Raw genomic sequence first — 161,791 nt, 5'->3', positions numbered from 1 at the left:
CGGGTGAATGGCAACATAATCAAAAAAAGCGATAAAAATAAAGAAGCATGGACGACTCTCAATGAGTTTATTTCGCTATGGTTTAGACTATGTTCAAATGGCGATTCAGCATTTAATTGGTTTTGGGAAAAAAGAAGAGTTTAAGGAAATTTTGGCAATTTTAAGAAAGCAGAATCCTGATAGGATAAGGGTTCTGTGAAATTTGTCGTGTACAGAGATATTTGTTTATTGTGATTGTGCGCCCTGCGGGACTCGAACTATTATGTTATATAATTGAATTTTAAGTTTATAATTTATGAATTAAATTGATTTTACCGCAAACTATACCGTAAAAAATAAAAGTACTCTATTTATAATTGAGTATTGATCTGATAGCGAGTATTGCGCCCACCACCTTCCAATTTGATTATACACTCTTTTCCGAGCAAGTCAGATAAGTGACGAGTAGCCGTTGCTTTACTGACTTTAGCAACCTTTTGATATTGTGAGGCACTGATACCATGTTCAAAACCATTTTCCCCTCCATCCAATAAACGATTCAATACTTTGCGTTGTCCTTCATGAAGATCTAAGTTTGAATATTTATGCCAAAACTGGCTCTTAAACAATGTTCGATCAATTTGCTTTAGCGTCGTTTCAAGGCTGTCATTTAAAGTATCTAAAAACCAGACAAGCCAATTGGTGATATTGGAATCATTTTTTTGGGTTTGTTCTAATATTTCATAATAACTTTTGCGTTTATTTAATATAACGGGGGACATCGCATACAAACGTATACTCTGTTCATCCATTTGTGCTAATGCAAGGTCTGTGAGGGTACGTGTAATACGACCGTTACCATCATCAAAAGGGTGAAGTGTGATAAACCATAAGTGAGTAATGCCTGCACGAAGTAGTGGGTCAAGCAACGCATCGGTTAGACTATGATTAAACCAATTTATAAAAGCTTCTAAACGTTCTTCTAGTCCTTCTCTAGGAGGTGCTTCAAAGTGAACGGTCGGATAGTCCAATCGACCAGAGACAACCTGCATTGGTTCTGAACCTCTGAGTTGACCAATACGTAAACGCTGCATTGTCCAATCAGGGTCATTAAAAAGCCATTGGTGCCATTGCATAAGACGTTTAACAGTAAGTGGTTGCTTTACGTTATTAAGCGCATCCAGCATGATGTTGGTTAAGTCTTCAGATCGGTCTGAACTTGGGTAAGGTTGTTCAAGGGTAACACCCAAACGACGAGCAAGTGAGGAGCGTAATGAATACACATTTAAGGTCTCATTTTCAATCGCTGATGACGCTACAAGATTGGCAAGTAGAGTATCTAAAGTGAATTGTTCTTTGGCTAAATCATGTTGACTTTGCCCAAGTAGGATTCCAATTTTTTGATGAATTTGTCTGGTTTTGGGTAAGATGATTTCATCTTCCCATGTGAAGTTTACCCAGTTGTCACTTTGCCAAATCCAATCTTGCATCTTAATCTCCACTTAGAGTCTTTCCAAGGTGAGCTAAATATAACACATATTCGGCTCAATAAATGAGTTGAATGTAATGTTTAATGAGCTCATTTATACTCATGTACCTCTATTGAATGAGGGGTACATTATTGCTGAATCACTTTTTTTAATTAGAAATAGTAAATAATAACTGTTCAGGCCAATTCACATCTATTGCAAAGCCTATCTTTTATCAAATTTCTTGATTGCTCTCTACCATACTTTAAAAGCATAACTCACTTACTTTTTGAAAGTTTGGTTCAGGTCTTAGGCCTCCATTACTCTTTACTCCAAGCAATAACGGATATAGCCAGTTTTTATACGTAGAATTGTTGTTTTTGGTGTTAATTAATATTCATTTTTTATAGTGAATAATGATCTATTAAAATAATGATTTTAATGTAAAATAAATACTGATTAATAAAAGTAAGACTTTATTATAGTCGTCTAAATATAAAGGATTAGTATGGAAAAGTACAATTATCTTAAACGAATAATAAAGAATGATTTGTATAAGGTGCTTCGCTATAAATATCCTTTGTCGTTTCAACGAGTGTCAAAAAGAAATCAGCAACATGAAGTTGTTATTTTTCGAGAGACAATTGATCTATTGGAAAACTATGATCAGTTGTTGCTGGTGCTCAAGAATGATCTGGAACCAACACTTGATGAACTTCCATATTTGACTGTTGGGCAGCGTGTAGGGCTGAATAAATGGATTAATGGTCTGAGATATCCTCGTGATGTTTTAACTGAACGGGATCATTTTGATTTTTTTATCTTTAGAAAAATTTCACAATATCTAGGTTTTAATCATGAGCTTGATCAATGCAATCATGGTCTAATACGAAATTTGAATATGCGCTTAGGGCAAAGTGCAATGAGATTGTGTGTTGATTCTCATCCGCTTGTAGCAAGCGAATTTAAAGATTATGAGCTGGATATTTTTTTTGATTTCTTAGAAAGATTGAAGCCGAAAGTATTAGCAGACTCTTCTGTTGATGAACAATTGGGCCTAGATGTTTGTGAGGAGCAGTACGAGCAAACATTCAAAAAAATTTAGATGAACATGAGCAGATTTATGTCTTTTGCTTCGATGTGACAATTCATCGAGATCAACCAAAGGGGGAGGATGATTACCTAAAATTGTATTCAGACTTTGAGGATAAAATAAAAGCGATCTTGCAGAAAGTTGATGGATTAAACACACTTATTCATTACTTGTTTAAACTGGAACCAAGTCAGGAATTTGGCATCAATCTACATTTTGTTTTGATTCTTAAGGAAACACAGCACTTTCCTGAGAATACATTTATCCTAAAATTCAAGAAAGAGTTGGCAGGTATTTTTTCTACTTTGTCGGATAAGTACACTGTTAGAAATTGGAATGATGTTGTTCGCAAACACTTTAATAAAAAGGCAGTTGGCTTCATCAAAAAAAGTGATGTAGCAGCCGTAAACGAAAGTTGGTACTGGATATTTAGCTACTTCTTTGCTGTAGAACAGGTTTTTAAATTTAATTTAGGTTTTAACCCACATCGGATAAAAGATGGATGTTTGGCTCTGCAATCATCATCTTTACCTACTTCTAAGAATTTAGAGTCGCTATCCAAAGGCTATTGTATCCTCAATGACCTAAGTGAACAGGATACAAGGATATTTGCTCATCGAAAACATTTAGCAAAACCTGCACAGCAATATTTGAGCTACGCTGACCTTACTTATTCAGAATATTCATATTTGCCAGTCAATGAAGGTGGGCATTTAACGATAGGTTATCTGTTGGGGCGAATAGAAGTGTTTTGCGAAACCCTAAAAGCGGTGAAACCTGAATTATTTATTATTCCGAACAAAGTGTTGTTTGGTTTTTTCTCACCTGAAGAATATTCAAAAATGCACACTCGATTGGGTCGGATGTGGTTGAGTATTTTTAAAACTTTACTTAATGAGCCAGATCTCTTTCAGTACGTGTTAAAAGCACAATTCCGTTCTCAAAATGTATTGTCCTTTTTAAGTTTTTTGCAGGCAAATTGGAGTAAGTTGAAAGAGCTTCAATCTCCGCCATTGAATGACGTAATCATAGTTCAACTTAATGAAAAAATGAGCATTTTAAAGAATGAGCTATCACATCACGATTTTATAAAATCTAAAACAAGTTTAGATGGCAATTTAAAAAAACTCACCAAGTACACTCGTTATTTGCTAGCCAAAGATGTTTATGCCTTGCGTATCCGTATCGAGTTCACTATCCCAAACAAAAGTTTGAATCAGACAGAGCAATCATCGATTCTGACTGAATTCTTACGAGTGGGTCAGTCAGCACAACCACTAAGTTGGCTTAGAGGCTATTTGTTGCGTTGGGATCAATATGACTGTGTACAGCGGCAGAGCAGACAAACTTATGCGGATTTAACCTTGTTTTTTGAATATCAACCCAAGCTGCAAGATGCCAATTTGCCAGAGAAGCTAAGGCGGTATTTGGGTAAATTTATCGCACGCTATAACGAAAAGAACAAACTGAGTAACTCAGCGAATGAAATACATTACAGCATGCGTAGTTGCAATATTTTTGCTCCAAAGGCCGAGTTAAGACATGAGGTTTTAAAAATTGAAACCATTGATAAAGACCTTCGGAAAAGCTTCCTGAAATACTATTTACCTTATTTTTACTTTTTGGACTTGTTTATACTATGGGTGGATATGGAAAATGGTAAGAAAATCAAACGTTATACGAAAGGACAGGAACCAAAATCTAAGAAAATTTCAACCACAGAGGGCAGCCAATCATCATGATTGATAACGTATGCTCAATGTGATTCCTCCTTGAGATTTGACCATAAGCGTTGAATAACTTTAGCTTTGCTCAAAATGATCAATTTCCTAACATTCCCTAAGGTAAATAGATTGAAATGTTTCTATATTCCAATGAATCCTAGGGCATTTTTTTGTCTGAAAAGCTGTAGTAGATATTATATATATGAATTATATAACTAAAGATTAAGAATTAAAAAATACTCAAACACCTGATCTGATGAGCATATTACGGAATTAGTCATCATGAACATTCACCAACACACTCTCCATGAACCAAGATTGCTGATTGAAATTGAATCTTTTACAAAAAGGATTATTAACAAAGGTTTGAAGAGAAAAGACCTACCTGAACTGGTTAGATTGCTAGATGCCTTTGAACAAGTTTATTCCTGTAATCATGTATATGCAGACTACGTTGGTTTATTTGAGTTTTTAGCTAGCTATGAGTTTTATAGCTTTAAGCACATTCAAGATGGTCAATACACATATGCATCTCTTTTAGAAATAAGTGATTGGTTATTAGATGCTTATAGTTGGTCATTCCAAGTTAATAAGAAAAAAGTCCTGAGTGATCTTCGTCAGTATAAGTTTGGTGTTAAGAGGAGATTAGGAAAACTTCGAACAGCTGTAGAGAGATTATTCCATCGTTATAGCCGTAATCTTATTGTCAGGGTGGATTTGAAGTATCACGTGGATAAACAGCATATGGTTGATATTGAAATGTTTAATCGACACGTTCAAAGGCTTCGTAACCGTATGGCAAATAAGGATAAGTGTTTTAAAAACCTGAAACTGAATGCTTGGTGTTTAGAGCAGGCACCAGAAGGCAGTTATCACGTTCATTTATTTTTGATCTATGATGGTTCTACATCTACGTATGACTGCAAGCTTGCTAGATGGGTGGGTAGGGTATGGATGGATAAAATCACGGAAGGGCTTGGTTATTATTGGAATTGTCATACCTGTAAACATGCGGATGAAGATTTAGAAGAGAATGACACACAGCGAGTAAATACAGGACGTAGACAAGAAGCTCAACGTTACAAGTATTTGAATGGGCTGGGTATGATTAGTCGTGACGATCCAATAGGATTAGAAAGGCTTAAAGCTGTGTATAGCTATTTAGCTCGTATAACCGCTAAAAAGATTGACCAACGGCTTAGAGTTCGTGTGAAAGGTATGAGGGCTTTCGGCTGTTCTTCATGTTGATTGAGGACAAGGCTATACATCTCAATACAGTAGGATAGAGTTATATACTATTAGCTAAAAATGCAAATTGGAGTTTCTAAGGAAATGAGCCGTATCTGGCTCGTTTCCTATGGGCGAAATTTAGATGCTCTATGTAGGTTTGAATTTATGTTTTGCTGGTAGATTTTATGTTAAATTGTTTTTAGTAATTTATGTTTTAATTGTATTTTGCATAGTTATCAATCTGGTTTTGATTAGAGATCAATAGTCATATGAATGTTAAGGAAATCAATGGTCCTTGGAAAAAAGGAATTGTTTTAGATAAGCATGTTCTAAAGAGTGAATATCTTGGTGAAAATGAATATGGTCGTCCTATGTTTGACACTAAAAGATCTGACATAGGTCAATCATTATTTTTATTAAAATATAGAAATGATTGGAATCAGATACCTACTTTAGTTGACTCTCTATCTTCAGTAATAAATGAACATTTTAGTGAAAAGATAGGATTCATTGTTCCTATGCCTGCATCTAATAATCGTGATCGCCAGCCTGTATATGGGTTAGCAGAAGGGCTTGGGCAAGCTCTAAATATACCAGTATTTACTAATATTTTACATAAAACAAAAAATGGAACTTCTCTTAAGGATTTACAAACAAGGGAGGAAAAAGAGTCAGTCTTAGCTAATAGTTTTTCACTCTATGATGGCATTCGAAATGCTGGATGTTGGAATGTGTTACTTATAGATGATCTATTTGATACAGGGGCTACTATGGAGGCTGCTTGTAATGTGTTAAGCTCATATCCTAAAGTTAAAGATATATATGTAGCAGCATTAACTTGGAAATAGCAGTGAAAAAAATTTTTATTGCTGGTTCTATCAGTATTAAAAAACTAGATGAATCAGTAACTAAACGTATTGATAAGATGATCAACCAAGGATATGAAATTATCCTTGGTGATGCTGATGGAATTGATAAAGCTGTACAAAATTATCTTAATATTCAAACGTATAGTAAAGTCACTATTTACCATAGTGGTACTATAGTAAGAAATAATCTAGGCAATTGGTCTACAAAATCAATAGCTACAAATTATAAATTTGGTACAAGAGATTTTTTTACTGCTAAGGATGTAGCTTTAGCAAATGATGCAGACATTGGGGTTATGCTTTGGGATAAAAAAAGTACAGGGACATTAAAGAATATTATTGAGCTTATTAAGCAAAATAAAAAAGTTACAGTTTTTCTTCAACAAGAAAAGAAATTCCAACGTGTTTATAATGTTGATGAGTTCTTATTAATTACTCAAAAAATGTCAGAGTTATCCCTGAAAAATGCAGATAAAAAAATTAATATTTCTAAAAATATTGAATTACTTAGAAAGAGCAATATGCAACCAAGTTTTTTATAGGGCTCAATAGTTAGCCCTATAAAAATTAACTTACAAATGCTGGGTTGAACATATAAATAATAACAAATGCAGCGATAGATCCCGTTGCTATAATTTTATATCTATTATCAAGTATTTTCCCCGTTAAATTAATATGTAAAAAACCTGGAACAGTTGAAATAAGTATTCCTATAGTTAAAGAGAGTATAGCTCTTAGTACTACCTGTTGCCAGTTAGTAGGGCTTGGAATGAATAAAGAAATGATAAGTATGAGTGCTAGCCCAACACCGCCAATAATAAGTGATAAACGATCAGACATGCTTAGATTAAACTCACTTTTTGTTGCTTTGGTATCAAAGCCATTTGTGCTTAGTTCTAAATCTTTAAAGCGTTGCTTTAATTCAGGAACCCCTTTTTTTGAATATTGTACTGTTATTCTCTGAGTGTTAGTTAGTGCTTTCTCCGAAATTGCTTTGCTAAGATCAATATGAGAGATATGAGAGTTAAATAATTGTTTTAACAATGTAATATGCAGTAAATAAGTTTCTAAGATTGCAAAGCAATCATCTGCAAAACTACTAACAGCAAAACCTTTTAGCGCAGCTTTGTCATTAAGAATCTTATGTGAATAACTCTCTGCAATTGAGAAGTATTTTGTCGCTTTTTCTAGGTACTCTAGAACATCTTCAGTCTTAATAGTTTTATTATTTGTTTTGGAAATTACATCCTTTAAAAGAGATATATATGTCTCTTTATTTTGTGCATGCTCTTTTTCGAAAGAGCTGTAAGAGTTATTACTCATTTGTTTAAATTAATAGCCATAAGTAAAAGAGCATTAATATCCGTGTTATCAACGCTATCAAATGCCATAACTGTAAATTTATGACGTGGAAAAAAACTATGTAAAAGCTTGGATGCTTCAACTTTATTTCTAGGTTTTAATTGAGCAAGTTTTTTTGAGAACTCTAGCCATTCCTGATCAGTTATGTCTGGAGATACTTTAAAGATGTGAAAAGTAGAAAAAACTTCTTTCTTAAAATCATTAATATTCATATTGCTACTTACTGGTTTGGATTGCTAATAAAAGTAAAAAATTCAAATCTGTATTATCAACTCCAAATCGAGAATGTGTCCCAATAGTTCTGCAGTGAAATCCAATGATCCTTATCCAATCGGCTTGGGTTGGTGTTCTACCACTTCTAACAATTTGGTTGATGTCCGATTTGATAGCTAATATTTGATATGAGTTCGGTTCATTATAAGATAATCCGAATTTTATCTGTAGATGATAAGCTAAGTCTTGGTCAGACATTCTACCCCCCCCATAAAAACAGTAGTTTAAATATTTATGTTAACAATTATATTTTTAAATTTTACTTATTTGAATCGCCATCATTAATAGAGCATTTAAATCCGTGTTATCGACACTCTCACATGCAATGAAAATAATTTCTTTACTTTCAAACATTTCTAGGAATATGTTTTTTGCTTCTGCTATTGTTTTTGAATTTGAAGCAACAAGTTGCTTAGCAAAAGCTATCCATTCTTCATTTGTGATTGCAGGCGTTGCTTCATAAATATTTAGATCTCGAATTGCTTGTGCTTTAAAACGCTCTAGACTCATTTTCTTTACCTTCTTTAAATACTGCAGATAAATGAAGTATGAGTATTAACAACTTTATGATAAAGATCAAACATTTTATTAAATAGTATTATAAAAGTTTAAGTTCAAGCCGTATTCCTAACCACCTGAATTGACTTAGCTTGCCCTCACCATTATTCTTAGCGTGCTGACCTACATTGTCAGTTGGTTTTGACAGACCAAGCGTATAGCGTATCAGGTACTTATATTCTTCCTGAGTATAAGTCTTGTGCGAAACCTTCTCGTCCCCCTTTGCGGTAGAACGGGAGGGGGACGCGTTCGCGCGTGCTGGTTCTATATGCCCAGTCTGTCAACCCCTTTTCGTTCTGCCACCATAATCAATTGACAGTGATTCGGTAGAACTTCTTATGCATATAGGAGTCCGTCATGGTCATTCAAAACATCCCCTTACTGTACTGAATTCTATTTCAAGCAACTGATTTTTCACCAAGCAGTTGATGGGATTTATTCGTCTCATTTTATTCATTTCCGAACATCTTCCTGACTCGGGAGTATGCGTCGTTGTGTCTTAAATTTTGATTTCAATACAGAACAATACCAGAGGGGAGCTTTATGAAAATTCAAACATTCAGCATGCTTGCTGTATTCCTTTTACCTGTTTTAGCTGCCTGTTCATCTACGGATGCCAAAGACCGTAAAGCCTATATCGAACAATGCATGTATCCAAATACAGCCATTAAAACCGCAGTGGAAAATGAAGAAGCCTGTAGCTGTCGCTATGACAGCATTCGTGAACAATACGGCAAGCCGTTCTTTACTGTACCGATCACCAATGATGAAGACCGACGTCGTTTGGACTTTGCCAGAGGTTATACCGTAGGCAAATGCAGGGGGTAAGAACATGTTCAACAATAAATTACTTCTGATAGTCGCAATTGCTTTGCTTACAGGCTGTAGCTCCAAACAAGAGAAAGCCTGTCAAGAAGAAGCTAATGTGGCTGAAAGCGTGATGCAGGCACGCTTGACCTATGGAGGCTTTGCCGAAGCGACTTACATGCTTGCAGGCGATAACGATGAGCTGAGAGAACAACTCAGACCGATGATTCATGACGCCTTTGAATATGGTCGAGGTGGGACGGCAACTTTCGAAAAAACCAAACAAGTCTTTAAAGATAAATATTACCAACAATGCATGGATAGACCAGCACCTTGATGTGAATGCCTAAGCATAAGGGGAATAGGGGGAGGAGATAAAATGAAAAAGATCATGATGTTGGCAACCATTGCCATGTTCACAGTCGGTTGTGAAAAGCAACCAGAAGCAACACAAGCACAGAATACCGCAGTTAAAACTGAACAAGCCAAACCAGCGGTCAAAGTTGAAAAACTGACTGAGAAAGAATTACAGGACTTAGAGTCTTTAGAAAAATCACCCAGTGAAGAAACGGCAGCTACAGCAGGTTATTACCTGAGTAATTTGGAAGTCACTCCCGTTGCGGAAATACGAGAGTTTATTGCCAAAGGCTGGGATGAATGGGAAACCCTGAATAGACAGGAAGCCGAGAAGGACGCACAACAAACGCCATCCGACCAAGGCGATGCATCCATGCAATACCGCATTGAAATCAAGAATCAGGTCTTTGGTGGAAAGCATGAGGTTGAAACTGCTTATCTACATTTAATTTCATTATCCGATAGCATTACACTGGATCGAGTGGTGGTGAATCGTGGTAACTGTAGAGCCGATTACCGTGATGGTGCCAATCCAATTCTGTACGGGAAATCCATGCGTTTCTTCTTAAATTGTGATCCACGGAATGTCAGAGAGGTGGTTGCAGTACTGAAGGATGGGCGTGAAATTGTGATGTCACCGCAGTAGGCTGAAGGCGATATTTATTCTACATACGAACCACGCACTATACAGTTGAGTCGTTGAAGCATATGAGCATATTGAAAGAAATTTCACTTATATAACATAAAGATGAATCAATACATTGAATGCGTTTATTGAGCCTATTACATAAGGCTTAATAAGCATATTCACAAGACCAATCTAAATCAGGCTGCTGGACTTCATTCCAATCAAGGGATGAAGTCCAGCAACCTTTTTGTTTATAAGGACAAAATCTATGGCACATCAACTTGAACAAATGGCCTATGTTGGCGAAACCCCTTGGCATGGCTTAGGCAACCAGCTCACGCAAAACCAACCAATTGAAGTCTGGGCACAGCAGGCAGGCATGGACTGGCGCATTGAATCCTCCAATGTTAGCTATATGGCACAGAATGAACGTGGGCAAAGCATCATCATGCCTTATGAAGAACAACGAGTGCTATACCGTTCCGATACTCATGCACCACTCTCTGTAGTCAGTCAACGCTATCAAGAGGTGCAACCCATGGAAATCCTAAATTTCTATAAAGACCTGACCGAACAATCAGGCTTTGAATTAGAAACCGCAGGGGTACTTAAAGGTGGCAAGAAATTCTGGGCATTAGCACGAACAGGACAGACTTCAGCACTGAAAGGTAAAGATGTCAGTAATGGCTATATTCTTCTTGCCACCGCTTGTGATGGAACTTTAGCCACTACAGCACAATTCACCAGTATTCGTGTGGTGTGTAATAACACCTTAGCCATTGCTTTAAAAGGACAGAATAGCAGTGCAGGCGTGGTCAAAGTGCCACACAGCACCAAGTTTGATGCCGAGAAAATTAAGCAACAATTGGGTATATCCGTTCGTGTATGGGAAGAGCACATGTATGAAATGAAGCAACTCAGTCAGCGTAAAGTCACTCAACAAGAAGCAGCAGCCTACTTCGATGCTGTATTTAACAATACCAGCTTGAGTATTGCTGAACAGGATGACAGCATTATTCAGTTCTATCGCAATGTTGCCAATCAGGCTGAGACCACAAAAACCGAACCGAATGGACGAGCCATGTCTAAAGTCATGACCATGTTTAATGGGCATGGCCGTGGGGCAGAACTCAGTTCAGCCAAAGATACAGCCTATGGCTTATTGTGCTCGATCACAGAATTTGCTGACCATGAACGTCGAGCCATGAGTCAGGATCATCGACTTGATTCAGCTTGGTTTGGTGCAGGAGCAGGCTTAAAACAACGTGGATTGGAACAGGCTTTAAGGATAATTGCCTAACTTCAATTCATTAACCAACCAATACACCCCAAATACAACAGCAAGCCACATCTTCGGATGTGGCTTTTTTATGCCCGAAATTTACAAAATAGGAAATGATCATGAATACAGCACTAAACATGCCTCTAAATGTAACACCGAATCCAATCGTCAATACCCATGCTAATCGTCCCAAACTGTTTACAGCCAAACGCTTTGTGGATACCAAGAAACTCAGCCAAGCTGAATGGTTAGCAGTACGTCGACAAGGCATCGGCAGTAGTGATTGTGCCGCAGCCTGTGGGCTCAATCCTTATATGTCGATGCTCGAACTATGGATGATCAAAACAGGACGAATTCAACAAAGCATCGAAGATGAAAGTGAAGGGCATGCACCTCTGTACTGGGGCAAACGCCTTGAACCCTTGGTGGCTGAATACTACAGCATGCACACGAACTACAAAGTCCGTCGGGTCAATGCAGTGTTACAACATCCTGAACCTGATAAACATTTCATGCTCGCCAATTTGGATTACTCCGTAACAGGTGATGCCGATGTACAAATCTTGGAATGTAAAACAGCAGGGGAATATGGTGCCAAACTGTGGCGTGATGGTGTGCCTTTATACGTGCTGTGTCAGGTGCAACACCAATTGGCAGTGACAGGCAAGCAAGCTGCACATATCTGCGTCTTAATCTGTGGACATGAAACCCGAATTTTTAAAGTCACTCGCTCTGAATCAGTGATTCAACACATTATCAATGCTGAACGTTACTTTTGGGAATGCGTGGAAAAGGATACGCCACCTGAAGCAGATGCCAGTGAATCGGCAGCCAAAGCTTTACAACTGCTTTATCCCGAACATGTGCCACTCAGCTCCACGGATTTATCCGAAGACGAAAGTGCTAATCAACAGTTTGAGCAACTGCTTCAAGCACGCAATCAAATTGAAAAGCATCAAGAACAATTTGATCTGCTTAAACATCAATTGCAAGCCAAGATGCAACAGGCAGAGCGTGCAACATTCACCAACGGCTCAGTGACGTGGAAGAAGTCTAAAGACTCAATCAGCTTAGATAGCAAGGCTTTACTTAAACAGCATCCTGAATATCTGAATCAATTTCCACAAAGCAAACTAGGTTCACGGCGTTTCAACATCTACAGCAATGATGATTGAAACCGATTTAGCCTAAGCAAAACTTTAACCACTCAACATTAAAACAGACCGCCTAAACATCCCATGCCTCAGCGCATGGGATGTTTTATGTCTATTTCATTTTTAACCAAACAACACAAAACAGTTCCAAACCATACAGCAGCATAGAGGACATTAACATGATCAAAGGTTTAGCGATTACACCACCCATACTTGGACGTATCAGTATCGGTAAGGTGGTCGAAAAGAACGGTAAACGATTGCCCGAAAAGGATGACCAGTTCACGATTACCAGCCAAATCCAAGGCAAAGAAGGATGGGTGAAGCATCCGCTTGATGAACAACTCCGAGTTAAAGCACAAAACCAAAAACTCAGAACCATACCAGTCCGTATGATCTTTAATGATCCTGAATTGAATCTACGTGCAGAGTACAGCTTATTTGACCGCCAAACAGGACGTCCAGTGTGTGTTGGTAATGGTGAAACTTGCCAACGGCTGACCAATCAAGGGATTGAACAACATCCATGTCCATCACCTGACTTATGTCCTTTGGCACAAGGTGGCAACTGTAAACCTTATGGAAGGCTACATGTCAATTTAGATGAATCGGATGAACTGGGTACATTTATCTTTAGAACCACAGGTTTTAACAGCATTCGCACTTTGGCAGCACGACTCAGTTATTACCATGCAGCCTCCAATGGCTTATTGTCCTGCTTACCGTTGCAATTGACCTTAAGAGGTAAATCCACCACACAAAGTTATCGTACACCTGTGTATTACGTGGATTTAACACTACGTGATGGCGTGAATCTGCAACAAGCCATTCAAATGGCAAAGGATATAGATCAGCAAAGCAAAGCTTCTGGATTTAATCAAAGTGCATTGGATGCAATAGCACGGCAGGGTTATGGCAATGCACGGTTTGAGGTGAATTCGGAAGAGGGATTGGATTTGGTGGAGGAGTTTTATGCGGATGAGATTGTTGAGTCTGAGCAGGCACAGCCTGACTCAAAAGCTAAGGCGAAACCTATATTCAATCAAAAGGATGGTTTTGTACAGGATATTCAGAAAGGATTACAGGGGAGTGTGAGGGCGGTGAATTAGATGGGGGTGGACGAGATTGGACTCAGTAAAATTTTATTGGACGGCCCTATTATCTGAGCGAATCACCGCTCGCATCAATGATTAGGAGTCAACATCATGAATGCGTTCACAGGTCAAACCTTTCAGATGAATCAGATTATTAACTTGAAAGAGGTTATGCGAATTACGGGGCTAAGTCGTGCAACGATTTATAACATTATGGATGAGCGTCATAAACAATATGATCCAACATTTCCCAAACAGACGAATTTAACAGTTGGTCGTGTTGGGTGGTCAGCTTGGGAAATCAATCAATGGATTGAATCTAAGTTGGCGAGTCGATAAAAGGTGGGAGCTTCGGCTCCCTTATTTTTTGTAGAAAATGAAATAAAATTTTAAGCTATTCTTCGTATTCATAGAACTCTATGAATTACACTAATTGTAACAATCAATTCTTTTAACTGGATATATCTTTAATCTCCCATATATCTCGATCTATTGTCTTTAGATGTTGTTCAAATCTAGCTTTGTGTATTGCTATACAAAGTAGCTGAGTTGCTCTCGAAAATCCTACATACGCCATTTTTGTTGATTGGATAATTTTATCATGGCTAGTTTTCTGTGTTCCAAGAGTTTGAGGAATTGTTTGTATACCTAAAAACTGATTTCTAAGACGTTCTGACTCATAGTTTCCATACCCTTGATTAAAAAATGATTCTAAATATAGTGTGGCATCATGCGTTTGACCTTTTACTGAATGGACACTGGCTATTTCGATTTTGAGATTATTTTCTTCAATCATATTTGAAACAGAGGAATGATTTTGACTAGATTGATCAAGACCAGTTTTATCATTATTGATAAAATCACTACATTTTGGAGAAAGCCTATGATTTTCTTTAAAATAAGAAATGAATACAGGAATATAAGTTTGTAAGTCAGACAAAGCTTGATTTTTTTCATTTCTAACTACTTTTAAACAACATTGATATACTTTTAAGTTTAGATCTGAATAATTTAGCTCTGAGTTTACCTTTAAGTGGTTAATTAAATTTGAAATGGTATAAAGACGATTTTCATTTGTCGAAATATTTTCAATTCTTAAAACCTTAAGTAGAGCATGAAAAATATTTTTTCTAATCATAGATAAAGTAGTATGTTTTTTATCATAAAAATGAATATAACTTTTTAAGCATTTGTAGTCTTCTTTAGGTTTCTGCTCATTTTTTTTAAAAGCTTGGTGATAATCTTCTAATCTAAGCTTAGTGAGATTAGAGCGGCTATCTTCATCATCTTTCCAATTGGTATTCCAACTTATGACTTTTATTTCTAGAGGCTTGTCTTGAAGACAGTTTAGTTCACCAGAACCTTTATATTGTTGCACAAGTTGAGAAAAATAAGGGATTACGTTCTTAATAGATGAATCTGAAAATAATAATATATGTGGTTTAAGCTGGCATTCATTCATGCCTTGAATATCCGTACAATGTTCTGGATACAGTGCAAAATTTTTAACAATATTTGCGATTGGTCTACTTAAACGTTGGCTATTTGAAAGGTGAAGAACATTGCCTCTATCTTGCCAAATTGATTCAGCTTTTATTGAATTATAAATAGATTGATTTTTGTCTCCAATTCTTTGAATTATAGTATTTGTATCATTATTTTCTGTAAATATCTTTTCAATAAGCTCATATTGGTGAGTATCCATATCTTGCATTTCATCAATAAATACATATTGAAATCTTTTATTAATAATTTTGTGGATAATTGGATAATTACTTAGATATTTTTGTGCTAAAGCATAGCAATCACCAAAGCTAAGAATGCCAGTTTTTAGTAAATTAATTTTTATGGTTGCTAATTCTTTATATGTATTTGTATGGCTACCAATTTTGGGAATAGTTACTTCGTCATTACTCCAAAAATGTTGCAAAATTTGTTTATTACTTATAAATGAATTACTTAATATATCAATATAATTTATGCTGCGTTTTGAAAGAGCTATTTTTGTATTGTATGAAAGAGCAAATTCTATTTGTTCTGCATATATTTCATTATCAATACGTAGAGGTTTTTTCTTAAGTTTAAAAAGATAATAAGGGATAGCTAAAAATTCATTTACGAAACTTTGTATTGTTCCAATAAAGTGAGGATAACGAAAAAGTTTTGGGCAGTATTGATGAATTCTTTCTTTAATTTCATCCACTGCTGCATTGGTATGAGATAAAACTAAAATTCCTGAACCATCAGATAAAGGGAGCTTAGTTTCTAAAATTAATAGTTTTGCCAAAAGAGCTGTTGTTTTTCCACTGCCAGGAACTGCTTGTAAATCTATCGTAGATAAATTACAGATAAATTTACGTCGTTCATCATCAAAAGTTTTGCCTTGAGGTAATAAAATATTTTCAGCGTATCGTATATCTTCATCTGTGATTTCAACTGTTTGTGACATATCGAATCGCCTCGATTAAATAATAAATACTGTCTGTCGAATCTGTTTCGTGTAAATTTATAGTTCTAACAGGTTTTTCTTTTTTCATTTCCACATCTAAATCATGTGCTAAACGATAAGCTATTTCTGTTTTTTTTAGTCCTTGGTTAATTAATTTTTTAGCAAGCTCTAATTCAAAATTACTATCCCACGAAGTTTTAGTATGAATTGCTTTAGCATGTATTTGAAATGAGGATGTAAGTTTTTTGGATTTAAAAATAGAATATTCTAAAGTCCATTGCTCAGCAGCATAATATTTAACATTTTGATTCGATTTTTCATTAATTTCTTTAAGTTTATTTGCAATTTCACTTCCTAGTACTTTAGAAGATTTGGGATTGTAGTCTTCGCCAACTTTTTCATAAGTTCTTACATCGGAATCTGTAATCACTGCAACAGGAATAGTCATATGAGGTTCTTGCTTTCGAAGAAAAATATCGACAAAGTGTTGAAAACCAACACCACCAATATTTACGACAGATATTCCTTTGGCTGTTAAATCTATTTCTATAGCTTTAGCGAAACTTGGAATTAGAATTTCTTCAGCCCATCCCTCTACTAGAATCACTCCTTTAGCAAAGAACAGGTTTGACTTAGTGGTGTCGAGAAATTTTTCTAGATATTTATAACTATCAGGCTTTAGCATTGTGTATTCTTTCCCTAAAGGAAAAGCATTGCCTTTATTACAGAGAATTAAATTTTCTAATTTGACTTTCGAGGCTAAATTTGGACTATGGGTTGAAAGAATGAGTTGAATTTGTTTTTGTTGTTGTAATGCTTCAATCACTTGCATCTGAGCCTGAGGATGCAGATGTGCTTCTAACTCTTCAATCAATCCTAAACGTAAACCATGCCAATCCTCTTTATTTAAGTGAAGTAATTCTGCTGCCATAAAAAGTCGATTTAAAGTACCTAGACCTACATTTCTCTGAGACTCTAAAAAAAGAGAAAATTTTTCTAAAATGCTTTTTAATTCTGTGGATGAAACATTAAATTCTGTAAAAATCTCATCGTTATAAAATTTTTTGATGTAACCATCAATTTTCTCTTTAATTATTTTTCCATCTTCATATGTTTCAGTTGTTTTTTTACCATCTTTATCAATAAAACTTATTTCCTCTCCTTTAAAATATTTTTTTAAATTTGTATTCAGACCTTCAAACATATGAACGAGTTCATGATTTTGATCTTTGTTTTTAAAAGTAGGATCGCCTAATAAAATTTGAGAAAGTCGAGAATTTCGTTTTGAGATCAACTCATTTTCAGCATCTCTTAAAGGTCTTAAATATGTTGTTTTCAGATATTCTTTGGCTTCAGCTGTTAATAGATAGCCTTCTGAGTCTGCACCAGCCTTTACATCTGATGGATTAATTTTGTTTTTATTACGCGTAACATCATAATTTAACTTTAAAAATGTTTGGGTATCAGCTCCAGTACCTTTCCATCCTAACCATTCTGTAAAATTTTTAGCTTCATCATCAGTTAAGCCACAAAATTCAAGCTCAATTCTAAATCGTGTAGAGCCATCAAAAAAATCTTTATCTTCTACCTTGATGTAATCGTAGCTATGAGTTTTTAAAACCAATTTAATGGCATCTATTATTGCAGTTTTTCCAGAATCATTTTCACCAATTAGCACATTAAGACCTTTGGTAAAGTTAAGGTCTAAATTAGGTTTTGTTAGATCAAATGTAGTGGCAACTTCACCATATTTTCTAAAGTTCCAAAGTTTTATGTTTGATAAGTACATAAGTTATGCTATTTAAAGTCAGTAAATTCTTGTATAAATTATTTATATCATAAGTTTGTGATTTTAAAAATAAATCCATTATGAACTTAGTCCCCCTTAGCTTTTTTATTCTATTAGGATTGCATTAATAATTACGAGATTTGATTCATTTACTCCCCCTCAAAGCCCCCGTTAATTAGCCTTTTTATTTGAGTGAGCTAGTATTAGTTTATTTTTTATGACGAAGCCTTCAATTCATCACAATAATCCGCCCATCTCTGCATCATCTCTTTTCTCTTCTCTAAATGCTTAGTACGGTTATAAGCACGACCATGCATATCTTTTACCTGATGGGCAAGCTGTTGCTCAATCAATTCAATCGGAAATTCTAAAACTTCTTCTAAAATTGTACGCGCAGAAGCACGAAAACCATGTCCACATGCTTGTTCACTGGTATAACCTAAGCGGCGTAAAGCTTGATTAATGGTATTTTCTGACATGGGCTTTAAGTTGGAAGTGATTGCAGGAAATACATACTCACTTCTAGCTTTTGTTATTTGAGCAAGTTCTGAAAGCAAATGAATGACTTGCGTTGATAGAGGGACAATGTGCTGGACACCTGTCTTTGATTTTGTTTTTGGAGGGGTATAACTCCACAAGCCTTTTTGAAGGTCGATATCTTGCCACTTAGCATGTCTTAATTCGCCTGGGCGAACAAAAACTAGAGGAGCAATACGTAGAGCATATCGAGTGATTACTGAACCTTCGTAATGATCAATGTCTCGTAAGAGTAAGGCAAAATCTTTAGGTTCTACCAAAGCGGCCATATGTGTCACTTTGGGAGGGGAGATGGCTCCCTTTAAATCTTGAGTAACATCACGCTCACAAAATCCAATAGAAACCGCGTAGCGCAGAACTTGACCACATTTCACTTTGACCTTTTAAGCTGTTTCTAATTTGCCTTCTTTTTCATAAATTCGACAAACCTTCAGGATATCCATGGCTTTAATCTCATGTATTGGGATTTTACCAATATGCTGATTGATTACTTCTAATAAGCGTTGTTGCCCTTTAATCGTTGATTCAGCAAAGTCTTGCTTTGCCATCCACTCATTTGAAATATTTTGGAAAGTATTATTATTCGTATTTAATATCTCATTCTCAATTCTAACTTTTTCAACATGTGGGTCGATATTTTGAGAGAGAAGGGTACGGGCTTCTTCACGTCTAATTCTTGCATCAGCTAGAGTGACTGTTGGATAGGAACCAAAGCTTAAGGAATTTCTTTTTTTGGTATAGGGGCGTGAGTAGTCAAATCTCCAGCTCTTATCCCCAGTCTTAGAGATAATCAAAAATAAACCATTACCATCGGCAAGCTTCTGAACTTTTGTAGAGTCTGCTTTGATAGTTTTAATCTTGGTATCTGTAAGTGGTATAACTATTTTTGGCCTTTTTACGGTAAGAGTTTTTGCGGTAGTACATCTTACCGTAAAAATTACCGCAAAAAAATATGTATTAAGTTGGAAATTTATAGACTAAATTAGATTTGATTTTAATTAAATATTTGAATTTAATGTATGTTTTATTTTTGGGTGGAATGTTTTATATCAAAATAAACCATAAAATGGTGCGCCCTGCGGGACTCGAACCCACGTCGGTCGCTTAGGAGGCAACTGCTCTATCCAGTTAAGCTAAGGGCGCATAGTGCGGTGATTGTAAATGAAAAAGCATAAACAAAAAAGTGATTGCTAGAACAATCACTTTTTCAATACCGATCAAGTGTTTAATTCTTGGCTTTTAAATTCAGCACTTTATACAGTAAAAACATCAGCACAATCCAGATTGGAATCATCAGCACGGATTCCTTAAAGCCCTGCTGCCACATGATGTACAACACCCCAGCAATAAATGCCAAGACCAAATAGTTACTCAATGGCGACCATAACGCAGGGAAGCTGGTTTTCAGGCCTTTTGTCTTGGTCATCGCCTTGAATTTCAGGTGGGTCAGGCTGATCATCGCCCAGTTTAAAACCAGTGCGCCGACCACTACATACATCAAATGGCCAAGGGCATCTTCTGGAACAAAGTAGTTCAACAACACACAGCCAAAGATCAATAAGGCAGACAGTAAAACCGCTGGTACAGGCACACCCTGTTTATTGGTCTTGGCAAACACTTTAGGCGCATTGCCTTGTTCAGCCAGACCGTACAACATACGGCTATTGGCATACATACCACTGTTATAGACTGATAAAGCAGCAGTCAGGATAATAAAGTTAAGTAAATGTGCAGCCCAGCCAATTCCCATCTGGCTAAAGATCATCACAAATGGGCTTTTATCCAGACCGCCTAAATCTAACTGATTCCAGGGCACAAGTGATAATAAAATTGTGAGTGAACCGATGTAGAAAATCAGAATACGGAACACAACCTGATTGATCGCTTTAGGAATGGTTTTCTTTGGATCATTGGCTTCGGCTGCTGCCATACCAATCAGTTCAATCCCACCAAAGGCAAACATCAGGAACGCCAGCATATAGAACAGGCCATCGAAGCCATTTGGGAAAAATCCACCATGCGCCCAGAGGTTGCTAAATGAGGCGGTTGAATTGGCATCTGCGGTAAAGAGCAGGAACAGGCCAAACAGGATCATGGCAACCACGGCCGTGACCTTGATAATGGCAAGCCAGAATTCTGACTCACCATAAAACTTTACATTGGTCAGGTTAATGGCAGTAATGACGACAAAGAAGAACAGCACCGACTGCCAGGCGGCAATATGAGGCCACCAGTAATTGATATATTTGGCGACCGCCGTCAGCTCACTCATGGCAACAAGGATATACAATACCCAATAGTTCCAGCCTGACAGGAAACCTGGAAACTTACCCCAATACTGATAGGCGAAATGGCTAAATGAACCTGCAACAGGCTCTTCAACAATCATTTCACCAAGTTGACGCATGATTAAAAAGGCAATCAAGCCGCCAATCGCATAACCCAAAATAATGGATGGTCCAGCAGACTGGATCACCTGTGCAGAACCTAAAAATAAGCCCGTACCAATTGCTCCACCCATCGCAATGAGCTGGATATGGCGGTTTTTTAGTCCACGCTGAAGTTGAGAAGAATCGTTGTTCAAAGGACTGAGCTCGACGATGAATAAGTGGATTATTCTAATAGATTGCAGGATTTTCGCCTAGTAAAAGTACAGGCAGGCTATGACTGTAAAGTGGTTTTTAAAAGTTATTTAAAATCCTATATTTGAATGAGTGGTAAAATAAATATTGATTTATATTTGTACGCTTGAAAGGCAACTTTGTTTTCTAACCATGTTTGTTGGCTTTCGTGCTATTGTTAAATCATGCTGATATACCCAATATAAACAACATATTTTGCTAACGATAATTTGCCTAAAAAACCATTGGTCGTATGGCATTTTTGACTGCTGTGCAGTAACGTTGAACACAAAACCTAGCTGCACCAAAACATGATAAAAGGATGAAATTGACATGAGCTCAGTACCGCAAATCAAAGTCCCAGCAACCTATATGCGTGGTGGTACAAGTAAGGGGGTGTTTTTCAAGCTGGATGATTTGCCTGAAGCGGCACAGGTGGCAGGAAAGGCACGTGATCAACTTCTTCTTCGTGTGATTGGCAGTCCAGACCCTTATGGCAAGCAAATTGATGGCATGGGTGGTGCAACTTCAAGTACCAGCAAAACCGTGATTTTGGCAAAAAGTGCACAACCAGAACATGATGTCGATTATTTATTTGGACAGGTTTCGATTGACCAGCCATTTGTGGACTGGAGTGGTAACTGTGGCAACCTCACCGCAGCAGTCGGTTCATTTGCCATTTCCAATGGTTTGGTTGATGCAGAACGTATTCCTGAAAATGGTATTTGTACGGTACGCATCTGGCAGAAAAATATACAAAAAACCATTATTGCGCATGTGCCAGTAACCAATGGTCAGGTACAGGAAACAGGTGACTTTGAACTGGATGGCGTGACCTTTCCAGCAGCGGAAGTGCAGATTGAATTTTTAGACCCTGCCGATGATGGTGAAGAGGGTGGTGATATGTTCCCTACAGGCAATGTGGTGGATCAGCTTGAAGTACCTGAGATTGGTACATTTCAGGCCACCTTTATCAATGCGGGTATTCCAACCATTTTCCTGAATGCGGAAGATATTGGCTATCAGGGTACAGAATTGCAGGATCATATCAATGGTGATAACGCTGCTTTGGCACGTTTTGAAAAAATCCGTGCCTATGGCGCGCTACAAATGCGCTTAATAAAAGATATTTCTGAAGCGGCTGCCCGTCAGCATACGCCTAAAATTGCCTTTGTTTCTCAGCCGAAAGCCTATACCTCTTCAAGTGGTAAAACCGTTGAAGCGGCTGATGTTGATTTATTGGTGCGTGCCTTGTCGATGGGTAAGCTGCACCACGCTATGATGGGCACAGCCGCAGTTGCAATTGGTACGGCAGCAGCCATTCCAGGAACGTTGGTGAATCTGGCAGCAGGCGGTGGTGAGCGTGAAGCGGTTCGTTTTGGTCATCCATCAGGGACATTGCGTGTTGGCGCTCAAGCTGAGTTGATTGATGGCAAATGGGCCGTGAAAAAAGCCATTATGAGCCGTAGCGCACGTGTGTTAATGGAAGGTTGGGTGCGTGTACCAGGTGATACGTTCTAAATTATCCCAGTAAATCTCTTGATAGAGTCTCCTTTTGGAGGCTTTATTATTTTGAATAAGTTAAAAATACAAACACAATTTCCTGAGATAAATAATGGTATGATGTCGCCATTCTGACAGGTCCTGTCTTTATCCTTATCATTCAAGCTTCCAGAGGCAATTGTGTCATCTATTTCTCAAGTTAATGCGGATGTTTTACAACAAGCTCAACAACGTATTCAACAGGATTTATTGACAGCATTGGCTGCATTCTCCATTCCAGAACCGTTAAAGGCCGCTGTGCATCATGCCGTGATGCTAGGGGGAAAGCGTGTTCGTCCTGCATTGTGTTATGCGGCTGCCTCATTGCAACCCAACCCTTATTTTGCGGCCGCCCGCCGTGCGGCCGTTGCGGTTGAGTTGATCCACTGCTACTCATTGGCACATGATGACTTACCCTGTATGGATAATGATTTGCTGCGTCGTGGGCAGCCAACTTGCCATGTTGCATTTGGTGAGAACACTGCCTTGTTGGCAGGTGACATCTTGCAATCCATGGCATTTGAAATTCTGGGAAGCCGTTTGTTTGATGAACAGGGGCAGGGAACTGATGCTACAATTGTACTGAAGCAAATGCAGATTTTAGCCACCGCCAGTTCAAAAATGGTCTGTGGTCAGGTACTGGATTTACAGGCTGAAGGCAAACAGGTCGATCAGGCTGAACTGGAAAATATTCACCGTAATAAAACAGGTGCCTTGATTCAGGCCGCGATTATGATGGGTGCAGTGACAATTTTTGCAGGTACGGATCAGGCGATTCCAAAGTTGCGCCAGTTTGGGCAAAGCATTGGTTTGGCTTTTCAGGTTCAGGATGACATTCTGGATATTACCGCCAGCACTGAAACGTTGGGTAAAACTGCGGGTAAGGATGAGCAGGTACAAAAATCGACTTATCCAGCCTTAATGGGTTTGGAAAAAGCTCAGGCCTATGCGCAAACCCTACATGATCAGGCATTTGAAGCATTGGGCTATTTTGGTGATGGCGCCAGAGAGCTGGTGGCAATTGCACAGTTTTTACTGGCACGAAAAAGCTAATGACAGGAACAGCATCATAATGAATATTAAAACTTTACGTTTCGTGGGTACGCTTGAGGGAATCAGTTTCCTGTTATTGCTTGGTGTTGCGATGCCGATTAAATATATTTGGGATAATCCTGTTTTTGTCAAATACATTGGTATGGGACATGGAGTACTGTTCTTGTTGTTTTTAGCGGTCTTGCTGGTTGTTTGTCACCGTATGAAATGGTCACTGAGTATTTTTAACATGGGGTTGATTGCTGCGATCCTACCTTTTGGCCCTTTTATTTTTGATCGTAAAATTAAGAAATTAGCTGAGCAATAAATATCAACTACACAGCTTAGATGGTATTTGCTCAATAAAAAAACGCACCATCTTTAGGGATAGGGCGTTTTTTTTATAACTAAAAATTAATGCTTACCCATAATCCCACGAATTGCATTCAGTACATCAGCAGGCAATACCACTGTTTTTGAATTACTTGATTTGGATAAATCCTGCATGGCTTTCACATATTGTTCACCCAATAGGTAGGCAACAGGAATTTCTTTATCTCCCACAGCACTGGTGACCATTTCAATGGCACGTTGTGAGGCTTCAGCAAGTACCACTTGCGCTTCTGCATCACGACGGGAGGCTTCCAGACGACCTTCTGCACTTAAAATAGCTGCCTGTTTTTCACCATCTGCCTTGGTTACAGCAGCACGACGTTGACGCTCTGCTGCCGCTTGTTCTTCCATTGCAGCCTGCATGGTGTGAGATGGCTGGATATCCTGAATTTCAACGGTTTTGAGCGTGATTCCCCAGTCTGAAATATCATCAGAAATCGCGGCTTTTAATTTCGCCTTGATATGGTCACGGGAAGACAGCGCATCGTCCAGGTCCATTTCACCCACGATGGAACGTAGTGAAGTTTGAACAAGGTTTTGAATTGCCCATGTATAGTTTTCAATGCCATACACCGCTTTTTCAGGTGTGGTCAGGTTGATATAGGCAACTGCATTCATCACCAAGACCGCATTGTCGCGTGTAATCACTTCCTGTGAAGGAATATCCAGCACAATATCCTTGGTGGTGATTTTATAAGCCACTTCATCAACATATGGAATGACAAAATTCAGGCCAGGACTCAACGTAGTATGATATTTACCTAAACGTTGTACAATCCATTTATAACCCTGGGGAACAATACGAACCCCTTTAAAAATGGTTATACCAATAAAGACCAAAAGAGCTAAAACAATAATCGCTCCAGCAGACATATCAAAACCCTCTTTGTTATGAAATATTACTACTATGTGGTTGGACCACTAAATCATTACCTAGAATATCAACGACCCGAACACGGTCACCGACTTGAACAGCCGTTGTGGTTCGGCAATTCCATTCATCTGAGCCCAAAACAGGCATTGGAAAGCGTACAATGATCTGATCATGGTCAAGCCCAGTACGGATGACCATACCCACTTGTCCAATCGTGGCTTCCCGTGGTAATCCTGCCTTGGTTTTATCAGTCGAGAGTGGCTTGATAAACTTGAACCAGAGTATCGTACATAAAATAGATAAAATTCCCCAGGTCACCACTTGGGTGGTAAAGCCCATCATTGGGAAAAGCCACAGTAAAATACATACCATGACTGCTGCTATGCCAAACCATAATGCGGCAAAAGCAGGCAAAATCAACTCTGAAAGAATCAGTAAAATCCCTAATACGAACCAGTGCCAAGGTTCAACTACAAACTCCATAGATTTGCTCGCATCATTAAACTGAGTGGAGGTGAAAAAATATTCACTTTCCCCACTCTAGCAGATGATTATCTTTATGAATATAAAAAGATTGTTTTTTTAGGATGTGGGGAAAATGCGAGCTGGAAAGCTTACTTATAGAGCAAGCATTTTTGAAATGCACACCACCCCTTAATATTGTTTTTTTAGAATTTAGCCCGAGGCGCTGGCTGTAATGCAGCAGGGGATTTCTTAAAATCAGTAATGGCTTTTTGAATGGCAACGATTTTACCCTGAGCCGCTCTTTCACCCTCTAAAATCGCTTCATTACTTGATTTAAGATCAAGCACACCAAGATGACCAACTTTAGGCTGAATCACGACGTTTGCCTGATTCAGCTCCTCATTAATACTTTGCTGTCCCATAATATTAATGGTTTGGTCGAGCAATCCCCACATACTCAGTGGTTTGTCACCCGTTGGACGGGCTGAAATATCCACCGCAATCACAAGATCAGCACCCATATCCTTTGCTGTTTTTACTGGAATTGGGCTGACCAGACCGCCATCGACATATTTGGTATTGCCAATTACAGTGGGTACAAAAACGTTCGGAATACTACAGGATGCACGCACTGCCTGACCTGCATTGCCCTTAATAAATTCAGCCTTTTTGCCATTGTCTAAACGGGTTGCAACCGCAGCAAAACGGATTGGGAACTTTTCAATCGGTTTATTGCCCACCTGAGCATTGACATAGTTCTGTAGTTTCTGACCTAAAATAATGCCCTGACTGTTGAGGGTTAAATCACGCAGATCAGACTCTTGCAGCTTTAGGGCAAGGTTTTGCATTTGATAAGGTGTTTGACCGCTTGCATAGATACTGCCCACAAAGCTGCCTGCACTGGTGCCTGTCACAATCTTGGCCTTAATCCCATGTGATTCCAGCACCTTGATCACACCAATATGGGCAAAACCCTTGGCCCCGCCACCACCCAACGCCAGTGCGATCACAGGTTCACGGGCCTTGATTGCTGTTGTAGGCGGTGTTTTTTTTGCAGTCTGATCACAACCAAATAAAGCCAGGCTAACTAATGCCAGGCAAGACAGTCGAGCAATTTTCATATTAAATACAGATAAAGTGTACAAAAAGATGGGCACATCAGAGCAGATTTGCCCTTAATTTTCTAGTTTTTTTTCACAAGTTTTTGTAAGGTTTCAGCCAGCTAGTGTGGATTCTTTGGTGAGAAATGGCCCTCATAACATTTCATAATTTTTCAAGGTCTTGCTGGTAGTGTCCTGTCGTGGTGAATGCGCCCAGACTATAGATGGTCTTGTGCTCATAATCGAAAGAAAATATCACAATCGGTACACCAGCGGCATGGGCAATATGATAAAAGCCACTTTTCATCCCTGACCAATGAAAAGTTTTCTGCACAATGCACGACTATACGCTCTGCCACGTTGCGGAACTAAGGGCGGTAAACCTGGAAAATCTTGTGGCATAAGCGAAGATAGATCATGAACAACTCCTATCATCTTAAATCCTCATGACAGTGCCTGCATTGGCAAAAAATAAGATTTTATTGCCATGACACTGAAAGGATTGGATACTTTGGGCTTCGCCATAGCTTGCCAAGGGAAACTGAAAAAGTGCCTAGTCTCAGACAGATTTACATTTTATTGTTTTCCCTATATTGGGCACAGGGACTTCCCGTTGGCTTTATGACCCACGCCTTACCCGTGATTTTAAGGGCGCAGGGGGTATCTCTGGCACATATTGGTGGCTTTGGGTTGTTGATGCTGCCGTGGTCAATCAAGATTTTTTGGGCGGCCTATGTGGATCGTTATGCCTTGTCACGTTTGGGGCATTATCGTAGCTGGATTGTCCCCACTCAATTATGTAGTGTGTTTATTCTGGTCATTTTGTCTTTTTTTCCCATTCAGTCTCTGGACCAACCCAGCTATTTGATCATTTTTTTTGTGCTATTGCTGCTCATGAACCTTACGGGAGCAACTCAGGATATTGCCACAGATGGTCTTGCTGTGAACCTGCTTAAAAGTGATCAGCAACATTGGGGCAATACCTTTCAGGTGATCGGTTCCCGTCTGGGCTTTATTGTCGGTGGTGGAGCGGTACTCTGGGGGCTGGACTGGCTACATTGGCAGGCAACATTTCTTGTGTTGGCGGTACTGGTTTTCCTGAACACATTACCTGTTTTATTTTATCGGGAACCGCTTCATTCAAGGCCAAGCGTTGATGATCCACAGGTTGCTCCCTCATTCATACAGGCCATCAGGAATTACCTGAATTATTTTAGCTCATCCAAAGCGCTTAAAAGCTGGTTAATGGTCTTGATCAGCTTCAAGGTCGCGGATGGTTTGGCAGGGCCATTATTAAAGCCGCTTATGGTGGATATGGGATTGAGTTTCACCCAAATTGGCGTGTTTATCACCATGTTTGGTGCCATCGCTGCGCTGATCGGGGCAGCTTGTGCAGGTGTGCTGCTGAAGTATTTTTCTCGGGCACAGTGTCTGATCATATTTTCCCTGTTGAAAATCCTGAGTCTGGTCGCTTATGCCTTTGTTGCATATGCATATGACCAGCAGGTTCAGGTTGCACCGTTATGGCTATATGCCGTGAACGCATTTGAAGATGCCTGTTCCGCGATGCTGTTGGTGGTGATGTTGACCTTGGTGATGCAATATAGCCGTAAGCAATTTGCTGGAACAGACTTTACCTTTCAGGTGTCAGTCATGGCGACAGTGAGTGGTTTGCTGTATCTGATCAGTGGAATCGTAGGGGATGTACTCGGATATTACCGTTATTTAGCCATGATTTGTGGGGTTGCCATTTTCTGTTTATGGCCGATATTCCTTTGGAAAAATAATGCAAGATGAAAATATAGTTTTATTACAATTTTTTCTAAAATGGCCTACGATTGAAATAGGTTTTATGTGCTGAAGTCATGTTTTATATGGAAAACTGAAGTAATTTATAAAAAATAGTTGTTTTATGAATAAAGGTGTTTTTATTGAAATAGAAAATAAATTTATTTTCTTAAATGATTGATAGTTAAAATAATAATCTGGATGATGAGATAAGAAAAATCGAGTTAAAAGGTACTGAAAAAGTGTCTAAAAATTAAACTTTAGTCGAAAATGGAATAAATTAATAAGATTTTAATCGTTTTGTCATATAAAGTTAATGTGTAGGATTTGTTACAAATTTAGCTAGGACGTACACAATGAAAATCAAAATTGTAACAGCAGCAGTGTTTGGTTTACTTGCAACCACAACATTTGCAGCACCGACCATTTACGGTGAAATTGATGCCAGTGTTGACTATCTACCAGAAAAAAATGCAACCAAGGCCAACAAGGATGTTTGGGAAATTAGTTCAAACAGTTCATTTATTGGTGTTAAGGGTGATGAAAAACTTACAGACCGTTTAAGTGCCGTTTATGCTATTGAATGGGGCTTCAGCGCAGATGGTGACAGTACAGACTGGTCACAGCGTAACCGTTTTGTCGGTTTAAAAGATGTCCAGTTGGGTACAGTGAAAATTGGTGTACATGATACGCCATTGAAGCAACTTTCTAGTGTCGTTGATACTTTTAACAACTATGTTGCCAATAAGGCCGACATTGGTGGAATTTTTGGTGGTGAAACACGTGTTAGCAACGTCGTTGTTTATGAATCACCAGCAGTAAAAGTTCCTGTACTGGACGGAGCCATTAAAGTAAGTGGCCTATTGGCAACAGGCGAAGCAACAGGAATTGATACCAGTAAATCAGGTGTTGTTAAAACAGCAGGCCGTGGTTTAGGTGATGCATGGTCAGCGTCAGCAAGCTTTGAAAGTCCGTTATTGGTTGCTGGTATTGGCTATGATAAAGCCATTCCAAGCACATTCCTTGGACGTGGCTTTTTAAATGCCTCTGACAAGGCAATTTCACCAACGGCTGCCCCAGCGATATTTGCCGAGGCAAACACCATCCGTGCCATTGGCCGTGTCAACCCAGTGAATGGTTTGGCGCTGAAAGCACTATTCCAAAGCTCTGAGGTCGAGAATGTGGCTGGCAATACCGCAGGCGCAGACAAGATTGATGATGCCAAGGGCTGGTTGCTTGGTGCGGAATACACCATTCCACAGGCAAAAAACTGGACAGTAAAAGGTCAATATAGCCAGAACACCACCAGCTTTAAGGATACCACGGCTGACTTTGAAGCCAAACAGATCATTGGTGGCGTGGACTATGCATTTAACAAGCAGGTGAAGACTTATGGTTATGCAGGCTACCTGACGCTTGAGCAGGCCAGTAAAAAGGATAAACAGCCTGTTGCTGGTTTAGGTCTGGAATTTAAGTTCTAAGAATTAATATCATCATTTTAACAAAAAGACGATCACTTGATCGTCTTTTTCTATTTAAGTCATTTTTAAGTTTGTATTTTTATATTAAAAAGGAAGCAGGATATTGATGTTCAGACTGTAATGATGACATTTTTTCAACAATTAAAGATAAAACCCATTTCTTTAATTGTATTTAATCTATTGTTGGCAATTTGGTTGGGTGTGTTTTTAAATATTGCCTTTTTTGAAAAAATACGCATGCTGACACCATATAATGGTGTAAAGGCAGGATTATTTGTTGTCGCTTCAATCATTATTGTGGTTGCCGCCTATAACTTTATTTTCCAGCTTTTTAACTGGAAATGGACAGCAAAACCTCTGGCGATTGCATTGGTATTTATTGGCGGTTTTTCCGCTTATGCAGTGAATACCTTGGGTGTGCTGATTACATCTGACCAAATTCAGAACTTGATGCAGACTGATATTGCGGAAGCGCGTGATACTTGGTCATGGCATTTGCTGACATGGACTTTGGGAATGATAGTACTGCCAATTATTGTAATTCTCATGATGAAAATCAAACCTGAACCCATCATTCGCCAGCTATTGCACAAGGTCATTGCTTCTGTTGTCTCTCTGGTGATGGTGTTAGGGCTATTATTTGTTTTCTATGTTGATTTTGCTGCAATCTTTCGTGAAAACCGTGACCTGAAAGGCATGATTTCGCCGCAGAACATGATTGCTTCCTTTGCTTCGTATTATAAGAAGAAAGCGCCGAAAGAGAATTTACCGCTAGTCGTGTATGGTGAAGATGCGGTGATGAAAAAAGCACAAAATTCATCTTTACCCAAGCTGATGGTTCTGTTCGTAGGTGAGACAGCACGTGCTGAAAACTTCTCCTTAAATGGTTATGGCAAAAATACCAACCCGAAACTGTCACAACAGGATATTTTAAACTTCTCGCAGGTCAGTTCATGTGGTACGGCAACCGCAGTTTCGGTTCCCTGTATGTTTTCAGGTATGCCGCGTAAAGAGTATGAGGAACGTTTGGCTATCCACCGTGAGGGGCTACTCGATATTGCACAACGTGCAGGCTATCAGGTGACCTGGATTGATAATAATTCAGGCTGCAAAGGCACCTGTGACCGTGTCAATCAATTCAAGATTCCTGAACCACTCCAGCAGAAATGGTGTGAAGACAAGGAATGTTTTGACGATATTCTGATTGATAGCTTTAAGGCCTATTTAGCCACAATTCCGCAAGATGACAATCGTCCACGTTTGATTGTACTGCATCAAATGGGCAGTCACGGACCAGCCTACTATAAACGTATTCCCGCACAATTCAAAGTGTTCAAGCCGACCTGTGACACCAACGCCATTCAGGGTTGTAGCAGAGATGCATTGCTGAACAGTTATGACAATACCTTGCTCTATACCGATTATGTTTTGGACAGCCTGATTGAAACATTAAAAAATACAACGAAATACCAAACTGCTTTGTGGTATTTATCTGATCATGGAGAGTCCACAGGTGAAAGCGGTATCTATTTGCATGGTGCGCCTTATGCGATTGCACCAACGCAACAAACCCATATCCCGATGCTGATGTGGTTCTCCACTGTCTGGAAAAATCAGGCAAAACAACAGGTCAAGTGTTTGGCACAACAGGGCAGGCAGGAGTTGAGTCAGGATAACCTGTTCCCGACCATGCTGAGCCTGCTAGATGTCAAAAGCAAGGTGATCGACCCGAACAACGATATGCTGGCAGCATGTCCTAATCCATAAGGTGTGATGAAATCATGACCAAAATCTTGATGATCGAAGATGATTTTATGATTGCAGAGTCAACAATGACCCTGCTGCGCTATCATCAGTTTGAAGTGGAGGGAGTCAATAATGGGGTCGATGGCTTGGCATTGCTGACCAAACAGTCTTTTGATCTGGTTCTGCTGGATTTAGGCCTGCCGCTGATGGATGGTATGCAGATTCTCAGACAGATTCGCCAGCGTACCTCAATTCCTGTGCTGATTATTTCGGCACGCGACCAGTTGCAGAATCGGGTGGATGGACTGAATCAGGGTGCGGATGACTATTTGGTCAAGCCTTATGAGTTTGATGAATTGCTGGCCCGTATCAATGCACTATTGCGCCGTGGAAATTCAGAAACCGCCTTATTGAAAAACCAGTCACAGCTAATTAAAAGTGGTGAGTTGACGCTGGATGTGGAACAGCATTTGGCGACTTTTAAAGGGCAGCAAATTGAATTGTCCAACCGTGAATGGGCCATCCTGATCCCAATGGTTACGCATCCCAATAAAATCTTTTCCAAAGCCAACCTTGAAGACAAGCTATATGATTTCGATAGTGAGGTGACAAGCAACACCATTGAGGTGTATGTCCACCATTTGCGTGCCAAGCTTGGCAAGGACTTTATTCGAACCATTCGTGGGCTAGGCTACAGACTGGGACAACCCTGATTATTTATGAAAAAAATGAAGCAATATTCACTGAAAAAAAGACTGATTTGGGGAACATCTGTCTTTAGTCTCCTGCTTGGATGCTTGCTGATTTTTACCGCCTATAAAATTGCCCTGCATGAGGTCAATGAAATTCTGGATACCCAGATGCAGTATATGGCTGAACGCTCCGCCGTTGAACCGATCATAAAGATTGCCAGCAAAATAGAACTGCACCGCAGTTACCATGAAGAGGATTTACTGGTTGATATTTGGGCATATAAAGATCAAAGCCACCTTTGGCACCCAACCCATTTACTGGTTCCCCCTGTAAAACAGGCGGGTTTTTATACCCAAAATACTGTGCAGGGCACATGGCGGGTTTATGTATTTCCCTTAAAAGACTATCAAATCCAGATTAGCCAGCAGGAAAAGGTACGTCAAAGCTTTGCCTGGGAACTAGCGGGCAGCATGTTTATTCCCTATATCCTGATGTTGCCATTTGCGATCATTGTACTGGCCTTTATTATCAGTTTAAGCCTAAAACCACTGGAAGACTTTAAAACTGAGCTGACCCAACGAGGGTCTGAGGGATTGGCACCAATTGATAGTGACGAATATCCGCAGGAGTTGATTCCAACCATTGAGGAAATGAACCGTTTATTTGAACGGATCCAGCACGCACAGACCGAACAGAAACAGTTTATTGCCGATGCGGCACACGAACTCAGGACGCCTGTCACCGCCTTGAACCTGCAAACCAAGATTCTGATTAGCCAGTTTCCTGAACATGAGGCTTTGCAAAACCTCAGCAAGGGGCTGGCGCGTATTCAGCACTTGGTAACACAGTTGCTGGCCTTGGCGAAACAGGATGTTGGATTAAGCCTGATTGAACACAATACCAGGTTTTGCCTGAATGATGTGGCACTGAACTGCGTGGAGCAACTGGTCAATCTGGCAATGGAGAAAGAAATTGATCTGGGCTTTGAGCGTAATGACCTGATTGAAATGCAAAGCCTTGAGCCAACCGTTCACTCGATTATCTTTAACCTGATTGATAATGCGATCAAGTACACTCCGAATCAGGGCATCATCAATATTTCGGTTTATGATGATACCGATGGCTTTGCCTACGTGCAGATTGATGACAGCGGGCAGGGCATTGATCCAGACCAATACGACAAGGTTTTGAAGCGTTTTTACCGTGTGCATCATCATCTGGAAGTGGGCAGCGGTCTTGGACTTTCAATTGTGGATAAGGCCACGCAGCGTTTGGGTGGCACACTCACTTTATCAAGAAGTATGGATTTAGGCGGTTTATCGGTGCTGGTAAAACTTCCTAAAAAACTGGAGCATCATGCATAGAGAAAACTATGCTGATGCCTTTTCAGCGTGTTCTTTAAGGTCGCGCAGAAACAACACACATTTCTGAATACGTTTTCCATCATTACCGACCTTGCTTACATTGAAATTAAGTACCCAGCTCAGGCGTTTTCCAACCTTGGCAATGTCCTTATAGACTTGCGGCTCAGCAAGCAGCGCTTTGTACAGGATGAGGCTGGCATCATTTAATTGTTCAAATTCAAAATGATAGGCCGTTGAGAAAATAAACAGCAACCAGTCACGTACAAAGCAGTCATGCAGGCTGAGTACATCACGTGGATCAGTTTCAAAGTCAATAAAGCTAAACTGATTCTGCTCATCGACTAGAATATTGCGTGCAAAGGCTTCACTTAAATACCCACCTTTCTGATGTATGCTTTGAATGGACTGAATTGCCTGGGTAAATAGTAGAAATTGTGCATCAGGATTTTCCTTGCGGCGGGCAAGCGCCTGATCTAGTTGCTGAATCTGGCTTTGATGCTGTATTCCAATGTCCTGTAATAAAATGCCTTTTTCCGAAACTGCCAACACATTTGGCGTGGAAACCCCTAATGCTCTGAGTTGCTGAATCCGCTTGAATTCACACTGAATTGCGATTGATCCCCCTCGGTTGGGAACAGGCATGATTGCACCGAGGTTGAATATTTTTGCCAGCCATTTCAGTGGGGTGTAGAGCCATAAACCATGACGCTCGGAAGCCTTTTTAAGCCAGACCTTGCCGATGTTGAGTTGGTAGGCCTCAATCGAATTCTGTTGTGTGGTTAAAGACGATTCTAAAAAAGTTTGAAAGTCAGACATAGGCCAGCAAAAAACATCCTGATGTTTATAAACACTTACTTGTAGTAGGTGTTCACTTTACCACATCAAGCTGTGCTTGCGGTACGGAATTACGGTCGGGGAGCGATACGTGGTATTTTTCAGTGACCGCATAGAGAACAAAGTTAATGGTTAGGCAAATCCAGCCTGTCCAGAGATTATGGCTGAGGAAGTGTGCGCCACGCATCATCTGTGCCCAGCCCATCGCAAAACCCAGTGTTAAACCTGCAAATAAATAAAACCATGCACGTTTTCTGTCCTGTAAACGGTAGGTAAAGTAGCCTGTGAGCAAGGCAAAGCCTGTGCTGGCATGTCCACCTGGAAAGCAGTGTCCCGCAGTTGCGGAATAATCCCAAATAAAACCTGTGACAGTCTTATGGGTCATATCCCATGGGCAAGCATGAGAAGCTTGTGCTTTCATTAGACCAATAATGCATGTACATAACATACTGACCCAAAACATATAGCCATACTGCCAACGTCTTGCTTTCAGTTTCTCAACCTTAAATGATAAACACCAAAGTACAAAAAAGATGATGTAGACCACTGTCAGGATTTTCTTCACATAAGTATGACTTAGGATGGCTAAATACCAGTCGCCCTTTAATTGGAAATGTCCTGTGCTATCCACCCAGGGTTGAATAAGAGATAAATCAATCTGTCCAGCGACTGGAAATACAAAAATCAATACCAACCCGCTGAGAATAAGTAGGCAACTGTTCCATAAGAGAAAAGGGGATTTCATTAACATAATGAATAAATAATAATGGCGCAGATTGGACTGAGATTTAAAATGATGGAACTTAATATAAAATTAACCAAAACTTAAAGAAAAATTAAATTTATTTGAATGATAATTTTTATTATTATCTGATGTTACTCAGTAAGTGTATTTTTGGGTACTTTCACCACAATATATTGTGGTTGAATTTTTGAAAATTTACAACATATAGGCTAGGTGCGTAACATCAGTTATTATAATAAAAATGTTATTCATATTATAAGGTAATACAAATTTATAAAATAAATGTGGAGCGAGCTAATACATTTAAAATGTATGTTTGAAATAAATTTTTTATGTTTAAAATTATTCCCTTGTAGTGAGGTCTGCACATACAAGGGAAATTTTAGGAATACTTGTTTCTAATCATTAAACCACATCAGAATATGGATTCTTCAGAGTTTGCCGAAATTTTGTGAATGGAAAGGTCTGCACCGCGATATTCATCTTCCTGAGAAAGACGGATACCCAAAGTCGCCTTTAAGATGCCGTACACGACAAAACCACCAATCAGCGCAATGATAATACCTAAGCCTGTACCAATGATTTGGGAAATGATGGACACGCCACCCAAACCGCCTAAAGCCTGCTGACCCAAAATACCCGCAGCGATGCCACCAAATGCACCACAGACACCGTGTAAAGGCCATACCCCCAGTACATCATCTACCTTGAGCTTGTTTTGTGTATAAGTAAACAGGTAAACAAACAGGGCACCTGCAACGCCGCCAATGAATAATGCACCAATAGGATGCACAATATCCGAACCCGCACAGATTGCGACCAAACCTGCCAATGGACCATTGTGCAGGAAACCAGGGTCATTTTTACCCATAAAGTTTGCAGCCAATGTACCGCCAACCATTGCCATCAGTGAGTTGATTGCCACCAAACCAGAGATGGCCTCCACCCGTTGCGCACTCATCACGTTAAAGCCAAACCAGCCTATAATCAGAATCCATGAGCCTAAAGCAAGGAATGGAATTGATGATGGTGGATGGGCACTGACACGGCCATCATTCTTATAGCGACCATTTCGAGCACCCAGCAGGATTACCGCTGCCAATGCAATCCATCCACCCATGGCATGTACAACGACTGAGCCTGCAAAGTCATGGAACCCTGCACCAAAGGTTTTTTCCAGCCAACCCTGCAAGCCATAATTGCCATTCCAGATCATGCCCTCAAAGAACGGATAGATCAGTGCGACCAGAATCAGCGTGGCAATGGCCTGGGAGCGCATTTTGGCACGTTCAGCAATACCACCAGAGATAATCGCTGGAATGGCGGCGGCAAAGGTGAGCAGGAAGAAACAGCGCATCAGGTTGTAGCCATGATCGGCAGCCAAGGTAGTGCCCGCATGGAAAAAATTCTGTCCGTATGCAATCCAGTAGCCCACAAAGAAATAGGCAATAGCTGAAATGGCAAAATCAGTTAAGATTTTGCTGAGCGCATTGACCTGGTTTTTATGGCGTACTGTACCCAGTTCCAAAAATGCAAAGCCAGCATGCATTGCCAATACCAGTACTGCACCGAGCAGTAAGAAAAATAGATCTACGTTTTGCATAGTAGTGCTCAAAAAAAGTGCTAAATTCGGTTTTGATACAAATATTTGATTCGTTTTTTGCACCAAAATAGATTTAGTAAATCTAAAAACTCAAGTTGTCGTGAAACAACTCAATTTGATGAATTTTATAATGCAAAAAACGCACCAATTTAGAATTTAAATTGTAATTTTGGTGAAAAGTGGTGCGATTTGCTTAAAAAGAGCACAAAATTGTTGCTGAATATGGAAAAAATCGGGTTATCTAAACCAATTGACCAACCTTAAACCTGAAATATTTTGAAAGTCTTTGCTATTACGAGTGATTAAAGCTAAGCCTTGAGCCATTGCGATTGCTGCAATCTGTCCATCTGCAAAGGGAATATTAAGCCCATTTTGTTGTGCTTCTAAGCGAATTTCAGCATGAATTTTGGCAGCAGATTCATGATAAGAAAGAATGGGAATCAGACTGACAATGTCATGTAAAAAAGAACCAATCATTTCTTTACCTTGCCCTTGAGGCATTTTAAGCCAACCAAACCGAAGTTCATTCCAAACTAAGCTCGGAATTGCAATTTCATGTTGATACAGTTGAAATTGCGAAATGACATGCTGATTGGGTTGTGGCTTGATCAATTCAGAAATGATGTTGGTATCTAGGAGATAACTAATATGAGATAGGGTAGAATTTACCATGAAAAATTTCGCCCCTGTTCTTGTGAGCGTTCAGGCTGAAAATCATCAGTCTCATTTTGTAAATCTTGTATATGTTGTTGATGCCATGCTGATCATGCCTGCATAAGACTTTGTGGCTGATGACCTAATTTTTGATAGTCATTGAAAGATAAGAGCACCGCAGAGGTTTGCCCTCGTTGTGAAATAAAAATCGGTTGACCTTGTTTGCTTTGTTGTATCAGTTGCGCAAGATTGGCTCGGACTTGGCTAAATGGAATGTTGTTCATATTATTTGTCCTATTTAGATGTACATTTTAATTGTACATTTTGTAAGGCGAGTCTAGTAAGTATAAGATGCCGATTGTACTGATTTAAAGCCGCAGTTGAAGTGGGAAAAAAGAACGTTTAAAGTATATGAAAAAGCTGAGTGGCGGGGAGATGTTGTTGGGGCATGGGGTTTTATGAGATAAGAATTTTACTTTTAAAACAAATGGTCGTAGGCATGCTTTCTGTTAAAATATTGAGTCAAATCGCATTTGTATTGAAATAAAGTCATGAGCATTTTAGATTTAAGTTTGTATCAAGAAACTGAAAATTTATCTCCACAACAAAAAAAGTTTAATCGTCAGATTCAAAAAATTGAGAAATTACAACTCTCTTTGGTTGAGTGGCAACAAGCACAACAAAAAGTACAGCAGGATGCAAGTGTTGAACTCTTGCCATTATATGCTCAATGGCACCAAGTTTTATTTAGTCAACTAGAGGTACTTTGGCAATATAAACAATCGCATAAATTTGCTAAAACCCATTTAGAGCGTTTAGATCAAAAAATCTCAATTTTAGTGAGTCAACTTTTAAATAATCCCAATCTGTCTGAAGAACAACATAAATTGACCATCGTCATTGCTCAATTTTATAAAATTTTAGAAGACCATGATCATTTGCCTACATCACAAGTAGATGATACAGAGGATGATTTTCATTCAGAGCATGATGTTGATGAAATGATGGAAAAACAAGTGATGAAAGAAATTCTTGCAGATCAATTGGGTGTGTCTGAGGACTGGATTGACTTTGATTTTGATCTCGAAAATCTTGAAGAGTTTATGCAAAAAGTAAAAGAAAAATTTGATCGAGAGGAAGCTGATTTCATTCAAAATCAACTGAATGATCATGAACGTGAAGCATATCAAAAGTTTGCAGAAAAACAAAAAAAGAAAATTTTAAAGAAGCAAATGCAACTTGAAGATGCAAAAAAAATGGCAGGGCAGTCATTAAAAAGCATTTATTTAAAAATTGCCTCTGTGATCCATCCTGATCGTGAACGGGATGAGCAAAAACGTATAGACAAAACCGAGCTCTTGCAGCAAGCAAATACTGCACTTGAAGAAAAAGATTTACTTACGCTATTAAAGTTACGTGCTTATACAGAACAAGGTGATCAAAAACAAGCAGTTAAAATCGCAAATGAACATTTGAAATCTTATAATCTATTGCTAGAAGATCAAATTGAGCAATTGCAAATGGAGTTAGATCACATTATTTACTCATTTGATTGGAAAAGCTCAGGTTTTTATAAACACACTTTTAAACCTGCTGATTTGGCTAAGAAGTACCAATATGATTTGAGGGAAATTCGAAGAAAGCTATTACAAGATGAACAGTGTTTAAATAGTTATAAGGATTTTGATTGTTTAAAAAACTTACTTAAAAATAGAGCATTCGGCTGGTCATTTAATTTTTAAAGTGGTTTGAGCCTGTAAATAAGCTTTTAGTTGTTCAAACAAGTGGGACCACCTCTGTTTAGCGTATTGAATATATTTTATTCAATACGCTAGTCATAATTATAAACTTGCAATTTGCTCCATATTCGCTTTAATCTTCGCTAATTGGTCAGCGAACTCAGCCAATTTGACTTTTTCACCATCAACAACGGCTGCTGGTGCTTTCGCAACAAAGCCCTCATTGGCAAGCTTATTGGCAATTTGATCATGTTGCTTTTGAACCTTATCCAAGTCTTTCTGCAAACGACCCAATTCTGCTTTCGGGTCAATTAAACCCTTCATTGGAACGAATACAGACACATGACCCACAACAGAAGAAGAAGATAATGGCGGTTGTTCGCCGTCAGCCAAGAATGTAATGCTTTCAACTTTAGCCAATGCCTTAAATAATGCTTCAATACGGGTGATTTGCTCACGTTCAGTATCAGAAATGTTTTGCAGCAATACAGGCAATAAACGCGCATTACCCAAGCCCATTTCACCACGAATGTTACGTACCGCACCAATCAGGCCTTGTAACCACTGCATATCTGCTTCAGCTTGATCATTGATCTTCGCTTGATCAGGCACAGGATATTGTGCGGTCATGATGGTTGCGCCACCTTTGCCCAACATTGGTGCAAGGGTTTGCCAGATTTCTTCAGTCAAATACGGCATTAACGGATGTGCCAAACGTAAAGAAGCTTCCATTACTGCAAGTAACACACGGCGAACTTCTGCCTTACGTTCTTCTGACACATTGGCATCATTAAGCACAGGCTTGGTCAGTTCGACATACCAGTCGCAGTATTCATTCCAGATAAAGTCATAGATTGCTTGCGCCGCAAGGTCTAAACGGTAGGTGGCAAATGCTTGATGCACCGCAGCTTCCACTTTCTGTAAACGGCTGATGATCCATTGTTCAGGAAGTTCCCATAAATCAGGACGCGCTTCCTGACCAACGGTTTGCCCCTCAACATTCATCAATACGAAACGGGTCGCGTTCCAAATCTTGTTACAGAAATTACGGTAGCCTTCAACGCGTTTTAGATCGAACTTGATGTCACGACCCGTATTGGCAAGCGCACAGAACGTAAAACGAACTGCATCTGTACCGTAGGCATTGATGCCGTCTGGAAATTCTTTACGGGTTGATTTCTCAATCTTCGCAGCGTCTTTCGGATTCATTAAGCCAGTGGTACGTTTCGCAACCAGACTTTCAAGATCAATACCGTCAATCAAGTCTAACGGATCAAGTACGTTGCCCTTGGACTTCGACATCTTCTGACCTTCACCATCACGGACCAAGCCATGAACGTAAACCGTCTTGAATGGAACTTGTGATGAACCATCTTCATTTTTCATGAAGTGCATGGTCATCATGATCATACGGGCAACCCAGAAGAAGATGATGTCAAAACCTGTCACCAACACATCAGTCGGGTGGAACGTTTTAAGGAAGTCATTGGCTGCATCTTTCTGTGCATCGCCAGTCCAACCTAAAGTTGAGAACGTCCAAAGCGCAGATGAGAACCATGTGTCCAAAACGTCTTCGTCTTGTTTAAGTTCTACATCAGCAGCGATGTTGTTTTTGCTACGAACGTCTTCTTCATTGCGTCCCACGTATATGTTTCCTTCTGCATCATACCAGGCAGGAATACGGTGGCCCCACCACAGTTGACGCGAAATACACCAGTCCTGAATGTCACGCATCCATGACATATACATATTGGTATATTGCTCAGGCACAAACTTAATACGACCATCCTGAACTGCTTCGATTGCAGGTTCAGCAAGTGGCGCAATTTTGACATACCATTGATCGGTCAATAATGGTTCAACAATCACACCTGAACGGTCGCCACGTGGCGCTTTCAAGTCATAAGGTTGGATTTGATCTAACCAGCCTTCAGTTTCCGCTTGTTCAACCAACTTTTTACGGGCAGCAAAACGCTCTAAACCAATATAGTCCGCAGGGGCAGGCAACAGTTGAGAAATTTGCTCACCCGCTTTGGCGATATATTCAAACTCAGCCAGCACTTCGGCATTTTTGTTGAAGATGTTGATGATGGCTAAGTTACAGCGTTTACCGACTTCATAGTCATTAAAGTCATGCGCTGGGGTGATTTTCACGCAGCCAGTACCGAAATCTTTTTCGACATATTCATCAGCCACCACAGGTACTAAGCGACCTGTAATTGGGAGAATAATGTTTTTACCAATCAGGTGTGCATAACGTTCATCTTCAGGATGTACCGCAACTGCTGTATCGCCTAATAAAGTTTCTGGACGTGTGGTTGCCACCACAAGATAGTCATTACCATCTTTGGTTTTCAGTGATTTATCTTCAAAGAAATACTTAAAGTGCCACAATGAGCCTTTTTCTTCCTTGCTTTCAACTTCAAGGTCAGAAAGGGCAGTTTGCAGTTTAGGGTCCCAGTTCACCAAACGCTTGCCACGATAGATCAAGCCATCTTCGTGCAAACGCACAAACACTTCCTTTACGGCATTGGATAGACCATCATCCATGGTAAAGCGTTCACGAGACCAGTCCACAGATGAACCTAAACGGCGGATTTGCTTGGTAATCGTTCCGCCAGATTGTTCTTTCCATTCCCAAACTTTGTCGATGAACTTGTCACGACCCAAGTCATGACGGGTCACACCTTGCAAACCGAGTTGACGCTCGACCACCATCTGCGTTGCAATCCCCGCATGGTCTGTGCCTGGTTGCCATAAGGTGTTTTTACCCATCATACGGTTATAGCGAGTCAAGGCATCCATAATGGCATTGTTAAAGCCATGCCCCATGTGCAGGCTACCTGTCACGTTTGGCGGTGGAATCATGATACAGAATGATTCACCCTGACCTGATGGTTTGAAGTAACCCTGTTGTTCCCAGATTTGATACCATTTCTTTTCGATCTCGGTTGGATCGTAAGTGGTTGCAATATTTTGAGCAGATTGAGCGTCAGTCATAGTACAGAAGATTAAAATTGAATAAAAAATTGGATCTATTGTAGCAAAAAAACCGCCAAGATTTTCATCTAAAAAAGCCGATGAAATGCGTTGGTTTTTTAACGATAAAACCTTGAATTATGTGTTCTGTGTCACATAATTATCCTATGTAGATGCATAAAACAACAACATAACAATATTAAAATATGAATGAGAGGATGGTTCAGATGAGTTATTCAATTTTACTAAAAATTAATGAAGCAACACACGGTCAACCATTTTTTGGCATTTATGCATGTTGATGCGGAATAGAATATGGTAAATTCGGCGTGTAAAAAGCCAAAAATGATATAAAACAGTTTGATGGAAAAATAAGGGCTTGTTGAACAAGCCCTTATTTTATGCAATCTAAGAATTAGGGTAATTAGAATGAACACCGCCGTTTTTTTAAATATTCATGCGGATACATACGCGAGATTTGCGCATATTCGAGCGCAGTTATTACAGGGCAGTAAGGAAAGTCAGGCAAATGCTTTGGGGAATGTCCTGTCAGAAATGGCTTGTGAAGTGATTGAACAGGTTTTTATGGTGCTGCTACAGGAAAACCAGCATCATTCCCAAACAGGCGAATCCGAAAAGGTGATTCAGCAAATTCTGGAAGCCATTCGCAAATATATGCCGTGGTCAGTTTCATTTTTTGGCAATGACCGATTGGTTCCTGTGGTGGAATATCTTTCCAAAACCATTCAGCTTGAAGATGAAAAAGTTTACATGACCTATCCAATTGAACAGCAGCTTGCACAACAGGTGAAAAGCTCAAGCCATAAGCTTGCTGGTGGAGACCGTCATGAAACGGTAAATGCGTTGAAACTGCTGACCGATGTGATTGATGTCGGTGTGACCCATTTAATTCGTGAACCGAAAAAATGCCTGAAGTTTAATTTTGTGGTGGATAAAACCCTCAATGGCGTGATCAACATGACCACACATCTAGGCTATAAACGTTTGGAAAAACTAGGCACTCAACTGGATCAGCAGGTTGCGGTCATTTATGTGGATTACTTCTTAAAATTTATGCGTCATCAGGCATAGGGGATCATTGATATGGCAAAGCTAAAAAACCTTGAAAATAAAGTGGTATGGATTACAGGGGCTTCTTCTGGTTTGGGCAAGGCGCTGGCAAGGGAATGTGCCTTGCAGGGTGCGCAGGTGGTGCTGACTTCACGCCGTTATGATGAACTGGAAGCTGTGCGTGTCGGTTTGTTCAAGCCAGAACGTCATGTTTCAATTGCCGCTGATATTACTGATGAAGCCCAGGTACGTCATGCGCATGAACAGGTTTTGGCATGCAAAGGGCGAATTGACTGGCTTATCAACAATGCAGGTCTGAGCCAGCGTGCCCTGATTCAGGACACCACCATGCAAACTGAACGTGCCATCATGGAAGTAGATTATTTTTCACAGGTGTTCTTTACCAAGACTGTGTTACCAACATTCCTCAAACAAAAGTCTGGTCGGGTGGTATTTGTCTCCAGTGTGGCGGGCCTATTGGGTACACAATATCGCGCCAGTTATTCAGCTGCCAAAGCGGCGATTCATATGTGGGCAAACAGTCTTCGCGCCGAGGTTTCAAAAGATGGGGTTGAGGTTTCGGTGGTTTTCCCAGGCTTTGTTAAAACCAATGTCTCTTTTAATGCCTTAAATGGTGAGGGTAAGCCACAGGGCTATCAGGATGAAGCCATTGAAAATGGTTTGGATGCCGATGTATTTGCCCAGCGAGTTGTTGAGGCTTTGATGGCAGGTGAGGAATATGTAGTTGTCGGCGGCAAGAAAGAACAACTGGGCGTATTGGTGTCCCGTTTGTCACCAAGCCTGTTGTATAAAATGATTCGTAAAACCAAAGTGAAGTAAAAGGGGCTTTTGCTCCCTTTTACTCATTTAAAATAGCCGTGCCATAAGCAAACACTTCAACCATGCCACCTTGCATCCCCAGTTCAGTGGTGCTGAGACGAACCCCCATGATTTGGTTTGCTCCCATCCTGTGTGCTTCCTGCTTGAGCCGAACCATTGCCTCACGCCGTGCCCGTTCTACCAAACTTTCATAGCTGACAAGAGGACCACCAAAGAAGTTTTTAATGGTGGCAAGCACATATTTAAAATAATCATGTGAGATCACCACATTGCTGCTTACCAGTTGACCTTTTGCAGTCGTTTCAACAAAGCGGTTGGTATCAATGCGGATATGGGCAAGTTGTCTTTCTTTCTCATCCAGTTCGCGTAGGTGTTTTTGTTCAATATGACGACCAAAACCCCAACCGACTGAAAAAAGAATCAGAAAAATAACGATCTGAAAAATTAATCCATCCATTATATTGCCTATGCGCCAAATGGATCAGGAAGTTTAGGCGCCACAGGCTGAACCACGACAGCCGTACCATATACAAAAAGTTCGGACGCGCCTTGGGCAATATTCGATGTGGAAAAGCGAATCCCCACAATCGCATTGGCACCTAAACCGCGTGCCTTGTCGATCATGCGTTGTGTGGCTTCCTGACGGGATTCCTCAAGAAGTTCGGTATAACCTGTCAATTCGCCGCCCACAATATTTTTTAAACCCGCCATCAGGTCGCGACCCACGTGCTTACTGCGGACAGTGCTGCCATACACCACATCAAGCTGACGTAAAATTTCATGACCAGGTACAGATTCCAAGCTGCTGAGTAACATATTGATCTCGAATAAAAATACTGTATTAAAGATAAAACAACATGAGGGATGAGAAAAGCTTAAAAAGGTAATTCTCATAAATATAGCTTGGGAATATACCAAGCCATTTTGATTGAAAGTGAGATGGTTATTTAATGGTGTGATAGAAATAACCTGTAAACTGGGAATTTCATCGCGTGCCGAAGCGGCACAATATGCCAATCATTTGGGGTTAAACTATTATTCAGTCGGACTCAAAATAAACTAGCCATCTCGGGAGATGGCTATAGATAGTACATCTTATTAAGGTTTATTGTGCAGCATGTATTTTAGCACTAGAGGGTTGAGGCGTCACTGTATCACTGGTATTGGTCTTTAAACCGCCACCCAATGTTTTGTAAAGCTCAACTTGGTTGTTCAGGTTTGCCTGCTGTAACAGCAGTAAACCTTGCTCAGCCGAATACGCTGAACGCTGGGCATCCAACACGGTTAAATAACTATCAATACCTGCACGGAAACGGGCGTTAGACAGCTTATAGGTAGTGTTGGTTGCATCCACTAAACGGCGTTGCGCGGTTAAACGATCACCAATGTTGGCACGGGTTGCCAAGGCATCATTCACTTCACGGAAAGCAGATTGAACTGACTTTTCATAGTTTGCCAAGGCAATTTTCTGATCAGTCTCTGAAATCTTGATGTTGGCTTTACGTGTACCCCAATCGAAGATTGGCAAGCTAATATTTGGCCCAATTGACCAAGCTGCATTACCCGCCTTAAAAAGGTTGCTCAAATCTGTTGAAGCATAACCTGCCGAACCTGTCAGGCTAATCGTCGGGTAAAGTTGTGCTTTGGCTGCACCAATATTTGCACCTGCGGCACTGAGTTGATATTCAGCCGCCTTGATATCTGGGCGATTATTGAGCAAGTCACTTGGTAAACCAGCACTTAAAGCGCTTTGTTTGGTAATTTGAGAAATTTGCTGTTGTGGCAATAAGTTTTGAGGAACTGTTTGACCAACAAGTAAATTTAACAAGTTTTGTGCTTGTGCGATCTGTGTTTTGTAGTTGGCAACATCATTACGTGCGGTTTCAACCGAAATTTGCGCCTGACGCAATGGAATCTCACTATCAATGCCCACATCGAAACGTTTCTTGTTCAGGTTAAACGAGTCTTGCTGTACCTTGAGGGTTTGATTTGCAAGTTTCAACTGTGCACTTGCATACGAATAATTCAACCACGTCTGAGTGATCTGGCTGATTAAACTAATTTGTGTGGCATCACGCGCACTTTGTGTCGCAAGGTAGCTGTCTAGTGCCGCATCTTTCAAGCTACGTACACGACCCCAGAAATCCAACTCATATGAAGTTAGGCCTAAACCGACTTGATAGGTTGAATATGGGTTATTTGGATCACGAGTAGGGGTGACTTGACGAACCGCACTACCACTTGCGCCAATCGTTGGTAACTGATTGTTTTCCGAGATTTGGTATTGCTGTTGTGCTTTTTGGATATTCAAAGCCGCAGTACGTAAATCACGGTTATTGGCAAGCGCCAGATCAATCACTTGCAGCAAACGTTGGTCAGCAAAGAAATCTTTGTAACCTTGTTCTGCGATTGATGTTCCAGAAGCATTGCCGTAAGACGCGAAGCTTTCAGGAACATCTGAGCTTACCACAGGCTCTGGCCCGCGCATGCTTTGGCAGGCAGCCAAAGATAGCGCGAGGGCAGAGATTGCAATGCCACGACTGGAAATAGACCATACAGTTTGCATCACGATCAATGCTCCTGAGTATTTAAAGTTTTAGGTTTGTACTTAAAGATACTACGAATCCACACGAAGAATACAGGGATGAAGAAAATACCTAAAAGTGTTGAAGAAATTACACCACCAAGTACACCATAACCGACCGAGTGTTGGCTACCTGCGCCAGCACCGCTTGCTAGGGCGAGCGGTAAAACACCGAAACCGAATGCAAGTGTAGTCATGATAATTGGACGTAAACGCATTTTGGCAGCATGTAATGTTGCTTCAAAGAGTTCTTCGCCTTGTTCCTGTAATTCTTTCGCAAATTCGACGATCAAAATCGCATTCTTCGCGGATAGACCAATTACGGCAACAATTGCAACCTGGAAGTAAATGTTAAAGGATAAGTTTGGATCACCTTTAATCAGCATACCTAACCATGTCAAGGCAAATGCACCGACGATACCTAAAGGTACAACCAGCAATACCGAAACAGGTACAGACCAGCTTTCATAGAGTGCAGCAAGACACAGGAATACGATTAATAATGAAAGAACAAGAAGAGGTGCTGTTTGGCTACCAGAATCACGTTCTTCTAAAGATAAACCTGTCCATTCATAGTCGAAACCGGTTAAGCCCATAGAAGGTAACTTACCAATGATTTCTTCCATTGCCAACATTGCATCACCAGAGCTGACACCCGGTGCAGGCGTACCTTGAATGTTAACAGATGATACGCCGTTATAACGCTCTAGACGTGGTGAACCATAGGTCCATTCACCTTTGGCAAAGCCAGAGAAAGGAACCATTTCGCCTTTGTTGTTACGCACATACCACTTGTTCAAGTCTTCAGGCATCATGCGTGTATCCGCTTCACCTTGGACATAAACTTTCTTCACACGACCACGGTCAACGAAGTCATTGATATATGAACCACCCCAAGCCATGCTCATGGTGCTGTTAATATCGGCAATACTGACACCCATTGCACCTGCTTGCGCTTGATCAATGGTGATCTGGTACTGTGGTGTATCTTCTTGACCATTTGGACGTACACCCGCAAGACGTTTGTCTTGTGATGCCATACCTAAAATCGCATTACGAGCAGCAATGAGTTTTTCATGCCCTTGACCGCTGGCATCTTTTAACTGGATATCGAAACCAGAAGCGACACCCAATTCAGGCATTGCGGGTAACTGCAATGGCATGATGTAAGACGCATCTTTCACAATCATGTTCAATGCCATACCACGTTGAATGATGGCACCGATTTGTGATTCTGGTGTCGTACGCTCACTCCAGTCTTTTAATTTAATAAAGGCAAGACCCGCGTTTTGACCCACCCCTGTGAATGAGAAACCAGCAACTGTAAAGATTGACTCTACATTTTCTTTTTCCTTATTCAAGAAATAGCCTGTCATGGTATCGATGACTTTGTCGGTTCGTTCCAAGCTCGCGCTCGGTGGTAACTGAACCAGTGTCATCACCACACCTTGGTCTTCTTCTGGTAAGAATGAAGATGGCAAAACTTTATAAATGCCAACCAAAGCGGCAATCACAACAATATAAAGTACCCCAGAGAATAACTTGTGGTGGGTCATACGATTGACACCGCCTTGGTATTTCTCCGAAAGTCTTTCAAAGCTACGGTTAAACCAACGGAAGAAACGCGCGAAAATATTGTTGCTTTCCTGCTTGTTTGGATCGTGCTGTTTTAACAAGGTTGCACATAGGGCAGGGGTAAAGGTAAGTGCTACGATCAATGACAAGATCATCGCAGTAACCAGCGTGATCGAGAATTGACGATAAATTACCCCAGTGGTTCCACTAAAGAACGCCATCGGTACGAATACCGCTGTTAACACACTGGTAATACCGACTAAGGCGCCTGAAATCTGACTCATCGACTTTTCGGTCGCAGGGACAGGTTCCAGATGTTCTTCCTGCATTACCCGTTCAACGTTCTCGACCACGACAATGGCGTCATCCACCAATAGACCGATGGCCAGTACCATTGCAAACATGGTGAGGGTGTTGATTGAGAAGCCGAAGATATTAATCACGGCAAATGTACCCAACACAACCACAGGAACTGCCAATGTTGGAATAATCGTTGCGCGCCAGTTCTGTAAGAACAAGAACATTACGATAAATACCAAGACAACCGCTTCAATGAGCGTGTGCACAACACTTTCAATCGAAAGACGAATAAATGGTGTGGTGTCATAGGCTAGCTTGTCTTTTAAACCGCTCGGATAGTTATGACGTAACTCAGATAAACGTTTTTCAACCGCAGCAGCAGTATCCAATGCGTTGGCACCTGTTGCCAGTTTGATTGCGACACCACCTGCAGGTTTACCATTGAACTTTGAGTCAAATTGATAGTTATCTGAACCGAGTTCGACACGTGCAACATCACCCAAACGAACTTGTGCACCACCTGAGGTATTTTTCAGGAAGATGTTTTTAAACTGTTCAGGGGTTTGCAACATGGTTTGTGCATTTACCGTTGCGTTAAGAACTTGGCCTGCAGTTGATGGCGCACCACCGAGCTGACCCACCGCAACTTGCGAGTTTTGTGCACGAATAGCAGTTGCAACATCATTTGGCGTCAAGTTAAAGCTAGTCAGCTTTGCTGGATCTAACCAGATACGCATTGCATATGAACCACCAAATACTTGGAGTTCACCTACACCTGCCACACGACTCAGTGGCTCAGAAATATTTGAGTTCACATAATCTTTAATGTCAGAAGCAGAAAGGCTGTTATCTGGCGAATAAAATGCAATAACTTGCAAGAAGCTTGCACCAGACTTCGTCACTTTTACACCTTGACGTTGTACGTCAGCAGGTAACAGTGCTGTTGCTGATTGCAGTTTGTTTTGAACTTGTACTTGGGCGATATCTGGATCGACACCTTGTGCGAAGTTCAAGTTAATTGATGCTTGACCATTACCCGCACTATTCGATGAAATGTAACGTAAACCATCCAAACCATTCATTTGTTGTTCAATGATTTGGGTGACCGTATTTTCAACGGTTTGCGCAGAAGCCCCAGGATAAGTTGCAGAAATCGTTACCGTGGGGGGGGCAATTGTCGGATATTGTGCAACTGGCATTTTTGTGAGCGTGATAATACCCGCCAACATAATGACCAGTGCGATCACCCATGCAAAAATTGGGCGATGGATAAAAAATTGAGCCATGCAATCTACCCCTTAAGCTTGTGAAGTAGCTTTTTGTTCAGCTTTTGCTGAATCGGCTTGCTTTTGTTGTTCAGCGGCGGCTGGTGGTGTAGCATTTTGACCTTGTGGTGCTTTTGCCTGTGGCTGGTAAGGTTTTACAGAAACTTGCTGGCCTTCCTTAACCTTGGCAACACCATCAACCACAATCTTGTCACCCGCCTGTAAGCCATCGGTGACAATCCAGTCCTGAGCTTTCACACCAACCGTTGTGATTGGGCGCGCTTCAACCGTATTCTTCGCATTTACAATCAAGGCAATCGCCTGTCCTGTTGGTAGACGTGACACAGCCACCTGTGGAATCAGGTAGGCATTTGGAATGATGCCCTGTGAAATCTTGGCAGTTGCATACATACCTGGTAACAACAGGTGGTTTGGATTTGAGAACACTGCACGCAAGGTCACTGTACCTGTGTCTGGATTGACTCTGGCATCAGAGAAAGCCAACTGGCCTTCAACAGGATAGTCGGAACCATCTTCAAGCGTAATCTTGACACGGGTGTTGTTGCTGTTGTTCAGGCTGCCTTTACTGAGCTGTTGACGTAGGCGCAACATTTCGGCACTGGATTGGTTAATATCAACATAGATCGGGTTAAGCTGTTGAATCGTGACCAAGGGATCAGCCTGATTCGCTGTCACCAACGCACCAGCTGTTACCGAAGAACGGCTGGACTGGCCTGAGATTGGCGCACGTACAGTAGAATAGCCCAAAGTGATCTCAGCATTTTTCAATGCCGCCTGAGAGGCTGCTACATCGGCTTCAGCCAACAGGACCTGGGCATGAATATCATCATATTCCTGTTTGGAAACCGCATTGGTGCCAACCAACTGACGATAACGCCCTTCTTTAACGCGTAATGCATTTAGGTTTGCTTGCTGGCGCAATAAGGTCGCGCGGGCGCTGTCTGCGCTTGCACGGTTGGTCTTGGCGTCAATTTCATAAAGTGCCTGACCTGCCTGAACATAACTGCCTTCAGCAAATAAGCGCTTTAAAATGACACCACCTGTTTGTGGACGTACTTCTGAAACCTGATAGGCGGAGGTCCGCCCAGAAAGTTCCACACTTTGTTCTACACTTTGCGGTTGGGCAACAATGACACCGACTTCAGGAGGTGGCATTTTTTGAGCAGCAGCAGCTTGCTGTGCATCTTTAGGGTCTTTGCTACAACCAACAAGCGCAATGCTTGTTGCCAACGCGCAAGCAGTGAGGGCAGGAGCCCAAAGCTTAGCTGACATCATTATTCCACCTCAATTTAGATTTTTTATCTAAAAACAAATTGTTGCTGAAATTGCCTTGATACAGCCAAAACCAAAGCAACGAAGTCCAAATCAGCCCGATTCCCCAACCTGCCAATACATCGGTTGGATAGTGAACCCCAGCATAAACTCTAGATATCCCCATGAAAACAAACCATAAAGTAGATACTAAAATAATGCTGTTACGGTATTTATGCGCGCTGTACAGCAACATGAACATATTCGCAAGGGTCGCAGCATATAGGCTATGGGCACTTGGGAAAGATGCGCCATAACTTTGAATCAAGTGATAAAGTTCCAAGGGTCTTGGTCGATCAATGCCCCATTTCAGAAGCCAACCAATCACAATACTTCCACCCACACTTAAAGCGATAAAAATTGCATTCTTATAGTTTTTAATCCAAGTTTGATAAATACACAAAAAAGTGGTTAAAAATAATAAAAATGGCATTCCACCCAGTCGAGAAAGCAGAATGGTTACCTGGTTAAGCGCAAACGAACGGTGTTCAAATAAAGCTTGAACACTAAAAAGGTCTAAAGTCGATGTGTCGAGATAAACCAGCCCAAACACACCGAGTCCTAAAAAAAAGCAACCAATACAAAGCAGTAGGTGCGGCATGCGAACCTCATTATTTGCTTAACCATTGTTCATGGTTGTCGAATGTTTGAAAGTGTACTTGCGAGTACACTTCTGGTCAAGCCTTGAAATTTTATGATAATTTCATTTTCATGTTTTTTAAGGTTCAGTAAAAAAACATAACAAAATTTGATTAATGTCTCATTTTTTGCTCTGTCGTGTCTTGCTCTTCCACTTCAACAGGTTGTTTTGGGGGCCAGAAGAAATCACTTGGTCGGGTCAGGAAATGGGTGATGACTAATTTAGCCAAGGGTTTCCACTGTGAGAAGCGAACACGGCGCGCACGCAACGCGACAATAATCGTCAGGGTAAAGCTGACAAACAGGTTGGTGAGACCAATCAACATAACGCCCAAAAATGACACGATGATTAAACCAAGGTCAGGTGCGCCGCTTACTGTCATTAAGCCTTGAATGAAATTGGCGGATGCAAAGGCAATATGACGGATATCCAGCGGCAGGCCTAAAATAAAACCGATGGTTCCCATACTTCCCAGCATTATCCCGAACAGGAAGTTACCTGCCAAAGCCCCGAGATTGGTTTCAATATAGTTGGCAAACTTGTCCAGTCGTGCCTGTCCCATCCAGCGTTTTAGGCGGCGGTGCTGTTTTAGACGGGGGCCGACCTTTCGGTAGACTGCCAGATTATCGAAATAGCCCGCAATCAGGCCTGAAAGGAATAAACAGACACCTGCAATTGCCGCATGCGGGATAGCCAGCGAAGTAAATGGATTTAAATCATGTAGTGTCTTGGCTGCCTTAATAGGGGAAAGTAACGGTTCCCCAAGACTGTACTGCCATAAAAAGGTAATTAAGGCCGCTACAGGAATAGCGATTGAAATATTTCCCAGTATTGCGATGAATTGAGTTCGGATAATATTGATAATCAGGGCCGCCAGTTCAGCAATCTGAGCTGTTTTACTGCCTTTCTGCTGCTGTACCGTTGCTGCAAGTGCTGCGGCCGTCATCGCAGGTTGTTTGGTTGCAACCGTAAAATGCAGCACATGGATCAGCATGAAACCTAGACCATAATTCATGCTATATAAAAATGCATGCATAAATGGAGCAAGTACCAGACGGGTCGTTAAAATTTTCAAGGTGGCCATGACGGCAATAATTGCGCCTGCACCTGCCGCCGCCTTATACATGCCGAAAAAGCCTTTTTTATCGGTACTTACATAATGCTCACCTGTTTTACTGGCATTTTCGGTGACTTGCAGGGCAATCAGTTCACTGGTTGAATTTAGTAGGTGACGAACACTTTTTTCATCATAATGGGCCTGGGTCAGGTCAGTAATTAATTGTCCCAGTGCGATATAGTGGAAATCATTTTTACTGGCAAGCAAACCAAGCAATAATTCAATACGGTCAAGCGCCTGCTCCAGTAAGGACAATAAATAGGTCAGGCTGATACTGACCCCGATGCGCTTGGTTGCCCGACGGATCTTGAGCACAACCTCACGGCATTGGTCCAGCATCACAAAGGCCTGTGACGCATCGGGAGGAGCAAGCACCGCAACTGTATCCTGCTGGTGTATCTGCTGTTTATACTTTTCAATGAACTCTACAATTTCACGGTTCTGAACCAAAAAAGGTGACTCATATTCAATAATGTCGGGTTGTGCATTAATAAATTCTGGATACAGACCAATGCCACTAATCCGATAGGACAACACAGTAATGGCCTTGATCAGGTCGGTTTTACACACCTGTTTTTCATTCGTGTTGCTTTGGCTTTCAGCAATTAGGTTGAAGAGGGTAATCCAGTCCTGATTTTCGATCAGGTCCAGCCATTCTCCATCACTTTGCTTATGAAAGACTTTGCCAACGAGGGTTTTAAGCTGGTTAGCATCTTCCACTAAAGGCAGGAAATGTGCGCCAAGACGTTGCCCAAGCTGATTCCAGAAACCATCCAGCGAAAGAATGCCGCTGTCGGCATAGAGGCTGATCTGTTTATACTGGCTCATCAGCTTGAGCAGGAAATTCTGGAGTAAAGTTGCTGAAGTGGGAGTCAGCAAAAGAATTTTGATTAATGCATGAATTCGCTGTTTAACTTCTTCAGCATCATTCGGTTTTTTGGGTCGTATGCGATTGACCAGTTCAATGAGGATCTGCTCATTGGCAAGAAGACTTTCAGGAACAGCTTCAGGATGGTCAAGCTGTTCCTGCATTTTTAAAAATAAATCAGATAAATTTAAATGCATAGGCACTCAGAAAAATTATTGTAGTCGATGTAAGGCCATTAAGGTTAGATTCATCAGTGCTTGGCGATATTCATTATCTGGAAGTGCTTTAAGCGCTTCTAAAGCGGCATCCGTTTCTTGTTGGGCACGTTTTTGACAGTAATCCAGACCACCTGAGTGATGAACAATTTCAATCACTTTATCCAAATGTTCCACACCGCCTGTTGCAATGCTGCGGCGAATAATCGCATGGTCATCACCAGTGGAGTGGGCCAATGCTGAAATTAACGGTAAAGTCGGTTTGCCTTCCATTAAATCATCACCAATATTTTTACCCAGTGTTTCCGCATCGGAGGTGTAGTCTAAAATATCGTCAATGATCTGAAAGGCATTGCCAAAGTGACCCGCAAAGCGACGTAGTGGCTCACGGTATTCTTCAGTACCCGCCAAGATAGCCGCGCCTTCAGTTGCCAGTTCAAACAGGCGTGATGTTTTACCATGAATAATTTTTAGATAGGTTTCTTCAGTGGTCTCTGGCTGGTGTTGGGACTGAAGCTGTAAAACCTCACCTTCCGCAATTTCACAGGTTCCTGTTGAGAAATCCTTGAGTAAAGTGATGTTGTTTAAGTCCACCAGTAAATCGAAAGCGCGGGCAATCAGAAAGTCACCGACCAGAACGGCGGTCTGGTTGTTCCAGGTTGCATTGGCAGTGGGTCTGCCGCGGCGCAGATTGGACTCATCCACAACATCATCATGTACCAGCGTTGCGGTATGCAGCATCTCAATGATTGCAGCCAGATGCTGCGCATGCTGCATATTGGCTACACCACATGCACGGGCTGCGAGTAGGCACATGATTGGGCGCATACGCTTACCGCCAGCCTCAACCACATGCTTGCTGACCGACATGACCAGGCCAACCTTGGAGCTGATTCCTTCATTGATCAAATGATCCATCGCAGCAAAATCTGTCGCTACAGGAGAGAGAATGTCTTGCTTAAAATCGATAACCATATGAAGAAGAACCTCGTACAGGTGAAATATAGTGTTAGGTGTATCAATATGTCTGTTGCTGAACAGCTATACAGGCTGTGTAATCAGTCATTTAAATCGGTGCAGCGATTTTGCGGCTTTCGTTAGACAAAAAAGCGGTCTCTACATAGTCAAACCCAAGCTTTATACCATAGGTATGCGTGACTTTATATGAACACAGATTGTTATTGTCGCAATTGGTTTTTTAGAATGTATTGCAAAACCCGATCAGAATCAATAAAAACAACGTATTCTCAAACTGTTTGATTTTATTATGAAATCTACAGCTCATTTGTTGAGCGGCGTATTTGTGCAAAATCACTTGTTGTTTGATCAAATTTCACTTAAAATCTATCGCCTTGTATAACCCCAGTGGCGTTCGTCTTAAGATCGATATGTCCTTTTATCGGCACGACGACACGGGCAAGTTGGAGTACATTATGTACGCAGTAATCCAGAGCGGTGGTAAACAGCACCGTGTTGTTGAGGGTGAAACCCTTAAAGTAGAATTATTGAAAGCTGAAACTGGCGCGACTATTACGTTTGATGACGTATTAATGGTTGTAAACGGTGACAACATTCAAATCGGTGCTCCAGTTGTAGCTGGCGCAAAAGTAACTGCAGAAGTAGTTGGCCATGGTCGTCACGACAAAATCCGCATCATCAAAATGCGCCGTCGTAAACACTACCGTAAGCAACAAGGTCACCGTCAATGGTTTACCGAGTTGAAAATTACTGGTATCGCAGGCTAACACAGGAGTAAATAGACATGGCAACTAAAAAAGCCGGTGGATCGACGAAGAACGGTCGTGATTCGAATCCTAAGATGTTGGGTGTTAAAGTTTACGGTGGTCAAACTGTAACTGCTGGTAACATCATCGTTCGTCAACGTGGTACTGAGTTCCACGCTGGTGCAAATGTTGGTATGGGCCGTGACCATACTTTATTTGCTACTGCTGACGGCGTAGTGAAATTTGAAGTGAAAGGTCAGTTTGGCCGTCGCTATGTAACTGTTGAAGCTTAAGCTTTAATGGTTCAGAAAGACCCGCTTTTGGCGGGTTTTTTTATATTTACAATCTCTACATAAAGGCAGAAACTTCATACATAATGCAGGACTTTGCGACACGAAATACACAAAACCTGTGGATTTCTTCATTTTTTTCGTGATCAAAAACAGTAAGATGTCGTCATAACAGTAAAAATCTGATAGAAGGTTCATTTTATGAATTTCGTAAAAAAAATAGCTTATGCCGCAACCTTGAGTGCCATCTCGCTTGTCCCTGTGGTGGGAAGTCAGGTGTTTGCCGCACCTGTGGCTGCATCGGCTCAGCAGGCAACCAGCAGTCTGGTACAGCAGTTGGCTGGTCTGCAACGCCTGACCGCAGATTTTGAACAAAGCACCAAGACCACCAATAATAAAACAGTACAGAAAAAGGGCCTGACTGCCCAGCACATGAACCAGACCTTTAAGGGTGTGATGAAGGTTGAGCGTCCTGGAAAATTTTATTGGGAAACCACCAGTCCAGCGAAACAAACCATTGTGACTACAGGAAAGGTGGTGTGGATTTATGATCCAGATTTACAGCAGGCAGTGCGACAGAGTCTGGATGATCAGGTGGCCAATACGCCTGCACTATTATTGTCAGGTAATACCAACCAGATTATGGATGCTTACCGTGTGACTCAGCCTGACCGAACCAAGCTGTACTATACCTTGTACCCAAAACAGGATGATGGTGCATTCCAAAGCCTGACCATTAGCTTTGGCGCAAATAAGGCACCCACCTTGATGATTTTGCAGGATTCTTTAGGCCAAACCACGTATGTGCGTTTTAGCAACATCAAAGTGAATCCAGCGATTCCAGCATCGGTCTTTCACTTTGAACCGCCAAAAGGTACAGATATTATTGACCAATAATGGACTTATGCTCAACAAAGCCGCATCTGTTGCGGCTTTTTGCTGGGCGCGATATAGATACATTTCTTAATTTCATCTAGGCGCAAGGCTTTGTATAGTGAAGAAAAATCCTGGAGACTTGCAAGGCGATGAAAATAGTAAAAAGATTACAATTGATTCCACTCATTTCAATACTTACGGTCATTGCAATGGTTGGCTGTCAACCTAAAAAAGAACAATCGTCAGCTACTGCTGAAAAAGTCGATATTCCATTGATTCAGGCCAAAGTTGTGGCGGTCAAGATTCCTAAACAAAAGTTGTGCCTGGAAGATGGATGTACCAGTTATGACTTGCAAACGGTCGAGACCAAGCAAAAATGGATTGATGAATATTTTATCAATCGTATGAAAAAGGCCGAGCCGAATGCCTTTGCCAACATTGCAGACCAAAAAGTCAAGGTGCCAGCGGATGAACCCTCGCTTAGTGAAAGTAGCACTTATGTACGTTTTTTAGGGCAAAACTATAATTTAGCGACTTTTGCCATTCAGACCTATAGTTACCCTGCGGGTGCGGCACATGGTATGTCACATCAGGAATTTGTCAATTTTGACTTGTCCAATAAAAAACACATTACTGTAAGTGAATTGGTTAAACCTGACATGAACCAAAAACTACGCGATGAGTTATATGTCTCGAATCAGAACTGGCTGGAAGACCATAACATCAAGAAAGAGCAGTTGCAGGTGAGTGACAACTATTATTATGGTGTCAATGAGATAGTATTCGTCTATCCGCTGTATGAGTTGGCTTCTTATGCAGAGGGGATGAGCGAGCTGACCCTGCCATATTATGCCGCCAAACAGTTTATTAAGCCGCAATATCTGCCAAGTCTGCCGAAAGAGCCTGTTTAGCCAGTATTCAGCATCGATATATCGTGTGTGGATGCTGAGTCTTTGTTGTCTATTACTGTATTTTTTCGGGTTAAAGCCTTACACTATAGCCAGTTTTTTCTCTATTCATGATTGATTATGATCGACCCAAAATTACTCAGAAATAATATTGAAGCGGTCAATGCCGCTTTGGCAAAACGTGGTATTCAGCTTGATGTTCAGGAATGGGCGGATTTAGAAGCGCGCCGTAAAGAATTGCAGTCCAAAGCTGAAAATTTACAGGCTGAACGTAACGCTGGTGCAAAACAAGTTGGTCAAATCAAGAAGTCGGGCGGAGATGCATCTGAAATTATGGCACGTATGGCTGCCATTGGAGATGAAATCAAAACTGCTGAAGTTGCGCTTGCTGAATTGCAAACTGAACTAGAGCAAAAATCACTGGCGATTCCAAACTTGCCAGATGAGTCTGTGCCTGAAGGGAAAGATGAGAGTGATAATTTAGAAATCTTAAAGTGGGGCACACCACGCCAGTTTGATTTTGAGATCAAGGACCATACCGATCTGGGCGAATGGATGGGTGGTCTTGAGTTTGAGACCGCAACCAAGCTGACAGGTTCACGTTTTAGTGTATTGAAAGGTCCTTTGGCACGTCTACAACGTGCTTTAACCCAATTTATGTTAGATACGCATACGCTCAAAAATGGTTATACCGAAGCGTATGTACCTTATCTGGTCAATGCAGATAGCTTACGTGGTACAGGTCAGCTACCTAAATTTGAAGAAGACTTATTCAAGTTACAGGGTGAAAAAGAATATTACCTGATCCCGACCGCAGAAGTGCCTGTCACCAACTTTGTGCGTGACGAAATCATAGATGCGGATCGTTTGCCACTCAAATACGCAGCACATACACCATGTTTCCGTAGTGAAGCAGGTTCTTACGGGCGTGATACTCGTGGCCTGATTCGTCAGCATCAGTTTGACAAGGTTGAAATGGTGCAAATCGTAAAACCAGAGCACTCAATGCAGGCGCTTGAAGAACTGACTGCACATGCAGAAGGCATTTTGCAGGCATTGGGTTTACCTTACCGCAAGATTTTGCTCTGTGGTGGTGACATGGGCTTCGGTTCAACCAAGACCTATGACCTGGAAGTCTGGGTGCCAAGTCAAAATACCTATCGTGAAATCTCAAGTTGCTCAAACATGGGCGATTTTCAGGCACGCCGTATGAAAGCGCGCTACCGTGTAGACCAGAAGAAGATCGAACTGGTGCATACCTTGAATGGTTCAGGTCTGGCGGTGGGTCGTACCTTGCTTGCAGTGATGGAAAATTACCAGCGTGCTGACGGTTCAATCGAAATTCCTGAAGTTTTACGTCCATATATGGGCGGTATTAGGCATATCGACTAAAATGCATCGAATTTGTGCATAGTTTTTGCTTTAGCCCAATCAGATCTAAAAAATATAGAGGCGTATCGTGGAAATTTTCCCAATCTCTTTAAAGTTGCAGCAGCAACGTTGTCTGATTGTTGGCGGTGGGCATATTGCCTACCGTAAAGCAAGTTTATTGGTGAAGGCAGGTGCGATTGTCGATGTGATTGCGCCTGAGATTGAGCCTGAGTTACGCCAGCTTGTTTACAAATCGATGGGGCAATATATTCAGGCCGCTTTTTCTGAAAATATTCTTGCTACAGGTTATCGTTTGGTGATTGCTGCAACCGACAATACCGCTGTGAATAAAAGCGTTTTCGAGCAATGCGAAGCACGTAATATTTTAGTGAATAGTGTGGATGATATTCCGAATTGCCGTTTCATGGTTCCCGCGATTATTGACCGTTCACCTTTGGTGATTTCCGTTGCATCCAATGGAGCATCGCCTGTTTTATCCAGACAACTTCGTACCCAGATTGAAACGATTGTGCCGCATGGTATGGGGAAACTGGCTGAGTTTTCAGGTCTTTGGCGTAAACAGGTCAAGGAAAAGATTTCCAATCCCGATGAACGCCGTATCTTTTGGGAGAATCTGTATGCCAGTCCGTTAAAGGAGCAGGTGTTCAATGACAATCTGGATGTGGCAAATAATTTAATTGAACAAGCCTTAACAGAATGGACTGCACCAAAAGGTGAGGTGTATCTAGTGGGGGCTGGTCCAGGTGATCCTGAGCTTTTGACCTTAAAAGCCTTACGCTTGATGCAGCAAGCGGATGTGGTGATTTATGACCGTTTGGTGTCTGCGCCGATTCTGGAACTCTGCCGCCGTGATGCGGAAAAGATTTATGTCGGTAAGGCCCGTTCCAATCATTCAGTCCCACAAGATGGCATTAATGCCTTATTGGTTGAATATGCGCAAAAGGGTAAACGTGTTTGCCGCCTGAAAGGTGGTGATCCCTTTATCTTTGGACGTGGTGGTGAGGAAATTCAGGAATTGGTTGAAGCCAGTGTCACTTTTCAGGTTGTGCCTGGAATTACCGCCGCATCAGGTTGTTCCGCATATGCAGGGATTCCGCTGACCCATCGTGATTATGCACAAAGCGTACGTTTCCTGACTGGGCACTTAAAAGAGGGTTCACCAGAATTACCTTGGAAAGAGCTGGTGTATGAAAATCAGACCTTGGTGCTGTACATGGGCTTGGTGGGCTTGGAGCGTATTTGTGAGCAACTGATTGCACATGGTCAACGACCAACCATGCCTGTTGCCTTGATTTCCAAAGGTACTACGCCTGAGCAGAAAGTACTGGTGGGTACATTGGCGGATATTGCAGCCAAAGTGTCTGAACATCATATCGTAGCACCGACCTTAACCATTATTGGTGAAGTGGTGAGTCTGCGTGAACAGTTACAATGGTTGTAAGAACTTTATAATTAAGTGTTTCAATTTATACCCCCCTAAATCCCCCCTCACAGGGGGGACTTACATGCAATGTAGAGAATATTTGTGATTCATGTTGTGCTATACGAGCCTGAAATTCCTGCCAACACAGGCAATATCATTCGTTTATGTGCCAATACAGGTGCGCAACTCCATTTGATCAAGCCTTTGGGCTTTGAGCTTGATGATAAGAAACTGAAGCGTGCAGGCCTGGATTATCACGAATGGGCAAGAATGCAGATTTGGGACAGTATCGAACTTTGCCTCGCTGACTTAAAGGCAAAGGGTATTGGCATCAATGATATTTTTCCATTGACCACCAAAGGTTCTGCCACACCACATACAGTGGATTTAAATCGTCCTGTCGCCTTGCTGATGGGACCTGAAACCCGTGGCCTGCCTGAACAGGTACGCCTGATGTTCCCGCAGGAAAACTGGATTTGTTTGCCAATGGCAGAAAATTCAAGAAGTTTGAATTTGTCTAATGCAACCGCGGTGATCGTCTATGAAGCCTGGCGGCAGCAGGGATTTAAAGCACTGACTTGATTATTAAAAATTTTCTGTCATCGTAAAGGTTTATCGAAACAAAGGCTAAATGTTTAAAGATTTAAAGCAAACCTCATCATATAGTCAAACTACTTTATTATCCATACAGGATTCGAAAAAAACTCGAAATAATTCATCGACTGATTTGTATTGGTTTTATAATGATTTGACTATATATGACATTGAAATTGTTTCAAACTTTTTTAAAATTAATAGAAAAGGCGCATTGAGCGCCTTTTCTATTTTAACCAGTTTAACGATCATCAAACTCATTATGTTGAGGGGCATTGTATTTAAAGCCTTTGGTTTTATAACCAAGGTATAAAATACCGAACATTGCCCACCATAAGCCATATTTCAATGCCGTGTCTTCAATTTCAAGCCACATGGCAAAAACGCTGAGAAAGCCCAAGAGTGGAATAATCACAAAGCTCACAATGTCCTTGAAGTTCTTGGTTCGGCCATCACGTAAGGCATAACGTGAAATTACGGACAGGTTCACGAAAGTAAACGCAATCAGGGCACCAAAACTGATCATGGAAATCACTACATCCAGACTCATAAAACCTGCACTTAATGCCACCAATCCAACAATCAGAATGTTATAAGATGGGGTAAAGGTTTTCGGGCTGATATGGCCAAAGATTTTCTTGTTGATGACCCCATCACGACCCATCACATACATTAAGCGTGATACACCTGCATGGGCAGAAATCCCTGATGCCATGACCGTCACAATCGCAAAGGCAAGCACATAGGACTGGAATAATGAACCACCCACCAGTAACAGGATGTCAGGCTGGGTTGCGGCGACGTCCTCAAAATAAGTTTTAGGATCATTCGGGAAGTAGATTTGCATAAAGTAGGTACTGATAATAAACACAATACCTGCAAATAATGCAGTCAGGAAAATCGCTTTAGGCAGCGTCTTTTCAGTATCCTTGGTTTCTTCCGCCAGTGAGCTGAGCGAGTCAAAACCCGTAAACGAGAAGCACAGCAGGGTTGCACCTGTAATCAATGCGCCTACAGAAGTCAGGTCGTTCCAGAATGGCTCCAGGCTCCAGAGTTGGTAACGTGTTTCTGCAGTAATTGGACCTTCGGCGTTATATCCCATCTGTAGTTTGCTATAGACCAGATAGGTGAATACAGCAATCACGATAAGCTGGACGAGGACAATCAGGCTGTTAAAGTTCGCCACAAAACGTGCGCCACGTAAGTTGATGCCAGTCATAAAGGCGGTCAGAACAATCACCCAGACCCAGTGGTTTACATTCGGGAATAATGCGTCAAGATAGATGCCTGCCAGAATGATATTGACCATTGGTGACAGCAAATAATCCAGCCAAGATGACCAGCCCACCATAAAGCCCACGTTGGGATGGATGGATTTTTGTGCATAGGTATAAGCCGACCCTGATGATGGGTAACGACGAATCATGTGACCATAACTGATCGACGTGAATAAAATTGCAATTAGGGCAACAATATAGGAGGTCGGAACATGATGATGACTTTCTTTCGATACCAGTCCGAAAGTGTCAAACAAAGTCATGGGCTGAATGTAGGCTAAGCCAATAATGATAATGTGCCAGAGACCTAGCGTTTTTTGCAGCTTAGCTACCGATGGAGTCCCAGAGATATTTGTCAACGGCGTTATCCTCATAATCGTTGATCAAGGATCAGCTATGGTTTAAGGATCGTTTGAGACGAAAACGATCCCCCCTATAGAAAAAAGAAGTTCGCCAATCTATCGTAAATTGATAAACATTGTCAGTACTTTTACGCTTTTTTTAGCAATTTTTTTGCCAGTTGTGCAGAGAAACAGATGAATAAAAATTCATTGAAATGAAAAAAGCCCCGATCATTGGTTTAGATCAGGGCCTATTAATGATAATTATTTATCTAAATAAATGAATTACCAGGCTTTTTGTAGAATTGCACGTAGTTCCTGCAAATTGGCCTCTTTAGGATTGTAAATAATAGAACCATCATTTAACGCTTTCTCGGCCACTTCATCCAGCTGTGCTTCAGTTACCTTACCTGTTTCACGCAGGGTACGTGGTAGCTTGGTGAGGCTGAATAGGCGGTCACGCATGGTTAAAATAGTTGCAATCGCTTTATCTGCACGCTGGCTGGCAGGTGTTTGTGCATAAATGTCTGCACCTGCAAGTGGCAGTAATAATTCACCAATCTTGTCGCCATTGATCTCTTTATTATATTCAAGCACATATGGCAGGAATAGGTTCATGCATAAACCGTGGGGCAGGTGAGCCACCGCACCCAAGGCATGGCCAAGTGAGTGAACCAGACCAACCATTGAGTTGGAGAATGCAATACCTGCCATGGTCGAAGCCTGTGCCAACTCTAAACGGCCTTGGGCATCACTTGGGTTGTCCAGTACCTTGAACAGGTTTTCACTGATCTTCTTGATACCAGCACTTGCATATGCATCACTTAATGGATTCGCTGCTAAACAGGTGTATGCCTCAACACAGTGCGTGAGTGCATCCATTCCAGTCATTGCGGTTAAGTGTGGTGGCAAAGTCTGGGTCATGCGTGGATCAAGAATCGCTGCATGGGGCATAAGATAATATGATGCAAATGCGAGTTTTACATTACGTTGAGTATCAGATACCACGGCGACCATCGTTGCTTCTGAGCCTGTACCAGACGTGGTTGGAATTACGAAGAATGGCTTTAATGGTTTTGGAAGATTATGAGCACCAGAGTATTGAAGCAGGTCATTGCCACCTTCAGACACAAGGATGTTGGTTGCCTTGGAGGTGTCAATCACTGAACCGCCGCCAATCGCAATAATCGCATCACAGTTTTGCTTACGGTAAAGTTCCGCTGCCTGGCGTACCACTTCCAGGCTTGAATCTGGTGGAACGTCATCAAAGATTGCACCAATCACGGCATCAGTGGTGCTGAATGCCGCCTCGATTGGGCCAAGTAAACCGTTGGCGCGTACACCTTTATCGGTAATGATCATTGGGCGTTTTGCGCCCAGAGTTGCAAGCTCAAACGGAATATGCTCTAACGCAGCGTTACCAGCAATTACCTTTACAGGACAGAAAAATTCGTAATAAGGCTTAGCCATGTTATGCGCTCCGTTTAAAGTATGATTTTGCGACTTTGAGATAGATATTTTTTGCGCCAGTGAATTTTTCTTTTAATGTTAATTCAACTGGATAACGCTTGACTGCAAGGTTGGCGATCAGCTTAGGCAGGATCAACGCTTCCATCTTGTTCAGGCAACGCACAAGACGGATTGCACTGGATACATCACCATCGGCAATCATGCGGTCATTGGCAAATGCTTGGGCAGTACTCTCCTGAAACGAGAAAACCAGAAATGCATGGGTAAGATGCTTGAACGTGATGGTTAAGTCAGGCTTGCCTTTGTAGTTAGAGAGAAGCTCTAACTGTTTTTCTTCTGTTACTCGGGCAACAAATGCAGGTCCATTTGGAAAAACATTCATTGAAAGTATAAAGCCAACAGGAAACTTGGAAACTTCCTGTTGTACTTCATCGTCCACTTGGCTTGCCATTACTAAACCACGACCAACAACATCCATCATGAGTTTTACGTAGGCAAATTGCAAAGTGGGCTTCACTGCTTTGGTTGAAATCACTTGCGTATCCCTTATTAAAATTATGCAAAAGCAAATTTAGAGTAATTACTCTAATTTATTTCTCTAAAATTGAAAAGTAGTTTATTCAGATTTGACTTCAGGGTCATGAAAGAAATTGGTATTTTTTAAATAGCAAACAAAATCATGACAGAGCTGCTCGAAGCTTGGATAATCTTCGAGCAGGTCCTGCAAGCGTACCATTTCTAAACCTGCGTATCCACAAGGATTAATGGTTTGAAAACCAGTCAGGTCACAGTCAATGTTCAATGCCAAACCATGATAGCTACGACCACGGCGAATTTTAAAACCGAGAGAGCCAATCTTGCGCCCTTCAACGTATACTCCAGGTGCATCAGGTTTTGCATAGGCCCGAATATTGTATTGTTGAAGCAGGTCAATCATGGCCTTTTCAGCAAAGCTGACCAGAGTGCGTACATGCCATTTCAGGCGGTTTAAATCAAGCAGGAAGTAGGCGACCAGTTGTCCCTGTCCATGCCACGTCACTTGACCACCACGATCTGTATGCACAACAGGAAGTTGAGTATGCATGAGAATATGTTCTGGTTTACCTGCTTGTCCTTGAGTTAGAACATCTTGATGTTGGAGTAGCCAAAGCTCATCAGGTGTTGTTTCATCACGATGAGTTGTAAAATCTTTCATCGCTTCAAATCGTGTCGTGTAATCTTGTAGATCCTGAAAACATCGAATGATTAAGGATGGTTTATCAAGGTTCGTCACAATAAACTTCCTTTGATTGAATAAATACTTTTTTGCGGAAAATCTGCTCTAACTGATCGTTTGTCGTTTCATGTGGATTTGCGCAATTCGACCATTCACGAATGAGTTGAATCTGGGCATATTGAACTGCATTTTTGCTTTTTAATTTAATATCAAAATCTTGGCTGCGTTTCATGAGAAATTGTGGATCATTACCTAATTTTAACTCTAATTGATTTTCACGTTGCAGAGAAAGTTTGGCATTGTTAATCAGTGATAGCTTATCTTGTGCATTTAAAGCCTTGGCTTGGTTTAAGCATTGTGGTGCGAAAGTCGAAGTGAGTAACTTCGTAGGCTGTGTAAATGCGAGAGCTGTCAAATAATTATGTTGGTATTCCTGATCTAGATTTTGAATAAGATCATTTTTGAGTTGCTGAAATTCTTTAATAAGCAAGGGGTGTAGATTATTTAATGCTTTCTTCTGTACTTTGTATTCTTCTTGAATTGCAATTAAATTGATCTTAGCAATGTCATCTGGGTGGAAGGCATAAGATTTACTATTTAATTGTGTCGAATGACGTGATTGCATCATTTTAATCGTGTCATTTAATTGTTTAACTGTGAATTTATTGGTGTCATAAACTCCTTTATATTCACACAGCTCATTTTGCCAAGAAAAAGTTGCTGTTTTCGCATCACTGATAGATGAGATAAATACCGTAAATAATGATAGTAAAATTCGTTGCGTTTTCATCAGCTATTTCGCAATCATAAATCGAAAAAGAAAGAATAATATAGAAGTGTTATGAATGGTTTAACTGATCAGAAGTTTTATTTGCACACATAAAAAATCCAAAACACTTTCGCATTTTGGATTCCTTGATTATAGCGTTGTCTTAATTAATGGACAGGCAGCAAGATCAGCATATAGTGCATGAACTTGTTCTAATTCCTCAAAGCGCAGCTGCGCAGTTAAAGAATGGTATTTTCCTGTACGTGAAGGTTGTACTTTTACTGTAGCACCATCGAATTCAGGAAAGTGCTTTTGTAAAATATCTACAACAGCCACTCGAAGTTCATCCCCAGCATTACCAATCAATTTGATTGGATAGTCCATCGGGAAAACCCAAAGATGTTCTTGCAATTCGCGAGATGGAGTGCGGTCTACCATGAGTAACCTCTTAATTTGAAACGCCTGCATCAGTGCAGGCGCTTATGTTCTAACTAGGTAAATGGAGGCGAAGTGTTTAACTTCAAGCCCTGCACCAAAGCATTGTTGCGCTCTTGATACAGGATGTCCCTAAGCATCAGTCATTTTCAAGGAATGAACGTAGGTGCTCTGAACGAGATGGATGACGTAGTTTACGCAGAGCTTTCGCCTCAATCTGACGAATACGCTCACGCGTCACGTCAAACTGCTTGCCCACTTCCTCTAAGGTATGGTCGGTTGGCATATCAATACCAAAACGCATTTTCAACACTTTCGCTTCACGTTCAGTCAGGTTCTCAAGCACTTCACGGGTCGCTTCCTTTAAGCCTTCTGAGGTCGCGGCATCCACTGGAGAAGTGATGTTTGAGTCCTCAATAAAGTCACCAAGATGCGAATCTTCATCATCACCAATCGGTGTTTCCATTGAAATCGGTTCTTTAGCGATTTTCAGCACCTTACGGACTTTAACCTCATCCATTTCCAGACGTTCGCCCAACTCTTCAGGGGTCGGCTCACGGCCCATTTCCTGAAGCAACTGGCGGGAAACACGATTGATCTTGTTGATGGTTTCAATCATGTGTACTGGAATACGAATGGTACGCGCCTGATCCGCAATCGAACGGGTAATCGCTTGACGGATCCACCAAGTGGCATAGGTCGAGAACTTGTAACCACGACGGTATTCAAACTTGTCCACCGCTTTCATCAAACCGATGTTGCCTTCCTGAATCAGGTCAAGGAACTGCAAGCCGCGGTTGGTATATTTCTTCGCAATCGAGATCACCAAACGTAGGTTGGCCTCAACCATCTCTTTTTTGGCACGGCGGGCTTTCGCTTCACCAACCGCCATACGCTTGGAAATATCCTTGATATCCTTAACGTTTAAATCCAGTTCTTTTTCAATATCAGCAATCTTTTGCTGGAATGCCAACACATCTGGGCGTACTTTTTCCAGATGGCCCTTGATTTCAGCAGGTGCCTTGGCAATCTGCTCATCCAGCCAGGCTGGGTTTGATTCCTGTTCTGGGAACGTCATACGGAACTGGTTACGGTCCATGCGGCCACGACGCACCGCATAACGCATGATTTCACGTTCATTGGCACGGATTTGCTCATGAGTACCACGAATCATTTCTGAAATGATGTCAAACAGGCGAGGTGTAAATTTGAACATCATGAACACGGCAGCCAAAGACTCTAGTGCAGCTTTTGCCTCATCACTATTGCGACCATGTTTTTCAATGATGGATTTGGTTTGTTTCCAGGCAGTTTCTAATTCAGAGAAACGAATTTTTGCAACCTCAGGGTCTGGACCTGAATCACCTTCAGAATCATCATCGCCCTCAGACTCTTCCTCTTCGTCATCATCATCAAGCTTGACTTCCTTGGTGGCAGAAGTCGCGTTTTTATCTTCCTCAAGCTCCGTTTCTTCTTCAAGAACTTCAGGAATATCCTCATCGGTTTCAGGATCTAAATAGCCTGAGAGAATATCGGCAAGGCGGCGCTCGCCAATTAAAAAATCATTATATTCTTTTAAAACGACTTCCACGGCATTTGGCCAGTAAGCGATTGAGTGTAAAACGTCACGGATACCTTCCTCGATGCGTTTTGCAATACTGATCTCGCCCTCACGCGTAAGAAGTTCAACCGTGCCCATTTCACGCATGTACATGCGTACAGGGTCTGTGGTACGGCCTGGTTCACTTTCAACCGATGCCAGTACGGCAGCAGCTTCTTCCTCGGCAACCTCATCGGCGGCTTCGGTAGATTCACCAAACATAGTGTCATCGGTTTCAGGCGCACGTTCATGCACAGGAATACCAACGTCTTGAAGCATCTGGATGATGTCTTCAATCTGCTCACTTTCCGTAATTGAGTCTGGTAGATGATCGTTAACCTCAGCGTAAGTTAAGTAACCTTGTTCTTTGCCTCGGCTAATCAGAGCCGCTACTTGCGAAGTAGGGGAATGCATATCGCTCATCTTTGCTTACTCTTTTGTTGAATCTGTGGCGGTGAAAAACCGTGCATGATAGCACAGTTCACGGGGAATGTTCTGGATTTGATCCGTTTGCTTTAAATAAAAAATAGTATTGATTTCACGTGTGTTTCTTGAATATGGGGGTGTGTCATAATTTTTCAAGCAGTCCATCCTTTTTGCGGAACTTTTTTGATTGGTATTGTCCTGGGATTATAATTACACAAAAAAACCGCCGAAAAAAAGTACAAATCACCGATTTATAGCAAAAAAATAAAATAAAACTTGACAAGGTGGTTTGAGACAGATAAATAGCGGCTAGACCCATTTATATTTTTCGTATAAGAGGTACTTCGTGTCTTCTACAGATTTTGAATTAGATGATGATAACTACGGCGATGATGATGTTGGTTTTGATGAATCATCAGGAAAAGTCAGTGCCAAGGAATCATTGGAAAAACGCCGTTTGATTGATGATCTGTTGGCTCAGCGTCGTTTGGAACGAGAATTAAAAGATTTTGACTACGATTTCGACGATGATGACCTCGATGACGAAGACTAGGCAAAATTGCTGAGACTTTGTGTCTGAAAATGTTATGCTGTCGAAAATGTAACTTTAGAGCTGGATAAAAAATGAGTACCCTGGATTTAGACTTGTTAAGTAATTATCTTGACGGTGACCAAAACGAATATGGTTTAGATTTTGCGGCGACTCATGGCTTTTTGTGCGCTATTGCCGTTGGCCCAAAGTTTGATCGTTGGTTGGATGAGCTGTTCGAGAGCAATCAAAAGAAAGTTCCGAGTGAGATCATCGAACAGATTAAAGCCTGGCTGGAATCCATCCGTCAGGATTTGGCCAATGAAAATGGAATTGAGTTTCCATTTGAAATTGAAGAGGCTGATGTGGATTCAAGTTTAGGTGACTGGAGCGTCGGTTTCGTTGATGCCATGTTCCTGAACGAAGATGCCTGGTTTACGCCAGAATATGAAGAACAACTGGTTGATTTGACTTTGCCGATCATGGTGTTTAGTGGCATTGATGAGGAAGATCCCCAAATGGAGTCTTTCCGTCGCAATGGTCAGTTGATGGATGAACTGGCTGAGGAAATTCCAGATAATCTTAATGAGATTTATCTCATGTACCATACACCAGCTTGAGGATAGGTTTGAGGCCGCAATGATAGCGGCTCATATATACGCCAGGTTAAGTATTTAAACGTCCTTATGGACGTTTTTTATTTTGGGATAGGGTTATTTCTTTAGCAGCCAAATTTTTTCCTGGGCATTCACTTTTCCTTTGAGCAGTTCAGTTTGGCTATCGAGTGGCTGTATGTTGTATTCACTGGAATAGTAGTCTTGAAGCTGTTGGGTGGAAATGGAAAAAGGCGGACCAGCCATCATGGATTGATCATACTCAAAGCTAATCAGTAATTGCGATGCTTCACCACCAATCTGAATGAGATGCTGGACATATTGGCTTCGCATTTCTTCTGGCAGGGCGACCAAGGCTGCCCGATCATAAATCGCATCAATCTTTCCTGTCTGTTCAACCGTCAATTCAAAAAAATCACCGACAAATAGGTCAATTTGTGGATGGTGAAAATGACTAAGATTTCCAGTCCGAGTTTCGGTAAAGGAAAGTCTAAGTGTTGAGATTAAGTCCTGAATGGCAATTGGACTCAGGTCAATTGCCACTACATGATAGCCCTGACCTAAAAGCCAATGTATGTCTAAACTTTTACCGCAGAGTGGGATAAAAATACGGCTATTTGGAGAGAGATTTAAGGAACCCGTATATTTAACCAGTAGTGGGTGAGGCTGGTTGAGATGAAAGCCAATCTCATTTTTTTGCCATTTTTGATGCCAAAACTCATGCTGCATGGTTTTTCCTTAACTTAGATGAATAATAAAGGATAAGTCTTTGTCTTTTTTATGTTTTCTGCCCAAATTTTTTAGCCATTTTCCAAATGATGTAAAGTATGACAATTGCCAAAATAATGTAGCTAGCCCGTTGCATAATTAAAGACATTAGGGCCTGATCTTCACTGAGGTGATAGCCTAAAAATGCCAGGAATGTTGTCCAGATGATGGTTCCGAATGCGCTGTAAGCCATAAACTTGCCAAAAGGCATCTTGCTCATTCCAGCGGGGATACTAATCAGCGAGCGTACTGCTGGAAGCATACGGCCAAAGAAAACGATTTTATGCCCATGCTGGTTGAACCAGCCCAAGGCCTTTTCAAGGTCAGTAATCTTGATTCTAAGGAATTTGCCGTAATGCTCTATAAAACTGAATAAACGCTGTTCAGGAATTTTACGGCCAATCCAATAAAGGATTATCGCGGCGATCAGTGAACCTGCGCTTCCAGCAATGATAACGCCAATTAAGCTCAAATCCCCCTTGGAGGCGGTATAACCCGCAGAGGGCATAATAATTTCAGAAGGAATAGGAGGAAAAATGTTATCTAGGAACATCAAAAAAGCGATGCCTAAATATCCAAGCTTCTCCATGACTGACAAGACCCATTCTTCAAGTCCCATAATACCCTTATATAGTTCATTTGATTATTGTTTTTAGCATAGGATGGTTAATCATGAAGCTCAATGGTCTAATCGTTACATCATTTTTATTGTTATCATAAAAAAGCCATAGTAGAACTATGGCTTTCAGTTTTTTTAATTTTTATAGGCGTTTACGTTTTGCCGCAGCAATTTGCGATTGACGCATACGGAAACCCTCTTTCTGTTTCTCTGTGGTTTTATCAATACAGAAAACACAGGAAACACCATGCTCATAGCTTGGCAATTTCGCTTCTTCTTTGGTTAAAGGCCAGCCGCATGCATGACACTTGATGTTCTCGCCTTCCTCAACCCCGTGTGTCACGGCAGTACGGCCATCAAATACAAAACATTCACCTTCCCAAAGGCTTTCCTCGGCAGGTGTTGCTTCCAGATATTTAAGGATACCGCCCTTTAGGTGGTAAACCTCACTAAAGCCTTCCTGTAACAACAGGGACGTGGATTTTTCACAGCGGATACCCCCTGTACAGAACATGGCGATTTTCTTGTCTTTGTGCTGTTCAAGGTTTTGTTTTACATATTCAGGAAATTCACGGAATGTTTCTGTTTTAGGATCAATTGCGCCCTTGAATGTACCTGCCTTATATTCGTAGTCGTTGCGGGTATCCACCAGAATCACGTCATCGCGGCTAATCAGCTCGTTCCATTCCTTTGGATCAAGATAATGACCAACCAGGTCACGTGGCTTAACCTCCACACCCAGGGTAACGATTTCATTCTTCAGCTTAATCTTCATCTTGCGGAATGGTTTTTCAGAGCTGGTAGACTCCTTATATTCCATTGCGCTAAAGCCTTCATTCAATAGGAATTGGTGAACCGTGTCAATTGCTGCACGGTCGCCAGCAACAGTACCATTAATTCCTTCAGAAGCGACAATCAGAGTTCCACATAAATTGATGCCATTCACTAAGTCCAGAAGACGTTTTTGCAGATCGGCCGCATCCGCAACTTCTTTAAATTGATATAGTGCCGCAACAACCCAATTATTGGTCGCTTGCTGTTCTACAGGTGCAAGCTGTTCTACAGTAGCGTTCATGGATAACTCCAAATGTATTAAGATAGGAAAAACAAGGCGCATATTTTAGCGTGAAATTTGAAAATAAGCGAGAAAACCATAAAATTAATATGGTTTTAGAGGAATAAGTTTTGAGTAATGATTGTCGAATCCCATCACTGACCCCATGCGCAGGGCGTTGTTCAACGGTATTTGGTGATCTGGTGTGTCGTGGATGCCGCCGTTTTAATCATGAGGTGATCCAGTGGAACACCTATACGCCTGAACAGCGGTTGGTGGTCTGGAAGCGTTTGGATGCACAACTGGACCAGATTCTGGTGCCATTGTTGCCCAATGCCAGTCTCCAGCATGTCGAGGGCTTTATCCATGCTAAGCACATTCGTATTCTGGAAAGCGCAAGTGCTGGACGTAAGCTGTATCATGCTTTAAAAATCTGTGAGAAAAATAAGCATTTGGCACAGGAAAGTGGACTTGGAATTTCCCACACACAGGTAAAGCTGATCTGGGATGAGTTTGAACGACGTGTGTTGGCTTTAGCCAAGGCAAGCTATGAACTGGCCTGGCTGCGTGCCGATGGGATCAGTACAAACTTGTTGCGTGCTCTGGAAGAGGACGAGCTTTAGAAAGCAATAAAAAAAAGCTGCCATTTGGCAGCTTTTTCACATTAATTTATTAAAAATTAACGTTTTATGTCACGTTGTTTTTCACCTGTATAAAGCTGGCGAGGACGGCCAATTTTATATGGGGAAGCGTGCATTTCTAACCAGTGGCTGATCCAGCCTACAGTACGACCTAATGCAAAAATAACTGTAAACATATCAACAGGGATACCAATCGCTTTTAAGATGATGCCTGAGTAGAAGTCCACGTTTGGATAAAGTTTACGTTCAATGAAGTATGGGTCGCTAAGCGCAATGCGCTCAAGTTCCATTGCAAGCGCAAGTTGTGGATCATTGATACCCAATGCATCAAGCACTTCATCACAGGTTTCTTTCATCACTTTGGCACGTGGGTCAAAGTTTTTGTAAACACGGTGACCAAAGCCCATAAGCTTTGCTTCTTTGCGTTTTACTTTTTCCATAAATTCAGCAACGTTTTCAACGCTACCGATTTCAGCCAGCATTTTCAGTACAGCTTCGTTTGCACCACCATGTGATGGTCCCCAAAGTGCAGAAATACCTGAAGAGATACATGCATATGGGTTTGCACCAGTAGAACCAGCAAGACGAACAGTAGATGTAGACGCATTTTGTTCGTGGTCAGCATGAAGCGTGAAGATACGGTCCATTGCTTTAGACAAAATCGGATTAACTTTATAGTCACGATCCGCAGGCGTAGCAAACATCATATGCAGGAAGTTTTCTGCATAGTTTAGGTCGTTACGTGGGTAAATGAATGGCTGTCCGATCGTGTATTTGTAGCTCCACGCTGCAAGCGTAGGAATTTTCGCGATAAGACGAATTGCAGTGATTTCACGGTGGTTGATATCTTCGATATCCAAGCCATTGTGATAGAACGCAGACAACGCACCAACAACACCAACCATTATAGCCATTGGGTGAGCGTCACGACGGAAACCATTGAAGAAACGGCTTACCTGATCGTGAACCATGGTGTGGTTGCGTACTTTAGCGTCAAATTCTGCCTTTTGTTCAGCATTTGGAAGCTCGCCATTTAATAGTAAATAGCAAGTTTCGAGGTAGTCTGCTTGAGTCGCTAATTGATCAATTGGATAACCACGGTGCAATAACACACCTTTGTCACCATCAATGAATGTGATCTTAGATTCGCAAGCAGCTGTCGCCATAAAACCAGGATCGAAAGTAAAATGACCAGATGCCAATACATCTTTAACGTCAATTACATCTGGGCCCAATGTGCCGCTGTAAATTGGTAATTCAATTTCTTTGCCATCAAGCTGTAATACGGCTTTTTTGCCAGTTGCTGCAGACATTCAATAGATCTCCTGTCCTGGTGAATGATTATCTGACTCGAAATCCTAATCTTGTCATGTGCGAATCAGACGGTGTCAAAATTTGCTATAAGATTAGTGGCTACTAAAATTTTGTCAATTATACTTAGGGATAAAAAATGACATTTCTACAGTCAACTTAGTCATTCAGTATCAAAGAAAAAATTGAGTAAATTCACAGCATCGGTCGAGTATAATATGTCAAATCATGTTTCAGGTGCATAAAAAAAATGAAGCACCAGTACAATTGTAAGTAAATTTTTACTCTGGTGATATTTTGATGCCTGTAAAATTAAGGGCTTAGCTCAGCAAAAACCTATATATCTCATGGTCTCGCGTTAAATAATAGTTCAAAAAACAGTTTAAAGGCTGACATATAACGGGATAATTGGTTCATTGTGGTGCGATTGATTGATTAAAAATAAATCGATGTATTTATATGGATTAGGCCTGAATAATAGATTAGTGGTTAATTGTATTTAAGATATAAATGAGGGGTATTATTTATGACTATGCTTAAAACCGACTCATTTAATGGGGTTTTACTGAGAAAAACATATTTTTTTTGAAATAAATAATGGTGATTTTTTCCAGCTTGAAACTATTCATAAAAAAAAGTTTTATATTTTTGTTTTTATAAAACAAATGGATAGAATAATTTCGCCAGAAATTTAATTTATCTGGGAAATATTGTTTGTGTGAATGATTCTTATTTATTATTTTTTTCGACTAAAGCGAAAGCTGATTGTTTGTATTTTGATATTTCACGTTTTATAATTCGGTGTCGTTATAGGTTAGGCATGAGCTGTGCTTGCCTAACAATGCCAGCTTTCCTTTGAATTAATTCAAACAAACTCCAGTTGGAGTTTCTACTTACAGGATGCCCGCTGTGAAAAGCAACAGACCTGTCAATTTGTCCATGGGTCAAGTTTTAGCTGTAAACTTAAAATCACCCGTGGCTATTGCATCAATTCTGCACCGTTTATCAGGTGTGATCGTTTTCTTATTGGTCGCAGTTCTTTTATGGATTTTGGATAAATCTTTATCTTCACCAGAAGGATTTGACTACGTTAAAAATGTCGTTTTCGGAAATATCATTGTACGTTTCATCGTATGGGTATTTGTAGCTGGATTAATTTTCCACTTTATCGCAGGAATCAAGCACTTGCTTGCCGACCTTGGTTTTGCTGAAGAATTACAGAGCGGTCGCATCGCAGCTACAATTGCATTGATCTTGTCTGCGGTTGGTATTATCGCAGCCTTTGTATGGATTATGTTCTGATGAAAAGTGCTACAGGTTTAACAGGTTCAGGTTCTCGCGATTGGTATATCCAGCGTGTGAGTGCGGTTGTATTGGCTGCCTATACTGTTGTTCTGTTTGGCTGGATTCTCTGCAACAGCGGATTTGGCTATGAACAGTGGGCTGGCTTTATGTTGACTCTGCCAATGAAGATTTTTTCTTTGTTGGCGGTATTATCGCTGGTTGCACATGCTTGGATTGGTATGTGGCAAGTCTTTACTGATTATGTAACGACTCGTCAGATGGGACCATCAGCTTCAGGTTTGCGCCTTGTATTGACTTCTGCTGTCATTATTTCAGTGTTCGTGTACGCAATCTGGGGTATCCAGATTTTCTGGGCAAATTGATAGGAACAGATCATGGCAACCCCTAAAGAAAATTATTCAAATATCCAGACATTATCATTTGACGCTGTAATCGTTGGTGGTGGTGGTTCTGGTATGCGTGCAGCCTATCAGCTTGCTCAGGCAGGTTTACAGGTTGCAGTACTCACCAAAGTGTTCCCAACACGTTCGCATACAGTTGCTGCTCAGGGTGGTATTGGTGCGTCACTGGGCAACATGCAGGAAGACAACTGGCATTACCACTTTTACGATACGGTAAAAGGTTCTGACTGGTTGGGTGATCAGGACGCAATCGAGTTTATGACCCGTGAAGCGCCAAAAGTTGTTTATGAGCTTGAACATCTGGGTATGCCGTTTGACCGTAATGAAGATGGCACGATCTATCAGCGTCCATTCGGTGGTCACTCTGCTAACTACGGTGAAAAAGCCGTTCCACGTGCCTGTGCTGCCGCTGACCGTACAGGTCATGCATTGCTTCACACTTTGTATCAAAGCAACGTGAAAATGGGTACTCAGTTCTTCGTTGAATGGATTGCACTTGACTTAATCCGTAATGAACAGGGTGATGTTCTTGGTGTAACCGCATATGATCAGGAAACTGGTAATATTGCGGTATTCCAGGCAAAGGCAACCTTGTTTGCTACGGGTGGTGCGGGTCGTGTTTACCGTGCATCAACAAACGCCTATATCAACACAGGTGACGGACTTGGTATGGCTGCCCGTGCGGGTATTCCATTACAGGATATGGAATTCTGGCAATTCCACCCAACGGGTGTTGCGGGCGCAGGCGTATTGTTGACTGAGGGTTGTCGTGGTGAAGGCGGTATCCTTCGTAATAAAGACGGCGAACCGTTCATGGAGCGTTATGCACCGACTTTAAAAGACTTGGCACCACGTGACTTCGTATCACGCTCTATGGATCAGGAAATTAAGGAAGGTCGTGGCTGTGGTCCTAAAGCGGATTATATCCTGTTGGATATGACCCACTTGGGTGCGGAAACAATCATGAAGCGTCTACCATCTGTATTTGAGATTGGTAAGAAGTTCGCAAACGTTGACTGTACCAAAGAGCCAATTCCAGTTGTACCAACAATTCATTATCAAATGGGTGGTATTCCAACCAATATTCATGGTCAGGTCGTTGTGCCGCATGGTGTGGAAGAGGCTGAATTCTCTGCTCACTATGATAAGGACACTAAAGAATATACCTATAAAGGTACCCGTGACTATGTGAAGCCAGTAAAAGGTTTCTATGCAATCGGTGAGTGTTCTTGTGTATCTGTACATGGTGCAAACCGTTTAGGGACCAACTCCCTGCTTGACCTTGTGGTATTCGGTAAAGCTGCTGGTGAACACATCATTGACTACGTGACCAAGCATCACGGTGATGACTATGCACCGTTGCCAAATAATGTATTGGAAAACACTCTGGCTCGTATCCGTAAGCTGGATGACTCAACTTCTGGTGAGAACGCTCAGGAAGTGGCCGATGCAATCCGTGACATCGTACAGGATCACGCAGGTGTATTCCGTACTCAGGCATTGCTTGACAAGGGTGTAAAAGAGATTCTTGCGATTGAGCCACGTGTTCGCAACATTTATTTGAAAGACAAGTCTAAAGTCTTTAACACAGCACGTGTTGAGGCATTGGAAGTTGAAAATTTATATGAAGTTGCAAAAGCAACCTTGATCTCTGCTGCTGCACGTAAAGAATGTCGTGGTGCACATACAGTTGTTGACTATGAGTTGGCACCTGATCACCCAACATACTCATACGGCCGCCGTGATGATGAGTGGATGAAGCATACTTTATGGTATTCATCAGACAACCGTCTTGAATATAAGCCAGTTCGTTTCAGCCCATTAACGGTTGAAGCAATCGAACCTAAGCCACGTACATTCTAATCGGGAGAACAAAGATGAGTAGAGGCACTCGTACATTCGAAATCTACCGCTACGATCCTGATAAGGATAAAGCGCCGTACATGCAAACTTTTAAACTTGAGTTAACCGACAAGCACCGTATGTTGCTTGATGCGTTGCTTGCGTTGAAAGTACAGGATGAGACATTAACGTTCCGCCGTTCATGCCGTGAGGGCATCTGTGGTTCTGATGGTGTCAACATCAATGGTAAAAATGGCTTGGCTTGTTTGTGGAACCTGAACGACTTGCCAGAGAAGATTGTGATCCGTCCTTTACCAGGCTTGCCAGTGGTAAAAGACTTGGTTGTAGACATGAACCAGTTTTATGACCAGTATAACAAGATTCAACCATTCTTGATTAACAATCAGCCAGCGCCACCAAAAGAGCGTTTACAGTCTCAGGCAGAGCGTGAGCATCTTGATGGTCTATATGAATGTATCCTTTGCGCATGTTGTTCAACTTCATGCCCATCATTCTGGTGGAACCCTGATAAGTTTCTTGGGCCATCTGCTTTGTTAAATGCATACCGCTTTATCATTGACTCTCGTGATACCGCAACTCAGGAACGTTTGGCTCGTTTAGATGACCCGTTCTCTTTGTTCCGCTGTAAAGGGATCATGAACTGTGTATCGGTTTGCCCGAAAGGTTTAAACCCAACCAAGGCAATTGGTCACATTCGTAACATGCTGTTAGATCAAGCGGGCTAATCGCTTGCTCTGACCAAAAAACGGAAGTTCCAAAAGGACTTCCGTTTTTTATTTTGGATGCGGCTGTTTATAAGGATGGAAACATGGGGTTGGGTAATATGTGTACCAATCTTAAACAGCAGTCAGTTATGTGGTATTTTTATAAATTTTATCCATTGGAGCTTAAAACCTCGGGGTTTAGCCCGAGGATATAAGCGACTGGCGTAAGCCATTAATGCGGTGTTTGCTGTTGTTGAATATACTGCTTAATAATCCCAATAGGCGCACCTCCGCATGATGCAGCGAAATAACTAGGCGACCACAAGGCATTACCCCATAATTTGCTTTTAATTTCAGGGTGTTTGGTTCGTAAAATTCGACTAGATGCACCTTTCAAGCTATTTACCAAACTAGAAATAGCGACTTTAGGCGGATAATTGACGAGCAAATGTACATGGTCATGTTCACCGTCAAACTCTACCAACTCAGCTTCAAAGTCCAAGCATACACGCTCAAATACTTCACGCATCGTTTCAAGCATTGCTTTAGTAAAAACATCACGCCGATATTTAGCCACAAAGACTAAATGAACGTGCATATTAAAAACACAATGTCGACCTGTCCTAATCTCTTGACTATAGCTCATAGACCAAATATATTTTAGCAATGAAAACACTCAAATTACGCATAAAAGATAAACATTGCAAGGTGCTAAACGAAATGGCATCTGAGGTGAATTTTGTCTGGAATTACGTGAATGATTTGTGTTTTAAACATCTACAACGAAAACAACAATTCTTTTCAGCATACGACATTGCCAAATACACAAAAGGCACATCGAAAGAATGTAATTTGCATAGCCAAACGATTCAGGCGGTCACAGAAGAATTAGTGACAAGACGCAAGCAATTCAAAAAAGCAAAACTGAAATGGCGAGTCAGCAATAAAAAATCAGCTAGGCGTTCATTGGGCTGGATACCGTTCAAGAAAGTAGCAATCAAATATGCTGATGGCTATGTTCAATACGGCAAGCACCAATTCAAACTATGGGACAGCTACGGACTAAGCAAATACAATGTTAAAACAGGCTCATTTGTTGAGGATAGTCGTGGGCGTTGGTATGTCTGTTTAGTTGTAGAAGCACCAAAGATAGAGAAAACAACATCAACCACAGCCATTGGCATTGATCTAGGGCTAAAAGACCTTGCAGCATGCTCAGATGGAGTAAAGCTCAAAGCCCCTAAAATCTATCGCCAATATGAACAAAAACTTGGCATAGCCCAACGAGCTAGAAATAAGAAACGTGTCAAAGCAATTCACGCCAAGATTAAAAATATACGTCAAAACATGCTGCATCAATTCAGCCATAAACTGGTGAATGAACATGCAGCAATCTTCGTTGGCAATGTGAATGCCAAAGCACTCGCACAAACTAAATTAGCTAAATCAGTGCTAGATGCAAGTTGGACAACACTAAGAACCATGCTCAAGTATAAATGCGAGAACGCAGGGGTATGGTATGAAGAAGTCAATGAAGCCTATACCACCCAAATTTGTTCGTGCTGTGGCTCACGCTCCAGTAGTCCGAAAGGTAGAGCAGGTTTAGGAATAAGAGAATGGCAGTGCATGGAGTGCGGTACGCTCCATGATCGGGATGTAAATTCCGCACTAAATATTCTTGCGCTCGGACATGAGCGTCTAGCAGTAGGAATCTCCGTCCTTTAGGTCGGGGAGGATGTCAAGATTAAGTCAAATAATAAAAACAAATATAAATCGGGTAGTTGCTTTATTTTTAGGCATTCTGCGTGGTGTTTGTGCGAAATTTGTAGTGAATCTTTAACTTTGGTCGATATAAGGTGCAACTTTTAGAAAAAGGGCGGTATATTAGAATATAATTGAATGTGTGTATTTCGCTGGTTTATGAATGGTATGTGTCAAAAAAATCAATTCAGACTTGATTACATGATAGGATTTCACCCAGTAAATGAAAGCAAAAAATAAGCATATTCCTGATGTTATCTAAAAGTAACATTGCATGAATTTATGCAAATTACTTTTAAAAAGTCAATTTAGAAAAGTTAAAAAATTATTTAATTTTTCTAAAATGATTTGCAAAAAATTGCTCGATTTCATCGAGTATGAAAATGAGTTATGTGCTTTGAATTGAAAGTGCATGGCTCATTTGTTACATCAAAGGGAATACTCCTGATGTGTAGTAATAATGTCTCAGGGTTGGATGATCTTGGGTAGTAGTGTCTCGTTACCAATTTGACGCTATGAATCATGGGTATGCTTAAAAGGCAACCTGTATTATTTTTTGCAATAGGAAATGGGTCCAAAAATGCAAGAAGTTGCTGACGCACTGCGTCTTGACACTGAACTTTCCGCTGATAGTGCAGCGTATATTGAAGAGCTTTACGAACAGTACCTAACTTCTCCAACCTCAGTGTCAGAGGATTGGCGTGAATATTTCGATAAATACCCTAAAGGTGATCAACCACACGGCAGTGTGCGCGAGCAATTCCTCCTTTTGGGTCGTAATTCAAACCGAGTTCAACCTGTTGTACAAAGCACTGTAAGTACAGAACATGAGCGTCGTCAAATTGGTGTATTACAACTGATCGCTGCTTACCGCAACCGTGGTCATCAAAAAGCCAAACTTGATCCATTAGGTCTTGCGAAACGCGAAGAAGTTCCAGATCTTGATTTATCTGCACATGGTTTAACTAAATCTGATTTAGATACTGTATTTAATACAGGTAACCTCGCGATTGGCAAAGCAGAAGCGACATTGGCTGAAATGGTTGAGGCAATGGAGGCTATCTACTGTGGATCAATTGGTGCAGAGTATATGCACATTGTTGACACTAAGGAAAAACGCTGGATTCAGCAACGTTTAGAGGGTGCGCGCGGTAAATTCAATTTCAGCGCTGATCAGAAAAAAGGCTTTCTGGAGCGTTTGACGGCTGCTGAAGGTCTGGAAAAGTATCTGGGTAATAAATTTGTTGGCGCGAAGCGTTTTGGTGTTGAAGGCGGTGAGTCCTTTATTCCAATGGTCAACGAAATCATTCAGCGTGCAGGTAGTGTAGGCTGTAAAGAAGTTGTGATCGGGATGCCACACCGTGGTCGTCTTAATCTGCTTGTCAACATTATGGGTAAAAACCCTGCCGACCTTTTTGGTGAGTTTGAAGGCAAAAGCCTGCACAAAAAAGGTTCTGGCGATGTGAAGTATCATCAGGGCTTCTCTTCAAATGTAATGACACCAGGTGGTGAAGTGCATTTGGCACTGGCATTTAACCCATCGCACCTTGAGATTGTGGGACCTGTGGTTGAAGGTTCGGTGCGTGCGCGTCAGGTTCGCCGTAAGGATATCGGTGGTGATGATGTTTTACCATTGATTGTTCATGGTGATGCGGCGTTTGCAGGTCAGGGTGTGAACATGGAAACTTTCCAGATGTCACAGACTCGTGGCTATACGGTTGGTGGTACTGTTCATATTATTGTGAACAATCAGGTTGGTTTTACCACTTCTGATCCACGTGATGCCCGTTCTACCGAATACTGTACCGATGTTGCAAAAATGATTCAGGCACCGATCTTCCATGTCAATGGGGATGATCCTGAAGCTGTAATTTTTGCGACTCAAATCGCCCATGACTTCCGTCATGAGTTCCGTAAAGATGTTGTCATTGATCTGTTCTGTTATCGCCGCCGTGGTCATAATGAAGCGGATGAACCATCCGCAACACAGCCATTGATGTATCAGATCATTAATAAAAAAGCCACCACGCGTACACTTTATGCTGATCAGTTGGTTCAACAGCAAATTCTTGATCGTGCAAGTGCAGACAGAATGGTTGAGGATTACCGCGCTGACCTTGAAGCAGGCAATCATGTTGCGAACGCATTGGTGACTCAGCCGAACAAGAAGATGTTTGTGGACTGGTCTCCATATCTGGGTCATGAATATACTGATATTTGGGACACATCATTTAATATTGATCGTTTGAAAGAACTGGGGAAAACCTTAAATACTTTGCCTGAAGGTTTCGTATTGCAGCGTCAGGTTCAGAAAGTCATTGATGATCGGATGAAAATGCAAACGGGTGAAATGCCACTCAATTGGGGAGCTGCTGAGACACTGGCATACGCAACCTTGCTGGATGATGGCTTCCTTGTGCGTATCACAGGTGAAGATGTGGGGCGTGGTACTTTCTCTCACCGCCATGCGAAACTACATAACCAAGTTGATGGTTCTGTTTACATCCCGTTGTGTCACATTAAAGAAAATCAGCCACGTGTTGCGGTGTATGACTCTTTATTATCAGAAGAAGCTGTGCTTGCTTTTGAATATGGTTATGCAACCACTCTACCGAAAAGCTTGATCGTTTGGGAAGCACAATTTGGTGACTTCGCAAACTGTGCGCAAGTCGTGATTGACCAATTCATTGCTTCTGGTGAAACCAAGTGGGAGCGCGTATGTGGTTTAACTATGTTGTTACCACATGGTTATGAAGGTCAGGGACCAGAGCATTCATCTGCACGTCTGGAGCGTTTCTTACAGCTATGTGCTGAAGACAACATGCAGGTGATGACACCAACAACACCAGCACAGATTTTCCATGCGCTACGCCGTCAGGCGGTTCGTCCAATTCGTAAGCCCTTGATTGTCATGTCACCAAAATCATTGTTGCGTCATAAGCTTGCAACCTCGACTTTAGATGAGTTGGCAAATGGTTCATTCCAGACTGTGATTGATGAAATTGATAACATCAATAAAGCTGATGTGACGCGTTTAGTCCTTTGTGGCGGTAAGGTTTATTACGATTTACTGGAAAAACGTCGTGAGCTTGGTTTGGATCATATTGCGATTGTTCGTATCGAACAGTTGTATCCATATCCAGAACAGCGTTTAGCTGAAGTCATGGCTCAGTATCCAAACATCCAGGAACTTGTCTGGGCGCAGGAAGAACCGAAGAATCAGGGCGCCTGGTTATTTATCGTTCCTCGTCTATACGAAGATGTTCTTAAATCTGGTAAACAAATTCGCATTAGCTATGCAGGCCGTGAAGCATCTGCCGCACCTGCCTGTGGCTCACCATACTTGCATGCAAAACAACAAGCTCAGCTCGTCAATGACGCACTAGCAATTGAAGCTGAACAATCAGGAGATTCTCAATAATGGCAACCGAAATTAAAGCACCGGTATTTCCAGAGTCAGTTGCTGATGGTACGATCGCAACCTGGCACAAGAAAGTAGGTGAACCTGTATCACGTGATGAAGTGATCTGTGACATTGAAACCGATAAAGTTGTTTTAGAAGTGGTTGCTCCAGCTGACGGTAGTTTAGTTGCAATCATCAAAAATGAAGGCGACACTGTTTTATCTGATGAAGTGATTGCTCAGTTTGAAGCAGGCGCTGTTTCTGGTGCTGCCGATACACAGGCAGTTCAAGGTGCAGCCCCAGCTCAAGTGGAGCAGGCTGTTGCAAACACTGAAGCAGGTGCAGCGCCAGTAGTTGCCGTGCAGGATCAGGCTCCTGCTGTTCGTAAGGCATTGTCTGAAACAGGTATTAATGCGGCTGATGTACAGGGTACAGGTCGTGGTGGTCGCATCACGAAAGAAGATGTTGCCAGCCATCAGGCTAAACCTGCTGCATCAGTTCAACCATTAAGCGTGGCTGTAGGCGAACGTATCGAGAAACGTGTTCCTATGACTCGTTTACGTAAGCGTGTTGCTGAGCGTTTATTGGCAGCTACACAACAGACTGCAATGTTGACAACGTTCAACGAAGTGAACATGAAGCCAATCATGGAAATGCGTAAGCAATATAAAGATGCTTTTGAAAAGCGTCATGGTGCGCGTTTAGGCTTTATGTCTTTCTTTGTTAAGGCTGCCACTGAAGCGTTAAAACGTTATCCAGCGGTTAATGCATCGATTGATGGTGATGATATCGTTTATCACGGTTTCTATGACATTGGTGTAGCGGTTTCTTCTGACCGTGGTCTGGTTGTGCCAATTCTCCGTGATACTGACCGTATGAACTATGCCGAAGTTGAGAATGGGATTGCTGGTTATGCTGCGAAAGCACGTGAAGGCAAGTTGTCAATTGAAGAAATGACTGGTGGTACATTCACGATTACCAATGGTGGTACATTCGGTTCATTGCTTTCAACTCCTATTTTAAACCAGCCACAAACTGCGATTTTGGGTATGCATAAAATCCAGGAACGTCCTATGGCGGTGAATGGTCAAGTTGAAATCTTGCCAATGATGTATTTAGCGCTTTCTTATGACCACCGTTTAATCGATGGTAAAGAAGCTGTCGGTTTCTTGGTAACAATCAAAGAATTGTTAGAAGAACCAGCTAAACTCATTCTTGATCTTTAACATATTTAAATCCCCCTAAATCCCCCTTTGATAAAGGGGGACTACCAGTCACGGTATTTCCCCTCTTTGTAAAGAGAGGGTTAGGGGGCGATTTAAGGAATAGAAAAAATGTCTCAACAGTTTGATCTTGTTGTTATTGGCGGTGGACCTGGCGGTTATGAGGCAGCGATCCGTGCTGCACAACTTGGTTTCAAAGTCGCTTGTATCGAAAAACGTATCCACAACGGTAAGCCATCTTTAGGTGGTACCTGTCTAAATGTGGGCTGTATCCCATCTAAAGCACTGCTTGACTCTTCCCACCGCTATGAAGCAACCGTTCACGAACTTGCTGAACATGGTATCACCACAGGTGAAGTTAAATTTGATCTAGACACTTTGTTGGCACGTAAAGATAAAGTTGTAGATCAATTGACGGGTGGTGTTGCTCAATTACTGAAAGGTAATGGTATCGAGTGGTTACAAGGTACTGGTAAATTACTTGCAGGTAAAAAAGTAGAATTCACACCGTTTGAAGGTGATGTACAGGTTTTAGAACCGAAGTACGTGATCCTTGCAACGGGTTCTGTACCTGTCAATATTCCAGTAGCTCCTGTTGATGAAGACTTAATTGTTGATTCTACTGGTGCATTAAAATTCCCAGAAGTTCCTAAGCGTCTTGGTGTCATTGGTGCAGGTGTTATCGGTTTAGAGTTGGGTTCAGTATGGCGCCGTCTTGGTTCAGAAGTTGTTGTGTTTGAAGCATTAGATGCGTTCTTACCAATGGCGGACAAAGCATTGGCGAAAGAATATCAAAAAATCTTGAAAAAACAGGGTTTAGATATTCGTATCGGTGCCAAAGTTTCTGGCGCTGAAGCGAATGGCCGCGAAGTAACGGTTAAATATAACCAGGCTGGCGAAGACAAAGAACAGGTTTTTGACAAGTTAATTGTTTGTGTAGGTCGTAAAGCCTATGCGGAAGGTTTATTGGCAGAAGATTCAGGCATTAAACTGACTGATCGTGGTTTGGTTGATGTTAATGATCAGTGCCAGACATCTGTTGAAGGTGTTTATGCGATTGGTGACTTGGTACGCGGTCCAATGCTTGCACATAAGGCAATGGAAGAGGGCGTAATGGCAGTGGAGCGTATCCACGGTCATGCTGCTCAAGTGAACTATGACACCATCATCAGCGTAATCTATACCCATCCAGAAGCAGCTTGGGTGGGTTTAACTGAAGAGCAAGCCAAAGAAAAAGGCCATGAAGTGAAAGCAGGTCAATTCCCGTTTGCGGTGAATGGTCGTGCATTGGCAGCTGGTGATACGGCTGGTTTTGTGAAATTCGTTGCTGATGCGAAAACAGACCGTCTTTTAGGTATGCACGTTGTGGGTCCTAATGCATCTGATATCGTACACCAAGGCATGATTGCGCTTGAGTTTGTTTCTTCTGTGGAAGACTTGCAATTGATGACTTTCGGTCATCCAACATTCTCAGAAGTTGTACATGAAGCGGCGCTTGCTGTTGATGGTCGTGCAATCCACGCCATTCAACGTAAGCGTAAGTAAACAAAAAGTGTGGTTCGCCACACTTTTTTAAATGATGGTGATTGGTTTTATAAGGCAATCATTTACTCAATATGTAGCAGTCTGGTTTTAAGAATATTTAGGCTGTACCACAATAAACAACATAGTAGGTAACTAAATGAACTTACATGAGTATCAAGCTAAAGCGTTATTAAAAAAATATGGCATGCCAGTACAAGAAGGTATTTTGGCAACAAATGCAGATGAAGCCGTTGCTGCGTTTGAACAGCTTGGTGGTAAATTCGCTGTAATGAAAGCGCAGGTTCATGCAGGTGGCCGTGGTAAGGCTGGCGGCGTTAAAGTTGCGAAATCAAAAGAAGATGTAATCGAATTTGCAAACAACATCATTGGTACTCGTCTTGTAACGTATCAAACAGATGCAAGTGGCCAGCCAGTGAACAGCATTATTGTTGCTGAAGACGTTTATCCAGTTGAGCGTGAGCTTTACTTGGGTGCGGTAGTAGATCGTTCTAGCCGTCGTATCACTTTCATGGCTTCTACCGAAGGTGGTGTAGAAATCGAGAAAGTTGCAGAAGAAACGCCAGAAAAAATTATCAAGGTTGAAGTTGATCCACTCGTTGGCTTACAACCATTCCAAGCGCGCGAAGTTGCGTTTGCTTTAGGTTTGAAAGACAAGCAAATCGGTCAATTTGTAAAAATCATGTCTGCTGCTTATCAGGCATTTGTAGAAAATGATTTTGCATTATTTGAAATCAATCCACTTTCGGTTCGTGAAAATGGCGAGATTTTATGTGTAGATGCAAAAGTTGGTATCGACTCTAATGCGCTTTACCGTTTACCAGAAGTTGCTGCTTTACGTGACAAATCGCAAGAGAATGAGCGTGAATTAAAAGCATCTGAATTTGACCTTAACTATGTTGCTTTAGAGGGTAACATCGGTTGTATGGTGAATGGTGCTGGTCTTGCAATGGCAACGATGGATATCATCAAACTTTATGGTGGTCAGCCTGCAAACTTCCTTGACGTTGGTGGCGGTGCAACCAAAGAGCGCGTAATCGAAGCGTTCAAAATCATCCTTGCTGATACGTCTGTTCAAGGTGTTTTAATCAACATTTTCGGTGGTATCGTACGTTGTGACATGATTGCTGAAGCAATTATTGCAGCGGTTCAAGAAGTAAATGTCACTGTACCCGTTGTTGTTCGTTTAGAAGGGAACAACGCTGAGTTGGGTGCGAAATTACTTGATGAATCTGGTTTGAAATTAATTTCTGCGAACGGCCTATCTGATGCCGCAGAAAAAGTTGTAGCTGCAGTTAAGGCGTAAGGGGAGTATCAATCATGAGCGTATTAATTAATAAAGACACTAAAGTATTGGTACAGGGTTTTACTGGTAAAAACGGTACTTTCCACTCTGCACAAGCTTTAGACTACGGTACAAAAGTTGTGGGTGGTGTTACTCCAGGGAAAGGCGGTACGACTCACCTTGACCTACCAGTATTCAACACAATGAAAGAAGCTGTACGTGAAACAAATGCAGATGCATCTGTTATCTATGTACCAGCTCCATTCGTTTTAGATTCGATCGTTGAAGCGGTTGATTCAGGTGTTGGCTTAATTGTTGTGATCACTGAAGGTGTTCCAACCATCGACATGCTTAAAGCTAAACGTTACTTAGAAACTAACGGTAACGGTACGCGTTTAGTTGGTCCTAACTGTCCAGGCGTGATCACTCCAGGTGAATGTAAGATTGGTATTATGCCTGGCCATATCCACCAACCAGGTCGTATTGGTATCATCTCACGTTCAGGTACATTGACTTATGAAGCTGTTGCTCAAACAACCAAGCTTGGTTTAGGTCAATCTACTTGTATCGGTATCGGTGGTGACCCAATCCCAGGTATGAACCAGATTGAAGCGCTTCAATTGTTCCAGGACGATCCAGATACTGATGCAATCATCATGATCGGCGAGATTGGTGGTACAGCGGAAGAAGAAGCTGCTGAATTCATCAAATCTAACGTGACTAAACCAGTTGTAGGTTATATCGCTGGTGTAACTGCACCGAAAGGTAAGCGTATGGGTCACGCAGGTGCGATCATTTCTGGTGGTAAAGGTACAGCAGAAGAGAAATTCGCTGCATTTGAAAAAGCAGGTATGGCTTACACGCGTAGCCCTGCAGAGCTTGGTTCAACCATGCTACAAGTTTTGAAAGAGAAAGGTTTGGCGTAATTCGTTGATTTTAATCTTTAAAGAACCCTGATGAAAACATCAGGGTTTTTTATTGTCATTTAATAAGTCTCAGTTTGAGGATATAAAACACTTACTCCGCTTTTGGTTTCAATCCTTGAGTTAAACCATTAATATCACCACCTTGTAAGCCAAGTTCACTCATTAAGCTATCAATCAAAGGGGCTTGTGAACGATAGCGTAGGGCGCTATTCACAACCTGATCAGACAAAGAGGTTTGGGTGTTTTCAACTGTTTCACCTGATACAGAACCACCTGCAAAACCATTTAAACCATTGACCTGTAAAATCTTGATGTCATCAATATTTTCCATTGGTTTAACGCTTTCACGGATAATTTCAGGTAAGTGTTTGAGCAAGGCTAAACGAATTTGCATTTCCACCTGTTCAGCAGAAAGGGTATTGGCTGCTTCATTCACTGCCCGAGCACCCTCTGCATCGACTTGATATTGTTTCTCCAATGCCTGAGCAAGCAGGATTTTGGCATCCGCTTCACCTTTGGCTTTTAAACGTACTTTTTCAGCCTCGGCTTCTGCACCAATTCGTATTGCCTCGGCTTCATCAGCAGCCGCTTTTTTACCTGCATCGGCAGCAACGGTAATGGCAATTGCTTCTTTTTCAGCGGTTTGTTTAGCAGCAACCAGTTCAACCGCTTTTTGACGTTCCGCACGTTGTGTTTCACGCACAGTCACAACTTCTTCCTCGGCTTTTACTGCTTCGGCGCGGGCTTTATCTGCTTGGGCTTTGGCTTCTGATTCGGCACGGGACTTTTCTGCAATAGCAATGGCACGATCCTGCTCTGCAAGTTCAATGGTTTTCTTCTGCTCAACCTGCGCTTTTTGAATGAGCTGAGCTTTCTGGATATTTTCATTTTCCACATCACGAGCCGAAGCAATACGTTTGATTTCAACTTCACGTTCAGCAGCAATACGGGCTTCTTCTGCTTCACGCTTTTTAGCTGCTTCCTGCGCTGCAATTTCAGCACTTTGTTCCGCTTTACGAATTGAGATTTCACGTTCCTGTTGGAGCTTGGCATATTCCTCTTCACGAGAAATTTGTAGCCTTGCCTGTTCAGCTTGCAGATTTTTTGCACGAATCGCCAGGTCAGCATCCTGCTCAATGTCGTTACGCTTTTTACGGCGATCTTCAATGGTTTCGGTCAACTTGGTTAAACCTTCAGCATCAAAGGCATTTTGTGGGTTAAAGAACTTAAAGCTGGTTTGATCTAAACCAGTCAATGAAACGGTTTCAAGCTCTAAACCATTTTTAGACAAATCTTCTGATACCACCTGTTGAACTTTCTGTACGAAATCAACACGCTTTTCATGCAGTTCTTCCATCGCCATTTCAGCGGCAACGGCACGTAGGGAATCAACAAATTTGCCTTCAACCAAGTCTTTCAATTCCTGAGGCGACATGGTTTTACGACCTAGCGTTTGTGCCGCAGTTGCAATGGATTCACCTGTTGGTTTTACCCGAACATAAAACTCAGCCATGACATCCACCCGCATACGGTCACGGGTAATCAGTGCCTGATCAGCAGCACGTTTGACTTCCAGACGCAAGGTGTTCATGTTTACAGGAATAATTTCATGCAATACAGGCAGAACGATTGCCCCGCCATTTAAAATCACTTTCTCCCCACCAAAACCTGTACGCACAAAAGACACTTCCTTGCTGGAACGTGTGTACAGGCGAGCAATAATAATCCCTATAAAAATCAGTGCCGCAAAAATAACACCTGTAATAATTAAAATTTCAGTCAATGCTGAATTAAACATTTAAATGCCCTCGTATCATCAATATAAAAATTAAACCGAAATTGCCTGAAAACCAATCTTGGTTCTCTGCGTCAAAATAACCTCTTGTCCTTGCTGAAAAACAATGTCGAGTTCTGGTTCAACCAAAACATAATGGGTTTGACCAAACTGGTCTTTCACTTTGGCCTGTGCAGGGGAGTTGGGTTTGGCATCCCCTAAAATGATTTGGGCTGTCCTGCCGATCAAGTCTTCACTATAAATAACCGTGGTTTCATCTTTGGGAATAATCCTGGCGATGAGCGCAGCACTGATACGCACGATGGGCATACACAGAAACACACAGGCAGGTGCAATAATCCATGCAGACAGGTAATGTTCGGTTAGGTGGAAGAAGATATCCTGAATGATCAGGCCTGTTAATGCATATACAATTAAGAAAATAATGAGCCAGATCAGTAAGGGGACCTTGCCTAAATACAGCCATTCCAACAACTGGGTAAAGAGATTCTCTGGATGATCCACTCCGACATCGGCATGGTCTACATCGGTGAGGCTATCTGGTAAAAACTGTTCGAGAAAACTTGAGCTACCACCAAACAGCAGCAAGATGAATTCAAGTACGCCAATAAACAGGCAAAGCATTAAAGCAATACTAAAAACAATATTTGATGGATGGATTAATAAGTCCCATATCATTTGCATTACTCTTATATCTTTTTGAGATAATAAATAAAATTTTTATAAAAATAAAACAGTTATAAGAGTAAAGCGAATGGGGGTGAATTTCAACTTAAATCGTTCTGATTGCTATGCTCTGGCAGATGAATAAAAGATGATTTTATAATCTGTTTGATCATTTTGGATGATCAAATATTGTCGACATTGTCACTATAAAAAAATCCCCAAACGGGGATTTTTAAAAGATAAAATCTTTTTATTCAACAAGGAAACTAATTTTTAAATTCACGCGATATTCAGTAATTTTATTGTCTTTGATCACTACTTTCTGCTCGTTAATCCAAGCACCTTGAACATTTTTGACCGTTTCAGTGACTTTGGCAATCCCAGTTTGAATTGCATCTTCAAAGCTTTTGTTGCTGCTAGAATTGACTTCGACGACTTTAGCAATGGACATAATAATCTCTCTCAGTGTGTGGTAGTTATTGAAAAATTATCATAGATCAAAAAATCAGCTAGACCGCTATAATTAACTTTTTATTGCTAAAAACTTACATGTTTTCACAATCGAGAAATAGGCATAAAAAAAACGCAATGATTGGGGTGGTCATTGCGTTGAACAACGAATCTGTTAAAAACAGTTCCGATGAAAAGGAGAAATATCATAAGATTAGTTTTCTCTAATCTACGTAGCCATAATATAAAAAAACTTAACCAAGTTCATAGGTATTCATGTTACCTACTGTTAATAGATGTTAATAAGTGACGAAAAATGTTAGTTGTGAATTTTATTGGGTAGTTCTTAAATTAGATTTAAATCAGTGAGTTAATTAAAAAAGCCCAGAAATATTGGCTTTTTTATGGTAAAAGTAACGTAAATTAAAATTTAAATAAACCCAAGCCCGCTTTTACTTCATCCAAAGTTTGTTGGGTAATGTCACGGCATTTGTCAGTGCCTTGCTTGAGTATGTCCATGATGTAGTCAGGGTCTTTTTCCAGTTCTGCACGACGTTCACGAATAGGAGTAATCAATTCTTTTAACACACCCTCTAAACGTTTTTTAACTGTTCCATCACCCAGACCGCCACGACGGTAATGCGCCTTGAGTTCCTCAACCTGTTCCTTGTTTGGGTCAAAGGCATCCAGATAGGTAAATACAATATTACCCTCAACCTGACCTGGATCTTCAATACGCAAGTGATTTGGGTCGGTATACATGGCATTGACCGCTTTCTTGATGTCTTTATCTGAAGCATTTAAGACAATGGTGTTGCCCAATGACTTAGACATTTTGGCCTTGCCATCAAAACCTGGCAAACGTCCCATATTGGATAACAACGCCTTACATTCAGGTAATAAATCCTGTCCGATTTGACGGTTGATACGGCGCACGATTTCATTGGTTTGTTCAATCATTGGAATCTGGTCTTCACCCACAGGCACCACCGTTGCCTTGAATGCGGTGATGTCTGCCGCCTGAGCCACTGGATAGCATAGGAACCCTGCTGGAATGTCACGTTCAAAACCACGCATCTGGATTTCTGACTTGATGGTTGGATTGCGTTCCAGACGTGCCACAGTGACAAAGTTAAGGTAAAGCATGGTGAGTTCGTTCAGGGCAGGTAAACATGACTGCACACAAATGGTTGTTTTGGTTGGATCAATACCGACTGCCAGATAATCGAGTGCCACTTGTAGGATATTGTTGCGAACTTTATCTGGATTATCGGCATTGTCCGTCAGGGCCTGGGCATCGGCCAGTAAAAGGTGCTGATGATGGCTGTCCTGTAGGCCTACACGAGAGCGTAATGAACCAACAAAGTGTCCAAGATGAAGTTGTCCAGTAGGGCGGTCGCCTGTCAAGATGATTGGACGTTGATCAGCATTGCTCATGATATGTTCCAGGATACAGTCATTTGATAAATATTTAATGCGGCATATTGTACGGTATATTGCAGGAATAGGGGTAGGGTCTGTTGCCATTTCAGCCATGTCTTGCGTTATAGGCTAAAACAACATAAACAAGGCATGAAACGCAGGCAATGGCGACCCCCTTGTCAAGTTTCATAACGCAGTTTATGGAAGTTTTAGCCATAACCCTACGGGACAGGGGCATTTTTTGCCGCTACTGCGTTATGCCTTACTCATTTAGGATAGCTAAATTTCGTAAGCCATGCCTTGTACCATCTAAAAAATGTCCTCTGTCGCAAGCATCTGTGAAATGTCAACAGACCCTAGTCTCTGTAAAACATGCCTACAAAAAATACGCAAAGAATTTTCAATATATCAATATAAAAATGGCTTTAATCCACTTTACAATAGCCGCATAAATACAAACTAGGACATAAAAATGGCGAGTGGTTTATTATTACTGCTGGATGATATTGCGACAGTTTTAGATGATGTTGCCGTGATGAGCAAAATGGCAGCCAAAAAAACTGCTGGTGTATTGGGGGATGACCTTGCGCTGAATGCCCAGCAAGTGAGTGGTGTGCGTTCTGACCGTGAATTGCCAGTGGTCTGGAGTGTCGCCAAAGGCTCTTTTGTGAATAAGTTGATTCTGGTTCCACTGGCACTTTTAATCAGCGTGGTTGCGCCGTGGTTGATTAATCCCTTGCTGATGATTGGTGGCCTATTCCTCTGTTATGAGGGTGTAGAAAAAGTTGTGCATATGCTGCACCACAAAAAAGCCAAGACAGCCGAAGAGGCGAGTGAAAACCTGCAACAGGTTGAAGTTGATCTGGTCAAGTTTGAAAAAGAAAAAGTGAAAGGTGCGATTCGTACCGATTTTATTTTATCCGCTGAAATTGTGGTAATTTCGTTAGGTGCCGTTGCAACAGCAACATTTATGACTAAAGTGACTGTATTAAGCGTTATTGCCATTGGGATGACCATTGGCGTGTATGGCTTTGTTGCCATGATCGTCAAGATTGATGATCTCGGGTTATATTTAACCCAACAGGCATCTGAATTTAAAAATAAGATTGGGCGTGGTTTGCTGGCCTTTGCCCCTGTGTTGATGAAAACACTCTCCATTGTTGGAACGGTTGCAATGTTCTTGGTTGGTGGTGGCATTATTAGCCATACCATTCCATTACTGCATCATTTTACTGAAGAAACGGTAGACCATATGCAACTGATTCCAAGCATTGGTTCAGTTATTGGCGCATTGACACCAACCTTGATTAATTTGGGTATTGGTCTGGTTGCAGGTGCCATTGTACTGATCATTGTTGGGTTGATTCAAAAAGTGTGGTCAAAGGCTTCGGCTTAAATCTTGGACAATATAATCATGTGAGGTCACTATGCGCTGGAAAGGTCGTCGAATCAGTACCAATGTTGAAGACCGTCGTGGTGGTGGGGCAAAGGCAGGCGGAATTAGTATACTGGGGCTTATTGTTGCTTTTATTGCATGGAAGTTTTTTGGGGTTGACCCCCAACAGGCTTATCAGGCGACCCAGGCTGTGACTAGTGCGCAATCCTCACAGGGCAGTGCGCCACAAAGCCTGACTGGCGACCAGAAAGAAGCCAGTGATTTTGTCGGAACCATTCTGGCAGACACAGAAGATACCTGGACTCCTATCTTTCAACAGTTGGGCATGTCCTATAAACCACCAAGATTGGTGCTGTTTAATGGAGTGGTGCGTTCTGGTTGTGGCACGGCTCAAGCGGCAATGGGGCCGTTTTATTGTCCAACAGACCAAAAAGTCTATATTGATACCTCATTCTTTAAAGAGATGCGTCAGCAAATGGGTATCTCTGGGGAACAGAACCAAACAGAACTTTCCCGTCAGGATCAGGCGGGTGACTTTGCTCAGGCGTATGTGATTGCACATGAGGTCGGTCATCATATTCAAAATCTATTGGGCATTTCCTCTCAGGTGCAGCAGGCACGTTCACAAATGAGTCAGACACAGGGCAATCAGCTTTCAGTACGTTTGGAATTGCAGGCGGATTGTTTTGCAGGAATCTGGGCACATCAGAACCAGCAGCGTACACAATTTCTAGAGCAGGGTGATATCGAGGAAGCGATGGATGCTGCCCAAAAGATTGGTGATGATTATTTGCAGAAACGTGCCACAGGACAGGTTGTCCCTGATAGTTTCACACATGGTACCAGTGAGCAGCGTATGCATTGGTTTCAGTTGGGACTGAAATCGGGTGATATCAATCAGTGTGATACCTTTAAGTAACTTAAAGGTATTTCATCCTTATTTGAAAATATAAATTGTGAATGAATGGGTTTGGGTCATTGTTATAGACTTTAGGTAAGTGTGTTGATGTGTTTGTTTTATGGTAAATCACCATAAAATCTCTAAAGTTACTTTTTGATGGGCAACTTTGCCGTTAGAATAAATCTTTTGCACCTGTCAGACACTGTGAAATTTATTGCACCTCAACCCGTTCCAACCCATATTATTTCTGGCTTTTTAGGGGCGGGTAAAACCACGCTACTGCAACATTTACTGAACCAAAAGCCTGAATATGAGGTGTGGGCGGTATTGATGAATGAATTTGGTCAAATCGGTGTTGACCAGCAATTAATTAGTCAACAACAGGGCTATGCTGTCAAGGAGTTGCTGGGTGGTTGTTTATGCTGTAGTAGTCAGTTACCCATGCAAATTGCGCTTGCACGTCTTTTAAGTGAAAGCAAACCAGACCGACTATTTATAGAACCCACAGGTTTAGGGCATCCCGCACAATTGCTGGAACAACTGACAGAACCCCATTGGCAAAGCAGTCTGGCGATGCGGGCCTTGGTGGTGGTTGTGGATGGCAGCCGTTTGCATGACCAAGACTGGGTGCAGCAGAACTTATATACCGATCAGTTGAAAGCGGCACAAATCGTGGTCATCTCACACATTGATTTGATGAATGAGGCTGACCACCAAGCTTATCGGGCATTAAAACAGGAATACCAGACCTATGTGCAACATTGGTTTGAGACTGAGCAGGGGCAGGTCGAGCTTGAAAAAATTGATATTGCCCAACAGCCTGTCCAACGTAAAATTCAGCCCTTATTAAAGTTGCAAAAAACACAGGCCGCCGTTCAGGAACAGGAAATCAAGCAACTGCCTTATCATTATGTCGAGACTGTCCAGGGCTATACCGTGGCAGGTTGGAAATTACCAAAGCGCTGGCAGTTTAATTTTTATGATTTATTAGACCTGTTGTGTGCCCAGCAAGACTGGGTGCGTATCAAGGGAATTTTTAATACCGATCAGGGCTGGAAAAGCTTTAATTTTAATCCTCAACAGTTTAACTATAAGTCGGCGGAAGAAAGTATTGATAACCGAATAGAAATCATTACCCAATCCCAGCAGGATTGGTTGGCATTTGAAACGCAGTTCTTGGCGTGTCGTATCAATAGAGATGGATAAGCAGTGGGTCAAATTGGCTCATGTTGTCCTATAAAATAGAGTATGCTTAGCGCCAAATTTGAACACACTATATTTAAGAGCACCGTTTATGGCGTTAAAAGCAACAATATATAAGGCAGACCTGAATATTGCCAATATGGATGAGCATATCTATGCGGACTACCAGTTGACGCTGGCATTGCATCCATCAGAAACCATTGAACGTTTAATGGTGCGGATTCTAGCCTATGCGCGTTATGCAGATGAGCAACTGGAATTTACCAAAGACCTGTTTGAAACCGATGAACCCGCCTTATGGCAGAAAGACCTGACGGGATTGCTGGAAAAATGGATTGAAGTCGGATGTCCATCGGAAGATAAAGTAAAGAAAGCTAGTGCGCGTTGCAACAAAGTTGCCGTGATTGCCTATGGTTCGCAGGCAGATGACTGGTGGCAGAAAAATACCAAAATCAAGACACTCAGCAATGTCGAAGTTTGGCAACTGGCTCCGCAAACCACACAGGCACTTGAACAGTTGTGTGAACGTACCATGCAGTTGCAACTGAATATCATGGATGGTGAATGGACTTTGCTCAGTGACAAGGGACAGGTCGACATCCAGTGGCAACAATTGCAATAATGTTGAACTGAAAGAAATTTGGAGAGAGCGATGAGTGCGGAATTACAGATTATTGATTTAAAAGTGGGTGAGGGTAAAGAGGCTGTAAAAGGCGCCCTGATTACCACCCATTATACAGGGTGGTTGGAAGATGGAACCAAGTTTGACTCTTCAATAGACCGTGGTAATTATTTTGAAACCGTGATTGGCACTGGACGAGTGATCAAGGGCTGGGACCAGGGCATTATGGGAATGCGGGTTGGCGGCAAGCGCAAACTGATTGTTCCTGCACACTTGGCTTACGGGGAACGTAAGATGGGAAAAATTATTCCTGCCAACTCAAACCTGACCTTTGAAATTGAGCTTTTTGATGTCAAGACACGCGACGAATAGACCGTTCGTTGTAGAAACAATAAAGTGGTTTAGGCTTGAATTTATGCTAAATCACTTTAAAATCAGTTATATAAAACATTATTAATAATTGTATAATAACTTTTTGATTTTAAATGACTTTCTTTTTTATCTTATTTTTTTCATACTCTGGGAAAAATGGTTGATTCTCTATACAGTCCTGTATATCTTTGAGTTCAAAGAGCAATTTCCCTGCAAATGACAATGTGCTGAATAAAAAATCATATTTTAAAATTTGGCAAATTGCTTATAAGGTCACTATTAGGGTTGTGCTTGGTCACGTATGATAGTTGCTTAAATATAAAAATGCTGTAATTGCCTCAGGCAAGCGATAAAAATTTGAATGAGTAGAGGTATGATATGAATGATTATTTGGATATCACTGCATCAAAGTTGTTAAAAGAGCTGGACCATTTTTTCCTGATTGATACGCATGATGGGGCGCAAACAGGATTTTGGGTCAATGAACAGGCGCTTATGGATCGGCATTACTGGATTGATGGCGATTATAAAGTTGAAATCGTAAGGGCCTTGCAACCTGCTCACCAGCATGCACCTCATAATTATAAGATTACCCGCCTGGCCTCATTCGAAGATGACCGTAATGTGCTGCTGCTGGAATATGATGGTATCCATAAAAAAATATTGACGTTCCGCCGTGGTGAGTGGGTCAACCGTTTATGTAAATATTTCTACCAGAAAGAACGCTACTATTTACAGCAGTTATCAGAAAATCCAAATTTCCAGTCTATTGAATATTAGTCTGTATAGCGTTTTATACTCCTAACCGTCACAAGGGTTGGGGGTATGATTGTATTTCCATCATATCTATTATTTTACGATAAATTTCATCATATATCCTTTTAAGATTATTTTCAGTTTGCAAAATTATAAATACAATCCTTACTTCCAGCTGACACGCTAGAATGCTTATGATGTTGCCTAAATCCTAAGACCATTCATGCCTGCTTCGTCCCCAGCGACTTTCCTGTATCGAGACAATATCTCTATGACAACACGTTTAGTGTCTCCGACCTTAAAAACATTTTTGGGTCTTGTATTGGGTGTGGTTGCAACCACCATTTTTGCGGCAAATCCAAAACCAAAAACTGATGCGACAACGTTAACCGTCATTGGTTACCATGAAATCACAGAGCATAAAGATGCACTGATCCCAAGTTATGCGGTTACTGCACAGCAGTTTAGTCAACATATTGACTGGTTAAAGAATAATGGCTTCCATTTTATTAATGTGGATCAACTGATCAAGGCCCATCAAGGCCAGTATAAATTGCCTAGTAAACCTGTATTACTGACGGTGGATGATGGCTATCAATCTTTCTATCAAAATGCCTATCCCGTAATTCGTGCCAAAAAAATCCCTGTGGTTTTGGCTGTGGTCGGTTCATGGCTGGAACCGAAAGAAAACCAGAATGTGGATTTTGGTGGGGAAAGCATCGCAAGGAACAAAATCTTGAGCTGGGACGAGCTTAAGGAGATGCAGAATAGTGGCTTGGTGGAGATTGCCAGCCATAGTTATCATTTGCATCAGGGGATTAATGCCAATCCACAGGGTAATCTGGAGCCTGCCGCAATTACCCGCATTTATGATACTAAAAGCAAAAGTTATGAAAATGATGCCGATTATCAGGCACGTGTCTATCAGGACCTAAAAAAGAATAATGACCTGTTAAAGGCACATGGTCTACGTTCACCGCGGGTCATGGTCTGGCCTTATGGCCGCTACAATATGCAGTTGGTCAAAACCGCCAAGGAATTGGGCATGCCGATTACCATTACCTTGGATGATGGGGCAGACCAGGCCCGACAGTCCATTCAGAATATGAGCCGCATCTTGATTCAGGGCAATATGTCGACCAGTGCACTTGCACAGGAAATCAAGAACCGTGAACTGAACCTCGGTGACAATAATCGTCCGCAAAAAATCATGCATGTCGATTTAGACTATATCTATGATCCTGATCCGCAGCAACAGGAACGTAATCTGGGACATTTACTGGATCGAATTAATGGTATGGGCGTAAACACCGTTTATCTACAGGCCTTTTCTGACCCCGATGCCAATGGTTCGGCAGATAGGGTGTATTTCCCGAACCGTCATATCCTGATGCGTGCAGACCTGTTTAACCGTGCGGCATGGCAAATTCAAACCCGTACTCCAGTAAAGCGTCTATATGCGTGGATGCCTGTGATGGCTTGGGAATTGCCGAAACAAGACCCAGTTTCGAAACAGTTGGTGGAAACCCAACAAACCCAATCAGGTGAGCATTTAAATATGGGCTATATCCGTTTAAGCCCATTCTCACCAGAAGCGCGGCAGACCATTAAGATTGAAGGCCTTGGTTTTTTAATTAAGGCATTTTTTTATATTCCTAAATTTCAGGTATAAAAAAACCAGCATTAAGCTGGAATTTTTAGCACCATATTTCCATTTGCTGAAAAATGGTGCCCGAGGCCAGACTCGAACTGGCACGCTTTGTGGGCGGGGGATTTTAAATCCCCTGTGTCTACCGATTTCACCACTCGGGCATGAGCGCAATAATAGAGGACACTTGAAAACTTGGCAAGAGTAAAACCACGTATTTGCTTTCTTTTCAGTCAATTCATGTATTTATCGGATAAAACCAAACTTGGACAAACTGTTTTCATGATTCTTTCATCAAACTGAGATTAAAGCTTCATGTATATCAATTAGCTTTATTCATTTATTGCGATAAAAGCTAAGGTAGCCATCAAATGACAGCCAAAATTTCACGACGGGAACTCATTCAAAAAAGCTTATTCGGTTTCGGGGCATTGTCCCTCTCCACTGGTTTTACAGGATGTAATGACAATTCAGAACAAGAAACGGCAACACTTCAGGTGAATTTTGAACATGGTGTGGCAAGTGGTGATCCATTGCAGGATCGCGTGATTTTATGGACACGCCTGACACCGAATGATGCCAGTGCTCGTTTACAGGTAAGTTGGGAAATTGCACTAGATAATCAATTTAAGCAAATCATTAAAACCGATAAAGTCCTTACCTCGGCATCGCAAGATTTTACCGTCAAGGTGGATGTCACGGGTTTAAAACCAGACCAGCGTTATTTCTATCGCTTTATCTTTGGTGACAAGATTTCTCCAGTTGGTCAAACTAAAACCTTAGCAACCAGCACCTCAAAAGTCAGTTTTGCGGTATGTTCATGCTCAAATTATCCAGCAGGTTATTTCTATGTGTATCGGGAAATGGCGAAGCAAAATGTTGATGTGGTCATTCATCTAGGTGACTATATTTATGAATATGGCGCAGATGGTTATGCAACAGAAGATGCGGAAAAATTAGGACGAACACTGGCAGCTGATAACAATAAAGAAATTATCAAATTAGATGATTACCGTAAACGTTATGCTTTATACCGCAAAGACAAGGACTTGCAGGCATTACATCATCGCCATCCCTTTATTGTGATTTGGGATGACCATGAATTGGCAAATGACACATGGCGAGATGGTGCAGAGAATCATCAGGTTAATGAGGGTTCTTTTATGGAGCGTAAACTGGCAGCTTTACAGGCTTATTTTGAGTGGATGCCAATTCGTCCCATAGATGAACAACATCTCAAGATTTATCGCCAGTTTGATTTTGGCAAGCTGGTGCAACTGACTATGCTTGATACTCGGATTATCGCCCGTGATGAGCAGTTGGACTATGCCAACTATATCACAGCAAATGGTTTGGATATTGCAAAGTTTCAGGCAGATTTAACCAATCCAGCACGTACCTTAATGGGTTATACCCAGCGTGATTGGTTACTTGGAAAACTACAGCAATCGACATCCACATGGAATGTACTGGGGCAGCAGATTTTAATGACAAAAATGCTGGTTCCAGCTGAATTGTTGCTTTCATTGGCAGAAATAACTTCAGGCAATCCAACTGCCGACACCTTAAATAAAATGAATATGCAAATTACTGAGCTAGTCACCTTAAAGATGCGTTTAAAGCAAGGTGATCCGAGCTTAACCGATCAGGAAAAAGCCCGCGTTCTCAGCGTTGCACCTTATAATCTGGATGCCTGGGATGGTTATTTTGCAGAGCGTGAAATATTGTATGGCACTTTGGCACAATTAAAGAAAAAAGTTGTTGTACTTGCAGGGGATACCCATAATGCGTGGTCATCCAATCTATATAGCAAGGATGGTGTGTTTGTTGGTGTTGAGCTGGCAACCAGTTCAGTTTCTTCGCCAGGTTTGGAAAAATATTTAAATATCCCATTGGCTCAGTTGCAACAGTTTGAATTTGCGTTTACCACCTTGATTGATGAGCTGAACTATTGCAACTTAAATCAAAGAGGTTATTTAATTGTTCAATTTGATGAAGCACAGGTACAGTCACAGTGGGTTTATGTGGATTCAATCAAGAAGCCTGAATATAGTGTTGATACAGCCAGACAGCATCAGTTGAGTTTGGATGTGAATTTATTGCCAATGAAAACAGCGCAACAAGTAGCGTAATCCTATTTCAGTAGAGGCCAAACCATTCTGTTTGGCTTTTTTTATTTTTATTGCAAATATTTTCAGACATAAAAAAACCAGCATTAAGCTGGAATTTTTAGCACCATATTTCATTTGCTGAAAAATGGTGCCCGAGGCCAGACTCGAACTGGCACGCTTTGTGGGCGGGGGATTTTAAATCCCCTGTGTCTACCGATTTCACCACTCGGGCTTTACCAATGGAGGCGGAGGTCGGAATCGAACCGGCGTACACGGAGTTGCAGTCCGCTGCATGACCACTCTGCCACCCCGCCATCTCTTGGTGATGCACATATTAGCAATCTTTAGGAAAAAAACAATAGTGTTTCGGGTGAATATGCACATAAAAACAACATCTAAAAGCATATTGGACAAATTATCATGTATCATTTGCATACTTATCTGATTAGTAAGCACTTACTTATACTCACTTGGGAGATACGCTGTGGCATTGGTTTTAGACGGTCGTGCATTGGCAAAACAAATCGAGGCGGATTTGTTGGTACGTGTAGAGGCATTAAAAGCAAAAACGGGGCGTACCCCAATTTTGGCAACCATCCTTGTCGGGGATGATGGTGCATCTGCAACTTATGTACGCATGAAAGGCAATGCTTGCCGTCGTGTGGGAATGGACTCACTTAAAATCGAATTACCGAAAGAGACCACCACAGCGCAACTTCTGGCTGAAATTGAAAAACTGAATGCCAATCCTGATGTGCATGGCATCTTGTTGCAGCACCCAGTTCCTGAACAGATTGATGAACGCGCATGTTTTGATGCTATTTCACTAGAAAAAGATGTGGATGGGGTAACTTGCCTTGGTTTTGGTCGTATGGCAATGGGTGAGTCTGCTTATGGCTCAGCGACGCCAGCAGGCATCATGACCATTTTGCAGGAAAACAACATTGAAATCGCAGGTAAACATGCGGTTGTGGTGGGTCGCTCAGCGATTTTAGGTAAACCAATGGCGATGATGCTATTACAGGCCAATGCGACAGTGACAATTTGCCATTCACGTACCCAGAATCTTGCTGAGCTGGTTAAACAGGCAGATATTATTGTCGGTGCAGTCGGTAAGGCTGAACTGATTCAGAAAGACTGGATCAAGCAAGGTGCGGTTGTGGTTGATGCTGGTTTCCATCCTCGTGATGGCGGTGGTGTAGGTGATATTCAACTTGTTGGAATTGAAGAAGTTGCATCTGCCTATACACCAGTGCCAGGCGGTGTTGGCCCTATGACGATTACCACATTGATTCGTCAGACCGTTGAAGCCGCTGAAAAAGCTTTGGATTAAATTCCCCCCTAACCCTCTCTTTATGAATATAAGTGTCTACACAAGTTTTAATATGTTGATTTATCTGATTTTTAACCCCTCTAAATCTCCCCTTTAAAAGGGGAGACTTCCTGTGAATCTTATAAGGTCTTGATTCAAATGATGTTCCTCCACCTTTTTAAGGGGGGGTAGGAGGGGGTTACAGATATGTAGACACCTATGCTTTATGAAAGAGGGGGATTGTATAGAATTAAAGAAATATGAGCTGTACTTTTCAATTTGCCAAAGCACCTGCGCAATTGCTGAAAGCGTTGCATGAAGTTATTCCAAATACAGATTTATTGGCGCAACAGCTTCCTGAGACGCCAATTTCCCTATGGCTGATTCCACCTGTTTTCCCAACTGAGCGTCTGGATGATGAAGTCATTCGCCGTATCTGGAATGAAACGCCATACTGGATTTTCTGTTGGGCCTCAGGTCTAGCAATGGCGCAATGGTTATTGGCAGAACCGCATCATGTTAAAGACAAGGTGGTGCTGGATTTTGGGGCGGGTTCAGGCGTGGTGGCGATTGCCGCAAAAATGGCAGGGGCAAAGCGGGTCATCTGCTGTGATATTGATCAGGTTAGCTTGGAATCATGTCGTGAAAATGCCTTGCTAAATAATGTCGAGCTTGAGTATCTGGATGATTTGTACAAGTCAGAACAGGTAGATGTCTTGCTGGCTGCGGATGTGCTTTACGATCAGTGTAACCGATTCTTTCTGGATGAGTTTTTAAAATTCGCACCAGAAGTCTGGGTAGCGGATAGTCGGGTTAAAAACTTTAGTCACCCTCAATATATGAAAATTGATGAGCGCAGCGCAACCACCTGGCCTGATCTGGATGAAGCCAAAGAGTTTCGCAATGTCAGTTTTTATAAGACCTTATAATAAGTACGCAGATAAAGCTAAGGTGGTTTAAATCAACCACCTTATTTTTAACCATTATGAACAGGTATAGCGAACCACTTTCAGTGTGGTTGGGCGTGTTTCCAGTGCCTGACGTGTTGCATAGCCCTCAGTGTTGTTTAAATCAGGTGAGTTGGATAGACCAAAAGTTGCACGGCTGTTGCCAAGTTGCACCCCATATTGTTCCTGTTTGGTTGGGTTCATAATTTCATTGACACTGAGTATCGAAATTTTATAGGTTTTTTCCATTCCTAACACTTGTTTACAGGCATGCTGTAGTTTTTTCTCATCAACCTCACTGTTGCCACGTGCTGCCAAGGTATAGGCTAGTGTTGCCGAAGTTGCCGTTTTATTTTCAATTTCATAACCTGTCACACCATTGTACTGATGTGGAGTGCTTTGACATGCCGCAACCAGAAGTGTACCGCTCACAATAATCAATAAATTAGTTTTTTTCATATTAGTAGTCCTATTATTTCTAGTCTTAGTATCGCATAAATTAGATTTTGTATTGTGATGAATCTTTAAAACTCACGCTGTTCATCATGATTTGGGTTCAAAATGAGAGAAAGAATTTTCGTTTTCGAACAATTTTGCATATAATCGTGCAAGTTTTTTATTTTTATATACAAGTTGTTGCTGTATCGCAGTGTTGAGGCCCATTTTTTTAATAGGTATTTCATTTATTGCTTTGATACATAAGGCAATTCTGAATAGGTATGCCATGATCTCTACAGATAGTCAAAAAAAATATGTGGTTGCATTTGACCAGGGTACAACCAGTTCACGTGCAATCGTGTTGGATCACGATGCAAATGTTATTACGATTGCCCAGCGTGAGTTTACCCAAATCTACCCGCAACCAGGCTGGGTTGAGCATGACCCAATGGAAATCTGGGCAACGCAAAGTGCGGTGTGGGTTGAGGCTTTAGCACAGGCAAGTATTTCAAGCGACCAGATTGCCGCGATTGGCATCACTAACCAGCGTGAAACCACAATTATCTGGGATAAAAAAACAGGTAAACCGATTTATAACGCGATTGTATGGCAGAGCCGCCAAAGTAATGAAATCTGCAACCAGCTTCGTCAGTACGGCTGGGATGAGTATGTACGTAAGGTCACTGGACTGGTGATTGACCCATATTTTTCGGCAACCAAGATCAAGTGGATTCTTGACCAGGTAGAGGGCAGCCGAGAGCGGGCAGAACGTGGCGAGCTGTTGTTTGGTACAGTGGATACCTGGTTGATCTGGAAACTGACCAATGGTCAGGCGCATGTAACTGACTATACCAATGCCTCACGTACCATGCTATTTAATATTGAAACATTGCAATGGGATGATAAGCTGCTTGAAGCCTTGAATATTCCTAAAGCCATGTTGCCTGAGGTGCGTACTTCTTCTGAAATATATGGGCATACCCATACCATCAGTGGTCAGGAGATTGGGATTCCAATTGCGGGAATTGCAGGGGATCAACAGGCGGCTTTGTTCGGTCAAATGTGTGTTGAGGCGGGACAGGCAAAAAATACCTACGGTACAGGCTGTTTCCTGCTGATGAATACAGGTAAACGTATTGTTCAATCTGAACATGGTTTACTCACCACGATTGCATGTGGGCCACGAGGTGAAGTGAACTATGCCCTGGAAGGTGCGGTATTTAATGGTGGTTCATGTGTGCAATGGCTGCGTGATGAATTAAAGGCCATTAACGACTCGCATGACTCGGAATATTATGCAACCAAAGTGAAAGACAGTAATGGCGTTTATGTTGTTCCTGCATTTACGGGGTTGGGCGCGCCATATTGGGACCCAACCGCCCGTGGTGCGATTCTGGGAATTACCCGTGGCGTGAGTATTGAGCATATTATTCGTGCAACGCTGGAATCCATTGCTTATCAAACCCGTGATGTACTGGATGCCATGCAGCAGGATTCGGGTGAGAAGTTACGTACACTTCGTGTAGATGGTGGTGTTACCGCAAATAACTTCCTTATGCAGTTTCAGGCGGATATTTTATCGACTTTGGTTGAACGTCCAGCCATGAAAGAGACCACAGGTATGGGGGCGGCATTCTTGGCAGGTTTAGCCGTTGGTTTCTGGTCTGATTTGAATGAATTGAAGAGCAGAATGACCATTGAGCGAACATTTACACCCGCGTGTAGTCAGGATGAAACCGAAAAACTTTATCAAGGCTGGTTAAAAGCTGTGGGGCGTACACGTGACTGGGCTTAAAATTAAGGTAAAATAACGCCATTCGTAATTTAAAATAACTTAGGATGGATGAGCATGAGCTTGATCCTACGCCAACAAAAAACCCTTGAACTGGTGAGAGAGCGTGGCTATATCAGTATTGAAGAGCTTGCTCAATATTTTGATGTTACCCCTCAAACCATCCGTCGTGATATTAATCAGTTGGCGGATGAGGGCTTGTTGCGCCGCTATCATGGTGGAGCCGCACATGATTCCAGTGTTGAAAATACCGAATATACGATGCGTGTCGGCTATATGCTTGAAGAAAAGCTCAGGATTGCAGAGGCGGTGGCTGCTGCTGTACCTGACCATGCGTCATTATTCATTAATATTGGAACGACCACGGAATCGATTGCCCATGCCTTGCTCAACCATACTGGGCTGAAGATCATTACCAATAACCTGAATGTGGCCAAAATTCTCAGCACCAAGGAGGATTTTGAAGTACTGATTGCCAGTGGTCGAGTTCGCCCTGATGGTGGAGTGATTGGTCAGGCAACGGCTGATTTCTTTAAGCAGTTTAAGGCGGATTATGCGCTGATTGGGATTAGTGGTATTGATGAGGATGGCACTTTGCTGGATTTTGACTTTCAGGAAGTGTGTGTGTCACAGGAAATCCTCTCAAGTGCACGTCAGGTTTTCTTGGCGGCGGATAGTAGCAAGTTTGGCCGTAATGCCATGATCCGTCTGGGTTCATTGAAGCAAGTAGATAGTATCTTTACTGATCAGCAACCCAATGAGCAATATCTAAAAACCATTCATGATTTAGGTGTGAATTTGGTTGTTGCTCAATAATTTTTCATTAAATGCTTTGTTTTATATCTCTTTAGTGGTCAAACACAGTTTGTTTCTATGATTCGAAAATTGACCTAAAGCATTTATCATCCATTTCATAATCAATTTCTTTTTTATTCATTTGTTAAAAATGCCAATAATTTGGCATTTTTTTGCACAAAATTTATTGTTTATTTTCATTTTATATGTTTAAATTTTCATTATCGAAAAATAATGAAAATTTGCGGTGATGATATGCAAACTTCTCCTCAGTCAAATGACAAAATCTATGACCTTGCTGTTATTGGTGGCGGTATTAACGGTGTTGGTATCGCTGCTGATGCGTCAGGACGTGGTTTATCCGTATTCTTATGTGAAAAAGACGATTTGGCAAGCCATACCTCCTCTGCCAGCAGTAAGCTGATTCATGGTGGTCTACGTTATCTCGAACATAAAGAATTTCGTTTGGTACGTGAAGCATTGGCTGAACGTGAAGTCTTGTTGGCTAAAGCACCGCACATTATCCGCCCAATGCGTTTTATCATGCCGCATCGTCCGCATTTACGTCCCGCATGGTTGATTCGTACAGGTTTGTTCTTTTATGACCATTTGGGTAAACGTGAAAAGCTGTTGGGTTCAAACAATGTTTATTTTAAAGAAGATAGCCCGCTAAACTCTGCTATTACCCGTGGTTTTGAATATTCAGACTGTGCTGTGGATGACTCTCGTCTGGTGGTTTTAAACGCCATGCATGCCCGTGAGAAAGGGGCTGATGTAGTGACCCGAACCCGTTGTCTTTCTGCACAACGTGATGGGCAATATTGGCTGGTCGATCTGGAAAATGAGCATGGTCAATTCCAGATTAAGGCGAAAGCCTTGGTTAATGCGGCAGGACCTTGGGTTGCGCAATTTATCAAGCAGGATTTGCAGCTTAAATCTCCTTACGGGATCCGCCTGATTCAGGGCAGTCACATTATTGTGCCGAAGCTGTATGAATGTGACAAAGCCTTTATTATGCAAAATGATGACCGCCGTATTGTGTTTGCCATTCCATATCTGGACCAATACACCATGATTGGCACCACAGACCGTGAATATCAGGGTGATCCAGCACAGGTGAAAATTACTCAGGAAGAGATTGATTACCTGATTGAAGTGAGCAATGCCCATTTCAAAAAACAACTCACCCAACAGGACATCATTTGGACTTTTGCGGGTGTGCGTCCTCTGTGTGATGATGAATCGGATAATCCATCAGTCATTACCCGTGACTATACTTTGGCCTTGTCCAAAGGTGAGAAAGGGCAGGCACCATTACTTTCCGTATTTGGTGGAAAATTAACAACATATCGTAAATTGGCTGAATCTGCTATGCAACAGCTCAAGGCATTTTTCCCTGAGATGCAGGGAAGCTGGACTGCGACAGAGGCATTGCCTGGCGGTGAAAATATGCATTCTGTTGAACAGTTGATACAGGAAATCCGTGCACAAATCACGGATGCTCCAGAAGCATTGGCAAAACGCTGGGCATCGACTTATGGTTCACGGATCTGGAATATATTGGGTGAAATAACATCGGTTGACCAACTCGGAAAACATTTTGGTCAGGGCTTGTATGCCAAAGAAGTCGATTATTTATGTCGCTTTGAATGGGTAACAAGCACTCAGGATGTGCTGTGGAGACGTTCTAAGTTGGGCTTGAGCTTTATGCCGAGTGAAGAGCTGGCTTTAGATGCTTATTTGGCTGCTAAGCAGCAATCGCCACATGCGGCTTAAAAAATCGTATAGTATACTGTCTTTAAAATAACGGTTATCTACGTCACCTGAGTTCGACTAACTCAGGTGGCGTACTGATGGAGTGGAAAGGGTGCTTTTTTTGGGGACGAATGTTAGGTACTGATGGCATTCGTGAAAGTAATATTGTTACCGAATGGATCGGCGATGGACATATTCTTGCTGCCCCAAGGCATATCTTGGATGCCCGGCTTGGCAAACTTATAATTCTTTTGATTTAGTTCCTTGCAGTAAGATTCTAGCTCATCTGTTTCAATGTTGATGGCACAGCCCGGACTACATCCCCCATGGTGTTCTGTTAGCAGCAAAAGACATTGTCCTTTTGATACCTGCATGTAAAGAGGCGCGTCATCGGAGTCCCGATGTTCAAAGTCGATATTGAACCCCAAAAATTCAACATAAAATTCTTTGGCTTTGTTTTCATCAAATATTCTTATAAGAGGGGCTATTCTGGTAAATGCCATTTTTTGTTTCCTTTGGTTGCATAACACCTGAGTTAGGCAGCAGGCCCTAGCGCATGGCGGAGATTGGAAGGTAAGCGCTGTTGACCGTCTGATCCAAGTTCAGCATCATCAAACGCCATGTACACCCCCCACATAAACTCGGGGATTCGGTTGTTGCAGATTGCATAGCCAGCAAGATTGTTTATAGCCACGTCTGTTTCTTCGAACGACCCTTCACCAGATAAGAATTTTTCCGCGATAAACCTGGCAAGAGAGTCAACAAGTTCTGATTTTTCTGCAATTGAATAGACATCGATCACTTTCGAAAATCGGTTAATGAACTCGTCATCTGGTCTGGGGTGCAGGCAGATTTTGTAAAGAGTATCGAGGATGTTCGTCATGCTGCCTAACGCCTGAGTTAGGTTGCCACTCATGGAATGATCTTGAAAGAATTGCTGGTCATGCGCTCTACGGGAACTTGTGGTGAGCGGATGTCAGCGCTTTGATGGACTCCTCCGACCAGTGCTGTGTACCGCACGGTCGTATCTAATTCCGGAGAGCCATCACTAAGTTCCACGACAAAGCTAAGTGTCGCTTTGGCTGGAATGATGATGCTTTGGGATAAGCAACTATTCGACACGCCGCCCCAAGAAATGTGCGGCGCGCCGACCGCACGCAACGAAACTACGACATGTTCATTGCAGTTGACGATGTACAGACTCTCGTCCCTTGCAGTGACCGAGATCTTCACTTTTCTCCCTGGCAATGGCTCGGCCAGGACGTTTGTAGCCGATTGGAAAGCGGTCTCGCTTTTGGAAGGAGGCGAGCCGGGCGATGGCGAGTCATAACGTGAGCAGCCAGCGAGGATTGCTATAACGATGACGACAAGAAACTTCATGGCAACCTAACACCTAAGTTAAGCCGCGCTGCGTAGTGGCACGGCGTTGTGCTACACGCTAGCACAATGAGCCGCGCCGCGAAGCGGCGTCGGCTTGAATGAATTGTTAGGTGCCACTGACGGCGGCATCAGGGTTTTTGTCAGAGATAAGCTGAAGATCAATTCCGTGCTCAAGCAATGCCTTGCAGGCAGAGATTACGAGATTGAATCCTTCAGTGGAATCCAGTGCCTGCGCAACCTTTTCATCATCGGTTCCCGTGAAGCCTGAGGCGACGATAGAAACAAATGTTGTGTCATTGCCTTTAGGCGTAAAAGTCCATTCAACAGGCGTGGGCCATTCAATGGCAATTCTTTGGTTCTTCTCCAGCGCCGTGACCGTAACTTCCCCCGAGACGCCGTATTGATCCCAGTACCAGGTTACTGTCTTACCGGGAGCTAGTTGCCCACTGGAACGACTAAACCAAAATCTGGTGGTCACGGTGGGATCGACGAAGGCATTGAACACCTCCTCGACGGGTCTGCGGATGAGCATTGTTGCTCGCGCAACAGGCGACTTTATGAGTGTCATTTCAGCTCCCGGAAATCTGTGTGTGTGGCACCTAACTACTCTTATGCGGCAGAGGTGACACATAAGATGCTAAAACTTGCTGCATAAGACGCCTATTTATAAAGTATTAAACAAAATAATATTGATTTATTTGAACTAAAAACTATCATTAAATCATAAAAATAACAAGGATAATAACATGTCAGTTCAACAACCCAAACTTCTTGATTTAGTCAGGCAGCGTATACGTTATAAGCACATGAGTTATCGGACTGAACAAGCCTATTGTGGCTGGATAAAACGCTATGTCATTTATCTTGGTTTTGGGTATTTCCCGCATCTAATGAATCCACTGATCCAAGGACAGGAATTTTTAGACGGCATCATATTTATCATCAAGGTTTGCAACGCGCATTCAAAATTGCTGTGCAGCAAGCGCATATCACAAAATTTGCTACACTGCATACGTTGAGGCATAGTTTTGCCACACAAATTTTGCGAAACGGCTATGACATCCGCACTGTACAAGAGTTATTGGGGCATGCTGATGTCAAAACCACAATGATCTATACCCACATGCTTAATCGTGGTGGTTTGGGTGTGCAAAGTCCATTAGATTCATTTTGAGAAGATCATGAGTCTCCTTTCCTCAAGCCATTGTTTTAACGGTAAACAACGCATCTAAACTATAATTCTAGTGTTATTGGTCTCGCGCTATGACGTTTGGTATGTACCTGCTATCCAAAAGCCTTGGCGAGTGAAAATGCCAAACACTTTTTTACCTCGTTACTAAATCCTCCAAATAAAAAAGGCCGCCGAAGCGACCTTTTGTATTTTTAATTATTAAGCAGATTTAACCGCGTTTAATAACTCAGCCTGACGATCTTTAAGTGCCTGAGGCAAGCGATCACCCAGTTTGGTAAATAACTCAGTGTGGCTTTCAAGCTCTTTGATCCATTGATCTTTGTCCTGAGTGGTTACTGTGTCGAATTGCTCTTTAGAGAAATCGATACCTTCCCAGTTTAACTGCTCATAAGTAGGAACCAGACCGATTGGTGTTTCAGTCGCTTCTGCACGACCTTCGCAACGGTCAATGATCCACTCAAGCACACGCATGTTCTGACCGAAACCAGGCCATACAAAGTTGCCTTCAACATCACGGCGGAACCAGTTTACATTGAAGATTTTTGGTAATTTGTTACCAGCAGCTTCAGCTTTTGCACCCACTTCTTTACCTAATTGTAACCAGTGGCCAAAGTAGTCAGCCATGTTATAACCAGCAAATGGCAGCATTGCAAATGGGTCACGGCGTACAATACCTTGTTGACCAACAGCAGCAGCAGTGGTTTCAGAACCCATGGTTGCTGCTTTATAAACACCATCCACCCAGTCAAATGCTTCTGATACCAAAGGCACAGTGTCTGCACGGCGACCACCGAAGATGAACGCAGAAATTGGAACACCAGCTGGATTTTCCCAGTCAGCGTCAATAGATGGACATTGACCAGCAGCAACGGTGAAACGAGCGTTTGGATGCGCCGCCTTATCTGCACCTGTATGTGGTTGACCTTTCCAGTTGGTCAAGTTCGCTGGAACTTCTTTAGAAAGACCTTCCCACCAGATTTCACCGTTGTCAGTTACAGCAACGTTGGTATAAATTACGTCTTTATGCAGGGTAGCCATACAGTTCGGGTTAGTCTTGGTGTTTGTACCTGGGGCAACACCGAAGAAACCAGCTTCCGGGTTGATTGCATATAGGCGACCATCTTCACCTGGCTTGATCCATGCAATATCGTCACCTACAGTTTCAATCTTCCAGCCTTCATAACCTGCTGGTGGAATCAACATTGCAAAGTTGGTTTTACCACATGCAGATGGGAATGCCGCCGCGATGTAATGTTTTTCGCCCTGTGGATTGGTCACGCCTAAAATCAACATGTGTTCAGCCAGCCAGCCTTGTTCACGGCCCATGACTGATGCGATACGTAATGCAAGGCATTTTTTGCCCAATAATGCATTACCGCCGTAACCTGAACCATAAGACCAGATTTCACGAGTTTCTGGATAATGCACGATATATTTTTCAGGGTTGCAAGGCCAGGCAACGTCTTTCTGGCCATCTTTTAATGGTGCTGCAACAGTGTGTACACATGGGATAAACTCGCCATCTGTGCCCAACACATCATAAACTGCCTTACCCATACGCGCCATTTTGGTCATGCTAACCGCAACGTAAGGTGAGTCTGTTAATTCAATACCAATGTGGGCAATATGGCTGCCTAAAGGTCCCATTGAGAACGGAACCACATACATGGTACGACCTTCCATTGCACCGTCAAATAATCCATTTAATTTTGCACGCATTTCCGCAGGATCAACCCAGTTGTTGGTTGCCCCAGCATCTTCTTTGTTTTGAGAGCAGATATAAGTGCGATCTTCAACACGAGCAACGTCAGAAGGGTCAGAATTTGCAAGATAAGAACCAGGATGTTTTTCTTGGTTAAGTTTTTGCATGGTGCCGTTAGCGATCATCAAGTCGATCAGACGTTGATATTTTTCTTCGCTGCCGTCACACCATTCGATTTTTGCTGGCTTGGTTAGTTTTGCAATTTCTTCCACCCATGCAATTAGCTTAGGGTGACGAACGAATTCTGGTGCGTTCACTTGGGTCATGGTGATGCCTTTTTAAAGTGTGTACAACGTACAAGTTCCATTTACTGGATGACAGTAAGATAGATGAAGTAAAAAAAGTGGCTGTATTAAAGCATAAAATCATAAAAAAAATAAGACTAAAGAATGTCAGAATCGGTTAATGCAAGCATGTATATTTATAGATAGGTAGTTGTTTTTAATTGGTTTGATCATTTTTCTATTCATTATTTTGATTTTTTATATGTGTTATTTTTATTTAAAATTATATTGGAAAACAATATCTTAAAATATTGTGATTTTTTGAGAATTATTATTGGTTATATGAATGATGCTCACTCAAAATTTACATAAAGAAGCTTTTATTTGTTGATTTTGTAAACAAAAATAAGATTGTTAACTTTATTCAGGTTAAGTTGTATGAGTCAAAATTTACGGCCTTTATCCCTCATTTATAATCAAAAATCAGGTTTTCATGCAGCACAACAAGATGAGCAATATGAACGTCTCATGACGTTCTGGACACAATATGGGTTTGAAATCCAAGTTTTTGAGTTAAATCAGCGGGTTAATTTTGATGAAATGATGACATCGGTACTCTCCAGACATCAGCATGCCGATTCGCGTGGTGTTGTGGTGGTGGCAGGAGGGGATGGAACCTTGAATGCGGTTGCCAAAAAATTGATGCATACCGATATTCCAATGGGAATCATGCCATTAGGGACATTTAATTATGTTGCCCGCGCCCTGAATATCCCCATTGATCTGGGGCTGGCTGCGGAGGTGATTGCCACAGGCATTGAACATAAGGTTCATGTTGCCACCCTGAATGACCAGATTTACCTGAATAATGCCAGTCTGGGTTTATATCCCTTATTTATAAAAAAACGTGAATTATATAACCAGCGTTTTGGCCGTTTCCCCTTGAATGCCTATACATCGGGTTTGGATGTGCTGTTGCGTGAACACAAATCATTAAAACTGGCGGTCACTGTAGATGGCCGAAAATATCCTGTTGCAACACCGCTGGTTTTCTTTGGCAATAACCAGCTTCAGCTCAGTGACATGAAATTGAGGATTGCGGAATGTGCTGCCAATGGAAAGCTGGCAGGGGTGGTGGTGGCCAAAAGTGATCGGCTAAGTTTGCTGAAAATGTTATGGACACTGATTCAGGGGAAAATTGATCAGGCTTCTGATGTTTATTCATTCTGTGCTGAACAGATTCAGGTAGAGTGTAAAAAGAAAAAGCTCACTGTGGCCGTGGATGGAGAACTGATGGAAATGCAGACACCGCTAAAATTCGCAGTTGAAAAATCTTCTTTAAAGGTAATGGTGCCAAATGCTGTTGCATCTGTCTGATTTACACTTTGGCACTGAAAGAGAGGTATGTATTCAGGCCATACAGCAGTTTTGCCAACAGCATCGTCCAGAGGCGATTGTGGTGAGTGGGGACTTAACCCAGCGTGCCCGCTTTAAGCAGTTCTATGCCTGCCGAAAATTTCTGGATTCCCTGTCATTGCCTTATTTGGTGGTGCCAGGAAATCATGATATCCCCCTTTATCAGGTCTGGAACCGATTTTTCTCCCCTTTTGTATTGTATCAGGCATTTTTTGGTCGCCTGGAAACAACGCTGGAAACTGAGCATTTTTATATTGTGGGGGTAAACAGTATTCGGCGGCGTTACCACACGCGGGGACATATTTCCATGGAACAAATCCATGAAACCTATGAAAAGTTAAACAATGTGCCCTCAAATAAAATAAAGCTGGTGGTTTTTCATCAGCCTTTCTATATATCTCCTGATCAGCGTGATGATAAGGATTGTCCTGTTTTAGGGAAGATTGCTTTGGAACGCTGGGGCGAAACGGGACTGTTTGGCTTGTTGCATGGGCATTTACATCAAACAGCAGTATATGATCTCACAAAGATTTATCAGTTGAATGTCAATCATCCTATCTATGACATTCATGCAGGCACTGCAATTTCGAGCCGTTTACACCATGACTCAACCAATGGTTTTAATGTTATTTTAGGGAATGGCAAGATTGAGCATTATTGGTTTGATGAAAAGTTAAAAATATTTGTTCAATCCCCAGAAAGTGTTTAATACAGCATTTCATGATTTCTTGTGTTTAAAAAAACATCTAGAAATAGAATTTTTTTTCTTTTACCCCTTGAAGCCATTTTTTTTAACCCCACAAAAGTGGCATATCAAATTTTGTTATGGCGCTTTTGTCTTGTCATAACAATTTATCAAAAAAGACTAAGTCTGATGGAGTTAATTATGAGCAACATTCGTCCATTACATGATCGTGTTGTGATTCGTCGTGTAGAAGAAGAAACCAAAACTGCTGGCGGTATTTTACTTCCAGGTTCTGCTGCTGAAAAACCATCTCAGGGTGAGGTGATTGCAGTGGGCAATGGTCAGATCACTGACAATGGTGTACGTGCTTTGGATGTTAAAGTTGGAGACAAAGTATTGTTTGGTACTTATGCGGGAACAACTGTAAAAGTAAACGGTGAAGAACTCTTGATTATGAAAGAGTCAGATATCTTGGCTGTGCTTGAAAGCTAATCTACACATAACTCACATTTATTATCAGATTCAGTATTTAAAAAGATTCGGAGTTTAATATGTCAGCTAAAGACGTAAAATTTGGTGATTCAGCTCGCTCAAAAATGATTGCAGGCGTAAACGTTCTTGCAGATGCAGTAAAAGTAACTTTAGGTCCTAAAGGCCGTAACGTTGTCATTGACCGTTCTTTCGGCGCACCGCACATCACTAAAGATGGTGTTACTGTTGCGAAAGAAATTTCATTAAAAGACAAGTTTGAAAATATGGGTGCTCAACTTGTTCGTGAAGTTTCTTCTAAAACCAATGATATTGCAGGTGATGGTACAACAACTGCAACTGTACTTGCTCAAGCAATCTTAAACGAAGGGATCAAGTCAGTAACTGCTGGTATGAACCCAATGGACTTGAAACGTGGTATCGACATCGCAGTGAGAACTGTGGTTGAAAATATCCGTACCAATGCAAAACCTGCTGATGATTTCAAGGCGATTGAACAAGTAGGTTCAATCTCTGCAAACTCTGACACCACTGTGGGTAAGTTGATTGCGCAAGCAATGGAAAAAGTAGGTAAAGAAGGTGTTATCACTGTAGAAGAAGGTTCTGGCTTCGAAGACGCTTTAGACGTTGTAGAAGGTATGCAGTTCGACCGTGGTTATATCTCTCCATACTTTGCAAACAAGCAAGATACCCTAACTGCTGAACTTGAAAACCCATTCATTCTTCTTGTTGATAAAAAAATCAGCAATATTCGTGAATTGATCACTGTATTGGAAGCGGTTGCTAAAACAGGTAAACCACTTCTAATCATTGCAGAAGATGTTGAAGGCGAAGCGCTTGCTACACTTGTTGTAAACAACATGCGCGGTATTATCAAAGTATGTGCGGTTAAAGCCCCTGGTTTTGGTGACCGCCGTAAAGCAATGCTGCAAGACATCGCAATCTTGACTGGTGCAACTGTAATCTCTGAAGAAGTCGGTATGTCTTTAGAACAAGCTTCTCTTCAAGATTTAGGTACTGCTCATAAAATCACAGTGTCTAAAGAAAACACAGTAATTGTTGATGGTGCTGGTAATGCTGAACAAATCGCTGAACGTGTTCAACAGATCCGTGCGCAAATTGAAGAATCAACTTCTGAATACGACAAAGAAAAACTTCAGGAACGCGTTGCGAAACTCGCAGGCGGTGTTGCAGTCATTAAAATCGGTGCAGCAACTGAAGTTGAAATGAAAGAGAAGAAAGATCGTGTAGATGATGCACTTCATGCAACGCGCGCAGCGGTTGAAGAAGGTGTGGTTGCAGGCGGTGGTGTTGCACTCGTTCGTGCGGTGAATGCACTTGATGGCTTGAAAGGCATTAATGAAGACCAAACAGCAGGTATCAACATTTTACGCCGTGCGATTGAAGCGCCACTTCGTCAGATCGTTGCCAATGCAGGTGATGAGCCATCTGTTGTAATCAACGCTGTTAAAGCCGGTGAGGGTAACTTCGGTTATAACGCCGCAACTGGTGAATATGGCGATATGTTGGAAATGGGTATTCTTGACCCTGCTAAAGTAACCCGTTCAGCACTTGAGCATGCAGCTTCTGTTGCTGGCTTGATGTTGACGACTGAAGCAATGATTACTGATATCCCAGAAGATAAACCAGCTGCTCCAGATATGGGCGGAATGGGTGGTATGGGCGGAATGATGTAAACTGCTCACTGATATATTAAATTGTTGTAATTTAAAATAATTTATTATATCAGAATTTAGCTTACTCATAGTGTTACTCACATATGAGTTTGTTACAAAAAAGGTCACAAATTTTATTTGTGACCTTTTTAATTATAGATCTTTAATCTCTTAAAAAAGAAGAGATCTTATTAGATAAGAATTTAACTCTTGAATGAATGAATGAAAATATTGAAAAAAACGCCTGAGAAAAATCAGGCGTTTTTGACTTAGAGCAACATCTATTTCATTTTGACGTAAGAATGGAGTTTTCCTCATTTAGAATACAGGTAAGGACATAGCTATTAAGCCAGAAGTTTTTACGTCCATCCTTTATCGGTCTTTTCACGCGACCAGTTTTATAGTCAAACTACTTTATTATCCATACAGGATTCGAAAAAAACTCTAAATAATTCATCGACTGAGTTGTATTGGTTTTATAATGATTTGACTATAATTCGATCATATAGTTCTTTTTCAGATATATTCATTCTTAATGCAAATTCAGCAGTCGATACACGTCGCTCTGTATTTGTAAGGTCTATAGATTTAATCATTAGATTTTCTCCATTTGTATAGGTTGAAAAGATAAACTCTTAAAATGAAGATTATCAAATTAATAAAATAAAAGATGAGATATGTTTAAAAAATCAAAAAAAAGACTTATTTTTTTTATTATATCAGTTAATAATCTTTTGTTTGTTGTTGGTAATAACAACATCGACTGCTTAAGTATCAACTAAAAAGTAAACATGTATTCATTACCAAAACCCTTTGAAATCTGCCCAACCCAACGCTCTATTTGATCTGCCTTCATCACCTTAAAATCCCGCCAGTTATACTTCATCTGCTTCCAAACCATCTCAATTCTATTCAGCTCAGGACTATACGCAGGTAGAAAATACAAAGTCGTTGAATACTCTTGTACAAGAAGCTTGCGCCAATCTACCATCTGTTTGCTGCGATGAATCGAGGCATTGTCAACAATCAACACCAAAGGAACTTGATAGCTGCGTTTCACCTGTGCTGCTACACCCATCAAATAGGCATAAAACCAGCGACTGTTAACGGACTCCTGTAGGCAACTGGTGATCAGATGACCCGTTGACAGCAGACAACCCATCACATTAACTCGCTTTAGTCTTACAGCATCAACCGCATGAACATCGCCTATCTTTGTCCATGCATAACGGTTATCTGGCGTAGCCGAAAATCCTGTTTCGTCCACATAGCCCAATACAATTTCACCACGTGCCGCTTGCTCACGTAATGCTTCAATCTGCTGTTGCGCTTGTCCAAATGCGGTCGGGTCTCTTTTTTTTCAAGCTGTGGCGGGTGCGTTTGAAGACCATGCCTGAATCTCGCAAAAACTTGCGAAGAGTTTCAACAGACACGGATACACCGTGTTTTTCATGCAGTTTGACTCGGATTTGTTCTGCATTGAGTGGGCTTGTGTTGACCCACTCTAAGATTTGAGCCTGATAGTTTGAGGTCAGTGTATTGGGACGGCCTGAGCGATGGCCTTCTTGAATCGATTCAAACTGATGTAGCTCCCAATGTCGGCGTTGTAGCCTTATAGTTTCTGGGATACGCTCTTGTAACGCAGCAACTTCGGCAACAGTTTTACCTTCGGAAAGCCAGAGAATGGTTTGGGCACGTTGTCTTTCACGCCAATGTGCTGCATGCTTGGTCAAGAGAATTAGTTGTGCACGCTGTTCTAAGCTGAGTGGGACGGTAACAATCCGTGGCATGTGCAAACATCGTTTAACCAAAAATGTCTTTTCGCATGTTTAGTTGTTTTTGTAAACTTACCTAATAAGTCTTTCTGTCCGTCTGTATTGACACCTAATGCTAGATACACCGCTTTGTTAATAATCGTACTATCTTGACGCACTTTCACGACGATACAATCCATATAGACAATAGGATAAAGGGCATCCAATGGTCGATTTTGCCATTCTATTACTTGTTCTTTAACTGCATCCGTCACTTTGGAAATAAGCGTTGGAGAGACGTCCGCATCGTACATTTCCTTGAATGTGGCAACAATATCTCGTGTCGTCATGCCTTTGGCGTATAGGGATAGGATTTGGCTATCCATTTGTGTGATACGCCTTGCGAAGCGCTGCTTCTCATCTTCTTGATCAGCTGGGGCTCAAAAGTGCCATCACGATCTCTAGGCGTGTCTAGTTCAAATTCACCATCATCAGTAAATAGCCGTTTGGTTGTATAGCCATTACGTGTATTTTTGCCTATACGAGGGCTATTCTTCTCATAGCCTAAATGTTCTGTCAGTTCAGCATTGAGTGCAGTTTCAACGGTGAGTTTCTTTAGAGCTTTACTGAAATTATTCAGGTCAGCTTCTGTTTTTAAGTTCTTGGCAAATTCTTTTGCCAATGCCAGCATTGCTTCATCTTTCATGGTAAACACCTGTGTTGCCCCCAACAGCGTTGAGGGATAGTTTAAGAGTTTACACAGTTTTATTTACAGTCTCAAAAAACAAACTCGATACCTGCACCATATTTCCACCCTTTTTCGGAATTAGTAGCCTCTTGCATAAAAGTATCTTGCTGTCCTTTTTCATACTGATAAGCAATATCAATAAAAGGTTTAAATCGCTTAGTAATCTCATATCTAGTTTTGATACCAGTTTTTAGTTCTGATAAACCTGATTTTGCAGCATAGTTAGAATCATCGCTAAATATTACATCTGCTTCGATATAAGGTTGAGTAATAAGTTTCTGAGTTAAAAGCAAATCACGTTCTAATTCAAAACTTGCTCCCCAAAAATTATTCTCACCGCCATAAAGATATGCTTGTGTTTCAAAGAAATAAGGAGCTAGACCTAATATACCAATAACCCCATCCACTCGATCGCTGCTGCTGTTATTTTTATCTTCACTATATCTTACCCCAGCTTGTACATCCCAAAATGGGGCTACGTTACGGCTATAAAGTGCTGATACAGCATATTTTGGATCATTACTTTCTGACTTTTCCGAATTGGCTTCAATAAATAGACGATTTTCATCTGTCCCAATCAAAGTTTCAAACTTCGTTCCTAGTGTACCCTTACCATCTTCATCAACTATCCATGCATTTTCAAGTTTTGTTACTTGATAAATTTGTCCGCCATGTTCTTTAAGATGATCATCGTGAGATCCGTCTGATCTCTTTCTTGCAGTCAAAATAATATTATCTCCCCCATTTGCATTTTCCATTGAATAATATTCTGGATACAATTCTTGGGGGCTATATCTTAAGCCACCAGACTCCTGTAATAAGACTCTCATACCATTTGTAATATTACTTTCTTGTTCCGAAGTGCTGCTATTAGCAAAAGTTAAGTTTGATATACTTATTAATGCAATTGATAAGACTGTTTTTGAGAAGAAATTCTTAGTGATTTGCATGTGGATTTACTCCCTTCTCACTTATTGGGGGCTGAGCAACAATATTTTTTGAAACACTATCTTTGTCTACTTGGGCCACAATTAGTTTATTCATCATTCCTGCGCTCATATGGTAAAGCAAGTGGCAATGAATAGCCCACTCACCTAATTCATCGGCTGTAAGCAGAGTAGTTATAGTTTTCCCAGGTGGAACAATTACCGTATGTTTGTTTGGCATATTGCTTGGATCCTGACCATTCTCAAGCTGCATAAACATGCCATGTAAGTGCATTGGGTGAGCCATCATACTGTCATTGACAAATTTTAAGCGAATACGTTCACCATACTTCACCACTAGTGGGTCGGCTTCATTAAATTTTTTACCATTTATTGTCCAAATATAACGCTCCATGTTTCCACCAAGACGTATCTCTATTTCACGTTCAGCTGCACGAGTGTCTTTTTGAGGATCTAACGATTGCAAATCACTATATTGCAATGCTTTATTACCTTCAGGTGTTGAAGCATTTGCCCATCCAAATACGGTATTATCATTCTTGTCTGAAGCCGCCTTAACAGTAGCGCTATTCATCGGCATATCATGATTCATACCTTTCATAGAAGACATATTGTGATTCATGCCTTTCATAGAAGACATATCATGATTCATATCTTTCATTGAAGACATATCATGATCCATACCTTTCATAGAAGACATGTCATGATTCATATCTTTCATAGAAGACATGTCATGATTCATCTCTTTCATAGATGACATGTCATGGCTCATCCCCATATCTTCCATAGTTAATAAAGCACGAGGGCGAGATTTAGGCATCTCAATTTGTTTGACTACTGGGCTGCTTTCTTCATGTAATGTTCCCACTGAAAAACCGGTACGATCAATAGATTCAGCTTCAATTTGGTAATGTGCTTGTTTTGGTTCCACAATGACGTCATAAGTTTCAGCAGTACCAATACGGAACTCATCTACAGGAACGGGCTTTACAGGTTGACCATCAGCACTGACTACAGTCATTTTTAGGTTTGGAATGCGTACATCAAAGAATGACATAGCGGAAGCATTAATAAAACGAAGGCGAACTTTTTCACCAGCTTTGAAGTTACCCGTCCAATTTTGCTGAGGTGTCTTGCCATTCATTAAAAATGTATAACCAGTCACATCGGACATATCTGTTTTCAGCATTCGCATCTGATTCCACATAGAACGGTCTTGCCAAGTCGCTTTTAGCCCATCACGTTTAACTTGTTTTAATACATCGAATACTGTTTCGCGGCGGTTCTGATAGTAGTCTGCTTCTTTTTTAATATTTTTCATAATTTGATCACTTGTCGAATTATGAAAATCAGAAAGCAAAACAACGTAATCTTTATCGGTTTTTTCAGCAGCTGTTAGTGGAGTTTTATCTTTAGGATAAATAACAAAAGCACCATATAAACCGTCTTGTTCTTGTCCTTTACTATGTGAATGATACCAATAAGTACCATTTTGGCGGACTTTAAACTTATATTCATAAGTTTTATTAGGGGCAATGCCATTAAATTTGTTAAATCCAGGTACACCATCCATAATTCCAGGTAATAATAAGCCATGCCAATGGATTGAAGAGTCCTGATTTTTTAACTTATTGTGAACACGGATAACGGCCTCATCACCTTCTTCAAATTCAAGAAGTGGTGCAACGAATTTACCATTAACGGTAATTCTCTTTAGCGGTTTTCCTGTAATATTTACAGTCTGTTCCGCGATCGTTAAATCATATTCTTTAACTGCCGCCATTACCCAAGTTGATGAAAATAAACCAACTCCAATTAAGAGTACATGACTTAACTTATTTGACATTCTATCTCACCGTTAAAAAGACCAGATTAGAGTATTAAGGCAATCCTTATCGTTAGCTCCAATACTCCTTTCCTGCTTTTATAAAATTATTTATTTGATGTATTGGACATATTCATTTTTGAATGATCCATTTTCGAATGGTCCATATTCATCATGGAATGATCCATTTTCGACATATCAGAGGAATTTGCCGCTTGCTGTTGGCTAGGTTCTTGCTGAACCTTATTATCCTTGTTCATCTTACAAGGTTTAGAACACGGCTCTTGTGCTTTTTTTGCAGTTGTCACAGCATTAGATTTCGAATTTGATAGATCTTTTGCATCTTTTGCCCAAGATTGAGTACCAGCAATTAAAGTTCCAGCACACATTAAAATTGTTAGACTACGACGCACTACAGTTTTCATAAGTTTCTCTAAAAGTTAATTTCTTGCTACTACAATAAAGTGAAGCATTGAACATCTAAGTGACTTGAAAATGACATTTTTGTAATCTATCTCGATCAGATGTTTTATAACGTTATTATAGTTTTAATGAATGACTTAGGATTCGGAAATGAGAATACTATTAGTTGAAGATGAACAAAAAACTGGTGATTATCTCAAGCAAGGTTTATCCGAAGCTGGCTATATTACGGACTGGGTTACAGATGGGTTAACGGGTAAACATCAAGCTCTTTCTGAAGAATACGACTTAATTATCTTAGACGTCATGTTACCCGGACTGGATGGTTGGAATATTATTAATGATATTCGTAAAAGTGGCAAAACAATGCCCATTCTTTTTCTTACCGCCCGAGATCAAATCGAAGATCGAGTAAAAGGATTAGAGCTAGGCGCTGATGATTATTTAGTTAAGCCTTTTGCTTTTGCAGAGCTTCTAGCTCGAATAAAAACGCTCCTTAGACGAGGGCAACAAAGAGAAGATAATAATATTATTAAGATTGCTGATTTAGAACTCGATTTGAGAAAACGTCGGGTAACACGAGCAGGTCAACGCATTGATCTGACGGCAAAAGAATTCGCGCTTATGGAGCTTTTTATGCGTAGAAGAGGTGAAATTCTACCAAGAGCACTTATTGCATCTCAAATTTGGGATATGAACTTTGATAGTGATACAAATGTAGTTGAAGTCGCTATTAAACGATTAAGAAATAAAGTAGATAGTAATTTTACCCCTAAGTTAATTCAGAATATTCGAGGAATGGGGTATGTATTAGAGGTAGAAGATGAATAATAAATTATTCAAATCTATCAGTTTTCGTATTGGTATTATTTTCTCATTATCGACTATATGCATTCTCATTATGATGGGGTTTTTCATCCATAAATTAGTGATGCATCATTTTGAAACGCAAGATCGTACCCAATTAGAAGGTAAAATCCAGCTGATTCAGAATCTTCTCCAACAGCATCCTAAAAATTCTCCAGAACTTGATCTATATTTGAAAGATGCTTTAGTTGGACACCATGATCTTATGGTCCAAATAGAACGACCGGCAGGTCAGATTTTATTTAGTTCAACACCTTCAATCATTAATACTCAACAGTTAATCAAGTCAGCAAATAACCCTTGGATTAAATGGAAAATTAAGAATAAGACCTATCGTGGCATGATCTACAACACGGATATAAACAAAAATACTGAAATACAATCTGTACGCATTATTGTGGGGATCGATACATCTGAACATCTACATTTTTTAAATGATTTTAAGCGTCAACTTTTTTACATTGGTTTAGCCGGTACGATTTGTTTAATGTTTTTAGGCTGGTTTGCAACCTGGAGAGGTTTAAGACCCGTGCAAAAAATGGCTAAGGTCGCAGAAGGCATTTCTGCCCAACATCTTTCAGAACGTTTAGAAGTTGAGCACACACCAACAGAACTAAAATCATTAGCAATTGCCTTCAATGATATGCTCGACAGACTAGAATCAGCTTTAGAAAGGCTTTCCGATTTTTCATCTGATTTAGCGCATGAAATTAGAACACCGATTAATAACTTAATGACTCAAACTCAAGTATGTCTTGCCCGTAAACGAGATACCAGTACCTATCAAGAAGTACTATTTTCTAATTTAGAAGAATTAGAACGTTTGGCTCGAATGGTATCCGATATGCTTTTCTTGGCAAAAGCAGAACATGGCCTAAAATTACAGAACTTACAGAATATTGACCTGGTTAAAGAAGTTACAGCCTTATTTGATTTCTATGATGCGCTAGCTGCCGAAAAAAATATGACGCTTCAACAAACAGGATCTGGAAATGTCAAAGGTGATCCTGCTATGTTACGTCGAGCACTCAGCAATCTATTATCTAATGCAGTTAAATATGGAAATAAGAATTCTACAATACGCATAAAACTTCAACAGAATTTAGATAACACAATATTTTCAATTGAAAATGAAGGCCCTGAAATCTCTCCTGAACAACTATCCAGGTTATTTGATCGATTTTATCGAACAGATGCATCTAGACAAAGAACAGAAGAAGGAACCGGCTTAGGGCTCGCGATAACAAAATCTATTCTTGATATGCTTGGGGCGACCATCCAGGCTGAATCCCTCAATGGTCGAATCATTTTTACCATTGTTTTTCAAAGTGAATCCATGCAAGGGGAATCATTTTAACTCATTTTTTTGAACATCTTCCATTTACCCGAGTTGACCTTACATAAAGCTCAAACTGAGAGCCAGAGCTACGCCAGCACCTATCATGGCAATTGTGTAGCCAAATATGATAGCTCGGCCAAACTGTGCCCCCCCTGTCATCCATGCAATTGTCGCTTTGCTTAACATGTTGCTCAGTGTGGCCAGCCCTAGCGCGACAACAGCCACATTTGTTGTTAAGCCTTCAGTACTATGCAGGCGGGCAAGTGAGACTAAAATAGCATCTACGTCTGCTAGCCCAGAAATAGTCGATAATACGAAGATGCCGCTGGTGCCCAACCATTGTTTTGCTGCCGGGACCAAGACTGCCATGACAGCCAGGAAAGCAGCGAAGCTGAATGCTGTCCCAAGATCAAAAGGAGCCATTGCTTCTATTGTTCGATCGTTGTTTTCAGCGCTGGTAATTTGGCGTTGTCTCCACAATGCCATACCCAGCAGAAGGATTCCCGCAATCATCATTGCACCACCAAAAGTGCTTAGCAATGCTGGCTCAATGACGCCTATCAGCACAACCATACGAAAAAACATGATGCCACAGGCAGCCAATGTTCCAGAAATAGCAGCACTGACCATGACGGGGTGCTGGCGTGCATAGCGTGCCAGTGCGACAGTTGCAGCTGTAGACGATGCCAAACCACCCAATAGACCTGTCCAGAATATGCCTCTTTCTGAACCGGTAAGCCGCATGGCAAAATGACCTGCCAGAGAGAGTCCGGCAATCAGGATCACTGCCCACCATAACTGGTAAGGATTTAATGCAGCAAAAGGTCCCAGACCCGTATTGGGTAAGTAGGGTAATATAACGACAGAAAGTACCAGCAACTGCAGGGATGCGGTTAATTCACGATGCTCTATCAAGCGTAGCCAACCGTGTAAGGTTGGCTTGAGATCCAAAAATACAGCGACGATTACAGCCGCGGTTAATGCTAAAGTAACATTGCCATGGGATGCATATGCACCTAAAACTAATGTCAACAGCATCGCAATAATTGTGGTAGCACTTAAATTACCGGAAATTTTTGCGGTACGAGCATAGGACACTGTTAGTAATAAGGAAAGCCCTAATACGGCCGCAACTAGCGGCCAAGCTCCGAAGTTTGGTTGTAAATGACCGAGCACTCCTCCGAGCAATCCTGTCAATGTGAAGGTACGTAGACCTGCTACTCGGCTGCCTTCTGGCAGTTCTCGATCCTGCCATCCTCGTTCTAAACCAATGAGCAGGCCGATGGCGAGTGCTGCAACCAGCCCTGATACATCTGGTGGAAGAAAGGAACTCTCTATCATAACTTTTTATTTCGCAGGCGAAGGGCATTGGTGATGACTGAAGCTGAACTCAAACTCATAGCCAAGGCGGCAATCATCGGTGACAACAACCAACCGGTAAATGGATATAGTACGCCAGCCGCGATAGGGATACCCAAAGCATTGTAAAGGAAAGCAAACATGAGGTTCTGTTTCATGTTGCCGACAGTAGCTTCCGAAAGTGAACGGGCAACAGCAATCCCTCGTAAATCTCCCTTGACCAAGGTAACTTGGGCACTATTCATTGCAACATCAGTCCCGGTTCCCATAGCGATACCGACATCAGCTTTAGCCAAGGCTGGTGCATCATTGATGCCATCGCCGGCCATTGCCACGATGCGACCTTGCTTCTGCAATTTGCTGACAAGTTCGAGTTTATCTGCGGGTTTAACTTCACCATGTACCTCATCAATACCCAGACGTGATGCAACTGAACGGGCAGTGGTGAGACCATCTCCTGTTGCCATCACGATACGTAGTCCAGCTTCCTTCAGGGTGGCAAGTGCTTCAGGGGTACTTTTTTTGATGGGATCGGATACTGCAAGCAGGCCGGCCAATTCACCATTGATGGCTAGATGCATCACACTTGCACCTTCCGAACGCAGCTCTTCGGCTTGCGGAATCAGAGATTGTACCGAGATACCCAATTGCTCCATCAGTGCTGTGTTGCCTAAAGCTAACTGACGATCGCCCACTTGACCTCGAACACCAATCCCTGAGCCCGATTCAAAATTATCTGGTGTTTCAAGAGACAGGCCACGTTCGTGTGCTGCGTTTACAATCGCTTCGGCTAGCGGGTGTTCACTGCCTTGATCAAGACTGGCGGCTAAACGTAATACTTCAGATTCGTCAAAACCTGATGCGGCAACCACACGATCGAATACAGGGCGTCCTTCAGTTAACGTACCTGTTTTATCGATGATTAGTGTGTCAATCTTGCGTAGATTCTCAATGGCTGCTGCATCACGGAACAGCACACCATGAGTAGCACCTTGACCCGTCGCAACCATGATAGACATTGGAGTTGCCAAGCCTAGTGCACAAGGACAGGCAATAATGAGTACTGCCACAGCATTGATTAATGCATAAACCCAGCTCGACTCTTCTGGGCCGAATAGTCCCCATCCAAAGAAGGTAAGCAAGGCAATGGTCACTACAGCTATGACGAACCAACCTGCTACCTGATCAGCCATACGTTGCATTGGTGCTCTCGATCGTTGAGCTTGCGCCACCATCTGTACGATCTGGGATAACATGGTACTTGAACCAATTTTCTCTGAACGCATGATCAATGAACCATTGGTATTCAGGGTAGCTCCAATGACTTTATCGCCGATACGTTTAGTGATAGGTAAAGGTTCACCTGTCAGCATCGATTCATCCACTGAACTACTTCCTTCAGTGATTACACCATCCACAGGCACTTTTTCACCTGGGCGAATTCTGAGTAAATCTCCTACATGGACATGCGTTAGAGGAACATCTTCTTCAGTTCCATCAGGCAGGATTCGGCGAGCTGTTTTAGGAGCGAGCCCAAGGAGTGACTTAATTGCAGCAGAAGTTTGCGAACGTGCTTTTAACTCCAATATTTGTCCCAGTAGGGTCAATGAAATGATGACCGCTGAAGCTTCAAAGTAAACAGCGACACGACCCATGGAGATAAATGAGTCTGGAAAGATTTGTGGTGCAATGGTCGCAACCACACTGTAAATAAAAGCAGCCCCTGTACCTAGACCGATCAGGGTCCACATGTTTGGGCTGCGATTCACAACCGATTGCCAACCACGGGAAAAAAATGGCCAACCTGCCCACAGTACAATCGGGAGTGACAACACTAATTCAATCCAGCTCTGAACTGCCATGTCGAATAGGTTCAGTTGATGGCCAAACATTGCCAAAAAAGTCACGATGATGGTCAATGGCAGTGTCCACCAGAAGCGTCGGCGGAAATCACGTAACTCCGGATTCTCATCTTCCTCTAATTCAGGAATGAGTGGCTCCAGTGTCATTCCGCATTTAGGACAGTTTCCAGGATGATCTTGCCTGATTTCTGGATGCATTGGGCATGTATAGATGGTCGTACCTATTGTGCTTGCCGCATTAACGTGTTGAACAGTCTGATGATGCTGTGTATGTGCATCGGCAGTCGTCGTTGCGGGTTTAGCGATATATTGCACCGGGCTGCTATGAAACTTTGATTGACATTTATCACTGCAAAAAAAGTAAGTTTTCCCCTTAAATTCCTCATGGTATTTCGATTCTTCAGTGACGGTCATACCACAGACTGGGTCTTTCAGTACGTCTGTTGTAGCCTGTGCCATATGGTCCTGGTTATGATTTTTTTGATCTGACATAAATAATTCTCTTATGAAAAAGTGGTTTTATGGCCGAATTTTGGAATAAATCTCGGAGTCTGTTGAGCATAGCTGTCATAGACAGCGCCAAACTGTTTACTCATTTCAGCCTCTTCCTTAATTGCCAAGCGGCTGTACATTAAGAGTAGGATTGGAAACATAATCAGTGTCAGTAAAGTTGGCCATTGCAATAAAAAACCCAGCAAGATCATCACAAAAGCCACTTATTGTGGGTGACGTATACGTGCATAAGGGCCTGTGATCGCTAAAGAATGCTGACGTTGCGCGTTGTACAGCACGTGCCATGACGTTGATAACAGGTAAAATCCATAGCCCAAGAAAACGTAACTGGCGATATGCAAAATGTCAAAATGTGGATCACCTTTTTCACCTAATAGCGTTGACCACAAGTGACCTGCATTATGAGAAAGTAAGTCAAGTTGAGGGAAGCGAGTTTGAAGCCAACCAGATAACAGGTAAATGGTTAAAGGAAAACCATACATTTCGACAAATAGAGCAATGATAAAAGCCGAAAAGGCCCCAAATGTACGCCAATCGCGCGCAGTGGAAGGTCTAAAAAAACTGAAAGCGAACATGATAAAAACTGCTGAGTTAATTCTAACCAGCGTCCATAAACCATAAGCCGATTCCGCATGATTCATGAGGGGTCTCCTGGTTCGCGTGATTTTTTATTATCTGATGTGTCTGGATTTTTCTGTTGATGATGGTGATGTCCATGACCACCATGCATAAAAATATGCATGAGTGGGCATGCTAAAAGGAGTAAAAAGGGTAAAACACCAACGACATGGGCCAAATGCTCGGTTAAGAGAAAATAGGCTGCCACACCACCAATCACGAATAGGCCGATGGCATAACGTGTAGACCAAAAGTTAGGTACTGAATTATGTTCTTGAGGTTGATGGTTCATGGTGCTTCCCTCTCTAATTCATGGGTAATTATTTAGTTGTGGAGGGAGGCATACAGTCCATCATCATCTGCATCATGGATTGCATCATGTCCATACGTTTTTCCATCATTTGCTGACGGTCAGCCATATTTGCATTCATGCTTTGGCCGCTCATCTGTTTCATCATGCTCATACCTCCTTGCATGAGTTTCATGTGCTCAGCCATAAGTTTTTGACGTTCTTGAGGGTTTTTTGCAGCCATCATCTTTGCATGCATGGCTTGCATTGCTTTCATGTGCTGGTCCATTGCAGCCATTTTATCTGTAGCAGTGGTGCTGGTAACTGTTTGCTTAATTGTTACTGCAGATGGTGCTGTTTTTTCAGGGTGGTGATCTTTGTGTTCATCGGATTGCTGTGCAAATGTATTCAATGACGCGGCTGCGATACATAAGCCCAAAAAAATGTTTTTGAATTTCATCATAATTTTTTCCTTTAAATAATTTGGAAGTAAAAGCTATGTTTTAGTACTGAACAGAGACTAGGAATTTGACTACTAAACTGATGAAATTTTTGGTTATTCTCTGTCTCTCTTAAAAATTTTAGCACTATTAATTAATTATTTTTAAAAATGACAAAAATGTAATTTTGAAGTCATCACTCTGTTTCTGTCTCTCACTAATAATTGAAATATAAGAGGAGATGATGTGGTCTCATTAAATATAGATTTTATAAAGTCATCTCTAATGAACTAACGAATCAAGAGGAAACGTAAATGAAATTATTTCAAAATAAAATGACTGCTCTACGTAATGTTGTAGTAGCTGCAACGATGATTGTGGCTACTACAACTACGTTCGCTCATGTGAGTTTAGTGAGTGCGATTCCTGCGGAAAATGCATCTATCCTTAGTCAACCAAAGAACTTGACCCTTAACTTTGGTGCAGAGGTTATGTTGATGAATATTAAGTTACTGGATGCTCAGCGAAGAGATGTTCCTTTAAAATATAAAGTTACTCATGACTTAAAGAAATCCTTTGATGTCGCTCTTCCGAAACTGAAAAAAGGTAAATATACCGTTGTCTGGACAACAATGGGGAAAGATGGTCACAACATGAATGGTGAATATAGTTTCACTATCAAATCAACTAAATAAGAATTGATTACCTTTCAACATGTCAGTGAGGTGCTGGCATGTTGTTCTAGAATGGACAAAAATAATGATTTCTGAATATTGGATGTGGGCCACTTGGTTAACTAAGGTTATTTTATATTTAAGTTTAGCTTTTGTCGTTGGTGGAGCCTTTTGCTATTTTTTACTTAGACAATATCTTGAACTAAAAGAATCGATTCTTAAATATATTACAATTGGCGCTGGATTAGGCCTAATTTCCAGTACCTTGGGATTTTTTATTCTGATTGGTAGTTTTGCCAATACTGGTATTACAGGGATGGTGGACCCCACGTATATTAATATATTGGTTAATACTCCGACGGGGTATATATACGTTCTTCGTTCTATTAGTTTTGCTCTTTTACTTCTTCTCATGGTGGTTAAAGTTAACAGGAACAAAGGTCAGTTTTCTATAATTGAAAGTTCAATATTTTGTATTTTACTTATCCCGATTATTTTTAGTTTTTCCCAGCTCGGACATGTCGCTAATTTAACCTTACTTGCTCAAATTTTATTATCAATCCATATTCTAGTTATGTCGTTATGGATGGGGTCTTTATATCCGTTATGGAAAACCAGCCGGGAAATAAGTGGTTTACCTTTAAAAGATCGCATGCATGTATTTGGACGTATTGCTGCTTTCATTGTTGGGATATTAATCGCCTGTGGCGCTAGTGTAGCTCTTCTTTTAATTAAAGATTTTAATACCTTAATCAATACTGCATATGGCTATGGTTTCATGGTTAAAATGTTTTTTGTTATAAGTATTCTACTTTTAGCTGCCTTCAACAAATGGTATTTCACCCCGCGTCTTCAACATCCTAAATTCGCTAAACACCTTAGTCATGCCATTTTATTTGAGATGTTATTAGGTCTATCAATTCTATTAACAACAGGCTATATAACCACTGTCGTGGGTATTGAATAAGAGAATTTCAAAATAAGGGAATTGAGGAAATTTAACATTACTGCATTTATCTTTTGTAGCTGAGCAATAAAGTTTCTACTGGACTGTCAACTTACGACAATCAGAACAGTAAAATCGCATCATGAGGCATTATACATAAAGGTAGTCACCGGTTTTTAGCTTCAATCCATAAGAGTCTCATCTATTCAGTTCACTACTATTGATTGAAATAACTATCTTATAAATTTCAAAGTGATCGTAGATGACAAAAATGTCATTTTTAAGTCACGTTAATGTTGGTTAAGTACTTTTACTGTAGTCATTAGAACGCTATGCTTTAGAATACTCTGATGAAAACTATGGATGTAAACAGACCAAGTTACAGCAAGTAACTGATTCAGAGAAAGGCTGGTTGTATGGTGAAAGTTTAGAGTTACTGTTCTAATGGTTTAAACAAATATTTTGTTAAAAAGGAGCAACATATGAAATTTCACATCGCTAATATGACTTGTGGTGGTTGTGCACGAGGCATTACTACTGCAATTAAAGAGCTCGACTCGAATGCATCACTCGATATTGATTTACAAAACCGTATCGTTGAAATCAACACAACGGTGAGTCAGGATAAAGTCATTGCCACTCTCGGTGATCGTGGATTTACAGCTGAGCCTGCTTAATCTCTGTTAGAGTAAAGTGGTAATCCCTTATCACTTTACTTACTCTTGTTTTTCTCATCGTACAGATAAAACCTGTACTTGCTTGAAATAAAAGTAATCCCTGAATTCACCCTAATCTTGGTTCGAGCTGATCTTCGCATATAGAACTCAGCATATCTAAATGATAGAGATCGTATATGAGTACCGAAATGACTGATACGCCACACTACAGTGAAACATTAGAGATTGAGGGGATGACATGTGCTTCTTGTGTAGGCCGTGTGGAAAAAGCTTTAAAATCTGTTGAGGGGGTTGAATCAGCTCACGTAAACCTGGCAACCGAAAAAGCAGTCATTTATGGACATCAACCACTTGATCGCGCTACTTTAATTAAAGTCGTAGAAAAAGCAGGCTACGAAGTGGAAGTATTGCAACCGATAGAGCTTACGATAGAGGGTATGTCATGTGCTTCTTGTGTAGGTCGAGTAGAAAAGGCTTTAAAATCTGTTGAAGGAGTTGAGTCGGCTCATGTAAATCTAGCTACCGAAAAAGCGACTATTCAGGCAAGCTCATCTGTCACTCGTGACTCGTTAATTCAGGCTGTCACCAAAGCAGGGTTTGAAGCAAAGTCAGTTCATCAAACTACGGAAAGCTTTCAAGATAAAAAGAATATTGAATTAGAAAAACTTAAAAAAGATTTAATTTTGTCAGTCTTATTGACTCTACCCGTTTTTATTTTAGAAATGGGATCACATCTTATTCCCGCTTTTCATACCTTTATGATAAATAACATTGGCCAACAAAATAGCTGGTTAATGCAATTTTTCTTGACCACAGTAGCATTAATTTTTCCAGGCCGACGCTTCTTCAAAAAGGGCATCCCAAGTTTATTCCGCTTAGCACCAGACATGAATTCCTTGGTGGCTGTAGGAACATTGGCTGCTTATCTTTATTCAGTGGTTGCTACTTTCTTTCCAAGTGTCCTGCCACAAGGCACGGTCAATGTTTATTATGAAGCTGCAGCGGTTATTATCACTTTAATTCTATTAGGTAGATTTTTTGAAGCCAAGGCAAAAGGCCGAACGTCTTTAGCAATTCAACATCTAGTTGGAATGCAGCCTAAAGTTGCCAGAATACAGCTCAATAATCAGGTGATAGAAGTTCCGATTGCCGAAGTTCAAACAGGAACGATTGTAGAGATTAGACCAGGCGAGCGTATCCCTGTCGATGGTGAAGTTATTCACGGCCAAAGTTTTATTGATGAATCCATGATTACTGGCGAGCCTATGCCAGTTGAAAAAACGATAGGCTCTGCTGTGGTAGGAGGAACAATTAACCAAAGTGGCAGCTTAAATATTAAAGCTACCTCTGTTGGTAGTTCATCAGTGCTTTCTCAAATCATCCGAATGGTTGAACAGGCACAGGGTTCCAAGCTGCCTATTCAGGCATTGGTTGATAAAATTACCATGTGGTTTGTACCTGTAGTAATGGGTCTCTCTCTTTTAACTTTTCTTACGTGGTTTATCTTCGGCCCTGAACCAGCCCTAACTTTTAGTTTAGTGAACGCGGTTGCTGTACTCATTATTGCATGTCCTTGTGCGATGGGACTTGCAACGCCTACATCAATCATGGTGGGAACTGGGCGTGGTGCTGAAATGGGTGTTTTATTTCGTAAAGGGGAAGCTTTACAGCTGCTCAAAGAAACTAAAGTGGTTGCAGTTGATAAAACCGGGACTCTGACTGAAGGGAAACCAATTTTAACCGATCTGCATGTCTTAGAAGGTTTTGAATATAATGCCGTACTTTCACTTATGGCAGCCGTTGAAGCAAAGTCTGAGCACCCTATTGCTCGAGCAATTGTACAAGCCGCTATAGATAAGGAATTAATCCTGTCTCCTGTTGATGATTTCAAGTCAGTTACCGGCTATGGAATAGAAGCAACGGTGTCTGAACATTTGGTTCATATTGGTGCAGATCGATATATGGAAAAACTAGGTTTGAATCCTAATGTTTTTTCTCAATTTTCGGATCGTTTGGGAGAAGAAGGAAAAACCCCTCTCTATGTTGCGATTGACCAGAAACTTGCTGCCATTATTGCTGTAGCAGATCCAATTAAAGAATCAACATTTGCTGCAATTGAAGCGTTACATCAGTTAGGTCTAAAGGTTGCCATGATTACAGGTGATAACCGTCATACAGCTCAAGCGATTGCAAAAAAACTGGGTATTGATGAGGTTATTGCTGAAGTCTTGCCTGAAGGTAAAATAGAGGCCGTTAAAAAATTAAAAAATCAATATGGTAAACTCGCATATGTGGGAGATGGCATTAATGATGCTCCTGCACTTGCAGAAGCAGATATTGGCTTAGCGATAGGTACAGGTACAGATGTAGCGATTGAAGCTGCTGATGTGGTTTTGATGTCTGGCAACCTGAAAGGAGTGCCAAATGCTATCGCTTTAAGCAAAGCGACTATAACCAATATTCGTGAAAATTTATTTTGGGCATTTGTTTACAATGCAGCTCTGATTCCTATTGCAGCAGGTGCCCTTTACCCACAATTTGGACTGCTACTTTCTCCTGTATTTGCTGCTGGTGCTATGGCTCTCTCGTCAATATTTGTACTAGGAAATGCTTTACGATTAAAACGTTTTAAAGCCCCCCTTACAGTTGGTTAACCATTTTTTATATATATTTAAAGTTGGTTATTTACTTTATCGATTTGGAAATGAGATCCTTATTTTCAGTGACATATAAATCCAAAAATTGCAGTCGTGAAATATATTGAAGGCTTATACTAACAAAATTAGATTTTCATCACATGGAGTTACACAAGAAATCTTAACTAATACAGTTAAGCATTATTTAGTCTGATTAGGATAAGTATCTTAGATCATTAAATTTTATTTCTGGTTGGCAGGATTCATAATAGTTTCCTTTTTAATATATAAAAGAAGCATTGTAGTCATTACAGTATCAAGAATTTAGAATTGAAAGATATCCACGGTCCTGAAGGGGCTTTGTTGCATAAATATGTAAGCATCTGATTTAAATAAATTTAATTTTAGATCAAAAAATAATCAAAACTTTTAAAATCATATAGTTATGAAATCTTTGTGCAACAAAGCCTTTCAGGAGCATAACGTTGAACCCAACGGTAAATAGTCGTGTGATCAACATTCACACCCCGTTCGGCCAGCATTTCCTGCAGTTCACGATAGCTAATGCCATATTTACAATACCAGCGCACAGCCCAAAGAATGATTTCGCCTTGAAAATGCCGACCATGGAAAGGATTCATATGCTGCACCTTTAGCTAAAACAGTCTTCAGCTTACCATTCGTGGTTATTTGCAACAGTGCCGATTTTTTGAAAAAAGCGTAGGTCTAGATAATCAAGCTAGATTTTTTAGAACTCCACATTGGTCAATTGTACATAAGCCATCACAAGTACCTCTTAAATCAGATAATTGTTCAATAAGCTTTTGTTGCTTGATTATATTTTCTCTGATAGCACTGACATGTAAGTCAATTAATTCATTCACATCTGAACAATTTTTCTTGGGATTATCTTTATAGGTGAGTAATTGACGAATTTCATTCAAACTCATATTTAAAGTTCGGCAATTCAAAATAAACTTAATTTGCTCAACATAGCCTATATCGTAAAGGCGGTAATTTCCTTCCGTTCTTTCGGGTTCCGGAATTAAACCTTCCTTTTCATAAAACCTAATTGTTAATACTGAACATGAGGTTTTTTTAGAGAGTTCACCAATTTTTAAATGCATTGAGTTGGTATTTCCAAAAAATCTTGACTCTATAGTAACTATAGGGATTCTAATATTCAAAGTTTATAAATTTTTTTAATGGGTATAATTATGAGTGGTTGTGGATGTAGTAAAGAAACACCATGCGAAGATAAGAAATCTCAACAAGAAAATCATCCATCAATTGCAGAAGCAAACAATTCAAAGAATTGTGATAATACGCTTAGCTGTTGTGGTGAAGAGGAAGAAAAAAAATCTTCATCTCCTTGCTGTAACACTTCAAACAGTTGTGAAGATACCGCTCAATCCTGTTGTGGTTCTGATCCCAAAGAAAATTTAAGCACTGAAGACGTTTTAAAAAATTCGCACTACATGAGTGAATACTTAGTTCCCAAAATGGATTGTTCTGCGGAAGAACAGATGGTTCGTATGGCGCTATCTTCAATTGATGGTGTTGAAAAACTCATCTTTGATTTACCTAACCGGTCTTTAAAGGTTCTACATAATCAAAAAGATGAAAATATAACTACCAAACTTGAAGCTTTGGGTTTTGGTGCAAAGCTTGTGAAGACTGAAACTTATATAAGCAATCAACAGGCTAAGCAAACAAGTACCTATACCATTCCTAAAATGGATTGCTCTGCTGAAGAGCAAATGGTCCGTATGGCTCTTGCAGATATTGAAGCAGTTAAAGGTCTTACTTTTGATCTTCCCAATCGAAAACTGAAAGTCTTCCATAATGAAGGGATTCAGCAAATTACGGCCAAACTTGAAGGACTGGGTTTTGGGGCGAAACTTGATGAAACACAGCTTTCTTCAGGCGATATACCTAATGAACCTGATCCTGTGAGACAAGCTAAAGTACTTAAACTGTTATTAGGCATTAATGCTCTACTTTTCTTTATAGAATTCATCAGCGGAATTATTGCTGCGTCTACAGGATTGATTGCTGATTCTCTAGATATGTTTGCCGATGCAGCCGTTTATGGTATTGCGCTATATGCCGTCGGAAAAGCTGCGAAATATCAAGTGAAAGCAGCCCATTTCGCAGGTTGGATTCAGTTATTACTTGCTGTCATCGTGATTATTGATGTCATTAGACGATTCATGTTTGGAAGCGAGCCAGAATCAACGCTCATGATTGTTATTGGCCTGCTCGCACTTATAGCTAACGTGACATGCTTATATCTTATTTCTGGTCATCGAGAAGATGGCGCACATATGAAAGCCAGTTGGATTTTCTCGGCGAATGACGTTGTCGTAAATATGGGCGTTATATTTGCCGGTGTACTCGTGGCGTGGACGGGATCAGCTTATCCAGACTTAATCATTGGCATACTGGTTTCTTTATTCGTACTTAATGGTGCCCGAAAAATTTTGGCTTTGAAGTAAGAGTATCGAAAATGAATCTATTTGGCACTGTTGCAAATAACCACGAATGGTAAGCTGAAGAATGTTTTAGCTAAAGGTGCAGCATATGAATCCTTTCCATGGTCGGCATTTTCAGGGCGAAATCATTCTTTGGGCTGTGCGCTGGTATTGTAAATATGGCATTAGCTATCGTGAACTGCAGGAAATGCTGGCCGAACGGGGTGTGAATGTTGATCACACGAATATTTACCGTTGGGTTCAACGTTATGCTCCTGAAATAGAAAAACGTTTACGCTGGTATTGGCGTAATCCTACAGATCTGAGCTCGTGGCATATTGATGAAACCTATGTAAAAGTGAATGGACGATGGTCTTATCTGTATCGTGCAGTCGATCAACGTGGCGATACCATTGATTTTTATCTTTCTTCTAGACGTAATACCAAATCAGCATATTGTTTTCTTGGAAAAATTTTAAATAATGTGAAGAAGTGGCAAATTCCACAAGTGATCAACACGGATAAAGCACCCACATATGGACGTGCTTTATCACGGTTAAAACGGGAAGGTAAATGTCCACCAGACCTTGAGCACAGGCAGATTAAGTATAAAAATAACGTAATTGAATGTGATCATGGCAAGCTAAAGCGGATCATCAGGGCCACATTAGGATTCAAATCTATGAAGACGGCTTATGCCACAATTAAAGGTATTGAAGTCATGCGTGCACTACGTAAAGGACAAGCATCGTCATTTTGAACCGTACCGGGTTTGTCGGAGACCATTTTTCTTGAGAGAATGTCCCAATGACAAAACCAAAATATACTCCTGAAATCAGAGACAGAGCGGTTCAATTATTGATTGAATCCGAAAAAGATTATCCTTCTACTTGGGCTGCAATCACAGCAATTGCACCTAAAATTGGTTGTACCCCTGAAACACTACGTTCCTGGCATCAAAAATATTTGGATCAACAAAATCCAGTTTAAGTACAGCAGCTTTCAGATCAAGAACGTATTAAACAGCTCGAACGTGAAAATAAAGAGCTGCAACGTGCCAATGAAATTCTACGCAAAGCAGCCGCTTTTTTCGCCCAGGCGGAGCTCGCCCCCCTACACAAATAATGGTGGATTTTATCCATAACAATAAAGATCGATATGGTGTTGAAGCGATTTGTAGAATTTTACCGATTGCAGCTTCGACCTATTATCGGGCTTTAGATCTCGTTGATAACCCAGAACATCGAGCGAAACGTGCTCTGCATGATTTACATCATGCAGAGCAAATCAAACGTATTTGGAAAGAAAGTTTAGGTCGATATGGTGTGCGTAAGGTCTGGCAACAATTGAAACGTGAAGGTTATGTTATCGCACGTTGTACAGTTGCTCGATTGATGCAGAAGCTAGGTATACAAGGTGTTTGGCGTGGTAAGAATAAACAAACCACCCGTAGCCGAGATGATCAAAAACGAGCAGATGACTTAGTAAAACGCAATTTTAATGCAGATCATCCTGACCAGCTGTGGGTCGCTGACTTCACGTATATTCAAACTCATTCAGGCTGGGTCTATACCGCCTTTATTATTGATGTGTTCTCGCGAGCAATTGTTGGATGGAAAGTATCAACACGTATGAATACAGATATGGTGCTCGATGCACTGGAGCAAGCATTGCATGATCGAGGCATGCCAAAGAACGTGATTCATCATAGTGACAGAGGCGTGCAATATCTTTCCATTCGTTATACCCATCGTTTAGAAGCAGCAAATTTACGAGCATCAGTCGGTACGACCGGTGATTCATACGATAATGCTTTGGCTGAAACGGTGAATGGCTTATACAAAACAGAGGTGATTGAATATTTAAAAGCGGATTGGCAAGGTTTAGCGGATGTACAACTTGCGACACTAAACTGGGTAGATTGGTTCAATAAAGAGCGTGTACACAGTGCACTGGGTTATGTATCACCTTTTGAGTTTGAAGCAATGTACTATGATAAGATTAACCCGTTAGGTCAGGTGGCCTAACTTAAATAAAAAAGTCTCCGACAAACCCGGTACGGTTCCTTTTTTATATATATGAATTGTCAATGAACAGTACTCCAAGGATAATAAGCACAGATTAATTTATGGAAAGCACTGCATGAAAATTATCGCAGATGAAAATTTGGCATTTACCGATTATTTCTTTGCGGAATTTGCAGAAATACAGCATCAGGCAGGGCGTGCACTGACACATGCCAATGTACAGGATGCCGATGCACTTTTGGTTCGATCCGTGACAAAGGTCAACCATGATTTAATTGATCAAACTCAGATTAAATTTGTGGGTAGTGCCACCATTGGCACAGACCATCTCGATATTCCAGCTTTAGAACAACAGAATATTGCATGGAGCAATGCGGCAGGTTGTAATGCGCAGGCAGTTGCTGAATATGTCATTACAGCCTTACTGCATCTAAATATGGATTTATTGGAAAAAAATAAGGCGTTTACTTTAGCGATTGTTGGCTTGGGTAATGTTGGAAAACGGCTGGCAGTGATGGCGCAGTTATTGGGTTGGAATGTAATTGGCTATGACCCTTATGTGCAACTCGCTGGCATTGAAAATGTATCCTTTCAGGAGCTGTTAAAACAGGCTGATGCGATCTCGATTCATGTGCCTCTAACCACATCTGGTGATTATCCAACACTGCATTTATTTGATGAAGCTGCACTGGCTGAAATGAAACCTTCGGCTATTTTGATAAATAGCGCACGTGGTCCAGTGATTCAACAATCAGCACTGATGGCAGATATTGAAAAGACCAAACGTCAGGTTGTGCTGGATGTGTTTGAGTTTGAACCTGAAATTCCTCAAGAGCTTTTAGAAAGATTGGCTTTGGCAACGCCACATATCGCGGGCTATAGTCTGGAGGGTAAGGCAAGAGGCACACAGATGATCTATGAGGCCTTTTGTCATACATTTGGCTATCAACCATCAAAACATTTTGAGAGTCAGTTGCCAACTGTTGAACAATATTTCGGGCAGCAGGATTTAAAAGCCTCATTAAAGCAACATTTGATCCAGATTTATAATATTGCTGAAGATGATCAGCAGCTTCGTGCCTGTGTTCAGGCAGCTAAGGTAGAGCAGAAAGCTTTTGATTTACTCCGTAAAAACTATCCTTTGCGTCGTGAATGGGCTGCACATGGAGGGCCAAAGGCGTGAGTCAAGCGACGAAAACCTATCAACCGACCTGTTCCATTGAAGCCTTAAAAGCACGTGCGGAGATGTACCAGAAAATTCGCCAGTTCTTTGCTGAGCGCAATGTGCTGGAAGTGGAAACACCTATTTTATCCCAGGCAGGTGTAACCGATGTTCATTTGGCTTCCGTACAGGTGCAGCGTCATATACATGGAAAATTAAATACTCAATATTTGCAGACCTCGCCAGAATTTCCCATGAAGCGATTGCTGGCCAGTGGCAGTGGGCCGATCTACCAAATCTGTAAAGTTTTTCGTGATAATGAGCATGGACGTAAACACAATAGTGAATTTACCATGCTGGAATGGTATCGACCTAGACTGGACTTAAAGGCGTTGATGCATGAAACCGCAGACTTGCTGGAAATCTGTCTGATGCATCGCTTTGGTGAAATTCGTCCCATTATTCTGAGCTATAAACATGCTTTTCAGGATCGTCTGGATATTAATCCCTTGCAGGCAACACTGAAGCAACTCAAAGACACAGCTCATCGGGTTGGACTTAACCTTGACCTGGGGGATGACCGCTTGGCTTATATGGATCTGTTGTTTTCCCATTTTGTTGAGCCGAGTCTGGGCTTTGATGCGCCAGTTTTCTTAACTGATTTTCCACCTGAAATGGCATCGTTGGCAAAAATCAAACAGGATGAGGATGGGGAACTGGTCGCAGCGCGTTTCGAGGTTTATATTGAGGGGCTTGAACTAGCCAATGCCTATGATGAACTTCAGGATGCGGATGTGCTGGCTTCCCGTTTTGAAGCGGATAATAAAGAACGTGCCAAGCAGGGATTACCTGTAATTCCAACAGATCAGCATTTATTGGCAGCCTTGCCGAATATGCCTGAATGTTCAGGGATTGCACTAGGTATAGACCGTTTATTGATGGTGGTAATGAATCAGGTCAAGATTGATCAGGTCATTGCGTTTCCAGCTGAAATTGCTTAGTTGCGAATGATCAAACACCTTTATGAGAATTGCATAAGTAGTTGAATCAGCTCACCTTGTCGGTGAGTTCTGGTTTTCTTAAAAATGGATTGCAGATGTTTCTTAACAGTATCTGCCTGAATCTCATATGAAATTGCAATTTCCTTGATGGTTTTACCCTCAAGTAGCTGTTCGCAAATTTTATGCTCACATACTTTATGATCATAAATTACCTGAATTGCCGAGCAAAAGCGTAGATCTAATTAAAATGAATAAAGTATATTTTATATGAGTTTTGACTAATAAAATCAGGTTCTGAGGGAATTGTGATTTTTTGTGCAATTATCTGACGAAATGAGAGGTGATGGATAAAAGCCCCAAAGATGGGGCCAGTCCTGAATATTTATTAAAATGGTAATTTGGTGAGCTGATTGAGAAAATGCGGAATCACCCGTGGTTCCAGCAGAATGGTGACCACCACGCCATAAGCTGCTCCCCAGAGATGGGCGCTATGATTAATATTGCTGTTACCACGTTTACCCGACCAGATGCTGTAAGCAACATATAAAACTGCAAAGATAATGGCAGGCACAGGAATAAAAAAGACAAAAATCAGGTTCCAGGGCTGAAATAAAATATAGGCGAACAAGACCGCTGAAACCGCGCCAGAAGCCCCTAAACTTGCCCAGTGTACATCATGACGGTGCTTTAGGTAGCTGGGTAGAATAGCAAAGACCAGTCCACCCAGATAAAACAGTACAAAGCCCATATCATAAAAGAATTGGCGATAAAAGCTTTCAATAATATTGCCAAAGAAAAACAGCGTGATCATGTTGAACAGTAAATGTGCTCCATCGGCATGGATAAAACCATGGGTGATGAAACGGTCATATTGTCCACGCTGCATGGCGGGTGGCCAGAAAATCAGGCGGTTCATGACGGCCTGATTGGAAAATGCCAATAGGGAAATTGCAACGGTAATAATGATGAGTGTCACAGTGTGACTAAAGGGCAAATGTAGCATAAAGATTTTTGATTGATCAGTGTCTAGGCAATAATGCCATTAAAAAGTGAATAAACAATCATCTGGCATATAATTCCTACAAAAATGGTTGATTTTTTTTAAATCCCCTCCATCTTCGGTTAATATAACGACATCAGCTTGAGGATTATTGTTATGTCGACTGAGAACACCAACACTGCTGTCGCAGAAGAAATTCCAAACCTTTTGATTACTCCCTCTGCACAAGAGTATTTAAGTGATTTATTAACAAAGCAAAATACTCCAGGAATTGGCGTTCGAGTTTTTGTAGAACATCCAGGTACACCACGTGCCGAATGTTGTATGGCCTATAGTGCACCTGAAGAAGTGGTGCCAACTGACTATAAGCAGGATTATCCAGACTTTTCAGCTTATATCGATGCGCCATCTATTCCATATTTGCTTGATGCCGTGATTGACTACAACAAAGACCGTTTTGGTGGACAATTAACTTTTCGCGCGCCTAACTCGAAAGTACCTCGTGTAGGGCCAGATGCGTCAATTGAAGAACGGATCACTTATGTGCTGCAATCTGAGATTAATCCTGGATTGGAAGGGCATGGCGGTAACTGTAGTCTGGTTGAAGTACAGAACGATCCTGAGCATGGTTTAACTGCTGTGTTGAAATTTGGTGGTGGTTGTCAGGGCTGTTCAGCTATTGATGTGACGTTGAAGCAGGGTGTGGAAACCACTTTGAAGCAGCACGTTCCTGAGTTACAGCGTGTGGTTGACCAAACTGACCATACTCAGGCTGAGGGTGCATATTTCAAGTAATAAAGCTGGAAATACAATCTATTGAGAAAGCCCTTGCGAGGGCTTTTTTTAATGTTGAAAAAAAATCCAATATTTTTCTCAGATGGATAACAAACCGAGGTGCTCCCACATCACGCAATATGGAGGCGCTCACCGCGCATTATGCGCCTTGTTTTGTCAGAATTTCAGAAACCTGTTCTGAATAATAAAATTTTTCTAAATAGGTGCGGGCACGTTGTCTTAAATAACCTGTTTGAATCACTTGCTGTAACACAGGTGTCAGTAAATCACTCAATTCATTTTCAATCAGGGTTTCATCAATATTCAGATCGCGGAGTAATAAATCAAATGTGCGTTCCTGATTACGTGCATACCATGCATAGGTCCCATCATGAACCTGCTGTTTTAAATAATCTGTTTGACGGATATGATCCCAGATTTCATGCCCCATTCCCACAGTTTGGGGTAGGTCTTGTACCTCAACATAGTTGCGTAAGACCGATAAAGGCATCACTTTAATGCTATGCCAAATATTCGCCTGGAAATGGTACAGTTTGTCATCGTTAAAGTGCTGGTTTAACACCCGTTCGCTCATTTGGCTGATCTTTAATATATTCTTTTGTAAATAGTGTCCAATGGTGTCATTCAGGTTGGAATCAGTCACTGTTTCGAGAACCGATTTTCCCATTTTCATAAAATGTCCAACGCCAGGTACACGTTTAGACATGACTGAATTATCTAAATAATCCTGAATGGAATGTTGAATCAGTTGGGTAATCAGGGCAGAAAAAGCAGGATTATTCACGATGGTTTTAATCAGGCGCTGGCGATGGTCACTTTTACCTGCAACATATTGCGCAATTGAGTCAATGGTTAAAACAGGAATTACATCTTCGATATTGGTTTGATCATTGCGTGGATGAATCAGGGCAAAGCGGATATGTTCTGCAATTTGTTCAATCAGAAATGAACTGGCAGGTGTATTCAGGATTTGTTTCTCAATCAGCTTAAAGATTTGTTCAAATGACCAGATATGTTGGAGTTGCTGTAAGCGCAACCAATGATAGAACTGTTTAAACTCATGTTGAATGGTTTCGGCTTGTGTAAACTCTTGATCCAGAAAATCAAGTTGTGCGTCAATCAGTTGTTCTATCATTGGATGTTTAGGCATAGGATTTTATAACTTTAGGTTTACGGAGTTGGCGCAGTTACAGGTTTTTGTGACTGAATCTTGTTCAGAAATGGTAAATATTGCTGAACCACCAATTGGTCTGCTTCCAGAATAGGCATATGGCCCACATTATCCAGAATGACAGGTGTCTGCGCATTCTTTAGCAGTGATTTTAACTCAGGTGCAACCTCAACATTGATAATTTTATCCTGCTTGCCCCATAAAATCAGTGTTGGTGCATCAATGGATCTTGCCAGCAACGCAAATGAATCTGGCGTATATAACTTATTGAGTACAATTAACTGATCTACCATTTTCTGGGTTTGCTCGGCCTGACCAATCATCATTTTTTCCTGTGCCTGAGCAATTTCCTTTGGAATGAATGGAGGGGTAAACATGACCTGCTGCATTAAAAAGTTAAAATCGCCTTTTTTGCTGACAATCATGTTTTTAATGTGGTTTGGATCCTTTAAATAAGGTGTGGTGGCGGCCTTATATACGCCCGCAGCATCAATTAAAAACAGGCTTTTGGTCTCAAATGGATATTGCCCTGCATAGAGCATGGCAATTGAACCACCAAGTGAGTGACCTGCAATATGTGCTGGGCTGGTTAGGTTGGCTGCCTCAACAAAACGGCGTAACTTTTCAGTGACGTTTGGAATGGAATAGTCAAAATCTTTCGGAACTTGTGTTTCACCGCTGGCTGGCAAGTCTGGGATGATCACATGGTAGTTGGCGGTTAAGGCCCGTGCCACACGGTTCCAGTTGTCACGGCTGCCCGCCAGGCCATGAATTAAAATCACGATCGGTTTTCCAGCCTGACCACCCTCACTATATGACCAGGTGATATCACCGACTTTTAATGTTTTGCTCTGTAAACCTGCCCATGCACGTTCCTGTTGCAGCACATTCTGGAAGCTCATTTCTATTTCCGCTGCCTGTGTTGAGCTGATTGCGATGGTCGCCAAGCTGCATGAAATTAAAGCTGCGGTTAAGGTCTTGCGAAAGGAGGTGGAAAAAAGACGGTTCATCATGATTTGTTCTATCCTTGATCTATTTTTAAACCCATTGATTATTGGGGAAGATGTGAGGGGAGTCATTTGCATAATTTACAGATGTATGGAAATTCTTGCCAATGAAATCATTCGTTTTTCGCTATTTTCCTGATTAAAAGACAGGCTGGTATTTAGATGGATTCTATTTTTGTCAGTGACTTTCAAACAGGCGCACATTAAACTGTTGGCTCATGTCAATCATAGATGGATGCACGCATGCTCACCGCCAAAGAAGCTCTGGAACGTTTAAAAGCTGGTAATGCCCGTTTTGTAAAGGGAGAGGCAACTCAGCAGAAGTTACTCACCCATCAGGAACGTGCCGAAATGGCAAGCGAACAAAATCCTTTTGCCATTGTTTTAGGGTGTTCAGACTCTCGTGTGCCTGCGGAAATGGTGTTTGATCAAGGTCTGGGTGACTTGTTCGTGATTCGTGTTGCAGGCAATATCGTTGCGCCGTCACAGGTGGGAAGTGTTGAGTTTGCGGCAGAGCGATATGACTGTGCCGTGGTGGTGGTGCTGGGGCATAGCCATTGTGGTGCGATTCAGGCCACCATTGATACCCTGATGCATCCAGAGCAGCCACCATCCTCAAACCTGATGTCGATCGTGAATCGGGTTCGTCCATCGGTTGAAATTTTGATGCAAACCGAACTCAAAGGTGATTTGAAAAAGCTGTCTGCCCATGCGGTTCGCTCCAATGTATTTGCATCGGTCAATCAGTTGCGTCATGGTTCTGCTGTGCTAGAACAGTTGATTGAGAAAGGCAAGCTGATTGTGGTCGGTGCTGAATACTCATTGGAAACAGGCGAAGTAACATTTTTTGATTTTTGATCTGGGTAGGGGCGGAATTGAATTCGCCCTGAATTGATTGAAATTATTTACTATAAAGCCCCTTTAATATAAGGATAAGCCAAATTCAGCATGATTGGTTGTGCCTTGGCATTGGGGTGGATTTGATCATTCTGGATGAAAGTTTTATTGCCTGCCACACCATCCAAAAAGAACGGCAGAAGCTTCACTTTATACTGCTGACTTACAATTTTGTAATTATTCTCAAAAGCCTTGCTGTACGCAGTTCCATAATTCGGTGGTATTTTCATACCAAACAGTAAAACGGTGGCTTTCTGCTTTTGACTCAGTTGTACCAATTGGGCTAAGTTTTTCTGAATCATCTGGGGTGGTTGTCCACGCAAGCCATCATTGCCGCCAAGTTCAATCACCACCACTTCAGGATTATAGGTTTGTAACAATTTTGGCAGTCGTGCCAATGCGCCACTGGTGGTTTCGCCACTGACACTGGCATTGACCACCCTGTGCTGTTTCGGATACTGTTGGTCTAAACGTTGTTGTAACAGGTTCACCCAGCCTTGTTTGGCCTCTATGCCATAACCTGCACTCAGGCTATCACCCACAATTAAAATGGTCTTGGCTGAAACCAGTGTTGGCATCACACAGAGGGCCATGATTGCAACTGTTTTAGAAACTGAACTGATAACTTTAGAGTTTTGCATCGCATTTAAAATTTGTCCTAAAGGATACGTGACATCATGCCACAACCAATTATTTCTGCCCGAAAAGTTACACAAAATATTCAGATTCACCAGCAAAGCTTAACCATTTTAAAAGACATTGATTTGGACATTTACCAGGGTGAACAGATCGCAATTACGGGACGTTCTGGTTCAGGGAAATCGACTTTACTGGGTATTTTGGCGACGCTGGATCGGCCAAGTTCAGGCGAATTGGAAGTCTGTGGGCAAGCGGTTCATACCTTAACAGAAGAACAACGTGCGCAAGTACGACTGGAAAACATTGGCTTTGTATTTCAGGCATTTCAGCTTTTACCGCAACTGAGTGCACTGGAAAATGTGATGTTGCCGTTACGTCTGCAACCTGATTTTAACTTTAGGAAAGCTGAGCAAAAAGCACTGGCATGGTTGGAACGAGTTGGGCTGGTTCGTCAGGCACAGCAAACCCCAAAAGTCTTGTCAGGCGGTGAACAGCAACGTGTGGCGATTGCCCGTGCGCTGATTGCCGAACCGAAGATCATTTTTGCCGATGAACCAACAGGCAATCTGGATGGGCAAACTGCCGAGGAAATTGAGCAGCTATTATTTGATCTAAATAGAGAATTAGGTACAACTTTGGTGTTGGTCACGCATGACCAAAATCTGGCTGCACTATGTCAGCGCCATGTCAAACTTGTCGATGGTCAGATTCAGGAAATCGGCAAGGCTGGGGAGAGAACATGAATTCGATTCTCAAGCCATTGTTGCTGCAAAGTTTTCGTACAGGTGGACTGTATTTACTGATTATTGCACTGTCTTTGGCGATTAGTGCCACTACCGCATTAAAATTTAGTAATAGTCAGGTCCAGAATGCGGTGGCTTTACAGGCTGCGGAAATGCTGGGTGCTGATCTGGTGATGACGGATAATAATCCCATTCAAGCTCAATGGCGACAACAAGCGCAAAAGTTGAATTTAAAACAGGCACCTGTGACAGTATTTGGTTCAATGGCACATACCCAAGACCAGTTTGTCATGGTCAACGTCAAGGCGGTTGATGAGCATTTTCCTTTAAGGGGCAAGCTAGAAATTCAGCCTAAAGCGCAATCTATTCAGCAGGGACAGGTTTGGTTGAGTCCTCGTGTGATGGATTTATTACATACCAAACTAGGTGATCAGGTTGCGATTGCCGATGGACAGTTTACCGTGACAGGTGTGATTGAACATGACTCCAATCAGGAGCTGGGATTTTCAGGTTTTTCACCGACAGTCATCATTCATCAAGCCGATATTGCTAAAACCAATGCGGTTCAGGTCGGCAGTCGTATTGAATATCGTCTGCTCATGGCAGGTCAGCCTGAACAGATCAAAGCTTTTAAGAAAATCTTTAAGCAGCAAAAAAATCAGTTATATTCTGAGCAGCAGCAAGATCAGCAGTTTGAGAATAATGAACAAAGTTCGCTTAAACTGCGTGATGCCAATCAGTCCAATACACGCTTGATGAAACCGATTGAGAATCTGGATACATTCCTGCAACTTGCCAATTTATTGACCATTTTGCTGTGTGGGATTGCCATCGCATTGACCAGCCAACGTTATGTACAACAGAATCAGGATCATATTGCCTTGATGCGTTGTCTGGGGGCAAGCAAGTGGCAGATTCTACTTGCCTATATTGCCTTGCTTGGCATTGTTAGTGCTCTCTCCATTGCACTTGGCAGCTTGATTGGCATTGGTTTGGGCTATGCTTTATTGCAATTGATGTTGCAACTGATTCCACAATTGCAACTCAGCTTTGCCGTGACTGATTTATTGCTGGCGTTGCCTGTGGCAATTTTTACCAGTGTGATGGTGCTGATTGGTTTTATCCTGCCAAGTATCTGGGAATTGCTGAATACACCACCTATTCGGGTGATCCGCCAGCAGGAGCGTTCGCGTAAATCTTACTTTGCCATGTTTACAGTGGGCGTGATGAGTTTGATCATTTTTAGCTTGGTGTTAAGTGATAATCTACAACTCAGCCTATTGGTCTTGGCTGCAATTTTAATCCTGTGTGCCGTGCTTTATGCCGTAATTTGGTTGATGTTAAAGGCGATTAAACAACTGAAACATCCAATTTCGGCTTATGTACGGATTCCGCATCAGACTGCTTTACAGGTGACAGCACTGGCATTGGGCTTAAGTCTGATTACCGTACTCAGTGTGCTGAGAACCGATTTATTGCAGCGTTGGCAACAGCAACTCCCTGAGGGTACGCCCAATCAGTTTGTCTACGGTTTGCCGCCTTTTGATATGCCGCAGTTCAAGCAGCAACTTGAGCAGAATCACTGGCAATCTACACCGTTGTATCCTAATATTCGGGGACGTTTAATTGCAAAAAATGGGCAGGCCTTTGCGCCTGAGCTGGTCAGGCAAAATAATTCCTTGCGTCGAGAACTGAATCTGACGCAGGCAGCAGAATATCCTAAAGATAATGTGATTACCGAGGGTAATCCGAAATTTAGCCAAGTCGGGCAGGTGTCAGTAGAAGCTAAACTGGCAAATGAATTGGGCATTAAAATCGGTGATCGTCTTGATTTCAGTTTGCCAGAGGGCACGTTGCAGGCAACCGTGATCAATCTGCGTTCAGTGGAGTGGGAAAGTTTTAGCCCAAACTTTTTCTTTATCTTTTCACCGCAAAGCATGGATGAAAATGCAGGCAGTTATCTGGGCAGTTTTTATGTACCACCAGCAGATCAGCCAAAAATGGTGCAACTGATTCAGCAATTTTCTAATACCGTGTTTATTGATGTCGGACGGATTCTGGATGAAGTCAAGCGTCTGGTGGATGTATTGGTGCAGATTATTACCGTATTGGCGTTGTTGGTAGGGCTGTCTGGTGTGTTGGTGTTGATTGCCTGCCTGAATGTGCTGATGGATGAACGCCGTAAGGAAGTGGCGTTATTGCGCTCTTTTGGGAGCGGTAAAAACAGGCTGAAACAGATGTTGAGTCTGGAAATTGGTTTTATTGGCTTGCTGTCGGGCTTGGTGGCCTGTTTGTTTGCCGAGGTGATCAGTGCGATTGCCAGCTATAAAATGCAAATGGCGATTCAGTGGCATCCTGCGATTTGGCTGATTTTACCGTTAAGCATGATGCTGATTTGTATGTTGATTGGTCGTTATCGCCTCAGTTATTTATGTGATATTCCACCATTGCAGAGTTTAAGGGAAATGAATCAGTCTTGATGAAAGAAAGGCTTTAAAATGAGGGATTCCAAGAATCCCTTAATTTGTGATGCTAATAGTAATTGAGTGTCCTGTTTTAGAAACCATTGTGACTAACGCATCTAATGTAAATTTCGATATTTTTGCATTGATTGCATCAGATAAGCGAGGACGACTAACACCTAATATTTCAGCAGCTTCTTCTTGCTTGAAATGATTTTCTTGTACCCAATCAGCAACGACTCTGGTTAAAGCTAATTTTGCATTGGCTAAAGCATCTGCTTCTTTTTTTAAATTTCCAGCATCTTCTAAGCCTAAATCTGCAAAAATATTGTCTGTTGGTTGAGTGATATGACGAATTTGTGTATCAATCTTGCTCATATTGTTCCTCCAATAACGCAATTTCTTTATAACGTGCTTTGATAATCTCAACATCTGGTTTGGCTGTTTGTTGTGTTTTTTTCTGAAAAGAATGGAGTATGTAAATTGCATGTCTGAATTTTGCAACGTATACAACTCGATATGCGCCAGATGAATCTTTATATTTAAGTTCAATGACTCCTGTGCCCCAATTGGGAATAGGTTTCCATTGAGCAGGTTCAGTGCCATGCTGAATTGCGTGAAGTTCAAAACCAAAATGTTTTTTCACGTCGGCTGGAAATTCTTTTAAATCATCTAAAGATGATCCAATCCAGTAAATAGGCTTTTCAGGTTGTGGTTGAGTCATGTATAAAATTTTATACATCTATGAGTAAGTATGCAATAGTTATATCATCATGGAGATGTTGCAGGGGCAGATGGCAACCTGCCAGCTATATAAATAATCACAATTAATTCAACTGATTCTGCCTTAAAATCTCATACCATAACGGATCAAGCCCTGTACTTAATTCTGTGCAATAGAAATAAAAAGCAGCGAGTAATACAGTACCTATAATTAAAGCACCGATCTGAATCAAAGCAGGTTTTTGTATTTTTTCTCCCAGATACCATGCACCTGCCAATAAAGCACCCATAATCATGCCACCAATATGTGCCGCATTATTGATGCCTGCCACGGTGAAACCAAACACAATGTTAATTGCCATTACCATCAATAATGATTTCTTGTCCAGCCAAAAACGTTGCTGAGGCAAAGGTGGAAACAATGAAATAACAGTGAGTGCTGCGCCCAATCCCATCACTGCACCAGACGCACCTGCGCTGATATGGGGGATGAGGGACGATTGTAGTCCCGCAAGGTGATCAAAATGTTGTAATAATTCATAGCCATTACGAATAGTCAGATAGCTGGAAAGTAAACTGCCCATCAAACCGGCCAGCACGTACATTCCGATATAATACAACCGACCAAACAACTGTTCTGCCACACTGCCAAAAATATAGAGTGCCCACATATTCAGCATGAGGTGAATCAAGCCAAAATGAAAAAACATGCTGGTAAATAAACGTTCAGGCTGTCCCATAAAAGTGAGTGGGGTAAAATCTGCGCCCCAGGCAATTGCATCTACAGGCGCTGGGTCGGTAATATTCACACCTGAAACAATTTGCCAGCCAAATAATCCGACATTGACTGTGATCAGTAGCGCAGTAAACCACCATGTTTGTATCTTTAACTTTTGATTATTGATTTGTGGTGGTGTCATTTCAGTCATAGGTTTAAGCAAGTGATTGATGTAAAAATAGCTTAGCATGAATATGTTCTACAAAATATCAACGATTTTTACGTGGTTTGCTGATATTTTGCAGAACAGATGCCCCAAGGAGTGATGCACTTTAATGAAAGCCTTTTTAGCGCGCGCGCTCATGTTGATTATTGGTCTGGTATTGCTCATCCAGCTCTGGATTTTTAGCAGTCTGGTGTGGTGGCGTACTCATCCTGTTGAAACCACCATGTTTATGCGTTGGGATTATCTGACCGACTTTAAGCCAATCAAGCAGCAATGGCGTGATTATGATGACATTAGTGATAATTTTAAGCATGCGATTCTAGCGGCTGAGGATGCTAGGTTTATCCATCATCATGGCTTTGACCTTGAGGGTATTCAGGATGCTTTGGAACGAAACAATGAAAAGGGCAAAATTGTAGCGGGTGGTTCCACCATTTCGCAGCAACTGTCAAAAAATCTGTTCCTCTACAATAAGCGTTCGTTTATTCGAAAAGGACAGGAAGTTGTTGCGACCTGGATGATGGAGCGAATGTGGTCAAAACGTCGTATTCTTGAAGTGTATATGAACGCAGTGGAATTCGGCCAGAATCTCTATGGGGTTGAGGCGGCAGCACAGTTTTATTATGGTAAAAGTTCAAAAAGCCTGACCCGTGAACAGGCTGCTTTTCTTGCTGCATTATTACCTAACCCAAAATATTATCAGGATCATAGGGATGACCGAAAACTTCAGTACCGTAAAAGAAGCATCCTGAAATATATGAATGCAACCCAGATTCCAGAGTAAGCCCATCTTAAAGTGTGATGAAGTGAAAAAAGCCCAATATTTTTGGGTTTTTTTACCAAATTGAAATAATTTTGCAGCATACTTAAACCATGTCTTGATCAATGATAAATCAACAAGGTTTGGTATGAATACGGCAGTGGCTACAACGACCCCAATAGAATACAGCTATAATGACCGCTATATTAATCGTGAACTTTCGATTCTCGATTTCCATCTGCGCGTTTTGGAACAGGCAGTCGATCCACTTCATCCATTATTGGAGCGGATGAACTTCCTGCTGATTTTTTCACGCAACCTTGATGAGTTCTTTGAAATCCGTGTTGCGGGGATGATGGAACAACTGACGCTGGGCAATGAGAGCCGTAGCCCAGATGGTCTAACCCCTAAACAAGTGCTTGAACAGATTTCTAAAACGGCACATGCGGCTATTGAACGTCAATACCGTATCCTGAATGAAGAAATTCTACCGAAGCTGCGTGAGGAAGATATCTGTTTCTTGCGCCGTGGTGAACTGACACCTGCACAATCGGCATGGATTAAAAAATATTTTCAGGAACAGGTCGCACCTGTTTTAACACCAATCAGCCTTGATCCTGCGCACCCATTTCCTCGTTTAGTCAATAAAAGCCTGAACTTTATTGTGACGCTGGAAGGTAAAGATGCTTTTGGTCGTCAGATTGACTTGGCGGTTGTGCCTGCACCACGTTCTTTACCGCGTGTGGTGCGTTTACCCAATGAACTGACGGGAGGCAAGGAGCATCATGTGATGTTGTCCGCAATCATCCATGAGCATGTGTCTGATCTGTTCCCAGGTATGACCGCAACAGGCTGTTATCAGTTCCGTGTCACCCGTAATGCAGACTTGGCCTTGAATGAAGATGTAGAGGATTTGGCAAAGGCATTGAAAGGTGAATTAAGTTCACGCCGTTTTGGTCGTGCGGTACGTCTGGAAGTGACACATAACTGCCCGAAACATATTTATGAATATTTGCTGGATGAATTTGATCTGAACGAAGAACAGCTCTATCGAGTTGATGGTCCTGTCAATCTGGCACGTTTACTCTCCAATTTTAAACGTCCGCACTTGCGTTATGACTCACATACCCCTGTGATTCCCAAAGTCTTTAAGAAGACTGAAAGTATTTTCTCTGCCATGCAGAAACAGGACATCTTGCTACATCATCCGTTTGAATCCTTTGCACCTGTGATTCAACTGTTACGTGAAGCTGCGCGTGATCCACAAGTGTTGGCAATTAAACAAACGCTGTATCGTAGTGGTGCGGATTCGGAAATTGTACAGGTTTTGGCAGAAGCGGCACGCAACGGTAAAGAAGTCACGGCTGTGATTGAGTTACGTGCTCGTTTTGATGAAGAATCCAATATTGAAGTTGCAAATGTGCTGCAAGAGGCGGGTGCTGTCGTGGTTTACGGCATTGTTGGTTATAAAACCCATGCCAAAATGATCCTTGTTGTACGCCGTGAAAACAATAAACTGGTGCGTTATGTGCACTTGGGAACGGGTAACTACCATGCCACCAATGCCCGTATCTATACCGATTATGGCTTGATGACCACAGATAAAGACATTTGCGAAGATGTACACCGTATCTTTCAGGAACTCACGGGAATGGGCAAAATGGCGAAGCCGAAAAAGCTTCTGCATGCACCCTTTACCTTGCATGCACAATTGATCAATTATATTGATGAAGAAATTGCCAATGCTAAGGCAGGTAAGCCAGCGCAAATTATTGTCAAGGTCAATGCCCTAACCGAAGTACAACTGATCAATAAACTGTATGAAGCCTCTCAGGCTGGTGTGCAGATTGACCTGATTATTCGCTCAATCTGTTGTCTACGTCCAGGCTTGCCAAATTTGTCTGAAAATATCCGTGTCCGTTCGATTGTTGGCCGTTTTCTTGAACATACCCGTGTTTATTACTTTAGCAACAATGGCAATCCACGTATTTATTGCTCAAGTGCAGACTGGATGGATCGCAACCTGTTTAATCGTGTTGAGGCATGTTTCCCAATTGAAGACCCAGCATCGAAAAAACGTATTTATCAACTTGGTTTACTTAATTATCTCAAGGATAATCAACAGGCATGGTTGTTACAGAGCGATGGTGTATGGGAACGAGACAAACCTGCCGCTGGTGAAGAACCCCATAATGCCCAACAGACGTTGTTGGATGCAATTAAATAATGGATCGTGTTATTCCAGCATACCATTTTGGTGTGCTGGAACATTCTGCAATTAAACAGGCAAGCAGGCCTTTAAACAGGTTCTTCCAGCCTCGGATTGAACCGTAAGATGTCCACCCAGCCGTTCCAGACGTGTTTGCATACTTCTTAGTCCAACACTCATTCCTGCATTCTTAACCGCTTCTACATCAAAGCCAATACCATTATCTTCAATGTCTAGTACCAGTTGCCCCTTGGAGAAAAACAGGGCGCACTTTACCGATGTTGCCTGACTATGTTTCAGAATATTGGTCAGGGCTTCTTCTGCGACCCGAAGCAAAGTTAAACACACCAGCGGGGTTGGCTGTTTTTGCCATGATTCTGGAAAAGACCATTTTGTTGTGATATTCAGCTCATCAAACAGTTGGGTGAAACGATAGCGTAAAGGTGCTCCCCATAAAATGGGTGTGTCAGGCACTTTGGCACCTGTACTTGAACCACTGTCAATCACCTGCCGTAAGTCGTCCCTTAATATTTTGAGCATGGATAAAAACTGCTGATTGCTTAGATTGGTCTGGCTTTGGTCTACTGTAACCATTGAACGGACGAGGGAACCCCCCAAACCGTCATGTAAATCATGGGCAAGTTGTAAACGTTCCTGTAGTTTTGCGTTGTCCAGTTCAAGTTGATGCTGGGTATTGAGAGAAAGTGTTAGTTCATTTTTGGCTTCAAGAATGTTTTGTTTGAGGGTCCGGTTAAAGTTTTCAATTGCTCTTAAATTTTTGGCTAAACGTAACGCTAAAATAATTGCAATTAATAAGCTTGTTAAGGGTGCTGTATAAGACATCCATAAAAAGCTATTATTGGATTGCATGATCTGGAATGTATCATGAATACAGACAATGATAAAAAACAAAAATACTGCTGCCAGTAAATAGGCTTCCAATAATTTGGAACGATAGGCAATCCATTGATAACTGATAAAATTTATTAATAGAACCAATAGACCAAGGGAAAAAGTACCCGAGATAAAATTGTATAGCGCGGTATCAGGTAACAGTATGGCCATGCCAATCGCAATGAATAGCATCAACAATAAAATTTTTTCTAAACGTGGAAATTTGCGTTGTGCCAAGCGCCATGCGTAAAAACAGGAAAATAAGCTATAAGCAAAAAAACACACGATACTGATACGAGCGATTTGTAATGTGGTTAAACCAAAAGGTGCTTCAAGCATAATGGTATTAAACATCACCATGCTCCACATGAGCGCTGCCAAGGTAAACCAGCCAAAAATCTGATCTTTACGATGAAAAATCCATACTAGGAAAGCAATTACACCTAAAGTGAGTGACGTGATTAAATTTAAAAACACCAACACACGTTGTTGATTCCAAAACATCTGAAATTTTGGTCTGACCTGATCAGCATTGCCCACTAGGACCTGACCCAGACCCGAATTTTGACTCTTTACACCTACTACACGTACCCAGAGAATATTTTCGCCCTGTTTTAGGCTGGATACGGGTAAATTCCAGTAGCGTGGCATATTCCAGCTACGGGAAAGCGGTTCAACCAAAGACTGATCTTGCCATAACAAGTCATTATTAATAAAAACCTGACCAGTCATATTGATATAGCTGATCACAATGGTGATTGGGGTTTTTATTGTGGTTGGACACTGATAATCCCACACGATTTTATACCATGTACTGCCCGTATAGTAGAATTTACGCTTATCCCATTGATCGGGCAATTTCACATTTTGCCAGCCTGTTTCAGGACGTTGAGTACCGTCTTGTCCAATGGCTTTTGCCATTTGGATCGACTGAATGTTTGCGGTGCAATTGACTTGCTCAGATGCGGAAGATTTTGCAAAGGAAGTTTGCGCCAGAATAACGAGCCAGCATAAGCATAGATATTTTATAAAATACCCAGTGAACGTGCGGTATTGATGGCTTTTGATCTGCTGCTGACCGAAAGTTTTCGGTAAATATGTTTGATATGGCATTCGATTGTATATTTTGATAAATGAAGAAAATCAGCGATTTCTCGGTTCGACATTCCCTGAGCAACCAGTTGCAGGATTTCAAATTCCCGAGTTGAGAGTAAATTATTTTGTTCTGCCACCGCCACATCTTTTACTTTTTGTTCAAATGTAATTTTTGACAAAATTTGTTGGGCAATAAATGGGTCAATGGGTGCTCCACCACGTAATATACTACGAATTGATAACATGATTTCGAAATCATCCCGTTCTTTTAAAAGATAACCCGTTGCACCCGCCTGTATCGCTTTTAAAATGGTTTCCTGCGTACTCCATGCCGAGATGACCAAAACAGGTGAGACCTCATCGCTCTGTCTTAAATTTTCTATAAAATCAATACCATTGCCATCGGGTAAGCCGAGGTCAACCAGTGAAAAGGAAATCGGGTACTGTTGAAGCATGTCTTTTGCCTGAGATAGGGTCTGGGCAAAAATAAGTGCGTCTTCCGCATAGCCAATTTCGAGCAGTATTCTTTTTAAACGTTGTTGCATGATTGCATCGTCTTCCAGAATAAAGACAGGTACAGGCAAGATCAGCTCAGTTTGAGATACGTGAATCATAATAAGACTTAAAAAGCGATTCCCAGTTTCTAGCATAGGCACAATACAGGGTTTTGGCTATCACTGTAATTTGGTATTTTAAGTTTTATTTTGACAAAATTTGTCATTTTGAGCGTATTTATTTCCCATAAAATTTTAGTGATTACCTATATAATCTTTGTTTAAAAATAATCACCATTCGTCAGAATACCAGTTTTCAGTGATATACAACTTTGTATGTAATGTTTTGTAATTGTACCAAATGTTTAAAAAACAGGTACAGATATGAACCACATCTTTAAAAAAATCTGGAATAAATCTTTGGGGCGTATGGTTGTTGTTTCGGAGCATGCCAAAAGTGCAGGTAAGACCGACAACACTACAGGTACACAATCAAATAGCCTAAGCAATATTCATGATGATGAGCAAGGAAAAAATTTCGTTTTTTCCTTTAAGCCATTGGTGCTCAAGAGTTTGGTGTTGAGTATTGCAGCGATTACTGGAGTGAATGTTTGGGCAGATGATAACTACGCTCATATTTCAACCGACACGGCTTTAGGTTCAGCGAAAGGTTATGCACATGCAACTACGAAAGAAGCAGGAACAAATAAAATTACCAAAGTGGGTGGCATTACGGTAACCACCACAGGAACAGGTACCAGTCTTGATGATATTGATTCATTTACAGCCAATAGTATCAAAATAACCGACCCAGCCGAAGTTGCAGCGTTTATCAATGCAGCGAAAAAAGGCGGAAATATTGCGATTGGCGATTATAGCAGTGCGATGGGTACAGCAAATATTGCATTGGGTAGTGGCAGCAGTGCGATGGGTTTTGAGAATAGCGCATCAGGTTTTAGTAGCAGTGCAGTCGGTTTTAGAAATGAAGCATCGGGTCAAAATAGCAATGCGGTTGGTGTAAACAATATAGCCTCAGGTAATTCTAGTAGTGCATTGGGCACTTATAATATTGCATTGGGTGGTGCTAGCAGTGCAGTGGGTTATGGTAATGCTGCATCAGGTTTTTTTAGTAATGCTATCGGCGTACAAAATTCAGCCAGTAAAACATTTAGCAATGCCATAGGTTCGCATAACCAAGCCACAGGTACGCTTTCAAATGCTATCGGTTCAGGGATAAACAACGCTTTGATTGTCCCAGGTGTAGGCGGTGTCATTACCTCAATTGATGGCATTCCGATTACCACCACAGCAACATCGGTTGCAGCTTTAAATACGGGCAATATTACAGCCATTGATGGCAATACCAATCCAACTTCTGACGAAAAGCAGGCATTTATTGATGCGGTACAAAAAGGTCAAAATATAGCTTCAGGTGTGGCTGCCAGCGCAGTCGGTGTAAGTAATAATGCCAGTGGTGCAGGCAGTAATGCGGTCGGCTTGGCAAATACCGCATCGGGTAGTTCTAGTACTGCGCTAGGTAATAGCAATAGTGCATCAGGTTTCAACAATAGTGCGGTTGGCTTTAACAACACGGCATCGAATGGAGACCTCAATAATGCTTTTGGTGCCTATAATAAAAACAATGGCGCTGCGAAAAATACCGCGGTTGGTATTGGCAACATAATTAATTCTTCAGCCTGGGGCACTAATGCGTTAGGTTATAGCAATAACGTAAGTAATCTGTATGGTTCAGCCATCGGCACAAAAAATACCGTCACTGTGGTTGGAGGTAATGCCATAGGTCTAAATAATATAGTAACAGGCGGATATGCCAACGCCATAGGTACCGGTAATACCGTGATTGGGCAAAATGGTGCTGCGGTCGGCTCCGGTTTGGCCGACTATGCAGGTACTTTAGGTCCACAGGCTGTTTTAACGCCCGTCAGCTACACACCAACGTTTAGCAGTGTGGGTGGCGTCACCACTTTGGATGGTGTGGTGATAAAAACCAGCGCAGCAGATTGGGCGGCATTATCTGCCAATCCAAGCTTGTTGACCGAAGTCAATGGACAGAGCGTCACAGCAGCACAGGCAACCGATATTATCAATAACTTCAAACAGGGCGGTAACCTGGCGTTGTCTAACCGAAGCAGCGTATTCGGCATTAACAGTAAAGCCGTTGCTGCAGGCGCTACCGCTATTGGTTTAAATTCAGTGGCTGATGAAGCCAATACAATTTCGGTTGGTCGTGCAGGCGCAGAAAAACGGATTACCAATGTTGCAACCCCAACCAAAGCGACGGATGCAGCCAATAAAGGTTATGTAGATACTAAATTTGCGAGTGTAACAGGTGGCACAGTCGCCACTGACAACTACGCTAGTTCTACAACCGAAACGGCTTTAGGTTCAGCCAAAGGTTCAGCACATACAACTGCAACCACGGCAGGAAAAATTACCGCAGTCGGTGGCATTACTGTAACAACTACAGGTGCTGGCACAAGTATTGATGATATTGACTCCTTTACAGCCAATGGTGTTACGACAACCAAAACAGACAACCCAACCGCAGTTGCAGCGTTTATCAATGCAGCCAAAAAAGGCGGAAATATAGCGGTTGGTTCTTATAGTAGTGCAGTAGGTACAGCAAATATTGCATCGGGTAGTGCTAGCAGTGCGGTGGGTTTTAATAATAACGCATCGCGTAGTTATAGCAGTGCGGTGGGTTATGTGAATACCGCATCGGGTCAAAGTAGCAGTGCGGTGGGTTATGTGAATACCGCATCGGGTAGTGCTAGCAGTGCGGTGGGTTATAATAATAACGCATCGGGTGGTTTTAGCAGTGCGGTGGGTCATATGAATGAAGCACTGGGATCGGGTAGCAGTGCGGTGGGTACGTTAAACTTTGCTAAAGGTCAATATTCTACTGCAATGGGTATGGAGAACTATACTCAAAATCAATCCAGTGCTGCGGTTGGTACACGGAAAATACCAAATCAGGCACTTACTCCTTTTGTAACAGGTGGTGTGATTACTTCGGTAAATGGCATCAATGTCACTGCTACAGGAAATAGCCTCAATGATATTACTCATATCAATGGTACAGCCGTAAATGCAACGGAGCTAAATGCCTTTTTAGAACATTTGATTTGGGGTGGCAATCTTGCTTTAGCCGATGAAAGTAGCGTATTTGGTGTGGGTGGTATTACAACGGGTAACCGCTCAACCGCCATTGGTTTTGACTCTTTGGCTGATGAAGCCAATACTGTTTCAGTCGGTCGTGCAGGCGCAGAAAAACGGATTACCAATGTTGCAACCCCAACCAAAGCGACGGATGCAGCCAATAAAGGTTATGTAGATACTAAATTTGC

The 161,791-nt window shown here is 41.5% G+C and carries 141 protein-coding genes, 4 tRNA genes, 13 pseudogenes and 1 other annotated feature; of the genes and pseudogenes, 82 read left to right on the top strand and 76 right to left on the bottom strand.

Annotated elements, in window-relative coordinates; genetic code table 11:
• Window positions 1-199 (top strand): annotated as a pseudogene (locus tag F972_RS04030) (IS4 family transposase); the annotation flags it as partial.
• Between the two features lie 151 nt (window positions 200-350).
• Here the strand turns inward: F972_RS04030 and F972_RS04025 are convergent.
• Window positions 351-1,469 (bottom strand): Fic family protein, encoded by a 1,119-nt coding sequence (locus F972_RS04025; protein WP_004755996.1) that lies wholly within the window; start codon window positions 1,467-1,469, stop codon window positions 351-353.
• Between the two features lie 487 nt (window positions 1,470-1,956).
• Between F972_RS04025 and F972_RS04020 the strand changes: the two genes are divergently transcribed.
• The 5 genes from F972_RS04020 to F972_RS04000 all read left to right on the top strand — a co-directional run bounded on the left by F972_RS04020 (window position 1,957) and on the right by F972_RS04000 (window position 6,906).
• Window positions 1,957-2,553 carry a hypothetical protein gene (locus tag F972_RS04020; RefSeq protein ID WP_004755994.1) on the top strand — a complete coding sequence of 199 codons (597 nt, stop codon included), beginning with the start codon at window positions 1,957-1,959 and terminating at the stop codon, window positions 2,551-2,553.
• Window positions 2,554-2,825: 272 nt separating this feature from the next.
• Window positions 2,826-4,283: a hypothetical protein gene (locus F972_RS04015; RefSeq protein WP_228127115.1), complete on the top strand. Its 1,458-nt coding sequence runs from the start codon at window positions 2,826-2,828 to the stop codon at window positions 4,281-4,283.
• A 264-nt stretch (window positions 4,284-4,547) separates the two neighbouring features.
• Entirely contained in the window at window positions 4,548-5,513 is a 966-nt protein-coding gene (locus F972_RS04010) for a YagK/YfjJ domain-containing protein (RefSeq protein ID WP_004681595.1), read from the top strand.
• A gap of 251 nt (window positions 5,514-5,764) precedes the next feature.
• Window positions 5,765-6,343, top strand: a complete 579-nt coding sequence (locus tag F972_RS04005; protein WP_004681593.1) for a ComF family protein — start codon at window positions 5,765-5,767, stop codon at window positions 6,341-6,343.
• 2 nt (window positions 6,344-6,345) lie between these two features.
• Window positions 6,346-6,906 carry a hypothetical protein gene (locus F972_RS04000; RefSeq protein WP_004681592.1) on the top strand — a complete coding sequence of 187 codons (561 nt, stop codon included), beginning with the start codon at window positions 6,346-6,348 and terminating at the stop codon, window positions 6,904-6,906.
• A 25-nt stretch (window positions 6,907-6,931) separates the two neighbouring features.
• On the opposite strand, the gene F972_RS03995 is transcribed toward F972_RS04000, so the two are convergent.
• From F972_RS03995 to F972_RS03980, 3 genes are all read right to left on the bottom strand, one after another.
• Entirely contained in the window at window positions 6,932-7,687 is a 756-nt protein-coding gene (locus F972_RS03995; protein ID WP_004755991.1) for a hypothetical protein, read from the bottom strand.
• On the bottom strand, window positions 7,684-7,938 hold the full coding sequence (locus tag F972_RS03990) for a hypothetical protein (protein WP_004681590.1): 255 nt from the start codon (window positions 7,936-7,938) through the stop codon (window positions 7,684-7,686). The genes F972_RS03995 and F972_RS03990 overlap by 4 nt, the downstream gene beginning before the upstream one ends.
• Before the next feature lie 313 nt (window positions 7,939-8,251).
• Entirely contained in the window at window positions 8,252-8,509 is a 258-nt protein-coding gene (locus F972_RS03980) for a hypothetical protein (RefSeq protein ID WP_004681588.1), read from the bottom strand.
• A gap of 591 nt (window positions 8,510-9,100) precedes the next feature.
• Between F972_RS03980 and F972_RS03975 the strand changes: the two genes are divergently transcribed.
• From F972_RS03975 to F972_RS03945, 7 genes are all read left to right on the top strand, one after another.
• Entirely contained in the window at window positions 9,101-9,385 is a 285-nt protein-coding gene (locus F972_RS03975; protein WP_004681585.1) for a hypothetical protein, read from the top strand.
• 4 nt (window positions 9,386-9,389) lie between these two features.
• On the top strand, window positions 9,390-9,701 hold the full coding sequence (locus tag F972_RS03970; RefSeq protein ID WP_004681584.1) for a hypothetical protein: 312 nt from the start codon (window positions 9,390-9,392) through the stop codon (window positions 9,699-9,701).
• Between the two features lie 42 nt (window positions 9,702-9,743).
• Window positions 9,744-10,367, top strand: coding sequence for a hypothetical protein (locus tag F972_RS03965; RefSeq protein WP_004681582.1), 624 nt, complete (start codon window positions 9,744-9,746; stop codon window positions 10,365-10,367).
• Between the two features lie 250 nt (window positions 10,368-10,617).
• The gene (locus F972_RS03960; RefSeq protein ID WP_004681580.1) at window positions 10,618-11,649 is read left to right on the top strand and encodes a DUF932 domain-containing protein; all 1,032 of its coding nucleotides are present in this window, start codon (window positions 10,618-10,620) and stop codon (window positions 11,647-11,649) included.
• Between the two features lie 101 nt (window positions 11,650-11,750).
• Window positions 11,751-12,806 (top strand): YqaJ viral recombinase family nuclease, encoded by a 1,056-nt coding sequence (locus F972_RS03955; RefSeq protein ID WP_004755987.1) that lies wholly within the window; start codon window positions 11,751-11,753, stop codon window positions 12,804-12,806.
• A gap of 158 nt (window positions 12,807-12,964) precedes the next feature.
• Complete coding sequence (locus tag F972_RS03950) at window positions 12,965-13,894, top strand: recombination directionality factor (protein ID WP_004681578.1); 930 nt, start codon at window positions 12,965-12,967, stop codon at window positions 13,892-13,894.
• Window positions 13,895-13,990: 96 nt separating this feature from the next.
• On the top strand, window positions 13,991-14,218 hold the full coding sequence (locus F972_RS03945) for a helix-turn-helix transcriptional regulator (protein WP_004681576.1): 228 nt from the start codon (window positions 13,991-13,993) through the stop codon (window positions 14,216-14,218).
• Between the two features lie 112 nt (window positions 14,219-14,330).
• Here the strand turns inward: F972_RS03945 and F972_RS03940 are convergent, their stop codons facing one another.
• The 5 genes and pseudogenes from F972_RS03940 to F972_RS03920 all read right to left on the bottom strand — a co-directional run bounded on the left by F972_RS03940 (window position 14,331) and on the right by F972_RS03920 (window position 21,238).
• A complete protein-coding gene (locus F972_RS03940) occupies window positions 14,331-16,328 on the bottom strand; it encodes a UvrD-helicase domain-containing protein (RefSeq protein ID WP_004681574.1) in 1,998 nt (665 codons plus the stop codon).
• Window positions 16,312-18,117 (bottom strand): ATP-dependent nuclease, encoded by a 1,806-nt coding sequence (locus F972_RS03935; RefSeq protein WP_004681573.1) that lies wholly within the window; start codon window positions 18,115-18,117, stop codon window positions 16,312-16,314. Before F972_RS03935 ends, F972_RS03940 begins: the two co-directional genes overlap by 17 nt.
• 215 nt (window positions 18,118-18,332) lie before the next feature.
• A pseudogene (locus tag F972_RS03930) lies at window positions 18,333-19,592 on the bottom strand (tyrosine-type recombinase/integrase).
• Between the two features lie 129 nt (window positions 19,593-19,721).
• A tRNA-Arg gene (locus F972_RS03925) sits at window positions 19,722-19,797 on the bottom strand.
• 82 nt (window positions 19,798-19,879) lie between these two features.
• The gene (locus F972_RS03920) at window positions 19,880-21,238 is read right to left on the bottom strand and encodes an amino acid permease (RefSeq protein ID WP_004755979.1); all 1,359 of its coding nucleotides are present in this window, start codon (window positions 21,236-21,238) and stop codon (window positions 19,880-19,882) included.
• Between the two features lie 370 nt (window positions 21,239-21,608).
• Here F972_RS03920 and prpF point away from each other — a divergent pair, with 370 nt between their 5' ends.
• From prpF to F972_RS03905, 3 genes are all read left to right on the top strand, one after another.
• Window positions 21,609-22,796 carry a 2-methylaconitate cis-trans isomerase PrpF gene (gene prpF / locus F972_RS03915; RefSeq protein ID WP_004681566.1) on the top strand — a complete coding sequence of 396 codons (1,188 nt, stop codon included), beginning with the start codon at window positions 21,609-21,611 and terminating at the stop codon, window positions 22,794-22,796.
• Between the two features lie 162 nt (window positions 22,797-22,958).
• Complete coding sequence (locus tag F972_RS03910) at window positions 22,959-23,870, top strand: polyprenyl synthetase family protein (RefSeq protein ID WP_004764028.1); 912 nt, start codon at window positions 22,959-22,961, stop codon at window positions 23,868-23,870.
• A 19-nt stretch (window positions 23,871-23,889) separates the two neighbouring features.
• Entirely contained in the window at window positions 23,890-24,177 is a 288-nt protein-coding gene (locus F972_RS03905; RefSeq protein ID WP_004681563.1) for a DUF3817 domain-containing protein, read from the top strand.
• A gap of 86 nt (window positions 24,178-24,263) precedes the next feature.
• Here the strand turns inward: F972_RS03905 and F972_RS03900 are convergent, their stop codons facing one another.
• The 4 genes and pseudogenes from F972_RS03900 to F972_RS14750 form a co-directional block, all read right to left on the bottom strand.
• Window positions 24,264-25,115 (bottom strand): SPFH domain-containing protein, encoded by an 852-nt coding sequence (locus F972_RS03900; protein ID WP_004675007.1) that lies wholly within the window; start codon window positions 25,113-25,115, stop codon window positions 24,264-24,266.
• A gap of 16 nt (window positions 25,116-25,131) precedes the next feature.
• A complete protein-coding gene (locus F972_RS03895; protein ID WP_004675003.1) occupies window positions 25,132-25,599 on the bottom strand; it encodes an NfeD family protein in 468 nt (155 codons plus the stop codon).
• A gap of 185 nt (window positions 25,600-25,784) precedes the next feature.
• Entirely contained in the window at window positions 25,785-26,702 is a 918-nt protein-coding gene (locus F972_RS03890) for a patatin-like phospholipase family protein (RefSeq protein WP_004764025.1), read from the bottom strand.
• A gap of 101 nt (window positions 26,703-26,803) precedes the next feature.
• Window positions 26,804-26,988 (bottom strand): annotated as a pseudogene (locus tag F972_RS14750) (hypothetical protein); the annotation flags it as partial.
• A gap of 242 nt (window positions 26,989-27,230) precedes the next feature.
• Between F972_RS14750 and F972_RS03885 the strand changes: the two are divergent.
• From F972_RS03885 to F972_RS03865, 5 genes are all read left to right on the top strand, one after another.
• Window positions 27,231-28,478, top strand: a complete 1,248-nt coding sequence (locus tag F972_RS03885; protein ID WP_004755971.1) for an MFS transporter — start codon at window positions 27,231-27,233, stop codon at window positions 28,476-28,478.
• Window positions 28,479-28,825: 347 nt separating this feature from the next.
• The gene (locus F972_RS03880; protein ID WP_004764023.1) at window positions 28,826-29,950 is read left to right on the top strand and encodes a porin; all 1,125 of its coding nucleotides are present in this window, start codon (window positions 28,826-28,828) and stop codon (window positions 29,948-29,950) included.
• 120 nt (window positions 29,951-30,070) lie between these two features.
• On the top strand, window positions 30,071-31,717 hold the full coding sequence (locus F972_RS03875) for a phosphoethanolamine transferase (protein WP_004764021.1): 1,647 nt from the start codon (window positions 30,071-30,073) through the stop codon (window positions 31,715-31,717).
• A 14-nt stretch (window positions 31,718-31,731) separates the two neighbouring features.
• The gene (locus F972_RS03870) at window positions 31,732-32,409 is read left to right on the top strand and encodes a DNA-binding response regulator PmrA (protein ID WP_004764020.1); all 678 of its coding nucleotides are present in this window, start codon (window positions 31,732-31,734) and stop codon (window positions 32,407-32,409) included.
• Window positions 32,410-32,415: 6 nt separating this feature from the next.
• Window positions 32,416-33,753: an ATP-binding protein gene (locus tag F972_RS03865; RefSeq protein WP_004755965.1), complete on the top strand. Its 1,338-nt coding sequence runs from the start codon at window positions 32,416-32,418 to the stop codon at window positions 33,751-33,753.
• Between the two features lie 6 nt (window positions 33,754-33,759).
• On the opposite strand, the gene F972_RS03860 is transcribed toward F972_RS03865, so the two are convergent.
• The 5 genes from F972_RS03860 to F972_RS15035 form a co-directional block, all read right to left on the bottom strand.
• Window positions 33,760-34,569 (bottom strand): lipopolysaccharide kinase InaA family protein, encoded by an 810-nt coding sequence (locus F972_RS03860; protein WP_004681551.1) that lies wholly within the window; start codon window positions 34,567-34,569, stop codon window positions 33,760-33,762.
• Window positions 34,570-34,621: 52 nt separating this feature from the next.
• A complete protein-coding gene (locus F972_RS03855) occupies window positions 34,622-35,338 on the bottom strand; it encodes a phosphatase PAP2 family protein (RefSeq protein ID WP_004681549.1) in 717 nt (238 codons plus the stop codon).
• A gap of 409 nt (window positions 35,339-35,747) precedes the next feature.
• The gene (locus F972_RS03850) at window positions 35,748-36,935 is read right to left on the bottom strand and encodes an ammonium transporter (protein WP_004755963.1); all 1,188 of its coding nucleotides are present in this window, start codon (window positions 36,933-36,935) and stop codon (window positions 35,748-35,750) included.
• Window positions 36,936-37,172: 237 nt separating this feature from the next.
• Window positions 37,173-37,607 (bottom strand): type II toxin-antitoxin system VapC family toxin, encoded by a 435-nt coding sequence (locus tag F972_RS03845; protein ID WP_004755961.1) that lies wholly within the window; start codon window positions 37,605-37,607, stop codon window positions 37,173-37,175.
• A 92-nt stretch (window positions 37,608-37,699) separates the two neighbouring features.
• A complete protein-coding gene (locus F972_RS15035) occupies window positions 37,700-37,873 on the bottom strand; it encodes a type II toxin-antitoxin system Phd/YefM family antitoxin (protein WP_004681546.1) in 174 nt (57 codons plus the stop codon).
• 66 nt (window positions 37,874-37,939) lie between these two features.
• Here F972_RS15035 and F972_RS16455 point away from each other — a divergent pair.
• A pseudogene (locus F972_RS16455) lies at window positions 37,940-38,051 on the top strand (molecular chaperone DnaJ); the annotation flags it as partial.
• Window positions 38,052-38,140: 89 nt separating this feature from the next.
• Entirely contained in the window at window positions 38,141-39,331 is a 1,191-nt protein-coding gene (locus tag F972_RS03840) for a hypothetical protein (RefSeq protein WP_004755959.1), read from the top strand.
• A 99-nt stretch (window positions 39,332-39,430) separates the two neighbouring features.
• Here the strand turns inward: F972_RS03840 and F972_RS03835 are convergent, their stop codons facing one another.
• Window positions 39,431-42,328, bottom strand: coding sequence for a valine--tRNA ligase (locus F972_RS03835; RefSeq protein WP_004755957.1), 2,898 nt, complete (start codon window positions 42,326-42,328; stop codon window positions 39,431-39,433).
• 408 nt (window positions 42,329-42,736) lie between these two features.
• On the opposite strand from F972_RS03835, the gene F972_RS03830 reads away from it, so the two are divergent.
• Both F972_RS03830 and F972_RS03825 read left to right on the top strand, forming a co-directional pair.
• A complete protein-coding gene (locus F972_RS03830; protein ID WP_004674981.1) occupies window positions 42,737-43,399 on the top strand; it encodes a hypothetical protein in 663 nt (220 codons plus the stop codon).
• Between the two features lie 12 nt (window positions 43,400-43,411).
• Window positions 43,412-44,218, top strand: coding sequence for an SDR family NAD(P)-dependent oxidoreductase (locus F972_RS03825; protein WP_004681543.1), 807 nt, complete (start codon window positions 43,412-43,414; stop codon window positions 44,216-44,218).
• A 19-nt stretch (window positions 44,219-44,237) separates the two neighbouring features.
• Here F972_RS03825 and F972_RS03820 read toward each other — a convergent pair whose 3' ends face one another.
• The 8 genes from F972_RS03820 to sdsA all read right to left on the bottom strand — a co-directional run bounded on the left by F972_RS03820 (window position 44,238) and on the right by sdsA (window position 55,089).
• Entirely contained in the window at window positions 44,238-44,675 is a 438-nt protein-coding gene (locus tag F972_RS03820; protein ID WP_004681541.1) for a YbjQ family protein, read from the bottom strand.
• 8 nt (window positions 44,676-44,683) lie between these two features.
• Window positions 44,684-45,034, bottom strand: a complete 351-nt coding sequence (locus tag F972_RS03815) for a YbjQ family protein (protein ID WP_004674976.1) — start codon at window positions 45,032-45,034, stop codon at window positions 44,684-44,686.
• 289 nt (window positions 45,035-45,323) lie between these two features.
• Complete coding sequence (adeK, locus tag F972_RS03810; RefSeq protein WP_004681540.1) at window positions 45,324-46,784, bottom strand: multidrug efflux RND transporter AdeIJK outer membrane channel subunit AdeK; 1,461 nt, start codon at window positions 46,782-46,784, stop codon at window positions 45,324-45,326.
• A gap of 5 nt (window positions 46,785-46,789) precedes the next feature.
• Window positions 46,790-49,963, bottom strand: a complete 3,174-nt coding sequence (adeJ, locus tag F972_RS03805) for a multidrug efflux RND transporter permease subunit AdeJ (RefSeq protein ID WP_004755952.1) — start codon at window positions 49,961-49,963, stop codon at window positions 46,790-46,792.
• A 12-nt stretch (window positions 49,964-49,975) separates the two neighbouring features.
• Complete coding sequence (locus F972_RS03800) at window positions 49,976-51,238, bottom strand: efflux RND transporter periplasmic adaptor subunit (RefSeq protein ID WP_004674970.1); 1,263 nt, start codon at window positions 51,236-51,238, stop codon at window positions 49,976-49,978.
• Window positions 51,225-51,875 carry a phosphatase PAP2 family protein gene (locus tag F972_RS03795; RefSeq protein WP_004755950.1) on the bottom strand — a complete coding sequence of 217 codons (651 nt, stop codon included), beginning with the start codon at window positions 51,873-51,875 and terminating at the stop codon, window positions 51,225-51,227. The genes F972_RS03800 and F972_RS03795 overlap by 14 nt, the downstream gene beginning before the upstream one ends.
• A gap of 151 nt (window positions 51,876-52,026) precedes the next feature.
• Window positions 52,027-54,096 carry a site-specific recombinase gene (locus F972_RS03790; RefSeq protein WP_004755949.1) on the bottom strand — a complete coding sequence of 690 codons (2,070 nt, stop codon included), beginning with the start codon at window positions 54,094-54,096 and terminating at the stop codon, window positions 52,027-52,029.
• 15 nt (window positions 54,097-54,111) lie between these two features.
• Window positions 54,112-55,089: an All-trans-nonaprenyl-diphosphate synthase gene (gene sdsA / locus F972_RS03785; RefSeq protein ID WP_004681534.1), complete on the bottom strand. Its 978-nt coding sequence runs from the start codon at window positions 55,087-55,089 to the stop codon at window positions 54,112-54,114.
• Window positions 55,090-55,547: 458 nt separating this feature from the next.
• On the opposite strand from sdsA, the gene rplU reads away from it, so the two are divergent.
• The 7 genes from rplU to F972_RS03750 all read left to right on the top strand — a co-directional run bounded on the left by rplU (window position 55,548) and on the right by F972_RS03750 (window position 61,309).
• Window positions 55,548-55,859: a 50S ribosomal protein L21 gene (gene rplU / locus F972_RS03780; RefSeq protein WP_004652230.1), complete on the top strand. Its 312-nt coding sequence runs from the start codon at window positions 55,548-55,550 to the stop codon at window positions 55,857-55,859.
• A 17-nt stretch (window positions 55,860-55,876) separates the two neighbouring features.
• Entirely contained in the window at window positions 55,877-56,131 is a 255-nt protein-coding gene (gene rpmA, locus F972_RS03775) for a 50S ribosomal protein L27 (RefSeq protein WP_004640422.1), read from the top strand.
• A 198-nt stretch (window positions 56,132-56,329) separates the two neighbouring features.
• Window positions 56,330-57,025 carry an outer membrane lipoprotein periplasmic chaperone LolA gene (lolA, locus tag F972_RS03770; RefSeq protein ID WP_004681532.1) on the top strand — a complete coding sequence of 232 codons (696 nt, stop codon included), beginning with the start codon at window positions 56,330-56,332 and terminating at the stop codon, window positions 57,023-57,025.
• 128 nt (window positions 57,026-57,153) lie between these two features.
• A complete protein-coding gene (locus F972_RS03765; RefSeq protein WP_004764019.1) occupies window positions 57,154-57,915 on the top strand; it encodes an RsiV family protein in 762 nt (253 codons plus the stop codon).
• Window positions 57,916-58,032: 117 nt separating this feature from the next.
• Window positions 58,033-59,304 carry a serine--tRNA ligase gene (serS, locus tag F972_RS03760; protein ID WP_004764018.1) on the top strand — a complete coding sequence of 424 codons (1,272 nt, stop codon included), beginning with the start codon at window positions 58,033-58,035 and terminating at the stop codon, window positions 59,302-59,304.
• 67 nt (window positions 59,305-59,371) lie between these two features.
• Window positions 59,372-60,745 (top strand): siroheme synthase CysG, encoded by a 1,374-nt coding sequence (gene cysG / locus F972_RS03755; RefSeq protein ID WP_004681528.1) that lies wholly within the window; start codon window positions 59,372-59,374, stop codon window positions 60,743-60,745.
• An 84-nt stretch (window positions 60,746-60,829) separates the two neighbouring features.
• On the top strand, window positions 60,830-61,309 hold the full coding sequence (locus F972_RS03750) for a tRNA (cytidine(34)-2'-O)-methyltransferase (protein ID WP_004681526.1): 480 nt from the start codon (window positions 60,830-60,832) through the stop codon (window positions 61,307-61,309).
• Between the two features lie 253 nt (window positions 61,310-61,562).
• Here F972_RS03750 and F972_RS03745 read toward each other — a convergent pair whose 3' ends face one another.
• The 7 genes from F972_RS03745 to rpoD all read right to left on the bottom strand — a co-directional run bounded on the left by F972_RS03745 (window position 61,563) and on the right by rpoD (window position 68,852).
• The gene (locus tag F972_RS03745; RefSeq protein WP_004764017.1) at window positions 61,563-62,972 is read right to left on the bottom strand and encodes an APC family permease; all 1,410 of its coding nucleotides are present in this window, start codon (window positions 62,970-62,972) and stop codon (window positions 61,563-61,565) included.
• Between the two features lie 252 nt (window positions 62,973-63,224).
• On the bottom strand, window positions 63,225-64,409 hold the full coding sequence (locus tag F972_RS03740) for an iron-containing alcohol dehydrogenase (protein ID WP_004681523.1): 1,185 nt from the start codon (window positions 64,407-64,409) through the stop codon (window positions 63,225-63,227).
• A gap of 1 nt (window position 64,410) precedes the next feature.
• On the bottom strand, window positions 64,411-64,944 hold the full coding sequence (locus F972_RS03735) for a hypothetical protein (RefSeq protein ID WP_004681522.1): 534 nt from the start codon (window positions 64,942-64,944) through the stop codon (window positions 64,411-64,413).
• 81 nt (window positions 64,945-65,025) lie between these two features.
• Entirely contained in the window at window positions 65,026-65,682 is a 657-nt protein-coding gene (gene lipB / locus F972_RS03730; RefSeq protein WP_004681521.1) for a lipoyl(octanoyl) transferase LipB, read from the bottom strand.
• Entirely contained in the window at window positions 65,669-66,415 is a 747-nt protein-coding gene (locus tag F972_RS03725) for a hypothetical protein (RefSeq protein WP_004681520.1), read from the bottom strand. Before F972_RS03725 ends, lipB begins: the two co-directional genes overlap by 14 nt.
• Window positions 66,416-66,544: 129 nt before the next feature.
• The gene (locus tag F972_RS03720) at window positions 66,545-66,832 is read right to left on the bottom strand and encodes a YbeD family protein (protein ID WP_004681518.1); all 288 of its coding nucleotides are present in this window, start codon (window positions 66,830-66,832) and stop codon (window positions 66,545-66,547) included.
• 136 nt (window positions 66,833-66,968) lie between these two features.
• Complete coding sequence (rpoD, locus tag F972_RS03715; protein ID WP_004755943.1) at window positions 66,969-68,852, bottom strand: RNA polymerase sigma factor RpoD; 1,884 nt, start codon at window positions 68,850-68,852, stop codon at window positions 66,969-66,971.
• Between the two features lie 349 nt (window positions 68,853-69,201).
• Here rpoD and F972_RS03710 point away from each other — a divergent pair, with 349 nt between their 5' ends.
• Together F972_RS03710 and F972_RS03705 are read left to right on the top strand one after the other, a co-directional pair.
• Entirely contained in the window at window positions 69,202-69,408 is a 207-nt protein-coding gene (locus F972_RS03710) for a PA3496 family putative envelope integrity protein (protein WP_004674946.1), read from the top strand.
• Window positions 69,409-69,479: 71 nt separating this feature from the next.
• Window positions 69,480-70,004 carry a YecA/YgfB family protein gene (locus F972_RS03705; RefSeq protein ID WP_004674944.1) on the top strand — a complete coding sequence of 175 codons (525 nt, stop codon included), beginning with the start codon at window positions 69,480-69,482 and terminating at the stop codon, window positions 70,002-70,004.
• 93 nt (window positions 70,005-70,097) lie between these two features.
• Here F972_RS03705 and tmpT read toward each other — a convergent pair whose 3' ends face one another.
• From tmpT to F972_RS03690, 3 genes are all read right to left on the bottom strand, one after another.
• Window positions 70,098-70,727, bottom strand: a complete 630-nt coding sequence (gene tmpT / locus F972_RS03700) for a thiopurine S-methyltransferase (protein ID WP_004674943.1) — start codon at window positions 70,725-70,727, stop codon at window positions 70,098-70,100.
• Between the two features lie 49 nt (window positions 70,728-70,776).
• Window positions 70,777-71,385 (bottom strand): DedA family protein, encoded by a 609-nt coding sequence (locus F972_RS03695; RefSeq protein WP_004674942.1) that lies wholly within the window; start codon window positions 71,383-71,385, stop codon window positions 70,777-70,779.
• A gap of 142 nt (window positions 71,386-71,527) precedes the next feature.
• Window positions 71,528-72,460 (bottom strand): oxygen-dependent tRNA uridine(34) hydroxylase TrhO, encoded by a 933-nt coding sequence (locus tag F972_RS03690; protein WP_004674941.1) that lies wholly within the window; start codon window positions 72,458-72,460, stop codon window positions 71,528-71,530.
• Between the two features lie 110 nt (window positions 72,461-72,570).
• Here F972_RS03690 and F972_RS03685 point away from each other — a divergent pair, with 110 nt between their 5' ends.
• The gene (locus F972_RS03685) at window positions 72,571-73,062 is read left to right on the top strand and encodes a DUF1289 domain-containing protein (RefSeq protein ID WP_004674940.1); all 492 of its coding nucleotides are present in this window, start codon (window positions 72,571-72,573) and stop codon (window positions 73,060-73,062) included.
• Window positions 73,063-73,118: 56 nt separating this feature from the next.
• On the opposite strand, the gene gltA is transcribed toward F972_RS03685, so the two are convergent.
• The gene (gene gltA, locus F972_RS03680; RefSeq protein ID WP_004764014.1) at window positions 73,119-74,393 is read right to left on the bottom strand and encodes a citrate synthase; all 1,275 of its coding nucleotides are present in this window, start codon (window positions 74,391-74,393) and stop codon (window positions 73,119-73,121) included.
• 898 nt (window positions 74,394-75,291) lie between these two features.
• Between gltA and sdhC the strand changes: the two genes are divergently transcribed.
• From sdhC to F972_RS03660, 4 genes are read left to right on the top strand one after another with little or no spacing between them, the layout of a single operon-like run.
• Window positions 75,292-75,693 carry a succinate dehydrogenase, cytochrome b556 subunit gene (gene sdhC / locus F972_RS03675; protein WP_004681507.1) on the top strand — a complete coding sequence of 134 codons (402 nt, stop codon included), beginning with the start codon at window positions 75,292-75,294 and terminating at the stop codon, window positions 75,691-75,693.
• On the top strand, window positions 75,693-76,058 hold the full coding sequence (sdhD, locus tag F972_RS03670) for a succinate dehydrogenase, hydrophobic membrane anchor protein (RefSeq protein WP_004652198.1): 366 nt from the start codon (window positions 75,693-75,695) through the stop codon (window positions 76,056-76,058). The genes sdhC and sdhD overlap by 1 nt, the downstream gene beginning before the upstream one ends.
• A 12-nt stretch (window positions 76,059-76,070) precedes the next feature.
• Window positions 76,071-77,960 (top strand): succinate dehydrogenase flavoprotein subunit, encoded by a 1,890-nt coding sequence (gene sdhA, locus F972_RS03665; RefSeq protein ID WP_004681506.1) that lies wholly within the window; start codon window positions 76,071-76,073, stop codon window positions 77,958-77,960.
• A 14-nt stretch (window positions 77,961-77,974) separates the two neighbouring features.
• A complete protein-coding gene (locus tag F972_RS03660) occupies window positions 77,975-78,685 on the top strand; it encodes a succinate dehydrogenase iron-sulfur subunit (protein WP_004755939.1) in 711 nt (236 codons plus the stop codon).
• A gap of 211 nt (window positions 78,686-78,896) precedes the next feature.
• Here the strand turns inward: F972_RS03660 and tnpA are convergent, their stop codons facing one another.
• Window positions 78,897-79,310, bottom strand: a complete 414-nt coding sequence (gene tnpA / locus F972_RS03655) for an IS200/IS605 family transposase (RefSeq protein ID WP_004777946.1) — start codon at window positions 79,308-79,310, stop codon at window positions 78,897-78,899.
• 20 nt (window positions 79,311-79,330) lie between these two features.
• On the opposite strand from tnpA, the gene F972_RS03650 reads away from it, so the two are divergent.
• The 6 genes from F972_RS03650 (at window position 79,331) to sucD (ending at window position 88,804) form a co-directional block, all read left to right on the top strand.
• Complete coding sequence (locus F972_RS03650; protein WP_034426799.1) at window positions 79,331-80,389, top strand: RNA-guided endonuclease InsQ/TnpB family protein; 1,059 nt, start codon at window positions 79,331-79,333, stop codon at window positions 80,387-80,389.
• A 616-nt stretch (window positions 80,390-81,005) separates the two neighbouring features.
• Window positions 81,006-83,846 (top strand): 2-oxoglutarate dehydrogenase E1 component, encoded by a 2,841-nt coding sequence (locus tag F972_RS03645; protein WP_004764006.1) that lies wholly within the window; start codon window positions 81,006-81,008, stop codon window positions 83,844-83,846.
• Window positions 83,846-85,054 (top strand): 2-oxoglutarate dehydrogenase complex dihydrolipoyllysine-residue succinyltransferase, encoded by a 1,209-nt coding sequence (gene odhB, locus F972_RS03640; protein WP_004764004.1) that lies wholly within the window; start codon window positions 83,846-83,848, stop codon window positions 85,052-85,054. Before F972_RS03645 ends, odhB begins: the two co-directional genes overlap by 1 nt.
• A 108-nt stretch (window positions 85,055-85,162) precedes the next feature.
• Window positions 85,163-86,596, top strand: coding sequence for a dihydrolipoyl dehydrogenase (gene lpdA, locus F972_RS03635; RefSeq protein WP_004764002.1), 1,434 nt, complete (start codon window positions 85,163-85,165; stop codon window positions 86,594-86,596).
• Between the two features lie 136 nt (window positions 86,597-86,732).
• Window positions 86,733-87,899 (top strand): ADP-forming succinate--CoA ligase subunit beta, encoded by a 1,167-nt coding sequence (sucC, locus tag F972_RS03630; protein WP_004764001.1) that lies wholly within the window; start codon window positions 86,733-86,735, stop codon window positions 87,897-87,899.
• A gap of 14 nt (window positions 87,900-87,913) precedes the next feature.
• Window positions 87,914-88,804 (top strand): succinate--CoA ligase subunit alpha, encoded by an 891-nt coding sequence (sucD, locus tag F972_RS03625; protein ID WP_004681499.1) that lies wholly within the window; start codon window positions 87,914-87,916, stop codon window positions 88,802-88,804.
• A 91-nt stretch (window positions 88,805-88,895) separates the two neighbouring features.
• On the opposite strand, the gene F972_RS03620 is transcribed toward sucD, so the two are convergent.
• From F972_RS03620 to trpS, 4 genes are all read right to left on the bottom strand, one after another.
• Complete coding sequence (locus F972_RS03620; RefSeq protein ID WP_004763998.1) at window positions 88,896-90,602, bottom strand: flotillin family protein; 1,707 nt, start codon at window positions 90,600-90,602, stop codon at window positions 88,896-88,898.
• Between the two features lie 30 nt (window positions 90,603-90,632).
• Window positions 90,633-91,277, bottom strand: a complete 645-nt coding sequence (locus F972_RS03615) for a YqiJ family protein (protein WP_004681496.1) — start codon at window positions 91,275-91,277, stop codon at window positions 90,633-90,635.
• Window positions 91,278-91,515: 238 nt separating this feature from the next.
• Window positions 91,516-91,716 carry a dodecin family protein gene (locus tag F972_RS03610; protein WP_004674921.1) on the bottom strand — a complete coding sequence of 67 codons (201 nt, stop codon included), beginning with the start codon at window positions 91,714-91,716 and terminating at the stop codon, window positions 91,516-91,518.
• 422 nt (window positions 91,717-92,138) lie between these two features.
• The gene (trpS, locus tag F972_RS03605) at window positions 92,139-93,152 is read right to left on the bottom strand and encodes a tryptophan--tRNA ligase (protein WP_034426801.1); all 1,014 of its coding nucleotides are present in this window, start codon (window positions 93,150-93,152) and stop codon (window positions 92,139-92,141) included.
• 457 nt (window positions 93,153-93,609) lie between these two features.
• On the opposite strand from trpS, the gene F972_RS03600 reads away from it, so the two are divergent.
• The 7 genes and pseudogenes from F972_RS03600 to pgaB form a co-directional block, all read left to right on the top strand.
• Window positions 93,610-94,533: a DUF808 domain-containing protein gene (locus tag F972_RS03600; protein ID WP_004763993.1), complete on the top strand. Its 924-nt coding sequence runs from the start codon at window positions 93,610-93,612 to the stop codon at window positions 94,531-94,533.
• Between the two features lie 31 nt (window positions 94,534-94,564).
• Entirely contained in the window at window positions 94,565-95,452 is an 888-nt protein-coding gene (locus tag F972_RS03595) for a KPN_02809 family neutral zinc metallopeptidase (protein ID WP_004681493.1), read from the top strand.
• Between the two features lie 186 nt (window positions 95,453-95,638).
• Window positions 95,639-96,640 carry a CobW family GTP-binding protein gene (locus F972_RS03590; protein ID WP_010589166.1) on the top strand — a complete coding sequence of 334 codons (1,002 nt, stop codon included), beginning with the start codon at window positions 95,639-95,641 and terminating at the stop codon, window positions 96,638-96,640.
• A gap of 88 nt (window positions 96,641-96,728) precedes the next feature.
• Window positions 96,729-97,259 (top strand): YaeQ family protein, encoded by a 531-nt coding sequence (locus F972_RS03585; protein WP_004763991.1) that lies wholly within the window; start codon window positions 96,729-96,731, stop codon window positions 97,257-97,259.
• Between the two features lie 30 nt (window positions 97,260-97,289).
• Window positions 97,290-97,631: an FKBP-type peptidyl-prolyl cis-trans isomerase gene (locus F972_RS03580; RefSeq protein ID WP_004674912.1), complete on the top strand. Its 342-nt coding sequence runs from the start codon at window positions 97,290-97,292 to the stop codon at window positions 97,629-97,631.
• A 378-nt stretch (window positions 97,632-98,009) separates the two neighbouring features.
• Window positions 98,010-98,411 carry a hypothetical protein gene (locus tag F972_RS03575; RefSeq protein WP_004763990.1) on the top strand — a complete coding sequence of 134 codons (402 nt, stop codon included), beginning with the start codon at window positions 98,010-98,012 and terminating at the stop codon, window positions 98,409-98,411.
• 247 nt (window positions 98,412-98,658) lie between these two features.
• Window positions 98,659-99,999 (top strand): annotated as a pseudogene (pgaB, locus tag F972_RS03570) (poly-beta-1,6-N-acetyl-D-glucosamine N-deacetylase PgaB); the annotation flags it as partial.
• Between the two features lie 114 nt (window positions 100,000-100,113).
• Here pgaB and F972_RS03565 read toward each other — a convergent pair.
• Window positions 100,114-100,199: transfer RNA gene (locus F972_RS03565), tRNA-Leu, on the bottom strand.
• Between the two features lie 207 nt (window positions 100,200-100,406).
• Here F972_RS03565 and F972_RS03560 point away from each other — a divergent pair.
• On the top strand, window positions 100,407-102,167 hold the full coding sequence (locus tag F972_RS03560) for an alkaline phosphatase D family protein (protein ID WP_004681486.1): 1,761 nt from the start codon (window positions 100,407-100,409) through the stop codon (window positions 102,165-102,167).
• Between the two features lie 125 nt (window positions 102,168-102,292).
• On the opposite strand, the gene F972_RS03555 is transcribed toward F972_RS03560, so the two are convergent.
• Window positions 102,293-102,378, bottom strand: a tRNA-Leu gene (locus F972_RS03555).
• 8 nt (window positions 102,379-102,386) lie between these two features.
• Window positions 102,387-102,460 (bottom strand) — tRNA-Cys (locus F972_RS03550).
• Window positions 102,461-102,630: 170 nt separating this feature from the next.
• Here F972_RS03550 and folD point away from each other — a divergent pair.
• Complete coding sequence (folD, locus tag F972_RS03545) at window positions 102,631-103,479, top strand: bifunctional methylenetetrahydrofolate dehydrogenase/methenyltetrahydrofolate cyclohydrolase FolD (protein WP_004674908.1); 849 nt, start codon at window positions 102,631-102,633, stop codon at window positions 103,477-103,479.
• A gap of 239 nt (window positions 103,480-103,718) precedes the next feature.
• Complete coding sequence (locus F972_RS03540; protein WP_004755910.1) at window positions 103,719-104,387, top strand: class I SAM-dependent methyltransferase; 669 nt, start codon at window positions 103,719-103,721, stop codon at window positions 104,385-104,387.
• A gap of 54 nt (window positions 104,388-104,441) precedes the next feature.
• On the opposite strand, the gene F972_RS03535 is transcribed toward F972_RS03540, so the two are convergent.
• The gene (locus F972_RS03535; RefSeq protein WP_004681484.1) at window positions 104,442-104,864 is read right to left on the bottom strand and encodes a hypothetical protein; all 423 of its coding nucleotides are present in this window, start codon (window positions 104,862-104,864) and stop codon (window positions 104,442-104,444) included.
• A gap of 265 nt (window positions 104,865-105,129) precedes the next feature.
• Between F972_RS03535 and glpK the strand changes: the two genes are divergently transcribed.
• The 3 genes from glpK (at window position 105,130) to glpD (ending at window position 109,206) form a co-directional block, all read left to right on the top strand.
• Complete coding sequence (glpK, locus tag F972_RS03525; protein ID WP_004681481.1) at window positions 105,130-106,638, top strand: glycerol kinase GlpK; 1,509 nt, start codon at window positions 105,130-105,132, stop codon at window positions 106,636-106,638.
• 54 nt (window positions 106,639-106,692) lie between these two features.
• The gene (locus F972_RS03520) at window positions 106,693-107,451 is read left to right on the top strand and encodes a DeoR/GlpR family DNA-binding transcription regulator (RefSeq protein WP_004674899.1); all 759 of its coding nucleotides are present in this window, start codon (window positions 106,693-106,695) and stop codon (window positions 107,449-107,451) included.
• Window positions 107,452-107,685: 234 nt separating this feature from the next.
• A complete protein-coding gene (glpD, locus tag F972_RS03515) occupies window positions 107,686-109,206 on the top strand; it encodes a glycerol-3-phosphate dehydrogenase (protein WP_034426879.1) in 1,521 nt (506 codons plus the stop codon).
• A 113-nt stretch (window positions 109,207-109,319) separates the two neighbouring features.
• On the opposite strand, the gene F972_RS03510 is transcribed toward glpD, so the two are convergent.
• The 4 genes from F972_RS03510 to F972_RS03495 form a co-directional block, all read right to left on the bottom strand.
• Complete coding sequence (locus F972_RS03510; protein WP_004681478.1) at window positions 109,320-109,688, bottom strand: glyoxalase superfamily protein; 369 nt, start codon at window positions 109,686-109,688, stop codon at window positions 109,320-109,322.
• A gap of 32 nt (window positions 109,689-109,720) precedes the next feature.
• Window positions 109,721-110,101 (bottom strand): hypothetical protein, encoded by a 381-nt coding sequence (locus F972_RS03505; RefSeq protein ID WP_004681476.1) that lies wholly within the window; start codon window positions 110,099-110,101, stop codon window positions 109,721-109,723.
• On the bottom strand, window positions 110,098-110,565 hold the full coding sequence (locus F972_RS03500; RefSeq protein ID WP_004763987.1) for a hypothetical protein: 468 nt from the start codon (window positions 110,563-110,565) through the stop codon (window positions 110,098-110,100). The genes F972_RS03505 and F972_RS03500 overlap by 4 nt, the downstream gene beginning before the upstream one ends.
• Window positions 110,566-110,671: 106 nt before the next feature.
• Window positions 110,672-111,133 carry an SRPBCC family protein gene (locus F972_RS03495; protein WP_004681473.1) on the bottom strand — a complete coding sequence of 154 codons (462 nt, stop codon included), beginning with the start codon at window positions 111,131-111,133 and terminating at the stop codon, window positions 110,672-110,674.
• Between the two features lie 178 nt (window positions 111,134-111,311).
• On the opposite strand from F972_RS03495, the pseudogene F972_RS16530 reads away from it, so the two are divergent.
• A pseudogene (locus tag F972_RS16530) lies at window positions 111,312-111,383 on the top strand (hypothetical protein); the annotation flags it as partial.
• A gap of 47 nt (window positions 111,384-111,430) precedes the next feature.
• Window positions 111,431-111,739, top strand: a pseudogene (locus F972_RS03490) (tyrosine-type recombinase/integrase); the annotation flags it as partial.
• Between the two features lie 216 nt (window positions 111,740-111,955).
• On the opposite strand, the gene F972_RS03485 reads toward F972_RS03490, so the two are convergent.
• Window positions 111,956-113,785 carry a phosphoenolpyruvate carboxykinase (GTP) gene (locus tag F972_RS03485; RefSeq protein WP_004763986.1) on the bottom strand — a complete coding sequence of 610 codons (1,830 nt, stop codon included), beginning with the start codon at window positions 113,783-113,785 and terminating at the stop codon, window positions 111,956-111,958.
• Window positions 113,786-114,181: 396 nt separating this feature from the next.
• Here F972_RS03485 and F972_RS03480 point away from each other — a divergent pair, with 396 nt between their 5' ends.
• The 4 genes from F972_RS03480 to groL all read left to right on the top strand — a co-directional run bounded on the left by F972_RS03480 (window position 114,182) and on the right by groL (window position 118,030).
• Window positions 114,182-115,120 (top strand): diacylglycerol/lipid kinase family protein, encoded by a 939-nt coding sequence (locus tag F972_RS03480; RefSeq protein ID WP_004755909.1) that lies wholly within the window; start codon window positions 114,182-114,184, stop codon window positions 115,118-115,120.
• On the top strand, window positions 115,101-115,868 hold the full coding sequence (locus F972_RS03475) for a metallophosphoesterase family protein (RefSeq protein ID WP_004755907.1): 768 nt from the start codon (window positions 115,101-115,103) through the stop codon (window positions 115,866-115,868). The genes F972_RS03480 and F972_RS03475 overlap by 20 nt, the downstream gene beginning before the upstream one ends.
• Before the next feature lie 177 nt (window positions 115,869-116,045).
• On the top strand, window positions 116,046-116,336 hold the full coding sequence (locus F972_RS03470) for a co-chaperone GroES (RefSeq protein ID WP_004674886.1): 291 nt from the start codon (window positions 116,046-116,048) through the stop codon (window positions 116,334-116,336).
• Between the two features lie 59 nt (window positions 116,337-116,395).
• Window positions 116,396-118,030, top strand: coding sequence for a chaperonin GroEL (groL, locus tag F972_RS03465; protein ID WP_004755906.1), 1,635 nt, complete (start codon window positions 116,396-116,398; stop codon window positions 118,028-118,030).
• A gap of 265 nt (window positions 118,031-118,295) precedes the next feature.
• Here groL and F972_RS16450 read toward each other — a convergent pair.
• The 7 genes and pseudogenes from F972_RS16450 to F972_RS03430 all read right to left on the bottom strand — a co-directional run bounded on the left by F972_RS16450 (window position 118,296) and on the right by F972_RS03430 (window position 123,708).
• Window positions 118,296-118,605 (bottom strand): annotated as a pseudogene (locus tag F972_RS16450) (hypothetical protein).
• Between the two features lie 182 nt (window positions 118,606-118,787).
• A complete protein-coding gene (locus F972_RS03460; RefSeq protein WP_126038012.1) occupies window positions 118,788-119,327 on the bottom strand; it encodes an IS630 family transposase in 540 nt (179 codons plus the stop codon).
• On the bottom strand, window positions 119,323-119,799 hold the full coding sequence (locus F972_RS03455; protein WP_004677047.1) for a helix-turn-helix domain-containing protein: 477 nt from the start codon (window positions 119,797-119,799) through the stop codon (window positions 119,323-119,325). Before F972_RS03455 ends, F972_RS03460 begins: the two co-directional genes overlap by 5 nt.
• Window positions 119,800-119,810: 11 nt before the next feature.
• A pseudogene (locus tag F972_RS15015) lies at window positions 119,811-120,469 on the bottom strand (IS256 family transposase); the annotation flags it as partial.
• A gap of 71 nt (window positions 120,470-120,540) precedes the next feature.
• On the bottom strand, window positions 120,541-121,461 hold the full coding sequence (locus F972_RS03440) for a copper resistance protein B (protein ID WP_004763982.1): 921 nt from the start codon (window positions 121,459-121,461) through the stop codon (window positions 120,541-120,543).
• Entirely contained in the window at window positions 121,448-123,304 is a 1,857-nt protein-coding gene (locus tag F972_RS03435) for a copper resistance system multicopper oxidase (protein ID WP_004763980.1), read from the bottom strand. Before F972_RS03435 ends, F972_RS03440 begins: the two co-directional genes overlap by 14 nt.
• Window positions 123,305-123,390: 86 nt before the next feature.
• Complete coding sequence (locus tag F972_RS03430; protein WP_004763979.1) at window positions 123,391-123,708, bottom strand: hypothetical protein; 318 nt, start codon at window positions 123,706-123,708, stop codon at window positions 123,391-123,393.
• Window positions 123,709-123,856: 148 nt separating this feature from the next.
• Between F972_RS03430 and F972_RS03425 the strand changes: the two genes are divergently transcribed.
• Together F972_RS03425 and F972_RS03420 are read left to right on the top strand one after the other, a co-directional pair.
• Window positions 123,857-124,537, top strand: coding sequence for a heavy metal response regulator transcription factor (locus tag F972_RS03425; RefSeq protein ID WP_004763976.1), 681 nt, complete (start codon window positions 123,857-123,859; stop codon window positions 124,535-124,537).
• A complete protein-coding gene (locus F972_RS03420) occupies window positions 124,530-125,930 on the top strand; it encodes a heavy metal sensor histidine kinase (protein ID WP_004763973.1) in 1,401 nt (466 codons plus the stop codon). Before F972_RS03425 ends, F972_RS03420 begins: the two co-directional genes overlap by 8 nt.
• Before the next feature lie 39 nt (window positions 125,931-125,969).
• Here the strand turns inward: F972_RS03420 and F972_RS03415 are convergent, their stop codons facing one another.
• The 5 genes and pseudogenes from F972_RS03415 to F972_RS03395 all read right to left on the bottom strand — a co-directional run bounded on the left by F972_RS03415 (window position 125,970) and on the right by F972_RS03395 (window position 131,016).
• Window positions 125,970-127,253 carry an MgtC/SapB family protein gene (locus F972_RS03415; protein WP_004763970.1) on the bottom strand — a complete coding sequence of 428 codons (1,284 nt, stop codon included), beginning with the start codon at window positions 127,251-127,253 and terminating at the stop codon, window positions 125,970-125,972.
• The gene (locus F972_RS03410; RefSeq protein ID WP_004763967.1) at window positions 127,250-129,625 is read right to left on the bottom strand and encodes a heavy metal translocating P-type ATPase; all 2,376 of its coding nucleotides are present in this window, start codon (window positions 129,623-129,625) and stop codon (window positions 127,250-127,252) included. The genes F972_RS03415 and F972_RS03410 overlap by 4 nt, the downstream gene beginning before the upstream one ends.
• Window positions 129,626-129,636: 11 nt before the next feature.
• Window positions 129,637-130,287, bottom strand: a pseudogene (locus tag F972_RS03405) (methyltransferase family protein).
• Window positions 130,284-130,556 (bottom strand): DUF2933 domain-containing protein, encoded by a 273-nt coding sequence (locus F972_RS03400; protein WP_004755892.1) that lies wholly within the window; start codon window positions 130,554-130,556, stop codon window positions 130,284-130,286. The pseudogene F972_RS03405 and the gene F972_RS03400 overlap by 4 nt, the downstream one beginning before the upstream one ends.
• A gap of 28 nt (window positions 130,557-130,584) precedes the next feature.
• Window positions 130,585-131,016, bottom strand: coding sequence for a hypothetical protein (locus tag F972_RS03395; RefSeq protein WP_004681444.1), 432 nt, complete (start codon window positions 131,014-131,016; stop codon window positions 130,585-130,587).
• Between the two features lie 291 nt (window positions 131,017-131,307).
• On the opposite strand from F972_RS03395, the gene F972_RS03390 reads away from it, so the two are divergent.
• The 4 genes from F972_RS03390 (at window position 131,308) to F972_RS03375 (ending at window position 135,944) form a co-directional block, all read left to right on the top strand.
• Complete coding sequence (locus tag F972_RS03390) at window positions 131,308-131,688, top strand: copper resistance CopC family protein (protein WP_004681441.1); 381 nt, start codon at window positions 131,308-131,310, stop codon at window positions 131,686-131,688.
• 64 nt (window positions 131,689-131,752) lie between these two features.
• Entirely contained in the window at window positions 131,753-132,634 is an 882-nt protein-coding gene (locus F972_RS03385) for a copper resistance D family protein (RefSeq protein WP_004755889.1), read from the top strand.
• Between the two features lie 461 nt (window positions 132,635-133,095).
• Complete coding sequence (locus F972_RS03380) at window positions 133,096-133,290, top strand: heavy-metal-associated domain-containing protein (RefSeq protein WP_004679365.1); 195 nt, start codon at window positions 133,096-133,098, stop codon at window positions 133,288-133,290.
• 176 nt (window positions 133,291-133,466) lie between these two features.
• Entirely contained in the window at window positions 133,467-135,944 is a 2,478-nt protein-coding gene (locus F972_RS03375; RefSeq protein WP_004755888.1) for a heavy metal translocating P-type ATPase, read from the top strand.
• A 452-nt stretch (window positions 135,945-136,396) separates the two neighbouring features.
• Here F972_RS03375 and F972_RS03370 read toward each other — a convergent pair.
• Together F972_RS03370 and cadR are read right to left on the bottom strand one after the other, a co-directional pair.
• Window positions 136,397-136,567: pseudogene (locus F972_RS03370) on the bottom strand (IS6 family transposase); the annotation flags it as partial.
• Window positions 136,568-136,660: 93 nt separating this feature from the next.
• Window positions 136,661-137,053, bottom strand: coding sequence for a Cd(II)/Pb(II)-responsive transcriptional regulator (cadR, locus tag F972_RS03365; RefSeq protein WP_004681436.1), 393 nt, complete (start codon window positions 137,051-137,053; stop codon window positions 136,661-136,663).
• Between the two features lie 90 nt (window positions 137,054-137,143).
• Here cadR and F972_RS03360 point away from each other — a divergent pair, with 90 nt between their 5' ends.
• The 5 genes and pseudogenes from F972_RS03360 to epmA all read left to right on the top strand — a co-directional run bounded on the left by F972_RS03360 (window position 137,144) and on the right by epmA (window position 142,590).
• Complete coding sequence (locus F972_RS03360; protein WP_004763960.1) at window positions 137,144-138,424, top strand: cation diffusion facilitator family transporter; 1,281 nt, start codon at window positions 137,144-137,146, stop codon at window positions 138,422-138,424.
• A gap of 85 nt (window positions 138,425-138,509) precedes the next feature.
• Window positions 138,510-139,160: an IS6 family transposase gene (locus F972_RS03355; RefSeq protein ID WP_004681434.1), complete on the top strand. Its 651-nt coding sequence runs from the start codon at window positions 138,510-138,512 to the stop codon at window positions 139,158-139,160.
• A gap of 47 nt (window positions 139,161-139,207) precedes the next feature.
• Window positions 139,208-140,427 (top strand): annotated as a pseudogene (locus F972_RS03345) (IS3 family transposase).
• Window positions 139,483-139,599 (top strand) — a sequence feature (AL1L pseudoknot). (Overlaps the previous pseudogene by 117 nt.)
• Window positions 140,428-140,542: 115 nt before the next feature.
• Window positions 140,543-141,610, top strand: coding sequence for a 4-phosphoerythronate dehydrogenase (locus F972_RS03340; RefSeq protein WP_004681429.1), 1,068 nt, complete (start codon window positions 140,543-140,545; stop codon window positions 141,608-141,610).
• Window positions 141,607-142,590: an EF-P lysine aminoacylase EpmA gene (epmA, locus tag F972_RS03335; protein WP_004681427.1), complete on the top strand. Its 984-nt coding sequence runs from the start codon at window positions 141,607-141,609 to the stop codon at window positions 142,588-142,590. Before F972_RS03340 ends, epmA begins: the two co-directional genes overlap by 4 nt.
• A gap of 20 nt (window positions 142,591-142,610) precedes the next feature.
• Here the strand turns inward: epmA and F972_RS15005 are convergent.
• Both F972_RS15005 and F972_RS03330 read right to left on the bottom strand, forming a co-directional pair.
• Window positions 142,611-142,778: pseudogene (locus F972_RS15005) on the bottom strand (helix-turn-helix transcriptional regulator); the annotation flags it as partial.
• Between the two features lie 197 nt (window positions 142,779-142,975).
• Window positions 142,976-143,593: a rhomboid family intramembrane serine protease gene (locus F972_RS03330; protein WP_004681425.1), complete on the bottom strand. Its 618-nt coding sequence runs from the start codon at window positions 143,591-143,593 to the stop codon at window positions 142,976-142,978.
• Between the two features lie 153 nt (window positions 143,594-143,746).
• Here F972_RS03330 and nfuA point away from each other — a divergent pair, with 153 nt between their 5' ends.
• Window positions 143,747-144,385, top strand: coding sequence for a Fe-S biogenesis protein NfuA (gene nfuA, locus F972_RS03325; RefSeq protein ID WP_004681423.1), 639 nt, complete (start codon window positions 143,747-143,749; stop codon window positions 144,383-144,385).
• A gap of 139 nt (window positions 144,386-144,524) precedes the next feature.
• Here nfuA and F972_RS03320 read toward each other — a convergent pair whose 3' ends face one another.
• The gene (locus F972_RS03320) at window positions 144,525-145,535 is read right to left on the bottom strand and encodes a hypothetical protein (protein ID WP_004763955.1); all 1,011 of its coding nucleotides are present in this window, start codon (window positions 145,533-145,535) and stop codon (window positions 144,525-144,527) included.
• A 20-nt stretch (window positions 145,536-145,555) separates the two neighbouring features.
• Complete coding sequence (locus F972_RS03315) at window positions 145,556-146,569, bottom strand: alpha/beta fold hydrolase (RefSeq protein ID WP_004755878.1); 1,014 nt, start codon at window positions 146,567-146,569, stop codon at window positions 145,556-145,558.
• 237 nt (window positions 146,570-146,806) lie between these two features.
• Here F972_RS03315 and F972_RS03310 point away from each other — a divergent pair, with 237 nt between their 5' ends.
• The gene (locus tag F972_RS03310; RefSeq protein ID WP_004681417.1) at window positions 146,807-147,421 is read left to right on the top strand and encodes a carbonic anhydrase; all 615 of its coding nucleotides are present in this window, start codon (window positions 146,807-146,809) and stop codon (window positions 147,419-147,421) included.
• A 50-nt stretch (window positions 147,422-147,471) separates the two neighbouring features.
• Here the strand turns inward: F972_RS03310 and F972_RS03305 are convergent, their stop codons facing one another.
• A complete protein-coding gene (locus F972_RS03305) occupies window positions 147,472-148,053 on the bottom strand; it encodes an arylesterase (protein WP_378251355.1) in 582 nt (193 codons plus the stop codon).
• 84 nt (window positions 148,054-148,137) lie between these two features.
• Here F972_RS03305 and F972_RS03300 point away from each other — a divergent pair, with 84 nt between their 5' ends.
• Window positions 148,138-148,842 carry an ABC transporter ATP-binding protein gene (locus F972_RS03300; RefSeq protein ID WP_004681415.1) on the top strand — a complete coding sequence of 235 codons (705 nt, stop codon included), beginning with the start codon at window positions 148,138-148,140 and terminating at the stop codon, window positions 148,840-148,842.
• Window positions 148,839-151,322 carry an ABC transporter permease gene (locus F972_RS03295; RefSeq protein ID WP_004763952.1) on the top strand — a complete coding sequence of 828 codons (2,484 nt, stop codon included), beginning with the start codon at window positions 148,839-148,841 and terminating at the stop codon, window positions 151,320-151,322. The genes F972_RS03300 and F972_RS03295 overlap by 4 nt, the downstream gene beginning before the upstream one ends.
• 39 nt (window positions 151,323-151,361) lie before the next feature.
• On the opposite strand, the gene F972_RS03290 is transcribed toward F972_RS03295, so the two are convergent.
• The 3 genes from F972_RS03290 to F972_RS03280 all read right to left on the bottom strand — a co-directional run bounded on the left by F972_RS03290 (window position 151,362) and on the right by F972_RS03280 (window position 152,956).
• Window positions 151,362-151,682: a helix-turn-helix domain-containing protein gene (locus F972_RS03290; protein ID WP_004674780.1), complete on the bottom strand. Its 321-nt coding sequence runs from the start codon at window positions 151,680-151,682 to the stop codon at window positions 151,362-151,364.
• On the bottom strand, window positions 151,669-152,028 hold the full coding sequence (locus F972_RS03285; protein WP_026040040.1) for a type II toxin-antitoxin system RelE/ParE family toxin: 360 nt from the start codon (window positions 152,026-152,028) through the stop codon (window positions 151,669-151,671). The genes F972_RS03290 and F972_RS03285 overlap by 14 nt, the downstream gene beginning before the upstream one ends.
• Before the next feature lie 103 nt (window positions 152,029-152,131).
• Entirely contained in the window at window positions 152,132-152,956 is an 825-nt protein-coding gene (locus tag F972_RS03280) for a rhomboid family intramembrane serine protease (protein WP_034428081.1), read from the bottom strand.
• A 124-nt stretch (window positions 152,957-153,080) separates the two neighbouring features.
• Here F972_RS03280 and mtgA point away from each other — a divergent pair, with 124 nt between their 5' ends.
• Complete coding sequence (gene mtgA / locus F972_RS03275) at window positions 153,081-153,755, top strand: monofunctional biosynthetic peptidoglycan transglycosylase (protein WP_004763949.1); 675 nt, start codon at window positions 153,081-153,083, stop codon at window positions 153,753-153,755.
• Window positions 153,756-153,879: 124 nt separating this feature from the next.
• Window positions 153,880-155,958, top strand: coding sequence for a polyphosphate kinase 1 (gene ppk1, locus F972_RS03270; RefSeq protein ID WP_004681408.1), 2,079 nt, complete (start codon window positions 153,880-153,882; stop codon window positions 155,956-155,958).
• Between the two features lie 51 nt (window positions 155,959-156,009).
• Here ppk1 and F972_RS03265 read toward each other — a convergent pair whose 3' ends face one another.
• A complete protein-coding gene (locus tag F972_RS03265) occupies window positions 156,010-157,755 on the bottom strand; it encodes a sensor histidine kinase (protein ID WP_004763948.1) in 1,746 nt (581 codons plus the stop codon).
• 104 nt (window positions 157,756-157,859) lie between these two features.
• Complete coding sequence (locus F972_RS03260) at window positions 157,860-158,579, bottom strand: response regulator (RefSeq protein WP_004674770.1); 720 nt, start codon at window positions 158,577-158,579, stop codon at window positions 157,860-157,862.
• Between the two features lie 228 nt (window positions 158,580-158,807).
• Here F972_RS03260 and F972_RS03255 point away from each other — a divergent pair.
• Window positions 158,808-161,791, top strand: a 2,984-nt coding sequence (locus tag F972_RS03255; protein WP_004763947.1) for an ESPR-type extended signal peptide-containing protein, incomplete at its 3' end; no start/stop codon positions are given.

Origin of the sequence: Acinetobacter sp. CIP 102529 (genome assembly GCF_000368325.1) — a bacterium.
GTDB lineage: Bacteria > Pseudomonadota > Gammaproteobacteria > Pseudomonadales > Moraxellaceae > Acinetobacter > Acinetobacter parvus.
The sequence above is the reverse complement of the archived record's forward strand: the minus strand, read 5'-3'. Positions and strand labels throughout refer to the sequence as shown.

Coding starts and splice junctions, on each gene's coding strand:
- F972_RS04025 (WP_004755996.1), bottom strand. CDS start 1,469: ATGCAAGATTGGATTTGGCAAAGTGACAACTGGGTAAACTTCACATGG.
- F972_RS04020 (WP_004755994.1), top strand. CDS start 1,957: ATGGAAAAGTACAATTATCTTAAACGAATAATAAAGAATGATTTGTAT.
- F972_RS04010 (WP_004681595.1), top strand. CDS start 4,548: ATGAACATTCACCAACACACTCTCCATGAACCAAGATTGCTGATTGAA.
- F972_RS04005 (WP_004681593.1), top strand. CDS start 5,765: ATGAATGTTAAGGAAATCAATGGTCCTTGGAAAAAAGGAATTGTTTTA.
- F972_RS03995 (WP_004755991.1), bottom strand. CDS start 7,687: ATGAGTAATAACTCTTACAGCTCTTTCGAAAAAGAGCATGCACAAAAT.
- F972_RS03990 (WP_004681590.1), bottom strand. CDS start 7,938: ATGAATATTAATGATTTTAAGAAAGAAGTTTTTTCTACTTTTCACATC.
- F972_RS03980 (WP_004681588.1), bottom strand. CDS start 8,509: ATGAGTCTAGAGCGTTTTAAAGCACAAGCAATTCGAGATCTAAATATT.
- F972_RS03975 (WP_004681585.1), top strand. CDS start 9,101: ATGAAAATTCAAACATTCAGCATGCTTGCTGTATTCCTTTTACCTGTT.
- F972_RS03970 (WP_004681584.1), top strand. CDS start 9,390: ATGTTCAACAATAAATTACTTCTGATAGTCGCAATTGCTTTGCTTACA.
- F972_RS03965 (WP_004681582.1), top strand. CDS start 9,744: ATGAAAAAGATCATGATGTTGGCAACCATTGCCATGTTCACAGTCGGT.
- F972_RS03960 (WP_004681580.1), top strand. CDS start 10,618: ATGGCACATCAACTTGAACAAATGGCCTATGTTGGCGAAACCCCTTGG.
- F972_RS03955 (WP_004755987.1), top strand. CDS start 11,751: ATGAATACAGCACTAAACATGCCTCTAAATGTAACACCGAATCCAATC.
- F972_RS03950 (WP_004681578.1), top strand. CDS start 12,965: ATGATCAAAGGTTTAGCGATTACACCACCCATACTTGGACGTATCAGT.
- F972_RS03945 (WP_004681576.1), top strand. CDS start 13,991: ATGAATGCGTTCACAGGTCAAACCTTTCAGATGAATCAGATTATTAAC.
- F972_RS03940 (WP_004681574.1), bottom strand. CDS start 16,328: ATGTCACAAACAGTTGAAATCACAGATGAAGATATACGATACGCTGAA.
- F972_RS03935 (WP_004681573.1), bottom strand. CDS start 18,117: ATGTACTTATCAAACATAAAACTTTGGAACTTTAGAAAATATGGTGAA.
- prpF (WP_004681566.1), top strand. CDS start 21,609: ATGAGCTCAGTACCGCAAATCAAAGTCCCAGCAACCTATATGCGTGGT.
- F972_RS03905 (WP_004681563.1), top strand. CDS start 23,890: ATGAATATTAAAACTTTACGTTTCGTGGGTACGCTTGAGGGAATCAGT.
- F972_RS03900 (WP_004675007.1), bottom strand. CDS start 25,115: ATGTCTGCTGGAGCGATTATTGTTTTAGCTCTTTTGGTCTTTATTGGT.
- F972_RS03895 (WP_004675003.1), bottom strand. CDS start 25,599: ATGGAGTTTGTAGTTGAACCTTGGCACTGGTTCGTATTAGGGATTTTA.
- F972_RS03890 (WP_004764025.1), bottom strand. CDS start 26,702: ATGAAAATTGCTCGACTGTCTTGCCTGGCATTAGTTAGCCTGGCTTTA.
- F972_RS03880 (WP_004764023.1), top strand. CDS start 28,826: ATGAAAATCAAAATTGTAACAGCAGCAGTGTTTGGTTTACTTGCAACC.
- F972_RS03875 (WP_004764021.1), top strand. CDS start 30,071: ATGATGACATTTTTTCAACAATTAAAGATAAAACCCATTTCTTTAATT.
- F972_RS03870 (WP_004764020.1), top strand. CDS start 31,732: ATGACCAAAATCTTGATGATCGAAGATGATTTTATGATTGCAGAGTCA.
- F972_RS03865 (WP_004755965.1), top strand. CDS start 32,416: ATGAAAAAAATGAAGCAATATTCACTGAAAAAAAGACTGATTTGGGGA.
- F972_RS03860 (WP_004681551.1), bottom strand. CDS start 34,569: ATGTCTGACTTTCAAACTTTTTTAGAATCGTCTTTAACCACACAACAG.
- F972_RS03855 (WP_004681549.1), bottom strand. CDS start 35,338: ATGTTAATGAAATCCCCTTTTCTCTTATGGAACAGTTGCCTACTTATT.
- F972_RS03850 (WP_004755963.1), bottom strand. CDS start 36,935: ATGCAAAACGTAGATCTATTTTTCTTACTGCTCGGTGCAGTACTGGTA.
- F972_RS03845 (WP_004755961.1), bottom strand. CDS start 37,607: ATGGTAAATTCTACCCTATCTCATATTAGTTATCTCCTAGATACCAAC.
- F972_RS15035 (WP_004681546.1), bottom strand. CDS start 37,873: ATGAACAACATTCCATTTAGCCAAGTCCGAGCCAATCTTGCGCAACTG.
- F972_RS03840 (WP_004755959.1), top strand. CDS start 38,141: ATGAGCATTTTAGATTTAAGTTTGTATCAAGAAACTGAAAATTTATCT.
- F972_RS03835 (WP_004755957.1), bottom strand. CDS start 42,328: ATGACTGACGCTCAATCTGCTCAAAATATTGCAACCACTTACGATCCA.
- F972_RS03830 (WP_004674981.1), top strand. CDS start 42,737: ATGAACACCGCCGTTTTTTTAAATATTCATGCGGATACATACGCGAGA.
- F972_RS03825 (WP_004681543.1), top strand. CDS start 43,412: ATGGCAAAGCTAAAAAACCTTGAAAATAAAGTGGTATGGATTACAGGG.
- F972_RS03820 (WP_004681541.1), bottom strand. CDS start 44,675: ATGGATGGATTAATTTTTCAGATCGTTATTTTTCTGATTCTTTTTTCA.
- F972_RS03815 (WP_004674976.1), bottom strand. CDS start 45,034: ATGTTACTCAGCAGCTTGGAATCTGTACCTGGTCATGAAATTTTACGT.
- adeK (WP_004681540.1), bottom strand. CDS start 46,784: ATGCAAACTGTATGGTCTATTTCCAGTCGTGGCATTGCAATCTCTGCC.
- adeJ (WP_004755952.1), bottom strand. CDS start 49,963: ATGGCTCAATTTTTTATCCATCGCCCAATTTTTGCATGGGTGATCGCA.
- F972_RS03800 (WP_004674970.1), bottom strand. CDS start 51,238: ATGATGTCAGCTAAGCTTTGGGCTCCTGCCCTCACTGCTTGCGCGTTG.
- F972_RS03795 (WP_004755950.1), bottom strand. CDS start 51,875: ATGCCGCACCTACTGCTTTGTATTGGTTGCTTTTTTTTAGGACTCGGT.
- F972_RS03790 (WP_004755949.1), bottom strand. CDS start 54,096: ATGCATTTAAATTTATCTGATTTATTTTTAAAAATGCAGGAACAGCTT.
- sdsA (WP_004681534.1), bottom strand. CDS start 55,089: ATGGTTATCGATTTTAAGCAAGACATTCTCTCTCCTGTAGCGACAGAT.
- rplU (WP_004652230.1), top strand. CDS start 55,548: ATGTACGCAGTAATCCAGAGCGGTGGTAAACAGCACCGTGTTGTTGAG.
- rpmA (WP_004640422.1), top strand. CDS start 55,877: ATGGCAACTAAAAAAGCCGGTGGATCGACGAAGAACGGTCGTGATTCG.
- lolA (WP_004681532.1), top strand. CDS start 56,330: ATGAATTTCGTAAAAAAAATAGCTTATGCCGCAACCTTGAGTGCCATC.
- F972_RS03765 (WP_004764019.1), top strand. CDS start 57,154: ATGAAAATAGTAAAAAGATTACAATTGATTCCACTCATTTCAATACTT.
- serS (WP_004764018.1), top strand. CDS start 58,033: ATGATCGACCCAAAATTACTCAGAAATAATATTGAAGCGGTCAATGCC.
- F972_RS03745 (WP_004764017.1), bottom strand. CDS start 62,972: ATGAGGATAACGCCGTTGACAAATATCTCTGGGACTCCATCGGTAGCT.
- F972_RS03740 (WP_004681523.1), bottom strand. CDS start 64,409: ATGGCTAAGCCTTATTACGAATTTTTCTGTCCTGTAAAGGTAATTGCT.
- F972_RS03725 (WP_004681520.1), bottom strand. CDS start 66,415: ATGAAAACGCAACGAATTTTACTATCATTATTTACGGTATTTATCTCA.
- F972_RS03720 (WP_004681518.1), bottom strand. CDS start 66,832: ATGGTAGACCGCACTCCATCTCGCGAATTGCAAGAACATCTTTGGGTT.
- rpoD (WP_004755943.1), bottom strand. CDS start 68,852: ATGAGCGATATGCATTCCCCTACTTCGCAAGTAGCGGCTCTGATTAGC.
- F972_RS03705 (WP_004674944.1), top strand. CDS start 69,480: ATGAGTACCCTGGATTTAGACTTGTTAAGTAATTATCTTGACGGTGAC.
- tmpT (WP_004674943.1), bottom strand. CDS start 70,727: ATGCAGCATGAGTTTTGGCATCAAAAATGGCAAAAAAATGAGATTGGC.
- F972_RS03695 (WP_004674942.1), bottom strand. CDS start 71,385: ATGGGACTTGAAGAATGGGTCTTGTCAGTCATGGAGAAGCTTGGATAT.
- F972_RS03690 (WP_004674941.1), bottom strand. CDS start 72,460: ATGAACGCTACTGTAGAACAGCTTGCACCTGTAGAACAGCAAGCGACC.
- gltA (WP_004764014.1), bottom strand. CDS start 74,393: ATGTCTGCAGCAACTGGCAAAAAAGCCGTATTACAGCTTGATGGCAAA.
- sdhC (WP_004681507.1), top strand. CDS start 75,292: ATGCCCGCTGTGAAAAGCAACAGACCTGTCAATTTGTCCATGGGTCAA.
- sdhD (WP_004652198.1), top strand. CDS start 75,693: ATGAAAAGTGCTACAGGTTTAACAGGTTCAGGTTCTCGCGATTGGTAT.
- sdhA (WP_004681506.1), top strand. CDS start 76,071: ATGGCAACCCCTAAAGAAAATTATTCAAATATCCAGACATTATCATTT.
- F972_RS03660 (WP_004755939.1), top strand. CDS start 77,975: ATGAGTAGAGGCACTCGTACATTCGAAATCTACCGCTACGATCCTGAT.
- tnpA (WP_004777946.1), bottom strand. CDS start 79,310: ATGAGCTATAGTCAAGAGATTAGGACAGGTCGACATTGTGTTTTTAAT.
- F972_RS03650 (WP_034426799.1), top strand. CDS start 79,331: ATGAAAACACTCAAATTACGCATAAAAGATAAACATTGCAAGGTGCTA.
- F972_RS03645 (WP_004764006.1), top strand. CDS start 81,006: ATGCAAGAAGTTGCTGACGCACTGCGTCTTGACACTGAACTTTCCGCT.
- odhB (WP_004764004.1), top strand. CDS start 83,846: ATGGCAACCGAAATTAAAGCACCGGTATTTCCAGAGTCAGTTGCTGAT.
- lpdA (WP_004764002.1), top strand. CDS start 85,163: ATGTCTCAACAGTTTGATCTTGTTGTTATTGGCGGTGGACCTGGCGGT.
- sucC (WP_004764001.1), top strand. CDS start 86,733: ATGAACTTACATGAGTATCAAGCTAAAGCGTTATTAAAAAAATATGGC.
- sucD (WP_004681499.1), top strand. CDS start 87,914: ATGAGCGTATTAATTAATAAAGACACTAAAGTATTGGTACAGGGTTTT.
- F972_RS03620 (WP_004763998.1), bottom strand. CDS start 90,602: ATGTTTAATTCAGCATTGACTGAAATTTTAATTATTACAGGTGTTATT.
- F972_RS03615 (WP_004681496.1), bottom strand. CDS start 91,277: ATGATATGGGACTTATTAATCCATCCATCAAATATTGTTTTTAGTATT.
- F972_RS03610 (WP_004674921.1), bottom strand. CDS start 91,716: ATGTCCATTGCTAAAGTCGTCGAAGTCAATTCTAGCAGCAACAAAAGC.
- trpS (WP_034426801.1), bottom strand. CDS start 93,152: ATGAGCAATGCTGATCAACGTCCAATCATCTTGACAGGCGACCGCCCT.
- F972_RS03600 (WP_004763993.1), top strand. CDS start 93,610: ATGGCGAGTGGTTTATTATTACTGCTGGATGATATTGCGACAGTTTTA.
- F972_RS03595 (WP_004681493.1), top strand. CDS start 94,565: ATGCGCTGGAAAGGTCGTCGAATCAGTACCAATGTTGAAGACCGTCGT.
- F972_RS03585 (WP_004763991.1), top strand. CDS start 96,729: ATGGCGTTAAAAGCAACAATATATAAGGCAGACCTGAATATTGCCAAT.
- F972_RS03580 (WP_004674912.1), top strand. CDS start 97,290: ATGAGTGCGGAATTACAGATTATTGATTTAAAAGTGGGTGAGGGTAAA.
- F972_RS03575 (WP_004763990.1), top strand. CDS start 98,010: ATGAATGATTATTTGGATATCACTGCATCAAAGTTGTTAAAAGAGCTG.
- F972_RS03560 (WP_004681486.1), top strand. CDS start 100,407: ATGACAGCCAAAATTTCACGACGGGAACTCATTCAAAAAAGCTTATTC.
- F972_RS03540 (WP_004755910.1), top strand. CDS start 103,719: ATGAGCTGTACTTTTCAATTTGCCAAAGCACCTGCGCAATTGCTGAAA.
- F972_RS03535 (WP_004681484.1), bottom strand. CDS start 104,864: ATGAAAAAAACTAATTTATTGATTATTGTGAGCGGTACACTTCTGGTT.
- glpK (WP_004681481.1), top strand. CDS start 105,130: ATGATCTCTACAGATAGTCAAAAAAAATATGTGGTTGCATTTGACCAG.
- F972_RS03520 (WP_004674899.1), top strand. CDS start 106,693: ATGAGCTTGATCCTACGCCAACAAAAAACCCTTGAACTGGTGAGAGAG.
- glpD (WP_034426879.1), top strand. CDS start 107,686: ATGCAAACTTCTCCTCAGTCAAATGACAAAATCTATGACCTTGCTGTT.
- F972_RS03510 (WP_004681478.1), bottom strand. CDS start 109,688: ATGGCATTTACCAGAATAGCCCCTCTTATAAGAATATTTGATGAAAAC.
- F972_RS03505 (WP_004681476.1), bottom strand. CDS start 110,101: ATGAGTGGCAACCTAACTCAGGCGTTAGGCAGCATGACGAACATCCTC.
- F972_RS03500 (WP_004763987.1), bottom strand. CDS start 110,565: ATGAAGTTTCTTGTCGTCATCGTTATAGCAATCCTCGCTGGCTGCTCA.
- F972_RS03495 (WP_004681473.1), bottom strand. CDS start 111,133: ATGACACTCATAAAGTCGCCTGTTGCGCGAGCAACAATGCTCATCCGC.
- F972_RS03485 (WP_004763986.1), bottom strand. CDS start 113,785: ATGACCCAAGTGAACGCACCAGAATTCGTTCGTCACCCTAAGCTAATT.
- F972_RS03480 (WP_004755909.1), top strand. CDS start 114,182: ATGAGTCAAAATTTACGGCCTTTATCCCTCATTTATAATCAAAAATCA.
- F972_RS03475 (WP_004755907.1), top strand. CDS start 115,101: ATGCTGTTGCATCTGTCTGATTTACACTTTGGCACTGAAAGAGAGGTA.
- F972_RS03470 (WP_004674886.1), top strand. CDS start 116,046: ATGAGCAACATTCGTCCATTACATGATCGTGTTGTGATTCGTCGTGTA.
- groL (WP_004755906.1), top strand. CDS start 116,396: ATGTCAGCTAAAGACGTAAAATTTGGTGATTCAGCTCGCTCAAAAATG.
- F972_RS03455 (WP_004677047.1), bottom strand. CDS start 119,799: ATGCCACGGATTGTTACCGTCCCACTCAGCTTAGAACAGCGTGCACAA.
- F972_RS03440 (WP_004763982.1), bottom strand. CDS start 121,461: ATGCAAATCACTAAGAATTTCTTCTCAAAAACAGTCTTATCAATTGCA.
- F972_RS03435 (WP_004763980.1), bottom strand. CDS start 123,304: ATGTCAAATAAGTTAAGTCATGTACTCTTAATTGGAGTTGGTTTATTT.
- F972_RS03430 (WP_004763979.1), bottom strand. CDS start 123,708: ATGAAAACTGTAGTGCGTCGTAGTCTAACAATTTTAATGTGTGCTGGA.
- F972_RS03425 (WP_004763976.1), top strand. CDS start 123,857: ATGAGAATACTATTAGTTGAAGATGAACAAAAAACTGGTGATTATCTC.
- F972_RS03420 (WP_004763973.1), top strand. CDS start 124,530: ATGAATAATAAATTATTCAAATCTATCAGTTTTCGTATTGGTATTATT.
- F972_RS03415 (WP_004763970.1), bottom strand. CDS start 127,253: ATGATAGAGAGTTCCTTTCTTCCACCAGATGTATCAGGGCTGGTTGCA.
- F972_RS03410 (WP_004763967.1), bottom strand. CDS start 129,625: ATGTCAGATCAAAAAAATCATAACCAGGACCATATGGCACAGGCTACA.
- F972_RS03400 (WP_004755892.1), bottom strand. CDS start 130,556: ATGAACCATCAACCTCAAGAACATAATTCAGTACCTAACTTTTGGTCT.
- F972_RS03395 (WP_004681444.1), bottom strand. CDS start 131,016: ATGATGAAATTCAAAAACATTTTTTTGGGCTTATGTATCGCAGCCGCG.
- F972_RS03390 (WP_004681441.1), top strand. CDS start 131,308: ATGAAATTATTTCAAAATAAAATGACTGCTCTACGTAATGTTGTAGTA.
- F972_RS03385 (WP_004755889.1), top strand. CDS start 131,753: ATGATTTCTGAATATTGGATGTGGGCCACTTGGTTAACTAAGGTTATT.
- F972_RS03380 (WP_004679365.1), top strand. CDS start 133,096: ATGAAATTTCACATCGCTAATATGACTTGTGGTGGTTGTGCACGAGGC.
- F972_RS03375 (WP_004755888.1), top strand. CDS start 133,467: ATGAGTACCGAAATGACTGATACGCCACACTACAGTGAAACATTAGAG.
- cadR (WP_004681436.1), bottom strand. CDS start 137,053: ATGCATTTAAAAATTGGTGAACTCTCTAAAAAAACCTCATGTTCAGTA.
- F972_RS03360 (WP_004763960.1), top strand. CDS start 137,144: ATGAGTGGTTGTGGATGTAGTAAAGAAACACCATGCGAAGATAAGAAA.
- F972_RS03355 (WP_004681434.1), top strand. CDS start 138,510: ATGAATCCTTTCCATGGTCGGCATTTTCAGGGCGAAATCATTCTTTGG.
- F972_RS03340 (WP_004681429.1), top strand. CDS start 140,543: ATGAAAATTATCGCAGATGAAAATTTGGCATTTACCGATTATTTCTTT.
- F972_RS03330 (WP_004681425.1), bottom strand. CDS start 143,593: ATGCTACATTTGCCCTTTAGTCACACTGTGACACTCATCATTATTACC.
- nfuA (WP_004681423.1), top strand. CDS start 143,747: ATGTCGACTGAGAACACCAACACTGCTGTCGCAGAAGAAATTCCAAAC.
- F972_RS03320 (WP_004763955.1), bottom strand. CDS start 145,535: ATGCCTAAACATCCAATGATAGAACAACTGATTGACGCACAACTTGAT.
- F972_RS03315 (WP_004755878.1), bottom strand. CDS start 146,569: ATGATGAACCGTCTTTTTTCCACCTCCTTTCGCAAGACCTTAACCGCA.
- F972_RS03310 (WP_004681417.1), top strand. CDS start 146,807: ATGCTCACCGCCAAAGAAGCTCTGGAACGTTTAAAAGCTGGTAATGCC.
- F972_RS03305 (WP_378251355.1), bottom strand. CDS start 148,053: ATGGCCCTCTGTGTGATGCCAACACTGGTTTCAGCCAAGACCATTTTA.
- F972_RS03300 (WP_004681415.1), top strand. CDS start 148,138: ATGCCACAACCAATTATTTCTGCCCGAAAAGTTACACAAAATATTCAG.
- F972_RS03295 (WP_004763952.1), top strand. CDS start 148,839: ATGAATTCGATTCTCAAGCCATTGTTGCTGCAAAGTTTTCGTACAGGT.
- F972_RS03290 (WP_004674780.1), bottom strand. CDS start 151,682: ATGAGCAAGATTGATACACAAATTCGTCATATCACTCAACCAACAGAC.
- F972_RS03285 (WP_026040040.1), bottom strand. CDS start 152,028: ATGACTCAACCACAACCTGAAAAGCCTATTTACTGGATTGGATCATCT.
- F972_RS03280 (WP_034428081.1), bottom strand. CDS start 152,956: ATGACTGAAATGACACCACCACAAATCAATAATCAAAAGTTAAAGATA.
- mtgA (WP_004763949.1), top strand. CDS start 153,081: ATGAAAGCCTTTTTAGCGCGCGCGCTCATGTTGATTATTGGTCTGGTA.
- ppk1 (WP_004681408.1), top strand. CDS start 153,880: ATGAATACGGCAGTGGCTACAACGACCCCAATAGAATACAGCTATAAT.
- F972_RS03265 (WP_004763948.1), bottom strand. CDS start 157,755: ATGGCAAAAGCCATTGGACAAGACGGTACTCAACGTCCTGAAACAGGC.
- F972_RS03260 (WP_004674770.1), bottom strand. CDS start 158,579: ATGCTAGAAACTGGGAATCGCTTTTTAAGTCTTATTATGATTCACGTA.